Here is a 177,095-nt window from a genome sequence, read left to right on the forward strand (position 1 = left end):
TCATGCCGTCGACCTTGGCGCTGATCTTCACCATGTTCCCCAATCCGAAGCAAATGGGTGTCGCGTTCTCGGTCTGGGCCGGGGCGATGACGGCGGGGGTCGCGCTGGGCCCGGTCGTCGGTGGTGTGCTGCTGGAGAGCTTCTGGTGGGGATCGGTCTTCCTGATCGGTGTCCCGGTGATGCTTCTGCTGCTGGTGACCGGACCGTTCCTGCTGCCGAACACGAAGGAAGCGAGCCCGGGACGCCTCGACCCGGTCAGCGTCCTCCTGGTGCTGGCCGCGATCCTGCCCTTCATCTACGGTTTCAAGGAGCTGGCGCGGATCGGCTGGGACACGCTCTCGTTCGTGGCGATCGTCGTCGGCGTGGTGTTCGGCATCGTGTTCGTCCTCCGTCAGCGGCGGCTGGAGAACCCTCTGCTGGACGTGCGGCTGTTCGCGATCAAGGCGGTGAGCGGCGCGCTGCTGCTGTCGTTCCTGATCGCCGCGGTCCAGGGCGGCGCGGGGCTGTTCATCGCGCTGCAGCTGCAGCTCGTCGAAGGTTTCAGCCCGATGAACGCCGGGCTGTGGCTGCTGGTGCCGACCGTGGTGCTGCTGGCCGGGATCTTCATCAGCTCGGCCGTCGCCAAGAAGATCCGGCCGGCCTACGTCCTGGCGGCGGGCACCCTGATCTCGGCGATCGGCATGTTCGTCCTGACGCAGGTGACCGCGACCACCGGGGTGGCGCTGCTGATCGTCGGCTTCACCATCGTGTACCTGGGCGTCAGCCCGGTCGGCCCGCTGGTCAGCCAGATGGTCGTCCCGGCCGCTCCCGAGGACAAGGCCGGTTCGGCGTCGTCGCTGTCGTCGACCGGTGGTGAGCTGGGCGTCGCGCTCGGTGTCGCCGCCATCGGCAGCATCGGCACGGCCGTCTACCGCAGTGAGGTGACCGTTCCCGCCGAGATCGCGGGAACGGCGGACGGCGCGACGGCGGGGGAATCCCTCGCCGGGGCGCTCGAGGTCGCGAAGAACCTGTCCACGTCGGTGGCCGACTCGCTCATCACCTCCGGCAAGGAGGCGTTCACCTCCGGGCTGAACGTCGTCGCGGTCGTCTGCACGATCGCGTTCGTCGGGCTCGCCGGTGTCGCGGTCGCGACCCTGCGGCACGTTCCGCCGATGAGCGGCGACCACGGTCACGGGGACGAGGAAGCTCCGGAGGCCGTCGCCGAAGAAGAGCGCGCTCCGCTGGCCAGCGCGTAGACGCAACCAAGAGACCGCCCGGCTGGCGACAGCCGGGCGGCTCGCGTGACCGGTCGGTGCTCGCCGTCGGGCGGTGGGCGGACCAGCAGTGGAAAACCCGTGCGGAGAGGAGTCATAGTGCCCGGGATGATCAATGTGGTTCAGCCGTCGTTGGGCGAACGTGAGCTGTCGGCCATCCGAGAGGTGTTCGAGAGCAACTGGGTCGGCCGCGGTACGAAGGTGGAGGAGTTCCAGGAAGGCTTCGCCCGGCACATCGGCGTCGGCAAGGACCACGTGCTGTCGGTGAACTCGTGCACGGAAGCGACTTTCCTCGCGATGGAACTGGCCGATATCGGGCCGGGTGACGAGGTCGTGCTGCCGACGATCTGTTTCGTCGGCGTCGCCAACGCCATCGCCTCGCGCGGTGCGCGGCCGGTGTTCTGCGACGTCGATCGCCGCACCCTGAACCCGACCGTCGCCGACATCGAGGCCGTCCTGACGCCGAGGACCAAGGCGGTGGCGATCCTGCATTACGGCGGTTATCCGGGCGAGGTCGTCCAGATCGCCGCGCTCTGCGCCGAGCGGGGGATCCAGCTGATCGAGGACGCCGCGGTCTCGGTCGCGTCCACTGTGGACGGAAAGCCCTGTGGCACGTTCGGCGATTTCGGCGTGTGGAGTTTCGACTACGGCAAGATCGTGGTGACCGTCGACGGCGGGATGCTGTACGTCCGCGACCCCGAACTCGCCGCTCGCGCGCCCAAACTGGCGTACTTCGGGCTGGAACAGACCAGCGGTTACAACGAAGCGCTGCGCTCCAGCACCCGCTGGTGGGAGTTCCAGGTTTCCTCGTTCTCGAGGCGGTCGATCAGCAACGACGTGCTCGCCGCGGTCGGAAGCGTGCAACTGGACCGCTTGCCGGGATTCATCGAACGCCGGGCCGAGATCGCGGCCCACTACGATCGGGAACTCGCCGGCGTCGACGCCCTGCACCAGCCGCCGCCGTTGCCCGAAGGGCACACTACCTCGCACTACATGTACTGGATCCAGCTCGACGACGGTATCCGGGACGACGTCGCTCGCGACCTGTACGCGCGAGGTATCTACACCACCTTCCGCTACGCGCAGCTGCACAAGGTCAAGGCCTACGGTGCGGACGTGCGGCTGCCCGAGTCCGACGCCGCGTCGGCGAGCACCCTGCTCCTGCCGATTCACCAGGGCCTCTCGGACGCCGACGTGGAGCGCATCGTCGGCGCCGTTCGTGACAGTGTCAGTGAGCGCCGTGAGCAGGGGCGCCTTTCGGCTTCTCCAGTAAGGAAAGCGGCATGACCCTCCAGGCTGAGACCTCCGACAACAACGTCTACGACGACGACCTGAGCGAGATCTACGACCAGATCTACACCAACCGCGCCCGCGACTACCAGGCCGAGGCGGCGCTGCTGGCCGCCATCGTCCGCGCGCGGCGGCCGGAAGCGGCTTCCTTGCTGGACGTGGCGTGCGGGACGGCCGAGCACCTCGCGGCGCTGAAGCCGGCCTTCACCTGCCTTGAGGGCCTGGAGCTCTCCGCGCAGATGAGGGACCGCGCCCGCGCCAAGGTTCCCGGTGTGCGGATCCACGAAGGCGACATGCGGGAGTTCGACCTCGGCCGCACGTACGACGCGGTCTGCATTCTGTTCAATTCGATCAGCTTCATGGCCACGACCGACGAGCTGGACAGTGCCATCGCCAGCATGGCGAGACACCTTTCGCCGGGCGGTGTCCTCGTCATCGATCCGTGGTATTCGCCGGAGCAGTACATCGAGGGTTATGTCTCCGATTCCGTCACCCGGAACGACGGCCGGACGATCGCCAGGGTTTCGCATTCGGCGCGAGAGGGCCGCCGGGTCCGCCAGGAGGCGCACTTCGTCATCGCTGATTCCGCTGGTATCAACCACTTCGTCAATGTGCAGCGACTGACCTTGTTCACTCGTGACGAGTACGCCGCCGCGCTGGAAAAGGCGGGCTGCGCCGTCGAATTGGTCGAGGGGGCGGCCGCGCTTTCGCCGGACACCGGAACCTTTGTCGGTGTTCGCCGATAGTATCGGACATGATCTCCTACCGGTCGTTTCATGAATAATTCATGTTCGCGATGATCGGCTGGCGGCCCTTGGCATTACGTGGCTTAATGCGTAATGTCAAGGGCCGGTCTAGTATTGGTGGTGCGTCATGCCTGACGAGAATTGCCGAACCTGCGGCAAGCCGCTGCCGCGGCGGCCGGGCAAGAGGGGCAGGACATCGGCCTACTGCTCGGCGGCGTGCCGTCAGAAGTCGTATCGGAACCGGCACACCTCGGCGGAGCGGGATCGGGTGACCGATCTGATCGCCGACATCGAGCAGCGGATCACCGGTCTCACGCCGCAGCGCCCCGACACCTTCTACGCCGACGTCGTCGATCTGTCTTCCTCGGTGAGCAGGCTGCGCCGCGTCGCCCGTGTCGCGCTGGACGCGGCGGAGGCGGGCACCGGTTCGCCCGCGAAGGCGGAACCGCCGAAAAACGTAACGCAGGACCGCGTGACGGAAACAGCGCCGTCGGCCGAAGGTGCGGGCGAGGCCGGCGACGAGGTGTCACTGGACGCGGTGCGGACCGGCGACGAGGGCGCGTTCGCGGCGCTGGTCGAACGGCACCGGCGGGAACTGCAGCTGCATTGCTACCGGATGGTCGGTTCTTACGACGAGTCCGAAGACCTGGTGCAGGAGACCTTCCTGCGAGCGTGGCTCAAACGCGACGGCTTCGAGGGGCGGTCCAGTTTCCGTGCCTGGCTGTACCGCATCGCCACCAACGCGTGCCTCGACTTCCTTCGGCGGCACTCGCGCCGGCCTCAGCACTACGAGGCGTCGGCGGGGGTGACCCAAGGCAATCCGGAACCGCCTTCACGCATCACCTGGCTGCAGCCCTATCCGGACGAACTGCTGAACGAGGTCGTCTCGACCGAGCAGGAGCCGGACGCGGCGGTGGTGTCGAGGGAGACCGTGGAACTGGTGTTCCTCGCCGGTATCCAGCACCTGCCCCCACGGCAGCGGGCGGTGATGATCGTGCGCGATGTGCTCTCCTGGCCCGCCGCGGAGGCCGCGGAACTCCTGGAGATGAGCACGGCGTCGGTCAACAGCGCTCTGCAGCGCGCCCGCTCGACCCTGCGCAAGCATCTTCCCGAGCGGCGGTCCGAATGGACGCGGCAGGCCGGGCCGACCGAGGACGAGCAGGCCGTCCTGCGCCGCTACATCGCCGCCACCGAAGAGGACGACGTCGAGGCGATGGCCGAGCTTCTTCGTGAAGACGCCCTGCTGACGATGCCCCCCGAAGATCTGTGGGTGTCGGGCAGGGACTCGATCACCAAATTCCTCGGTCCCGTCATCGATCCCGGTTCGCCACGCTATTTCGGGCGCTGGCGGCATCTGCCGACCGTCGCGAACCGGCAGCCCGCCGCCGCGGGGTACGTGCAACGGCCCGGTACGCAGGTGTTCCGGGCCCAGGTTCTCGACGTGCTGAGGATCGAAGACGGCGAGATCGCGGAGGTCATGTCCTTCGAACCGCATCTGTTTCCGGCGTTCGGCCTGCCCCTGACCTTGTGACCTGCACTAACGGGTGAATCCCAGCGCGGACCGATTAGTGGTCCGGACTCCGTACGTCTCAATAAGCGAACTTCGTGGCTGAACGACCACGGACCGCAACTGATGATCGGAGAAGACAATGGGCAAGGTTGTCGCGGACATGTCGATGTCGCTTGACGGGTTCGTCGCCGACCCTTCCGATGGGGTCGACAAGGTTTTCGGCTGGTACGGCACCGGTGACGTCGCCGTCGCGTCCGCCCACCCCGACATCACGTTCCAGGTGAGCGAGAACAGCGCCGCGTATCTGCGTGAGGCCATCGCCGACACCGGCGCGCTGGTCTCGGGCCGCCGCACCTTCGATCTCGCCCAGGGATGGGACGGCAAGCACCCGACGGGCGTGCCGGTCTTCATCGTCACCCACAGCGTCCCGGACGGCTGGCCGCGCGCGGACGTGCCCTTCACTTTCGTAACGGATGGGATCGAAAGCGCCATCGCGCAGGCGAAGGCCACCGCGGGCGACAAGTCGGTCTGCGTCGCGAGTCCCAGCATCGCCCAGCAGTGCCTGGAGGCGGGGCTCCTCGACGAGATCCAGGTCGCGGTGGTGCCCGTGCTTCTCGGCGACGGCATCCGCCTCTTCGAGCGGTTCAAGGATCTCGAGGTCGACCTGACCGGTCCCCGGGTCATCGAAGGAAAAGGCGTGACCCACCTCGTCTATGGCGTGGAATCCGCCTGAGCGACCTCCAAGCCAGATGGCCCTTGCCCACGGTGGGCAAGGGCCATCGGCTTTTGTGCGTTTCCGCGGCCGTGCGAAAGGACGATCCGGTTCGTGCCGCCGACACCTTCAAGCCGAGCGGTAGTACAGCGACGCGTACGGTGACAAGGGCATGGCGGCATTTCCACCGAAGGACGTGTGACACACGAATGAAGTTTCCGGAAACCGATATCGTCACGGATATCCGTTTCGAAATCGACACCACGGAACTCGGGACAGCCCTCGGCGTGTGCCGGCCGCTGCTCGACGAATTCGGCGCGGCCGCGGTGGAGATCGTACGCGCCGACCCCGAGAGTCCTAGGACCGGATTCATTGCTTCCCTCTTCTTCACTTGTTCGGTAGCGGAGGGGGAAACCATCGAGCAGGCCATGCGGCGGGCCTTGCGACCGGTGATCGTCAAGTACCGGTTGAAGGAGGAAAACCTCGACATCCACGGTGACCCGGAGCGGCGCGGCTTCGCCGTCCTCCGGTTCCGGAAACTGAAGGTCGACGATTACGTTCTTTTCAGAGTGGTCGCCGAGCGGGGCGGGCAGGAAACACGCGCGCCGACGTCCGTTGCCCGTGCCGATTTCACGCCGCGCGAGGAAACGGACATCGTCGCCCGGGTCCACCTCCGGCTTCCGGTGGCGGACCTGAACACGGCGCTGGATCGGTGTCTTCCCCTCGTAGCGTCGATCGGCGCGTCGGTGATCCAGGTCGTCTCGTCGCGTCCGGCATGCCTGCCAGACGACTTCTGCGAAGTGGCCCTGCTCTCAGCGACTCCTGCCATCGATGGTGAAGCCGCCGAGCCGGGCCTGCGCCGAGTGGCAACGAAACTTGCCGGCCGGCTCGGCCTGAACCCCGACGCGTTCGAGATCCGGGGCACGGGGGACGTCCTCATCGGAGCGATTGAGAACGCCTCCTGGAACAGTGGGGCTGAACAGCCAGTCGAAGCACTGTATGTGCGTGTGGACGACGATCCGTTGCGCCAGGACTGATGACCGGTTTCTCCGTGCGGCCCCTGACAAGCAGCGTCTACTCGACAAGCGATCTTCCACGCCTCTACATCGAGGGCGAGAAGATCGCAGACAGTGAGCTTCGGGCTCTTCGGTGAGATCCATGCCGTCCAACGCCGGCGGACACTCAGTACCCAACAGAAAAGGCCACCCGCGATGCGGATGGCCTTCATTCAAGCACTTGTTCTGGTAAGACTCGCTATGTGGAGCTGAGGGGAATCGAACCCCTGACCTTCTCGATGCGAACGAGACGCGCTACCAACTGCGCTACAGCCCCTGGTGAAGCTTGCCCCTGCGTTTGAGGCTCCATGAGCTTAGCAGTGGCTCTGGAGGCTCGAACGCAGGGGGGTCACTCTCCGGAGGCCCGCCGGAAAGGCCTGGTCCCGGGCTCGTCGAGCTCGTGGAAGGCCGGGTCCTCGTCGTCGAGGTCGACGACGACGGCCTGGCGCCGGAGGCGGGACATCGGGGACGGTTTGCGCTCCACGACGGCCGGGCGTTCGGTGGCGACGACCTCGATGTCCTCACGGGACTCGTGGGTTTCCTCGTCGTCGACCGCCGGGCGGCGCGGGGCGCGGGTGCTGTTGAAGCGGGCGAGACGGCGCTGCCGGATCTCGTTCTCGATGCGGACCTGACGGCGCAGGTACACGAGGTAGCCGATGAGGACGGCGTCGACGACACCGTTGGCCCACCAGACAGTCGGGGTCAGGAAGCCGGCGACGGCCGCGGTGGTGACCACCAGCACCAGGAGCGCGATGACGATCCGCTGCCGGAACGCGTACTTGGCGCGCGCGGCGATGTCCGCCGCCTCCGGGTCGAATCCGCCCCGGCCTGGCCGGTAGCCAGTGCTCTGGCGTTCTCTTTCGGGCCGGGCCGTGCGCGAGGGCTGGGGAAGCGGCTCGGCCTCCGGTGCCTCGTCTTCGAGGTCGGCGTCGAGCTCCGCCTCGAGTTCGGCCAGGTCGTCTTCAACCGATGGTTCCGTGTTTTCCGCCATCGCGAACTCCTCCGGTCCCTCGTGGCGTGTGCTCCCGCTCCGCACGACCCGCGCCGCCAAGGCCGAGTCCGTCGTCCGTGCGACCTGCTGGCGCTTGCGGGCGACCATGGGCACGAGAACGACGAGCCATGCCGCTGCGAGCGCGACGATGATCACCGAACTGGGCATCTCCCGTCACCTCCCCCGATCCACTGCTGTAGTCACGCTAGCCACAACAGTCACACACGCCGCGCAGACTCGCCGGTTTCGATCACGGAAAATGCATCACCAAATTAGGTGAATCTCACAGCTTGTGGTAACGCGGTCACCGGAACGACCCGGTGACGGGGTCAAACGCGCTCCGCGAGGCCCTTCGCGACGAGCCGCGAGACCAGTCCGTCACCGGTCTCCTCCTTGGTGACGGCGTAGCAGAAATGGTCCCGCCAGCCGCCCGCGACATCGAGGTAGCGCTCGAAAAGGCCCTCTTGCCGATAGCCCGCTTTGGCGAGAACCCGCAGGCTGGGGGCGTTTTCGGGGCGGACGGTCGCTTCGAGCCGGTGCAGCCCGCCGAAGTCGAAGACATGGTCGGTGACGAGGGCGACGGCGCCGGTCGCGACGCCGCCGCGGACGATGTCCGACGACACCCAGTAGCCGATCCAGGCCGACCGGAGCGACGCCCGGATGACGTTACCCACAGTGATCTGCCCCGCGAAGCGTCCATCCACCGTGATGGTGAACGGGAGACATTGCCCGCGTCTGGCGAGGCCGCGCAGCGCCAGCCATTGGGACGGCCACGACCAATAAGCGTTGCGCTCCGGCCACGGCCCGACGCCGGTCGGTTCCCACATTTCGAGGTGTTCGCGGTCCCGCAGCCGGACGCGGCTCCAGTCGCCGGCGTCCCGCAGCCGGACCGGCCGGACGGCGAGGATCCCGGCGGGCACCCGGAGCGGGCCCAGCTTCGCGGGCCAGCCCGGATGCCTGCTCTCGATCGGATACGCGACGCCGGAAATCGGTGCGCCCATTACGCCCGCTGGGCCAGGAAGGTCACCTTGACCTGCTCGCCCGCGGCGACCTCGGTGAGGTCTTCGTCGATGTTGATCAGGCAGTTCGCCTCGGCCAGTGAGGCGAGCAGATGCGCGCCGGAGGTGCCGAGCGGCTGCACCAGGTATTCGCCGTTGCCCTCGTCGCGCAGCAGCTGGCCGCGCAGGAAACCCTTGCGTCCCTTGGTCGAGGTGATCGGGGAGAGCAGCCGCGCGCCGACGATGCGGCGGTGCGGGTTGCGGGTGCCCCGCGCGGCGCGGATCAGCGGGCGGACCAGGACCTCGAATACGACCAGCGCGCTCATCGGGTTGCCGGGGATGAGGAACGTCGGCACCGAATCGGGTCCGAGCCTGCCGAAGCCCTGCACGGATCCGGGGTGCATGGCGACGCGGGTCATGTCGATGTGGCCGAGGTCCGACAGCGCCGCGTGCACCTCGTCGCCCGCGCTTCCGCCGGCGCCGCCCGCGACGACGACGATCTCCGACATCAGCAGGCGGCCTTCGACGACCTCCCGCAGCCGTTTCGGGTCACCGGGCACGATCCCGACGCGGCTCACCTCGGCGCCGGCGTCCCGCGCGGCCGCGGACAGCGCGTAGGAGTTGACGTCGTAGACCTGCCCGACCGACGGGGTGCGGTCGATGTCGACCAGTTCGTCGCCAACGGAAACGATCGAAACCCGGGGCCGCGGGTAGACCAGGACCTTCGCCCTGCCGACGGCGGCGAGCAGGCCGACCTGGGCCGAGCCGATGGTGTCGCCCTTGCGCACGGCGACGTCGCCGATCTGCACGTCCTCGCCGGTCCGGCGCACGTAGGCCGCCGACGGCACGGACTTGTGCACGGTGACCTTCGCCTGGTGGCCGTCGGTGTAGGCGGTCGGGACGACGGCGTCGGCGAGCGTGGGCAGCGGCGCGCCGGTGTCGACCCGCACCGCCTGGCCGGGCTGCAACCGCCGCGGCTGGCGGGATCCGGCGGCGATCTCGCCGACCACCGGCAGCTGCACGGGCTCCTGGCCCGCGGCGCGGACGTCGACACTTCGCACCGCGTAGCCGTCGACGGCGGCCTGGTCGAAACCGGGCAGCGCGTGTTCGGCGACGACCTCTTCGGCGCACAGGAGGCCTTGGGCCTCGGAGATGGCGACCCGGACCGGGCGCGGGCGCACCGCGGCGTCCAGGGTCAGCGCGATCTGATCCTCGACGGAACGGAACTGTCCCGCGTCTTCGGTCTCGGCCGCTTCGGCGATGGGCTCCGTCATGACTGGGGGATCTCGATCCGTTCGTTCGACCAGGCACGCGATGAAGGCCCGTCGGTGAACTGAAGTTCACCACCGTTACCAGGAGTGATGCGGTCCGAAGCCGCGGAAATCGCCCGATCGGGCAAGCTCCTCGTGGTCCGTGCCGCCGGGGTGGTCGCTGCGCCTGTCATAGGCGTGAAGCCTAACCTGACCATGTGGGCGAGCCCGGCAATGAACACCTGAGCAAAGCGGAGTGGCGTTCCCGGATAACCGCCGAACGACGTTCGCAGGTGTCGGAAGTGCGCGCGCGGGAGGCGGTGGCGCTCGCCGCCGCGGCCGCTCGGCTGCCGGGCGAGGTCGTGTGCGCCTACGTCCCCTTCGGTACCGAACCGGGGTCGACGGCGCTGCTTGATCAACTTCTCGACCAGGGGAAACGCGTGCTGCTGCCGATCGTCCCCGGCACGCCGGGGCCGCTGGAGTGGGCCGCGTTCGAGGGCCCGTCGAGTCTCGCGCCCGGGAGGCTGCGGGGGCTGCTCGAACCGACCGGGCGCCGCCTCGGTCCCGACACGCTGGGGACGGCCGATCTGGTGTTGATCCCCGCGCTCGCCGTCGACGACGAAGGGGTCCGGCTCGGCAGGGGCGCCGGGTACTACGACCGGTCGCTCGCCTTCGCCGCGCCGGACGCCGCGCTGATCGCCGTCGTCCGGGACGCCGAACTCGTGCGCGCGTTGCCCGCGGAACCGCATGACGTCCGCATGACCGGGGTACTGACCCCGGAGCACGGCCTGGCTCCGCGACCGGTAATAGACTGACGCCCCGACGCAGTGGTTCAGAAAGGGCACAATGAGCTCTGACGCGCACCTGTCCGATCAGTTCGCCGAAACGCTGTCGAAAATGCGTTCCGCGGGGGCCCACGCCATGGAGCTGGCGGCCCTGCGGCGGCGCCTCGAGCAGTTGTCCGAACCCGGCGCCGGCCAATTGCCGGGCGACGAACTCGAACCGCTCGAGGACATCAGCAGGCTCGTCGAACTGCCTGAGCCGGACGCCGAAGAAGGACGCCGCGTCCTGGACCGCACCGCGGTTCTGAAGCTCAACGGCGGGCTCGGCACGAGCATGGGGCTCACCGGGCCGAAGTCGCTGCTGGAGATCAAACCGGGCAAGACGTTCCTCGACGTCATCGCCATGCAGGTGCTCTCCATCCGCGAGAAGTACAACGCGCGGCTTCCGCTGATCCTGATGAATTCGGCGGGCACCCGCGAACCTTCGCTGGAGCTGCTGAGGAAGTACCCCGATCTCGCCGACGACGTCATCCCGGCCGACTTCCTGCAGGGCCGCGAGCCGAAGATCACCGCCGACGGCAGGCCCGCCGAATGGCCGTCGAACCCGGAACTGGAATGGTGCCCGCCGGGGCACGGCGACATCTACATCGCGCTCGCGGTGAGCGGGATGCTCGAAACGCTGCTGGCGGAGGGCATCCGCTGGTGCTTCGTGTCCAACGCCGACAACCTCGGCGCGCTGCCGGACGCGCGGATCGCCGCGTGGATGGCGAAGGAGAGCATCCCGTTCGCGATGGAGACGGTGCTCGGCACCGCGGCCGACCGCAAGGGCGGGCACCTCGCGCGGCGCGCGGGCCGGATCGTCCTGCGTGAATCCGCGCAGGTCCCCGACGGCGACGACTCGTTCGGCGACGTCGGCAAATGGCGGTTCTACAACACCAACAACATCTGGATCGACCTCGAACGCCTGAAAGCCCTGCAGGACGCCGACCCGGCCGCGCCGCGGCTGCCGCTGATCGTGAACCGGAAGACCGTCGATCCGGCCGACGCGGCCAGCACGCCGGTGATCCAGCTCGAAACGGCGATGGGCGCGGCGATCGGCTCCGTCGAGGGCGCGCGGGCCATCGAGATCCCGCGGACCCGGTTCGCGCCGGTCAAGACCACCGACGACCTGCTCGTCGTCCGGTCCGACGCGTACGTCCTCGCCGAGAGCGGGGAGATGATCCCGGAGTTCACCACCACCCCGCCGGTCGTTTCGCTGAGCAAGGAGTTCTACAAGCTCCTGCCGGACTTCGACGCGCGTATCCCTTCGGCGCCTTCGCTCAAGGAGTGCACGAGCCTCGCCGTGGACGGTGACGTCACCTTCGGGAAGAACGTCGTCGTCCGCGGCGACGTGAAGCTCACCGGGCCGAAGACCGTTCCGGACGGTGAAGTCCTCTAGTCCCGCTGGGCGATGAACACGTACTCGCGTCCTGGACGATCCGGGGCGTCCCGGACGTCCAGGACGCGAAAACCGTGCTCCGCCAGCAAGGCTTCCAGTTCGTCGCGTTCGCGGAACCACAGCGTCGAGTCCGAGGTGACGACCTCGCCGTCGGAGAACCGGTAGCTGTACCGGAACGACACGAACGGGAGGTTCACCTCGGTGACCTCACGCCACTGCTCGACCTCGCCGACGCCGGGGACGTCGATGACCTCGTGCGCGGTGTCGGCGGCCCAGTCCTCCCAGGCGCGGCGACCGGGGCGCCGGATCTCGAAGACGAGGTGACCGCCAGGCACCAGCGCGGTGCGGATGCCTTCGAGCGTCCGGCGCCATTCGTCGTCGGTCAGGAAGACCTGTGCCACGTTGCCGGTCATCACCGCGAGATCGGCCCCGGCGGCACCCGCCGCTTTCGCGTCGCCGTGGATCCAGGTGATCTTCCCTTCCGGGTCTTTCGCCTTCGCGACCTCCAACGACGCCTCCGCGGGATCGACACCGACGACCTCGATCCCTCGCGCGGCGAGGAGAACGGCCAGGCAGCCGGTGCCGCAGCCGACGTCGAGCACCCTCTTCGCCCCGAGTTCGCCGATGATGCCGAGGTAGTGCTCCAGATCGTCGCGAGCGCCGTCGAAGGCGTCGTAGACCGGTGCGAGCCGGGCGTGGGCGAAGAGCGCGTCAGGCATTCGGCGACGATAGTTCCGGGACGCGTTCGCGGGCCACGGATTTACGGTCGCGCCGCCAGGCCCGTTCGCCCAGCGCCGCCAGGAAGGCGGGCAGCAGAACACCGCGGATCAGAGTGGCGTCGATCAGGACGGCGACGGCCATCCCGACGCCCATCATCTTGTACTCGATCGCGCTCAACGTGATGAAGACGCTGAACACGCCGACCATGATCACCGCCGCCCCGCTGACCACCCCAGCGCTCGTGCCGGTGCCCCGGACGATCGCGGTGACGGCGCCTTCGGCCCGCCGTTCGCGGATCCGGCTGAGGATGAAGATGTGGTAGTCCATGCTCAGCCCGAACAGCAGGACGAACATGAACATCGGCAGCCAGCCCACGACCCCGCCGTACGGGGTGAAGCCCAGCAGGGAAGCGAAATGGCCGTCCTGGAAGATCCAGGTGAGCACGCCGTAGGCCGCGCCGATCGACAGCAGGTTCAGCACGATCGACACCAGCGCCACCGCCACGGACCGGAAAGCCCGCAGCAGCAACAAGAACGCCGCTAGCAGGACGAAGCCGAAGACCAGCGGCATCCGTTCGACGACCCGGTCCGCGAAGTCGCGGGCGTTCGCCGTCCGGCCGGACACGGCGAACTCGACGCCGTCCACCTTCCCGATCGTCCCGGGGAGTACCTCGGTGCGCAGTTTCGCGAGCGCGGCGTCGGCTTCCGCGTCGCGGCCCGCGCCGGACAGCGGGACACGGACGACCACGGCTTCGTCGACGTTCGACACGGCGACGGGTTTGTTCAGCACGCCGCCGGATTCGCCGATCCGCCGGTCGAGATCAGTGATCGCCGCGCGTAGCGCCGGGCTGTCGACCGGGCCGCCGCGCTCGGCCGTCAAGACCACCGTGGCGGGGTAGACCACACCCGGGAAGGCTTCCTGAGTGCGGACGGCGGCGTCGATCGCCGCCATCGAGCGCGGCAGGCTCTCCGCCGGGGTCGGATCCTGCAGGCGCATGCCGAGCGCGGGCAGCGTGAGCAGGAGGAGCAGCGCGGTCGCGAGCCCGCCCCACAACGCTGGCCGCCGGGTGACCACGCGAGCCGCCGCGGCCCAGAACCGCGAGTTCTCCGCGGCGGTGCGCCGCTTGCCCAGCCACGGGATCCGCCCGCGATCGACCTTGCCGCCCAGCAGTGAGAGCAGTGCCGGCAGCACGCTGACCGCGCCGAGCATGGCCAGCCCGACCACGAACGCCGTGCTGATCGCGAGCCCGGTGAAGTTGTCGAGCCCGGTGAACACCAGCCCGCCCACGCACAGGACGACCGTGACACCGGAGACGATCACGACATGCCCGGAGGTCCGCGCCGCGATACGGATCGCGCTGTCGACGGAGTGGCCGCGCGCGCGTTCTTCCCGTTGCCGCCTGAGGAAGAACAGCGAGTAGTCGACACCGACCGCCATCCCGATGAGCAGGGTGATAACCGTCGTCGCGCTGTTGATCGGGGTGAAGTCGTCGACGACGGACAGGAAGCCGAACGTCGCCGCGACACTCGTGCCGGCGAGCAGCAGCGGGACCGACGCGGCGACCAGCGCCCCGAAGACGATCAGCAGGATCACCAGGGTTAGCGGCAGCGAAAGCAGCTCGGAACGTTTGACGTCCTCCCGGATGCCCTTGTCGACCACGGTCGACAGGCTGAGGTCCCCGGACTGGCTCAACCGGACCGACGGATGCCGGGCGGCGACCTCGGCCACTCGCGCCGTCGCGGTCTCGAAGTTCGGGCGGACTTCTTTCTCCCCGCCCGCGACCGCGAACCCGACGAGCCCGGACGTGCCGTCGGCCGAGATCCGCTCGCCGTCGGCCGGCGGCGAGCGGACGTCGGCGACGGCGCCGGAACCGGTGAGCGTGGTGACCAGATCTTCGGTCGCCCGCCGGAGTTCTTCGTTACTGGCGAACGGCGGCGAGCCAGGTTCTTTCGGCGCCACAAGGACGTTCTCGCGTAAGGGGTCGAAGGTGTCTTGCGCGTTCAGCGCGGTCTGCGCGCGGCCGGACTCGCCGGGATCGGTGCTCCGGCGGCTTTCACCGTCCAGCAGCGTTCCCGACAACAGGGCGACGACCACGAGGGTGACCCAGCCGACGAGGGTGAGCGCGCGATGCCGCAGGGACCACGCGGCGATCTTTTCGGGCAGCATGAACTACAGTCCTTTACATGAAGGAGTGAGATGCCTCGGGCGAGGTTTTTGCTTCTTCTTTCCTGGGCCGTCGAGTTGCCGCTCGGCGGCCCGGGGTCTTTCACCGGCCGGTCAGTCGACCTCCTTGAGGATCCGCTCGACCGTGCCCACGCTCTTCCGCAGCTCAGCGAGGCGTCCGTCGAGTTCGGTGAGTTTGCGTTCGGTCTCTTCCTGCGCCTGGACGGCCTTCTCGGCGAGCCTGCGGTATTCCTGCTCGCGCGCGAGCGCGCCCCTGGCCCGGATGGTCGCGCCGAACTGCCACACGACCACCGTGATGACCACGGTGAGGAACACGAAGATGCCGATCAGCCCGGCGACCTCCTGCCATTGATGCCACTTCACGCTCGTTCCCCCTCGTCCGGTGCCGGTGTGCTCAGCGTCGGCGCCGCGGCGGCGATGGCGTCCGGGCTCAGCTCGACCACGAACGGCTCCGCCTCGTAGAACTTCATCGCCTTCCCGTCCTCCGACAGCTCCAAGGTGGCCGAAACGAGCCCGGCCGCCTCCAGTTTGCGCAGGTGGAGCTGCAACAGTGCCCGGCTGATGCCGAGCTCTCGCGCCAGCTGGCTGACATACGCGCGTTCCGCGCGCAGCGCCGCGACGATCCGCAGCCGGTGCGGATTCGCCAGCGCCCCCAGCAGCCGCAGCAGCTCGTCGCCGGACGGTCCGGTGGCGGTCATGCCGAGCTCCTGCACATGCCAAAGAAATCTAGCAGGTGCTGGCTCCGGCTACCAGGTGCTCGAGCCAGACGTTCGGTTCGGTGTAGACGCCGACGTCCAGCGCCGAGGAGGCGAGCACCGGCGCGATCCCGCCCGGCACGGCCGTGAGGCCGTCCCGGAGTTCGACGCCGGCCCACGCCTTCCACTGGGCGAAGGTGCCGGTGACCGTCATCGCGAACGGCGCCACCTTCACGAACCGCGCGCCGAGCCGTTCATGCGTGCGCAGCCACGGATCCTCCGGCAGCCCGTCCGCGCGACGGCGGCCGATGTAGTCCTCAAAGGACAGTCCTGGTTCGTTCTCCTTCCCGGCCGGGCGGACCGGCACGACGAGCTTGCGCATACCCGTTTCCGAGGCGCGCTTCTTCAACGCTTCCAATGCTTTCGTGGCCAGGCCGCCGCCACGGCGGCCTGGCGCGACCATCACTTCGAGTGCGATCAGGGTGTTCGTCTCACGGGCGCTCATCAGGTCTTCCGCGGCCCAGATCAGGGCGGCGTCCCAGCCGTGGTCCGGCAGCTCCGGGCGTTCGGCCGTCGGGAAGCCGACGGGGACGGCGGCGGTTCTCGCCACGGGCGCGCCGTCTTCCAGCAGCACGAGGAAGTATTCCGGCCAGCGGGCGGCCAGGTGGGACGACTTCGCCAGCAGGCCCGCCAGGCCGTGCTGGAGGAATTCGCCGCCGACACCGCCGAGGGCGAGCGCGGGTTCGCGCAAATCGGGCCGGGTGGCCAGGTCTTCGATCACGATCATGTCCTCAGTAGACCCGAGGACACGCGATTCTCACGAGGTGGTTTTCGCCGCACGGATTCCGCCGTGCGCGGTGGTGCGACCGGGCTAGCGCACGGGCAGCGCGCGGCGCCGTCCGGTGATGCCGGTGGTGTTGAGGTTGGCGCGCTCGCCGGCGGAGTGCCCGTCGAGGTAGCCGCTGCCGGACAGCCGCCTCGGCGGTGCCGAGCGCAGATCTCCGTATTGCTCGTCGTACGCCTGCTTGACCATCGCCGTCCGGTCCTGGATCACGAGCTCGGCCGAGCGGTGACCGGCCGCGGTCGTATGGGTCCGGGCGGCGGTGTCCTCACTGTTGCGGAGCCGTTCGTAGACCGCGCCGGAGAACCCGTGCAGCCAGGTTCGCCGGTAGGCCGCCAGCGACTCGCCCGCGAACACCCGGTTCTCCGGGCGGACCCGGGTCAGCTGGGTGGTCGCCTGCAGCAGCAAGCTCGTGTACAGCAGCTCCGTGCGCTCCAGATCGGAGCGGAAACCGAACACCGTCACCGCGGTGACCGACTGGCCGAGCCGGTGGAGCAGGGCCCGGCAGCGCAGCGGATGCGCGATGTTCGTGAGCAGCCCCGCCTTGTCCCGGCTGTACGGGTTGTCGAGCGGGATCATGATCTGGGTGATCTCGTCCGCGGTCGCCCCGGAGGCGGCCAGCAGCGCCTGATCGATGCCGTACCGGGCGATCAGTTCGGCGGCCTTGGTGTTGTACGACTCGGCTTCGGCCTCGGTGACCGCCGGGTCCTCCGCCTTCGCGAGGAGTTTCCGGACGCGCGCGAGCAGCGTGTCATGGTCGGGCATGGCCCTCCTTCCTGATTGGGTTGGAGCGGATCAATCTAGGAGAGAGGTCCGACAATATTCGGGTGAGCTGTCGCCGATCCCGGCAAGGGGGCACTATGGCGGTCGACGTGTCGGTGGTCGGTTCCGGCCCGAACGGGCTCGCGGCGGCGGTCCTGCTGGTCAGAGCGGGGCGGACGGTCGAAGTGCACGAGGCGGCGGACGAGATCGGTGGCGGCACGCGCACGGCCTCGCTGTTCGAAAACGGAGTCCTGCACGATATCTGCGCCACCGGGCATCCGCTGGCCGCGGCGTCCCCGTTCTTCCGCTGGTTCGATCTCGCCGCGCACGGCGTCGATCTCCTCCGGCCGGAGATCGCGTACGCCCATCCTCTGAACGGTGGCCGGGCCGGTCTCGCTTACGAAGACCTCGACCGGACCTGTGACGCGCTCGGTGCGGACGGATCCCGATGGCGCCGTCTGCTGGGCCCGTTGGCCGAACACAGCCGCGAATTGGCCGGGCTCCTGCTCGGGGATCTTCGTCATCCTCCTCGTGACCCCCGGGCCGCCGCCCTGCTCCCGGCCAGGATCGCGATGCTCGCCGCCGGTCTGGAACGTCGCCTGTTCACCGGCCCGGAGGCGCCCGCACTGCTCGCCGGAGTGTCCGCGCACGTGATGGGCCGCCAGCCTTCGCTCGCCGCGGCGGGCGCGACACTCCTGCTCGGCCACCTGGCTCACTCGACCGGCTGGCCGATCGCGCGCGGCGGCAGCCAGACCATCACCGAGGCGCTCGCCGCCGACGTCCGGGCGCATGGCGGACGGATCCACACCGGCAGCCGGATCACCGATCTGCGGCAACTCGCGAAGTCGCGCACCGTGATCCTCGACGTCGCCCCGCGCGGTTTCCTCGAAATCGCCGGTGATCTGCTGCCGCCGCGATACCGGAGGGCGCTGGAGTCCTATCGCTACGGACCCGGCGTGGCGAAGGTCGATTTCCTGGTTTCCGAACCGGTTCCGTGGGCGGTGCCGGAGGTCGGCAAGGCGGGCACCGTCCATCTCGGAGGCACGCGGGACGAGGTGTACGCCGCCGAAAACGCCGTCGCGCGCGGGGAGGATCCGGACGACCGGTTCGTGCTCGTTTCGGATCCGCTGGCGCTCGACCCGTCCCGCGGGCTGCCGGGGAAACGACCGGTGTGGGCGTATTGCCATGTGCCGCAAGGGGATCCGCGAGACGCCACGGAGCTTGTCCGGCGGCGGATCGAACGCTTCGCCCCCGGATTCTCCGACACGGTACTGGCGAGCCGCTGTCTCACCGCGCCGGAACTCGAGGCGTACAACGCGAACTACCCCGGCGGTGACGTCGCCGCCGGGGCGGTGGATCTGCGGCAGGTGCTCGGACGCCCGGTCGCCCGGTGGAACACGCATAGGACCCCGCTCGGCGGCGTCTTCCTGTGTTCGGCGTCGACCGCGCCGGGGCCGGGCGTCCACGGGATGGGCGGCTGGCACGCGGCGAAAGCCGTACTGGGCAAGGACTTCCCGGTTCAGCCGAGATAGGCGTCGAGGGTGACGGCCAACGCCCTTTCCGGTGACGGCGCGAAGCTCGCGCCGGCCAGCCCGCCCCAGAGCCATAGCTGGGCGAGCCCGTGCAGCGACGCCCACAGCGAGGACGCGAGCAGCCGCGGATCGGTCGCGGGATGCCAGCCTCCTTCCTGGAGTTCGGCGACCATTCCGGCGAAGAAGTCGAACACCGCGCTGCTCACCCGCGTGAGTTCGGGATCGTCCGCGTCGATGAGGTCGCGGCGGAACATCAGCTCGAACATCGCCGGATTGGCCAGCGCGAAATCGAGGTAGCCGTGGCAGGCCGCGATGAGCCGTTCGCGCGGTGTCCCGTCCGGCAGCCCGGTGCCGCGGTCGAGCAGTTCGGTGTAGCCGCGAGTGGCGACCGCCGAGAGCAGGGCCGCGCGGCCGGGGAAATGCCGCAGCGGCGCACCGTGCGAAACGCCGGCTGCCTTGGCGATCCCGCGCAGCGTCACGGCGCCGACGCCCTCTTCGGCCAGCAGGTTCGCCGCGGTGTCGATCAGGCGGGTTCGGGCGCCCACGACCGGGTCTCCTCGTGGACGGGCAGGAGTTCGGGACGCTTCGGCAGGAAACCGTCGCCCGGCTGGCGGCCGATGAGCCGGTTGCGGAAGCGGGTGCCCGCGACCGGGAGGACCTCCCGCGTCAGCCAGCGCAGATCCGCGCGCAGACCCGGACGTCCCGCCGATCCGGGAAGCGGGGCGAGCCAGGCTGGGTCGTGGGAGACGCCGAGCTTGCCGAGGACATGCCCGGCCAGGCGCCGATGGCCTTGCTCGGACAGGTGCAGCCGATCCGGGCCGAAGTAGCGGGAATCGTGCGCGGCGTCGTCCGGCCAGAGGTCGACCAGCGTCGCGCCGTAGCTGACGGACGCCTCGCGGACGGCGTCGTTCAGCGCGGTGAGGCGCGGGCGCATGCGGCGGCCCATCGGCATGCGGTGGGAGATGTCGCTGAGGGTGAAGGTGACGACCCGCGGCGCGATCTCGGTGCAGGCGCGGACGGCCGTGTCGACGCGGCGGGCGACCGTGCGCGCGTCCCAGCCGCGGCTCATCACGTCGTTGCCGCCGCCGAACAAGGCGATCAGGTCGGGCTGGAGCCTACTCGCGGCCGGGGTCTGCTCGGCGTGGATCTGGTCGAGCCTGCGGCCGCGGACCGCGAGATTGGCGTAACGGAAACCGGGCTCCTCCTCGGCGAGACGTGCCGCGACGAAGTCGGCCCAGCCCCGGTAGAAGCCACCCGACGGATGCGGATCGGCCAGCCCTTCGGCGCAGCTGTCGCCGAGCGCGACGAAACGTTGGTAGCCCATCCAGATCTCCGTAACCACGAGTTCACCTTGTGGACACTGTCTATCAAACTGATGTAGACGCTGTCTACTCGGCCCGGGCCTGGCAGGCTCGGGTCATGATCGATGACGTCGCGAAAGAGCACTTGCACGGCGATCTGCGAGAGGTCCGCGAGGTGCTGCTCCAGAAGATCGAAGGATTGGGTGAGTACGAGATCCGCCGTCCCCTGACCCGGACCGGGACGAACCTGCTCGGTTTGGTCAAGCACCTGGCGCTCTGGGAATCCCGGTACTTCGGTGAGGTCTTCGACCGGCCGTTCCCCGAACCCCTGCCCAGGTGGGACGACCTCGGGCAGCGCGGCGCCGACCTGTGGGTCACCGAGCACGAGACCCGCGAGGAGGTCGTCGGCCGCTACCGTCGCGCGTGGGCGCACTCCGACGCGACGATCTCGGCTCTGGCCCTCGATTCGCCCGGTCACGTGCCCTGGTGGCCGCGACCGCGGGTGACCCTGTTCGCCGTCCTGGTCCACATGCTCACCGAGACCGGCCGCCACGCCGGGCACGCCGACATCCTGCGCGAACAACTGGACGGCTCGACCGATGCGGCCACCGGGGAGCGCGACGAGGCCTTCTGGGAAGCCCGGCGCGACCAGATCGAGCGAGCGGCCCTCAAGGCCGCCCGGACAGGACGCGGGCCCGATGCGTGAAGGCGACGGCGCGCCGCGGATCGCCGTCCGGGAGTACCCGGCACAGCGCGTCGACGATCTCCAGGTCGTCGGCTCCGCTCGGGGTCTCCCAGTACGACCACAGCGCCGCGGCGTCCCCGCTGCCGAGGACGACCCGCCGGACCGACGCGGTGACCGATTCGCGCTCCTCGCGCACGGCGGGCGACTCCGATTCGGGCAGTAGCGGACCGCGGAACGCGTTCGCGGCCCCGGCGACGTCGCCCCGTTTGAGCGCCGCGCGGACGCGCAGGAAGTCGGCGTCGACCTCGGCGGAAAGCCGGTACGGCCGGGTCTGCACGATGTCGGAACCGAGCTGTGTCCGCAACCGGTGGATCTCCGCGCGGACGGTCACCGGGTTGCCGCTCTCACCGTAGAGCAGGAGGGCCAGCCGCTCCGCCGAGAGGCCGCCCGGATGCAGTGCGAGCAGTGTGAGGATCTCCGCGTGCCGCAAGGTGAACGGCACGTCGCGACCGTCCACTGTGGTCGTCGGCGGTCCGTCGGTGAGGAACTCCAGTGCGAGCCGCGGACGCCTCGACGGGACCCGGTTCCGCAGGCGCAGCAGATAGCCCTCGCTCAACGGCTCCACCGTGCCGAGCCGCCCGTCGGGCAGGGTGACCGCGCCGCCGCCCGGCCGGACGTCCACAGTGGAGGGAAGATCGCCGCAGGCTTCGGCCGCCAGCACGCGTCCCTTCGCGGAAAGCAGGGCGCCCGGCGCGCCGCGCAACGCTTCCAGGTGAGTCATGTTCGCGGCCCGCAACCGCTCGTCGCGCATCGCGAGCCGGGCCCGCAACTGGCCTTCGGCGAGCTGCGCGGCCGCCGTCACCAGCGCGAGCATCGCGGGATGGACCGTCCGCAACGGGCCGCTGACGTCGATCGACCCGAGCAGCGCGCCGGACTCCGGGTCGCGCACGGGCGCGGCCGCGCAGGTCCAGCCGTGATAGGTGCGCACCAGGTGCTCGGCCGAGTAGATCTGCACCGGTTCCCCGGTGGCGAGCGTGGTGCCCATCGCGTTCGTCCCGATGACGTCTTCACTCCATCGGGTGCCTTCGGCGAGCATCACGCCGTCCGCGCGCCGAAGCACGCCCGCCGCGCCCTCGCGCCACAGGATGTGGCCGGCCGCGTCGGTCACGATCATCATGTGCTCGGCGTCGTCGGCGATGCTCACCAGCGTCTGCCGCAGGATCGGCAGCACCGGCGCCAGCGGATGCTCCTCCCGCAGGCCGCTCACCTCGCCGGAGTCGTAGACCAGCGGCGCGACGCCCTTGTCCGGGTCGACGCGCGCGGCGAGCGAGCGATTCCACGAAGCCGACACGATCGACCTGGGGGAACGCGGCGCGGGCACACCGGAGAGGACGGCGTCGTGGACGTCCTTCAGCAGCCGCGCGTACGCCTGAGGGTCACGCGGCGACGCTTCACCTCCGGGCAGCTCCGCCACGTTCCCGAGGATAGGTGACCGCGCTCACTTCGTTGCAACGTGCGTGCAACCCCGCCCGCCCTAGCTTCGCCGTCATCCGTCACCCCTAGCGATGAGGCAGGAAAGATGGCCAAGTACGCGGCACCGAACACCGAAGGCAGCGTCGTCAGCTACGAATCGCGCTACGACCACTACATCGGAGGCGAGTACGTACCGCCCGCGAGCGGTCAGTACTTCGAGAACCCCACCCCGGTGACCGGACAGGTGTTCACCGAGGTCGCCCGCGGCACCGCCGCCGACATCGACCGCGCGCTCGACGCGGCCGAAGGCGCGGCCGCGGCCTGGGGCCGGACGTCGGTGGACGAACGCGCGAACGTGCTGCTCCGGGTCGCCGACCGGATGGAACAGAACCTCGAGGCGATCGCCGTCGCCGAATCGTGGGAGAACGGCAAACCGGTCCGCGAGACCCTCGCCGCCGACATCCCCCTCGCGATCGACCACTTCCGCTACTTCGCCGGCGCCCTGCGCGCACAGGAGGGCGGCATCTCGCAGATCGACGACAACACCGTCGCCTACCACTTCCACGAGCCGCTCGGCGTCGTCGGCCAGATCATCCCGTGGAACTTCCCGCTGCTGATGGCGGTCTGGAAGCTCGCGCCCGCGCTCGCGGCGGGCAACGCGATCGTGCTCAAACCCGCCGAGCAGACCCCGGCGTCGATCCACCTGCTCATGTCGCTCATCGGCGATCTGATCCCGCCGGGCGTGCTGAACATCGTCAACGGTTTCGGCGTCGAGGCGGGCAAGCCGCTCGCGTCGAGCAACCGCGTGCGGAAGGTCGCCTTCACCGGCGAGACCACCACCGGACGGCTGATCCTGCAGTACGCCAGCGAGAACATCATCCCGGTGACCGTCGAACTCGGCGGCAAGAGCCCGAACATCTTCTTCGACGACGTCGCCGCGGCCAACGACGCGTTCTACGACAAGGCTCAGGAAGGTTTCGCGCTCTTCGCCCTGAACCAGGGCGAGGTCTGCACCTGCCCGTCGCGGGCGCTGATCCAGTCCGGTATCTACGACCGGTTCCTCGGCGACGCCGTCGAGCGCGTCAAGAAGATCAAGCAGGGGCACCCGCTCGACACCGAGACGCAGATCGGCGCGCAGGCCTCCAACGACCAGCTGGAGAAGATCCTTTCCTATATCGACATCGGCCAGAAGGAAGGCGCGAAGATCCTCACCGGTGGCGAGCGCAGCGACCTCGGCGGCGAACTGTCCGGCGGCTACTACGTGCAGCCGACGGTCTTCGAGGGCGACAACAAGATGCGGATCTTCCAGGAGGAGATCTTCGGCCCGGTCGTCTCGGTGGCGAGGTTCGACGACTACGCCGACGCGCTGAAGATCGCCAACGACACGCTGTACGGCCTCGGCGCCGGTGTCTGGTCGCGCGACGGCAACACCGCCTACCGCGCCGGCCGCGACATCCAGGCAGGCCGGGTGTGGGTCAACAACTACCACGCGTACCCGGCGCACGCGGCCTTCGGCGGTTACAAGGCGTCCGGGATCGGGCGCGAGAACCACAAGATGATGCTGGACCACTACCAGCAGACCAAGAACATGCTCGTGTCCTATTCGGACAGTGCGCTCGGGTTCTTCTGATGGCCGAGCGGGTCGGCTTGACACCGGCCGCCGCGGAGCTCCTGCGGCGGCTGGTGTCGCTCCACGGACCGGTGATGTTCCACCAGTCCGGCGGATGCTGCGATGGGAGTGCCCCGATGTGCTACCCGGCGGGCGAATTCCGCACCGGGGCGTCCGACGTCCACCTCGGTGACCTGAGCGTCGAGGGCATCGACGACGTTCCGGTGTGGATGTCGGGTCCCCAGTTCGAGTACTGGAAGCACACGCATCTGACCATCGACGTCGTTCCGGGCCGGGGGAGCGGATTCTCCTTGGAGGCGCCCGAAGGGGTCCGCTTCCTGGTCCGTTCCCGGCTGTTCAGCGATGAGGAGTCGGCTGAGCTGAACGGCCCAGCAACGCGATGAGCCGTGCGCCCGGCCCGGCGTCCGGCGGTGCCTCGACAGCGTGGTCGAAGGCGCCGCCGGGCCCGCGCACCGGCATCACGTCGGGGTAGCGGCTCGCCACCTTCAACGCGGCCTCGGCGAGCTCGTCGTCCCAGTGATGCTCGCGGCCCAGGGCGGTGTCGAGGTCCCAGTGATGGGTGAGGGTGTCGACGAACAGCACGGCCAGCGCGTTCTTCCCGGGGAGCTTGCCGAAGCTCCCGAAGTCGAAGGTCTTCTCCAGCGCTTCGCCGTCGAAGGCCGCGAGGAACTCGGCGGAACTCTCGTCGTAGGACCTGGCGAGGTCGTCGTCGGCCGACGGCCGGCTCTTCATGGGGTGGCCGGTCGCCTGCGCGGTGCGGGAATCGTGGCCTTCGATCAGGTGTTTCACGATGTCGCGGACGGTCCACTCGGCGCAGGGGGTCGAGCGGTCCCAGTCGTCCGCGCCGATTCCGGCGATCGTGGTCCCGGCGGCGCGATGGGCTCTTGTCGTGAGCGAGAGGAGATCCATGGCGGCAATGTATACGAACGGTCGTGCTATCTTCTAGGGTGTGAGCACTCTCGAAGTGAACGAGGTCTTCGTCGGGCGGCCGTCGGTGCTGGGCATGAAGCGCGACGTCCCGGTGTACAGCGCCATCGCGAAGTCGCGGGTGGAAGCGCCGTCTTTGCGCTTGGACGAGATCAATCTGGCCGGTGACGACCAAGCGGACCGAAGTGTCCACGGTGGTGTCGACAAAGCGGTTTACGTCTATCCGGCGACGCACTACGCGGCCTGGGCCGAGCAGGGCTTCCCGGTGGCAGCGGGCGATTTCGGGGAGAACGCGTCGGTGGCGGGCGCCGACGAATACGACGTGCGCGTCGGCGACGTCTGGGCCTGGGGAAACGCGCTGGTCCAGGTTTCGCAGCCGCGCACGCCGTGTTTCAAGCTCGCGATGAAGACCGGGCGTAAGGACGTCATCCCGGCCATGATCGATTCCGGACGCAGCGGCTGGTACCTGCGGGTGCTCCGGACGGGGGAGGTCCCCACGTCGGGGCGCATGACGCTCGAAGAACGCGATCCGGCGAGCCCGACGATCGCCGAGGTCTACGTCGCGTCGTTCACGAACGTCGCCCAGCTGGACGACGAGCGCCGTGACGCGTACTGGTCGCTGCTGGACCGGGTGCTCGCGGCGCCGGCGCTCAGCCGGCAGTACCGTGACGGCCTGGAATCGGCGAAGAAACGGCGAGAGGGACGGAATGCCGGTTGACGGCCGGGTGGCCCGCGGCGACGCGACGAGGCGGATCGTGCTCCGGCGCGCCGTCGACATCGCGTCCGTCGAGGGGCTCGACGGGTTGTCCCTCGGCAGGCTCGCCACCGAACTGGAACTGAGCAAATCCGGGGTGTTCGCGTTGTTCGGATCCAAGGAGGAACTGCAGCTCGCGGCGGTCGAGACGGCGAGCGCGATCTTCGCGGAGAACGTCGTCGAGCCGACACTGAAGGTCGAGCAGGGGATCGCGCGGCTGCGCGCGCTGTGCGCGAACTGGCTCGACTATTCGGAACGCCGCGTGTTCCCGGGAGGCTGTTTCTTCTTCAACACCGGCGCCGAATTCGACGCGCGGACCGGCCGGGTGCACGACGCGGTCGCGAACGCGAGCCGTGCTTTCTCCCAGTTCATCCGGTCCACCGCGGTCGAAGCGCGGAAAGCCGGGCATTTGCGCGAGTCGGTCGACGTGAACCAGCTGGCCTTCGAACTGAACGCGCTCGGGCGGGCCGCGAACGCCGATTCGGTGATGTTCGGGGGTACGGAGCCCTACGCGCTGGCCCGGGCCGCCATCACCGCCCGCCTCGACGACGCCGCCGCGCGATGAAAGGCCCCTTCATCGCGAATTTCGCGATGAAGGGGCCTTTCATGACGCGCTACTTCCAGTCGACCTGCGTGGACCGATAGAAGTCGATGCCCTGCTGAACCCAGCGCGGGCTCTGCTTCGCCAGCCGGAGCCGGTAGGCGTCCCAGGTGCGGGAGTCCTTCGGCGACCAGCCGATCTCGGCGTACCCCGGAAGCCTCGGGAACGCCATGAATTCGATGTGGTCACTGGTGATCAGCGTTTCCGACCACAGCGGAGCCTCGACGCCGATCACGTTCTTCTCCGGCACACCCTGCAGATACGTCGCCGGGTCCCAGTCGTAACCGGTCTTGACCTCGATCAGCCCGGCCCAGCTCAGCCCGAGCGGCGTCTGCGGGTGGTACTTCATGTCCAGGTACGCCTTGTTCGCGGGCGACATCAGGATCTTGTTGCCCCGCGCCGCCGCTTCGGCCACGTGGGCGTCCGTCCCGGTCGTGCCCCAGAACTGCGGGACGGCCGAAACCGGCGGTTTCGTCTTGGCGATGTCGTGCCAGCCGGTGATCGTCTTGCCGTACTTCGCGACGATCGGGTGCACCTTCGTGGCGAAGGTCTGGTAGTCCTCCGGCGTGGTCGAGTGGGCCTCGTCGCCGCCGATGTTGATGTACTTCCCGGGGGTGATCGCCGACAGTTCGCGGATGACGTCGTCGACGAACTTGTAGGTGATGTCCTTGCCGATGCACAGCGAGCTGTAGCCGACCTCGATATCCGTGCGCGGCGGTATCGGCTTGCCGTCGCAGTTCAGTTCGGCGTAGGAATACTGCGCCGCGTTGGTGTGCCCCGGCATGTCGATCTCGGGAACGATCGTGATGTGCCGCGAAGCCGCGTAGCGCACCAGGTCCTTGTACTGCTCCTGCGTGTAGTAGCCGCCGGGAGCGCCGCCGACGGCCGTCTGGCCGCCCAAGGTCGCCAATTTCGGCCAGCTCTTGATCTCGATCCGCCACCCCTGGTCGTCGCTCAGGTGCAGGTGGAGGTTGTTGATCTTGTACTGGGCGATCTGGTCGATGTAGAGCTTGACCTGGTCCGGCGTGAAGAAGTGCCGGGCGACGTCGAGCATCGCGCTGCGGTACCCGAAGCGCGGGTAGTCGAGCACCGTGCCGCCCGAAACCACCCATGAGCGCTTCTGGACGGTCTTCGCCTCGATCGCGGACGGGAGCAGCTGGCGCAGCGTCTGCACGCCGAGGAACAGGCCGTCGTCGGTGTTCGCCTTCAAGGACACGCCGGACCGCGACACCTTGAGCTGGTAGCCCTCGGCGCCCACGCGGCGGCTCGCGTGACCGATCTCGAGCGAGATGGCGGGGCCGCCGCCGCGGTGACCGCTGACGACGGGCAGCCGGTAGCCGGTGGCGGGCCGGAGCAGGCCAGCCAGGTACTCGGCGACCTGCCTGCCTTCGCGGTCGGTGCGGATGACGGTCGCGGGACCGAGCCGGAAGTCGGAGCGGGGATCGGGTTTCGCGTCCACCGGCGCCGGGACGACGTCGGCGACGGTCCGTTCGGCCTTGACGTGCTGCCCCGCGCTCGCCGTCGCGGGCAGGCCGAGCGTCACGAGGCTCAGGACCGCCACGCCGAGCACGGTTCTGGACAGGCGTTTACTCATGGAGCACCTCCGGTCGGATACCTGGAGACTCTCTTCCCTGAGAAGGTATAGACCAATAGGGCAAACGCGACAACACCCGATCGGACCAGTACGCCGTACCGATCACCGGTCACTCGCCGCGCAGAACCGCTTTCAGGGCATCGAGAACGCTCGCGTCTTCGATCGTCGAAGGCACCTGTTCGTCGCGGCCATCGGCGATCCCGCGCATGGTCTTGCGCAGGATCTTCCCGGACCGCGTCTTCGGTAGCGCGTCCACAATGGACACGTCACGGAACGCCGCGACCGGGCCGATGTCCCGCCGCACCAGCGCGACCAGCTCGGCCTTGAGTGTTTCCGCGTCGACGTCGGTGCCCGACTTCAGCACCACGAAACCGCGCGGAAGCTGCCCCTTCAGCTGGTCACGGACTCCGATCACCGCACATTCGGCGACGGCGGGGTGCGACGCCAGCACGGCCTCCATCGAACCGGTCGAAAGCCGGTGACCCGCGACGTTGATGACGTCGTCGGTGCGGCCCATGACGAACAGGTAGCCGTCTTCGTCGACGTATCCGGAGTCACCCGTCAGGTAGTGGCCTTCGTACCGCGAAAGGTACGCCTCGCGATACCGCTCGTCGTCCTGCCACAACGTCGGCAGCGAACCCGGCGGGAGCGGCAGCTTGATGGCGATGGCGCCCTCCTGGCCGGCGGGGAGCGGGTCGCCCGCCTGATCCAGGATCCGCACGTCCCAGCCCGGTACCGGTTTCGTCGCGGAACCGGGTTTGACCGGCATCGGTTCCAGTCCGCGCGGATTCGCCGCGATCGGCCAGCCGGTCTCGGTCTGCCACCAATGGTCGATCACCGGCACCCCGAGCTTCCCGTGCGCCCAGTGATAGGTCTCCGGGTCGAGCCGTTCCCCGGCCATGAACAACGTCTTGAATCCGCTGAGCTGGTATTTTTCGATTTCGGCCGCGTCCGGATCGACCTTCTTGATCGCCCGCAACGCCGTCGGCGCGGTGAACAACGCCTTCACCCCGTGGTCGGCGATGACGCGCCAGAACGCGCCCGCGTCCGGGGTCCCGACCGGTTTGCCCTCGTACATGACCGTCGTCGCCCCGATCAGGAGCGGCGCGTACACGATGTAGGAATGGCCGACGACCCAGCCGACGTCGGACGCCGTCCACCAGACGTCGTCGGGCTGGATGTCGTAGATCGCGCCCATCGACCAGGCCAGCGCGACCGCGTGCCCGCCCGTGTCGCGCACGACGCCCTTCGGCTTCCCCGTGGTGCCGGAGGTGTACAGGATGTACAGCGGGTCGGTGGCCGCGACCGGCACCGGGTCGGCGGGGGAGGCCTTCGCGACGAGTTCGGTCCAGTCGGCGTCGCGTTCGCCCAGCTCGGCGCGGGCACGCTCCCGCTGCAGCACCACGACCTTGTCCGGTTGATGGACGGTGCCCGCGAGTGCCTCGTCGATGATCGGTTTGTACTCGACGACCCGCGACGGCTCGATCCCGCACGAAGCGGCCACGATGACCTTGGGTTTCGCGTCTTCGATCCGCGCCGCGAGCTCCTTGGGGGCGAAGCCGCCGAAGACCACCGAGTGCACCGCGCCGAGCCGGGCGCACGCCAGCATCGCGACCGCGGCCTCGGGGACCATCGGCATGTACACGATGACGCGGTCGCCCTTCCCGACACCGAGCGAGGCGAGCGCCCCGGCGAAGCGCGCGACGTCGTCCAGGAGTTCCGAGTAGGTGAACCGGCGGACCGAATCGGTGACGGGCGAATCCCAGATCAGCGCCGTCCGCTCGCCGTGGCCGTCCCGCACGTGCCGGTCGAGCGCGTTGAACGCGGTGTTCAGCTCCCCGTCCGGGAACCAGCGGTAGAAAGGAGCCTTCGACGCGTCGAGCGCCCGCGTCGGCGGACGGGTCCAGTCGATCGCCTGCGCGGCTTCGAGCCAGAAACCCTCCGGGTCTTCGAGGCTCCGCTGGTACGACTCGGCGTGCATCGAATGCTCCTTCGCGTTCGGGTACCGGACCCCATCATGGACTTCCGGCAGGGCCGATGCCCGGTGGTAACGGCGGAGAGACGGCCGCGACAACCCGGCAACCCTGTGCGGGCATGGAGCGTCCTAAGCTGGACTAGGGGAAAAACCGCCGGAAACGGCCTAACCGAGCGAGGGGAGCAGGGTCCATGGGACTAGCGAGCGCGCTGCTTTCGTTCGCGCACAGCCTGTTCGGACCAGGGATCTGGCCTGGGGACTGGGTGTGGGCGACGAGCACCGCGGGAGCGCTGGTCGCGCTGCTGCCCGCACTGGGAGCGATGGTCGTCGCGATCATCCGCAAAGGCACCGGCAACCGCTACGACGTGGTGACCCTGTCCATCTTCGGCGGGATCGGCGTCGTCGCCGTCTTCCTGCTGCCGTGGCTGCTGGCCACCGGGGTTTCGCAGACGTACCAGGAGGCCGCGTCCAAATCGGGTGGTAAGTCCGGTTTCTCCAGCAATGACCTGGCGACCTTCAACGCCGACTACAGTCCGCTGATCGGGAAGCAGAGCGAGTACCTCGGCCGCGGCCAGAACGTGTACGAGGTGCTGTTCTACCCGAACGGGATGCAGCTCAGTTACATCTTCTACCTGATCCTGCTGGTCGGGCTGCCGGCGCTGTCGCTGCTGTTCGTGATGCTGCAGGCGCGCACCGCGTTCCGTCGCGGCCCGAAGTGGCCTTCGCGGTTCTTCTGGATCCCGTTCGTGCTGATGGTGCTGGCGAGCGTCGGCATGGGCGCGAACACGGCCGTGCACTTCTGGCTCGGGTTCCTGCCGTTCAGCGTGCTGGGCCTGATCCCGGTCGCGCTCGTCGGCCCGCCGCCGTGGTCGGTGATCAACCGGCCCGACCCGCAGCCCCGGCAGAAGATCGAGCCGTACCGCCCGGAGCCGCCCGCCCCGAAGCCTCAGCCGCAACTGCCGCCCCTGCCCGCCAAGCAGTACCCGGCGACCGCGCTGGCACAGGCGCCCGAACCTCCCGCGCTGGCCGCCGTCCCAGGTCCGGTCCCGGCGCCGCCGGGTTCCCGCAACTCCGGCGGCAGCCGCTACAAGCGCGTCCGCCGGCTCGGCCACGGTGGCTTCGGCACCGTGTGGGAAGCGGTCGACACCCAGCTCAACCGCACGGTCGCGCTGAAGATCGCGCACGCGCCGGACCGGGACACCGAAGAGCGCATGCAGCGCGAAGCCAGGGCGCTGGCCGTGGTGAACCACCCCAACTGCGTGAAGGTGTACGACCTCGTCGAGGAACCCGACGGGCTCGCCCTGGTCATGGAGTACCTCGAAGGGCGCTCGCTGGCCGAGATCGTCGACTCGCAGGGCCCGCTCGACGACATCGCCGCCGGACGGCTCTGGTCGACCATGGCCGGCGCGCTCGCCGCGGCGCACGAGAAGGGCGTGCTGCACCGGGACCTCAAGCCGTCGAACATCATCCTCGACCGCAACGGGCTCGCCCACCTCATCGACTTCGGCATCGCCCGCAGCCAGGGCGACTCGAAGATGACCGCGACCGGGATGATGATCGGCACGCCGGACTTCGTCGCTCCCGAGCAGGCGATGGGCTCCCCGGCCAGCCCGGCGTCGGACGCCTGGCAGCTCGCCGCGACGGTCAGCTACGCGCTGTCGGGCCAGCCGCCGCGCGGCACCCGGGAGACCCCGATGGCCGCGCTGATGGCCGCCGCCCGCGCCGAACCGGTGTCGAAGCTGCCGAACCGCAGCGCGCACGCCCGGATCCTCATCGCGTCGCTCGACCAGGAGCCCCGCCGTCGTCCGACGCTCACCGCCGTGCGGCGTGACGTCGAGGGCTGGCTCGCTCGCGCGGGCAAGTCGCCGGACGGCCCGGTGACGCAGATCGTGCCGCGCCGCCCTCCGCAGCAGCAGCCGCACCAGCAGCCCCAGAAGCAGGCCCAGCCTCAGCGTCACCCGCGCTGACCTGCGAAAAGAGAGCAAGGGACCTTTGCTAGCGTTAGTTAGCGCGCTAACGAACGCTAGCAAAGGTCCCTTGCTCTCCCTCAGTCGATGACCACCCAGGTCCCGCCGCGCCAGGCCATGGTGAACGTCTTGGGCTGCGCGGCCATCATCGCGATCTGCGGGCTGATCGCGCCCGGCGGCACGAGGACCTTGTCCGGCCCCTTGCTCTGAAGTTTCGCCCGGTCGACGCGGGTGGCCTTCAGCTTCTTGACGTCTTCGGCCGAGAGCATCCCGAACTGCATCGGGGTGAGGCTCCGGCATTCCTTCATCCCGCCGTCGAACGCCGGCGCGGTGATCCGGCAAACGGTGTCGAGGTCCTTCTCGCCCAGAGCGTGGTGATACTCCTCCATTACGCTCGCGGCCCCGTCCGGGGTCTGCGCCACCGCGCCGCCAGTGGCGGGTTTGGTCACGTCGGACGCGATCGCCGAAGGCTTCGAAGTGCTGGGCGGTGTGCTGCTGCTGGCCGGCGCCTCCGAGGTGCTCGGAACGGCCGAAGTCTGCGGCGACGCGGCACCCGGCGTCTGCTCCTCACACCCCGCGATCAAGAACAACGCCGCGGCCGCACAGGCCGCTCCGAGTGGTCGGATCGTCATGATGCCCCCTGTCGAGCTGCTATTGACCAGCGAAGAGTAACAACTCGAAGGCAAGTGTCACACTTGAATCGGAGAAATCAGGAGTCACCCGTGATCAGGGCCAGCATCGACACCGACAAGATGAGCTGAGCGGAGACGCAGGTCCGCGGCATCGCTTCCTTCTTCTTGCCGATGAAGTCGACCTGCACGACCTGTCCGTTGCTCAGCTGGACGCTCAGGGCGCAGGACTCCGCCGTCTGCTCGAACCTGGCCTTCAAGGTGCCGAACTGTCCATTCCGCACCTCCGCGCCCGCTTTCGGCGGCACAGCTTCCAGGCCGCCCGTGCCGTTCGTGTACATCCCGACGGCCTTCGCGTAGGCGACTTCGTGGGTGCAGGTCGGTCCAAGCGGCCCCTCACCCTTCTGAGCCCCTCCGCGGCCCGCGTTGACTCCGGCGTAATTCGCATGAGTGAACTTGACGACTTCGCAGATGTCGGCGTTCTTCAGCGCCTCGGCGGGAGGCTCCTGAACGGTGCTCGGCGCCGGTTTGCCGCCGGCGAGCGGGACGAACTTCTTCAGCACCACTTCGGCGACCTTCTTCGCCAGCTCGCAGTGCTCCGCGCGAGTGCCCCCTTCGTCGTTGTCGACGTCGTAGGCATCGACGGCGATCGAGGCGTAGGCGCGGACGTCCATGTTGACCGAACAGAACGTCGCCGGTTCCGGGTCGAAGGCGTAGGTCCGGCCTTTGATCCCGGCGATCTCCACCGGCTCCATCACCGGGGAGTCCTGCGTGATCCAGCTGTACGGGCTGTAGGCGTGCACCTGCGCGCCCTTGTTGTTCGGGAACACGAACTGGCAACCGCTGAGCGTGCCCTTGGTGCTGACCAGGCCGAGCGGTTGCAGATCGGGTTTGATCGACTCCAGCCAATCACAGCCTTCCTCGCCCTGTTCGACGGGCAGGGCCAGCGGCTGGTCGAGCACCTGATCGCTGAACCCCGACCCGTCGGCGGGCGGTGTGTAGCGTGGAAACTTCGTATCGCTCGCGCCCGGTGCCGAACCTTCGCGGAAAGCCTTCCCGTCGATGGCGCTGGAACACCCGGTGAGCAGCAGGGCAACGGCCACGAGAACCGGCCAACGAGACATGACGACCCCCAGAAATCCATAATTCGGACGGGAGTCTAAGTCGCTTTCGGGCGCCTCGCTGGGCCTTTGCTCAACCGGTCGTGGTCACCGCCAGGACGGCAGCCACAATTCGGCGTTCCAGTGGTCGTTGGTGATCGCGTTGCCGTTGAGGATCGGCCACAACCAGGCGAAGTTGGCCACGACCAGGCCCACGTAGAGGGCGACGACGAGCATGCCGGTGCCCCGGCGCTCGAACCCGCGTTTCGCGCTGCCGAGGATCTGCCCGAGGACCAGCGTCAACCCCAGTACCAGGAACGGCGCCAGCGGCGTCGCGTAGAAGTAGTACATCTGGCGGTCGAGGTTGGTGAACCACGGCAGGAACCCGGCCAGGTAGCCGACGAGCACGGCGGCGTAGCGCCAGTCCGCGCGGAAGACCGACCGCCACACGCTCCAGCCGAGCATCGGCAGGGCCAGCCACCACATGGCGGGCGTGCCGATCAGCATCGTCGCCCGCACGCAGGTCGACTCGCCGCAGCCGGTCGCGTCGGTGCCGCCCGCGTACGCGTAGAGCATCGGCCGCAGGCCCATCGGCCAGGTCCACGGCTTCGACTCCCAGGGATGCGGTTTGTCCTTGGGCGTCACCAGGTTCGCGTGGAAGTCGAGGACGTTCATCGTGTAGTCGCCGAGCGACCGCAACGCCGGCGGCATCCAGGCCCAGAACCCGGGATCGATGTCCTTGATCGCCACGTAGTTGCGGTCGGTCGCGGTCTCGCTCGCGAACCAGGCCCAGTAGCAGGCGAGGTACACCAGGACTGGGATGACGACGATCGCCCACAGCGCGGGCAGCACGTCGCGGCGCAGCGTGCCGACCCACGGCCGCTGCACCCCGGCGGCCCGCCGCGCGGCGACGTCGAAGAAAACGGTGAGCAGGCCGAACGCGGCGATGTAGTAGAGCGCCGACCACTTGACGCCGAAGGTCAGCCCGATCATCAGGCCGCCGGCGAACCGCCACCACCGGAAACCCAGCTTCGGGCCGAAGCGGGACTCGTCGATCCAGCCTTCACGGACGGCCACGGCGAGCCGCTGCCGCACCTGGTCCCGGTCGCACAGCACGCAGGCGAACGCGGCGAGGACGAACAACGCGATGAAGATGTCGAGCATCCCCATGCGGGACTGCAGGTGCAGGACGCCGTCGCTGATCACCAGGATTCCCGCGACCGCGCCGAGCAGGGTCGAGCGAGTGAGGCGCCGGGCGATCCGGATCGTGAGGAACACGATCAGCGTGCCCGCCAGCGCGGGCATGATCCGCCAGCCCCAGGCGTTGTAACCGAACAGCCATTCGCCGATCGCGATGAGATGCTTCGCCAGCGGCGGGTGGACGATCAGTTCGTAGCCGTAGTTGTCCTCGTAGCCGCCGTTGCGCAGCATCTGCCACGCTTGGGGGACGTAGTGCTTCTCGTCGAAGACGGGCGTGCCCTTGTCCGTGGGCGTTCCCAGGTTCTGGATCCGGACGATGCCGCCGATGAGCGTCAGCACCAGCGTGACGATCCAGCCGCGCAGGCGATCGGTCGGCATGCCGCGGCCGAGGAGGGTGGCCTCCCGGTCATTCGGTGGCCTGAGCGCGTCGACCGGATCCGGCCGCACGCTCTCGTTGTCCCGGGTCAGCAGTGCGGTCACGGGGCATGATCCTACGGGCGGAAGAGTGAACTCGGTGTCCGGATCTGCGAACCGGTTAACCTTCGGGAATGACCGAAGGACGCCTCGTGCTGGCAGCCACCCCGCTCGGAGACGTCCGTGACGCTTCGCCGCGCCTGTCCGAAGCCCTCGCGACGGCCGACGTGATCGCCGCCGAAGACACCCGTCGCCTGCGCTCTCTCGCCGCGGCTCTCGACGTCTCTCCGGTCGGGCGCGTCGTCAGCTTCTACGAGGACGTCGAGACGGCTCGCCTGCCGAAACTGCTCGAATCGCTCCAGTCGGGCGAGACGGTGGTCCTGGTGACCGACGCCGGCATGCCGAGTGTTTCGGATCCCGGGTTCCGCCTGGTGGCGGCCTGTGTCGAGGCGGAGGTGCCGGTGACCTGCCTGCCCGGCCCGTCGGCGGTGACCACGGCACTGGCGCTGTCCGGCCTGCCTTGCGACCGTTTCTGTTTCGAAGGTTTCGCCCCGCGCAAGCCCGGCGAACGCGCGAAATGGCTGGGTTCGCTGAAGGACGAGCCCCGCACGGCCGTGTTCTTCGAATCTCCGCACCGCCTCGCGAGCACGCTCGCCGATGCCGCCGAGGTCCTGGGGCCCGAGCGGCGCGCCGCCGTCTGCCGTGAACTGACCAAAACCTACGAAGAGGTCAAACGCGGCAATCTGCCGGAGCTGGCGGCCTGGGCGGCCGACGGGGTCAAGGGCGAGATCACCGTCGTCCTCGCCGGCGCACCGCCGCGTTCGGTGAGCGTCGGGGACCTGGTCTCGGAGGTGGCGTCGCGTGTTTCAGCGGGTGAACGCCTGAAGTCCGCCGCCGCCGAGGTCGCCGAAGCCGCGGGAGTGTCGAAAAAGGAGCTTTACGACGCTGTTCTCGCGTCCCGGAAGAGCTAAGTCAGCAGGGCCGTCACGGCCGCGTACGCCTTCGCGGCATCGGGCTCCGCGCCCGTGATGACGTCCGTGTAGATGAAGGACTCGCCGATCCGCACCAGCAGATAGGCCAGGTCCTCGACCGGCAGCGGTGGCGTGAGCCGCCCAGCCGCGACCTCCTCGTCGAGGAATTCGCGCATTTTGGCGATCGCGCGGCTCTGCACCACGCTGGCCTTCGTCGTCAGGATCCGCAGCGCCCGCTCGGGCTCGTTGCGCAGGAACTCGCGGAACGGTTTCGAGCCGTTCACCGTCCGGACGAAGGTGCCGACGAGTTCCGCGATCCCTTCCGCGCCGCGGCCGAGCTTGCCCGAAGCGCGCGCTTCGAAGACCTCGACGGTCATCGACCACAGGATTTCGCCGAGCAGCTGATCCCGGCCGCCGACCCAACGGTGCAGGGTCGCCCGGCTGACCCCCAGCTCACCGGCGAGTTCGCCCATGTCCACCCGGCGCCCGTCCAGGAACCAGGCGCGCGCGATCGTGAACGCGCGCAGGGCGTCCGGGCGCGGCGAGGTCAGCTGGCGTTCGAGTGCGGTTTCGATGAGTGAAACATATCACGGCATGTCTCACTCGTGAGACATATGCAAGAATGTCTCATCTCGACGAGGAGGATGCGGATGCGCGCAGTACAGGTGACCGAGTTCGGCGGACCCGAGGTGCTCAACCTCGTCGACCTCCCCGATCCCATCCCGGGCCCAGGTCAGCAGCTGGTCGAGGTGGACCGGATCGGCGTCAACTATGCCGACACCCACCAGGCCGAGAACTCGTATCTCGCCCCGAGCAAGCTCCCGCTCGTCCCCGGCGGGGAGATCGTCGGCCGCACCGCGGACGGCAAGCGAGTCGTCGCGCTGCTCAACGGTGGCGGCGGCTACGCCGAGCGAGCGGTCGCCGACGAGGTCACCAGCTTCGGCGTGCCGGACGGCGTCGACGACCTGACCGCGCTCTCCTTCATCGTCCAGGGCACCACCGCGTCGCTCCTGCTGCGCAAGAGCGCCCACCTCGAACCCGGCGAATCCGTCGTCGTGCACGCGGCCGCGGGCGGGGTCGGCTCCATCGCCGTGCAGCTGGCGAAGGCCTGGGGAGCGGGCCGGGTCATCGCGACCGCCAGCAGCGACGAGAAGCGCGCGCTCGCCCTCGAACTCGGCGCCGACGTCGCCATCGATTCGCGAGCCGAGAACATGACGGACGCGCTTCGCGAGGCGAACGGCGGCAAACGCGTCGACATCGTGCTCGACATGACCGGCGGCGCGGTCACGGACCAGAGCATCGCGGCCCTCGCGCCGTTCGGCCGCCTCGCGTTCTACGGCATGGCCAGCCGTCAGAACCCGAAGCCGATCGAAGCCCGCAACCTTCTCGGACACAGCACCACCGTTGCCGGGATGTGGCTGCCGCACGCCTTCAAGCTCCCCGGAAACGTCTTCGGGCGCACGCTCGACGAGCTTTTCGAGCTGGCTCTCGCCGGCCGGGTCCGAGCCATCGCCGGCGGCGAGTACGCGCTGTCCGACGCGCGCACCGCCCACGAGGCTCTGCGCTCGCGCGGCACGATGGGCAAGCTCCTGCTGGACCCTGCCAAGTAGTACCGAGTAGTCAGTCGAGCAGGCGTTCCAGCGGAGCGGACTTGTGCAGGCATTCCTGCCATTCCGCTTCGCTGTCGGAGTCGGCGGTGATCCCGCCGCCGACTCCCAGCGCGATCGTGCCTTCGTGGATTTCGAAGGTTCTGATCGCGACGTTGAGTTCCATTCCGGCGATCGGTGAAGAGAGTCCGATCGCGCCGGTGTAGACGCCACGCGCGGCCGGCTCCAGCTCGGCGATCAGATCCAGCGCGCGGATCTTCGGCGCGCCCGTGACCGAGCCCGGCGGGAAGGTGGCCGCCAGCAGCGCCGTGTCGTCGACGCCGTCGGCGAGCAATCCCTCCACAGTGGACTCCAGATGCCAGACCCCCGGCGCGGGCCGGACCGCGAGCAGCTCGGGAACCCGCACGGTACCGGTGGCGCACACTCGCCCGAGATCATTGCGGACGAGATCGGTGATCATCACGTTCTCCGCGACGTCCTTGGTGGATTCCCGCAGGCGCTGCGCGAGATGCGCGTCGGAGGCGTTCCGCCGCGGGAGGGTGCCCTTGATCGGCGTCGACCGGACGTGCCGCCCATGCCTGGCAAGGAAAAGCTCGGGGGAGAACGACACGATCGAGCCCCAGTCGCCGCTGAGGAACGCCGCCCGGCGTGCTCCCAGGCGACGCGCGCCCTCGGCGAACAACGCGATCGGGTCGCCGGTGAACCGTCCGCTGAAACGAGCGCAGATGTTCGCCTGGAACAGCTCTCCGGCTTCGATCGCGTGCACACAGGCTTTGACCGCGTCGTAGTGCTCCGACGGGAGCGGGCGCGACAACGGACCGGAACTCCAAGTCGTCGCTTCGGGAACCTCGGCGAGCGCGGATTCCACCGCGGCCACTTCCCCGACCGGATCCGGGGCACCGTCGTGAACCAGGGCTTCGAACCACCACGCGCCGTCGGCATCCAGCCGGAGAACCCGATCGACCCAGCCCCACGCGGCCGGAGGCAGCGCCCCGGACCGGCCAGAAGGATCGGTCAGGTCATAACCCAGGTAACCGAACCAGCCGCCGCCGACCGCGCCGGGTACGGCATCTCGAACTTCGGGCAGCCGGGTCGGGATCGCGAATGCTTCCACCGCGTTCCGCGCAGGAGCCAGGGAAGCGTTGAGAGCGATGACCGCGCGCGAGGAGAACCACTCGCCGGTCAGTGCGGCGGGCGGTGCGAGGCCGAGCTTCTCGGCGCGTGCACCGAGGACCGCCAGTGCCCGTTCGGGCCCGACGTCCGTCCGCAGCCTCCGGCACATCAACCGCACGCGACATTGTCACCGTTCGGACCGCCGGAAACGCAACCCACGCCGGGTGGAAAGTGAGATCCGCGACCACGCGGTGACGTCGTGCACACCCATCGTCACGCAATGGGCACTACAAAAGCACATCCGTGAGCTTGAACGGGTAGACCACGGTGTCCTGCGCGATCGGTCCGTCCACACCGGGCAGCCCGGTGCCGAAACCGTGCTGATGCAAGCCCAGCCGCGAGTGGAACCATCCAGGTCTTCCGGGGATCTCGTTGTGCCTGACCAGCCACAACACCACTTCGCTGTCCGCCCACTTGTCCGGGTGCAAGCGGTTCGTCCAGCAGTCGAGTCCCGCGTACACCAGCACGCGCTCGACGCGCGCCGCGTTCCTGACGTGCTTGATCCACGCCTTGATGAACCGGTCGTCGACGCTGGGCGCCTCCACCTCGAGCGCGGGCGCGAGCGACCCGGGAGCGAAGGCGCCGAGCACGCTCGCCGTCCGCACGAAATGATCGGCCTGGTCGTGGACGGCGCCGGGCCGGGCGTAGTGCCGTGCGCCGGTGTGGATACCGGCGTGCTGCGCGCCGGTGAGATTGCGTTCCGCCGCGGCGTCCCGCCAGTTGGTGTTTTCGGTGACGGTGACCGAAGCGAACCGGATGTCGGCGCCACGCACCGCCGCCCAGTCCGTCACCGTCTCGCGGTGGGACAGGGTGACGCCGTGCTCACCTTCCGGATCGATCGAACTCACCTGCCTCGAATTTCGCCCCAGAACGACCGAAAGGTCACCCTACGTCCGCGGAGCGGCCGCAAGGTGACCTTTCGGTTCAGCGTGTCTCAGGCGTTTTCGCGTTGGAACGTGCGCGAGCCCCACCAGATGGCCAGAACGGCCATGACCAGCACCACGACACTCCCGGTGAACAGGGCGTCCATCGAGAAGTCACCGCGGAAACTGTTCCGCTCGACATCCACCACGTGCCGGAACGGATTGATGCGGGAAATCGTGTACAGCCACTCCGGCGCCGAGCCCGCGGTGATCGGGATCAGGATTCCGGAAAGCAGCAGCAGGGGCATGAGAACCGCGTTGAGCAGAGCCGGGAAGGAATCCTCGCTCTTGAGCGTCAACGCCAGCGCGTACGAGCACGACGCCAACGTGATCGCCAGAAGGAAGACGATCGCCAGGCAGAGCACCACACCACCGAACGGCGCGTTCAGGTCGAAGACCAGATACGCCAGCGCGATGATGAGCAGGGCCTGGACGATGGTCTGCAGCGCGTTGGCGAGCACCTTGCCCAGCAACAGCGCCACCCGGCTCACCGGTGTGACGCGCATCCGTTCGACCACGCCCATCCGGTACTCCGCGAGGAGCCCGAATCCGACGAAAGAGCTGCCGAACAGCGCGAGCTGCGCGATGATCGCCGGGGTGAAGATCATCCAGCCGTCCACATCGGACAGGCCTTGCGCGTTGAGCGACTTCACCAGAAGCGGCCCGAAGAAGAACAAATAGAGCAGCGGCTGCATCACGCCGATGGCCAGCCACGTCGGGTTGCGCAACGCCGCGAGCATGTCGCGGCGGAAGATCAACCAGGTGTCATGCAACATGCGTGGCCTCCTTCTCAGCTGCCGCGTCGGCCGATGCGCCTTCTTCGGCGTCTCGCAGGCTCCTGCCCGTCAAAGTGAGGAAGACGTCGTCGAGCGTCGGCCGGTGCACCTGCATGGACGCCATCGCGATGCCACGCGCGTCCAGCGCCCGAAGCAGTTCGGGCATCGCGGTGTCGCCGCGCGGGACGCGGAACCGCACGGTGCCGTCGGTGACGGTCAGCTCGTGTGCCCCTTCGAGACGGCCCGCGACCTCCGCGGTCTCGGCCGCCGACTCCGGTGAGACCCCGATGACGACGCTGTCGCCGGAAACCCGCGCCTTCAACGAGTCCGGTGTGCCTTCGGCGACGATCTTCCCGTCGTCGATGACGATCAGCCGGTCCGAGAGCGCGTCGGCCTCGTCGAGGTAGTGCGTGGTCAGGAAGACCGTGACGCCCTGCTCGTCGCGCAGCCGCCGGATGTGATCCCAGAGGTTCGCCCGGCTTTGCGGGTCGAGCCCCGTCGATGGTTCGTCGAGGAAGACGAGACCGGGTGAGTGGATCAGCCCGAGCGCGATGTCGAGACGGCGGCGCTGCCCGCCCGACAAGGTCGAGGTCATCCGCTGGTCGAGCCCGGCCAGGTCCAGTTGCTCGGCGAGAACGGCCCCGCGTGCGAGCGCGTCCGCCTTGCCCATCCGGTACAGCCTGCCCTGGAACTCGATCTCCTCGATGACTTTGCTCGCCGGCGCGGTGCCACCGCCCTGGGCGACATAGCCGATTCGCCGACGCACCCCCAGCGGGTCGGCGAGCAGGTCGCAGCCGCCGACCGTCGCCTCGCCGGCGGTGGGCTTGAGCAGGGTCGTCAGCATGCGCAGGGTCGTGGTCTTCCCCGCGCCGTTCGGTCCGAGGAAGCCGACCAGTTCCCCGGCCGACACGTCGAGATCGACGCCTTTGACGGCGTGGACCTCGCCCCCATTGCGGCCCTTGCGGCGGAACCGCCGCTCAAGGCCGCGTGCCTTGATCATGTCTACTCCTTTCGGCGCCCATCTAGTCAAGTTTGACTAGTGGCAGACGCACTGTGCCCTAGGAGTCGTTCCATAGTCAAATTTGATTACTCGGGGGGCGCGCCGAACACGACTTCGTCGTCGCCCTCGCCCGCCATCACGTACTCGCCGGCTTCGAGACGGCCGATCAAATCCCGCATCCAGGTCACGTTCGCTTCCGCGTGCGCGCTCCACAGGCGGTACAGCTCGCTCACGTGCGGCGGCTTCCCCAGGTCGACGGCGTGTTCACGGGCGTAATGAGTCGATTGGGCGTGCGCTTCCATATTCGCCAGCTGCTGCTTCAGCAGGGCCAGTACCTGCGCGCGCGGAAGGGTCGGCATGAAAGTGACCGCCGCCGACAGCGAGTACCCGGTCGCGTCGTCGCTCGACAACGCCCTGCCGAGTTGCACGAGGAACTCGGTCTCGCCGTCTTCGGTCAGCCTGTAGGCGACACGATCGGGCCCGCCGCCCGATTCGGCGTCCTCGACCTGTTCCAGAAGGCCTTCGGTGGTCATCTTCTTCAGCGCGTGATAGATCGAACCCGGCTGGACGTTGCCCCACTTGTCCGCCGCCCACGAAAGAAGCTCGCGCCGGACTTGGTAGCCGTGTGCCTTTCCGTACATGCGCACGACACCCAGCACCAGCAGACGCGTGGCGGACACCGAGGCCTCCGATCCTCTCCCGGACAACAATGCCTTGGACGACGTCCGTAGGCTAAACAAGCATGAGCACCCCAGTGTTGACTGCGGTGGCCTGGCCCTACGCCAACGGCCCCCGCCACATCGGCCACGTGTCCGGATTCGGCGTCCCGTCCGACGTCTTCTCCCGCTACCAGCGAATGGCCGGCAACCGGGTGCTCATGGTGTCCGGTACCGACGAACACGGCACCCCGATCACCGTCCAGGCCGACAAAGAAGGCATGACCTCCCAGCAGACGGCCGACAAGTACACCCGTCAGATCGGTCAGGACCTGCAAGGGCTCGGCCTCACCTACGACCTGTTCACCCGCACCACCACGGGCAACCACGCCGAGGTCACGCAGCAGATCTTCCTCGCGCTGCACCGTAACGGCTACGTCGTCCCCAAGACGACCCGTGGCGCGATCAGCCCCTCGACCGGCCGCACGCTGCCCGACCGGTACATCGAGGGCACGTGCCCGATCTGCGGCTACGACGGCGCCCGCGGCGACCAGTGCGACAACTGCGGCAACCAGCTCGACGCCGCCGAACTGATCAACCCGAAGTCCCGGATCAACGGTGAAACGCCGAAGTTCGTCGAGACCGAGCACTACTTCCTCGATTTGACGGCGTTCGTCGACACGCTGGGCAAGTGGCTGTCGAGCAAGACCGACTGGCGGCCGAACGTCCTCAACTTCACGAAGAACCTGATCGACGACATGCGGCCGCGCCCGATCACCCGTGATCTCGACTGGGGCGTGAAGATCCCGCTCGACGGCTGGCGCGACCAGCCGCTCAAGCGCTTCTACGTCTGGTTCGACGCGGTCATCGGTTACTTCTCGGCGAGCGTCGAGTGGGCGCGCCGCACCGGCAACCCGGACGCCTGGCAGGAGTGGTGGAACAACCCGGACGCCCGCTCCTACTACTTCATGGGCAAGGACAACATCACCTTCCACGCCCAGATCTGGCCCGCTCTGCTCTTCGGCCACAACGGCGAGGGCGATCGAGGCGGCGTCGCGGGCAAGTACGGCAAGCTGCACCTGCCCGACGAGATCGTTTCCAGCGAGTTCCTCACCATGAGCGGCTCGAAGTTCTCGACGTCGCGCGGCACGGTCATCTACGTCCACGACTTCCTGCGCGACTTCGGCCCGGACACACTGCGGTACTTCATCTCGGTCGCGGGGCCCGAGACCCAGGACACCGACTTCACCTGGGACGAATTCGTCCGCCGGACCAACTTCGAGCTGGCCAACGAATGGGGCAACCTCGTCAACCGGTCCATCTCGATGGCCCACAAGAACGTCGGGGCCATTCCTCGTCCCGACGCCCCCACGGCGGCCGACGAGGAGCTCAAGGAGCTCTCCCGCAAGGCGTTCGACACCGCCGGCGCCCACTTGCAGCGGTCACGGTTCAAGGCCGCCGCGAGCGAGGCCATGCGCGTGGTCACCGCCGCGAACCGGTACCTGTCGGACCAGGAGCCCTGGAAGCTCAAGGACGACCCCGCCCGGCGCGACAGCGTTCTCCACACGGCTCTGCAGGTCGTCTCGGACGCCAACACGCTGCTGACCCCCTTCCTGCCCCACTCGGCGCAGAAGGTGCACGAGGCGCTCGGTGGCACCGGCGTCTGGGCGGCCCAGCCCGAGCTTCAGGAAGTCGAGGACCTCGACATCCCCGGCCGGATCAACCCCATCATCACCGGGGACTACAAGGCCGAGCAGGCGCGCTGGAAGTCCGTGCCGATCGAGGTCGGCAAGCCGCTGGAGAAGCCGACCCCGCTGTTCGCCAAGCTGGACCCGGAACTCGGCGAGACCGGTCCCGAATGGGCCCCGATCTCGAAGTGATCAGCTGATGGGTGCGGAGAAGAAGGAACTGCCGCCGATCCCGGACAGGTTGCCGGTATCGGTGGTGGATGCGCATACCCACCTCGACGCGTGCGGCGCGGTCACCGCGGCTGATGTGACAGCCATGGTCGACCGCGCCGAACGCGCCGGTGTCTCCCGGGTCATCACCGTCGCGGACGATCTCGCGGCCGCTCGCTGGGCCGCGCAAGCGTCCACTTGGGACCCGCGGGTCTGGGCCGCCGTCGCGATCCATCCCACGCGTACCAAGGATTTCGGCGAGCCCGAGAAATCCGAAGTGGAGCGTCTCGCCAACGAGTCCAGAGTGGTCGCGGTCGGCGAGACCGGCCTCGACTACTACTGGGACTACTCGCCCCACGACGCACAGCAGGACGCCTTCCGGTGGCATATCGATCTCGCCAAGCGGATCGGCAAACCACTGATGATCCACGATCGAGACGCCCACGACGACGTCCTCCGGATCCTGGAGGAAGAGGGAGCGCCCGAGCAGGTCGTCTTCCATTGTTTCTCCGGAGACGAGCACATCGCGCGCCGGTGCGTCGACGCGGGATACGTGCTTTCGTTCGCCGGCACGGTCAGCTTCCGTAACGCTCGCGGGCTCCACGAGGCGGCACGGATCGTCCCCGCGGACCAGTACCTCGTCGAAACGGACGCTCCATTCCTGACCCCGCATCCATTCCGTGGGCGTCCAAACGAGCCCTACTGCGCCGCCTACACGGTTCGGCACCTCGCCTCGCTCAGAGGCGAGGCGGTACACGAGGTGGCCGAATCGGTGCGAACGACCGCCGAGCGGGTCTTCGGATTGCCGACAGTCACCACCGGTTGAACGGATTGCGACATTAGTGATCAGCAATGGTCCACTCTGATGAGTGACCAACGTCACGACACTCCGGGCGGTGTTTGCGCAACCCGGCGAGGTTCGTTACTGTCCCGTGATCGTGCCGGTCGGGACCCGCTCAAGCGGTTTTCGGCTGTTACGCCCACAGTCACGTCAGTGCACGTCGGGGAAGCGGAACCAGGAGAGGTACGGCCTGGAACCGTGACGATGGCGCTGGCTGCGGGTGTCGGACTTCTAGAGGTGTGCCGAAGCGCGCATCGAGACGAAGGACGTAGTGGAGTGGTTGTCGAGCTCCTCGACGTCTTGGGAAAGGGAACGACCCAGTGACTGGTAGCAGTAGGCAGGATGGCTCGCGCCTCGGCGTAGAGACGAACACCTTCGCTTCCGCCGGTTCGGTTGCCGTGCTCGACCGCGACACGCAGTACGGCGAGCTGGACTACTCCGACGATCCGCGCATCACGCACCAGGACGTCCTGGCCGCGCTCGGCCCCGACGCCGACATGCTGATGGCCGAGATCGACGTCGACGTCGACGAGCTGATCCGCCTCATCAGCGCCGAGACCACCATGCTCCCGCCGATCGTCATCCCGGACGAGCTGGCCGAAGACCGCACCGCGGGCGCGCCGATGAAGGCCGCGACCAAGGACGAGGTCATCGCGAACTCGACCCGGGTCTGGAAGAAGCGTTTCCTCAAGGGAACCGTCATGGCGGTGCTGCTCACCCTCGGTGGTGGCGGCGCGGCCGCGATGGCGATGAACAAGAGCGTCACGCTCGACGTCGACGGCAAGCAGCAGACCGTCCACAGCTTCGGCGACACCGTCGGCGAGGTCCTCGAAGACGCCGGCCTCTCCGTCGGCGCCCACGACTCGCTCTCGCCCTCGCCTCAGGCCGAGGTGGGCGACGGCGGCGTCATCAAGCTGGAGCGCGGCCGCAAGCTGAACCTGATCGTCGACGGCGCCCCGCAGCAGGAATCCTGGGTCCGCGCGACCAACCTCGGCGAAGCGCTGAACCAGCTCGGTCGTGCCGACCTCGCGAAGGCCGGTACCTGGACTTCGCTCCCGCAGAACGGCGAGCTGCCCCTCGAAGGCGCCACCGTCGAGGTCAAGACCCTCAAGAACGTCACGGTCTACGACGGCGCGAACGAACCGCGCAAGGTCCAGACCAACTCCGTCACCACCAAGGAATTCCTCGGTGAGCTCCGGATGACCCTCGGCCCGGACGACGAGGCCGTCGGCGGTCTCGACGTCAAGCTGGTCGACGGCGCCGAGGTCCACATCAGCCGGACCGGCGTCACCATGGTCAAGCAGGACGAGGAAATCGCGCCGCCCGAACAGAAGGTCGACGACCCGAACCTCGAAAAGGGCAAGACCAAGGTCGAGGACCCGGGCACCCCGGGCCAGAAGACCGTGACCTACAAGGTCACCAAGCGCAACGGCAAAGAGGTCGGCCGCGAGAAGGTCTCGGAAGAGGTCATCACCGAGGCCAAGCCCAAGATCGTCAAGGTCGGTACCAAGAAGCCCGCCGACCCGGTCATCGGGGACGCCGGCGCCTGGGACCGCATCGCGCAGTGCGAGTCGACCGGGAACTGGTCCGCCAACACCGGCAACGGCTACTACGGTGGCCTGCAGTTCAACAAGAGCACCTGGGACGCCTACGGCGGCGACCAGTACGCCGCGTACCCGCACCAGGCCAGCAAGGCCCAGCAGATCGCTGTCGCCGAGAAGGTCCGCGAGGACCGTGGCGGCTACGGCGCTTGGCCGCACTGTGGCAAGAAGGCCTGACGCCAGTCCGTTCTCCTTTCCTGAAGGTCATCGTGTGGGTTCGCCCGCAAGGTGGCCTTCAGGCCGTTAGGGGCTTGGGTGGCTGAGCCGGGTTCCCGGCTCTCGGTCTGGAGAATCTCGCCCACCAGCGCGCAGTCCGTATGTGGGCCACGTTCCTGGTCGGTTGTCGAAGCGCGCCACCGCCGCGGGGCGGGCTTTGAGGGCCCTGAGGCGGCGTCTGGACGGGCTGGGGACGGTTTGCGGGCTCCGTGGCCGGCTCGGCAGCCGGAGGCTGCTCGCTGACCCGTTCCGAGCTCTGCCGGGGCACGGGGATGTCCGGGTCGCTTTCCGCGAGTTCGACGATCTCCGCGAACGCGTCGCCGCGTCGCTCTGCCGGCGAACGGTCGTCGGCTTTCTTGTCGGGGGCCGGATAGGCCCGCGGCACCAGGAGCGCGTTCAGGCGGGCGCCCGTCTCGGCATCGAGGTCGCCGCGCATGTCCCAGCGGCCGGTTCGTTTCTGGCGCAACCAGAACTCGCTCCGCCGCCTTTGCGGAGCGGGGTCGTCTTTGGGTTTTCCATCCGGGTCGTGTTCTGCGAGCAGATCCGTGCCCGCGACCGTGACGTCGCGCGGTCTCGCGACGCCGGCGAGCTCGACCAAGCCCTTCTCGGCCTCGAGCCGTGCGCTCGCCGTGACGTGCTCGGGCAGCTTCTTCATAACCGTGACGATCCGGTCGATACTGGCCTCGGCCAACGCGCCGGTGGTGGCCGCGGTGCCGGTCAGGGGCGCGACGGGGTCGATCGACGTGCCGTCGCGCGCCCGTCTCGAATTGAGCGCCAGCGCTCTGCCGGTCACTCTTTGAGCCTCTGCCCGAGGCACCCGGGCCACATGTTCGTAGAAGACGGCGATCGAGTTGTACCCGTAGAGGTCCCGGACACCACGTGACTCGATCTCGGCCAGGATCTGGCCGACCTCGGCGACAAGACGTCGCCCTTCGCGTAGCCGAGTCCGCAACTCGTCGAGAAGCAGTTCGGCGTCGCCTTCCGGCAGGTTGAGCGGGAAGGCCTTGGGAATGTTTGTGCTGGTCATCCCTCGATTGTCGAGGCAGATTCGAACGAATGCACGGTATCGATCGGGTGGATGATCATCACGCTCCGGCTGCGCCGACCTGGGCCGATCACCCTTGAGTGGGATACGTGTCGCTTGGGAAAAGCCATCCGGATGGTGGGGTCGGATCAGGCCGGACCCATGCCCGAGCGATGCCTCCGGTCCCACTCCTCGCGGAGCACCCCGTAGACGACGGCGTCATGGACGCCGCCGGACCAGCGCCGGGCGCGCCGGAACCGGCCTTCTTCGACGAACCCGAGCCGCCGCCCGACGGCGATCATCCCCGGGTTCCCCGAGAACGTGGCGAAGTCCAGGCGGAGCGTGTCGGTGCGGGAGAACAAGTAGGTCGTCCACATGCGCAAGGCCTGGGTGCCGAACCCGCCGCCCCAAAACCGGTCGTCGTAGATGACCAGCCCCATCCGCCGCCAGTCGGTCTCCCTGCTTTCCCAATACCAGCTGACCCGGCCGATCAATCTTCCGTCGCTCAGGTCGCATACGGCGAGGCTGGTGCGGGGATCGGGCGGCTCGGCCTTGATCGTGGTGAGTTCGCGCGCCGTGGATTCGACGGCGGCCGTGGTCGGGGTGCCGAAATAGGGTCCGTTCGTTTCGTGCCAGGGCCGCGCGGGATCGAGTAGGTCGAGGAGCGGCCCGAGGTCGGAAGGGCGCCAGTCGCGCAGCCGGACTTTTTCACCATCGAGTACGACGTCGTCCACCGGCCAATCGTGGCTTACCGGGCCTGGTTACGATCGTCGGGTGACTGAACTGCTCGGTCCTGCGGAAATCAGGGCGCTGGCGGCCGAGCTGGACGTACGTCCGACCAAGAAGCTCGGCCAGAACTTCGTGCACGATCCCAACACGGTGCGCCGCATCGTCGACCTCTCGGGGATCGGCGAAGGGGACGTCGTCCTGGAGGTCGGGCCGGGCCTCGGCTCGCTGACACTCGGACTGCTCGCGACCGGCGCCGAGGTCGTCGCGGTCGAAATCGATCCCGTGCTGGCGGGACGGCTGCCGAGCACCGTGGCCGAGCGAGGCGGGGCCGAAAGGCTGACGGTCGTCGGCGCGGACGCGTTGCGGATCACCGCGGACGATCTGCCCGCACGGCCGACGGCGCTCGTCGCGAACTTGCCGTACAACGTCGCCGTTCCCGTCGTGCTCCACCTGCTCGCCGAACTGCCGTCGCTGACCAGCGGTCTCGTAATGGTCCAGACCGAGGTCGCGGACAGGATGGCGGCGGGTCCGGGAAGCCGGACTTACGGTGTGCCCAGCGTCAAACTCGCCTGGTACGGGAAGACGCGCAAGGTCGCCGCGGTGCCCCGGGCGGTGTTCTGGCCTGTTCCGAACGTCGACTCCGCCTTGGTCGCGTTCGAACGAGGCGACGTGGTGGCATCCGTGGAACGAGAGCGGCTGTTCGCGGTCGTCGATGCCGCCTTCTCGCAACGGCGGAAGACCTTGCGGGCCGCGTTGGCGTCGTGGGCCGGTTCCGCCGAACGCGCGGGGGAACTGCTCGAAAAGGCGGGTATCGACCCGAAAACCCGCGGAGAGCAGCTGGACGTCCATCAGTTCGCCCGGATCGCCGCGGCTGCCGGCTGACCACCTGGCGCAGGTGTGACCGGGGCCGCGCGACTGCGTGGTTCCTCCTCTCGATCCGGCGCGGGCGAACCTTGTCTTAGCAGGCAGCGTGCCTGCCGCAGACCGGATACGCCTGTCGGCGTCCCATAATATGGGCAGCCCATCCTGTATGATGGACGCGACCAGACGTGTGATCTGCGCCTACGCGCTTGCTTTCATCCAGTGGGATCGGTTTTACTCAGTGAGCCATCCCGAGCGACTGAGAGACCTGGCTCGCCGAAGTCGCAGCAACCACCCTCCACAGGGCAGGTGCTACAGCCAGGACCGATGGAGGCTGTGCCTAATGAACAGGGTCACCCACCCGCTCCTGCTGACCAGGCGACGTGTCGTCGATGAAGGTCGCCGCACGGTAAGTGCGTGTCGACGCTCCACCGTTACTGCCTGAGTTCTTTCCCTTACCTCTGAATCCGTCCGTTTCCCGGACGGTCACTCGGTGACGGTTGGCGCGCTCGAAAGAAGCAGCGCCCCATTTGCATGGAGCCTTTCGTGATCACTGTCGAAAACCTGTCCAAGTCCTTTCCCCTCAACGGAAATCCCGTCGTCGCACTGCGCGATGTGAGCGTGGACATCCAAGCTGGCTCGCTGTTCGGAGTCGTCGGTCCGGCGGGCTCCGGCAAATCGACCCTCGCTCGTTGCATCGGTCTCCAGGAGCGTCCCGACCGCGGCGTCGTCCGTCTCGACGGCCTCAACACCGGGACCCTCGACGGACGTCGTCTCCGCGAAATCCGGCGCCAGGTCGGAGTCGTGAGCACCAAGCCGGAGTTGCTCGCCGAGCGCACTATCGCCGGCAACATCGCTTCGCCGCTCGAACAGCTCGGCCTCGACGGGCCGCAGCGCCGCAACCGGGTCGGCAACCTGCTCGACCTGGTCGGGCTCACCCCCCGTGCTGGGCAGCGACCGGGTGACCTGTCCGAGGGCCAGCTGCGCCGGGTGGCCATCGCTAAGGCACTGGCCGCCGGACCGTCCGTGCTCCTGGCCGACGACCCGACGGCGGGCGTGCAGCCCGAGGAGTCCGGCGCGGTCCTGACCGTGCTCGACCGTGCACGCGCCGAGCTCGGCGTCACGGTGCTGCTCACCACGCCCGACGCGGGTGTGGTCCGCCGTGTCTGCGACGACGTCGCGGTGCTGGAGGCCGGTGCGGTCATCGAACGCGGAACCGTGCTCGACCTGATCTCGGACCCGAACAGCCGGACCGCGCAGGCGCTGCTTCCCGCGATCGAAACCGGGCGGGCGCAGGCCTCGAAGTACGACCGCGCGGTGGACGTCGTGCTCGTCGGCTTCGCCTCGGTCGGTGCGCTGCTGCCGGAGGCCGCCGGTCGCTTCGATGTCGAGCTCGCCACCATCGGGGGCGGCCTGACCCGGATCGGAGACACTCCGGTCGGCCGGTTCCGCCTCGGGGTGCGCGGTGAGCGCGCGGACGCCGCGCTCGCCTGGATCGCCGAACGTGGCGGCCACGTGACCCACCCGGTCCGCGGGCCGCAGGGTGTCGCCGCCTGATTTCTCTCCGAACGGGCCGCTCAGGACGAACTGCGTCCGGGGCGGTCCGTTCGCGTCTGCCCTCTCCGTTCTCTTTCTCCTGGTGGCAGCGCAAGTGGAGCGGCCACGTAGGCTTGAGGCGTGCTCGCCGTCGTACCGCCCCCAGTAACCGTCAGGGTTCCCGCCAAGGTCAACCTGCACCTGTCGGTCGGTGACGTACGCCCGGACGGTTACCACGAGCTGGTGACCGTGTTCCAGGCGCTTTCCCTGACCGACGAGGTGACCGTCGCGGTCACCGAAGACCCCGGCGTCGAGGTCTACGGCGAAGGTGAAGGTTCCGTGCCGACAGGAGCCAACAACCTCGCCTGGAAGGCGGCGCAGGCGCTGGCGGCCCATGTCGGCAAGGCGGACGGCGAGTCCAAAGTGAGAGTGGTGCTGCGCAAAGGCATCCCGGTCGCCGGTGGGATGGCCGGTGGCAGTGCCGACGCGGCCGCGACCTTGGTGGGTCTCGCGTCGCTTTGGAAGCTCGACATTTCCCGGGACGAACTGGCGGGTATCGCCGCGAAGCTCGGTAGTGATGTTCCTTTCGCGCTTTACGGCGGGACAGCGCTGGGCACCGGCCGAGGCGAGCAACTGGTGCCCGTCTTGTCGAGGCACACCTTCCATTGGGTCTTGGCGTTCGACCAGCGTGGGCTTTCGACTCCGAGGGTGTTCGGCGAGCTGGACAAGTTGCGTGAAGAGGGCAGCCCGCCGCGGATCGGCTCACACACCCCGGTGGTGGAGGCGCTGGCCTCCGGCGACCCGCGGCAATTGGCGCTGCTTCTCGGCAATGACCTGCAGGCGGCCGCTGTCTCACTGCGTCCGGGGCTGCGCCGCACATTGCGGGCGGGAGTCAACGCGGGTGCGCTCGCCGGCACCGTGTCCGGGTCCGGGCCGACCTGCGCCTTTCTGTGCGCGGACGCCCAGTCGGCCGTCGAAGTCGCCGCGGAACTGTCCGGCGCCGGTGTCTGTCGCACGGTGCGTGTCGCGCACGGGCCGGTTCCCGGAGCCCGGCTGGTCGGCGGGGACGACGCGCCGCGGCCGTCGCCGCCTCGGGTGCACGCATAAGGGTGTCCGAAATGGACATCGACCAATTCGTTGTGGTGCGAGCTTTTTGGAAAGGATCGGCTGAGGCATGGCCAACTTGGTCAACCTGGAGTCGGTGAGCAAGTCCTTCGGGGTGCGCCCGCTGCTCGACGGTGTTTCGCTCGGTGTGGCGGAGGGGCAGCGTATCGGTGTCGTCGGTCTCAACGGGGGCGGGAAGACGACGCTGCTGGAGGTCCTCGCGGGGATCAGCGAGCCGGACACGGGACGTGTCAGTCAGGTCCGGGGCCTGCGGATGGCCGTGGTCACTCAGCGGACCGAACTTCCAGACGGCAGCACGGTCGGAGATGTCGTGCTGGAACGCTACGGCGCGGAGCACGAATGGGCCGCTGACGCGCGTGTCCGGTCCATTATGGATGGTCTGGGCATCACCGCTCTCGGCATCGACAAGGAGACGGCGAACCTGTCGGGTGGCGAACGCCGCCGGGTGGCGCTGGCCGCCGCCCTCACCGGTGAACTGGACCTCGTGGTCCTCGACGAGCCGACCAACCATCTCGACGTCGAAGGTGTGCGCTGGCTCGCGGATCACCTGCTCAACCGCAAGATCGCGGTCGTGGTCGTCACGCACGACCGGTGGTTCCTCGACACGGTCGCGAGCCTGACCTGGGAGGTCACGAACGGTCGCGTCGAGCAGTACGAAGGTGGTTACGCGGACTGGATCTTCGCGCGCGCCGAGCGGGCGAGGCTGGCGGCGACGGCAGAAGAGAAGCGGCAGAACCTCGCTCGTAAAGAGCTCGCGTGGCTGCGCCGCGGTCCGCAGGCCAGGACCTCGAAGCCGCGCTACCGCGTGGAGGCGGCGGAGGCGCTGATCTCCGACGTGCCGGAACCGCGCGATTCGGTCGAGCTGCAGGCGTTCGCCCGCCGTCGGCTGGGTAAGACCGTGCTGGAGATCGAGGACGCCACGTTGACCGTCGGCGACCGCACCCTGCTCGATCACGTCACCTGGCGGATCGGGCCCGGGGATCGGATCGGCCTGGTCGGCGTGAACGGGTCGGGCAAGACGACGCTCCTCAAACTGCTCGGTGGTGACAGGGAGCCCGAGACGGGGCGGCGCATCCAGGGCAAGACGGTCAGCCTCGCGCACCTCCGGCAGGAGCTCGACGACCTGCCGGGCGATCTGCGCGTGCTGCAGGCGATCGAAGAGGTGTCCGGACGGGTCGTATTCGGCAAGCAGGAGCTCACCGCTTCCCAGCTGGCCGAAAAGCTGGGTTTCCCCGCTGCGAGGCAGTGGACGCCGGTCGAGGACCTTTCCGGTGGCGAACGCCGCCGCCTGCAGCTGTGCCGGCTCCTCATGGCCGAGCCCAACGTGCTGCTGCTCGACGAACCGACCAACGATCTCGACATCGACACCTTGCAGCAGCTCGAAGATCTGCTGGATTCCTGGCCGGGCAGCCTCGTCGTCGTTTCGCACGACCGATACCTGGTGGAACGCGTCTGCGACACGATCGTGGCCCTGTTCGGGGACGGGCAAGTGACTCACCTGCCGGGCGGGATCGAGGAGTACCTGAACCGGCGCGCCAAGAGCCTCGAGAAAGCCGGCGGTGACCGGAAGGCGGGCAACGCACAGGCCTCCGCGCCCAAGAAGAGCGCCGCGGAACAGCGGGCGGCTCAGAAGGAGCTGTCCCGTCTCGAGCGCAAGCTCGACCAGCTGCACACGAAGGAAGAGAAGCTGCACGCGGCGCTGCTCGCCGCGGCGACCGATCCGACGAAGCTCATCGAGCTGAACACCGAATTGAAAGCCGTCGAAACGGAGAAGGAGGAGGTCGAGGCCCAGTGGCTCGAGACCTCCGAAGCGATCGAATGAGTTCACGCGACGGCGAGCGGGCCTTTCAGCGCGGACAGTAGTGTGACGCGCATGAGTCGGTTCGTGGACACGCTCGTCGCCACCGCGGCGGGGCGAGGTCAGCAGCGGGGAATGGTCACCGGGGAGCCCAAGGAGCCGGTCCGGCGTACGTGGGCCGAGATTCACGAGCAGGCCAAGCGGGTCGCCGGGGGTCTGGTGGCGGCTGGGCTGGAGCCCGGCAAAGCGGTCGCGGTACTGGCGGCGGCGCCGTCGCTGATCGCACCGACGGTTCAGGCGGTTTGGCTCGCCGGCGGCAGCGTGACGATGCTGCACCAGCCGACGCAGCGCACCGACCTCGCCGAATGGGCCGAGGACACCGTTCGCGTGCTGCGGATGATCGGGTCCGACCTGGTTCTGCTCGGTGAGCCGTTCGATCAGCTGGCGCCGGTGCTCACGGAGCACGGTATCGCGTTCCAGGTCATCACCGAGCTGCTCGAGGCCGAACCGCTGGCGGAGCCCGTGCCCACGGCCGAATCGGACACGGCGCTCCTCCAGCTGACCAGCGGATCGACGGCCGACCCGAAGGCCGTTCAGATCACCTACGGAAACCTGTACTCGAACGTCAAGGCGATGGTCGACCGGGCCGAGTTCGATTTCGACGTCGACGTGATGGTCTCGTGGCTGCCCACCTTCCACGACATGGGGATGGTCGGGTTCCTGACGGTGCCGATGACGTTCGGCGTCGAACTCGTCAAGATCACGCCGCTCGAGTTCCTGTCGGGACCGTTGATCTGGCCGCAGCTGATCAGCAAGTACAACGGCACGACCACGGCCGCGCCGAACTTCGCGTACGCGATCGTGGGCAGGCGGATGGCCCGGGTCGAGGACGACGACGCGTACGACCTCTCGAAGCTCCGGATCGCGCTCAACGGCGCCGAGCCGATCGACGAAACGGCCGTGCAGACGTTCGTCGAGGCGGGGGCGCGCTTTAAGATGCCCGCCGAATGCGTTTTCCCGGCTTACGGCATGGCGGAGGCGACTCTCGCGGTTTCGTTCGCGCCGTTGTTCACCGGCTTGACGCTGGACGTGGTCGAGGCCGACGCACTCGAGGCGGACAACCGCGCGGTGCCGGTTCCCGAGGGCGACCCGCGGCGCGGGACCGACGAGGTCCGTTCCTTCGCGGTGCTCGGTCCGCCCCTCGACGGGCTCGAAGCCGAGATCGTCGACGACAAGGGCACCGTGCTCGGGGAGCGCGAGGTCGGGGAGATCCGCCTGCGCGGCGAGGCCGTGACCCCGGGGTACCTGACCATGGAGGGACCGCTCGCGACGCAGGACGAGGACGGCTGGCTGCTCACCGGCGACCTCGGCTACCTGGTCGACGGCATGATCGTGATCTGCGGCCGCCGCAAGGACGTCATCATCATGGGCGGCCGGAACCTGTACCCGACCGACATCGAACGCGCGGCGACCTCGGTCGAGGGGGTCCGGGCGGGGAACGCCGTCGCCGTGCGGCTCGACGCCGGCAGCCGGCGGGAACGGTTCGCCGTCGTGGTCGAATCCCAACTCGCCGGGGACCCCGAAACGGAGAAGGCGCTTGCGAAGGAGGTCGCGGCCAAGGTGCGCGGCGCCGTCGACATGCGGCCCTTCGCGGTCGTCGTGCTCCCGGCGGGGAGCCTCCCTAAGACGCCCTCGGGCAAGGTGAAGCGGGCCGCGACCGCCGTCCAGTTCGCGGACAAGATCGCCAAGAACGCGGCGGCGAGCTGACACGAAAGGGCCTGGTCCGCGTGTATCGCGGACCCGGCCCTTTCGCTGCACCTCCCGGTGGTCAGCGGCGTCGCCAGGGTGGCTTACGGGTATGGGTGTGCTCCAAGGCGGGCGCTATGTAGTAGCCGGCGGATTGCGACAGCCCGGCCAGTGTTCCTTCGACGTCTCGCAGGAACGCGTCGACCGCTGCCTGGTCATAGCCTCGTTTCGACAGCGGCGCCTTGGCGAACGCGACGTTGTGGACGTCCGAAACCGTCAGGTCGTCATCGCCGTCGAGGGTCGCCGCGACCCGCTCCAGGAAGGCGTCGACCGCGGGTTCGTGGTAGCCGCGGGCGCCGATCGGCGCCCGGTCGAACTGCCGGGTTCTGGCCTCGAAGGCGGTGACGGGCACTAGCGCTCCCGCAGGAACTCGACGGGACCGCGGTCCGGGACAGCCCGCTCGGCGGTCGCCTCGTCCTCTTCGCGGGCGCCGGGCACGCCGAGCGCGTGCTGGCCGGTCCGGTGGGCGAGCTGCATTTCGACCTTGTCGAGGAAATCGTCGACTTCGCGTTCGTCGTAGCCGCGCTTACCGATCAACGGGCGCGAGAACATGACGTGGTGAACCTCGGCGGCCGTCAGGTCGTCCCGGTCCGAGATCGTGTCGGCGATCCGCTCCAGGAACGCGTCGACCTCGTGTTTGGCGTATCCGCGTCGCCCGATCGGGGCGTTCGGGAAAGTGGCGCCGGTGATGTCTTCGGCCGTAAACGACATGAAACTCTCTCCGGTTTCGGTGGGGAATGCGATCTCCGCATTCCGTCCTAACGGGTTTGAGAGTTCCCCGGAAGAGCCAGCACTATTCCACGACTCGATCAGGGGCGTGGTGAAACGCCTTCGAGTGACGAGGCGTAACGCACCGCCATGTGAGCGGGTTCACCCAGCGTGGAAGGTGTTCTGAGCCGCGGCGAGCCCGGTGCTGATAAGCGCTTCAACGGCGTCGGCGCAACGATCGATCTCGAAAGCGAGCTCTTTCCGTTCGACCATCGAGAAGTCTTTCAGCACGAAATCCGCCGGATCCTGCCGTCCCGGAGGGCGGCCGACGCCGAAGCGGACACGGTAGTAGTCCTTCGTGCCCAGCGATTTGGTGATCGAGCGGAGACCGTTGTGGCCGTTGTCGCCGCCGCCCAGTTTCATCTTGATCGCGCCGAAGTCGACGTCCAGCTCGTCGTGGACGACCACGACACCGGCCGGAGGGATCTTGTAGAACCGGGCCACGCCCACGACGGGGCCGCCCGAGAGGTTCATGTACGAACGCGGCTTGGCCAGGACCACCCGCCTGCCCGCCAGCCTGCCTTCGAGGATTTCGGCCCCGCTCTTGTGGGCCTTGAACTTGCCGCCGACGCGGCCGGCGAGTTCGTCGAGCACCATGAAGCCGACGTTGTGCCTGTTGCCCGCGTACTGGGGGCCGGGATTGCCGAGGCCGGCGAGCAGGATCTGCTCGCCGGCCCCGGGAAGTACTGCTTCAGTCACATCGGTGACTTTATTCGGCGTCCTCGGCGGGGGCTTCCGCAGCCTCGGCCTCTTCGCCCTCGAGCGCGGACTCGGACGGCGCCTCGTTGACGGCGACGACCAGGGCCTCGGGGTCGGTGACCAGGGTGGCGCCCTTCGGCAGGGTGACCTGCGAGGCGAGGATCTGGGTGCCGGCTTCGACGCCCTCGACCGAGAGCTCGACCTGCTCGGGGATGTGCAGCGCCTCGACCTCGATCTGGAGGGTGTCGAGGTCGGTGGTGACCAGGGTGCCCGGGCCCGCGGTGCCGGTGACGACGACGGGGATGTCGACGGTGACCTTCTCGCCGCGGCGGACGACCAGCAGGTCGACGTGCTCGATGTAGTTCTTCAGCGGGTGGACGACGATGGTCTTCGTCAGCGCCAGCTCGCTCTTGCCTTCGAGCTCGAGGGTGATGACGGCGTTGCTGCCGTTCTCACGCACGACGCGGGCGAACTCGAGGGCGGGGAGGGCGTAGTGGCGCGGGTCCGAGCCGTGCCCGTACAGCACCGCGGGGATCTTGCCGGCACGACGCGTGCGACGCGCGGCACCCTTGCCGAATTCGGTGCGGGGCTCGACGGACAGGGTTACCTCGGACACGGTGTAGCACTCCTTCAATTCACCAACATGTTCAGCGAAAGCATGCTGAGGTGGGGATGGTTCGGGGCGGTTCTGGTGTTCGGCGGCGAATTCCACAGGCGTGCTCGACCGCGTGTGGCCACTCAAGCCGCCGCGTCGATCACGTCGGGCACCAGGTGCTCACGGAACCCGCCTCGCCGAGACCGGGAAAGTGTAGACCAAGCGGCCGTGCGAGGGTCCCGCCGGGGGCCCCGTACAGGTGACAAGTCGGTGACAGCTGCTTCGCGAACCCGCGGATGCGGTGGTGCGCGACCCCTTTTCTAAGGTGTGATCTGCTCGCACGCGAGACTAAGGGGACGGAATGCCGGCACGACGGTCGAAGATCGGCGCGATCGCCGCCCTGTGCTGTCTCGTGGCCGGTTGTGACGTCGCGATCGACGGGGCGGCCGGGATCCCGGCCGCCGAGCAGCAGCGGGTGGATCGGCGCGCGGAGCAACGCGGTGCTGTCGAGAGCGCGCTGAAGGCGCTGGAGCAGGCGCCGGCCGTCGTCTACAAGTCCACGATCAAGGACGCGGCCGGTCAGCCCGCGGAACTGCAGTTCCGGATCACCCGGAACGGGAGCGCGCACGGCGCGCTGCCGGTCGACGGCCAGCCCATCCAGGTCGTCTCCGCCGACAATCAGCTGTACCTCTCGGCGACGCCGGAGTACTGGAAGGCGCACGGCCTCGGCGACAGCGCCCAGTACGGCACCAGCTGGGTCCGTACGGACAGCTCGGATCTGCCGGTGAACGCCGTCGAGGTGCTCAGCCCGCGCAAGGCCGCTTCGACACTGAGGACCGCGGTGTCCGGGATGAACCCGTTGACCGATCCGGTCCGTTCGAAGTTGCCCGACGGTACCGAGGTCTACGACGTCGGGAGCGGGCTCGGAACACTGCGGGTGACCACCGCGGCGCCGCATCGTGTCGTCAGTTTCGCGCCTTCCCTCGTCGCCGCGGCGGGCGGCAAGACGCTCGGCGCCGAGATGCGGGTCGAACCGCTCGCCGGCGAAGCGCTCAAGAAGTTCCAGACCGATTTGGACGGCGCGATCGGCGGGCTCGGGCAGCCGTTCGACGCGCTCACCCAGGTCAGGGTCAGTGTCGTCAACGACAAGCTGGACTGCACGGATTTCGTCGGGACCTGCCGGGCGACCATCGACGTCGCCAACTCCGTCATCGGCGGCGTGAGCGGGACGCCCGTGCGCCTGACGCTCACCGTCGACTTCACCGCGCAATCCCTCGGAGCCCAGAGTTGCACGGCCAACGCCGACGCGGCCCCGGACACCACGACGAGCATGACCTGCGAGGTCAAGTTCAAACTGCCGAATCGGAACGCCAGCTATCAGGTGCAGGCGAAGCCGTCGGCCAAAGGCGAGGTCCGGGCTCCGGTCGACGTCGCAGGTGTTCGTGAAAAGCTCAAGTCCGAGTTCGCCACGCTGGGCGGCTGACCTGCACGCTCACCTCGGGGTGCGTTGCATACGTTGAAGTAGCCGATCTCGCGTTCTTAGCATCGGCGTCGTCGCCGATGAAAAGGGAGAAACGCGATGGCGAAGTTGGTTGTTTTCGGAGGAACCGGATACGCGGGTGGGAAGATCGCCGCCGAGGCGCGCGGCCGCGGTCACGACGTCTTGGTGGTGTCCAGGACCGCCGAAGGTGAGGGCGTCAGGGCGGGCTCGCTCTACGACGAGGCCTTCTTGGCCGAGGTTGCCAAGGGCGCCGATGTCCTGGTCATCGCGGTCCACGGCCAGAGCGGCCTGCTCGACGCGGTGCCCTCGATCGCTCAGGTCGCGAAGGACAACGGCGCCCGGATCGGCGTTGTCGGCGGGGCGGGCAGCCTGAACGTGGCCGAGGGTGGGCCGCGCTTGATCGACACCCCCGAGTTCCCGGACGAGTACAAGGGTGAAGCGGGTGCGCACGCCGAGGTGCTCGAGGCGTTCCGGAAGCTTCCCGAGGACGTCGACTGGTTCTACCTCAGCCCGGCCGCGGAGTTCGGCGCGTGGGCCGAGGGCGAGCGGACCGGCGAGTTCCGGCTCGGCGGCGACGTGCTCCTGACCGACGAGAACGGCGGCTCGAAGATCAGCGGCGCCGATTACGCGATCGCGTTCGTCGACGAGATCGACAAGCCACAGCGCCGCCGTCAGCGTTTCTGCGTGGCCTACTGACCGGACAGCTCCCGCACGACCGGCGCGAACGATTCCAGCATCGGTTCGAACACCGTGATGTAGGAGAAGCCGTATCGTTCGCGACGCTCCTGGAGCTGCCGGACCATCTCTTCGGTGGTTCCGAACAGCAATTGAGGCGTTTCGAGCAGGACGTCGACTTCGAGGCTGTCCTGGTCCTTGAGCTCCTCTCGCCAGGACGCGGCGGCCGCGCGCCGGTCGTCCGTGACGACGACCCGCTGGACGAGCATGTTCAGTTCGGGATCGCGGCCATTCGCGTGTGAGCGGAAGAAAGCGACGCGTTCGTCCATGCGCTCGGCGTCGTCGAGCCGGAACGTGCCCGGCGGTTTCCCCGGTGCTTGACGAAGGCCCGCGAAGCCGGCGATGTCGGCTTCGCGGGCGGCGAGGGAGAGCACGCCGTCGCTGTTGCCCGCGAGGAGCAACGGCGGAGGAGTGATTCCTTCGCCGGCGAAGTGTTCACGCAGGTGGTCAAGGCTCTTGGTGAGGTACTCGATACGTTCCTTGGCCGGGCTCCACGGCAGGCCGGCCTCGTCGAATTCCGATTTCATATGGCCGGAGCCGAGTCCGAGATCCAGCCGGTCGCCCGTCATCTTCACCGTCGTGACGACCTCGCGGGCGAAGAGCGCGGCGTTGTAGAAGGCCATGTTGGAAACGAGAGTGCCGACGCGGGGCCGCTCGGTGACCGCGGCGGCCATGGTCAGCGCCGGGAAAGGCGCGTTCCGTCCCGGGCCGAGATGGTCGGGCACGGAGATGACGTCGTATCCGAGGGCCTCGACGCGGCGGCACTTCGCGACCCAGTCTTCACGGTTCCCGGCGCCCCACAGGTTCACGCCGAATTTGAATTTCCCCATGAACGGCAACCTAGCCACGCCGGGCGGCCGGGCGCGCGCCGTTTCGCGATGAGCCGAAAACGAAGCGAGGGACCTTTGCTCTCACTCTCCGGAAGAGAGCGGGAGCAAAGGTCCCTTGCTTCGCTGGGATCAGGCGTTGCCGTCGAAGAGGGACGTGACCGACCCGTCCTCGAAGACCTGCTGGATCGCCTGCGCCAGCAGCGGCGCGATGGACAGCACGGTCAGCCCCGGGAACCGCTTCTCCTCCGGGATCGGCAGCGTGTTGGTGACGATGACCTCGCGCGCCTTGCAGTTCGACAGCCGCTCGGTGGCGGGGTCGGACAGGATGCCGTGGGTCGAGGCGATGACGACGTCGGACGCGCCTTCGTCGAGCAGGGCCTCGGTGGCCTTCACGATCGTGCCGCCGGTGTCGATCATGTCGTCGATCAGCACGCACAGCTGACCGCGGACCTTGCCGACGACGCGGTTGGCGACGGCCTGGTTCGGCTTGTCGGGGTCGCGGGTCTTGTGGATGAAGGCGATCGGCCGGTCACCCAGCTGCGCCGCCCACTTCTCGGCGAGCCGCACGCGGCCGGAGTCCGGCGAGACGACGGTGATGTTCTCGTCCCGGTAGGTCTTGTTGATGTGCGCGGCCAGCACGTTCTGCGCGAGCAGGTGGTCGACGGGGCCGTCGAAGAAGCCCTGGATCTGCGCGGTGTGCAGGTCGACCGTCATGATCCGGTCGGCGCCCGCGGTCTTGAACAGGTCCGCGATCAGGCGCGCGGAGATCGGCTCGCGGCCCTTGTGCTTCTTGTCCTGCCGCGCGTACGGGTAGAACGGCATGATCACGGTGATCCGCTTGGCGCTCGCCCGCTTGAGGGCATCCACCATGATCAGCTGCTCCATCACCCACTCGTTGATGGGCGCGGGGTGGCTCTGGATCACGAACGCGTCGGTCCCGCGCACCGATTCGTTGAACCGGACGAAGATCTCCCCGTTGGCGAAATTGTGCGCGGTCTGCGGTACGACCGACACGTTGAGGTGCTTGGCCACCTCTTCCGCGAGTTCCGGGTGGGCGCGCCCGGAAAAGAGCATCAGGTTCTTCTTCGGTGTTCCGGACTTCGAGCTCATGCTGGCGACTCCCCGTCGTTTCCCTTGTTCGAATCGGACACGGCGGTGGTGTCCTGCTTCGCGGCGGAAGCTGCTTCCGCCGCGGGTGTGCCCGGCCTGCGCCGGGACACCCAGTCTTCGATGTTGCGCTGCGGCCCGGTGGACACGGCGAGCGCGCCCGGGGGCACGTCTTGCCTGATCACGGTGCCTGCCCCACTGTAGGCGCCGTCGCCGATGGTCACCGGGGCGACGAACGTGTTGTCCGCGCCGAGCCGCACATGGGAGCCGATCGTGGTGTGGTGCTTGTTCACGCCGTCGTAGTTCACGAAGACGCTGGAGCAGCCGATGTTGCTGTTCTCGCCGATGGTCGCGTCGCCGACGTAGGTCAGGTGCGGGACCTTCGTGCCGGCGCCGATGTCGGCGTTCTTCGTTTCGACGAAAGCGCCGAGTTTGCCCTTGGTCCCCAGCTTCGAGCCGGGACGCAGGTAGGTGAACGGGCCGACCTTCACGCCGTCGCCCAGTTCCGAATCGGAACCGTGGGTCCGCACCACCGACGCGCCCGCGCCGACGGAGACGTTCTCCAGGGTGCTGTCCGGGCCGATCTGCGCGCCCTCGCCGACCGACGTCGAACCCTTCAGCTGCACGCCGGGCTCGATGACAACGTCGCGCGACAGGGTCACGCCCGCGTCGATCCAGGTGCTCGCGGGGTCGACGACGGTGACACCCGCCCGCTGCCAGCCGCGGACGATCCGGCGGTTCAGTTCGGCGCCGAGGACCGACAGCTGAACGCGGTCGTTGACGCCTTCGGTCACCCACGGGTCGTCGATGACCAGCGCGCCGACGCCCTTGCCGTCGCCGCGGGCGATGCCGAGGACGTCGGTGAGGTAGAGCTCGCCCTGCGCGTTGTCCGTCGAAAGCCGCGAAAGCCCGTCGACGAGGACAGAAGCGTCGAAGGCGTAGACGCCGGAGTTGATTTCGGCGATTTCGTGCTGTTCGGGGGTGGCGTCCTTCTGTTCGACGATCGAGGTGACGACGCCGTTCTCGTCGCGGATGATCCGGCCGTATCCGGTCGGGTTCTCGACGACGGCGGTCAGCACGGTGACCGCGTTACCGGTGGTGGTGTGCTCGGCGACCAGGGAAGCGAGCGTTTCGGTGTCGAGCAGCGGGACGTCGCCGTAGCTGACGACGACGGTGCCGGTCAGCCCGGCGGGCAGCGCGGAGAGCGCGCACGAGACGGCGTGCCCGGTGCCCTTCTGCTCTTCCTGGACGGCCGTGACGACCTGGCGGCCGAGAGCCTCGCCGACCTTTTCCAGCCGGGCGCCGACCGAGTCGCGACCGTGGCCGACGACCACGACCAGGTGCTCGGGGTTCAGTCCCGCGGCGGCCCGCACCGCGTGCTCGACCAACGGACGGCCGGCGATCGGGTGCAGCACCTTCGGGGTGGACGAACGCATGCGGGTGCCCTCACCCGCGGCGAGGATCAACGTGCTCAGCGGGCCGGTCACGGCTCTCCCAACATTTCACCAACGGTGGTTGTCGGGCATTGATCCTACGTGGGCTGCTCGGCGTCCCACGCGGGGTCGGTCGGAGCATCCTCACCGGGCCATCCGGTCGCCGGGTCGATGGCCATCGAGTTCACCGACGAAACCTGGTTCCCGCCGCCGCGTTTCGCCTGGTACATGGCCGCGTCGGCGCGGGCGAGGACCTGCTCGGCCCGCTCCTGCGGGCGGAGCGAGACGAGGCCGACGGAGAGGGTGACGCCGTGCGAAAGATGGTGCGGCAGAGATGCGACGGCATTCACAGAACGACCCAGCGCCTGCTTCGCCGCCGACGCCGGAGCCCCAGGTAGAAGCACGATGAACTCGTCTCCGCCGTATCGGGCGACCACGTCGTCGCCGCGCAGGGCGTCGCGCAGCGTGCTCGCGATGACACGGAGAACGTTGTCGCCCTCGGCATGAGACTGCTTGTCGTTGACGTCCTTGAAGCCGTCGAGGTCGACCAGCGCCACCGCGAGCGGCTGGGCGTCGGCGGACGACGCCAGCGAACGCAGTTTTTCGTCGAGCGCGCGCCGGTTCGGCAGCCCGGTGAGCGGGTCCTGGAGGGCCTGCTGGGTGATCGCGCCGTGCTCGGCGGACAGGCGTTCGTGCTCGCGGCGCGCGTTGAGCGTGGCGATCTGCGATTCCCGCAGCGACCACATCTCCGTTTCCAGGATGGTCGCGTAGTCGATCAGCGACTGGCTCGCCCCGGACGCGTAGTCCGGGGTGGTGTCGAGCCTGGCGAGCTCGCGGGCGAGGTTCAGCCGCATCGACGGCAGCGAGCCGTCCTCGTTGTCTTCGCGGACCTCTTTGAGTACCTGCAGGGCGTCCTCGCGGCGGCCGTCGTTGTCCAGGCAGCGGGCCAGCGCGATGGCGATGATCTCGCGTTCGTGCGGGAACACCAGTTCCGGATGCAGCAGCGAGTTCAGCCGCTCGATATGCGACGAATCGGGCGACGCCAGCGCGGCGGCCGCGGCGAGCACGCCGACCTGGTCGATCGCGGGCACCCCCGCCTTGCGCGGGAAGAGCGACTCGGTGAACGGGCCTTCGGCGGCCTGGGCCATCGACGCCGCGGTGCGGAACTTGTCCGCGCCCTCGTCGTAGCGCTCGATGCGTTCGAGCCGGAGACCCCAGCCCAGCAGCATCTTGACCCGGTTGATCAGCTGGAGCGCGATCTCGTGCGGGCTCGCGCTGTCGCGGATCGCCTGCGCGGCGCGGGCGATGGCCTCCTCGGCCGCCTCGTAGACGCCCAGCTGGTTCAGTACCAGCCAGCAGTCGACCAGGGTCGTGGACAGCATCCGGTCCCAGTTGCGCCTGCCGACCTGGCGGTCCGGGACCGCGGAATCGTCGAGGATGGCCAGCGCCCTGGCGATCTCGGTGAGGGCGGCGTCCTCCTGTTTGGCGATCACCAGCCGACGGCCCCGCATGGCGTGCGCGTCGGCCCGCATCAGCGCGAGGCCGTGCCGCCTGGTGTGCGCGAGCATCTCGTCGAGCCGGGGCTCGGCTTCGGCGGCGAGGCCGCGGGTGACCAGCCTGGCCATCGCCGAGTAGCGCAGCAGCTGGGCGACCAGCAAGGGTTCGCCGCGGCGCTGTGTCTCGTCGAGGAGTTCGTCGAGGCTCGTGACGATGTCCAGCTGCTCGGCGAAGCTGACCCGTTGTATGGCCGCCCCGAGTTCGCGCGCGCGACCGTAAAGCCAGGCGTCGGACATCTCCGCAAGCGCCGGCCGCCTGCCACTGGTCGTCGCGTCCTCGGTCAGCCGCACACACCCCCACCGTTGAAAACGCCGCTGGTCATCTGTTCGTCTGCTCCGCCGCCAGGATTCGAACCTGAACTGTCAGAACCAAAATCTGAAGTGCTGCCGATTACACTACGGCGGATCGATCCTGGTCAGGATAGCCATGCCGGGGACCTCCGCGTGCGCCCGGGGGTTGCCTCACCTTCGCGGGCACTCCACAGCGGGCGAAACCTCCTGTACCGTAACTTACGGCATCGTAGGTAAGGTCACCCTTAGGGATACCCTCAAGGGCTGCTCGTAGAAAAGAAGTGACTGCATGACGGCTACCCTGGACCGTTCCCAGAAGCCCGCGAAGGGCCCCAAGCCGGTAATCGAAGGACATCGATCGAGTGGCGTTCAGCTTTCGGTCTACCTGGGGGTCATCTTCCCGCTCGCCGCGTTGCTCGCGGCCGTCCCGTTCGCCTGGGGCTGGGGACTGACCTGGGTCGACGTCGGCCTGTTCGTGGTCTTCTACGCGATCAGCGGGCTCGGCATCACCGTTTCGTACCACCGCTACTTCACGCACGGCTCGTTCAAGGCCAAGCCGTGGCTGCGCGTCGCGATGGCGATCGCCGGCAGCATGGCCGTCCAGGGCCCCGTGATCACCTGGGTCGCCGACCACCGGCGCCACCACGCCTTCTCCGACCGCGACGGCGACCCGCATTCGCCGTGGCTGTTCGGGACGACACCGGTCGCCATCGCCAAGGGTTTCTGGCACGCGCACATGGGCTGGCTGTTCGACCGCGACCAGACCAACGCGGAGCGGTTCGCGCCGGACCTGGTGAAGGATCCGGCCATCAAGAAGGTCGACGAGCTGTTCTGGCTGTGGAGCCTGCTCACCCTGGTGCTGCCCGCGATCCTGGGCGGACTGATCACCTGGTCGTTCTGGGGCGCGGTCACCGCGTTCTTCTGGGCCGGGCTGGTGCGCGTCTGCGTGCTGCACCACGTGACCTGGTCGGTCAACTCGGTCTGCCACATGATCGGTGAGCGCCCGTTCGCGGCCCGCGACAAATCGGCCAACTTCTGGCCGCTGGCGATCTTCTCCTTCGGCGAGTCGTGGCACAACCTGCACCACGCCGACCCGACCTCGGCGCGGCACGGTGTGCAGCGCGGTCAGATCGACATTTCCGCGCGGCTGATTTGGATCTTCGAGAAGTTCGGCTGGGCCTACGACGTGCGCTGGCCGACCCCGCAGCGCCTCGCGCGCATCGCCACTGAAAGCAAATAGCGAGGTCGCGTTAGTCTTCTGCGATGGCGGGGAGAAGGCGGACCAAACGTGAAGCGGTCACCGGGGCGCGTCCTGCCGCCCCGGTGGCCCGGGTGCGGATGACGGGGACCGAGCGCAGGCAGCAGCTGCTCAACGTCGCCAGGGCCCTGTTCGCGGAGAAGGGTTTCGAAGGCACGTCCATCGAGGAGATCGCGCACCGCGCGAATGTCTCCAAGCCGGTGGTCTACGAGCATTTCGGTGGCAAGGAAGGCATCTACGCCGTCGTCGTCGACCGCGAGACGCAGCTGCTGCTCGACCGGATGATCTCCACCCTCCACGGTGGACACCCGAGGGCGATGCTGGAGCAGGCGGCGATCGCGTTGCTCTCCTACGTCGAAGACTCGCACGACGGCTTCCGCATCCTGGTGCGGGATTCGCCGGTCGCGAGTTCGACGGGCACGTTCTCGACGGTGCTGAACGACATCGCCAGCCAGGTCGAGCACATCCTCGCGCAGCAGTTCGCCGCGCGGGGCTACGACGAGAAGCTGGCCGCGCTGTACGCGCAGGCGCTGGTCGGGATGGTCGCGCTCACCGGGCAGTGGTGGCTCGACGCCCGGAAGCCGAAGCGCGACGAGGTCGCCGCGCATCTGGTCAACCTCGCCTGGAACGGTCTGTCCAATTTGGAGCACAAGCCCAAATTGCGGCTGTACTGAGTCAGCGCAGGAGGCCGGTCTCCCGCAGGTGGCCGAAGATGATCTTGTCCACCGCGGAGACCCGGTCCTTGTCCTCGTAGCCGAGCCACGCGACCTCGTCGATTTCACTGCTGGCCGTGAGTGTTCCGCTGAATCCGGCCGTGTAGCAGGTCATCCGGACGAGGAGTCCCGTCGCGTGGCCGTCGGCCTGCGCTTCGAAGACCCCGGCGGGCTCGATGCTCGCAGGATCGATGTCGACGGTCAGCTCCTCACGGATTTCGCGGATCAAGGTCTCCGTGTCGGTTTCGCCGGATTCGCGTTTGCCGCCGGGCAGATAGAACACGGACTTGCCGCGTGAGCGAGTGCTCAGGATCCGGCCGTCCCGGACATGCAGCCAAGCGATCTTGTCGATCATGGTTCAGCCCAGCGCCGCGGCGGTCTCGGCGGTCGTGAGCACTTCGCCCAGCCGCGGGAACACCTTCGTGACCGCCGATTCGTGGGAGATCGCGGCGATACCCGCCATCGCGTCCGAAACGGCGATGGTCTCGTAATCGTGGTCGATCGCGGCCCGCAGCGTCGATTCGACGCCGTATTCCGTGGCGATCCCGGCGAGCACCAGTGTCTTCACGCCGAGTCCGCGCAGGAGTTCGTCGAGTCCGGTGCGGTAGAAGGCGCCGATCGTGTTCTTGGTGATCAAGTGCTCACCTTCGCGAGGCGTCAGCTCGGCGACCAGTTCGCTGCCGGGCGGCTGCTCCTCGACGCCCGGCCGGTGCGCGCGCACGTGGACGATCGGTGAGCCGGCCGCGCTGAAGGCCTCTCGCAACAAGACCGCGTTCGACACGACCTCGGTGCCTTCGATCGGGACGGTCTCCAGCGCGACGATACGGGTCTGGAGGTCGATCAGGACGAGCGCTGTCGTCGCCGGGTCGATCTTCGTCATGCGGTGAAGCCTAGTGTCCCTATCCTGGAGGTATGGGGAAGAACAGGGAAGTGGTGGTCACCGGCGGCGGAACCGGGATCGGGTACGCGGTCGCGGCGGCGTTCGCCGCGCGGGGTGACCGGGTGACGATCACCGGCCGTCGCGAACAGGTCCTCACCGAGGCCGCCGCGCTGCTCGGCGCGAACCCGGTCTCGTTCGACGCGGCCGATCCGGACGCGGTGGAACGGGCGCTGGCCGACTTGCCGGAGCGGGTCGACGTCCTGGTCAACAACGCGGGCGGGAACACCGATTTCCGGAACGGGCAGGCGGAAGACCTGAAAGCCTTCGCGGCGAACTGGCAGGCCAACCTCGACGCGAACGTGTTCAGCGCCGTGCTGGTCACCCGTGCCTTGCGGGAAAGGTTCGCCGACGGCGCGCGGATCGTCACCATCGGCTCCATCGCCGCGCGGACGGGAGCGGGCTCCTACGGTGCGGCCAAGGCCGCGCTGGAGGCGTGGAACGTCGATGTGGCAAGGGAATTCGGGCCGCGCGGGATCACCGCGAACATCGTCGCGCCCGGACTGGTCGGGGACACCGAGTTCTTCCAGGGCAAGCTTTCCGACGAACGCCGGAAGTGGCTGATCGGCAACACGCTGACCAAACGCGCCGGCGAACCCGCGGACGTCGCCGAAGTGGTGGCCTTCCTGGCGAGCCCGGAGGCCCGGCACGTCACCGGCCAGATCGTCCACGTCAACGGCGGCGCGCACCTCGGCCATTAGGCGCCGGGGGTGACCTTCAGCAGCTTGTCGTCCTCGCCTTCCGAAGTCGTGATGTAGAGCGAGCCGTCGGGCGCGCTTCGGACGGCGCGAAGCCTGCCGAACTTGTCGTCGAACTCGGGCGGCAGGGTCACTTCGGTGACCTTGCCCGCCTCGTCGAGGCGGAACAGCAGGAGTTTCTGGCCTTTCAGCGCGGTCACGGCCAGCGAGCCTTCGAGCGCGCCCCACTGCGATCCGGTGAGGAACTCCGCGCCGCAGATGGCCTCGGTTATCTCGCCGGTCGTCCACAAAGGACTGACGGCGTCCGGGAAACGCTGTTTGTCGGTCATCGGGACGCTTTCGTCGTAGCTGGTCTCGGTGCCACCCTTGGACGGGTCCCAGCCGTAGTTCTTGCCCGCGGTCTCCAGGTTGACCTCGTCGTCGATCGTCGGCCCGTGCTCGGCGGTGAACACCTGCCCCGTGCCAGGGCGGACCGTGACGCCCTGGACGTTGCGATGCCCGTAGGTGAACACGCGCTGCTCGTTCGGATTCGCCGACGAGATGAACGGGTTGTCCGGCAACGCGTTCCCGGTCTTCGCGTCGACGCGCAGCACCTTGCCGCCGAGACTCGTCCGGTCCTGCGGATGCTGCGGGCGCGCGGTGTCGCCGGTGCCGACGAGCAGCGCGCCGTCCGCGCCGAACGCGGGACGGCAGCCGGAGTGCCTGCCGCTGGGGTTCACCGGCAGCCCGGTGAGGAGGTCCTTGACCTTCGTGGCGCTCGCGCCGTCGTCCGACAGCCGCCAGGTGACCAGCCGGATGTCGACGGCGGTGTCACCCTCCTTGTGGGCCTGGCAGGTGATGAACTCGCGCGAAGTGGCGAAGTCCTTGCTGACCACCATCCCCATCAGGCCGCCTTCGCCGCGGACGTGGACGTCGGAGAAGTCGGCGGCGACGTCGCGTTTCGCGCCGCCCTCGATCAGGGCCAGCTTCCCGGGACGCTGGGTGACGAGGATTTTCCCGTCCGGGAGGAAACCGACGTCCCAGCCGTGTTCGAGCCCGGCCGCCACCTGCTCGACCTTCAACGCCGCCGCGGCGGGCTTCGAAGTGACCGGTGGCGCGCTCTGCACCGTCTCGCTCGAAGCCCCGGAACAGGCCGTGACCAGCAAGGACAACGATACGAACGCGACGACGGCGGAAGTGCGCATGTCCTCAGCATGCCACCGTGCTCAACCGCCCACTAGGGACGAACCGGTCAGGATCGCGGCCGTCTCGGCGTCGGCGGGCAGGAAAGTCTCCAGTTTCAATTCCGACACCGTCACGTCGGCCGCGGTCGCGAACGTCGTGATGGCCGTGATCAGCCGCAGCTCGCCCGCCGAGGTGGACAGGCGCATCGGCACGGCGAACCCGAGATGATCAGGGCCGGGCGGACCCGGCTCCGGAACGTAACCTTCGAGTTCGGCCAGCAACGCGGTGAGTTTCTCGTCAGGCGCGTGCGCGATCTCCTGCGTCAGCCGTTCCAGGATGTGCCGTGCCCAATCCGCGAGGTTCAGCACCCGAGGCGCCATCCCCTTCGGATGCAGCGCGAGCCGCAGGGTGTTGACCGGTTCTTCCAGCAGTTCGGGCGCCACATCCTCGAAGAGCAGGTCGAGCGCGTCGTTGCGGGCGACGAGCACGCCGTGGCGGTCGACGACGATGGCCGGATACGGCCGGTGCCCGTCGAGCAGACGCCGCATGCCGTCGAGGACCGGCTTCAACCCGGGATCGTCGAGTTTCGTTTCGGGGAAACCGGGGGCGTATCCGGCGGCGAGCAGCAGGCCGTTGCGCTCGCGGAGCGGGAGTTCGAGCGATTCGGCGACGCGCAGCACCAGGCCGCGGCCGGGGATCGACCGGCCGCCTTCCAGGAAACTCACATGCCGCTGGGTGGTCCCGGCCCGGAGCGCCAGTTCCAGCTGGGACAGCCGCCGGCGCTCGCGCCAGCCTTTCAGCGCGGGGCCGAATCCGGAAACCATGGTCGTCATCTTGGCCGAGCCGCCGTCGGCGCCGCCATTCCCTCGAAGGAATTGAGACGATTCCCCGCCGCGGCGATGCTCCCGGCATGAAATTCGGTCTGGTCGTCCCTACTTATCGGTCCATCCTCGACGCCGGGCGCACCGCGCCGGAAATGGTCGCGATCGCGGTCGAAGCCGAACGTCTCGGCTTCGATTCGGTCTGGGTCGGCGACACGCTCGCGAAGGCGCCCATCGATTCGTTGACGTTGCTCGGCGCGTTCGCCGCCAGAACCGAGCGGGTCACGATCGGCACGGCCGCGCTGCTTCCGGCGTTGCGGGATCCGCTGCTTTCCGCGAACGCGATCCTCTCGCTCGACCTGCTCAGCCAGGGCCGGATCACGCTCGGCGTCGGCGCGGGGTTCGCCGGCCGCAGCGAACCCGAGTTCGCCTTCACCCGCGTTCCGTGGGAACGCCGCCGCGCCCGGCTCGACGACATCGTCGCGCTGTGGCGGCACGTCTGGAGCGGGGAGAGCGGTCCGTTCCACGGCGAGGTGCTGCACTACGACACCCTTCCGGAGTACGCGGAACCGCACCGTCCGGGTGGTCCGCCGGTGTGGCTGGCCTCGTTCACCCCGGGCGCGCTCGAACGAGTGGGCCGGCTTTACGACGGCTGGCTGCCGTATCCGCCCGACGTCGCGGACTACGCCGACGGGCTCGCGAAGATCCGCGAAGCAGCCGTACGCCCCGTGACGCCCGCGTTGTTCGCGACGGTGCTCATCGAGGAGGACCCGGTGCGTGCCCGCGAGCGGCTGGAGGACTACGCACAGCGGAATTACGGCGTTCCGCTGGACTTCGTCGAGAAGATCCAAATGCAGATCGCGGGCAGCCCGGCGCGGGTCGCCGATCGGTTGCGCGAATACCAGGACGCGGGCGCCGAACACGTGCTGATCCGGATCGCGACGCAGGAACCGGCCGAGTTCGACGAACAGCTCCCGATGGTCGCCGGCGCCCTGCCCCGGTAATCGCGCGGCGGACTGTCGGTGCCCCCACGTAGGCTGGGACGGTGACAAACGCTCCATTGTCCGGACTCCTTCATTCCATCCTTCCCGATCCGGCCCTGCGCGGGGTCGTCGAGCGGGCCGGTGCCCCGGTGCTCGAGCTCCAGGGCGCGATCGCCACCCGCCAGCTGGTCGTGGGCGCCCTCGCCGCGGACGAGGGCGCCGGCCGTCCCGTGCTCGCGGTGACCGCGACCGGCCGCGAGGCCGACGAATTGACCGCTTCGCTGAAGTCCTTCCTCGGCGACGGCGCCGTCGCCGACTTCCCGTCCTGGGAGACGCTGCCGCACGAGCGGCTGTCGCCCCGGGCGGACACCGTCGGGCGGCGGCTGGAGGTGCTCCACCGGCTCGAGACGGGGGCCGACGACCTGCGCGTCGTCGTCGCGACCGTCCGCAGCCTCATCCAGCCGATGGCGCCGGGGCTCGGTTCGCTCGCGCCCATCGACCTGGTGGTCGGCGAGGAACAGAGTTTCGAAGGCCTGCTGGAGCGGCTGGTCGAGCTCGCGTACACGCGGGTGGACATGGTCGAGAAACGCGGCGAGTTCGCCGTGCGCGGCGGCATCCTCGACCTGTTCGGCCCGACGGCGCAGCATCCGGTGCGGGTCGAGTTCTGGGGCGACGAGGTCAGCGAGATCCGCGCGTTCGCGGTGTCGGATCAGCGGTCGCTGCCGGGGGAAATCCAGCATGTCAGCGCGCCGCCGTGCCGTGAGCTGCTGCTCACCGAGCCGGTGCGCGCGAAGGCGGCCGAGCTGGCGACGACGTACGAGGCGGACGCCCAGCTCACCGAGATGCTCACCAAGCTCTCCGGCGGTGTGCCCGTCGAGGGGATGGAGGCGCTCATCCCGGTGCTGTGCGAGGGCGAGCTGGAGCTGCTGACCGACGCGATGCCCGAGGGCACGCACGTGCTGCTGGCCGATCCGGAGAAGATCCGCGCCCGCGCGGCCGACCTGGTCCGCACCGGGCAGGAGTTCCTCGAAGCGTCCTGGACCACGGCCGCCGCGGGTGGTCAGGCGCCGATCGACCTCGGCGCGTCCGCGTACCGGGACCTCGCGGGGATCGCGAGGCACGCTCAGGAGACGAAGCGCCCTTGGTGGACGCTGACGCAGCTGGCCAGCGACGATCCCGACGTCTACCGCGTCTCGATCGAGGCCGCGCCGAACTACCGCGGCGAGGTCGAGCGCGCGACGACGGATCTGCGCGCGCACACGGCCGCGGGCGGGACGGCGGTGCTCGTCGTCGCCGGGCACGGCACGGCGGCCCGCGCCGTCGAGCAGCTGTCGGCGGGGGATGTGCCCGCGTCGCTCGCGGAAGGCATCACCGGTCCGCTCACCCCCGCCGTCGTGACGGTGACGTGCGGCGGCCTTTCGGACGGCTTCGTGTCGCCGGAGCGTGCGCTGGTCGTGCTGTCCGAATCGGATCTCACCGGCCGGGGCTCCGGCGCGGGGACGTCCACAAAGGACTTCAGCACCAAGATGCCGTCGCGGCGCCGCAACGCCGTCGATCCGCTCGCCCTCAAGACGGGCGACTACGTCGTCCACGACCAGCACGGCATCGGCCGGTTCGTGGAGATGGTGCAGCGCACCGTCGCCGGCGCGACCCGCGAGTACCTGCTGCTGGAGTACGCCTCCTCCAAACGCGGGCATCCGGGAGACCGGCTGTTCGTCCCGACCGACCAGCTCGACGAGGTCTCCCGCTACGTCGGTGGCGAGCTGCCGACACTGAACAAACTCGGCGGATCGGACTGGAAGAACACCAAGGCCAAGGCGAAGAAGGCGGTCAAGGAGATCGCCGCCGAGCTCGTGCAGCTCTACGCCGCGCGGCAGGCCGCCCCCGGGCACGCGTTCGCGCGGGACACCCCGTGGCAGGGCGAACTCGAGGACGCCTTCCCGTTCACCGAGACCAACGACCAGCTCGCCGCGATCGACGAGGTCAAGGCGGATATGGAACGCGGCGTCCCGATGGACCGCGTCATCTGCGGCGACGTCGGCTACGGCAAGACCGAGATCGCGGTGCGCGCGGCGTTCAAGGCGGTGCAGGACGGCAAGCAGGTCGCGGTGCTGGTGCCCACGACGCTGCTCGCGCAGCAGCACCTCAACACCTTCACCGAACGGATGAGTTCGTTCCCGGTGAAGATCAAGGGACTTTCGCGGTTCACCTCGAAGCCCGAGTCGGACGCGATCCTCGAACAGCTCGCTTCCGGCGATGTCGACATCGTGATCGGCACCCACCGCCTGTTGCAGACCGGGATCCGGTACAAGGACCTCGGCCTGGTGATCGTCGACGAGGAACAGCGGTTCGGCGTCGAGCACAAGGAGCACATCAAGGCGCTGCGGACGCACGTCGACGTGCTGACCATGTCGGCGACGCCGATCCCGCGGACACTGGAGATGTCGCTCGCCGGGATCCGTGAGATGTCCACCATCCTGACCCCGCCCGAGGACAGGCACCCGATCCTGACCTACGTCGGCGCGTACGACGACAAGCAGGTCGGCGCCGCGATCCGCCGCGAACTGCTGCGCGACGGCCAGGTCTTTTACGTGCACAACAGGGTTTCCTCGATCGAGAAGGCCGCGAAGCGCATTCGCGAGCTGGTGCCGGAGGCGCGCGTCGTCACCGCGCACGGACAGATGAACGAGGACAAACTCGAAAAGATCATCCAGGGTTTCTGGGAGAACGAGTACGACGTGCTCGTCTGCACCACGATCGTCGAAACCGGGCTGGACATCTCGAACGCCAACACCCTGCTGGTGGAACGCGGCGACCTGCTCGGCCTCGCGCAGTTGCACCAGTTGCGCGGCCGGGTCGGGCGCGGGCGTGAGCGCGGGTACGCGTACTTCCTGTACCCGCCGGAGGCCCCGCTCACCGAGACGGCGCACGACCGGCTGGCGACCATCGCGCAGAACACCGAACTGGGCGCGGGCATGGCCGTCGCGATGAAGGACCTGGAGATCCGCGGCGCGGGCAACATCCTCGGCGCGGAGCAGTCCGGGCACATCGCGGGCGTCGGTTTCGATCTGTACGTGCGGCTCGTCGGCGAAGCGGTCGACGCGTTCCGCCGTCACGCGGGCGCGGAGACCTCCGAAGAGGAGGAGCTCGCCGAGGTCCGCGTGGATCTCCCGGTGGACGCGCATATCCCGCACGACTACGTGCCGGGCGAGCGGCTGCGGCTGGAGGCGTACCGCAAGATCGCGGCCGCGCCGGACCAGGCCGGGCTCGACGCCGTCCGCGAGGAACTGGTCGACCGTTACGGCCAGCCGCCCGCCCCGGTGCGGAGGCTGCTCGCGGTCGCCGCGTTCCGGCACACCTGCCGCGCGGCCGGGGTCACCGAGGTCTCCGCGCAGGGCACGTCGATCCGGTTCGCGCCGCTGCCGCTGGCGGATTCGCAGATGGTGCGGCTGAAGCGCTTGTATCCCAAGGCTCTCTACAAGGCGGTGACGAACACGGTCTCCGTGCCGAAGCCGACGGAGGGCCCGGCGGGCGGGCGGTTGGGCGCCCCCGCGCTGCGAGACGAGGAACTGCTGGACTGGTGCGCGAAGCTGCTGACGAAACTGATGAAGTCGCCGGCGCCCGTCGCGTGATCGGAGGCGTAACTCGAGTGCGGGAAGGCGGAACTCGCGTGATCGGAGACGTAACTCGCGTGATGGGAAGCGGAACTCGCGTGCGGGGCCGAGCCCGAATCGCGACTTACGACCTGGTTCTCTCGCCGGGGCCGGTATGAGAGGGTAGGCCCTGTGATGCGGATCATGGGGCGCCGTCGCGCGCTGGTCGGGGTTCTTGCCGGTTCTCTCCTTCTCGCCGGATGCAACGCCGGACCCGGGCAGGTCGGCGCGGCGGTGATCGTCGACGGCAGGACCGTTTCGGTTGATCGCGTGCAGCAGCTCATCGACAAGGCCGTTCGTGAGCACCCGTACGGGCAGCAGCTCGCCAAGGAGCACAAACTCGACCTCGTCGGCCGCGAGATCGTCCGCCAGGAGATCCTGCACGACCTCACCAAGCGTGCCGCTCAGCGGGAAGGCATCGGGGTCGACGAATCCCTCGTGGTGAACGCGTTGCAGAACGATCCGCTGGCGAAGCCGATGGAGGCCAACCCGCAGGACGACCCCGAGCTCAGCGTCGAGCAGCTCGTGGCGCGGGTGCGGGACCACCGTGAGGCACTGGTCGACGCGGCCCTGCAGACCCAGCTCGCGATGAAGTACCTGGACAAGCTCACCGTCACGTTCGATTTCAGCTCGGTCTCCTCGACCGACGCCACCGGCGCCGACTCGGACCGGCTGCGCGAGCAGGCGATCGAGAAGGCCCGCCGCTTCGCCGCCTCGCCGAACGCGGCCGCCGAGCTGATCGCGCAGGACCAGCAGACCTCCGACACGCAGGCGGGCACCGGCCAGAAGCTGCCCGCCATGCAGTCGCCCGCGACCGCGGCCACCGTCCTGTTCGGTCTCGAACCCAACACCGTCGCCGCCTTCCAGCCGACACCGCAGCAGCCGCTCTGGGTCGTCGTCGTGATGCGTGAGCGGACCGCGGACAAGCCCGTCGCGTCGGATCAGGCCGCGCGGCCCACCCCTCAGCAGCTGGCCAAGGTCGGTGTCCGGCTCCTCCAGTCGTACCTCGGCCAGGTCGACCTCAAGGTGAACCCGCGCTACGGCGTGTGGGATGTTGTCGAGATGGACCTCGCGCCCAACGAAGCTTCGAAGAAGGGCATCGTGCTGCCTGTGCACGGTGCCGCCCCGCAAAACCCGTGACCGCTGCCGTCGTCGTGATCGCCCGCGGTGCGACACTGCCCGCCGCGGCACTCACGATCCTGCGGAGCAGCGGTGCCGTGTACGCGGCTTCCGATGTCGATCCCGAGGTGTTCGGGGTGCCCGCGCTCGGCGAGGCACAGGCGCGCGACCTCGTGCTCATCGCCGGTTCGCGAAGGGAACCGAAGGCCGCGGCGCTGATCAGGGCCGGAGCGCGGGTGATCGAAGCGCCCGTGCCGCCGTTGGTCGAGGCCGCTGAGGTGATGGACCGGCTCCGCTCGCCGGGTGGCTGCCCGTGGGACGCCGTCCAGACGCACGAGTCGCTGCGTCAATACCTGGTCGAGGAGACCTACGAACTGCTCGACGCGATCGAAGAGGGCGACCGCGTCGCCTTGCGCGAGGAACTCGGTGACGTCCTGCTCCAAGTGCTGTTCCACGCGCGCGTCGCGGTCGAGGACGCGGACGATCCGTTCGGGATCGACGAGGTCGCTTCCGAACTGGTCGCGAAACTCGTCGGACGCCATCCGCATGTCTTCGCCGACGCTCCCCGGGTCGAGACCGTCAGCGACCAGAACCTCAAATGGGAAGAACTGAAGCAGGCCGAGAAGAGCCGCCAGTCCATTGTGGATGGTGTCGCGCTCGGTCAGCCCGCCGTGGCCCTGGCCGGGAAGCTAGGCCAGCGCAGCGGCCGGGCCGGGATCCCGCTCGATCTGTTCCCCGGCGGTTCCGAAGCGGCCGCCCAGCTGTTCCGGGTGGCCGCGACCGCGCGCCGCGCGGGGATCGATCCCGAAGGCGAGCTCCGTGCCGTCGCGAAGCGGTTCGCCCGCGACATCCGGGACGCCGAGCAGGCCGCGCGTGACGCCGGCCTGGAACCGACGACGCTCGAGGCCGACGGCTGGCGCAAGTTCTGGCCGGGTCCCTGAGGGGTACGGGCCGGCGCTCACATCCGGCCGAGTGTGTCGCGAAAGCCACTTTCGCGTCGTCTGATGTCCCGAAAGTGGCTTTCGCGACATGGCCGCGCCGGACCGAGCCTCCACGGAGGCGCTGTGACACAGGCCACAATCGGGTGAGAACCGTTTCGGCGATCTCGGCGTCTTGNGCGAAAGCCACTTTCGCGTCGTCTGATGTCCCGAAAGTGGCTTTCGCGACATGGCCGCGCCGGACCGAGCCTCCACGGAGGCGCTGTGACACAGGCCACAATCGGGTGAGAACCGTTTCGGCGATCTCGGCGTCTTGCCGGATGTGAAAGGAACGGAACCGGACGAAGAGCAGCTCGTCCGCCGCACGGCCAAAGGTGACCGGTCGGCGTTCGAGGAGCTCTACCGCCGCACGTCGCCGTGGCTGGCCGTGCGCCTGCGCCGTCGCTGCGCCGACGAACAGATCGTCGCCGAGGTGATGCAGGAGACCTACCTCGCGGTCTGGCGCGCGGCGGGCGCGTTCGCCGGTTCCGCCGTCGGCGGGAGCGCCGTGGGCTGGCTGTGGACGATCGCCGCGCGCCGGCTGGTGGACGCCTTCCGCCGCCGGGCGCGGCACGCCCAGCCGCTGCCGGTCGCGGAAACCACCGTCGCGCCCGCCGCCGAGGAAGAGGCGCTGGCCGGTGCGGTCGGCGACCACGTCGGCGACGCGTTGCGCCGTCTCGCTCCCGAACTCCGTCAGGTCCTGCAGGCGATGGTGCTCGACGGGCTGACCGTCCGGGAGACCGCGGTCCTGCTCGGCCTGCCGGAAGGAACCGTCAAAACCCGCGCCAGGCGGGCTCGGATCGCGATGCGGGAGGCGCTGTCGTGAACAAGGAACACGTGTCCGATCAGCTCCTCGCCGGTTACGTCCGCGGGGACGACGGCTTGGCCGGTGACGAGGTCTGGGCGGTCGAGGCCCATCTCGAAAAGTGCGCGGTATGCCGGGGGAGACTGTCCGCGCTCAGCCTTCCGACGGTGTCCGCATTGGTGGGCGACGTCTGGGCAGGGCTAGGGCCGAAGCTCGCCGAAGCGGGACCGAGCCCGATGCGGAGCCGGTGGGCCGGACGGCTGTACAGCTGGGTGACGCCGGTGATGCTGCCGTGGCTCGTGATGATCGTCCTGATCCCGGCACTGGGTTTCCTGCTGGATTCGCTGGGGTTCACCGAGTCGAAGGGCTACTCGTTCGTCCAGCTCTTCTCGCCGGTGCTGCCCGTGCTCGGGGTCGCGGTGTCGTGGGCGAAGGGGCTCGATCCCGCATACGAACTGGTCACTTCGACGCCGAGGGCCGGGCTCTACCTCCTGCTGCGCCGGACGACGGCGGTCCTCGCGGTCGTCTTGCCGGTCCAGGGTCTTTCGAGCTGGCTCGCCGGCGGCGGATTCGGGCTCGGTCTCCTGCCGAGCCTGGCCTTCACCACCGGGACGCTCGCGCTCGGCGGTGTGATCGGAGTGACGCGGGCGGCCTACGTCCTCACCGGGGTCTGGATGGCGGTGATCCTGGCGCCCGCGGTGGCTTCGCAAGGGCGCGCCACCGCGCTCGAACCCCGGCTGCTCCCGGTGTGGGGCGCGATCTTCGCGCTGACCGCGGTCGTGGTGGTGCTCCGGCGGAGCGTCTTCGGCCTGCTCACCGGATCCGAACGATGAACGAAGGGGAGGACATGATGCGTGCTGTCGGGGCCGCGGAGGTCGCACCGACGACCTACGCGTGGCAGATCAAGGCGGAGGGGCTGAAGGTCCGGGTCGGCAAACGCAAGTTCGCCGTGAACGGGCTCGACCTGGAACTGGGCACGGGGGTGCACGGTCTGCTCGGCCCCAACGGGGCGGGGAAGACCACGCTGATCCGGGCACTGGCGACGGTGCTCCGGCCGGCGGAGGGAGGGCTGACGCTGCTCGGTGAATCCGTCGGGGGATTCACCGATCAGCGCAGCCTGCGCCGCCGTATCGGCTACCTGCCGCAGAACTTCGGTTTCTACAAGCGGTTCACCGTCCGCGAGTTCGTCGAGTACATCGCGTGGCTGAAGGAGATGTCCAAAGAGGACATCCCGGCCGCGGTGCAGCGGTCGATCGAACGGGTCGGCCTCGCCGATCGCGCGGACGACCGGATGAAGACGCTGTCCGGCGGCATGGTGCGGCGGGTCGGGATCGCGCAGGCGATCGTGAACGATCCGGACGTCCTCCTGCTCGACGAGCCGACCGCCGGGCTCGACCCGGCACAACGCGTGCGATTCCGGGACCTCCTCCAGGAGATCGGCCGTGACGCCTGTGTCGTCGTCTCGACGCACCTCGTCGAGGACGTCGCGACGGCCTGCACCGACGTCGTCCTGTTCGAAAACGGAAAACTCGTCTTCCAGGGCACGCCGGACGAGCTGGCCGCGGCCGGGAGCGAGGAGTACGTCGGCGACAGCCCGATCGAGCGCGGCTACTCGGCGCTGCTCGGGCACGAGCCGGGGAAGGGGAACTGGTGAACACGCGCGTCCTGCGGACCGAACTCCGCCGTTCCATCGCCCCTTGGGCCACGCTCGCGATCGTCGTCGTCGCGTTCGGCTTCCTGTATTCGTTCAGCGGTCCGTGGTCGAAGGCGCCGCTCGCCTGGGACGAGAACTGGGTGCCCGCCGCGAGGTGGAGCCGGTTCCTGCTGGTCTTCCTGGTGCCGATCGCGATCGGTGCCGGGGTCATCCAGGGCATGCGGGACAGCCGGTCCGGGATGGCCGAGCTCCTCACCACGATGCCGCGGCCCGGCTGGCACCGCGCCGCGAAGCTCGCCGGCGCGCTGGGCGGCCTGCTGGTGCTGGGCTATCTGCTGATCTTCGCCGTCGGCGCCGTGCAAGTGATATTCAGCGGTGCGTTCTTCACCCTCGGCTGGCTGCCGATCGTCGTGGTCGGCGGGCTCGCGATGCTCGCGGGAGCCTGGATCGGGTTGGGGATCGGCCGGTTGCTGCCGCATCCGCTGACCGCGCCCGCGGTGGCCGTCGCCGCTTTCGTGATCATCCTCGTGATGCAGATCGGCGGGTCGCAGGGCAGCGTGCTCGTGGGCGCTGTTCCGGCATGGGCCTCTTCGCTCTCTCCCGCGATGGACGTCACCAACGATCCGTTCATCACCACCGCGAGCCGGGTGGATCTCGGCCAGGGGGTCTGGCTCGCCGGGCTGGCCGCGACCGGATTCCTCTTGCTGGCGGCCCGCTCCAAGCGCTCGAAGGCGCTCTCCGTCGTTCCCGCGATGGTGGCGGTCGCGGTCGCGCTGCCCATCCTGCCCTCGACCTACGCCGAGGCCGAGACCGTCGACCCTCGCGCGACGGCGATGATCTGCGACGGCCCGGTCTGCGTTCCTCGCATGCTCGAACGCGACCTCGCCCGTATCGCCGGACCTGGCAAAGAAGCGCTGCGGCTCTTGGGAACACTGCCGGACGCGCCGGTCAGGGTCGCGGCTTTGAACCGGTGGCTGGACTACGACGAGATGCCACCGCGCGCCGCCGACACCGTCTACGTGGACCTGGTGGATTGGTCCGTCCGTTCGGTCCTGAATTCGGACGACATGACGCGGACGCTGGTCGCCGGCGCCGGGACGCCGTCCTGTTACACCCTCCACGGTGGCGACAGGTCGTTCATGGACGAACTCACCGCGAGGTCGATCACGTCGAGCTGGTTCCTCGGTGAATGGCAAATGCTCAGCGGCTCGTGGCTGAGCGAAGAGACGAAGAACGAGGTCCTCCGCGATTGGGAGACCTTCCGTGCCCTTCCGCCCGATGTGCAGCGAGAGCGGATCATCGCGCAGCGGCAGGCGGGCCTGACCTGCCAGGGCAACCAGCTCGGCATCCTCCTCGGTGGCGCCCGATGAGGTGGGCGGTGCTGTACGCGCGTTCGCGCGCCATGCCCGCGTCGTTCGCGGCGCTGGCGGCGAGCATGGTGCTGATCTGGTTCCTGGCGCGGGACCGCTGGTCGGAGATCCCGGTTTCCCTGGCGCTCCTGGTCGCGATCGCGGTGACCGCCATCGGCCTCGGCGGGCAGGACGTCGACCTCGACCGGACCGCCGCGATCCGCTGGGCGCCTCGCCGCGTCGCGCATCTCCTGCTGATCGGAGGCCTCGCCATCGGTGCCGTACTGCTGCCGCGGCTGTGGGAAGCGGAGCGGGTTCCGGTGGAGATCATCGTGCGGAACGCGAGTGGCCTGCTCGGTCTCGCCGGGCTCGCCGCCGTGCTGTTCGGCGGCGCCTTCGGGTGGACGTTGCCGCTGGCCGGGTTCGCGGTCGCGTTCGTGGTCTGGGCCACCACTTCGAGTACGGAGAGCGCGCAGCTGGTGATCACTTGGCCCTTCCAGCCCGCCGGAGTCGCCGAAGCCACGTGGACCGCCGTGGTGCTCGCCCTGGCCGGTTTGGTGACCTACGCGGTCTACGGTGCCCGTCGCTGACCGTGCCGGGGTTTGCTCAATCACCGACCACGGTGGCCGGATAGGTACTCCTCATCGCGCCGAAGTAGACCTCGGGCGCTCCGTCGATGTGCTCAGGCAGTTCGTCCATGAAGGCGCGCAGCAGCGGGGTCGCGTTGTGCCGGTCGAGGTCTTCCTGCGAACGCCAAACCTCGTAGAGAAAGAACCGGCCGTCTTCCTGTTCGTGGAGGTGGTACTGAAGGCTGCCCTCGTGCCCTCGAGACGGCTCGACGAGGTCCATCAGAAGCTTCCGGAACTCATCGGCGTGTCCGGGCTTGGGGGTCAGGAAACCGTAGAGCGAAAGGGGTGCGGTCGAAGTCGTCGTCATGCGATCAACGGTAGAATCTGACATCAGTGTCAGGTTCAAGCCGCTGTCCTATGAGGTGGGTCACATGAAGATCGGGGAGCTGTCTCGCGAAACAGGCGTGGCCGTCCGCCTCCTCCGCTACTACGAGGCCCAGGGGCTGCTCACCTCCCGTCGCAGTGAAGGCGGTCATCGCCATTACGACTCCGCGGCCCCTGTCGCCGTCGCCCGCATCCGTACCCTGCTCGCCGCTGGACTTCCCACCAAGGTCATCCGCGAACTCATGCCCTGTTTCGTCGGTGACGGCACTGAACTCCAAGCCTGCGTTCTCGACCACCTCAGTACCCAGTACGCCGAGCTGGACTCCCGCATAGCCGACCTCGCCCAGGCTCGCGCCGCTCTGGGCGAGATCCTCGAAGCCTCCAGCCGAACACTCACCCATGCCTAGCTCGGTGATCAACGCACGGAACAGAAGTACGTGATGGTCCCCTTCGTTGCGCCTGACGCAAGGAAGGGGACCATCACGTACTTGAAAGGGCCCACGACCCCGGCTCTGACCTCCGTCAGACGTTTCGGTTGTGCGGAACGAGATCGAGCGGGTCGTGGTCCGGGTCGTCGACACCGAGGCTGATGATCCGCGACGGGTGGATCCGGATCACCGCGCCGTCGAGATGGCCGTCGGGGGTGCGGGCGCCGGTCAGCGCCTCGGCCCGGCCGCGGATCTCGAGGCAGCGGATCCTCGGCGGATCCTGTGAAGGCATGTCGTCCACCACGAACGCGGCCTGTCCGTTCGCGGCCACGTTCCGGAACTTCTTGCTCTTCGCCAGTTCGTAGCCGGTGATGTCGATCGTCTTGGTCTCGGTGTTGTAGGCGTAACCGACGGGGCTGACCTGCAGCGTGCCGTCCGGCTGCGCCGTGGCGAGCCGCCCGAGTCCTTGGGTGGCGAGGTAGTCGAGTTCCGCTTCACTGAACATGGGAAGCAGTGTCATACCTCCACTTACCTGGAGGTCAAGAGCACCGGTCGCCGATCGGTTCTACCGTCGGTCGGGTTCGTAAGCCGATTGGGGCATCGCCCGGAAGTGTGGCGAAGTAACCTGGCCGGGTGGCCGAAACCGCCCAGAGCACCGAAGCCCCGGAGCATGCTGCCCGCCCTCTGCCGCCGTACGTGCCCAGGCTCGCTTTCGCAGGTGGGCTCGTGCTCACGGGCGTGGTGCTGATCATGACCGTCGGGGTGAACCGGCCGGGAGGCGAGGAGCCGCCTCCGCCGGTTCAGCCCCAGCCCGCCCTCACGGTTCCCGACCAGAAGCCGCAGCCGGGGGTGGCGACGCCGCGTGCGGGGCTCGCCGCGCCGCCCGACCGGCCCACCGTTTCCGACGCGGCCGAATTGGAGACCTGGGCGAAACGGGTGGCGGCGAAGACGCGGCTCTCCTTCGCCGACCTGTCCGCCTACGGCCGGGCCGAGATGTGGCTCCGCCGGCAGAAGCCGGGTTGCCACCTCTCGTGGGCGACCCTCGCCGGGATCTCCCACGTCGAAACGGCGCAGGGCAGGCCCGGCCCGATCACGCTCCCGGCCGACGTCTGGGCCAAGCACTCCGCCCGGGCCCGGAGCGACGGCAAGCAACCGGATCCGAAGGACCCCGACGACGCCGCCTTCGCCACCGCCCGCTACCTGTGCGCCGCCGGCGACGACGTCGCCACCCCGGACGGCTGGTGGAAGGCGATGCGGGTGTTCAACCCTGCGGTGCCCTACGCCCAGGAGGTCTTCAGCGCGGCCGACACCTACGCGGACGCCAGCGTCGCGCCCTGATCCTCGAGCACCAGGTCGAAGTTGAGCGCCGACGCCATCCGGTAGGCGTCGCCCGCGGCGACGACCAGCTGCGCCATCGGATCGACGACGTTCCCCGCCGCCCAGACGCCGTCCACGTTCGTGCGGCCCTGCGCGTCCACCGCGATCGAGCCGCTTTCGGTGCGCGCGCAGCCGATCTGGGCGAGCAGCCGGTCGTGCGGGACGAACTTCGGGCCGACGAACACGACATCGCGTTCGACGAAGTCCCCGTCGACGAGCCGGACGCCGGTCAGCCGGTCGTCTTCGACGGCGAGCTCGGACACCTTCCCGTCGACGATCCGGATGCCCAGCCCGGTCAGCTTCGCCCGGTCTTCGGCGGAGAGCCGCTGCGTATGCGTGAAGAAGGTCAGGTCCTTGCTCCACTGCCAGACGATCAGTGCCTGGTGGACCGACTTCTCCGAGGTGGCGAGCACGCCGAAACGCTGATCGCGCACCTCCCAGCCGTGGCAGTACGGGCAGTGCAGCACGTCGGCGCCGAACCGCTCCGCGACGCCGGGGACGTCCGGCAGTTCGTCGGCCAGCCCGGTGGTCACCACGATCCGGCGACCGCGGATGACCCGGCCGCCCGCCAGTTCCACCGCCTTGTCGTGGCGTAGCCGGTGGACGACGTCGTCGACGATCTCGACGCCGTACGCCCGGACCTCGTCGCGGCCTATCTCCAGCAGTTCCTTGGGTGGAATGCCGTCCCTGGTCAGGAAGCCGTGCGCGTGCGCGGCGGGCGCGTTGCGCGGAGTGCCGCCGTCGATCACGACGACCCGGCGCCGTGCCCTGCCCAGTACCAATGCCGCGCTGAGACCCGCGACGCCACCACCGATAACCACCACGTCGAATTCGTTGCTCATGGTGCCGAGCATCCGGATCTTCACGAGGATTGGCAAAGTTCATTGCCGATTTGGCAAACTGGAGGCATGCAGGACATCGAACGGCGGCTCGCCGAGGTCGGCCCGAAGCTCAAGCAACTCCGTAAGGAACGCGGCACCACCCTCTCCGCGCTTTCGGAGGCGACGGGGATCTCCGCCAGTACGCTCTCGCGGCTCGAATCGGGCACCCGGAAGGCCACGCTGGAGCTGTTGCTCACCTTGTCGGCGGCCCATCAGGTTCCGCTCGACGAACTGGTCGGCGAACCCGAACCCGCCGACCCGCGGGTCCGGATGAAACCGCAGAAATTCGGCAGGTTCACCGCCTGGGCGCTGACCGCGCAACCCGGTCAGCCGCAGGCGTTCAAACTGCTGATCCCGGTCGAGGACATCGAGCCCGTGCAGCGCACGCACGAGGGCTACGAGTGGATGTACGTCCTCAGTGGACGGCTGCGGGCGCTGCTCGGCGACCGCGACTTCACGATGGGGCCCGGCGAGGCCGCGGAGTTCGACACGCGGGTGCCGCATTGGTTCGGCAGCGCGGGGCCGGGGCCGGTGGAGCTGCTGGTGCTGTTCGGCAAGCAGGGGGAGCGGGCCCACCTGCGGGCCAGGTCGAAGTGAGAGCAAAGGTCCCTTGCTCCCGCCGGGTCAGTCGCGCAACGCGATCCGCGCGCTGACCTCGCTGATCGCTTCCAGATACTCCGGGATCGGGTGCATCGCCGACGCTATCCGCATCTGCGCGAGCGCCTCGGTCAACCGGCCGAGGCGCTGGAGGGTCCGCCCGAGCACGAACCGCGCGTAATGATCGGTGGGGTCCAGCTCCAGCACCCGGGTGAAGGCGCGTTCGGCCCGCCGCAACTGTGCGGAGTGGAAGTACGCGCGGCCCGCCAGCAACTGAACACTCGGTTTGTCGGTTTCGTCCTCCAGCAAGGGCTCGAGGGCCTTGAGGGCGTCGAGCGGCCTGCGGCTTTCGACCAGCGCTTCCGCCTGCCGGAAGGCGCGGAACCGGGACTCTCCGGACGAGTCCTCACCGGGTTCTGGGGCGGGTTCGGCATCCATCATGGTCCGCTCCACGATACCCCTGGGCAGGGTCGTTCACGAGGAGCTGAAACGGTCATGGTGGACTGTCCTGCCATGAGCAGTGCCGAAGAATGCGAGCCCGGCTACCTCGGTCTGGCGCCGTACCTCTACTACGTCGATGCCACCGAGGCGGTCGCGTGGCTGGTCAGAGTGTTCGGGTTCACCGAGGAAGTGCGCTTCGCCGACGCCTCCGGAGAGGTGTTCCAGGCCACTCTGTGCGCCGGCCCGGCCAAGATCCAGCTGGCCGGGGTCGGCCCCGAGTACTGGCAGGGGAAAGGCGTCGACGGCCCGGTCGGGCAGCTGAACATCGTGTACGTCCCCGACGTCGACGCGCAGTACGAGCGCGTCCGCGCCGCGCTCGGCGACGACGCCGACATCGACGCGCCCCAGGATCAGCCCTACGGCGCCCGCGTGTTCACCGTCTCCGACATCGGCGGCAACAGCTGGACCTTCTGGCAGCAGTTCTCCGACACCGTCGAGCTTCCGTCGGGCTGGAAGGAAGTCCGGGCGGACGAACCGGCCACGGAATAGGGCCGGTCGGCGGCTGCTGTGGCGCGTGCCTCCAACGGGTGAACTGCGGTGACGGCTAGGCTGGGCCCGGTCACCGCAGGCACAACCCACATGAGGAGCATGGCGTGGCGCTCATCGAGCAGGTAGGCGCTCGCGAGATTCTGGACTCGCGAGGCAACCCGACGGTCGAAGTGGAGGTGGCTCTCGACGACGGCACGCTGGCGCGGGCCGCGGTCCCCTCGGGTGCGTCCACCGGCGAACACGAAGCCGTCGAGCTGCGTGACGGCGACACCGGCCGGTACAACGGCAAGGGTGTCGAGCGCGCGGTCGCGGCCGTCCTGGACGAGATCGGCCCGGACCTGGTCGGCACCGACGCCGTCGACCAGCGCATCGTCGACCAGAAGCTGGTCGACCTCGACGGCACGCCGGCGAAGTCCCGCCTCGGCGCGAACGCCATCCTCGGTGTTTCGCTCGCCGTCGCGAAGGCCGCCGCCGAGTCGGCCGAGCTGGAGCTGTTCCGCTACCTCGGCGGGCCGAACGCGCACGTGCTGCCGGTGCCGATGCTGAACATCCTCAACGGTGGCGCGCACGCCGACACCGATGTCGACATCCAGGAATTCATGATCGCGCCGATCGGCGCCGAGTCGTTCCGCGAGGCCCTGCGCTGGGGCACCGAGGTCTACCACTCGCTGAAGTCGGTCCTGAAGGGCCGCGGCCTGGCCACCGGCCTCGGCGACGAAGGCGGCTTCGCGCCCAGCCTGAAGAACAACCGCGAGGCGCTCGACCTGATCCTGCAGGCGATCGAGAAGGCCGGGTACGCCCCGGGCCGCGACGTCGCGCTCGCGCTCGACGTCGCCGCGACGGAGTTCTTCTCCGACGGCGCGTACACCTTCGAAGGCGCGAAGAAGAGCGCCGAGCAGATGTCGGCCTACTACGGCGAGCTCGTCCGCGACTACCCGCTCGTGTCCATCGAGGACCCGCTGAGCGAGGACGACTGGGACGGCTGGGTCCAGCTGACCACCGAGCTCGGCGAGAAGGTCCAGCTGGTCGGCGACGACCTGTTCGTCACCAACCCGGACCGCCTCGAAGAGGGCATCACCCGCCGCGCCGCCAACGCGCTGCTGGTGAAGGTCAACCAGATCGGCACCCTGTCGGAGACCCTCGACGCGATCTCGCTGGCCACCTCGTACGGCTACAAGTCGATGATGAGCCACCGGTCCGGCGAGACCGAGGACACCTTCATCGCCGACCTCGCCGTCGCGACCGGTGTCGGCCAGATCAAGACCGGCGCCCCGGCGCGCGGCGAGCGGATCGCCAAGTACAACCAGCTGCTCCGCATCGAGGAGACCCTCGCCGACGCGGCGCGCTACGCCGGCGACCTCGCGTTCCCGCGGTTCAGCACCGAGGGATAACGAACGATGGCGGACCGGGGGAGGGCGCGGACCCGTCGTAACGGGCGCGCGGACGGCGGCGGCTCCAGCAGGGGCCGCCGACCGGAGAGCGCCCGTCGCACGACGACGACGGAGGTCCGCGCCCGAACCCGGCTGCGCCGCAGCTTGGCGGCGAAGCGGGCATCGGGCGCCGCGAAGGTGCTCGGCATGTCCACCACCCGCCGGGCCGCGGTGGTGGCGATCGTGGTGTGCGCGCTCGCGTTCACCATCGCCGTCCCGCTGCGCACGTACCTCAGCCAGAAGTCCGAGGTCACCGAGCAGCAGCAGTTGCAGTCCGAACTGCAGCGGAGCGTCACCCAGCTGGAAGGCCGCAAGGCCGAGCTGAGCGATCCGGCGCAGATCGAGGCGGAGGCGCGTAAGCGGTTCGGTTTCGTGAAGCCCGGCGAGACGCCGTACATCGTGCAGCTCCCCGAAGACAAGGCGCCCGAGCAGGGGCAGCCGCAAGGTCAGCAGCCGGTGCCCGCGGGCTCCTGGTACGAGAAGCTGTGGGATCAGGTCGCGGGCGGCTGAAGTGCGCCCTTTAGCCTTATGGGTGTGAACAGCACGGAAAAGTCTTCATACGAGCCTGTGACCGACGCCGACCGCGAGATCATCGCGGAACAGCTCGGCCGGGCCCCCCGTGCGCTGCGCGCCGTCGCCGCGCGCTGCCCGAGCGGCCACCCGTCGGTCGTGCAGACGAGCCCCCGTCTCGACGACGGCACGCCGTTCCCCACGCTGTACTACTTGACCTGCCCGAAGCTGACTTCCATGGTCGGCACGCTCGAGGCGTCCGGGCTGATGAAGGAGATGACCGACCGGCTCGCGGAGGACCCCGAGCTGGCGGCCGCCTACCAGCGGACCCACGAGAGCTACCTCGCCGAACGCGACGCCATCGATTCGCTCGGCCACGAGGTCAGCGCGGGCGGGATGCCCGGCCGCGTCAAATGCCTGCACGTCCACCTGGCGCACACGCTGGCCGTCGGCCCCGGCGTGAACCCGTTCGGGGACGAAACGCTCGCTTTGCTCAAGGAGAACGGCTGGCCGTCCGGCGACTGCCAGGGGTAACACCGGCCCGCGGTGTACAGATAGTTCCTCCAGGTGGGTTAATTCACCGGATGGCGGCCAACTGGTCCTCCCCTATGGGGTGAAACCGGTCACCGCATGCGGCAGGCTGGGCACCAGTTGTGGGGTGCCGGGGTGAGTGAGTACCGGATCGCCGAGTCGTGATCCGCCGGGAGGGTTCTGAGTTATGCGCGTGAGGCACGTGCCAGGCGCGGTGACCGGTCACGTCCGGAGACTCTGTCTCCGGCACCGCACGATCGCCGCGGTGGCCGGAGGTGTCCTCGCCATCGTCCCGGCCTGTGCCGCGGTCGTCGGTGCCGGCAGTTGGGCCGCGACGGCGAGCACGGTCCAGTCCGGCACTGTCGCCCTCGTCGGCGGCTACGACCCGAAGAACCCGCTCGTCCAGCAGATCGGTGTCGACGGCAGCCTGCCGAACGCGCCGACCCCGCTCCCGCTCCCCGCGGACGAACTCCCCGAAGGACCGCTCGGCATCCCGGTCACCGCGCTCGCCGCGTACCGCAACGCCGCCGATATCCTCATCGCCGAACAGCCCGGCTGCCACATCGATTGGGCTTTGATCGCGAGTATCGGCCGCATCGAGTCCAATCACGCACGCGGCGGTTACGTCGACGCGAAGGGCGACACCCTCGAACCGATCCTCGGCCCGCAGCTCAACGGCGCCGGGCCGTTCGCCGCCATCCCGGACACCGACGGCGGCAAATTCGACGGCGACACGGTGTGGGACCGCGCCGTNGCCGGCCGGGAGCACACCGCTCCCGGCCGGCCGGACCCACGGCTCCCACCACGCGATCCCCAGGACGGCACGCCCATGTCCCAGTACATCCTCCGACGACTACTTCAACTCATCCCGGTCTTCTTCGGCACGACGTTCCTCATCTACGCCCTCGTGTGGGCGGTGCCCGGTGACCCGTTCGCCGGCAAATGCGGCCAGGTCGCCTGCCCGCCCGCCTACATCGAGATGATGACCGCGAAGTTCAATCTCGATGACGCGATCTTCGTCCAGTACTTCAAATACCTCGGCAACCTGTTCACCGGCGACTGGGGCGAGACCTTCAACGGCAACTCGGTCGGCGAACTGATCGGGAACGCCTATCCGGTGACGGTCCGGCTCGCCCTCATCGCGGTGGCCATCGAAGCGATCATCGGCCTGTCCGCGGGCATCCTGACCGGCCTGCGCGGCAAGGGTTTCCTCGACAACCTCGTGCTGATGTCCACCACGTTCCTGATCTCGATCCCGGTGTTCGTCACCGCGATCGTGCTCCAGATCGTGCTCGGCTCGGAACTGGGCATCATCGACGCGAGCGTGTCCGAGGACGCCACGATCGGCGAGCTGATCGTGCCAGGGATCGCGCTCGGCAGTCTCTCCATGGCCTACATAGCCCGGTTGACGAGAACGAGCATCGCCGAGAACCGGCACGCCGACTACGTCCGCACCGCCGTCGCGAAGGGGCAGCCGCGCAGCCGGGTCGTCGGCGTGCACCTGCTCCGGAACTCGGTGATCCCGGTGCTGACCTTCATCGGCACCGACATCGGCGCGCTCATGGGCGGGGCCATCGTCACCGAAGGCGTGTTCAACATCAACGGCATCGGCGGGCTCATCTTCCGCGGTATCCAGAACCGGGAGGGCGCCACCGTCACCGGCGTCGTCGTCCTGCTGGTGATGGTCTACCTGCTGGTGAGTCTCATCGTCGACCTGCTCTACGCCGTTCTCGACCCGAGGATCCGTTATGACTGACCCCAATGTGGCCGGCGGTGTGTCCTCCGTGGACGTCGCGGGCGCCGGTGTCGCCGACGATTCCGCGACGGCGCACAAGCCGCGCAGCCTCGGTGGCGACGCCTGGCGGATGTTGCGCAAGCGGCCGTCGTTCATCATCTCCGCCGTCATCATCACGCTCGTCGTGCTCATCGCGATCGCGCCCGACCTGTTCAGCTCCCGGCCAGCCGGGTTCAGCGATCTGCTCCACGCCAACGAAGGACCGTCCGCGGACGCCTGGTTCGGTTACGACAACCAGGGTTACGATGTCTACGCGCGGACCATCCACGGCGCGCGGGCGTCGCTGCTGGTCGGTGTCTTCGCGACGGTGCTGACGATCCTGATCGGCTCGGTGGTGGGGATCATCGCCGGCTACTACGGCCGTCTCGTCGACAGCCTGTTCTCGCGGGTGGGCGACATCTTCGCGGCGCTGCCGTTCGTGCTCGGCGCGATCGTCATCCTGACCACGTTCAACGCGCCCGGCTCGAACCCCGGGGTGGTCACGATCATCGTTCAGGTGGTCGTGTCGATCGCCGCGCTGAGCTGGCCGGTGGCGATGCGCATCATGCGGTCGGCGACGCTGGTGGCCAAACAGCTCGACTACGTCAAGGCCGCGCGCGGTCTCGGCGCGAGCACGCCGCGCATCGTGTTCCGGCATCTGCTGCCGAACACGGTCGCGCCGGTGCTGGTCTACGGGACCATCGCGCTCGGCGCGTTCATCGGCGCGGAAGCGACACTGGCGTATCTCGGGGTCGGCGTGCGGCCGCCGGTCGTCTCCTGGGGTGTGATGATCAGCGACGCGCGGGACTACTTCCGGGTGAATCCGCACATGTTGTTGTTCCCCGCGGGGTTCGTGACCATCACCGTGCTCGCGTTCGTCATGCTCGGTGACGGCATCCGCGACGCGCTCGACCCGAAGGCCCGGTGATCGTCCGTGACCGACGAACTGCTGCTGGAGGTGGAAGACCTCCATGTCGAATTCCGCACGTCCGACGGCGTCGCGACCGTGCTCAACGGCGTCGACTACTCCGTGCACGCCGGGGAAACCCTTGCCGTGCTGGGAGAATCGGGATCCGGTAAGAGCGTGACCGCGCAGACCGTGATGGGGATCCTCGACAGCCCGCCCGCCGTCGTCACCGGCGGCGCGGTCCGCTACCGCGGCGAGGATCTGCTCACCGCCACCGAAGAACGGCGGCGTGAGGTGCGCGGCGGGGAGATCGCGATGATCTTCCAGGACGCGCTGTCAGCGCTGAATCCCGTGTTCACCGTGGGATTCCAGATCGAGGAGCAGCTACGGGTCCGGCTCGGCATGTCCAAAAAGGACGCACGGAAACGGGCGATCGAACTGCTCGACATCGTGCGCATCCCCGCCGCCGCCCGCCGGGTCCGCGAGTACCCGCACCAGTTCTCGGGCGGGATGCGGCAGCGCGCGATGATCGCCATGTCGCTCGCGCTCGACCCGGATCTGCTGATCGCGGACGAGCCGACGACCGCGCTCGACGTCACCGTGCAGGCCCAGATCATGGACCTGCTGGCGGAGATCCAGGCCGAACGGCGGATGGGGCTGATCCTGATCACCCACGACCTGGCGGTGGTCGCCGAGGTCGCCGACCGGATCGCCGTGATGTACGCGGGCCGGATCGTCGAACAGGCCGACGTCACCGAGCTGTTCCGTTCGCCGGGGCATCCCTACACCGAGGCGCTGATGGCCTCGCTGCCGCGGCTCGATCTCAAAGGACAGACGCTGGAGACCATCAAGGGCCTGCCGCCGAGCCTGCTGAACATCCCGTCCGGCTGCCCGTTCCATCCGCGCTGCCCGCGGGCGGAAAGCCGCTGCGAGACCGAACGGCCCGCCCTGCACAACCTCGGCTTCGGCCGGGTCAGCGCCTGCCACTTCGCCGACGAGGTGGTGAGCGACCGTGTCTGAGCCCATTCTGCGCGTCGAAAACCTGGTGAAGTACTTCCCGGTGCGGGCCGGGATCCTCTTCAAACGCACCATCGGGCACGTGAAGGCCGTCGACGGCGTGTCCTTCGATCTCATGCCGGGCGAAACGCTCGGTGTGGTGGGGGAATCCGGGTGCGGAAAGTCCACTTTGGCCCAGGTGCTGATGCGGCTGGAAGAACCCACCGGCGGGCTCGCGACCTTCGAGGGGCGCGACATCTTCGCGTTGCGGGGAGCCGAACTGAGGAGGCTGCGGCGCGAGATCCAGATCGTGCTGCAGGATCCGTACACCTCGCTGAACCCGAGGATGACGGTCGGCGACATCATCGGCGAACCTTTCGAAATCCACACCGAGGTGGCGCCGAAGGGATCGAGGGCGGCGAAGGTGCGGGAGCTGCTCGACGTCGTCGGGCTGAATCCCGAGCACATCAACCGCTATCCGCACCAGTTCTCCGGCGGGCAGCGTCAGCGCATCGGGATCGCGCGGGCGCTGGCGTTGCGGCCGAAGGTGATCATCTGCGACGAGCCGGTTTCCGCGCTCGACGTTTCGATCCAGGCGCAGGTGATGAACCTGCTCGGCGATCTGCAGAAGGAATTCGGCCTTTCCTATGTGTTCATCGCACACGATCTGTCGGTTGTCCGTCACCTTTCCACGCGGGTGGCGGTGATGTACCTCGGCAAGATCGTGGAAATGGGGACCGAAGAGGAGATCTACGAACATCCGTCGCATCCCTATACGCAGGCGCTGCTGTCCGCGGTGCCGGTCGCGGATCCGGCGTTACGCGGTCAGCGGCAGGTGATCCGCCTGGAAGGTGACGTGCCGAGCCCGCTGGATCCGCCGTCCGGCTGCCGGTTCCGCACCCGGTGCTGGAAGGCGCAGGACATTTGCGCCGATCAGGAACCCGAATTGATCACCCGGTCCGGCGGGCATTTGTCCGCCTGTCATTTCGCGGAGGAGAAAACCGTCGTCCCCTGACTTTCGTAGGGACTTCGTTGATACGCAGGGATCGCTGACGTAGTTTTGCCCGAATGGTTTTCTTCAGGAGGCAGGAAGTGAAAAAGCCCAGATCTCTCGTGGTCGCGCTCGCGGTACCGCTGTTCGGCGCGATCGTCGCTGCTCCGGTGGCATCGGCGCAACCGGCGCTTTCCGGCGCCGCGACCGAATTCTCGGTCCTGGCCCGCGACGGCCAAAGTGTCGCTTCGGTGGAAAGGGCGGTCCGCGCCGCCGGGGGCACCGTCGTGACGAGCAACGCCGCGGTCGGCCTGATCACCGCCACCGCGCCCGCCAACGGTTTCGCCGAGCGGGTCTCCGCGGACCGGTCGGTCTTCGGTGCCGCCAAAGCGAAGGCGATCGGCACCGCGCCGAAGCAGGGCAAGGCGAAGGTCAAGCCGGGCGTCGTCGAAAAGGAGGGCCGCGGCGCCGCCTCGGCCAAGAAGCCGGTGCAGGCGACCGCCGTCGGCATGGACCCGCTCGACGACCAGCTGTGGGGCCTCAAGTCGGTCCGGTCGGACCTCTCGCGCACCAAGCAGCCGGGTGACAAGCGGGTGAAGGTCGGCGTCATCGACACCGGCGTCGACGGGAGCCACCCGGACATCGCGCCGAACTTCGACCGCGCGGCGTCGCGGAACTTCACGAAGGACATCGTCTCGGACGTCAACGGCGCCGTCGTCGACGGACCTTGTGAGTTCCGCAGCTGTGTCGACCCGGCGGACCACGACGACAACGGGCACGGCACGCACGTCGCCGGCACCATCGGGGCCGCCGCGAACGGCTTCGGGGTCTCGGGTGTCGCGCCGAACGTGACGCTGGTGAACCTCCGCGCCGGGCAGGACTCGGGCTTCTTCTTCCTGCAGCCGACCGTGGACGCGATCACCTACGCCGGTGACGCCGGTGTGGACGTCGTGAACATGAGCTTCTTCACGGACCCCTGGCTGTACAACTGCACCGCGAACCCCGCGGACACGCCCGCGCAGCAGGCCGAGCAGCGCACCATCATCGAGGCGACGACCCGCGCGCTGAACTACGCGCACCGCAAGGGCGTCACCCAGGTCGTCTCGCTGGGCAACCAGCACAGCGACCTCGCCGCTCCGCAGCCGGACGCCTCCAGCCCCGGCTACCCGTCGAACAGCACGCACCCGCGGCAGATCGACAACGCGAGCTGCCTCTCGCTGCCCATCGAAGGCCCGCACACGATCGGTGTCTCGTCCTTCGGCCCTTCGCAGGCGAAGGCGGACTACTCGAACTACGGGACCGAGCAGATCTCGGTGTCCGCGCCCGGCGGATACTTCCGTGACTACTTCGGCACCCCGTGGTTCCGCACGGTCGAGAACCAGATCCTCTCGACCTACCCGCGCAACGTCGGCGTCGCGGAAGGCATGATCGACGCGGACGGGAACCTCACGCCCGACGGTGTCACCGCCGGCATCAAGAAGGCGACCGCCGCCGACGGCCGGGTCGGCTACTACCAGTGGCTACAGGGGACGTCGATGGCGTCGCCGCACGCGAGCGGTGTCGCGGCGCTCATCGTTTCGCAGTACGGCAAGGGTTCGCGCGACTTCGGGATGAACCCGGACGCGGTGCAGCGGGTGCTCGAAGGCACGGCTTCGGACATCGCCTGCCCGGTGCCGCGGACCGTCGACTACCTGGACGAAGGCCGGGACGCGTCGTTCACCGCGACCTGCACCGGTGACGCTTCGTTCAACGGCTTCTACGGGCACGGTGCCGTGGACGCCTGGTCGGCCGTCACTCGCGGTGCGCAGTACCTGCGAGGCTGATCTTCGCCTCTCGTGAGTGGTAAGGACGGTTCCAACCGTCCTTACCACTCACGAGTATCCGGCTACTTCCCGGACGCGTTCTTGATGAATTTCGCCAGGTCCTTCGCCTGCCGTACCCGCGACTCCTCGTGCACGTACATCATGTGCCCGGCCGGGTAGTACGCCGTGTCGATGTTCTCCCGAAGCTCCTCGGGAATCTGCAGGCGCGCCAGCACGTGTTCCGAAGCGAAGTACGGCGTCGCGCCGTCGTAGTGCCCGAAGGCGACATGTACCTGAAGATGCGGGTTCGCCCGCATGGCCGACGCGAGTGAGTCCACAGAGGACACCGAGCGGCCCTCGAAGTCCGAGTACGACCAGGCCTTGAAGACGTCGGTCGACAGAACCTCGTACGGCAGGTCGTTCTCGTAACCGAGCTCGGCCCGCACATAGTGGTTGAGCCCGCCCGTGTAGGCGCCGATGATCCGCGAGATCGACGGGTCGTCACTCATGTGCTCGCGGCCGCCGTCGGGTTCCCAGGTGGTGAACCGGCCGTCCATCCGGCCGACGACGAGACCCTTGTCCCGCAGCAGCTCGGTGAAGTACCGCACGTGCTCGATCCGCAGGTTGACGCGGTCCACATAGGACTCGCTAAGACCGGTCAGGGAAGCGAGCGTCGCCACCGCTTCGGCGCGGTCCTGTGTGGACAGACGTGCGCCGCGCGCGAGAGCCCAGGGGAGTTCCTTGGCCGCGAAGTCCTCGGCGTCGGCGAGGACGTCGTCGAGCGGGCGGTCGCCGTGAAGGCCGTGGTAGTGCGCGATCGCCGCATACGTCGGCACGTAGAGCGAGTACGGCAGGTCGTTGCCCTCGGTGAACCGCAGCGTGCCCAGGTCCAACACGGACGAGATCAACAGCAGCCCGTTGAGGTACATGCCGTGGCGTTCCTGGAGATGCGACGCCAGCCCGGCCGCGCGGAGCGTGCCGTACGACTCGCCCGCGAGGAACTTCGGCGAGAGCCAGCGCTGTTTGCGCGAGACCCACAGCCGGATGACCTCGCCGATGGACTCGATGTCGGCGGTGTACCCGTGGTACTCCTTGGCCGCCTCGCCGTCCACGGCGCGTGAATAGCCGGTCGACACCGGGTCGATGAACACCAGGTCGCTGTGCGCCAGCAGGGTTTCCTGGTTGTCGGTGAGCCCGTAGGGCGGCGCGACCGGGTCGTCGACATCGCCCGAAAGCACCCGGCGCGGGCCGAGGAGCCCCATGTGCAGCCAGACGCTCGCCGAACCGGGCCCGCCGTTGAACGCGAACGTGACCGGGCGCGAGCCGGGCTCCGCGTCGTCGAGCGTGTAGGAGGTCACGAACACCTCGGCCTTGGCCTTGTAGCCCTCGGACTTGCCGTCGGTGATGACCTCCTTCCGCAGCACGATCCGCCCGGTCTGGGCGGTGTAGGCGAGCTTCTTGCGCTTGAGGGTCAGCGTGTGCTTCGTGGTGACCAGGTCGTCGGTCGGCTCGACCTTGGTTTCCACCGACGGGGTGTCCTTCTCGTCGGCGGCCTTGTCATCGGGATTGGTGTCCGGCATGCCTCCAACTTACTGGCAGTCTGTAGGAGTGGACATCGTCACGGCGCATGATCGCCCGAGCACGCCCCAGGAGGCGATCGGGATCCAGGAAACCCTGCGTGGCCTGGTCGAACTCGAAGATCGCTGTCCACAAGAGATCGTCACCGTCACCGGGCTGGACGTCGCCTATGACGAGGACAGCGGCCTCATCGCGGCCGCCGCGGTCACCCTCGAAGCCGACGGATTCCGCGTCGTGGAAAAGCGATCCGTCGTTTCCCGGATCTCGTTCCCGTACGAACCGGGTCTTTTCGCGTTCCGCGAGCTGCCGCCGCTGCTCGACGCCCTCCGCGCGCTCGACCACGTCCCCGATCTGCTGGTCTGCGACGGCCACGGCCTGGCGCATCCGCGCCGGTTCGGGCTCGCTTGCCACGTCGGCGTCGTGACCGGCCTGCCGTCCGTCGGCGTCGGCAAGACCCGGTTCGTCGGCGAACACGACGAGCCGGGTCTCGAGCGCGGCTCGCGGGCGCCCCTGCTGGACGACGGCGAGGTCGTCGGCGCGGTCCTGCGCACCCAGGACGGTGTGAAGCCCGTTCATGTCTCCGTCGGCCACAAGATCTCCCTGGACAACGCGTGCCGCCAGGTGCTGCGGCTGTGTCCCGCGTTCCGTCAGCCGGAGACCACCCGGCAAGCCGACCGTCTCGCCCGAGACGCGCTGAAAGAGGCGTTATGAGGTTCCGTTCGCTCGCCGAGCTCGACGCCGAGGTCGTCGGCTGCCGCGCCTGCCCGCGGCTGGTCGCGTGGCGCGAAGAGATCGCCGTGGTCAAACGCGCCGCCTTCGCCGGCGAGACCTACTGGGCCCGGCCGGTGCCCGGCTTCGGCCCGCCGGACGCGTCTCTGGCGATCGTCGGACTCGCTCCTTCGGCGCACGGCGCGAACCGGACCGGCCGCCTGTTCACCGGCGACCCGTCCGGTGACGTCCTCTTCAAGGCACTTCACCGGGTCGGGGTCGCGTCGCAGCCGACGTCGACCCATATCGGTGACGGCCTCGAGCTCCGCGGGACCCGGATGGTCTCCCCGGTGAGATGCGCGCCACCCGCCAACAAGCCCACACCTGAGGAACGGGAAACCTGCCGATCGTGGCTCGCGGCGGAGCTCGAGTTGCTGAAACCGACGCTGAAGGCCGTCGTGGTGCTCGGCGCGTTCGGCTGGCAGGCGTTGCTGCCGGTGCTCGCGGAGGCGGGCTGGCCGGTGCCCGCGCCACGCCCGAAATTCGGCCACGGAGCCGAACTGGAACTCGGCGACCTGCGCCTTTTCGGCTGTTATCACGTGTCGCAGCGCAATGTCCAGACCGGCCGCCTGACCCTTGACATGGTGTGCGACGTCCTCGCCTCCGCGACCTCGGCGGCCGGCCTGAACTGAATCGTTGCGGAAACCGTGGCGACGCTGGTCACAGCCGGATGGGGTCTCCGAGCGATCTCAGCAGATGGGTGCGACTATAGAAATATGGCTGGTGTTAAGTCGGAACCGACACGGATCCTCGTCCTTGGTGGTGGGTACGTCGGGCTCTACACGGCGTACGGGCTCCAGAAGATGCTCCGGGCCAACGAAGCGTCCGTGACGGTCGTTGATCCGCAGCCGCACATGACCTATGCCCCCTTCCTGCCCGAGGCGGCGGCCGGTGCGATCGAACCGCGGCACGTGGTCGTGCCGCTGAGGCGCGTGCTCAAGCGCTGCCACGTGCTGACCGCGCGCGTGACGAAGATCGAGCACGAGCGCAAGGCCGTGACGGTCGAGGCCGCCGACGGGCACGTCGAGCAGCTGAACTACGACGTCCTCGTGGTCGCTCTCGGTGCCGTCGCGCGCATCCTGCCGATCCCGGGCCTGGTCGAGGAGGGCATCGCCTTCAAGACCATCGGCGAGGCGATCTACCTGCGCAACCACGTCATGACGAAGCTGGACGAGGCCGCCAGCACGCTCGATCCCGAGCAGCGCAAGCGCCTGCTGACGTTCACCGTCGTCGGCGGCGGGTTCGCCGGTATCGAGGCGCTCGCCGAACTCGAGGACATGACCCGGTTCGCGGTGGAGAACTACTACCCGAACCTCAAGGTCGAGGACATCCGCTGGGTGCTCGTCGAGGCGGCGGGCCGGATCCTTCCCGAGGTGCGCGAGACGCTCGGTGTGTACACCGTCGAGCAGCTCGAAAAGCGCGGCATCGAAGTCTATTTGTCGACAGCGGCGAAGTCGTTCGAGAACGGCCACGTCGTGCTTTCGGACGGCACCGAATTCGACACCGACACGATCATCTGGACCGCCGGTGTGAAGGCGAACCCGGTGCTCGCCAGCTCGGACCTGCCGCTCGACAAGCGCGGCCGCGTCGAGGCCACCGCCGCGATGCAGGTCGTCGGGCACCCCGATGTCTGGACCGCCGGTGACAACGCCGCCGTGCCGGACCTGTCGCGCACCGAGCAGGACCCGACCGCGACCTGCCCGCCGAACGCGCAGCACGCCGTCCGTCAGGCGCGTCTGCTGGCGAAGAACATCATCAAGGTGATCCGCGGCGGCAAGCCGAAGGACTACTACCACAAGAACCTGGGTGCGGTGGCCAGCCTCGGCCTGCACAAGGGTGTCGCCGACGCGCTGAACCTGAAGATCAAGGGCTTCCCGGCCTGGCTCTTCCACCGCGCGTACCACCTCAAGGCGATGCCGACGTGGAACCGCAAGATCCGCATCCTGTTCGACTGGATGCTCGGTGGCCTGTTCCGGCGCGAGGTCATCTCGCTCGGCCAGATCAACAACCCGCGCGAGGAATTCGACCGGCTGTCGAAGTCCTGAGTTCGTGATGCCGTGAAGGCCTCCTTCCCTACCTTGAACGTAGGGAAGGAGGCCTTCACGGCGTTCGAGGGGCGAAGCCGCCGGCTCGAATATCGGCGTACTGAAGCCGCGCACCAAAGGGCATCGCCTAGGCTGTCGGTGCCCCGGTAGCCCAACTGGCAGAGGCAGTCGACTTAAAATCGACACAGTGCGGGTTCGATCCCCGTCCGGGGCACAACCGGTTCCGCTCTGTGGACGTCCTGGTCCGCGCGGACCGACGCTGCCGACAATGATCCGCATGACCGGAATCGGCCTGACCGACGAAGCCACCTACGACCGCACTCGACTCACCCAGTGGTGTGAAGGAGATGGGGTTTCCAGGCGCGGTCTGCTTCGGCTCGCGGCGGGCGGCTCGCTCGCGTTGACGGCTTTCGGTGCGCTTCCCGCTGGAACGGCGTCGGCGGCGTCGCCGATCGTGAAGCCCTTGCCGCCCGAGATCTTCGAGGTCTACGACACCAACGCGGAGACGCGATGGGAGGCACTGAGTGGCCAGGGCGAGCTGACCCCGGTCGACCGGTTCTTCGTGCGAAACCACACCGCCACACCGTCGATCGACGCCGGCACCTGGCGGCTGAAGCTGTTCGGGAGCGGCCTGCGTGGAGGGCCGGTCGAGTTCGGCTACCGAGACCTGCTCGAATTGCCCGCGGAGACGATCAATTCCGCCATCGAATGCGCGGGCAACGGGCGGAGTTTCTTCACCGGCCAGCAAGGGCAGGCGGTGTCCGGCACGCCGTGGAAGCTCGGCGCGATCGGCGTCGCGCGCTGGCGCGGTGTCCGGCTTTCCACCGTGCTGGCCAAAGCGAGGCTGACGCGGCACGCGGTGGACGTCCTGCCGGAGGGACTGGACGCCGGCTACGTCACCGGCGGGGTGAACCTGGGGAAGGTGCGCCGCCCTCTCCCGGTCGCGAAGGCGTTGCAGGACGTTTTGCTTGCCTACGAGATGAACGGGCGTCCGCTCCCGCCGGATCACGGTCATCCGGTGCGGCTCGTCGTGCCGTCGTGGGCCGGGATCTCGTCGATCAAATGGCTGGGGCGTATCGAAGTCTCGGAGACGCCACTGGTGTCGCCGTGGAACACGCAGTACTACCGGCTGCTCGGGCCGGACTATCCGGCGGACGGGGCGCTCGTGACCCGGCAGGTGGTCAAGAGCGCGTTCGAACTGCCGTGGAACGCCGAATTCGCGGCAGGCGGCAGGTATGCGCTGCGCGGCCGGTCGTGGTCGGGAAACGGCCGGATCCGGCGCGTCGAAGTCGACACCGGTGCCGGTTGGCGGAAGGCGAAGTTCGTGGGCGCGGCGGCCGATCGAGGCTGGCAACGCTGGGAGATCCCTTGGCGCTCCGGTAATCCCGGTACCCACACCCTGCGGGCGCGGGCCACGGACATCACCGGTGTCACCCAGCCGGAGGTCACGCCGCACAACTCCCAGGGCTATTTGTTCGACGCCGTCGTCCGGCATCCGGTCCGGGTGGTGTGAGATGACGAGGTCGGTGGCGGTGAGAGGGGAACCAGCCGTCGAATTGACCCTGGAGTTACGGGTGAACACCGACCCGGAACAAGCCGCCGCGATCACCGCGCGCCTGCTTGAGTCCTTTGAGGACACTGTCGGGGTGACCCTGACCACCAAGACTGTCCAAGCAGGCCAGGTCGCCGGATTCGCGCCACCGCTACGCATCGAACCCGGTTCGCGACGAGTGCTGATGCAGGGCGAGGTGCTGGAGTTCACCAGGCTCGAGTTCGACCTCCTGCTGTTCCTCGGCCGGAATCCGGACCGTGTCTTCGACCGGGTCACGCTGATGGAACAGGTCTGGGGCCTGACCGGCGGCAACGGGCGGACCGTGGACGTCCATGTCCGCAAGATCCGCGGGAAGCTGGAACCCGTGCTGACGCCGATCACGACGGTGCGCGGGGTCGGCTACCGGTTCGACGGGGCGGGCCAGGTGCTCATCGCGGACTGAGAACTTTCGCGATCATCGGGTGGGGAAGAGCCGCGGATCTGGTCATAGGCGCAACCGGACACGATCACGCCACAGGCGATGCCGCTGGTAAAGGCCAAGGTGACCACGCGTACGGCGCTTCTCAATGTCGAACGGATCTCCATCATCCCTCTTCTCGTCATAGTGACGATTACTCTACTGAAGCTAGTACGCCGGAGAGTTAATGTCAAGGTGACGATAAAGGGGTCAGGTTCGCAGCATCGCGGGATGGAGGATCGTGGCCGGTCCGCGGCGGTAGAGGGCCGCAGGGCGCCCCGCCTGTCTGGTGACCCGTCCGCCGGTGGGGGTCAGGAAGCCCGGCACGCTGGTGATCTTGCGATGGAAGTTGCGAGGGTCGAGCTTCTCGCCCCAGACGATTTCGTAAACCTGCCTCAGGTCGGTGATCGTGAACTCAGGAGCGCAGAAAGCGGCGCCCAAGGTCGTGTACTCGAGCTTGTTCCTGGCTCGCTCCACGGCGTCCGCGACTATCTCTTTGTGGTCGAAGGCCATCGTCGCCTGCGGCCGTAATACGTCGTCGACCGGGGTCAGGATCGCCTCGCGAGCGTCGCCGCCGGCCGTGGGGGCCGGAAGATTCGGCGTGAAGGCCAGGTAGCACACGCTCACCACCCGGCCGCGTGGGTCGCGATCGAGGCCTCCGTAGGTTTTCAGTTGCTCCAGGTGCAGGTCTTCGGCGCGCAGGCCGGTCTCTTCCGTGAGCTCTCGGGCGGCGGCGGAATCCAGGTCCTCGGCCGTGGATTCCAGAAAGCCTCCGGGCAGGGCGAGTTCGTCCTCGAACGGGGGGATGCCCCGCTTCACCAACATGATCTGCAATGAACCCGCTTGCACCGTGAGGATCGCGAGGTCGACCGCCACTGTGATCTCAGGGATCGTCCAGTCGTCTTCGGTCATCCTTGCCGCCTTCTGTCGAGGTGCCGACGACGGGCGTTGGTGAAGTTTGTGTCCACCTGGGACAGTCTAGTGCCCCGGTGGATTAATCGTCTAATTGACGAGAATGGTCGGGCTCCGCTACCGTGCAAGTTGCACCAAGCACTCCCACATCCCGGTCGCCCGTCCCGCTCACCGTTCGGACGACCGCATCTTCGCCATGCTCGGCTACATCGCGTCGACATCGCCGGCGCGGTCTGTGAGAGGAAAACACTGTGGTGAAAAGAATCGACGTGGTCGCATGATCGTCATCCTGACCGCGTTGGAGACCGAGTACGCGGCTGTTCGTGCCCGGTTGAAAGGATTGTCCCGCCATCAGCATCCCGCGGGAACCCTGTTCGAGATCGGCGAACTGCCCGGCCGTTCCGGAGGCAAGGTCGCCACGGCCGTGGTGGGTATGGGCAACTCTTCGGCCGCCACACTGACCGAAAGGGCGATCGCGGAGTTCGACCCGGCGACGATCATCTTCACGGGTGTCGCAGGCGGACTGCGCGACTGGTTGCGACTGGGTGATGTCGTTGTGGCTACGAAGGTCTACGCCTATCAGGGTGGACGAAGCGAAGACACCGAGTTTCTCGCGCGTCCGCGTGCCTGGGAGATTTCGCACCGGGCGGAGCAAATCGCGCGTTTCCTGGCCAGGGAAGAACAGTGGCTTCGATCGGATGAACGGCGAAACGAGGATTCGCCGGTGCCGAAGGTCTGGTTCGAACCGATCGCGGCCGGTGAGGTCGTGCTCAACTCGCGAACCTCGGACTTGGCACGGCAACTGCGGCGCAACTACAACGACGCGATCGCGATCGAGATGGAAAGCGCTGGATTCGCTTCGGCGGGCCATCTCAATGAGCGGGTTCCCGCCATCACGATCCGCGGTATCAGTGATCTCGCGGGTGGTGCCAAGGATCGGACGGACGCCGAAGGATGGCAGGACATCGCCGCGGCCAACGCGGCCGCGTTCGCCATCGCCGTCGCCACCGAACTCGACGATGGACACGAAGGTGGCCGGCGTGCTGAGAAGCCGTCACAGCCGACGTCGCATCACAAGTTCGTCGCGCGTGACAACGCACGGGTCGGGCAGCAGATCGGAACCAATCAGGGCGACGTCACCATCGACCTCGGTGACTCCGGCAGGCCGCGATGACTCCGCCGAATTGGCCGCACGGGACGATGCCGAACGGCTCGCATCCCCAGGCATACCACGAGTACGTCGCATCCGGGAACTCCACGGTCGGTCAGCAGATCGGCGTGAACTACGGTTCGACGACTTTTCATCGACATGAGAACACCTATCACGTCAGCCGGGAGGATCCTCCCGAGCGAAAGCTCGAAGTGGCGAAGAACCACCTCGAGGGCGGGAACGCCCGCATGGCGCAGGAGATCTTCCGCGACGTCATGAAGCAAGGCCAGATTTCGTCGGCCGAATTCGCGTACTACTACGCGCTGGCTGTTTTCAGCGGACGCTCGCTCGGTGAGATGAACGACGACGTGCACAACGCGTTCTTGGACGCGATCGCCCTGGCAAGCGGTTTCGGCCACGATGATTGGCGCAGCGCGCTCGAAGTCGTGTCGGACTTCGTCACGTGTGTATGGGGACAGCAGATCGGGAGCACATTCGACCCGCAGGCCATGAACCGCGCGTTGAAGAACTTCAGTGACCTCCCGGCGCAACGCCAGCGCGAGATCACCCGGCATCTGAACATGATCCTCAGCGGCGCGATCCAAGACAGCCTCGACGTCCTCTACGCGCAGAGGGTCGCCGAGGACAGGTTGGCGCAGGACAGGGCCGGCCGCGCGTGGAAATTCTTCGAACCCGACCCCGCTCCGCCACGATTCTGGGAGAAAGCGCCGTCGCCGGTGGGCGCGAGTGCCTGGGTCAAACTGGTTTCGGGAATGTTCGCCCTTCTGCTCGGTCTGCTCTTCGCGATCGGGGCCTTCGTCGACGGGAGTCTCGTCCTCGGCCTTCTCGGTCTGCTCCTGGTGGGAGCGGGAACTTTCGGTGCCTTCCGTTGGGGACTGGAAATCGAAGTCGTGAAAAGGCGGCTGGCGAGCAAGAACCGCGAGCACGGGATCCCGGTTCAGCTCGTGCGGCCGGTCTCGCCCGGGCATTGGGTCTCGACGCGGTTCGTCGAAGAGGTCCACGGGCTGGTCGACCTGAGTTTCGCGGAGGCGAGGCCCCATATCGCGGGAAACTGGGATGCCGACACGTTCGGTATCCGCCAGTATCTCAAGACCCGTTTCGTCGCTCTCTACGGCAATGCTCAAGTGGGACCGGAGAGTGTCCTGTGGCTCATGCGCTGGCACGCGCGCCAGGTGGCCGACCAGTGGCGTGCGGGAACATTGTTCGCATACAGGGCTTCGCTGAGGCCGTCGGGAAGTACGTCGGCGCTGTTCAAGTCGAGTGTCGGCGGTTGCGTCGCGGGATCGCTGTTCCTGCTTTTCGCCGGGGGCGGTTTCGCAGGTGTCGCCTTCTTCCTGGGGATCGGGGCTTTCCTCGCGGTCAAGGGAGCCATCCAGATCCTGGCGGCGCAACGGGACGATGTCTTGGAGCGTGCCGCCGCGCAGGTGACCTACGAGGCCGAACAGCGAGCTTATTCGGATTGGCGGCATGAGCTCAGCGACAGGCCGAGTGACGCGGAAATGGCGCGCTGGCTGGACCTCGACAAGAACTACCTCAAGACCGAGGCGCTCAGGCGGTCCTCGTTGGTGAACCGGGATCTCGTCGCGCATGTCGTTCTGACCGAAGGGATGTCCGACGCGCTGCGGGCACGCGTGCCCCGCGGTCCGCTCCGGTACTCCAAATATGTGGTGCTCGTCTTCCTGCTTACAAAGAGCGGAGTGCGTGAGATCGAAGTCCAGCTGAACTTCCTCACCGGCGACGTGCACAACGAGCAGCGGAAGTCGTTCCGTTATGACGCGTTGGCTTCGGCGCATGTCGCGGAGGTCGGTATCCGGTTCGCGGACAACCGGCGGTACGTCGTCCGAGGCGACGATCCGGCACATCTCGGTGCCGTCACCGTACGAAGTCGCGAGTTCCGCCTTTCCCTCCTCAGCGGTGAGGACATCAGCGTTCTGGTGGAGGGCACCGGCGGTCTGACCGATATGACGGTGGAAGACGAGTCAGAGATTCTCCAAACCTCGCTCACGGCGTCCGGGATCGCAGGCGCGTTGCATGTCCTGGAAGCGGTCGCGGCGGAGGGGCGCGATTGGATCGTTCGTGAACAGGAACGACGGCGCCGCCGTTCACAGGACTGGAGAGCAGGAAGCCGCCAGATCGATCTGCTCGAAGAGGGCGATATCTCCTCCCTTGGTTCCGATGCCGAGTCCCGCTCGGAGGACCGGGACTCCTAGACGAGGTGTCGCGAGCGGGCGAGGGGGCCGCTCGCGACACCCGCTCGAACGTGATCCGTGCCATGCCTGCGAAGCCGGGATGACAGGATACGAACCGTGACTCCGACTTACGTTTTCGTGCACGGTTCCAGCAGCGCCTCCTTCACCTGGGGCCCGCTGCAACGCGAGCTCGCGCTGCTCGGCCATCGCACCCTGGCCGTCGACCTTCCCGGGCACGGCTTCGCCGCCGGTTTCCATGCCGCTTACCAGGCGCCGCAAGACCTCGAAGCGCTGGCCACGGCGCCGTCGAACCAGGCGGGTGTCACGCTGGCCGAGGCAGTCGACCAGGTCGTGGATGTCGTGCGCAAGGTCGCCGAGCATGGACCGGTCATCCTGGTCGGGCACAGCCGCGGCGGGCTCGCGCTCACCGGTGTCGCGAACGCGGTCCCCGAACTGATCGACCGGATCGTCTACATCTCGGCGTGGTGCTGCGTCGACGCGACGGTGGGCGAGTACATGCAGGGACCCGAGTACGCGAGCAGCGCGCTCAACGACGTCGGCGGGGTCGTCGTCGCGAATCCCGCCGAACTCGGCGCGCTCCGCATGAACTGGCGCACGGCCGATCCCGCGCTGCTGGCCGCGTTGAAGAACGCGATGCTCGAGGACGGCACCGAGCAGGAGTTCTTCGCGTACCTCAACACTCTTGAGCCGGACGAGAGCCTCGACGCCGGAACCGAACTCGCCGACGCCGCCACCTGGGGCCGGATCCCGCGCACCTACATCCGGCTCACCGAGGACCGGTCGATGCCGATCGCGCTGCAGGACCGGTTCATCAAGGAGGCGGACGCGCTCACCCCGGACAACCCGACCGACGTGCGATCGCTCGTGAGCAGCCACGTCCGGTTCCTCATCCATCCGCAGGAGGCCGCCGCCGTCCTCGCCGGGCTCGCGTAGTTCATCAAAGGGACCGTCAGGGAGCGACGAGCCCGGCTTCGTAGGCGAAGATCGTCAGCTGGACCCGGTTGGCCGCGTCGAGTTTCGCGAAGATCCGGGTGATGTGGGTCTTCACCGTCGCCTCGCTCAGGTGCAGTGCCGCGCCGATTTCGGCGTTGGTGCCGCCCTGAGCGACGGCGGTGACGATCTCGCGTTCGCGTTCGGTCAGGGTGCTCAGCCCGGCTCGCGCCCGATGGCGGCGAGGGCTCGACCTGGTCGCGACGAAGTGCCCGATGAGTTTCCGCGTCGTCCGCGGCGAAAGCATCGCCTCGCCCGCCGCGACCACCCGGACCGCGTCGATGATCTCCTGCGGTGAACCTTCTTTCAGCAGGAATCCGCTGGCGCCGGCGCCGAGTGCGTCGAAAACGTATTCGTCGAGGTCGTAGGTGGTCAGCACGAGGACCTTCGGCGGATTGGGCAGCGCGGTGACGGCGGCCGTCGCGATGAGGCCGTTCATCCGCCGCATCCGGATGTCCATCAGCACGACGTCGGGCGCGTGCATGGTCACCTTCGGCACGGCTTCGTCCCCGTCGCCCGCCTCCGCGACGACCTGGATGTCGCCCGTGCTGGACAGGATCATCGACAAACCGGTTCGTACGAGCGGGTCGTCGTCGACGAGCAGCACTCGCAGTGGGCGCTGGTTCACCCGGACAGGTTAGTGGTGTCCCCACGGTAGCCAAGCCCGGACGGCGAATGTGCCCTCGTCGGTGGGGCCGGCGCTGGCGTTCCCGCCGATCAGCGTGACCCGCTCGCCGATCCCGGTCAGCCCCGCGCCGGCACCGGGCGGCTTGCCCGTCGCGGCCGCCGCGGGCAGCGGGTTGACGACCTCGACGGTGAGCCCGTTTCCGGGACCTCCGCGCACCGAAACCTCGGCCGGCGTGCCCGGCGCGTGCTTCAGGATGTTGGTCAGCGACTCTTGGACGATCCGGTAGGCGGTCGTGCCGAGCAGCGTCGGCGCGCCGCCCGGGTCGTTGAGCAGGATCGTCACGTTGACGCCCAACCCTGCCCGTCGCGCGTTGGCGACCAGCTCGGGAATGTCCGCCAGCGTCGGCTGCGGCGGCTCCGGATGGGATCCGTGCTCGCCGTTCTCACCGAAACCCTGGCCATCGCGCAGGACACCGATGACCTGCCGCAGATCTTCGAGCGATTGACGGGCCGTCGTGCGGACGGTCTTGGCGGCTTCCGTCGTCGCGGGCCCCTTGCTGACCTCGAGCGCGCCGGCCTGCAGCGACAGCAGGGAAAGCCGGTGCCCGAGGACGTCGTGCATCTCGCGCGCGATCCGGGTGCGTTCCGCGCGGCGGGTCATTTCGGCGCGGAGCTCCGCTTCCTTGGCCTCGCGGATCGCGATCGTGCCCTGCATCCCGCGGACGACGCCGACCGTGAGTGGTACGGCCGTCAACACGACGGCGACCGTCAGCGTCCCCATCACCTGGACCGCGGACAGCTGTTTGCCGACGATCTGCCCGGCGACGGTCACATCGGGATGGCGGTTGGCGTCGCCGAACAACGCCCACGCCGTCGCGATGTAGACCAGCACTGATCCGGTCCACAGCAGACGGTCGCGGCGGTGCGCGGCCAAAGCGGCGAGGGCGACCAGCGCGGCCAGCGCGTCGGAGCGGAAGCAAAGCGGCGGAACCAAGGCGATGCCGAGGACGAGTTCCGGCCATTTGTGCCGCCAGCAGAGCATGACCGCCGCCGCGATCCCGGTGAAGAAACCGAGCGTGGACCACCACGTCGGGTCGAACGATTGCGTCGCCGGAAGATAACCCTGGGCGCTGAAGACGAAAATGCTGCTGATCACGCACGCCGCGACCGCCATCACAGTGAGCACCACACCGAGCACACGCCTTGCCATGCGCTGAGCGTACGCAAGCAGGGCAGGCCGGCCGCATCAGCGGAACCGATCCTTCGCAGCGCGCGAATTACGACTTTCGTCGTAACGGGTTCACGCGCCGAGGACGACGCGGCCGCCTCGCGATCACTGGTTGTATGCCGCCTCGTTCATTCCGTTGGAAAGGAAATCCCCCGTGACCCAGCAAACCCCCTACACGCCGGCCCCGCAAGCCCCCGCCAGCCCGATGCCGCCCCGCAACGGCATCGGCGTCACGGGCTTCGTCCTCGGCCTGGTGGGGCTGGTCTTCTCCCCGATCCCGTTCGTCGGCGTCATCGCTTGGCNCCAGCAAACCCCCTACACGCCGGCCCCGCAAGCCCCCGCCAGCCCGATGCCGCCCCGCAACGGCATCGGCGTCACGGGCTTCGTCCTCGGCCTGGTGGGGCTGGTCTTCTCCCCGATCCCGTTCGTCGGCGTCATCGCTTGGCCGCTGGTGATCCTCGGCCTGATCTTCTCGATCATCGGCCTGATCCGCGTCAAGAACGGGAAGGCCTCCAACAAGGGCCTCTCCATCACCGGTATAGCCCTGTCCGCGCTCGGGCTCGTGGTCTGCGTGGTGTGGATCTTCGTGTTCAACGCGGCGGTCGACGAGGTCAACAAGGAAATCAACCGCACCGCGAAGGTGTCCTACGAAGTCACCGGTGACGCCACGAACGTCGAGGTCATCTACGGCGAGGTCCTGAACCCCGCCACCGAGACCGTTCCGGCGCTGCCGTGGAACAAGGAAGTCGAGAACAAGGGCGTCTACAAGGGCGGGACGCTCACGGTGACCACCGGCGAGACCGGCGGATCCGTCACCTGCAAGATCACCGTCGACGGCGCGGTCGTTTCGACCAAGACCGCTTCGGGCGAATTCGCCATGGCCGCCTGCACCGGAGTGTGACAGCCGGACCGTGAAAGGCCTCCTTCGCCATTCTCGGGGTGGCGAGGAGGCCTTCGCGATTCCGGCATGATGCGGTCATGACCGAGCCCGTCCATCCGTTCGACCCGCCCGCCCACGAACGTCACTGGATCGAAACAGCCACCGAATTGGCGAGGGATTTCGCCGCGAGTGCCGCCGAATTCGACGACACGGCCGAGCTGCCCATCGCCAACCTTCGTGCCTTGCACGCGACCGGCCTCGACAGGGCGACGTTGCCCGTGGAGCTCGGCGGCGAGGAGCTCAGTTATCGGAGCTACGGCGAAATCGTCCGTATTCTCAGCGCCGCCTGTTCCTCCACCGCGTGCGTCTGGGTGATGCACATCGGTGCCGCGGTCGGGCTGGCCCAGTTGTCCGCTCCCGGCGTGGGCCGCTTCTACGCCGAAGAACTCATCGCCGGCAAGCGGTTCGCCAACGCGCTTTCGGAACCGGGCAGCGGCAACATGTTCCTGATGCCGCAACAGATCGCGGAGCCTGCCGACGGCGGATTCCGCCTCACCGGCGCCAAACGGTTCGTTTCCGGCTGCGAGGCCGCCGACCACTTCCTGGTCAACGCGCTCGTCGGCGGCGTGCCCACCTTCTTCGGCGTCTCGCCGGACGACACGATGACCTTCGTGCCCATCTGGGACACGATGGGCCTGCGCGCCAGCCGAAGCCAGCTCGTCTCCTTCGAAGGGACCCTGCTGCGGGAGGACCGCAGGTGCCCGCCTTCGGCCGAGCCGCGTCCGAACCACATCGCGGCCGGCCTCGCGTTCCTGTCACTGGGGATCGCCGACGCGGCGGAGGAAGCTCTGGTCTCGCACGCCCGAAGCCGCGTCATCCCCGCGACCGGGCAGCCGCTCGCCGAAATGCAGTGGCTCCAATTCGAAGCGGCGGACGTCCACGCCCGTCTCGAAGCCGCACGCGTGTACTCGCGGAACATGGCCTGGCTGGCGGATCGGAATTCGCCGGAGTTCATGCCCGCGACCATGACGGCGAAGGTGCTCGCGAACGACATCGCCCGCGATGCCGCCCAGCTGGCGCTGAAAGCGGGCGGCGGCTCGGGCTTCCTTCGCACGTCGCCGATCCAGCGGTTGTTCCGGGACGCGCAGGCCGGTGGCCTGATGGCCTACTCGGCCGAAGTCTGCAAGGACCGGATCGGGAAGACCGTGCTCCTGCCGCAGGACTGACCTCGGATGGCCGGCCGGGTGACGTCAAGCCCGGCCGGTCCCGCCGAAGCGGGTCAGCAGCAGCCGCTGCCGCAGCAGTCGCAATCGCACCAGTCGTCGTTTCGCATGATCATCCACCTCCTCTCTCGGGAGCACAGCCGGGCGGGCACCAGGCACCGGGAACCGGATCGGCGCAGTTCTCGCCGGACATCCCGGACAGCATGGAAGCGAGTTCGGCGCGCAGTTCGCCGAGCCGCGCCATCTCCGCGTCGATTTCGGCGAGATGGCGTTCCAGCATGGTTTCGGCGGGTTCGCACGGGCATACGCCGGTGTCGCGCACGCTCAGCAGGTCACCGATCTCCGTCAGCGTCAGCCCGAGCCGCTGGGTGCCGCGGATGAACCGCAGCCGGTCGATGACGCCCTCGTCGTAGCGCCGGTGGGCCCCGGTCGTCCGCGCGGGCGTGGGCAGCAGGCCGATGCGCTCGTAGTAGCGCACGGTGTCCGGCCGCACTCCGGCGCGGGAGGTCACCTCGGACATGGTCAACGCCGTCAGCGCCTTCGTCGCTTCGGTTCGCATGAGACGAGGGTAGAACCTGGACCCGGCTCCAGAATCAAGTCCGAAATCCGATGGGGCTCACGAAGAGAAGACGACGGCCAGGCGCGTCCGCATCATTCGAGAGGGTGGAAACGGCGAGAGGACGGCACGGTGACTGACTTCCGGAACGTGATCAGGGACCTCACCACGGAGGGTGAACAGGTCGACGCCCTGGTGGCCGGCCTCGACGACGCGGGATGGGATCTTCCGACGCCCGCGACGGGCTGGTCGGTCAAACACCAGATCGCGCATCTCGCGTTCATCTTCAAGATCGCCGGATTGTCCGCGGCCGAGCCGCGGGCCTTCGCCGAACTCGCGAAGTCGTCGATGGCGCGCGGGTTCGACGCCGCCGTCAACGCGGCCCTCGACGATTACCTCGGCGACCCCAACGAGGTCCTGCTGAGCCGCTGGCGTGCCGAACGCGACGCCGGTATCAAGGCGCTCGCCGCCGTCCCGGCGGACCAGGTCGTCCCGTGGCTCGTCAACCCGCTGCCGCCGGCCATCCTCGCCTGCGCCGGGATGATGGAACTGTTCGCGCACGGCCAGGACGTCGCGGACGCGCTGGGTGTGCGGCCGGAGCGGACGGACCGGCTCGCGTACCTCGTCGGCTTCGCCGTCCGGGTGCGGGACTTCGGCTACGAGGCGCGCGGCCTGACCCCGCCGGAGCGGGAGTTCCGGTTCGAGATCACCTCGCCGTCCGGGCAGCTGTGGACGTTCGGCCCCGAGGACTCGCCGGAGCGGATCACCGGGAGCGCCGAGGACTTCTGCCTCCTGGTCACGCGGCGCCGTCATCGCGACGACCTCGACGTCCGCGCCGAGGGCGCGCTGGCGGATCAGTGGCTGGACATCGCGCAGGCGTACCGCGGTCCCGCGGGCGAGGGCCGCTCGCCGGGACAGTTCGGCCGTTGAGGGTCCCGATCATTTCCGCGGTGATGGGGCATCCTGGAAGTCGCGATCAACTCGCACTCGGTGCGATCGTCGACGCACGCGGGGTCTAGGAGGCGATCGTGACACGAGTGTGGCTGATCAGGCATGGGGAAAGCGAGTCCAACGCGGGGCTTCCCGGTGGGGAACCGGGGACTTCGGCGCTGACCGAACTCGGCAGGCGGCAAGCCGTCGAAATCGCGGAATCGCTGGCCGAACCGCCTCGGTTGATCGTGACGTCGCCGTTCCTGCGGGCACGGCAGACCGCCGAGCCGACGATCGAGCGGTTCCCCGGCGCGGAGCGTGAGGAGTGGCCTGTCCAGGAGTTCACCTTTCTCGGCGAACTCCATGGACAGGTCACCACCACAGCCACCCGTAAGCCGTACACGGAGGCCTACTGGTCCCGTGCGGATCCGCACCACGCGGTGAACGGCGCGGAATCCTTCGCGGCGCTCTTCACCCGCACCCAGGAATTCCTGGCGCGGCTGGGAGAACGCGAACCCGGGCCGATCGCGGTCTTCACGCACGGGCTCTTCATCCGCGCGGTCATGTGGTCCTTACTGACCGGGATCACCACGCCGGACAGCGAGGCCATGCGCGGATTCCGCACGTTCGCCGACACCTACCTCGTGCCGAACGGCAACATCACCGAACTGCGGTACACACCCGGGAAGCGAGCGCCGCGAGTGGTGGTCCCGCTCGCCTCCCGGTACGCGGACCGTTAGGGCTTCAGCAACAACTGGAGCTTGTTCACCCCGGTCATGTTCGGGCTCGGGATGAACGACGGCGGAGCGGCCGGATCGGTGCGCAGATCCGGGAAGCGGTCCAGCAGGATGTTGAGCGCCGTCTTGCCTTCCAGCCTGGCGAGCGGGGCGCCGATGCAGAAATGGATCCCGCGGCCGAAGGCGAGGTGCGGGTTGTGCGCCCTCGCCGGATCGAAGGTGCCGGGATCGGTGAACGTCCGCGGATCCCGGTTCGCCGCCGCGACCCAGATAGCGACCATGCTGTCCGGCGGGATCGTCTGGCCACCCAGTTCGACCTCGGTCGTCGTGGCGCGGGCGACGAGCGCGAACGGGCTGAGGAAACGCAGCGATTCCTCGATGGCGGCGGGCAGCAGCGCCCGGTCCTCGCGGACGCGCCGGTATTCGTCCGGATGGGAATCCAGGCACAGCACCGTGTTCCCGAGCAGCATCGTGGTGGTGATGTGCCCGGCGAGCAGCAGCACGTTCGCGAAGTTGACGACTTCGTTCTGCGTGAGTTTCGCGCCGTCGACCTCGGCTTCGACGAGTTTGGTCAGCAGGTCCTCGCGCGGGTTACGCCGCCGGTCGTCGGCATGCTCGGCAAGGTAGTTCACCAGGTTCTTCACCTGGGCGGCCGTTTCCTCGGCGGCCTTCTTGTCCTCCTCGGTCTGCTTGATCAGTGACCGTTGCTGGCTGTTCCGCAGCAACGTGTCGACCCATTCCTTGAACAGGTCGCGATCGCTCGCCGGGATGCCGAGCAGTTCGGCGATGACGATAACCGGCAGCGGGTAGGCCAGATGGGTCACCAGTTCCATCGAGTCCGCGCCGTCGACGGCGTCGAGGAGTTCGTTCGTCAGCGCCGCGATCCGCGGTTCGAGATCCGCGACCACCTTGGGGGTGAATGCGTGGCTCACCAGCGTGCGCAGTTTCTTGTGATCCGGCGGGTCCATCACGAGCAGGTTGCCCTCGACGAACAGGTCCTTGTCCGGTGAGAGCTCCTCGGGGATCAGCCGGGTGGTGTCGGAGGAGAACACCTTGGGGTCGCTCAGGGTCTTCAGCGCCTCGGCGTGGCCGTAGACGTTCCACATACCCGTCTCGGAGTCGAAACGGACCGGGTCGGCCGGGAATTCACCCCGAAGCCAGAACTGGCCTTCGTGGACGCCCCAGCTTTCGGCGATCGTGGTCATGACTTGCCCCCTTCTTCGGTGGTGGAGAGCCCGGGTCAGGCGGGCTCTTCGGGGCCGTCCTTCCGGTAGATCCAGGCGCGATAGGACGAGATCAGCTCCTGGAACGCCTGGCTCACTTCGGCCGCGGTGGCGGCCACGTTCGCCGTGGACGGCGGCTCCGGCGGCTCGAGCGCCGTCCGGATGATGTGCGCGAGAGCGTCGGCCTTTTCTTCGGGTTCGAGGCCGGCGCCGTCGGTGGTGAAGCTGTCCATCAGGTAGAACCCCAACGCGGAGGCGCGCAGGGAAAAGAGCAGGTGCGGGATGTCGTCGCGCAGCAGGCCCCGGTCCGTCATCGTCTTCAGGTACCGCTCGGTCACGACCGTGTCCTGATCCTGCAGAGGATGTTTCTTCAACCGGCCCAGCAGTTCGGTGTTGCCGGTGATGAGCGCGCCGAGCAACGGGTTCTGCTGGGTGTAGAGGAAGACCACCCGATGGAACCGATGCGGGATGACTTCCGCCGGGTCTTCGTCCAGCCGGGCGAGGAGGTTCTCGGCGGCCCGCAGGGATTCACGCAGGAGCAACGCGTGGAAGAGGGTTTCCTTGGTGGGCCAGTGCAGGTAGATCGTGCCCTTCCCGATGCCAGCCTGGCTCGCGATGTCCTCGATGGTCACCTTGCGATAGCCCAGCCGCGACAGCAGGACGCCGGCCGCGTCGAGGATGCGATCGGCGCGGCCGGCGGTGCGGTCCGGACGTTCTGCCACGTGCGCTCCCAGATCTCTTGACCTTATGACCGGATTTGCTCATCTGGTCATCCGGTCAGTTCGACGGTAGCGCCGGGTGTACCGGTCCGGCAAGGGAATCGACGAGTTCTTAACGCAGACGGTGGGCGAGCAGGAACTTCCAGATGATCGGAGTCGCGTCGATGACGGTCGGGGTGGCGGAGTCGTTGTTCGGCGCGGTGCTCGGCCAGACGTGCCCGGCGCCTTCGACCCGATAGTGCCGCAGCGAGCAACCGAGCCAGCGCTGAACGGTGACGTCGGTTTGCGGCGAATACCGGATCGGGTGTGGGAAGCAGCCGTTCCGATCCGCCCATGCGGCGAGCCAGTCCGGCAACGCCGGCAGGCCCTTCGCGGGATTCCCGGTGTAGGGGATCGTCGCGTCGGCCGTTCCGTGGAAATCGAGAATCGGCGCGGGACGCGACGGGTGGCATTCCCCTCCTTGCGGGTAGAACGCGCCGGCGACGGGTGCGAACGCCGCGATCCGGCCCGGCATCCGGCAAGCGAGTACGCCGACGAACCCGCCGCCGTTCGATTTGCCTGTCGCGTAGATTCGGCGGGAGTCGACGCACAGTTCACGCTGGAGCGTGTTCAGCAGATCGCTGGTGAAGAGCACGTCGTCGGCGGCCGCCGAATACGGCGCGCCGGTCCATGCCGATTCGCCGTCCGTTCCCGGAAGTCCTTGCGGGTAGACGGAAATCGCGTCATAAGCCGAGAATCCGGATAGCTCCTCCTGATATTTCGACGTGCGTTTGTGACCGTGGAACGACAACACCAGCGGGTACGGCCTCGACGGCCGGTACCGAGCCGGAACGTGCACCGTGTACTCGCGGACCAGGCCGCCGGACGTCAGCGTCCGCAGCGTCGTCGTCCCGGCGGGAACCGGGGACGGACGCTGGCAGCCGGTCGTCCGCACCGGATGATCGATCGCAGACGGCACTACTGACGCCGCCGACGCCGCCGGGATGACGAACAGGCTCAGTACGGCAGCGGCGGCGGCCGCCAGCGCGAGACGACGCAGGTACTTCGTGGGACCAGGCACGCGATCCTCCTTGATCGGGCGGCAGGGCGGTGATCAGGGTCACTCCTGCCGCGGGCCTGGTCAGCATTGTGTTCATTGAGTTTTCGGACCGCTTTACACGTCACCCTGGTATCGGCTCGCCGCGGACCCGCGGGTGTCCGGCCGGTCAGCCGCAGGCGCGTTTCGCCGCGAGCACCCGCGTCAAGGCCTCGTCGACCCGGGCGGCCGGGAGGTCGCCGGACGCGAGCGCTTGCTCCAGGGTGGCCAGCACCGTCCCGACGTTGCCGCCGGAGGACCACAGCGCTTGATCCGCTCCCGCCTGAAGGGCCTTGAGCACGGCCGTCTGGAGCGGGTACTGCGCCGTGATCGCCTTCATCGCCCCGAGATCGTCCGTGATCACCGGGCCGTTGAACGCGTAGTCCTTCCGCAGCAGCCGGTACGCCGGTGCCGACAGGGTCGACGGGGTGCCGCCGGTCAGGTCGGGGACGTCCAAGTGCCCGACCATGACGCCGATCTCGCCGTACTCTCCGATGTCGCGATACGGCACCAGGTCGACCTTTCGCAGCGAGGCCAGTGGCGGCGTTCGTACCAGTCCCTTGTGGGAATCCCCGGTGGCGTGCCCGTGCCCGGGGAAGTGCTTCAGCACCGGCTGCACCCCGGCGTCTCGCAGGCCCTGCGCGAACGCCAGGACGTACTTGCGTGCGACCTCCGGGTTCGCGCTGAACGATCGGTCGCCGACGATGTCGCGGTCCGGCTGGTCGGTGATGTCGGCGTCGGGCGCGTAGTCGACGGTGACGCCGCGGGCTCGCATCTGCCGCCCTCGCTCGGCCGCCTTCGCCCGTACCTGCGCCGGCGTCAGTGTCGAGGCCATCTTCCGGGCGCTCGGCATTTCACCGTCGAGGGCGTCGATCCGCTGGACGCGGCCGCCTTCCTCGTCGATCGCGACCGAGACCGGGACCTTCGCGGCGCGCTGCACCTCGTCCAGTGCGTGGTTCCGCAGCAGGGCCGTCTCGTTGCCGCCGAGGAAGATCCCGCCGACCTGCTGATCTCGCACCAGCTTCACCGCCGCCTGCGGGTCACCGGCGTTCACGCCGACCACCACCAGCTGGGCCAGCCGCTGCCGAGGGCTCATCCCGGCGATGACGGCTCCACAGCCTGGAACGGGTGCCTGCTCCGCCCTCGGTGACAGCGAGGGCCCGGGCCTGCTGGCGGCTGGCTGGCTTGAAGCGGCGCTGCTGCGAGGCGGAGGTACGGTGCCCGCCGGTTGCGCGGATCCGGCCTCGTCGTTCGCCGTACCGCATTGCACGCTGGTGGCCAGGACAGCGGCGGCTCCCAGGATGACGGCCGCCCATCGCTTCGTCGTCTTCGGTCGCCCGGAGTTCATCGGCTCGTTTCGTTCGTCGTCCATGCCGGTGTCGACGGTAACCCCAGTTGCCCTTTCGTACGCGCTCGCGTGCCCCTTTGGTGCGTGGCCACGCCGGGCCGAACCTTCGGCCACACCTCCTTCCGGATCGTGTTCTCTCTGGTCAAACGGGACTTCGTGCTTGACAACTCGGTCTGCTCCGCCGTAGATTACCACATGGTTATGGAACCGCAAGGTTATCGATCGTGAGAACTCGAACTCGTGAGAAACGGTTCGGACCATGGAACGGAAAGGCGGGCGACCGTGACACAGGATCTGCTCGATGTCACCTTCGCGGCACTCGCCGACCCCACCCGCCGCGCGATCCTCGCGCGGCTCGCGCGCGGCGAGGCCACGGTGACGGAGTTGGCCGAACCCTTCGCGATGAGCCAGCCCGCCATCTCCAAGCATCTGAAGGTGCTGGAGCGGGCGGGGCTGGTGGCAAGGGGGCGTGACGCCCAGCGTCGCCCCTGCCGGCTGGTGGCCCAGCCGCTGAAGAACGCGAACGAATGGCTCGGCGGCTACCGCCGCCACTGGGACGAGGCCTTCACGGAGCTGGATCTCGTCCTCGACGAGGAGATGCGGCACCCGGAGCGCCGGCACGAGACCGATTGACCACCCACGAGCGGAAAGGAACAGCCCGATGGGACGAACTCTCAGCGTGACGAAATCCGGCGATCTCGAGATCGTCATGACGAGGTCCTTCGACGCGCCGAGGGCATTGGTGTTCGACGCGTGGACCAAACCGGAGCTGGTGCGCCGCTGGTTCGGCCCGCGCGGCTGCGAGGTCGTCGAATGCGAGATCGACCTGCGGGTCGGCGGCAGATGGCGGTATCGGCTGCGCCACGGCGGTGGAATGGAGATGCTGCTGCAGGGCGTCTACCAGGAGATCGACCGCCCGGAACGGCTCGTCTCCCTCGAGACGAACGAGGACTGTGAGGCGTCGGAAGGCCAGGCCCTGTCGACTCTGACCTTGGTCGAGCACGAAGGGGTGACCGCGCTGACCCAGGTGGTGCGGTACGGCTCGAAGCGGATCCGGGACGCCGTGCTCGAATCCGGGATGGAGCGGGGCGTCGGCGAGGGCTTCGACAAGCTGGCCGGGTTCCTGGCCGCTCCGGTGGGGGCGTGAACACGATGACCGCCATCGCGGACCGATATCGCGTCCGGGCCGACGCCTTCGAGAGCAAGGTCGCCGCCGTCCGGGCCGGGCAGTGGGAGAGCGGATCTCCGTGTGAAGAGTGGAACGCCAGGGATGTCGTCGGGCACATCGTCGACATGCACGGCGCGATGCTGCGCCCCTTCGGGCGTGACCTCGGGCCGGCGCCGTCGCTCCTGGACGACCCGCTGGGCGCCTTCCGTGCCGCGCGGGCCGATGTCGAAGCCGTCCTCGCCGATCCCGTGCTCGCGGCCACGGAACACGGGACACCGATGGGGAAGATGACCGCGGAGCAGCACATAGACCAGGTCGTCAGTGCCGATATGGTGATCCACGGCTGGGATCTGGCCAGGGCCACCGGGCAGGACGACACGATCGATCCGGAGGAGGTCGCCCGGATGTGGCCTGCGGCGCAGGCGATCCCCGATCAGATGAGGATTCCCGGAGCGTTCGGGCCCGGCATCGTCGTCTTCGGTCCCGAAGTGAAGGTGCCCGACGACGCGCCCCTGCAGGACAGGCTGCTCGGGCTGATGGGCCGGGATCCGAACGCCTGACACGGATCAGACGTGGATCCCGCGGTGCCGCCGGACGGGCCGGGAAGGAACTGGAACCTCGGCGGTATCGGTTCCCTTGGCCGCGGCCAGGACACGTTCCAGAACCGACAGAGAGGAGGTGAGCAAAGAGATCTGGTTCTGGATCCGAGTCTTGGCGATCTCCAGTTCGCCGGCCATCTCCGGCGAGGGCACCAAATGCGTGTGGTCCCCGGAAACACAGGGAAGGAGTTCCGCGATTTTGCCGCTGCACAACCCGGCCGAATAGAAGAGCTGGATCTGCAGGACCCGCGCGATGTCGTCTTCGGTGAAGGTCCGGTAGCCGTTGCCGCATCGAGCGGGAGTCAGCAGGCCTTCCGTTTCGTAGTACCGCAACGAGCGGACACTCACCCCGGTTCGCTTCGCCAGTTCACCGATCCGCATGGGTCCACAGTAGCCGCGGGAACCGAGGTTGACCGTGACGTCGGTGTCAGGGTTTAGCTTCGCGTTCATGAGGTTGCTCGAAGCATTCCGCGGTACCGCGCTCCAGTTGCCGAACCGGATGGCGATGGCCCCGATGACCAGGGGGCGCGCGGACGATGCCACCGGCGTGCCGCATCCACGGACGGCCGAGTATTACGCGCAACGCGCGAGCGCCGGTTTGATCGTGAGTGAAGGCGTCTGGGTGAACCGGACAGGCAAGAGCGGACCGGGTATTCCAGGGCTGGCGACGGAGCAACAGGCCGAGGCATGGCGCGCGGTGACGGCGGCCGTACATGAGGAAGGCGGTCGCATCTTCGCGCAGCTCTGGCACGCGGGCCGGGTCTCTCACCCCGGTGTGATGGGCCGGACGCCGGTGGCGCCGTCGGCGGTCCGGCAGGCCGGCCGGATCTTCTCGGCCGAAGGCTGGACGGACACGGTCGAGCCTCGTGCTCTCGGCGAGGAGGAGATCGGCGAGGTCGTCCAGGACTTCGCCGCGGCGGCCCGGCGGGCCATCGAGGCGGGATTCGACGGTGTGGAGCTCCACGGTGCCAACGGCTATCTCATCCAGGAGTTCCTCGCTCGCAACACCAACCGGAGAGAGGACCGATACGGCGGTTCGGTCGCCGCCCGGCTCCGTTTCCCGCTCGAGGTGGTGGCGGCCGTGGTCCAGCAGATCGGTGCCGCCAGGGTCGCCCTGCGGATCTCGCCCGGAAACCCGGAAAACGACATCGCGGAAGACGATTGGAAGGAGGTGTACCCACAACTGGTCGCGGAGCTACGCCGGTACGAGCTCGCATACCTGCACGTCATCGATACTCCTGACGCCGAGGTGCTGTCACACCTGCGGCCGTTGTGGCCGGGGACGCTCATCGCGAACCTGCGGTCCGAGGAGCCGACCACTCAGGACGAGGGTGAGGGTTTGATCGAGTCCGGGCTGGCCGACGTGGTCGCTTTCGGCAGGTTGTTCATCGCGAACCCGGATCTGCCCGCCCGTTTCGCTCTCCGTGCCCCGCTGGCTCGGGCGCACCGTGACGTCTACTACGGCGCCAGGCTCGACGGCTACACCGACTTCCCGGCGCTCGAAGCGGACCCGGCGAAGTTCGCCTGTTCGGCGCGCAGCTGATCTTCGCCGCCCGCTCTACAGTGCTGGGATGGTCAAGACGGCAGTGGAAATCGCGGCGGCTGTGCGTGCCAAGGAACTCGATCCGGTGCAGGTGACGCGCGAGGCGCTGGCCCGGATCGCGGCGGCGGACGGGGTGGTCGGCGCGTTCCGCCGGGTGAGGACCGAGGAGGCGCTCGCCGAGGCGGCCGCTGTCGCCGGCCGTGCGGATCTGGCGGACCTGCCCTTGGCCGGGGTGCCGGTCGCGGTCAAGGACGTCGCGCCGGTCGAGGGTGAGTACGCCTCTTGGGGGTCGCGTGCGGGTTCGTCGACGCTGTCCACAGAGGACGGTGAGATAGCCCGGCGGCTACGCGCGGCCGGAGCGGTGATCGTCGGTCTGACCCGGGTGCCGGAGTTGTGCATCTGGCCGTCGAGTGACGATCCGGACGGGACGGCGCGCAATCCGCGCAATCCGTCCTATGCCGCCGGCGGTTCGTCGGGCGGGAGCGCGGCCGCGGTCGCGGCCGGGCTGGTGCCTATCGCGCACGGCACGGACGGGCTGGGGTCGATCCGGCTGCCGTCCGCGATGTGCGGGATCGTCGGTCTCAAACCGGGTAAGGGCGTGGTCCGGGTACCGGGGGAGGACGGCTGGTTCGGCCTGTCCACGCATGGTCCGATGACGACCACCGTGGCCGACGCCGCCGTCTTGATGTCGGTCCTCGCCGAAGAGCCCGGGCTGGCGGATCTCGCCGTCCCGAAGCCGTCCCGCATCGCCCTGTCGACTCAGGTCCCGTTGACGAGGGCGCCTTTGCCGCGCGCCTTCAGCCGGGCCGTCACGCGAGCCGGAGAGCTGTTCCGCGCGGCCGGGCACACCGTGGCGCCGGGCACACCCCGATACAGCGCCGGAGCGATCGGTGGGCTCCTGGCGCGCTGGGTCGCGGGCCCGGCCGAACAAGCGGCCGACTTCGACCTCGCCGCGCTCCAGCCCCGGACACGAACCCACGTCCGGCTCGGGCGACTGATGGCCAAACGCGTCCGGGAGAGCACCCGGGAGCGCTGGCTGGAGCGTGCCGAAGAGTTCTTCGCCGACCACGATGTCCTGGTCACGCCCATGATCGCGACACTCCCGCTCAAGGCCCGCACTTGGCATGACAGCCGTTGGATCGCCAACGTGCTGCCGTCCGTGCGTGTGGCGGGTTTCGCGGGACTGTGGAATCTCGCGGGCTATCCGGCGATGTCCGTGCCGGTCGGCGTGCATCCTTCGGGCATTCCGGCATGCGTCCAGCTCGTCGCCGCGCCCGGCGGGGAAGCCCTCCTCCTGGGCCTCGCCGCCCAGCTCGAAGCGGCCAACCCTTGGCCGCGCACCACCGCCTCCTGACAAGCTCCCAGAAGAGAGCAAGGGACCTTTGCTGTCACTCTCCAAAAGAGAGCGATAGCAAAGGTCCCTTGCTACTTCGCGCTGGTCAGGAGCCGGTTTTGGCCGGTGAAGGCTTCTGCCCGTTCGCCTTCGGGCCGTTCTGCTCGCCCTGTCCGTTCTTCGGCGCAGCGGCGGCAGGCGCCGGAGAAGCGGGCTTGGCGGGAGAAGGTTTGGCGGCGACCGGAGCGGCGGCCTTCGAAGCGGGCGGCTCGGCGGGCTTACCCGCCGGCTTCTTCTCTTCGGCCTTGCTGTCGCCGCCGACGAGCTTCGAAGCGTGCGGGATCACCGACTCCTCGGGCAGCGCCGCGAGCATCGCCTCGCTGCCCTTGAGGACCTCGTCGGCCTGCATGAGGCTCTTGCGGGCCTGCTCGCGGATCTCCGCCAGCCGCTCGACCTTCCGCTGGGCGGCGGTCGTGCGCTGGGCGGCGGTCGTCGTGGCCTCGTCGAGCCGGCGCTTGGCCTCGGCCGTGGCCTCGTCGATGCGGCGCTTCGCCTCCGCGGTGGCCTCGGCGATCCGGCGCTCGGCCTGGTTCTTGCTGGCCGTCTGCTGGTCGGCGACGTGCTTCTCGTGCGCGGCTCGCTGAGCCGCGATCGTCTGATCGAACTCGCGCTCGATCTTCCGGCGCTTGCGCTCGGCCTCGTTGTCCAGCAGTTCCCGGCGCTGGGCGGCCTCGACGGTCAGCCGCTGGACCTCGGCCCGCGTCTCGGCGAGCGCGGACTCGTGTTCCGAGTGCAGCGCGTCCGCCTGCTTGTCCAGCTCGGCGACGAGCCGCGTGTAGCGCTCACGGAGCTTCTTCGAAGCCTCGCTCGACGACGCCCAGTGCTTCTCGGCGGCGACCTCGGCACGCTTCGTGATCTCTTCCGCACGCGCCTGGGCGAGCGTGACGGTGCGCTGCATCCGCTCATCGAGGTCTTCGAGCCGCTCCGGCGGTTTCTTCAGCTCCTCGATCCTGGCGTTCAGCTTCGCCACCTCGTGGCGGACGGTTTCGAGTTCGCGCGTGGCCGATGTCGCCTGCGCGATCGCGGCGTCGCGGTCGGTGATCACGCGACGAAGCTGGGCTTCGAGATGATCCAGATACTGGCGCACTTCGTTCCGGTCGAAGCCGTGCCAGGCCTGGGTGTACTCGCGCCGCAGGGGCAACAGGCCGTTGTCTCGCTCGGGAACCATGGCCACGACGGTACCTGCGTACCCGGTGTCGCCGTTGCCAGGCTTCGTGATTCACCGACGTGTGTCGGCTCTCAGCTGCGATCCCTCACCTGAACGGCCGCCACCCGTGTGCGCAGTGTCACCAATGGAAGCCGCGGCTGAGCCGGGCGAGCGCCATCGCCGCCCGGGACAGATGCTGCTCGCCCTTCCCGATCTTGAGCCCGCCTTCGCCGCCCGCGGCCGCGGAATCCGGGAACACCCGGAATCCTTGGTAGGCCACGGCATCCGTGAGTCCCGGCGTGAGCGTGTACGCGAGCCCGATCGCCTGCCCGGCGGGCGTGCCAATGTGCTTCGGGCGCTCCCTCAGCGCCTTCATCACCATGTCCGCGGCCTGATCCGGGGATTTGGTCGGAAACGCGTCGTAGATCTTCGTCGGCCGGATCATCGGCGTGCGCACGAGTGGCATGTGGATGGTCGTGAAGGTGATTCCGTCGCCGTGGGTCTCGGTCGCGGCGATCCGGGAGAAATAGTCCAAAGCGGCCTTGGACGCCGCGTACGCCGAAAAGCGCGGCGCGATTCCCTGAACGCCGATCGACGAGACGTTGACGATATGCCCGAACTTCCGCTCGGACATATGCGGCAGCACCGCGAGGATCAGCCGCACCGCGCCGAAGTAGTTGATCGCCATCGCGCGTTCGTAGTCGTGGAACCGGTCGTACGACAGTTTGATCGACCGGCGGATCGACCGGCCGGCGTTGTTCACGAGCATGTCGATCCGGCCGTGCTCGGCGAGCATCGCGTCGACGGCCTTATGCACCGATTCCTCGTCGGTCAGATCGGCCGGGTACACCGACGCCGTGCCGCCCGCGGCGATGATCTCGTCCCGCACCTCTTCGAGCTCGTGCTGCCGCCGCGCCACGAGCAGCGGCACCCCGCCCGCGGCCGCGACCTTGATCGCGGTCGCGCGGCCGATGCCCGAGGACGCGCCGGTGATGATCACGCGGCGACCGTCCAGTTCGCCGCGAGGCCCGTGCTTGCGGGCGCGGAACGGGTCCAGGTGCTCCCGCCAGTAGCGCCACAGGGTGGGCGCGTAGTCCTCGATCCTGGGCACCTCGACGCCCGAACCGATGAGTGCCTTGCGCGTCGACGCCGACGAGAAGACCGACGGGAAAGCCATGGTCTCCAGCAGTACCGGCGGGATCCCGAGCCGCTCCAGCACGGCGTCACGCGCGATCGTGAAGCCGGGGATGTGCTCGCTCAGTTTCACCAGGTTGACGATGCCCTTGGACAAGCGGTCGTTGAGTTGCACGGAGATGGTCGGCGCGCCCGCCGCCTTCGCGAAGGCGTTGTAGACCGAGACGACCGGCTGCGGTTCGGGGTTGACCAGGTGGAACGCGCGCCCGTCGAGCCCCTTCGTGGTGATCAGGGCGTTCAGCGACTCGGCGACGTAGTCGACCGGGACGACGTTGGTGTCGCCGAGGTCGGGGCCGACGATCGGCACGTCGGGCAGTCCGGCGAGCCTGCTGATCGCGGGGAACAGGTAGTACGGGCCGTCGATCTTGTCCATTTCGCCGGTCTCGGAGTTCCCGACGACGACCGAAGGCCGGTACACGCGCCACGGCACGTCCTGCTGTTCGCGTACGAGGCGCTCCGCTTCGAATTTCGTGCGGTGGTACGGCGTGATGAGCCGCTGGCCGACGTCGAACATCTCCTCGGTGAACATGCCCTCGTGGTCACCGGCGACGGCGACCGAGGACACGTGGTGCAGGCAGCCCGCGTTCAGATCGGCGGCGAGCGCGATCACCTGCGCGGTGCCTTCGACGTTGGCCTTGATGCTGGCTTCGTCGTCGGCGGTGAGGTCGTACAGGGCGGCGAGGTGTACGACGTGGTCGACGCCGCGAAGCCGCTCTCGGTCTTCCTGGCCGACGCCGAGCAGCGGCTCGCCGAGGTCACCGGTGACGAGGGTGACGCGTTCCGGATGCGGCCAGGCGTTCACGAGTTTCGCGAGTTTGTCCCGCGAGGACGCCCGGACGACGAGCGCGACCTTGTCGACGTCGTCCCTGGTGAGCAGCAGCCGGGTGAACTGGCGCCCGATCAGTCCGGTCGCCCCGGTCACCAGAAAAGTCGCCATCAGTCTCACCCTTCACCGTGCTCGCCCGCGTCCCCCGGCATTCTGCTGCATCGGCACGGCTGGGACCACCACGGCACCCGTGAAGTTACTCACGGGTAACTAGGCTGGGTCGGCGATGACGACCCGGTTCTCGGCGTATCCGGTCTCCCCGCCGACCCACCGGCCGCCGCAGGTGACGAGGACTATCCGATGTGGACCGGACTGGCCGAACAGCTCGTCCGCGCGCTGTGGCAGTTCGTTCTTCTTCAGCGTGATCAGCTGGGAGACCTTGTACTGCCAGGACTTCCCGGCCTTGTCGACCACGGTGACGGTGCCGCCGATCCGCTCGGTCCACAGCTCCGCGAACGGGCCCGTCGCGCCCTTCCAGTTCACGTGGCCAGCGAACACGCTGGCGCCGGTGGCCGCGCTCAGTTCGGCGCCCCACCAGGTCACCTCACCGAGGTTCTCCGGCACGGGAAGCTCCGCCCCCGGTCCGAGTTCCTTGCGTACGAGTTTCGCCGCACCGCCCGCGGGCAGCCGGATCGTCCCCGGGCCCTGTGGTTTCGGTGCTTCGGGCGCTTTCGACGACGACGGCGGCGGTGGGGCGGCCGTCGGAGTCGTGGGAACGATGTCCGGCGGGGGCGGGGTCTCCTGCTGCGCGGGAGCGGCGGGCGCGCCGCCCGCGACCGAGACGGAGACGGCCTGAGCCGTCCCCGTCACCACTGTCGTCGGCGGCCAGATGAGCAGGGCCGCGACGAGGTCCGCGCACAGGACCGTGACGGCTCCCAGCGCGAACCCGCGTCGTACTGACATTCCAGAACCTCTTAGCGTCGCGAAGACCGCCGCGCGGCCACGCCCACCATCAGCGAACCGAGCAGCGCGAGCGCGCCGACGCCGAGAATGCCGGCGGTCGACGCCGAGTTCTCGACGGTGCCCTGCAACATCGCCACCGGCCGGTCGCCGGCGGGGATGGTGCGCGGTACCTCGTTGGGCGTGTTGGCGACCTTGAGCGTCAGCGTCTCACCCGGCTTGACCTCACCGCAGGCGGACGGCGGATTCTTCGGATCGAAGGCGTTGGTGTAGCCCGGCGGCGCGCTGACCTCGACCACACAGATCTCCTGCGGGGCACGCAGGTTCTCCACGGTTACGGTGCCGTTCTCGCCTTCGGTGGTGACGACGGCGGGTTTGCCGTCGGCGCCGTTGAGGGGCTTGCCGTCGTGGCCGACCGCGGCCGTCGTCTTGTCCTTCGCGGTGATCCGAAGCGCGGCGCCCGCCACGCCCTTGTCGGTCTTCGCGTCGACCTTGGTCACCTGGACCTTGCCCGGCTTCGAAACGACCGCGACCCCCTGGGCCTTCAGTTCCTTCTCGCCGCCGGTCGAGACGACCTTCTGCACACCGGTGTCGACCGGGAACTGCACGTACGGCCGGTCCGCCGGGGCGGAGAGCGAACTGGACAGCTTCGGCTGGTCACCGGTCGGCGTGACCTTGACCGTGACGGTGCCGTCCTCGCCGGTCTTCACCGTGGTGGCCTTCTCGGCCTTGGTGTTCGAGGTCGACGCGGGCTTGGTGCTCTCACCGCTGTCGACGGTCGCGTTCGACGGCGTGAGCTGCACGGGAACGCCCGAGATGCCCTTGCCCTTGGCGTTCTTGACGCTGATCGTCCACTCGCCCGCGGTGCCGATGTGCTGGTCTTCTTTCGGCGGGGTGATCGAGGTGGTCCACGGGCCGCGGTTGGCTTCGGCGTCCTTGGTCAGCTTCTCGACGGCCGTGGCGGCATCGGGCCATTGCTTCTTCAGCTTGGCGAGTTGGCCTTCTATGTCGTAGCCGATCTCGTCCGGGCCGCGGGTCGGGTCGAGATCCGCATTGGTGCGTGGCTTCGACGTCCACGAGTGCAGCAGGTGCGCGAGCGCCGCCGCTTCGGCCTTGTCCTGGGTGCTGCCGTAGCGCAGCAGCAGGTAGGAGATGTTGGCCGCGATGTCGTCGGGCAGCTTCTGCTTCCACTTGTCGAGCAGTTCGTCCCCGGGTTTGTACTGCTCGTCGGTGTCCGGCGCCTTGAGCTGGTAGCTCACGCAGAACACGTGCTTGCCGTTGACGACGTACGAGCCGAGCCAGTCGCTGGCTCTGGGCTTGCCGCTGACCGTCTGGCCGGGCGTCACTTCGTAACCGACGCCCTCCTTCGGCGCGGCTGAGGCCGGTGTCACCGCGACGGTGGCGGACAAGGCGCCGAGCAGGCACGTCGCGATCAGGCTGGTCAAGGCGCGCGAACGCACGCTCGGGCGTGTGGTCCACCCCATGGTGTGTTGACTCCTTTGGCCGTGCTCTGCCCCGGCGCATTTACGTCGGCGCAGGTCACACGATCGATAGGTTCCCCGACACGCCTTCGGTGATTATCCGAACACGCAACGTGGAGAGTGGCGGGTGATCAGCGGTTTTGGCAATACGGCATCAGGTGGGGTATCGGTGAACGGTCGGTGATCTGCGCCGCATACGGTGTGGGGGATGGGCGTCGCGCCGATTGTGAGTAAAGTCGTCTTTACTTCGACGGGAACCGGGCGGCCCACGCGGTCGTTGAACCCGATGCAGGTGCCAGTAGATCCAGGAGGATCAGGTGCGATCCAGTAGCAACCCGGCGTTCCGGAACCTGCCGCGTGGCGCGGCGCAGTACGGACCCAACGTAGGCTTCAACCAACCCCAGGGCGGCGTGCCCGGCTACGGCCCCCCGCAGACCTCCGCCGGCGCCGACGACCGTCCGATGACCGTCGACGACGTCGTCATCAAGACGGCGCTGAGCCTCGGCACCGCGCTGGTGACCGGTGTGCTCACCGCGATCTGGGCGATCAGCCAGCTGCCCGTGGACGCCGCCGGCCGGATCACCGGTATCAGCGGTGGTGTGATCGGCGCGCTCGTCGGCGGCATGCTCGTCGGCCTCGTGATCTCGCTCGTGATCATCTTCAAGCAGAAGCCGAGCGGCCCGCTCACGCTGGCGTACTCGGCCGCCGAGGGTGTCTTCCTCGGTGCGATCAGCGGTCTTTTCGAAGCGCTGTACCCCGGTATCGCGCTGCAGGCGATCATCGGCACCGCGGGTGTCTTCGTCGCGATGCTGGTCGTCTACAAGACCGGCGCGGTCAAGGTCACCCCGAAGCTGACGAAGTGGATCATCGGCGCCGTCGTCGGTGTCGCGATCCTGATGCTGGTCAACCTCATCACCAGCTTCTTCGGCTTCAACCCGCTGCGTGACGGCGGGCCGATCGCGATCATCTTCAGCCTCGTGGTGATCGGTGTCGCGGCGTTCAGCTTCCTGCTCGACTTCGACCAGGCCGACCGGATGATCCGCGAAGGCATGCCGTCGAAGTGGGCGTGGTTCGCCGCCTTCGGTCTCATGACCACCCTGGTCTGGCTGTACCTCGAGATCCTGCGGCTGCTGTCGTACTTCCAAAACGACTGACCCGGGTTTTCGCGAAAGGGCGCTCCGAGCGATCGGGGCGCCCTTTTCCGTTGCCGCGAATACGCTGACCCCATGACCGAGCACAGTGCCGAACCCGCCAGGCCGAAGCGTTCCAAGTGGTTCTGGGCCGGCCTCCTGGTACCGGTCGCGATCGTGGTGCTGAGCGCGTCGTCGTGGATCGTCGGCTACCTCTCGAACACCGACGACGTCCGGGTGGGGGATTGCTACGCGGTCACCACTTTCGGTGACGTCGGCGACGATCCGGTCAAGGCGGACTGCGGCTCGGCCGAAGCCAACGCGAAGGCCGGCGCGAAGACCGACGCGGGCGGCGCCTGCCCCACGGGTGAGTACGACCAGCTCACCGTCGACAAGACGTTCGCCTCGTACAAGCTCTGCATGATGATCAACGCCAAGAAGGGCGACTGTCTCGAGAACTTCCTGGCCGACAGCGTGGCCTATCGGAAGGTCCCCTGCTCGGATCCCGCGCGGGACGCGGAGGTCCTGAAGGTGGTCGACAGCGTCGCGACCTGCGACGACACGGACGCGACCCATCTCAAGAGCTACTCGACACCGCCCTCGACGGTCTGTGTGAAGAGCACCAGGTAGCAAGGGACCTTTGCTACCGCCGCCATCCGGCCGTGCGCGCGCGGCCGTTCGTCGCACAGTGTGGGACGGGCTGCGTCCGGGCGGTCACCGGTCCTAACGTTGCTCGTCCCCCACCCCGCCGATCGACCTGGAGTCCTGGTGGCGACGACCGAAACCCAAGCCGGTGAGAAGAAACTCCTCGACTTCCCGACCTCTTGCGCCGCCCCGGTCCCGCAACCGGAGGAGCCGGTCAAGGTCGTGCCGCTGGCGGTCGCGGGTTCGCTCGCGGTCGGACTGACCTGGTACGTCTGGGCCGCGCACGGAGCTAAGTTCGGTGTCTTGCTCATCCTGGGCCTGCTGCTCGGCCTCGCGCTCTTCCACTCCCGTTTCGGGTTCACTTCGGCCTGGCGCCAGCTGATCGCGGTCGGGAACGGCCAGGGACTTCGGGCGCACACGCTGCTGCTCGGAACGGCCGCGACGTTGATCGCGCTGATCGTGGGCACCGGATCCGGGCTCTTCGGCAGCACGCCGAATCCGACCGCGGGCGGGCTGGGGCTCGCGCTGTTCGTCGGCGCGACGATCTTCGCGATCGGCATGCAGCTGGGTGGCGCGTGCGCTTCGGGGACGCTGTTCGCGGTCGGTTCCGGTCAGTCGACGATCGTGCTGACCCTCGGCGGCTTCATCACCGGTTCGGTCCTCTACACGTGGGCGTATCCGCTGCTGTCGGGCTGGCCCGAGTTCAAGGGCGTTCTGCTCGCCGACCATGTCGGCTGGTTCGGTTCGTGGGCGATCACTGTCGCCGTCCTCGCCGCGATCGTGCTGGGGACCCGGTTCGTGCAGAAGCGCCGCAACCCGCCGCCGGTCGACGTCGTGCCGACCGCGCGCGGTTTCGCCCGGATCTACCGCGGCTCGTGGCCGATCCTCGTCGGTGCCGTCATACTCGGGGTGCTGGCCGGCGCGGTCTTCCTGGTCTCCGGCGGGATCTGGGGTGTCACGAGCGCGTTCAGCCTGTGGGGCGCCAAGATCCTGCAGGTGTTCGGCCTGCACCCCGAGACCTGGGAGTTCTGGCAGATCAAGGCGAACGCGGCGTCGCTGGCCGGGCCGATCTGGAAGGACAAGAACAGCCTCACCGACATCGGCATCATGATCGGCGCGGGGGTCGCGGCCGCGGCGGCGGGCGCGTGGAAGATCCACAGCTCGATCCCGTGGCGGACCGCCGTCGCCGCGGTGCTCGGCGGGATCCTGATGGGCGTCGGCGCGCGGATGGCGGGCGGCTGCAACATCGGCGCCTACCTCGGCGGCATCTCGGTCGGCAGCCTGCACGGCTGGCTGTGGGGCGTCTTCGCGCTCGGCGGCACCTGGATCGGGCTCAAGCTGCGTCCGCTGTTCGGGCTCGGCAACCCGACCCCGACGGACAGCGTCTGCTGATCACTCTTCGTGACATGTCGTACGCGGGTCTGCCCTTTAGGCCCGCGTACGGGGAAAAAGTTGGCAGATAAAACCTGTGTTCGGCTACCCTCGGCTACGTACTGAGCTTGCGCATTAATGCACAAGCTCGATTGGGGAAGGCTCGGCGCGAGGCCGGGCATCGATTCCGTAGTCGCGACCGCGGGGGTCGTCGCGTCCCGGGGACACCGAGCATCAGGGACGGATTTTTCATGTCAACGCAAAGCCCGGCCGCACCGGGCGGCGACAAACTCGACGCGGGCGTGCTCAAGATCGCCGGCGTCGTCATCCTCGGCGCGATCATGGCGATCCTCGACACGACGGTCGTCAACGTCGCGCTCCAGAAACTGACCATCGAGTTCCAGACCTCGTTCGACACCATCCAGTGGATCGCGACCGGCTACATGCTCGCCCTGGCGACGGTCATCCCGATCACCGGCTGGGCTTCGGACCGGTTCGGCACCAAACGCCTCTACATGACCGCGATCGGCCTGTTCCTGATCGGCTCGATGCTCGCGGGCATGGCCTGGGACGTCGAATCGCTGATCGTCTTCCGGGTCCTGCAGGGCTTCGGCGGCGGCATGCTGATGCCCGCCGGCATGACGATCCTGACCAGGGCCGCCGGACCGCACCGGATCGGGCGCGTGATGGGCGTGCTCGGGGTGCCGATGCTGCTCGGCCCGATCGGCGGCCCGATCCTCGGCGGCTGGCTGGTCGACGCGGTGAGCTGGCGCTGGATCTTCTACATCAACGTGCCGATCGGCCTGATCACCATGGCGATGGCCTGGCGCCTGCTGCCGAAGGACCGGCCGGAGCCCGGCGAGCGGTTCGACTTCCTCGGCATGCTGATGGTCTCGCCCGGTCTGGCGGCGCTGATCTTCGGCGTTTCGAACATCCCGGCGGCGGGCGGTGTCGGCGCGGTGGACGTCTGGCTGCCCGCGCTGGCGGGGGTCGCGTTGCTGGTGGCGTTCGTGTTCCGGGCGAACCGGGTGACGAACCCGCTGCTCGATCTGAAACTGTTCAAGAACCCGTCGTTCTCCGTCGCCATGGTGACGATGACGTTCTTCTGCGTCGCTTTCTTCGGCGCGATGCTGCTCCTGCCGACGTATTTCGTGCTGGCGCGCGGCGAATCGGCGATGAACGCCGGTCTGCTGCTCGCTCCGCAGGGTGTCGGCGCGATGCTGACCATGCCGATCGCGGGCCGGTTCGCGGACAAGATCGGCGCGCGGAAGATCGTTCTGCCGGGTCTCGTGCTGATGCTCGCCGGCCTGATCGCCTTCACCCAGATCACCGCGGCGACGCCGTATTGGCTGCTGCTTTCGGCGCTGTTCGTGATGGGGCTCGGCATGGGCGCGACGATGATGCCGATCACCTCGGCCGCGTTGCAGACACTCAAGTCGGAGGACATGGCGAAGGCGTCGACGGCGACGAACATCCTGCAGCAGACCGCGGGCGCGATCGGTTCGGCGGTGCTGTCGATCATCCTGGCGGCGCTGCTCGCCGGAAAGTTCGGCGTGCCGACGGCGCAGGGGCAGCTGGCCGCGACGGCCGCGGTGATGAACCCGGCGACGCGCGATGCGGCTTCGGGGCTGACCGCGGACGCGTTCTCGACGACATTCCTGTGGTCGATGATCCTGCTCGCGCTGTGCCTGATCCCGGCGGCGTTCCTGCCGAAGACCAAGCCCGCGCTGCCGGAGGGCGCGGACGGGGAGGCCGCCCCGGCCCCGCCGATCATGACCCACTAGGCGCCGGAAGGGAGCAAGGGACCTTTGCTACCACTCGCTTAGCCTGGCTAAGTAAGCGGTAGCAAAGGTCCCTTGCTCCCTTTTCGCAGGTCAGCGGGTCAGGAGAGGCGCTCCAGCACCATCGCCATGCCCTGGCCGCCGCCGACGCACATCGTCTCGAGGCCGAACTGCTTGTCGTGGTGCTGAAGCGAGTTGATCAGCGTCGAGGTGATCCGCGCGCCGGTCATGCCGAACGGGTGGCCGACGGCGATCGCGCCGCCGTTGACGTTCAGCCTGTCGAGGTCGATTCCGAGGTCCTTGTACGACGGGATGACCTGCGCGGCGAACGCCTCGTTGATCTCGACGAGGTCGATGTCGCCGATCGACATCCCGGCGCGGGCGAGCGCCTGCTTCGACGCTTCGACCGGGCCGTAGCCCATGATCTCCGGCGACAGCCCGGAAACACCGGTGGAGACGACGCGGGCCAGCGGCGTCAGCCCCAGTTCGCGAGCCTTGGTGTCGGACATGACGATCACCGCGGCCGCGCCGTCGTTGAGCGGGCAGCAGTTGCCCGCGGTGATCCGGCCGTCGGGGCGGAAGACCGGCTTGAGGCCGGACACGCCTTCGAGGGTGACGCCGGCGCGCGGGCCGTCGTCCTTCGAGACCACGGTGCCGTCCGGCAGGGTCACCGGCGTGATGTCCTTCGCCCAGAAGCCGTCCGCGATGGCCTTCTCGGCGAGGTTCTGCGAGCGGACGCCGAACTCGTCCATCTCCTCACGCGAAACGTTCTTCAACCGCGCCAGGTTCTCGGCGGTCTGGCCCATCGCGATGTAGACGTCCGGCAGGGCGCCGTTCTCGCGCGGGTCGGTCCAGCTGTCGGCGCCTTCGGCCGCCACCTGCGCGGTGCGGGCTTCGGCGTCGGCGAACAGCGGGTTGTGCGTGTTCGGCCAGGAGTCCGAGCTTCCGTTGGCGAAGCGGGAAACCGTCTCGACACCGGCGGAGATGAACACGTCGCCTTCGCCCGCCTTGATCGCGTGCAGCGCCATGCGGGTGGTCTGGAGGCTGGACGAGCAGTACCGGGTGATCGTGCAGCCGGGCAGGTGGTCGTAGCCGAGCTCGACGGCGACCGCGCGGCCCATGTTGAAGCCCTGCTCGCCGCCGGGGAGGCCACAGCCCAGCATGAGGTCTTCGATCTGCGTCGGGTCGAGTTCGGGGACCTTGTCGAGCGCGGCGCGGACCATCTGCGCGGCGAGGTCGTCGGGGCGGATGCTCACCAGCGATCCCTTGCCGGCGCGGCCGATCGGGGATCGGGCGGTGGAGACGATGACGGCTTCGGGCATGGAACGACACTCCCTTGTTTTCGATCCAGACACGCGCTAAGCGGTTGCTCACCTCGCATCCTCCACCGGAGTGAGGTGCGGGTCAAAGGCCAACGCGACCCACGCCACTCTTTCGACGAACGCGGATCCTCCTCCGGAGTTGAGTAGGCACATCGCGACCTGCGGCGTTTAGGCTGTGGGAGTGGAATACGTCGAGCACATCGTGGACCTCGTGGGCAACACCCCTCTGGTCAAGCTGAACGCACTGGCCGAGGGGCTCCAGCCGCTCATCCTGGCCAAGGTCGAGTACGTCAACCCCGGCGGCAGCGTCAAGGACCGCATCGCGCTGCGGATGATCGAAGCCGCCGAGCGTTCCGGCGAGCTGAAGCCCGGCGGCACGATCGTCGAGCCGACCTCCGGCAACACCGGCGTCGGGCTGGCCATGGTGGCGCAGCGCAAGGGATACAAGTGCGTGTTCGTCTGCCCGGACAAGGTCAGTGAGGACAAGCGCAACGTGCTCAAGGCCTACGGCGCCCGCGTCGTGGTCTGCCCGACCGCGGTGGCGCCGGAGCACCCGGACTCCTACTACAACGTCTCCGACCGCCTCGTGCGCGAGATCGAGGGCGCCTGGAAGCCGAACCAGTACGCCAACCCGGAGAACCCCGCCAGCCACTACCACTCGACCGGCCCGGAACTCTGGCGCCAGACCGAAGGCAAGATCACGCACTTCGTCGCGGGCGTCGGCACCGGCGGGACGATCTCGGGCACCGGCAAGTACCTCAAGGAGGTCAGCGACGGCCGCGTCCAGGTCATCGGCGCGGACCCGGAAGGCTCGGTGTACTCCGGCGGGACCGGGCGGCCGTACTTGGTCGAAGGCGTCGGCGAGGACTTCTGGCCGGACACCTACGACCGGGACATCGCCGACCGGATCATCGCGGTGTCGGACGCGGACTCGTTCGACGTCACCCGCCGTCTCGCGCTCGAAGAGGGGCTGCTCGTCGGCGGTTCGTGCGGTATGGCCGTCGCCGCGGCGCTCAAGCTCGCCGAGGGCCTCGGCCCGGACGACGTCGTCGTCGTGCTCCTGCCCGACGGCGGACGCGGCTATCTCACCAAGGTGTTCAACGACAGCTGGATGTCCTCCTACGGCTTCCTGCCGCCGGATTCCAGCGGCAGGACCGTCGGCGACGTCCTGACGAAGAAGAGCGGCTCGCTGCCCAGCCTCGTGCACAGTCACCCGAACGAGACCGTCGCCGAAGCGGTGGCGATCCTTTCCGAGTTCGGCGTCAGCCAGATGCCCGTGGTCAGCGCGGAACCGCCGGTCATGGCGGCCGAAGTCGTCGGCGCGGTCAACGAGCGCGATCTCCTCGAGGCGCTCTTCACCGGAAAGGCCCAGCTGGCCGACCGGCTCGAGCAGCACATGTCGCCGCCGCTGCCGACCATCGGCGCCGGTGAACAGGTGAGTGTGGCGATGAACGCGCTCTCGGGCGCGGACGGCGCGCTGGTCCTGGTCGACGGCAAACCGGCGGGTGTCGTCACCAGGCACGACCTGCTCGCGTTTCTCGCGGGACGGTAAAGAGGCATTTCATCGGATGGTCGGGCCGGGGCGTTACGAGCGGCCCGACCGGCTATCCGATAGCGTGTCGGGTGAGTTGAACTTTTATGTCCTCGTCAAGGGGGTTCAAGACCCAAATGAGTGCTCCGCAGCCACCGAATCAGCCTTGGGGTGGCGCCCAGCCACCGCAGGGACCCCCGAGTGGCCCTCAGCCGCAGCAAGACAACCCGTTCGGTTCCCCGGAACCGACCCAGGTGGTGCAGCCCGGCCAGCCCGCTCAGCCCGACTACGGGCAACCGCAGTACGGGCAGCAGCCCTCCTATGAGCAGCAGCCCCAGGGAGGCGGGTTCGGCGACACGCCGGAGCCCACGCAGGTCGTGCAGCCGGTCCAGCAGGGTTCCGGTGACGCGAACGCGACCCAGGTCGTGCAGCCGGTGAGCGGCGGCGGGGAAAGCCCCACCGCCGAGTCCACCCAGCTCGTGCCGCCGGGTTCGCAGCCGCCCGCCATCCCGTACGCCCCGCCGCCGAGCGCGGCCGACAACCCGGCCGCCGGTGCCTACGGCGCCCAGGGTGGCGGCTTCGGTCAGCAGCAGGGCTTCGGCCAGCCCCAGCAGGGCGGCTTCGACCCGTCGCAGGGTCAGCAGCAGCCTGGTTTCGGCCAGCCGCAGCAGGGCTTCGGCGGGCCGCCACAGGGCGGCTTCGGCCAGCAGCCCGGTTTCGGCGGACCGCCGCAGGGCTACAGCCCCGCCGCCTCGGGCGGTGGCGGCGGGAACCCGATGTTCGGGTTCATCGCCGGTGGCGTCGTGGCGCTGCTCGGCCTGATCGCCTTGATCGTGTCGTTCGTCTACTTCGGTGACGCCAGCGACTATTCGAAGGTCTTCGACGGCGCTCCGAACCAGGAGCAGATCGAAAAGTTCCTGGACGAAGCCGGTGTGGTCGGTCCGGGGGCGACCTGGTTCTACGTGATCATGCTTCTGGTCGGGTCGCTCGTCTCCCTCGCCGGTGGCGTGGGGCTGGCCCTCGCGGGCAAGCTCCCCGGCACGGTGAAGAAGATCGCGCCGATCGTCGTCGCCGCCGGTGGTGCGCTGCTGGTGCTGTTCGGCGTCCTCCTGCTCAGCGGTTCGACCCCGTCGTCGGACTTCCTGGACAAGCTGCCGCCGTCCGCCAGGGAAGGCGCCGGCATCGGCGGTGGCCTGCTGCACCTGCTCCTCGGCATCGTGATCCTGACCGTGGGTGTGCTGGGCCTGATCCCGGCGACCGCGCAGTTCGTGGGTCTCGGTGGCGGCGGTTCGGTGCTGGGTGCCCCGCAGAGCGGCCAGCCCGGTGGTTTCGGCGGCCCGCCGCAGGGTGGCTTCGGCCAGCCGGGCCAGCCCGGTCAGTACGGCGGCCAGCCGCAAGGTGGCTTCGGTCAGCCCGGTCAGCCGTCTTCGGGTGGTTTCCCGCAGCAGGGACAGCAGCCCGGTGGTTTCGGGCAGCAGCCCGGCCAGCAGGGTCCGCCCAGCGGCGGCTTCGCCCAGCCGGGCCAGCAGCAGGGTGGCTTCGGCCAGGCTCCGCAGCAGCCCGGTGGTTTCGGGCAGCAGCCGGGTCAGCAGGGTCCCCCCAGCGGCGGTTTCGGCCAGCCGGGCCAGCAGCCCGGTCAGCCCCCGCAGCAGTGGTGATTCGCCGCCACTGAACGGTTTCACTCGGAGCACCCCCGGCCCCCGGCCGGGGGTGTTTCGTTTTCGCCGGGGTATCCCCGATCCGCCTGCCACGGCCAGGTTCCGGCGGCTAGGGTGAGCGCCGTCAACCCACACCTGGCCGACGGGAGCGACGTGACCGGTCCGTACGGATATCCCGCACAGCAGCACGGACCGGCTTACGGGTATCCCGCGCCGCAGGCCCGGCCATCCGGGGCGACGGCGATCATCGCCGCGGTGCTCGGCCTCGTCGGTGCCCTCGCGTCGGGCTTCATCCCGATCCGCTACTTCATCGAGCTCCCGTCGGGGTTCAGCCTTTCGAATCTGCCGGGCTTCGCGCTCGTCGAGCTGGTGCTGTACCTGCTCGCCGCGTTGTTCCTGCTGATGGGCGCGTTGACGACGTTCTTCCGCTCGTTGGTCGGCGCCATCCTGCTGATCCTCGGTTCGCTGCTCGCCATCGTGGCCGTCGTGCTGGAACCGATCGCCTTCCGCGTGCCGTACCGGATCCACCTCGACATCCTGCTCCGGTTCGCGACCTTCGACGGCGTCCTCCGCCTGGCCATGGTCGTGTTCGGACTGCTCGCGCTGCTGCTGGCGGTCCTCCCGCCGACTTTCCGGTATCTGCGCTGGCGGCCCGCGCCGGTGCAGCCGTACAGGCCGCAGAACCAGTTCCCCCAACAGGGCGGATGGTGAGCGCCGGGGTACTTCTCGGGCAAGGAATACGACAGGGGGAGAAATGACCTTCCAGCAATACCCGCCGCAGGGATACCCGGCACCGGGTGCCTACCCGCCGGGGCCGATGCGGCAGCCGAGCGGAGCGACCGCGATCATCGCCGGGATCCTCGCGATCCTCGGCGGGCTTTGGTTCCTCGCCGGGCTGGCGTCCCACATCATCGAGCTGTCCCATTACGTCATTTCGTTCTTGGTGGTCGGGGCGGCGCTGGACCTCGTCAGCGCGGTCTTGCTCTTGGGCGGCGGGATCATGCTGCTCCTGCGCAAGCGGGCCGGACGGCTGCTCACCGTGATCGGAGCCGCGGGTGCGATCGGGTTCGTGGCGCTGGCCTTCCTGCTCCGGGCGATCGGCTCGAGCTTCTACTTCTCGTACGGCGGGGTGATGCTGCATTTCGGCATCGGCTGGCTCCTCTTCGTGGTCCTGATCCCGGCGATCGCGACACTCGTGCTGGCGCTGGTCCCGCCGACGGCGCGCTGGCTGGCGGCCAAGCCGCAGGGCGGCCCCGTGCAGCCGCCGAACTTCGGATATCCGCCGCCACAGCCCGGATACCCGCCGGCCCCCGGTGCCCAGCAGCAGGGACAGCCGCCCGGGCAGTGGTGAGTTCGATCCCAGACGATGGGATCGCGCAGGGGTGGTCGTACCCTTGACGGTATGGCCGACGATTACTCTCTGCTGGGCTTCGAGACGCGCGCGATCCACGCCGGGCAGACCCCTGATCCCCGGACCGGCGCGGTCATCGTGCCGATCTACCAGACCTCGACTTACGCGCAGGACGGCGTCGGCGGCACGCGCGAAGGCGACTACGAGTACTCCCGCACCGCGAACCCCACGCGCACCGCGCTGGAGGTCGCTCTGGCGGCGCTCGAAGGCGCGCGGCACGGTCTGGCGTACGCGTCGGGGATGGCGGCCAGCGACGTCCTGCTGCGGGCGACCCTGCGGCCCGGAGACCACCTCGTGCTCGGCAACGACGCGTACGGCGGCACGTTCCGCCTGATCGACAAGGTGCTCAGCCTGTGGGGCGTCGAGCACACGGTCGCCGACCTGGGGAACATCGACGAGGTCCGCGCGGCGATCCGGCCGGAGACGAAGCTGATCTGGTGCGAGTCGCCGACGAACCCCATGCTGGGGATCGCCGACATCGCCGCGCTGGCCGAGGTCGCGCACGGCGCCGGCGCCCGCCTGGTCGTCGACAACACCTTCGCCACCCCGTACCTGCAGAACCCGCTTTCGCTGGGTGCCGACGTCGTCCTGCACTCGACGACCAAGTACCTCGGCGGGCACTCCGACGTCGTCGGCGGCGCGATCCTGACGAACGAGGACGAGCTGCGCGAGCAGCTGTTCTACCTGCGCAACGCGGCGGGCGCGGTGCCCGGCCCGTTCGACGCGTGGCTGACCCTGCGCGGGATCAAGACGCTCGCGCTGCGGATGGAGCGGCACAGCGACAACGCCGAACTGATCGCCCGGATGCTGCTGAAGCACCCGAAGGTCGAGCGCGTCTACTACCCGGGCCTGCCGGAGCACCCCGGCCACGAGGTCGCCTCGAAGCAGATGCGGCGCTTCGGCGGGATGATCTCGTTCACGCATATCGACGGAGAGCAGGCCGCGCTCGACGTCGCGTCGAAGACGAAGCTCTTCATCCTCGCCGAGTCGCTGGGCGGGATCGAATCGCTCATCGAGCACCCCGGCAAGATGACCCACGCGAGCACCGCCGGGTCCACCCTGGAGGTGCCGGACAACCTGCTGCGCCTGTCCGTCGGCATCGAGGACGGCAGCGACCTGGTCGACGATCTCGCCAAGGCCCTGGGCTGACCGCCGCCGAGCCCAGGAAGTGAGCAAGGGACCTTTGCTCCCACTCGCTTAGCCGAGCTAAGTAAGTGGGAGCAAAGGTCCCTTGCTCTATTCGCGCTGGTCAGCGCGGTGTGGTGGGAGGAAGCGCCCGGTTATGGGCGGTAGTTGCTGGGCGTGACGCCGCTCTTCGCGTCCGCTTCGTGCGAAGTACCCTTCGGTACGGCGGGCAGCTCGGAGCCGTCGACGCAGCCGCCGACGAGTTCGATGTGGTTGTCGTGCCGGATGTACTGGCCCGGATCCACGCAACCGGCGCGGTCGACCGTGTAGACGGCGGCGCCGGTGAGCAGTGCGGCCGAGGTGAGTGCCAGCACGACCGGGAGCATCCCGGCGGAACGGGTCGCCCGGACCCTGCCGATGTTCCCCCGTGCCATGTGCGCTCCCTGCTCGCCTTCGTCGCTGCCGTCAAGAGTACCCGGACCGTGAACTTGTCACGTGACGTATCCGTCAGGTGGCATCATCCGGCCGCGAATCACCGCGTCCTAAGTGGACGGTTGACCGGTGATCGCGGTGACCGCGAGTTCGCGTTCGGGCTCCCCGACGTCGGGCAGGGTGAACCGCAACGCCCTGATGTGGCCGAGCAGTTCGGGGTCGGGCGCCACGTCGTGCTCGCGCAGGTAGTAGGCGACCGCACCCGGCCAGTACCACCGGCCGTCCGTGCGGAAGTTCAACGGCACCAGCGGTTCCCTGTCGGGATCGAAGGCGTCGGCGTCGTAGCTCCGCGACGCCAGCACGACCGGCGCGGCGTCGAGATACGCCAGCACGCGTTCCCGCTCGGCCGGGGACAGCGGCTCACGGTTCACCACCGGGTGCCCGGACTCGTCGAGACCGTCGTAGACCCGTGGCGACTTGAGTGCCTCCGGGGTCTCGGCGAGCGGAGTCGCCACCGCGGGCTCGGCCACCGAAGGCTCGGCCGCCGGTGCGGCGTCGAGCCCGGCCCGCTGGCGCAGCCACGGCGGGGTGTTCTGTTCGGCGCGAGGGAAGAACCGGAGTTCGTCCTGGAAGCCGATCGGCGGGGGCGCCTGCCGCCACGGCGGCTCCACGTCCGCGAGGAAGTCCGTGCTGAGCACGGTCGCCGAACCGTAGACCAGGATCGCGCTCAGCCAGGTCCCGCGGCCGGGCTGGTACATCCCCGCCCGCAGGTTCCCGAGCAGCTGGACGGCTTCGGGGCTCGGCTGCACCGGCCGCGGCAGACCGTCCTGACCGGTGATGAGCAGGTCGACCTCGACGTGCCTGCCCGCCGCCCGGTACTCGACGCGCATCTGCTGCCAGCCGGGCGGCAGCGGCGTGGCGAGGGCATGGCCGATCTGCCAGACGAGTTGCTGTTGCTGCTGCTGGTTCAAGGGTACCGGCGGCTGGGTCATGTCCAGGGGCTCCTAAAGCTTGCTGCGGAACCAATCCGGCAGGTTCTCGTCGGTGCGGGGGAATCGCTCCTGTTCCAGCGCGTACTGCTCGGCGGCGGGCGGTGACGGGAAAGTGGGCTCGGTGTCCCGGTCGAACTGCGCACGGTAGGTCGCGGGCGGATCGATCACCAGTCCGAGGGAGAACCAGGTGCCGAGCCCTTCGGCGTACATGCCCTTGCGCAGCCGCGACAGCGGCTTGGAGACGTCCTTCGGCGTGCTGATCTGCTGGGTCGAGCCATCGGTCAGCCTGGCCGCGAAGGCCGGGCTGGCCTGCCGCCCGATGACCTTGAAGTCGAAGATCAACCGCTGCCAGCCCTCGGGCGCGGCGGCGGTGAGCGTCTTAGTGATTTCGCCGAGTAGTTCGTTCTGCTCGACAGGCGTCAGCGTCATGCTGTGCGGCCCTCCGGTGTTGTGCGCTCGATCGGTGATCGCCGTGGTTTCTGAGTCAACCCTAGTCACCCTGCCGGGGCGCCATGGCTTCCGCGTCCGCCAGCGTTTGGCGCAGCCAAACGGGAATGTGCTCGTCGGAGCGTGGGAAGACGTCGAGATCGCGGGCGAACGCGATCGGGGGCAGATCGGGGAACCACGCCGGATCCTGATCGAGATTGAATCCCGCCTCGGGCGGCTCGCCCGCGCGGAGCTCGAACCGCGCCGAGAGCCAGGTTCCCCTGTCCGGCAGGTACATCGCCGCGCGGAGTTCGCTGATCAGGTCCGTGATCTCGGGTGGTTGCGTCGCCGGCGAAGAACCGTCCGCCAGCACGACCGTCATCTCCACCTGCTGTACGACCACACTGGCCCAGACCCGCAGGACGATCTTGCGCCAGCCGGCGGGCGCCGACCGTTCAGCGGTGTCACACACCGCCTGGATCAGCTGATCAGGGTTCGCCATAACGCCTCACCGTCGCGTTGGGGTCCATCTTCTCCGGCACGTTGATGAACTTCCGTTCGTACACCCTGGTGACCGGCTGACCGGACGCCGGATCGATTTCGGTGATCTGCCAACGGTAGGTGTCGACCTCCGAGAGACCGTCCGCCCGGCGCGGCGCGTCGAACTGCAGGAGTTCGACCACCCGCTCCGGCGGCGAGTGGTACGCGGCGAGCTGTTCTTCTTGACGGCGCCACGTATCCGCGGGCTCCCAGCCGTCCCTGCTGTGCCCGCTGTTGGACGAGGCCATCTGCCCGTGCATGTTCCCGTAACCCGGCGGCCCGCCGGCCTCGGTCGGGACGAAGTGGCCGCCTGCCCACAGAACCTTCTTGTGGTCGGGATCGTTCTTGTAGGCGTTCTGGCCTTCGTGCCCGGCACGTCCCTGCCCGGTGTACTTTCCTCCGGAGTCCCGGAAGTCCTTGTTCGAGTCCGTGTACTCGGGCTGACCGGTGACCCGCACCGTCTGACCCCGGCTGTCCGTCTCGACGTCGATCTTCTTCGAGGGATCGTTGAAGTTGTCGACGCGGTACTTGGTGTTGGGCAGCAACGGGTAGTTGAAGTCCGGGTTGGCCTGCAGCTTGGTCCCGTCGGGCGTGCGCCCGCCGCCGGGAGTCAATTCCACCCACTTGATGTCGCCGTTGGCGTCGGTGAAGAACCGCGTCTCCGAGGCGATGACGCCATTCTTGCCCCGGTTCACCACGTGGTATTCGGTGTACGGCTTCAAATCGTGGCCGTCGAGCACTTTCGGCTTGGTGGGGACGGGCTGGCTGAAGTCGCCCGGCTCCGTCTTGTCGGCCTTCCGCCTGCCGACCTCGATCTGCTGAGGCGAGTCCGGTGGCCTGTCGTACGGGTCCTTCGGCTCGTGGGCGCCGGGACGACTGTCTTGGCCTGGCCGGTCGTACTCGACGAACCTTTCGTTGAACCGCGGATCGTCGCGCGGGATCTCGTGCTCATCCCATTCACTGATGTCGAAATCGTCGTCATCGTCGTCGGCGCGGTTGTTCGTGTCGTCATCGCCGTCACCCCGGTCACGGGCGCTGTCGGCGTCCACGTCCTGCTTGTCCGCGTGCGAGGTGTCCGGGGTGAAGCCGTCGTCGCTCGCCCGGCGGGCGGTGCCGTCGGGGCTGTGGACGTCCCATTCGCCGTTCGGCGGGATCTTGGGCCGGGGGCGGCCGTCGGGGCCGATCTCGTAGTCGGACGAGAAGACGCGCCCGTTCGAGTCGGTCCACGCCGGCTTGCTCGGCGCCATCACCTCGGTGTCGAGTTCTCGCGACAGACGGCGCGCGAAGTCGTTCGAGCCGGCGTCGCAGCCGATCAGGCGGATCGGGCGGCCGTCGTAATCCCCGTTGCGCCGCAGGATGTCCGCGAACTCTTCCGGGGTGTAGGTGCGGTTGCCGATCCGGGCGTGCCCGTCCGGCGTGACGTGCACGTCGACGGTGTAGCGGCCGTCCGGATCCGGCTGGACGCGGTGCGGCAGGTCGCCCATGTCCGAGTCGCCGCGGTGGTACGAGCTGCCCGCGGGTGTGCTCTCGGAATGCCGCTGGTTGACCTCGTCCGGTGTCAGCGGGCGATCCGGCTCGCCGTCGGGGCCGCGGTCGTGCGGCGTGCCGTCGGGGTTCCCGTTCGGGTCTTGGCGCGGTCCGTGCCCGTCGGGGCCGTGACCGTCCGGCGAACGCGGCGGCCCGGAGTGGCCATCGGGGCCCCGGCCGCCCGGGCCCGTGCCGCCGGGCCGGTTGCCCGGGCCGTGCGTGCCCGGTGAGGTGGTGTGCGGCTGGGCGCCGGGACCGAACTCGTTGCCCCGGGCGACCGGCGTCGGCTGATGCGGCTGGTTCGGCCGTCCGCCGGGACCGGTCTGGCCGGGACCGCGGCTGGGGCCGGTGTGGGTGTCCGGGGTGCGCGGGGCGTTCGTGTCCGGGGTGCGCGGCGAACCGGGCGTCCCCGTCCAGCCGCCACCCTGCGGCCTGCCGCCGGGCGAACCCGGGGTGCCGCCGGGCGTGCCACCCGGAGCGCCTTGCGGCGGCATACCGCCGGCGATCGGCTGGCCCTGCGGCGGGACACCGTGCGAAGTGTCGCCACCGGGACCGCTGCGCTGCGAAGGCATGTGTGACGGGCCGGCGTCGCCGAGGCGTGGTGCCGTGGGGGCGGTGCCGCTGGTCGTCGTTCCGCTGTCGGTCGGCCGGGTGGGGCTGCCGCCGTCGTTGCCGCCGTGGTGGCCGGGTGACGGGTCGGACCGAGGGGTGGGCGAGCCGCCGCTGTCGCCGCCGTGCGGCCGGGGCGAACCGCCGCCGTCGCCGGTGTGGCTCGGGGAGCCACCCGTGTCGGCGCGGGTGTGCGGAGCCGGGGAGCCGCTGTCGGGGGTGTGGCTGGGTGAGCCACCGGTGTCGGCGCGCGTGTGCGGTGCGGGAGACCCGCTGTCCGGGGTATGGCTCGGGGAGCCGCCGGTGTCCGCTCGCGTGTGCGGCGCGGGAGAGCCACTGTCGGGAGTGTGGCTCGGGGAGCTGCCGCTGTCGGCGCGGGTGTGCGGCGTGGGAGACCCGCTGTCGGGAGTGTGGCTGGGTGAGCCGCCGGCGTCGGCGCGGGTGTGTGGTGCGGGAGACCCGCTGTCCGGGGTGTGGCTGGGCGAACCGCCGCTGTCCGCTCGCGTGTGCGGTGCGGGGGAGCCGCCGGTGTCGGCGCGGTTCGGGCTGGGGGAGCCGCCATCGGACGTGCGGTTCGGGGTGGCGGAATCGCCGGGGGAACCACCTTCGGAACGGGCGGTGCTGGGGGAACCATCACCACCGGCGGAGTTTCCGTCCGAAGTGGACGGTCCGTCGCCGGCGCGGTTGGGGGAGCCGCCGTCGGAACGGGTGGACGAGCCGCCACCGTCACCACCGCGGGTGGTGTTGGACGGGGTGTCTCCGCTGGAACCGCCGTTCGAGCCGGAATCGGCCGAACCGCCGGTGTCGCCGGAGTTGCCGCCGGAGCTGTCGTTCGGGCCGCTGTTGGTGTCGCCGGAGTTTCCGCCGGAACCGTCGTTCGGACCGCTGCTGGTGTCGCCCGAGTTGCCCCCGGAGTTGTCACCGTTGGAGCCGCTGCCGGAACCCGGACCGTCGCCGTCCGGGCCGTCACCGGATCCCGAGCCCGAGCCGCCGCCGGTCCCACCGGATCCGCCGCCGCTGCCACCGCGCTGGACGAACCCGCCAGTTTTGATGTTCTTGGTGTTGATCACGTCCAGGCCGGTGACCTTGCCCGCGATCTTGCCGAAGATCTTGATGATCTTCTCGAAGACGTCGACCAGCTTGCCCAGCAGCGGCGAGACCCGCCGCATCGCGTCGCAGAGTTCCTTGAGCTTGTCGGCGATCTTCGCGGCCCACTTGGCGATCGCGGTGACGGCCTGCGCGACCACCACGGGCGTGCCGAAGCCGAGGGAGAACACCGTCTCCATGACCCACGCGATGAGCTTGCCGACCGCGTCCGCGATCAGCTGGCGGATGAACTCGCGGACGAACGCGACGATCTCGCCGAAGATCATCACGACGGTGCTGATCCCGCCGGCGACCGTCGCCGCCCCGCTGATCGCCTCCGCCTGCTCCGCGGCCTGCTTGCGGTACTGGTCGGCCGCGTCGCCCGTCCAGCCGGACGTGCCGTTCTTGACCGCGTTCGAGAATTCGACCTGGGTGTCTTCCAGTTTCTTGGCGACGTTGCCCCAGGTCTCGGAGTACGACTGGATGACCGGCGGATCACCGGCGACCGCGTCCAGCATGTCCTTCAGTGGCTGCATGTGTTCCATCAGGAACGACGCCACCGACGACATCAGGTAGCCGAACGGGTCGATCGCGGCGCTGGCCATCTCGCCGGCGAGGCTCAGCACGCCGAGCCCGCCACCGATCCAGTCGCCGTTCGAGATGCCGTTGAAGGCGTCCATCGCCGACTCGGCGACACCGATGCCCGCCGCGTAGCCGTACTCGCTGTTCCCGGCCGTCAGCGGTCCGGGGCCGTCGCCATCGGTGGGTGCGTTCGCGACGAGCGGGTTTCCCTCGGGCATCAGTCAGGCACCTGCACGTTCTTGAACTCGGCGGCGAAGTTCTCGTCCTGCGTCTGGTAGGCGTTCGACGCGGACCGCACGTTGTTCGCCACCGTCGTCGCGGCCTCGACGGCCTTGTTCAGCGCGTTGATGCCGAACTCCTCCACCGGGTCGAGCATCATCCGGAACGGCTGGCAGATGATGCCGTACGCGTCGGTCGGCATGCTCACCTGCTGCGCGGCGTCGACCGCCGTGCGCAGGCCGTCGGCGATGCCGTCGATCTGCTTGGCGTGCGCGTCGAGGTCGGCGCCGAGCTCATAACCCTTGCCTGCCATGGTTTCTCCCCTCTACCAGGCCGGATGGACGTCTACGAAAGGATGCTGCCGCCGAAGTCGTCGTCATCGTCGTCCTGCGTGCGGCGGCGGCGCGGGATCGGCTTCGGCTGAGGTGGGTTCGCCTGCGTGGACGGCGGCGGGGGCTCTTCCTCCTCCGGGCCGAAGCGGTGGTGCCGCTCGGGTTCCGGCGCCGCGAGGTTCTCCTCCGGCGGGGCCTCCGGGAAGGTGCTCTGCGCCTCCGCGATCACCCGGTTCGCCGTTTCGTCGGTGGTCCCGACCGTTTCGGCCATCGCCGCCTGCAGCAGCTCCGGGATCCGGGACTGCGCGAGCTGGACGAGGCGCATGACCTGCGACGAGACCTCCGCCATCCGTTTGCCGCTCGCGGCTTCGGAGATGACCAGGTTCGTGAGCAGGCCCTTCGAGTCGATCGTGACCTCGATGGTGTTGTCCTTCGACCGCTCGGTGACGGTCTGGCCCTGCATGCGTGCGGCCATCGCCTGATAGCGCGCGGCGGTCTCCTGGATCTGCTTCGTCCAGTTGTCCACCATGCGTTCGCTGGCGTCGACGTTGTCCGGCATCGGGACCCTTCCAAAAGCTGCATGCTGACGTCTTCACACTTGACGGTCCGAAGGACCCTTCGGTTCCGGAGTGCTCGAAGTTTAGTTCCCGTCCGGTGTACCACCCCGCGCCGACAAAGTCGGCCCCGTCACGCAGCGAAAGGGCCCCTCACCGCACGAAGTGCGATGAAGAGCCCTTTCACGCCCTGCGAACTGCCGGGGTCAGAGGTTGCCGCGGCGCTGCGCCGATGGCGCCTCGCCGTTAGAGATTGCCTCGGCGCTCCTGCTCACGCTCGATGGCCTCGAACAGGGCCTTGAAGTTGCCCTTGCCGAAACCGAGCGAACCGTGCCGCTCGATGAGCTCGTAGAACACCGTCGGCCGGTCGCCGATCGGCTTGGTGAAGATCTGCAGCAGGTAGCCGTCCTCGTCGCGGTCGACCAGGATGCGGTGCTCCTTGAGCTTCTCGATCGGCACCCGGACCTCGCCGATCCGCGCACGCAGCTCCGGGTCGTCGTAGTAGGAGTCCGGGGTGTCGAGGAACTCGACGCCCGCGGCGCGCATCGCCTTCACCGTCGCGACGATGTCGTTGGTGGCCAGCGCGATGTGCTGGCAGCCCGCGCCGCCGTAGAACTCGAGGTACTCGTCGATCTGCGACTTCTTCTTCGCGATCGCCGGCTCGTTGAGCGGGAACTTGACGCGGTGGTTGCCGTTGGAGACCACCTTGCTCATCAGCGCCGAGTACTCGGTCGCGATGTCGTCGCCGACGAACTCCGCCATGTTCACGAAGCCCATGACGCGGTGGTACCAGTCGACCCAGTAGTCCATCTTGCCGAGTTCGACGTTGCCGACGCAGTGGTCGACGGCCTGGAACAGCCGCTTCGGCGCGCCCTCCGGACGGACGACGCTGCTCTCGCGCGGCTCGTAGCCGGGCAGGTAGACGCCGGTGTACTTCGACCGGTCGATCAGCGTGTGGCGGGTCTCGCCGTAGGTCGCGATCGCGGCGATGCGCACGGTGCCGTGCTCGTCCGAGACGTCGTGCGGCTCCTCGAGGACGGTGGCGCCCTGCGAGCGGGCGTGCTCGATGCACCGGTCGACGTCGGCGACCTCGAGCGCGAGGTCGATCACGCCGTCGCCGTGACGGCGGTGGTGGTCGAGCAGCGGGGAGTCGGGCTTGACGCCGCCGGTGATCACGAAGCGGGCCGAGCCCGACTTCAGCACGAACGACTTGCGCTCGAAGTTCCCGGTCTCGGGGCCGGAGTACGCGACGAGCCGCATGCCGAAAGCGACCTGGTAGAACCACGCGGTCTGCGTGGCGTTGCCCGCGATGAACACCACCGCGTCCATCGACTTCACCGGGAAGGGGTCGGTCGAAGAGTCGTGATCGACGAGGCCGACGAGCTGACGCAGCTGGTCGTAGCTCACGTCGTCAAGAGCACCCTGGGGTTCCACTGTGTGCGTCATGCCCTGAAGCATCCGAGCGCGTGACAAAATGCGCAACGGTCAAAGATTTCACTGCGCACTATGTCCAGTCGAGGGCCGGGTGACGCAGTCAAAGTGGACAACCTGTGTAGGAGGTAGGCTCGATGTCGGAAGCGCTCGACGCGCTGGACGCGCGGCTGCTGCTGTTGCTCACCGACTCGCCCCGGCTCGGCGTGCTCGAATGCGCCCGCCGTCTCGGCGTCGCGCGGGGCACCGTGCAGGCCAGGCTGGACCGGCTGACCGAACGCGGGATCCTCGGCGGGTTCCCGCCCGAACTCGACCTCGCGGCGATGGGGTACGGCCTCACCGCTTTCGCCGTCCTGGAGATCGCGCAGGGCCGCCGGGCCGAGGTGGCGGAGGCGCTGTCCGCGATCGACGAGGTGTGCGAGGTCTACGCGACGACCGGTCAGGGCGACCTCTTCGTGCGCATGGTCGCGCGCAACAACGACGACCTGCAGCGCGTGGTGGACGAGGTGGTCGGCGCGCCGTACGTGCGGCGGACGTCGACGTCGATCGCGTTGTCGACGCCGGTTCCGCCGCGCGTACGGCCGCTGCTGGAACGGCTGGCGCGGAGCTAGCCGGCGGGGCGCAGGCGGCTGACGTCGCGAAAGCCACTTTCGCGACGTCAGATGTCCCGAAAGTGGCTTTCGCGACACCGACGGAGTCGGTCGTGAGCGCCCCGGCTGGCGCGGAGCTAGCCCACCTGGCTCAGGTACCGCTTCGCCGACCGCTGGACCGCCTCGTACCCGTCGGTGCGGATGATCGCGTCCCACCAGGCACCGTAGATCGCCTCGAACTCGTACGGGTCGAGCATCTCGGCGGCGCGGCGGACGACCTCGGGACGTTCCGGGATCAGGTTCGGGTAGCTGTACATCATGCCGACGAAGCGGCGGTCGGGGATGACCTGCAGGATGTCGCCCGAGAGCACCGCGCCGCGGCCGTTCTCCCCGCCCGGCCAGTGCAGCACGGTCCCGCCGGCGAAATGCACGCCGAGGTTGATCAGCCGCAGGCCGGGGGCGACGTCGAGGGTCGAGCCGCTCCACAGCTTGATCGCCGGATCCGGCCTGCCGATCCAGTGCCGGTCGCCCTCGTGCAGGTAGATGGGCGCGTCGAAGGCGTGGGCCCACTCGACCATGGTGGTGTAGTAGTGCGGGTGGCTGATCGCGATGCCGGTGATCCCGCCGAGTTCGCGGACCTTCGCGACCAGATCGTCGTCGATGTAGCCCGCGCAGTCCCACAGGAAGTTGCCGGATCCGGCCTTGACCAGCAGTGCCCGCTCGCCGATGGCGAAGTTGGGAGTGGATCCGACCCCGATGAGGCCGGGTCCCTGCTCCTCGATACGAGCCGTGTACGTCCCGCTCGCGCGGACGGTGTTCAGATCGGTCCATCGTTGCCCGGCCTGCGGGACGTACTGACGTTCGTCCTCGCAGATCGGGCAGTCGGACCTGGGTTCCGCGTACTGCATGCCGCAGGCGACGCAGATCGGTAGCTCGCTCATCGTTCCCTCCAGAATTCTCCGGAGGTCACGCTAACGGCTCGTATGCGCGCCCGGCCATATCGGGGCCGGGCGCGCGGAGTGGTTCACTTGCCGGTGTAGGGCACGGCCTTGACGAGCGTCACCTTCTGGATGCTGCCGTTGGGCAGCTCGTACTCGCGGGTCTCGCCCTCTTTGGCGCCGAGCAGCGCCTTGCCGAGGGGGGACTCCGGCGAGTAGACGTCGAGGTCGCCCTCGGTGCCCTCTTCGCGGGTCGCCAGGAGGAAGTTCTCGTCCTCGTCGTCACCGTCGTAACGCACGGTGAGGACCTTGCCCGGTCCGGCGCTGCCGTCGTTGGCGGGCGGCTCGCCCACCTTGGCCGAGCGGAGGAGCTCCTGGAGGTGGCGGATCCGGGCCTCGTGCTGGCCCTGCTCCTCACGGGCGGCGTGGTAGCCGCCGTTCTCCTTGAGGTCGCCCTCTTCCCGGCTGTCGTTGATCTTCGCAGCGATGACCGGGCGGAGCTCGATGTAGTGGTCGAGTTCCTGCTTGAGCCTGTCGTAGGCATCCTGGGTCAGCCAGGTCACCTTTGTGTCGCTCACGGTCACCATCTCCTAGTAGGGCCTGCCAGGCTTGGGTGTACAAGCCGGCCACCGGGCCGGCATGGCGCGCCGGCCTGGCTGAGATAAAGGAAAAACACGGCCCGTCTTGGGCCGTGCCGGTAGATCAGAGTAACACGGCGCGAGGCATCGCCGCCGGTGGAATTCGGTCGCGCCTCGGCGTTGGGCGCCCGTTTCACCCCGTTGGCCGCTATGGCCTTGACAGGTACCGTGGTACGTCGTATGAGCACCCGAAGATATCAGCCGTGACCGGCCTTCCGATGCTCTTGATGGTGGTCGTCACCCTGCTGTTCTTCGAACCAGGCTGAATCAGGACCTCTTTACGGCCGCTTTCGGCCCCCGCCTTGTCCCGGACCCGGACGACGCAGACGCCGGGACGGTTCACATCGTCCCTGGTCACGTTGATGGTGATCTCCATCGCGTCGCCCGGTTTCTCGTCGAACGAGACGCGTTCGCCCTCGATGGGCGCGCTGCCGAAGTTCGTGTACGCGACATAGGCGATCCCGCCGCTGACCAGCAACGCCACCACGGCGAACACCAGGCGCCGCCAGCGGGCGGGCTTCGCGGCGCGGGTCTTGCCGTAGCGGTCCTCGGGCACGTCCGTCCGGGTGCTTTCCGCGCTGGGAGCGTCCTGTCCCGTGCTCAACCCGGGCCTCCCGGTAGGTCTCGTCGTGCTCGCAGGGACAATGGGGTCGTATGCGAGTGGTTCCCCTCGAGTATCCGCGCCCGGCCGGGCGGGCCGTCAGGCAGGGTCGCAGGGGAATAGGGAACGAGAAGGGGACGTTCGGAGCATGGTGCCAGCCAATGAACCGCCGAAGTCACGCCTCCGCCTGATGGCGGTGCACGCGCACCCCGACGACGAGTCGAGCAAGGGTGCCGCCACCATGGCCAGGTACGCCGCCGAAGGGCACGAGGTCATGGTCGTGACCTGCACCGGCGGTGAAGCGGGCAGTGTGCTGAACCCGGCCATGGACCGGCCCGAGGTAGTGGCCAACATGACCGAGATCCGCCGGGAGGAGATGGCCCGCGCGGCCAAGATCCTCGGCGTGAGCCACGTTTGGCTCGGGTTCATCGACTCGGGCCTGCCCGAAGGCGACCCGCTGCCCCCGGTCCCGGAGGGTTCGTTCGCCGTCATCCCGCTGGAGGAGTCCACCGGTGCGCTGGTGAAGGTCATCCGCGAGTTCCGCCCGCACGTGATCGTCACCTACGACGAGAACGGCGGCTACCCGCACCCCGACCACATCCGCACGCACGAGATCTCGGTCGCGGCCTTCGACGCCGCCGGCGAGGCGGAGCGCTACCCGGACGCGGGCGAGCCTTGGCAGCCGATGAAGCTGTACTACGTGCACGGGTTCTCGCGCGCCAGGATGACCGTGTTCCACGAGGCCCTGCTCGAACGCGGCCTGGAGTCGCCGTACGAGGAGTGGCTCAAGTCGTGGGATCCGGAGAAGGCCGACGTCATGGAGCGGGTGACCACCCGCGTCGAATGCGGCGACTACTTCGAGCAGCGTGACGAGGCGCTCAAGGCGCACGCCACCCAGATCGACCCGAACAGCCGCTGGTTCGCCGTCCCGCGCGACCTGCAGCGCGAGGTCTGGCCGACCGAGGAGTACGAGCTGGTCCGCTCACTGGTGGACAGCACCCTGCCGGAGGACGATCTGTTCGCCGGCTTGAAGGAGGGCTAGATGAGTTTCGTGGTGCCGGCGTTCGCCGTCGTCCCGGTGACGGTGTCGTCGCAGTTCCTGGCGCAGCAGCCCGGCAACGGCGACAACGGCGGCCAAGGTGAGGACTTCGGCAAGTCGTCGCCGGTGGGTTTCCTGATCCTGATCCTCTTCCTGATCGCCGTCGCGCTGCTGGTGCGGTCGATGACCAAGCACCTGAAGCGGCTGCCGGAGAGCTTCGACGAGCCCGCCGCCGCTTCCGCGGAGGTCCCGGAGGCCGCCGAAGAGAAGGCGGACGCCGAAGAGCCGGTCGCGAAGACGGAGAAACCGAGCGCCAAGTCCGACTGACGCTCGTGAGTGGTGAGGACGGTTGGAACCGTCTTTACCACTCACGAGCCGAAGCGCGTCAAAGGCGCGGGTCGACCGGATCGGACTCCAGCGCCAGCACGGCGAACACGCACTCGTGCACCCGCCACAGCGGCTCCCCGCGCGCCAGCCGCTCCAGTGCCTCCAGCCCCAACGCGTACTCGCGCAGCGCCAGCGCCCGCTTCCGGTTGAGACCCCGCTTGCGAAGGCGCGAGAGGTTCTCCGGCAGCGTGTAGTCCGGCCCGTAGATGATCCGCAGGTACTCGCGCCCGCGCACCTTCACTCCCGGCTGCACCAGCCCGCGCGCGCCGCGCGTCAGGTTCGCCGCCGGTTTGACGACCATGCCTTCGCCGCCCGCGCCGGTCAGGTCCAGCCACCAGTCGACGCCGCGCGCCACCGACGCGGGATCCGTCGTGTCGACGGCCAGCGTCCGCGTGCGCGTGAACAGGTCGCCGGTGAGCCGGTCCAGCAGCGAAAGATGCCACTCGTGCGGCCGGTCGTGGTACGCGTGTCCCTCCGACGCCAGGATCTGGAACGGCGCCAGCCGGACGCCGTCGAGGCCGTCGGTCGGCCAGCAGTAACGCCGGTACGCCTGCCGGTACGCGTCCACAGTGGACTCACGAGTCCGGGTGCGAGACAAGAGCTCCGACACGTCGACCCCGCGAGCGGCGGCCGCGTCCAGCGCGTCGGCTGCGGCGGGCAGCACGGCTTGGGCCGCCGCGCCGACGGCCGCGTACTGCCCCGAGATCAGCGAGCCCGCCTTCGCGCTCCACGGCAGCAACTCCGTGTCCAGCAGCAGCCAGCCGGTGTCCAGTTCCTCGAACAGATCCGACGCCGCTTCCCGCACCCCGGCGATAAGCCGTGCGTTCTGCTCCGGCGTGAAGAACGGCCGTCCGGTGCGGGTGTACACCGCGCCCGGCCCCTGGATCCCGAACCGGGCGGGAGCCACGTCGTCGTCACGGCAGACGAGCACGACGGCACGCGAGCCCATGTGCTTCTCTTCGCACAGGACGTGGTCGACACCCGCGGCGCGGAACTCGGCGAAAGCCTCCTCGGGGTGTTCGAGGTAGCCGTCCGCCTCGGACGTCGAACACGGCGCCATCGTCGGCGGCAGGTACGGCAGCCAGCGCGGATCGACGGCGAAGCGGCTCATCACCTCGAGCGCCGCCGCCGACTGTTCGGCGGAGACGCCGACCCGGCCGTGATGCCGCGTCTCGACGATCCGCTTGCCGGTGACGTCGCCCAGCTCCAGCACCGCCGGCTCGCGCCCGCCCAGCGGCCGCGCCGGTTCGAGCGGACGTGACGGCTCGTACCAGACCTTCTTCGCCTTCACCGAGACGACTTCCCGCTCCGGATAACGCAAAGCGGTCAGCTTGCCGCCGAAGACGCAGCCCGTGTCGAGACACATGGTCCCGTTGATCCACTCCGGTTCCAGGGTCGGCGTGTGTCCATAAAGGACCATCGCCTTGCCGCGGTAGTCGCGTGCCCACGGCAGCCGCACCGGCAGGCCGTATTCGTCGGTCTCGCCGGTGGTGTCGCCGTACAGCGCGGTGCTGCGCACCCGGCCGGACGCGCGCCCGTGGAACCTCTCGGGCAGGCCGGCGTGCGCCACGACGAGCTTGCCGCCGTCGAGGACGTAGTGCGCGATGAGTCCTTCGCAGAAGGCGTGCGCCTTCGCGCGGAAGTCTTCGTCCTGCGAGGAAAGCTGTTCCAGCGACTCCGCGAGGCCGTGCGCCACCTTGACCTTGCGCCCGTTCAGCGCGCGGACCAGTTTCTGCTCGTGGTTCCCGCAGACGACCAGCGCGCTGCCCGCCTCGGCCATCGCCATCACCCGGCGCAGCACGCCCGGTGTGTCGGGGCCGCGGTCGACGAGGTCGCCGACGAACACCGCGGTCCGGCCCTCCGGGTGCACACCGTCGACGTAACCCAGTTCGGTGAGCAGTTCGTCCAGTTCCTCGCGGCAGCCGTGGACGTCGCCGATCACGTCGAACGGCCCGGTCAGCTCGCGGCGGTCGTTGCGCAGCGGCTCGACGACGATCTCCGCTTCGGCGACCTCGGCCTCACTCCGCAGCACATGTACACGGCGGAAACCCTCGCGCTCCAACGACTTCAGCGAGCGGTGCAGCTCGCCGCGCTGACGCCGGACGACGTGTTCGCCGAAGTCGCGGTCGGGCCTGGCCTCGTTGCGTTCGTGGCAGACCTTCACGGGCAGATCGAGCACGATCGCCGTCGGAAGGACGTCGTACTCCTTCGCGAGCTTCAACAGGCTCGCCCGCGACGCGCGCTGCACGTTCGTCGCGTCGATCACCGTGATCCGGCCCGCTTCGAGCCGCTTCGCCGCGACATAGTGGAGCACGTCGAAAGCCGCGGCCGACGCGCTCTGGTCGTTCTCGTCGTCGGCCACCAGGCCGCGGAAGTAGTCGCTGGACAGTACTTGGGTCGGCGCGAAATGCGTCCGCGCGAAGGTCGACTTGCCGGAGCCGGAGGCCCCGACGAGCACGACGAGGGACATGTCGGGAATGGTCAGTTTCATGCCACGGCCTCCTTCCGAGACGTGAAGACCGCCATTTGGGTCGGCGGTCCTGATTCCTGGGACTCCGGTCCCACCGGCAGGTGCCGGACGTCGTAGCCCTGTCGTGCCGCGACGCCGTCGGCCCACGAGCGGAACTGTTCGCGGGTCCACTCGAAACGGTGGTCCGCGTGCCGGAACCGGCCTTCTTCGAGGAACTCGAAGTGCCGGTTGTACTCGGCGTTCGGCGTCGTGACGAGTACGGTTCGCGGCGCGGCGACACCGAAGACGGCGTGCTCCAGCGCGGGCAGGCGCTCCTCGTCGACGTGCTCGATCACCTCCATCAGCACGGCCGCGTCGTAACCGGCCAGCGACGGATCCGCGTAGGTCAGCGCGGACTGCTTCAGGGTGATCCGCGACTTCTCCTTGAGTCGCTTCTCGGCGATGTCGAGCGCGCTCGCGGATACGTCGACACCGACGATCTCGGTGAACGACGGCTCCTTCTCGAGCACGCGCAGCAGCGCGCCACCGCCACAGCCGAGGTCGAGCACGCGCCGCGCGCCCGCCGCCCGGAGCGCCGCGAGCACACTGCCCTGACGCTGGACGGCCAGCGGTTCGGGCCGGTCCGGCAGCTCGGTGACGCGCGCTTCGGCCTCGGCGGGCACGTCGTCCGCCTCGGCAAGCCGGGCGAGCGCGTACGAGACGATCGGGCGGCGTCGTTCGAGATACCGGTTGGTGATCAGGTCGCGTTCCGGATGCTCCGCGAGCCAGCCCTCGCCGGCGCGCAGTAATTTGTCGGCCTCGTCCTGGCCGATCCAGTAGTGCTTGTCACCGTCGAGAGCGGGCAGCAGGACGTACAGGTGCCGCAACGCGTCGACGACACGCTGGGTCCCGGTCAGCCGGAGATCGACATAGCGGGACTCACCCCAATGCGGGAACTCGGGGTCGAGCGGGATCGCCTTCGTTTCGACATGCCAGCCGAGCGGCTCGAACAGCTTGTGGACGACCTCCGCGCCGCCGCGCGCGGTCAGCGAGGGGACGCGGATCTCCAGCGGGAACCGCTCGTCGACCAGCTCCGGCCGGTTCGCGCACCGGCCGGACAGCGCCGTGGTGAAGACCGCCCGCAGCGCCACCGCCAGATACGAGCCGCCCGCGTACGGCCGGTCGTTGACGTACTGGGTCAGCGACGTGCCACCGCCGCGCACGAGCTCGACCGGGTCGAGCTCGACCAGCAGCGCGACGGCGCAGCGCTCGTCGGACGCCTCGGGGTAGAAGACGTGCGCCGTCCCGGCCGAGAGCGTGAAGGACTGTGCCTTCTCCGGATGCTTGTGCAGGAGAAAGCCGAGGTCGGTGGCCGGGTTCCGGGTGGTCGTCATGGTCAGGAGCACTGGAGGAGTGTCGCGCAGACGGCCGTTCTGCGCGTCCGCTTTTCCGCGTGCGACCCTGGTGACATGTCGAACCGCCTGAAGGCCGCGACCAGTCCGTACCTGCTGCAGCACGCCGAGAACCCGGTGGACTGGTGGCCGTGGGGTGAGGAAGCGCTGGCCGAGGCGAAACGGCGGAACGTGCCGATCCTGCTTTCGGTCGGCTACGCGGCCTGCCACTGGTGTCACGTCATGGCGCACGAGTCCTTCGAGGACGAGGCCACCGCCACGCTGATGAACGCGAATTTCGTCAACATCAAGGTGGACCGCGAGGAGCGGCCGGACATCGACTCGGTGTACATGGCGGCCACCCAGGCGATGACGGGTCAGGGCGGCTGGCCGATGACGTGTTTCCTGACCCCGGACGGTGAACCGTTCCATTGCGGTACTTACTATCCGCCGTCACCGCGACCGGGGATGCCGTCGTTCTCCCAGCTGCTCGTCGCCGTCGCCGAAGCCTGGGGTGAGCGGCCGGACGAGTTGCGCTCCGGTGCTCGGCAGATCATCGCCCACCTCACCGAGAAGAGCGGACCGCTGCCGGAGTCCGTTGTGGACGGTGCCGCGCTGGAGTCCGCGGTCGCCACGCTGCGCAACGAGTACGACACCGGCAACGGCGGCTTCGGGGGAGCGCCGAAGTTCCCGCCCACGATGGCGTTGAACTTCCTGCTGCGCCATCACGAGCGCACCGGCTCCGGCCTCGACCTGGTCGAGCACACGGCCGAGGCCATGGCGCTGGGCGGGCTGAACGATCAGCTCGCGGGTGGCTTCGCGCGCTACTCGGTCGATGCGCGCTGGGAAGTGCCGCACTTCGAGAAGATGTTGTACGACAACGGTTTGCTGCTGCGGTTCTACGCGCAGTTCCACGGCGTGACCGGGTACGAGTACGCGCGGCGGACGGTCGAGGAGACCGCGGAGTTCCTGCTACGCGACCTCGGTACGGCCGAAGGCGGTTTCGCCGCGTCGCTCGACGCGGACACCGATGGCGTCGAGGGGCTGACCTACGTCTGGACGCCCGCGCAGCTGGCCGAAGTGCTCGGCGAGGAGGACGGTGCCTGGGCGGCCGGGCTGTTCCAGGTGACCGAACGGGGGAACTTCGAGCACGGCGCGTCGACCCTGCGGCTGCGTGAGCCGCATCCAGAGGACGAAACGCGTTATGAGCGCGTCCGTCGTGCGCTGCTGACGGCGCGAAACGAACGTCCGCAGCCCGCCCGTGACGACAAGGTCATCGCCGCGTGGAACGGGCTCGCCATCGGCGCGCTCGCCAAAGCGGGCGCGCGACTCGACCGTCCACAGTGGATCGAAGCGGCGGCCCGCGCGGCGGCTTTCCTGATGGACAACCATTTCGTCGGCGGACGGTTGCGCCGGACTTCCCGCGGCGGCGTCGTCGGTACGACGGCCGGGGTACTGGAGGATTACGCGTGCCTCGCCGAGGGCCTGCTCGAACTCCACCAGGCGACCGGCGAACCGCGCTGGCTCGCCGACGCGCTCACCTTGCTGGACCTCGCCTTGGCCCACTTCGGCATCCCGGAAGCGACGGGGGCCTACTACGACACCGCCGACGACGCGGAAGTCCTGGTGCAGCGGCCTTCCGACCCGACCGACAACGCGAGCCCTTCGGGGGCTTCGGCGCTGGCGAACGCGTTGCTGACGGCGTCCGTGCTGGCCGGGCACGACCGGGTCGGCCGCTACCGCGAGGCGGCCGAGCAGGCCCTGGCGCGGGCGGGACGGCTCGCCGCCCACGCGCCGCGGTTCGCCGGGCACTGGCTCACCGTCGCGGAAGCGGCCGCCGCCGGTCCGGTGCAGGTGGCGGTCGTCGGCCCGGACGCCGCTTCGCGCGCGGAACTGCAGGCCGCCGCCCTCACGTCGCTGCCGGACGGCGCCGTCGTCGTCAGCGGCAAGCCGGACGCGGACGGAGTGCCGCTGCTGGCCGATCGGCCGCTGGTCGACGGTGCCGCCGCGGCGTACGTGTGCCGTGGGTACGTGTGCGAGCGGCCCGTCACCCGCGCGGAGGAACTGCGCGCTCAGCTCACCAGTCCCACGCCATAGGGGAGTAACCGCCGCCGGTCTGCGGTGCTCCGACCGGCTTCACCGCGACCTGCGGCGCCTTCGGCTTCGGTTTGGTCGTGGTGGTCGTGGTGGTCGTGGTGGTCGTAGTGGTCTTGGTCGGCTTCGGCGGTTTCGTGGACGTCGGCGGCGTTCCGATGATGGTGAAGGCGCGGGAGGTCTTCGTGCCGTCCAAGCAGGTGAACGTCGCCGTGTACTTGCCCGGCGTCTTGCCTGCCTTGCCATAGCCGGCGGACTTCCCCCAGTTGCCGCCGATCGTCCACTGGAGCGGCGCCGCGAACCCTGGCGACGTCACCGGGGTCGCCGGTCCGCAGCCGCCCATCGCGGCCTTCGTCTCGGCGTAGATCTGCCCGCCGGGTTCGACTTCGGTCGGACTCAAGAACCAGGACACGTCCTTGGCTTCCGCCGTCGCCGGCGCGACCACCGCCAGCTGGGCCGCTCCGAGCACGAGAGCGCCGATCATGGCCTTCTTCAGCATGAGGTTCCCCTTCCTCGTCGACTGCTGGTGGGAACACGTCCGCGCAGGTCATCAGGTTGCCCTGGGTTTCGCCGGGGGAGAACAAGCGTGATAAGCGGTTATTGCAGGCGTAGCGTCGGTAGCGTTGTAATCATGTAATCGCGGAGGCGAGCATGCACACCTACTTCAGGGCGGCGAGGCGGATGGGACGTGGAGGCTGGAAGGGCCGGGGCGGCTGGCAGCAGGCGGACATCCCGTCGGCGGACGACGCGGCCGCGTGGTTCGGCGGACGGCTCCCGGAGGGCTGGTTCACGGGAGATCCCGAGGTCACGGTGGATCGCGAGGAGATAGTCGTCGTCGGCGAGCTCCCGCCGCTCACCGGTGAGTACGCCGACGACGCCGCCCGTGCGGCGGCCGAAGACGGCCGGATCAGCCGGTTCCGCGAGGAGACCCGCGACGAGCGGATCGAGATCGCGCGCCAGGCGGAGCACCGGTATCAGCGCAAGGTCGCCTGGGGCGCGAGCCTCGGTGGCACGAGGCATCTGTTCACCACGCATTCGGCGCCGGTGATGACCAGGCTGCGGCAACCCGAACGCCTGGTCCTCGACACTCTCGTCGACGCGGGCGTCGCGCGGTCGCGGTCGGAGGCGCTCGCCTGGGCGGTCCGGCTGGTCGGGGAACACGCGGACGCCTGGCTCGCCGAGCTGCGGGAGGCGATGACGAAGGTCGACGATCTCCGCTCACAGGGACCGGACCTTTCCTGAGCCCGGGGTCCGCCCCTAGAGTCGGGATTCCGCCGTCTTCACCGAAGTCCTCTTGCGAAAGAAGGCGTCATGGACGGCAGAATCTCCCGGCGTCGGCTGATCAAGGGCGGTCTCGTGGTGGCCGCGAGCCCGCTGCTCGCGCCCACCGCCTCGGCGGCCCCCGCTCTCCCCTGGCCCGCGGCCAACGGCATCGTCGCGCGGACGAAACGGCCGGTCTTCCCGGACCGGACGTTCTCGATCCTCGGGTTCGGCGCCAAGGGCGACGGCAAGACCGACAACACCGCCGCGATCAAGAAGGCGATCGAGACGGCCAACGCGCGCGGCGGCGGGCACGTCGTCGTGCCGGAAGGCACCTTCGTCACCGGCGCCGTGTATCTCAAGAGCAACGTGGACCTGCACCTCGCGGCGGGTGCCGTGCTCGCCTTCGGTTCCGACGCCTCGAAGTTCCCGAACGTGCTCACCCGCTACGAGGGCATCGAGTGCGTCAACCGGTCGCCGATGATCTACGCGTACAAGGAATCCAACATCGCGGTGACCGGGAAGGGCACGCTCGACGCGGCGGGCACGGCGTCCTGGAACAAGGGCAAGGACCGTGAGTACCTGGAATCGCTGGTGGCGGCCGGCGTCCCGCCGGAGAAGCGGATCGTTCCCGGCTCCGGGCACGCGATGCGGTCCACGTTCGTCGAGCCGTACTCGTGCGACACCGTGCTCATCGAGGGCGTCACGCTGAAGAACCCGATGTTCTGGCAGCTGCATCCCACGCTGTGCCGGAACGTCACGATCGACGGCCTCCGCACGGACGCGAGCACCGCGCGCTCCAACACCGACGCCTGCGATCCGGAGTCCTGCGACCACGTGGTGATCGTGAACTCCCACCTCGGGGCGCACGACGACAACGTCGCGCTCAAAGCGGGCCGGGACGACGACGGGCGCCGCGTCGGCGTGCCGTGCCGGAACATCGTCGTCGCGAACTGCGTGATGGACGGCAACTGGGGCGCGATCACCTGCGGCAGCGAGCAGACCGGTGGCATCCGCGACGTCTACGCGCACAACCTCACCGTCACCGGTGAGACGAAATACGGGCTGTACGTCAAGTCGAACACCCTGCGCGGCGGGTTCACCGAGAACGTCAACCTCCACGGTGTCTCCGGCACGTTCGCCCGCTCGGTCGTGTACGTCCTGCCGGATTACAACGGACAGACCGGCGCGTACGTCCCGCGTTTCGGGCCGTTCACCATCAGCGGCTCCGCGAGCACGAGATGCGGGCAAGCGGCGTTCAACGTCCGAGGGTTGCCCAACTCACACGTTCGGGGGCTACGGGTGAGCGATTGCCGCTTCGACGGCGTCGCGAACACGGCAAACGTCCTGAAACACGTCGATGACCTGCGGTTCGAGAACACGACGATCAACGGGCGGCCGGTCTGATTCGGGCTGCGCCCCCCGATGCGGTGCGGCAGGCTGAACGCAGACCGCACCGCATCGGAGGAATCGTGGACACACCAGGACTTCCCGCGAAGATCGACCCGGACGCGCTGACCACCGTCCTCGATGGACGGTGGGCCGAACTCCGCCGCGCGGTGCGCGCGCAGATGGCGGCCGAGGATTTCAGGGATCCCGTCGATCTCGACGTCGAAGCGCACCGTGTCCAGGTGCTCGAATGGCTGCGGCTGCTCGCCCGCACCGACCGGCCGGGGCTCGGCTTCGACCCGGCGTACGGCGGGGGCGGCGACGTCGGTGGCGCGTTGACGTCGTTCGAGATGCTGGGATTCGGCGACCTCTCGCTGATGGTCAAGGCCGGCGTCCAATGGGGCCTGTTCGGCGGCGCGGTGCAGTTGCTCGGCACCGAACGCCACCACGAGCGCTATCTGCGCAAGATCAAGGATCTGGAGCTGCTGGGCTGTTTCGCGATGACCGAGCACGGCCACGGCTCGGACGTCCAGCATCTCCGCACGACCGCGACCTACGACCCGGCGACGCGCGAATTCGTCGTGCACACGCCGGACCGGGGCGCGATGAAGGAGTACATCGGCAACGCCGCCCGCGACGGCGAACTCGCGGTGGTGTTCGCGCAGCTGATCACCGGTGGTGAGTCGCGCGGCGTGCACGCGTTCCTGGTGCCGATCCGCGGCGAGGACGCGATCGGCGTCGAGATCGAGGACTGCGGCCGCAAGGCGGGCCTCAACGGCGTCGACAACGGGCGGCTCACCTTCACTCAGGTGAGGGTGCCGCGCGAGGCACTGCTCAACCGGTTCGGTGACGTCGCCGAGGACGGCACGTACACCAGCCCGATCGAGAGCGACGGCCGCCGGTTCTTCACGATGCTCGGCACGCTCATCCGCGGCCGGGTCAGTGTCGCGGGCAGCGCCGGCAGCGCGACGAAACGCGCGCTCGCCCTGGCCATCCGGTACGGCGAGCAGCGGCGGCAGTTCGCGCGGCCCGGCGGCGAGGAGGTCGTGATCCTCGACTACCGCGCCCACCAGCGGAAACTGCTGCCCGCGCTGGCGACGTCGTACGCGCTGCACTTCGCGCAGGAAGCGCTCGTCTCGAAGCTGAACGACATCGCCGAGGACGCGCCGGAAGAGGAGCAGCGCGAGCTGGAATCACGCGCCGCGGGCATCAAGGCCCTCTCGACCTGGCACGCGACCGCGACCATCCAGGCCGCCCGCGAGGCGTGCGGCGGCTCCGGCTATCTCTCGGAGAACCTGCTCGCCGGGCTGAAAGCCGACACGGACGTCTTCACCACCTTCGAGGGTGACAACACCGTGCTGCTGCAACTGGTCGCGAAGGGACTGTTGACCAGCTACAAGGATCATTTCGAGGACCTCAGCCCGCTCGCGACCGCGCGGTTCGTGGCGGAGCAGTTCGTCGAGGCCGTGATCGAACGGACGTCCGCGCGCAAGGTCGTCGAGCGGCTCACCGAAGCCGACGACGGCGATGTCCTCTACTCCCGCGAATGGCACCTGAAGCTGTTCGAAGACCGCGAAGAGCACGTACTCGGCGGTGTCGCGCAGCGTCTGCGTAAGGCGGCCTCGGACCCCTTCGGCGTCTTTAACGACGCGCAGGACCACGTGCTGCGCGCCGGACGCGTACACGTCGACCGCGTAGTGCTCGAAGCGTTCATCGACGCCATCGAACGCTGCGCCGACGGCGAAGCCCGTGAGCTGCTGGAGCGGGTCTGCGACCTCTACGCGCTCGCGAACATCGAGGCGGACCGGGGCTGGTTCCTCGAACACGGGCGCCTGACCTCCGGGCGCTCGAAGGCCGTCACCGCCGCGGTCAACGCGTTGTGCGCCGACCTGCGCCCGCACGCGCGGACCCTCGTGGACGCCTTCGCGATCCCGGAGCAGTACCTGGCGGCTCCGATGCTGCAGGACTGACCGCGTCAAGCGATGTCGAGGGCCGTTCCATAGAGTCTGTCGGCTTTGAGGGTGATGTAGAGCCTTCGCTCCGCGGCGATGGTCTCCAGGAACTCGGCTTCGTCTTCGGGCATCTGCCGCTGTGCGGCGAGATACTCGAGGCCCGCCGCGTCGCCCGGTGTCCGCGTGACTTCGGAGAGTTCGGCTTTCCCTTCCACGACGGCGAATTTCCAGTGGTCGGCGCTGGAGACGTAGAGCGATGCGGTCGGGTTGTTGCGGAGTTGCTTGACCTTGAGGCGGTCTTCGGTCGTGCTCACCCGGACCTCGCGGTTCTCGGCATCCCAGGTGTAGACGACGGTGGAGAGATGCGGGCGGCCGTCGCGCTTGAGGGTCGCGAGGGCGCCGAAGGTCTGCTGTGCGAGGAAGTCGCTGAGGGCCGCGTCATCGAGGCGGCGGGGCGGTGCGTTCTTGGCCATGGAGCGATCATGGCGCGCCGGTCGAGGCGCCGGAAGAAGGCACTTTCTTGTGCCAGAGGGAACACGCGTGTGTCCGACCTGGTCACACCGGTACCGCACTCGTGATCAGAGACGTAACTCGCGTGATCAGAGACGTAACTCGCGTGATTGGAGACGTAACTCGCGTGATCAGGCGCGCCACACGTGAGTCACGTGTCCAATCACGTGAGTTACGCGCCTGAGCACGCGAGTTACGCGTACATCGCCAGCCAGATCGCGACGTAGTGGGACGTCGCCGCGAGAACCGTGCAGGCGTGGAAGTACTCGTGGTAACCGAACGTCTCCGGGAAGTGGTTCGGCCATTTGACGGCGTAGAACACCGCGCCCAGCGTGTAGAACAGGCCACCGACGCAGAGCAGGACGAGTGCCGCGACGCCGGCGTGCGTGGCCAGCTCCGGCAGGACGAAGACGGCGACCCAGCCCAGCGCGATGTAGATCGGCACGCCGAGCCAGCGTGGCGCGTTCGGCCACAGCATCTTCAGGGTGACACCGCCGATCGCGCCGCCCCACACGATCGCGAGCACGATGTACCCGGTCGGCTGGGACATGGCCAGAAGGGTGAACGGCGTGTAGGTGCCGGCGATGAACAGGAAGATCATCGAATGGTCGGCACGCTTCATCCATTCGTATGCTCGTGGGCTCCACAAGCGACGGTGGTACAGCGCGCTGACGCCGAAGAGGCCGAGCACGGTCAGCCCGTAGACCGAAGTGGACAAAGCGGCTATAGGCGACACAGTGGACGCTGCGAGACTGATCAGTGTCACGGCGCCGGCGACCGCGACGAAGAAGGACCAGAAGTGGATGTGCCCACGCAGACGAGGACGGGTGTCCACCAAGGGCGCGGGGCCGGACGGCTGCTGTTCGGACTCTACGCTCACCCCTCCCAGGTTACGGCACCGTAGGTTTTTGGCCAGTGTCCGTGGCGCGTCCCACTGAGACTCGCGAGGTGACTACTCTCCAGTGGCGTGAGTCTTCGGTCCTTCTTGTCAGACGTCGTGTACAGCGCCTACGGCAGGCGCCTGATCCAGCAGGCCAAGGGGCGCCATCCACGCCATATCGCCATCATGCTGGACGGCAACCGCCGCTGGGCGCGCGAAGCGGGCTTCACCGACGTCGCCGACGGGCACCGCGCGGGCGCCAAGAAGATCGCCGACTTCCTGAGCTGGTGCAACGAGGCCGACGTCGAGGTCGTCACCATGTGGCTGCTCTCGACGGACAACCTCGGCCGCGCGGCCGAGGAACTGAGCCCGTTGCTGAAGATCATCACCGACGTCACCGACGAGCTCGCCGCGCCGCATACGCCCTGGCGGCTCCGCATCGTGGGAGCGCTCGACCTGCTGCCCCCGGAGGTCGCGAAGGCCCTCAGCGCGGCCGCGGAGCGCACCGAGGGGCGCACCGGGATGGAGGTCAACGTCGCGGTCGGTTACGGAGGGCGTCAGGAGATCGCCGACGCGGTCCGCAAGCTCCTGCTCCAGCACGCCGACGAAGGCACCTCGATCCGCGAGCTCGCGAAGATATTGGACGTCGACCACATATCCGAACACATGTACACCTCCGGCCAGCCGGATCCGGATCTGATTATCCGCACCTCGGGTGAGCAGCGGCTTTCCGGATTTCTGCTCTGGCAATCGGCGCATTCGGAATTCTGGTTCACCGAAGCTTATTGGCCCGCGTTCCGCCGAGTCGATTTCCTGCGGGCGATGCGCGATTACGCTTGGCGGCATCGGCGCTTCGGTTCCTGACCCCGGACATGACGAAGGCCCCGGCGTGCACTCCGGGGCCTTCGACGTCCAGACCGAGATCAGTGGTTGTGGTGCTCCAGCGAGTGGAGGATCAGCGCCGGGGTGGTGGCGATGCCCGTGTAGGCACCGGCGACCAGGGAAGCCGCGCCGTAGCCCAGCGCGCCGCCGCCCTCGATGAACGTGTTGTAGGCGTCGCCGAACGTGGGGTCCGGGGTGCCCGAGGTGTCACCCGTGGCGGCGAACGCGGTCCCGCCGACCATCATGATGCCCGCGGCGACGGCGGAAACGAAACCAGCCTTCTTCAACACTTCGCACTCCTTGGTAGAGATATTCAGGGATCGGGGCACCGAATCCGGTGGGGGTGTCCCGCTAGTGAGAAAATTACTCGCTATTCAGGAGTTGTGACCGTCTCGTAAGCCCATTGTGTGAGGTGAAAAAGGCGCGTTTCACTCGGTCCGGTTCTCTGTCTCGGGCACAAAATGCATGCTGCGACGACGCGTGGTAGAACCTGCCGTCTCTTCAGGTGAACGCCCTGCGTCGCGTTAATCCATCCGGGTCACGTCGACGAGCGTCCCTGAATGGAGATCATCACTACGCATCGTGATGGTGACCAGGTGTTGATGTCACGCGACCGACAGTGAGATGACGGTTTGGCGAATCACCGTGGTGGCTGCCTGCGCGATCGGCCGGACGCAGGTACCTTCCGGAAGTGAGGGTTCGCGTCCCATGCGGACTCTCGCGGGAGGCCCTGGTCGTGGCGGTTGTCGACAGGGCGGCACAGCCGCCCAGTGGATGCACGAGGGGGCCGGCACCCGGCCCTCGCGGCCGTGCCGGCTGACGTCGGAAGACGTCGGAAGGAACGGTTAGCCAGGGAGGTGCCCGGCCCAGCGAGTGCGGGCGTGGTGCCACGCCCACGAGGGAGATGCCGTCGTGACTGCGCAGCGTTCACCCCGCAAGGCCTCTGGCCGTTCTTCGACCGGTGCCTCTGGCCCGGAGAAAGCCTCGATCTCGCCCGAATCCCAGCGGTCCACTTACGTGCTCGACACGTCGGTCCTGCTCTCTGACCCCTGGTCGGTGACCCGTTTCGCCGAACACGCGGTCGTGCTCCCGCTGGTCGTCATCAGTGAACTGGAGGCGAAACGTCACCATCCCGAACTGGGGTGGTTCGCGCGCGAAGCGCTCCGCATGCTCGACGACCTGCGTCGTCAGCACGGCAGGCTCGACGCGCCGATCCCGATCGGTGAGCACGGCGGCACCCTGCAGGTGGAGCTGAACCACTCCGACCCCACGGTGCTCCCGGTCGGCTTCCGCACCGACTCCAACGACCACCGCATCCTCGCCTGCGCGCTCAACCTGGCGGCGGAACGCGCGTCGGTCACGCTGGTGACCAAGGACATCCCCCTGCGCGTCAAGGCGGGCGCCGTCGGCCTCGAAGCCGACGAGTACCGCGCGCAGGAGGTGACGCCCTCGGGCTGGACGGGCATGGCGGACGTGGACGTCCCGCAGACCCTGGTCGACGCGCTGTTCGGCGGGTCTTCCGTGGATCCGGCGGAATTCGGGATGCCCGAGGTGGGTGAGCTGCCCTGTCACACCGGGCTCCGGCTGCTCGCGGGCAGTTCGAGCGCGCTGGGGCGGGTCACCGCGGACAAGCGGATCCGGCTCGTCCGGGGTGACAAGGAGGCGTTCGGGCTGCACGGCCGGTCGGCCGAGCAGCGGGTGGCGCTGGATCTCCTGCTGGACTCCGACGTCGGCATCGTCTCGCTGGGCGGACGAGCGGGCACGGGCAAGTCGGCGCTCGCGCTCTGCGCGGGGCTGGAGTCGGTGATGGAACGCCGCCAGCACCGCAAGGTCGTCGTGTTCCGGCCGGTGTACGCCGTCGGCGGCCAGGATCTGGGCTACCTGCCCGGTTCCGAGAGCGAGAAGATGCAGCCCTGGGCGCAGGCGGTGTTCGACACCCTCGGCGGGCTGGTCAGCCAGGACGTCCTCGACGAGGTCTTCGACCGCGGCATGCTCGAGGTGCTCCCGCTGACCCATATCCGCGGCCGGTCGCTGCACGACACGTTCGTCATCGTCGACGAGGCGCAGTCCTTGGAGCGCAACGTGCTCCTGACCGTGCTCTCACGGCTCGGCACCGCTTCGCGGGTCGTGCTCACGCATGACGTCGCGCAGCGCGACAACCTGCGGGTCGGGCGGCACGACGGCGTTTCGGCGGTGATCGAGAAACTCAAGGGTCACCCGCTGTTCGCGCATGTCACGCTGACCCGCTCCGAGCGTTCGCCGATCGCGGCGCTCGTCACGGAGATGCTGGAGGACCACGGATAACCGGAACCGAAGGAGTCCACTTGGGACAGTCCCAAGTGGACTCCTTCGCGGTTCACCAGCCCGAGGGCAGCGGACGTCCTTCCGCGAAGCCGGCGGCGGACTGGATGCCGAGCAACGCACGCTCGTGGAACTCCTCCAGCGTGCGCGCGCCCGCGTACGTGCAGGCGGAGCGGACGCCGGAGCCGATGGAGTCGAGCAGGTCTTCGACGCCGGGGCGAGCCGGGTCCAGCGCCATCCGCGAAGCGGAGATGCCCTCTTCGAACAGGCCCTTCTTGGCGCGTTCGAAGACGTTGTCCGTGCGCGTGCGGGCGCCGACGGCACGCTTCGACGCCATGCCGAACGACTCCTTGTACGGCTTGCCCTGCTCGTCGTAGCGCAGGTCGCCGGGGGATTCGTGGGTGCCGGCGAACCACGAGCCGACCATCGCCGCCGACGCGCCGGCGGCCAGCGCGAGCGCGACATCGCGCGGATGCCGCACGCCGCCGTCCGCCCACACGTGCTTGCCCAGTTCGCGCGCCGCCGCGGCGCATTCGGCGACGGCGGAGAACTGCGGGCGCCCGACGCCGGTCATCATCCGGGTCGTGCACATGGCGCCGGGGCCGACGCCGACCTTGACGACGTCCGCGCCCGCGTGGATCAGGTCGCGCGTGCCCTCGGCGGTGACCACGTTCCCGGCGACGACCGGGACCCGCGGGTTCACCGACCGGACGGCCTTCAGCGCGGAGATCATCTTCTCCTGGTGGCCGTGCGCGGTGTCGACGACCAGCACGTCGACACCCGCCGCGAGGACGGCCTCGGCCTTCGCCGCGACGTCGCCGTTCACGCCGATCGCCGCGGCGACGCGCAGGTTGCCGCCGTCGTCGACGGCCGGGGTGTAGATCTCCGCGCGCAGCGCCGCGATCTCGGTCAGGACCCCCGCGAGCCTGCCGTTCTCGTCGATGCCGAGCGCGAGACGGCCGCCGTGGTCGTGCAGGCGCTCGAAGACCTCACGCGGCGGCGTGTCCAGGGGAACCGTGACGACCGCGGGCTCCGCGACGTCGGCGAGGCGCGCGAAGCGGTCTACGCCGGCGCAAGCCGCTTCGTCGACGACGCCGACGGGCTTGCCGTCCTCGTCCACGACGACGACGGCGCCGTGGGCGCGTTTGCCGACCAGGTTCAGCGCGTCGGCCACCGCGTCTCCGCCGGTCAGCACGAGCGGGGTGTCCCATACGGTGTGACGGCTCTTGACCCAGGTGACGATGTCGGCGACCGCGGCCACGTCGACATCCTGGGGGAGGACGACGAGCCCACCGCGCCGGGCGACCGTTTCGGCCATCCGGCGGCCCGCGACGGCGGTCATGTTGGCCACCACGATCGGGATCGTCGCGCCGGTGCCGTCCACAGTGGACAGGTCGACGTCGAAACGGGACTCCACGTCCGACCGGTTCGGCAGGAGGAACACGTCGTCGTAGGTCAGGTCGTGAGCGGGCCGGTGCCCGTCGAGAAAGCGCACGAGAGCCCAGGATACCCGCGTGGGACAATGACGGCATGACCGACCGGGACCGTGACGAAGCCGGACGAGCCCGCAACGCGCGCCCGCGGGACGGTCTCGGCAGGCCGCTCCCGTACGGCGCCGACGGTGTCGAACGGCAGCCCGAGGGCATCGAACGCAGCCCAGAGGACACCATCTCCGAGGCGCAGCGCCTGCTCGACGCGGGCCGTCCGTTTCACGCGCACGAGGTGTTCGAGGACGCGTGGAAATCCACCGACGGGCCGGAGCGGGAGCTGTGGCGCGGGCTCGCGCAGCTCGCCGTGGGCCTGACCCACGCGGCCAGGGGGAACGGGAACGGAGCGGCGTCGCTGCTGGAGCGCGGCGCCGAGAACATCGAGCCCTTCCGCGAGGCCCGGCCGCACGGAATCGACATCCCGGGCTTGCAGGCCTGGGCGCGGAAGATGGCCGAAGAGGCGAAGGCGCGCGTGCGGGTGGAGCCGGTCGCCCCGCGCTTACTCGGCCAGTAACACCGAACCGAGCGGTACAGCTCGATCAGCAGCGGCCGCAGCGAGAGCCCCGCCTCGGTGAGCCGGTAGCTGGTCCGGCTCGGGAAGCCCGGCAGCTCCTCGCGGACGGCGAGGCGGCGCGCGGTCAGTTCGCCGAGGCGTTCTGTCAGCACCTTCGCGGACAGGGCGGGTAATGCCGCGCGTAGGTCGCTGAAGGACCGGGGGCCGCCCATCAGCTCCCGGAGGACCAGCGTCGTCCAGCGGCCCGAGATCGCGGCGAGTGCGACCTCGACGGGACAGTCCGGCTCCGGCCGCCGCGTGCGGCCGCGTGCGTCCGGGACGAGTTCGCCGTCGAAGGTTTCCGTTTGGTGACCTGCTTCGCGGTCGGTTTCGCTGTCCGCATGACGCATTCCTCCAGTGTGCCGTTGACCACCGACGCCGCCGAACATCCCTTCGTCTTCCAAGCCGCCTTCAACACCGGATCCGCCGAAATCCTCGACACGGTCTACGAGCCGGACGCCGTGTTCGTCCGCCGGGACGGCGTGCGGGTGAGCGGCGCGGAACGCCGGGCCGCGAACGGCGGGATCCTCGCGCTCGGGCAGCCCATCAAGGTCACTCCGCGCCAGGTGCACGTGGCCGGTGAACTGGTCTTGCTGATCGTCGACTGGGTCATCGAGGGCCACCTCGCCGCGACGGCCACCGACGTCGCGAGGCGTGGTGAGGACGGGCTTTGGCGCTACGTGATCGACAACCCCTTCGGTGTCGGCGCACCTTGAGTACTCGACATACCGCGAGTATGTTACTTCGAGTAGGGATACTGCCCAGTAGGTAACGGTGGGAGGAAGCGCGGATGAGCGAGCCCAAGGAACTGCTGGCCGAACCGCTGAAACTGCGGTGCGGCGCGCTCCTGCCGAACCGGCTGGCCAAGGCCGCGCTCAGCGAGCAGCTCGGCGATCGCCGCAACCGGCCGACCGCCGAACTGGCCGAGCTGTACCGGACGTGGTCGCGAGGCGGCGCCGGGACGCTGATCACCGGCAACGTCATGGTCGATCCGACCGCGCTGGGTGAACCGCGCAACGTCGCGGTGCCCCGGGAGCCGGACGCGACCGCGTTCGAGCCGTGGGCACGGTCGGCGGACGGGACCGAGAGCCGGTTGTGGGTCCAGCTCAACCACCCCGGCAGGCAGAGCCCGCGGTTCCTGTCCCGGCAGCCGGTCGCGCCGTCGGCGGTGCCCTTCGGTGACCGCGGCATCCGGTCGGTGTTCGCGACGCCGCGGGCGCTCACCGCCGACGAGATCGAAGCGATCATCGACCGGTTCGGCGTGGCCGCGCGGACGGTCGTCGAGGCCGGGTTCGCCGGGGTCCAGATCCACGGGGCGCACGGTTACCTCGTCTCGCAGTTCCTGTCGCCGCTGACCAACCGGCGCACCGATGGCTGGGGTGGTGACGCGCTCCGTCGGCGCCGGTTCCTGCTGGAAGTGGTCGCCCGCGTGCGTGCCGAGGTCGGCGGCTCGGTGCCGATCGCGGTCAAGCTCAACAGCGCGGACTTCCAGCGCGGCGGCTTCAGCGAGGAGGAATCGCTGGAAGTCGTCCGCGAACTGGGTGAAGCGGGGATCGACCTGCTGGAAGTCTCCGGCGGCACCTACGAGAAGGCCGCCATGATGGGTTCGGCCAAGGCGAGCACCCTCAGCCGTGAGGCTTACTTCCTCGACTACGCCGCGAAGGCGCGGCAGGTCTCCGACGTCGCGCTGATGGTCACCGGCGGCTTCACCAGCGCGCAAGGCATGGCGGAGGCGCTGCGCTCCGGCGCGCTGGACGTCATCGGTCTCGGCAGGCCGCTGATCGTCGACCCGGCACTACCCGGACGCCTGCTGGACGGCGAGGACGTCCGCGCGCGGCGCACGGCACCGAAGACCGGCATCCGGCTGGCCGACAGCCTGCTCGAGATCCAGTGGCACACCCAGCAGATGCACCGGGTCGCCGCCGGGAAGCCGGTGGACCCGCGGCTCGGCGCGGTGCGGACGCTAGTACGTGCCGGCGTCGCGGATCCGTTCAACGCTTTCCGGCGGGTCCGGGGCTAATCCATCCATGCCCCCGCCGCCGCCCTCAACGGAGGAGCTGCGCTCCCAGTCCCAATTCTCGTCAGTGTCATCGCGCCGGCTGAACGTGCGGTCGAAACCGACCGCAGCCGCCGCGAGACCGATGAACAGCACCCCGATCAGCACGCAGTTGAACGCGACACCGCCGTAGCTGTTGATGCCCGGATCGACGAACGGATACGGGTAGAACCCGATGATCGCGCCGCGCACCAGCGTGACCGCGAGCCAGGCCAGCGGATACAGCAGCGACCACCACAGGACCCGCCACGACAGCTGGCCGCGCGGCCCGAACAGCAGCCAGCCCGCGACGCACATCAACGGCGACACCTTGTGCAGCATCGTGTCGGCGAACACCGCCCAGCCGTGCAGTTCGTAGAGATCGGCGAGCGCGACCTGGAAGACGACACCCGTCACGGTGATGCCGACGAGACCGGTGAGCCGCAGCACGCCGAACAGCGTCGACCGGCCCGCGACACCGAGCGCGAGCAGCAGGCTGCCGGCGCCGACCAGGATGTTCGAGTCGATGGTGAAGAAGGCCAGCAGGTTGGCCACCCGCCCGGCCGGGGTGTGGAAGACGCCGCCGGTCGTGCCCGCGGAGACCGGGATCTGCGCGGCGAGCCCGGCGATCACCACCAGCGCGGTCAGGCCGAACCAGGCGCGCGCGATCTTGGAAGCCTGCATTCGCCCACTTTATGGGTGATCGGGCGGGGACGTCCCGTCACCACCGTGTGCCGCCACTCGATCGGGGGCGGGATGCCGCCGGGTCTTCCCGCCCATCGGGTCATATCGTGGGAAACGATGGACGTCGAGCGGACGCCCGGACGCCGCGGACGGGTCGCGCGGGGTCCGGCGGAGGACAGCGGACCCGTCGCCGAGTTCGCGCGGCGGCTGTGGGAGCTGAAACGGGCCGCCGGTGACCTTCCTACGACCGCATGCGCGACGAGTACGGCGCGCTCGCGTCGAAATCCGCGCTTTCGGCCGCCGCCCGCGGAGAGCGGCTGCCCAGCTGGGAGACGACCTGGGAGTTCGTCCGCGTGCTGGCCTCCGGAGTGCTCGGCGGTGACGAGGACGAGGTCCGCCACGAATGGCGCGGTGAATGGGAGCGCGCGCGGGACGCAGTGACCGCCGGACCCGGACCTGCCGCCGTGAAGCCGCGCCGGACGGCGTTCCTCCTCGCCGGAGCCGTGGCGATCGTCCTGGTCGCGGCGCTGGTGTTCGTCTTCGCCGCGCCGTTCGGTGCCGAGCCCGCAGCCCCGGCCGGCGACGCGTCGGAATTCGTCGCCGACGTGACCGTGCCTGACGGCAGCGAAGTCGCGGCCGGGTCGACCTTCGTGAAGACGTGGGAATTCCGCAACGCGGGAACGGTCGGATGGATCGGCCGCTATCTGGTCCGCGCCGGATCGTTCGGGAATCCCGGCGAATGCGGCACGCCCGATCGCGTGCCCGTCCCGCAGACCGCCCCCGGCGAGCGGGTGCGCGTCTCCGTCGAGGTGCGTGCGCCCGACGCGCCCGGGCATTGCCAGGTGTACTGGAAGATGGCCGACGAACAGGGGCGCATCCTGCTGCCGAACACCCGCGCGGTGTTCTTCTCGGTCCGCGTCATTTGACCATCCGGGCCGATGGCCAAAGCGCTGACCTGCGTGGACATTGATTCCCCGGCCTTGGCCATTTCGCGGCCGTGAATCGCTTCCGGCGTCGCTCCGGCGGCCTTTAACGTCTTCGGCGCCCGGGAATTCCGGATGGGGATTTTCCGAAACACTCTCACATTATTTGCGGAAAGGGAATCCATGCGTCCGTACGTCAAGGCCGCCGCATTGGCCGGGGCCGCGCTCACCGTGGCGCTGCTGCCGGCCACCGCCGCACAGGCGGCTCCGGCGCCCGCTTCGGGCAGTGATCCGATCATTACCTGCGAATCCGGCTACCACGGCTGGATGCGCCGGGCCGGGAAGGACGCGATCTGCCTCAAGCCGGGCACGCGCACCTGGGACGTCAAGGTGTTCGAATGCGCCGGGGATCTGACGGTGCATTTCAAGAACGGCCAGAAGGCTTATTGCGGGGGGAACATGAAGATCGGCCTCGACCTGGCCGTCCAGTCCAATGTCGTCAAGACCGTTGTGGGGAACCGATGAGGAAGAAGCTGTTCGCCGTCGTCCCGGTCGCGCTGGCCGGCACCTTGCTGATGGCACCGTCCGCTTCGGCGGCGTCGAAGGTCTGTGAGGGCGGGCCGCTGATGGGCGGGAAGACGAAGGTCGTCGAGGTGAGCGCGGGGCAGAGCATCGACATCACCGTGCACAACCACGACTACCGGGGAATGCTCGTCCAGATCATCGACGACGTCTTCGACAAGGGCCTCTGGAGCGGGGCGATCGCGCCGGGCAAGGAGCGCACGGTCAAGCACGGCGTGCTCGGGGAGCCGCCGGTGTATCACAAGATCCGGTTCGAGGTGACGTCCAACCTGTCGAACAACTACACGTACCGGATCTCTTCGGACCGCTGCTACTGATGCGTTCGTCCTCTGGACGCGGTAGTTGCACGCGCAAGGACCGCATCCAGAGGACTGAATGCGGGGGATTCAGGGCTTGAGGAGGCCGCGGACGGTGTCGATGGTGTCGGCGTCGGCGGCCTCCTTGTCCGGCCGGTACCGCACGACCCGCGCGAAGCGCAGCGCCAGCCCGCCCGGATACCGCGTGCTCACCTGGGCTCCGTCGAGTTCGATCTCGACGACGAGCTCCGGCCGCACGTGGACCACCCAATCCGTGCGGTGCGTCTCGATCTCTTGGAACGTTTTCGTCTGCCAGGCCAGCAGGTCGTCGGTCATCCCCTTGAACGTCTTGCCGACCATGATCGGCGGCCCGCCGTCGGGGTCGCGGGCGCCGAGGTGCAGGTTCGACAGGGTGCCGGTGCGCCTGCCGTGACCCCATTCGGCGGCGAGGACGACCAGGTCGATCGTGTGCACCGGTTTCACCTTGAGCCACGCGCGCCCGCGCCTGCCCGCCGCGTACGGCGACGCGAGGTCCTTGACCATCACGCCTTCGTGCCCGGCGGCCATCGCCGCGTCGAGCACCGCCTCGGCCGAGGCAGGCGCGATCTCGCCAGGGATGACGTGCTCGCCCGCGACCTTCCGCAGGGCGACGTTGCGCTCGGACAGCGGGGCGTCCAGCAGGTCGACGCCGTCGAGGTGCAGGCAGTCGAAGAAGTACGGCCGCAGCAACAGCGCCTTGACCTGCTCGTCGCGGGTGCTGCCGAACCGGCTCATCGTCTCCTGGAACGGCCTCGGCCTGCCCTCGTCGGTCAGCGCCAGGGTTTCGCCGTCGAGCACCACCGACGTGCAGGGCAGGGAGCGCACCAGATCCACCAGTTCGCCGACACTGCCGGTGATCTCCCGCAGCGTCCGCGTGTAGACGTGCACCTCGTCGCCTTCGCGGTGGACCTGGATCCGCGCACCGTCCATTTTGTACTCGACGAGCGCGTCGGCGTGCTCGGTGATCGCCTCGTCCAGCGACTCCGCCGGGGAAGCCAGCATCGGCCGGATCGGCCTGCCCAAGGCCAGCTTGAACTCAGCCAGCCGCTCCTGGCCGCCGGTCATCGCGGCCAGCCCCGTCATCGGGAGCTGCCCGGACAGCATGAACGCCCGCCGGACGTCCTCGGCCGGGATCTCGGACGCCACCGCGATGGCGTCCACCATGATCCCTTCGAGCGCGCCCTGCCGCAGCTCGCCGGTGAGCAGCCGGATCAGGAAGTCCTGCTCGTCCTTGGTCATCTTGCCGAACAACGCCCGCAACGTCTCCGCGCGCAGCTTCACCGAACCCGAACCCGACGCCGCCCCCACCGTGCCGAGGGCCGTGTCGACCTCGGCCACGGTCAACGACGGTTCGGCGGCCGGGGCCGTCTTCAGCTCGGCCAGCGTCCGCCAGCCGGCACCGATGCGGCCCTGCGTCGGCTGGCCGGTGAGGAACGCGACGACCGCGGGCAGCTCCAGCTCGCCCGCGGCGCGCAGGACCGCGGCCAGGGTGGCGATCTTCGCCTTCCTGGACCTCGTGGCGGCCAGCTCGGCCGACGCGGTCACCACCTCGGTGAGCAACATGGATCCATCATGGACCCGGACACCGACAGTTTCGCGCCGAGCGGGCTCAGGCGTGCGTAGTGAAGGCCTCCTTTCCTACTCTCAACGTAGGGAAGGAGGCCTTCACGGACTCGGCTCAGGCGTCCGCGGGATCGGCGACCCAGCTGGCGAGCAGGCGGAGCGCGCGTTCGCTGTCGGAGCCGGGCTCGGCGGTGTAGATCACCAGGGCCTGGTCCGGATCGGCGGGCAACCGCAGCGTCTCGTAGCGCAGCCGGAGTTCACCCACGATCGGGTTGATCATGACCTTCCACGCGTGCGCCTTCTCACGCACGGTGTGCTTCGCCCACAGCTTCCGGAACTCTTCGCTGGCCAAGGAGAGTTCACCGACCAGCTGGGCGAGGTACGGGTCGTCCGGATACTTCCCGCTCTCGGACCGCAGGTTCGCCACGACCTCCTTCGCCACGGTTTCCCACTCCGGGTGCATCTCGCGGGCGCTTTCGTCGAGGAAGAACAACCTCGGGATGTTCCGCTCGCCGGGCGGGCACGCGGCGAAGTCGAAGGTGAGCGCGGCCCCGAGCGGATTCCAGGCCAGCACGTCTCCGTATCGGCCGAAGACGAACGCCGGGGAGTGGATGGCGTTCATCATCGACTGGAGTTCCGGCCGGATCCGCTGCACCCGCGGCCGCGCGACGCGTTTGCGTTTCGGGGCGGCCAGATTGCGCAGATAGGCCTCCTCGTCGCGATGCAGCCGCAACGCACGGCTCAGCGAATCGAGGACGGAGTCGGACACGTTGCGCGCCCGGCCCTGCTCCAGCCGCGTGTAGTAGTCGACGCTGATCCCGGCCAGCTGCGCCAGCTCCTCGCGCCGCAGCCCGGCGACCCGCCGTTGGTTGAACCCCGTCGGCAGGCCGAGGTCCGCCGGGTCCAGCGCGGCCCTGCGTGCCTTGAGGAAGTCGCCCAGTTCGGCCGTCTCGGTCATGGCGCCGAGTATCCCGGATCGCTGGGGGTGCGTGCCTGGTCCTGACAGACCCAGGCTGGCCGGGCGTGGTGGTGTCGCGAAAGCCACTTTCGGGACATCTGGTGTCCCGAAAGTGGCTTTCGCGACA

General features: G+C 68.5%; 171 protein-coding genes, 3 tRNA genes, 2 pseudogenes and 1 riboswitch (1 of these 177 cut by a window edge). Of the genes and pseudogenes, 95 read left to right on the plus strand and 81 right to left on the minus strand.

Features of this window, described 5'->3' with window-relative positions:
* From ACXIZN_RS38855 to ACXIZN_RS38880, 6 genes are all read left to right on the plus strand, one after another.
* A protein-coding gene (locus ACXIZN_RS38855; protein WP_457959769.1) for an MFS transporter crosses the window boundary here: on the plus strand, window positions 1-1,235 show its 3' portion. Its footprint begins 361 nt before the window's first position; the window shows 1,235 of its 1,596 coding nt (coding positions 362-1,596); its start codon lies off the left edge, out of view; the stop codon is at window positions 1,233-1,235.
* A gap of 126 nt (window positions 1,236-1,361) precedes the next feature.
* Window positions 1,362-2,540 (plus strand): DegT/DnrJ/EryC1/StrS family aminotransferase, encoded by a 1,179-nt coding sequence (locus tag ACXIZN_RS38860; RefSeq protein ID WP_457959770.1) that lies wholly within the window; start codon window positions 1,362-1,364, stop codon window positions 2,538-2,540.
* Window positions 2,537-3,289, plus strand: a complete 753-nt coding sequence (locus ACXIZN_RS38865) for a class I SAM-dependent DNA methyltransferase (RefSeq protein WP_457959771.1) — start codon at window positions 2,537-2,539, stop codon at window positions 3,287-3,289. Before ACXIZN_RS38860 ends, ACXIZN_RS38865 begins: the two co-directional genes overlap by 4 nt.
* A 127-nt stretch (window positions 3,290-3,416) precedes the next feature.
* Complete coding sequence (locus ACXIZN_RS38870; protein WP_457959772.1) at window positions 3,417-4,820, plus strand: sigma-70 family RNA polymerase sigma factor; 1,404 nt, start codon at window positions 3,417-3,419, stop codon at window positions 4,818-4,820.
* A gap of 118 nt (window positions 4,821-4,938) precedes the next feature.
* Window positions 4,939-5,532 (plus strand): dihydrofolate reductase family protein, encoded by a 594-nt coding sequence (locus ACXIZN_RS38875; protein ID WP_457959773.1) that lies wholly within the window; start codon window positions 4,939-4,941, stop codon window positions 5,530-5,532.
* A gap of 188 nt (window positions 5,533-5,720) precedes the next feature.
* Window positions 5,721-6,548 (plus strand): hypothetical protein, encoded by an 828-nt coding sequence (locus ACXIZN_RS38880; RefSeq protein ID WP_457959774.1) that lies wholly within the window; start codon window positions 5,721-5,723, stop codon window positions 6,546-6,548.
* A 222-nt stretch (window positions 6,549-6,770) separates the two neighbouring features.
* Here the strand turns inward: ACXIZN_RS38880 and ACXIZN_RS38885 are convergent.
* From ACXIZN_RS38885 to glp, 4 genes are all read right to left on the minus strand, one after another.
* Window positions 6,771-6,843, minus strand: a tRNA-Ala gene (locus ACXIZN_RS38885).
* Between the two features lie 72 nt (window positions 6,844-6,915).
* A complete protein-coding gene (gene sepX, locus ACXIZN_RS38890) occupies window positions 6,916-7,725 on the minus strand; it encodes a divisome protein SepX/GlpR (RefSeq protein ID WP_457959775.1) in 810 nt (269 codons plus the stop codon).
* Window positions 7,726-7,886: 161 nt separating this feature from the next.
* Window positions 7,887-8,558 (minus strand): GNAT family N-acetyltransferase, encoded by a 672-nt coding sequence (locus tag ACXIZN_RS38895; protein WP_457959776.1) that lies wholly within the window; start codon window positions 8,556-8,558, stop codon window positions 7,887-7,889.
* A complete protein-coding gene (gene glp, locus ACXIZN_RS38900) occupies window positions 8,558-9,829 on the minus strand; it encodes a molybdotransferase-like divisome protein Glp (RefSeq protein WP_192743570.1) in 1,272 nt (423 codons plus the stop codon). Before glp ends, ACXIZN_RS38895 begins: the two co-directional genes overlap by 1 nt.
* A gap of 218 nt (window positions 9,830-10,047) precedes the next feature.
* Here glp and ACXIZN_RS38905 point away from each other — a divergent pair, with 218 nt between their 5' ends.
* A complete protein-coding gene (locus tag ACXIZN_RS38905) occupies window positions 10,048-10,620 on the plus strand; it encodes a 5-formyltetrahydrofolate cyclo-ligase (RefSeq protein WP_457960708.1) in 573 nt (190 codons plus the stop codon).
* Between the two features lie 31 nt (window positions 10,621-10,651).
* Complete coding sequence (locus ACXIZN_RS38910) at window positions 10,652-12,025, plus strand: UTP--glucose-1-phosphate uridylyltransferase (protein WP_457959777.1); 1,374 nt, start codon at window positions 10,652-10,654, stop codon at window positions 12,023-12,025.
* Here the strand turns inward: ACXIZN_RS38910 and ACXIZN_RS38915 are convergent.
* The 6 genes from ACXIZN_RS38915 to ACXIZN_RS38940 all read right to left on the minus strand — a co-directional run bounded on the left by ACXIZN_RS38915 (window position 12,022) and on the right by ACXIZN_RS38940 (window position 17,230).
* Window positions 12,022-12,744: a class I SAM-dependent methyltransferase gene (locus tag ACXIZN_RS38915; RefSeq protein WP_457959778.1), complete on the minus strand. Its 723-nt coding sequence runs from the start codon at window positions 12,742-12,744 to the stop codon at window positions 12,022-12,024. The genes ACXIZN_RS38910 and ACXIZN_RS38915 overlap by 4 nt on opposite strands.
* Entirely contained in the window at window positions 12,737-14,911 is a 2,175-nt protein-coding gene (locus ACXIZN_RS38920; protein ID WP_457959779.1) for an MMPL family transporter, read from the minus strand. Before ACXIZN_RS38920 ends, ACXIZN_RS38915 begins: the two co-directional genes overlap by 8 nt.
* 111 nt (window positions 14,912-15,022) lie before the next feature.
* A complete protein-coding gene (locus tag ACXIZN_RS38925) occupies window positions 15,023-15,292 on the minus strand; it encodes a hypothetical protein (protein ID WP_257484244.1) in 270 nt (89 codons plus the stop codon).
* The gene (locus tag ACXIZN_RS38930) at window positions 15,289-15,627 is read right to left on the minus strand and encodes an ArsR/SmtB family transcription factor (RefSeq protein WP_457959780.1); all 339 of its coding nucleotides are present in this window, start codon (window positions 15,625-15,627) and stop codon (window positions 15,289-15,291) included. The genes ACXIZN_RS38925 and ACXIZN_RS38930 overlap by 4 nt, the downstream gene beginning before the upstream one ends.
* A 28-nt stretch (window positions 15,628-15,655) precedes the next feature.
* On the minus strand, window positions 15,656-16,411 hold the full coding sequence (locus ACXIZN_RS38935; protein ID WP_457959781.1) for a GNAT family N-acetyltransferase: 756 nt from the start codon (window positions 16,409-16,411) through the stop codon (window positions 15,656-15,658).
* Between the two features lie 84 nt (window positions 16,412-16,495).
* Entirely contained in the window at window positions 16,496-17,230 is a 735-nt protein-coding gene (locus tag ACXIZN_RS38940; RefSeq protein ID WP_125782440.1) for a DUF2786 domain-containing protein, read from the minus strand.
* 95 nt (window positions 17,231-17,325) lie between these two features.
* On the opposite strand from ACXIZN_RS38940, the gene ACXIZN_RS38945 reads away from it, so the two are divergent.
* The gene (locus tag ACXIZN_RS38945; protein ID WP_457959782.1) at window positions 17,326-18,759 is read left to right on the plus strand and encodes a phytoene desaturase family protein; all 1,434 of its coding nucleotides are present in this window, start codon (window positions 17,326-17,328) and stop codon (window positions 18,757-18,759) included.
* Here ACXIZN_RS38945 and ACXIZN_RS38950 read toward each other — a convergent pair.
* Together ACXIZN_RS38950 and ACXIZN_RS38955 are read right to left on the minus strand one after the other, a co-directional pair.
* Window positions 18,747-19,304, minus strand: a complete 558-nt coding sequence (locus tag ACXIZN_RS38950) for a TetR/AcrR family transcriptional regulator (RefSeq protein ID WP_457959783.1) — start codon at window positions 19,302-19,304, stop codon at window positions 18,747-18,749. The genes ACXIZN_RS38945 and ACXIZN_RS38950 overlap by 13 nt on opposite strands.
* Window positions 19,283-20,083 carry an SGNH/GDSL hydrolase family protein gene (locus ACXIZN_RS38955; RefSeq protein ID WP_457959784.1) on the minus strand — a complete coding sequence of 267 codons (801 nt, stop codon included), beginning with the start codon at window positions 20,081-20,083 and terminating at the stop codon, window positions 19,283-19,285. The genes ACXIZN_RS38950 and ACXIZN_RS38955 overlap by 22 nt, the downstream gene beginning before the upstream one ends.
* A 95-nt stretch (window positions 20,084-20,178) precedes the next feature.
* Between ACXIZN_RS38955 and ACXIZN_RS38960 the strand changes: the two genes are divergently transcribed.
* Window positions 20,179-20,766 (plus strand): DinB family protein, encoded by a 588-nt coding sequence (locus tag ACXIZN_RS38960; RefSeq protein WP_457959785.1) that lies wholly within the window; start codon window positions 20,179-20,181, stop codon window positions 20,764-20,766.
* Here ACXIZN_RS38960 and ACXIZN_RS38965 read toward each other — a convergent pair.
* Window positions 20,729-22,219 carry a GAF domain-containing protein gene (locus tag ACXIZN_RS38965; RefSeq protein WP_457959786.1) on the minus strand — a complete coding sequence of 497 codons (1,491 nt, stop codon included), beginning with the start codon at window positions 22,217-22,219 and terminating at the stop codon, window positions 20,729-20,731. The two genes, ACXIZN_RS38960 and ACXIZN_RS38965, sit on opposite strands and share 38 nt — an antisense overlap.
* A 105-nt stretch (window positions 22,220-22,324) precedes the next feature.
* Here ACXIZN_RS38965 and exaC point away from each other — a divergent pair, with 105 nt between their 5' ends.
* On the plus strand, window positions 22,325-23,848 hold the full coding sequence (gene exaC, locus ACXIZN_RS38970) for an acetaldehyde dehydrogenase ExaC (protein ID WP_449697402.1): 1,524 nt from the start codon (window positions 22,325-22,327) through the stop codon (window positions 23,846-23,848).
* Complete coding sequence (locus tag ACXIZN_RS38975; protein WP_457959787.1) at window positions 23,848-24,231, plus strand: DUF779 domain-containing protein; 384 nt, start codon at window positions 23,848-23,850, stop codon at window positions 24,229-24,231. Before exaC ends, ACXIZN_RS38975 begins: the two co-directional genes overlap by 1 nt.
* Here ACXIZN_RS38975 and ACXIZN_RS38980 read toward each other — a convergent pair.
* Window positions 24,185-24,757: a TIGR03086 family metal-binding protein gene (locus tag ACXIZN_RS38980; protein WP_457959788.1), complete on the minus strand. Its 573-nt coding sequence runs from the start codon at window positions 24,755-24,757 to the stop codon at window positions 24,185-24,187. The genes ACXIZN_RS38975 and ACXIZN_RS38980 overlap by 47 nt on opposite strands.
* A 40-nt stretch (window positions 24,758-24,797) precedes the next feature.
* Between ACXIZN_RS38980 and ACXIZN_RS38985 the strand changes: the two genes are divergently transcribed.
* Both ACXIZN_RS38985 and ACXIZN_RS38990 read left to right on the plus strand, forming a co-directional pair.
* Window positions 24,798-25,493 carry an MOSC domain-containing protein gene (locus tag ACXIZN_RS38985; RefSeq protein ID WP_457959789.1) on the plus strand — a complete coding sequence of 232 codons (696 nt, stop codon included), beginning with the start codon at window positions 24,798-24,800 and terminating at the stop codon, window positions 25,491-25,493.
* Complete coding sequence (locus ACXIZN_RS38990; protein ID WP_457959790.1) at window positions 25,483-26,094, plus strand: TetR/AcrR family transcriptional regulator; 612 nt, start codon at window positions 25,483-25,485, stop codon at window positions 26,092-26,094. The genes ACXIZN_RS38985 and ACXIZN_RS38990 overlap by 11 nt, the downstream gene beginning before the upstream one ends.
* A 49-nt stretch (window positions 26,095-26,143) precedes the next feature.
* Here the strand turns inward: ACXIZN_RS38990 and ACXIZN_RS38995 are convergent, their stop codons facing one another.
* Together ACXIZN_RS38995 and ACXIZN_RS39000 are read right to left on the minus strand one after the other, a co-directional pair.
* Window positions 26,144-27,724 (minus strand): family 20 glycosylhydrolase, encoded by a 1,581-nt coding sequence (locus tag ACXIZN_RS38995; protein ID WP_457959791.1) that lies wholly within the window; start codon window positions 27,722-27,724, stop codon window positions 26,144-26,146.
* A 109-nt stretch (window positions 27,725-27,833) separates the two neighbouring features.
* Window positions 27,834-29,705, minus strand: a complete 1,872-nt coding sequence (locus ACXIZN_RS39000; protein ID WP_457959792.1) for a propionyl-CoA synthetase — start codon at window positions 29,703-29,705, stop codon at window positions 27,834-27,836.
* Window positions 29,706-29,890: 185 nt separating this feature from the next.
* Here ACXIZN_RS39000 and ACXIZN_RS39005 point away from each other — a divergent pair, with 185 nt between their 5' ends.
* Window positions 29,891-31,666, plus strand: coding sequence for a serine/threonine-protein kinase (locus ACXIZN_RS39005; RefSeq protein WP_457959793.1), 1,776 nt, complete (start codon window positions 29,891-29,893; stop codon window positions 31,664-31,666).
* 80 nt (window positions 31,667-31,746) lie between these two features.
* Here ACXIZN_RS39005 and ACXIZN_RS39010 read toward each other — a convergent pair whose 3' ends face one another.
* Entirely contained in the window at window positions 31,747-32,115 is a 369-nt protein-coding gene (locus ACXIZN_RS39010; RefSeq protein WP_457959794.1) for a hypothetical protein, read from the minus strand.
* Between ACXIZN_RS39010 and ACXIZN_RS39015 the strand changes: the two genes are divergently transcribed.
* Complete coding sequence (locus tag ACXIZN_RS39015; protein WP_457959795.1) at window positions 32,099-32,338, plus strand: hypothetical protein; 240 nt, start codon at window positions 32,099-32,101, stop codon at window positions 32,336-32,338. The two genes, ACXIZN_RS39010 and ACXIZN_RS39015, sit on opposite strands and share 17 nt — an antisense overlap.
* Before the next feature lie 37 nt (window positions 32,339-32,375).
* Here ACXIZN_RS39015 and ACXIZN_RS39020 read toward each other — a convergent pair whose 3' ends face one another.
* Together ACXIZN_RS39020 and ACXIZN_RS39025 are read right to left on the minus strand one after the other, a co-directional pair.
* Complete coding sequence (locus ACXIZN_RS39020; protein WP_457959796.1) at window positions 32,376-33,419, minus strand: hypothetical protein; 1,044 nt, start codon at window positions 33,417-33,419, stop codon at window positions 32,376-32,378.
* A gap of 84 nt (window positions 33,420-33,503) precedes the next feature.
* Window positions 33,504-35,075 (minus strand): dolichyl-phosphate-mannose--protein mannosyltransferase, encoded by a 1,572-nt coding sequence (locus ACXIZN_RS39025; RefSeq protein ID WP_457959797.1) that lies wholly within the window; start codon window positions 35,073-35,075, stop codon window positions 33,504-33,506.
* A gap of 68 nt (window positions 35,076-35,143) precedes the next feature.
* On the opposite strand from ACXIZN_RS39025, the gene rsmI reads away from it, so the two are divergent.
* Window positions 35,144-35,980: a 16S rRNA (cytidine(1402)-2'-O)-methyltransferase gene (gene rsmI / locus ACXIZN_RS39030; RefSeq protein ID WP_457959798.1), complete on the plus strand. Its 837-nt coding sequence runs from the start codon at window positions 35,144-35,146 to the stop codon at window positions 35,978-35,980.
* On the opposite strand, the gene ACXIZN_RS39035 is transcribed toward rsmI, so the two are convergent.
* Window positions 35,977-36,531 carry a QsdR family transcriptional regulator gene (locus tag ACXIZN_RS39035; protein WP_457960709.1) on the minus strand — a complete coding sequence of 185 codons (555 nt, stop codon included), beginning with the start codon at window positions 36,529-36,531 and terminating at the stop codon, window positions 35,977-35,979. The two genes, rsmI and ACXIZN_RS39035, sit on opposite strands and share 4 nt — an antisense overlap.
* Before the next feature lie 99 nt (window positions 36,532-36,630).
* Here ACXIZN_RS39035 and ACXIZN_RS39040 point away from each other — a divergent pair, with 99 nt between their 5' ends.
* Window positions 36,631-37,590, plus strand: a complete 960-nt coding sequence (locus ACXIZN_RS39040) for a quinone oxidoreductase family protein (protein ID WP_457959799.1) — start codon at window positions 36,631-36,633, stop codon at window positions 37,588-37,590.
* A 10-nt stretch (window positions 37,591-37,600) separates the two neighbouring features.
* Here the strand turns inward: ACXIZN_RS39040 and ACXIZN_RS39045 are convergent, their stop codons facing one another.
* From ACXIZN_RS39045 to ACXIZN_RS39065, 5 genes are all read right to left on the minus strand, one after another.
* Window positions 37,601-38,878, minus strand: a complete 1,278-nt coding sequence (locus tag ACXIZN_RS39045) for an aminodeoxychorismate synthase component I (RefSeq protein ID WP_457959800.1) — start codon at window positions 38,876-38,878, stop codon at window positions 37,601-37,603.
* Between the two features lie 109 nt (window positions 38,879-38,987).
* Entirely contained in the window at window positions 38,988-39,608 is a 621-nt protein-coding gene (locus ACXIZN_RS39050; RefSeq protein ID WP_457959801.1) for a glycoside hydrolase family 25 protein, read from the minus strand.
* A gap of 86 nt (window positions 39,609-39,694) precedes the next feature.
* Window positions 39,695-40,459 (minus strand): ABC transporter permease, encoded by a 765-nt coding sequence (locus tag ACXIZN_RS39055; RefSeq protein WP_126736485.1) that lies wholly within the window; start codon window positions 40,457-40,459, stop codon window positions 39,695-39,697.
* Complete coding sequence (locus tag ACXIZN_RS39060) at window positions 40,449-41,459, minus strand: ATP-binding cassette domain-containing protein (protein WP_457959802.1); 1,011 nt, start codon at window positions 41,457-41,459, stop codon at window positions 40,449-40,451. Before ACXIZN_RS39060 ends, ACXIZN_RS39055 begins: the two co-directional genes overlap by 11 nt.
* A gap of 86 nt (window positions 41,460-41,545) precedes the next feature.
* On the minus strand, window positions 41,546-42,139 hold the full coding sequence (locus ACXIZN_RS39065) for a PadR family transcriptional regulator (RefSeq protein WP_457959803.1): 594 nt from the start codon (window positions 42,137-42,139) through the stop codon (window positions 41,546-41,548).
* Window positions 42,140-42,201: 62 nt separating this feature from the next.
* Between ACXIZN_RS39065 and metG the strand changes: the two genes are divergently transcribed.
* The 3 genes from metG (at window position 42,202) to ACXIZN_RS39080 (ending at window position 46,632) form a co-directional block, all read left to right on the plus strand.
* Window positions 42,202-43,995 carry a methionine--tRNA ligase gene (gene metG, locus ACXIZN_RS39070; protein WP_457959804.1) on the plus strand — a complete coding sequence of 598 codons (1,794 nt, stop codon included), beginning with the start codon at window positions 42,202-42,204 and terminating at the stop codon, window positions 43,993-43,995.
* A 7-nt stretch (window positions 43,996-44,002) separates the two neighbouring features.
* Window positions 44,003-44,839: a TatD family hydrolase gene (locus ACXIZN_RS39075; RefSeq protein WP_126736482.1), complete on the plus strand. Its 837-nt coding sequence runs from the start codon at window positions 44,003-44,005 to the stop codon at window positions 44,837-44,839.
* Window positions 44,840-45,252: 413 nt separating this feature from the next.
* Window positions 45,253-46,632: a transglycosylase family protein gene (locus ACXIZN_RS39080; protein ID WP_457960710.1), complete on the plus strand. Its 1,380-nt coding sequence runs from the start codon at window positions 45,253-45,255 to the stop codon at window positions 46,630-46,632.
* A gap of 58 nt (window positions 46,633-46,690) precedes the next feature.
* On the opposite strand, the gene ACXIZN_RS39085 is transcribed toward ACXIZN_RS39080, so the two are convergent.
* Window positions 46,691-47,698: a DUF222 domain-containing protein gene (locus ACXIZN_RS39085; RefSeq protein WP_457959805.1), complete on the minus strand. Its 1,008-nt coding sequence runs from the start codon at window positions 47,696-47,698 to the stop codon at window positions 46,691-46,693.
* A gap of 146 nt (window positions 47,699-47,844) precedes the next feature.
* The gene (locus ACXIZN_RS39090) at window positions 47,845-48,429 is read right to left on the minus strand and encodes a GNAT family N-acetyltransferase (protein WP_457959806.1); all 585 of its coding nucleotides are present in this window, start codon (window positions 48,427-48,429) and stop codon (window positions 47,845-47,847) included.
* Window positions 48,430-48,469: 40 nt separating this feature from the next.
* On the opposite strand from ACXIZN_RS39090, the gene rsmA reads away from it, so the two are divergent.
* From rsmA to ACXIZN_RS39115, 5 genes are all read left to right on the plus strand, one after another.
* On the plus strand, window positions 48,470-49,306 hold the full coding sequence (gene rsmA / locus ACXIZN_RS39095) for a 16S rRNA (adenine(1518)-N(6)/adenine(1519)-N(6))-dimethyltransferase RsmA (RefSeq protein ID WP_457959807.1): 837 nt from the start codon (window positions 48,470-48,472) through the stop codon (window positions 49,304-49,306).
* 222 nt (window positions 49,307-49,528) lie between these two features.
* Window positions 49,529-49,619: riboswitch (SAM riboswitch) on the plus strand.
* A gap of 212 nt (window positions 49,620-49,831) precedes the next feature.
* Window positions 49,832-50,842 (plus strand): methionine ABC transporter ATP-binding protein, encoded by a 1,011-nt coding sequence (locus tag ACXIZN_RS39100; protein WP_192743540.1) that lies wholly within the window; start codon window positions 49,832-49,834, stop codon window positions 50,840-50,842.
* Between the two features lie 120 nt (window positions 50,843-50,962).
* The gene (locus ACXIZN_RS39105; protein WP_007028772.1) at window positions 50,963-51,928 is read left to right on the plus strand and encodes a 4-(cytidine 5'-diphospho)-2-C-methyl-D-erythritol kinase; all 966 of its coding nucleotides are present in this window, start codon (window positions 50,963-50,965) and stop codon (window positions 51,926-51,928) included.
* 67 nt (window positions 51,929-51,995) lie between these two features.
* Window positions 51,996-53,768 (plus strand): ATP-binding cassette domain-containing protein, encoded by a 1,773-nt coding sequence (locus tag ACXIZN_RS39110; RefSeq protein ID WP_457959808.1) that lies wholly within the window; start codon window positions 51,996-51,998, stop codon window positions 53,766-53,768.
* A 51-nt stretch (window positions 53,769-53,819) separates the two neighbouring features.
* Window positions 53,820-55,511, plus strand: a complete 1,692-nt coding sequence (locus ACXIZN_RS39115; RefSeq protein WP_457959809.1) for a fatty acyl-AMP ligase — start codon at window positions 53,820-53,822, stop codon at window positions 55,509-55,511.
* A gap of 61 nt (window positions 55,512-55,572) precedes the next feature.
* On the opposite strand, the gene ACXIZN_RS39120 is transcribed toward ACXIZN_RS39115, so the two are convergent.
* The 4 genes from ACXIZN_RS39120 to ACXIZN_RS39135 form a co-directional block, all read right to left on the minus strand.
* The gene (locus ACXIZN_RS39120; protein WP_126736475.1) at window positions 55,573-55,902 is read right to left on the minus strand and encodes a DivIVA domain-containing protein; all 330 of its coding nucleotides are present in this window, start codon (window positions 55,900-55,902) and stop codon (window positions 55,573-55,575) included.
* Window positions 55,902-56,261, minus strand: a complete 360-nt coding sequence (locus tag ACXIZN_RS39125) for a DivIVA domain-containing protein (RefSeq protein ID WP_126736474.1) — start codon at window positions 56,259-56,261, stop codon at window positions 55,902-55,904. The genes ACXIZN_RS39120 and ACXIZN_RS39125 overlap by 1 nt, the downstream gene beginning before the upstream one ends.
* A 159-nt stretch (window positions 56,262-56,420) precedes the next feature.
* On the minus strand, window positions 56,421-57,017 hold the full coding sequence (pth, locus tag ACXIZN_RS39130) for an aminoacyl-tRNA hydrolase (protein ID WP_457959810.1): 597 nt from the start codon (window positions 57,015-57,017) through the stop codon (window positions 56,421-56,423).
* Between the two features lie 10 nt (window positions 57,018-57,027).
* Window positions 57,028-57,633 carry a 50S ribosomal protein L25/general stress protein Ctc gene (locus ACXIZN_RS39135; RefSeq protein ID WP_192743535.1) on the minus strand — a complete coding sequence of 202 codons (606 nt, stop codon included), beginning with the start codon at window positions 57,631-57,633 and terminating at the stop codon, window positions 57,028-57,030.
* A gap of 340 nt (window positions 57,634-57,973) precedes the next feature.
* Here ACXIZN_RS39135 and ACXIZN_RS39140 point away from each other — a divergent pair, with 340 nt between their 5' ends.
* On the plus strand, window positions 57,974-59,095 hold the full coding sequence (locus ACXIZN_RS39140) for a hypothetical protein (RefSeq protein WP_457959811.1): 1,122 nt from the start codon (window positions 57,974-57,976) through the stop codon (window positions 59,093-59,095).
* A 96-nt stretch (window positions 59,096-59,191) separates the two neighbouring features.
* Window positions 59,192-59,809 carry an NAD(P)-dependent oxidoreductase gene (locus ACXIZN_RS39145; RefSeq protein WP_457959812.1) on the plus strand — a complete coding sequence of 206 codons (618 nt, stop codon included), beginning with the start codon at window positions 59,192-59,194 and terminating at the stop codon, window positions 59,807-59,809.
* On the opposite strand, the gene ACXIZN_RS39150 is transcribed toward ACXIZN_RS39145, so the two are convergent.
* The 5 genes from ACXIZN_RS39150 to ACXIZN_RS39170 all read right to left on the minus strand — a co-directional run bounded on the left by ACXIZN_RS39150 (window position 59,803) and on the right by ACXIZN_RS39170 (window position 65,180).
* Window positions 59,803-60,678 (minus strand): TIGR03621 family F420-dependent LLM class oxidoreductase, encoded by an 876-nt coding sequence (locus ACXIZN_RS39150; protein WP_457959813.1) that lies wholly within the window; start codon window positions 60,676-60,678, stop codon window positions 59,803-59,805. The two genes, ACXIZN_RS39145 and ACXIZN_RS39150, sit on opposite strands and share 7 nt — an antisense overlap.
* 129 nt (window positions 60,679-60,807) lie before the next feature.
* Complete coding sequence (locus ACXIZN_RS39155) at window positions 60,808-61,788, minus strand: ribose-phosphate diphosphokinase (protein WP_007028782.1); 981 nt, start codon at window positions 61,786-61,788, stop codon at window positions 60,808-60,810.
* The gene (glmU, locus tag ACXIZN_RS39160; protein WP_457959814.1) at window positions 61,785-63,272 is read right to left on the minus strand and encodes a bifunctional UDP-N-acetylglucosamine diphosphorylase/glucosamine-1-phosphate N-acetyltransferase GlmU; all 1,488 of its coding nucleotides are present in this window, start codon (window positions 63,270-63,272) and stop codon (window positions 61,785-61,787) included. The genes ACXIZN_RS39155 and glmU overlap by 4 nt, the downstream gene beginning before the upstream one ends.
* A 44-nt stretch (window positions 63,273-63,316) precedes the next feature.
* Window positions 63,317-65,065 (minus strand): GGDEF domain-containing protein, encoded by a 1,749-nt coding sequence (locus ACXIZN_RS39165; protein WP_126736467.1) that lies wholly within the window; start codon window positions 65,063-65,065, stop codon window positions 63,317-63,319.
* Between the two features lie 43 nt (window positions 65,066-65,108).
* Window positions 65,109-65,180 (minus strand) — tRNA-Gln (locus ACXIZN_RS39170).
* 174 nt (window positions 65,181-65,354) lie between these two features.
* On the opposite strand from ACXIZN_RS39170, the gene ACXIZN_RS39175 reads away from it, so the two are divergent.
* Together ACXIZN_RS39175 and ACXIZN_RS39180 are read left to right on the plus strand one after the other, a co-directional pair.
* Window positions 65,355-66,305: an acyl-CoA desaturase gene (locus tag ACXIZN_RS39175; RefSeq protein ID WP_034305599.1), complete on the plus strand. Its 951-nt coding sequence runs from the start codon at window positions 65,355-65,357 to the stop codon at window positions 66,303-66,305.
* Window positions 66,306-66,403: 98 nt separating this feature from the next.
* Window positions 66,404-66,997 carry a TetR/AcrR family transcriptional regulator gene (locus ACXIZN_RS39180; RefSeq protein ID WP_034305955.1) on the plus strand — a complete coding sequence of 198 codons (594 nt, stop codon included), beginning with the start codon at window positions 66,404-66,406 and terminating at the stop codon, window positions 66,995-66,997.
* Between the two features lies 1 nt (window position 66,998).
* Here ACXIZN_RS39180 and ACXIZN_RS39185 read toward each other — a convergent pair whose 3' ends face one another.
* Together ACXIZN_RS39185 and ACXIZN_RS39190 are read right to left on the minus strand one after the other, a co-directional pair.
* A complete protein-coding gene (locus ACXIZN_RS39185; protein WP_457959815.1) occupies window positions 66,999-67,391 on the minus strand; it encodes an NUDIX hydrolase in 393 nt (130 codons plus the stop codon).
* A 3-nt stretch (window positions 67,392-67,394) separates the two neighbouring features.
* Entirely contained in the window at window positions 67,395-67,916 is a 522-nt protein-coding gene (locus ACXIZN_RS39190; RefSeq protein WP_457959816.1) for an isochorismatase family protein, read from the minus strand.
* Between the two features lie 32 nt (window positions 67,917-67,948).
* On the opposite strand from ACXIZN_RS39190, the gene ACXIZN_RS39195 reads away from it, so the two are divergent.
* A complete protein-coding gene (locus tag ACXIZN_RS39195) occupies window positions 67,949-68,674 on the plus strand; it encodes an SDR family NAD(P)-dependent oxidoreductase (protein WP_457959817.1) in 726 nt (241 codons plus the stop codon).
* On the opposite strand, the gene ACXIZN_RS39200 is transcribed toward ACXIZN_RS39195, so the two are convergent.
* Together ACXIZN_RS39200 and ACXIZN_RS39205 are read right to left on the minus strand one after the other, a co-directional pair.
* Window positions 68,671-69,855: a PQQ-dependent sugar dehydrogenase gene (locus tag ACXIZN_RS39200; RefSeq protein WP_457959818.1), complete on the minus strand. Its 1,185-nt coding sequence runs from the start codon at window positions 69,853-69,855 to the stop codon at window positions 68,671-68,673. The two genes, ACXIZN_RS39195 and ACXIZN_RS39200, sit on opposite strands and share 4 nt — an antisense overlap.
* A 21-nt stretch (window positions 69,856-69,876) precedes the next feature.
* Window positions 69,877-70,659, minus strand: a complete 783-nt coding sequence (locus tag ACXIZN_RS39205) for an MmyB family transcriptional regulator (protein WP_457959819.1) — start codon at window positions 70,657-70,659, stop codon at window positions 69,877-69,879.
* Between the two features lie 86 nt (window positions 70,660-70,745).
* Between ACXIZN_RS39205 and ACXIZN_RS39210 the strand changes: the two genes are divergently transcribed.
* From ACXIZN_RS39210 to ACXIZN_RS39250, 9 genes are all read left to right on the plus strand, one after another.
* Window positions 70,746-71,660 (plus strand): LLM class flavin-dependent oxidoreductase, encoded by a 915-nt coding sequence (locus ACXIZN_RS39210; RefSeq protein ID WP_457959820.1) that lies wholly within the window; start codon window positions 70,746-70,748, stop codon window positions 71,658-71,660.
* Window positions 71,661-71,716: 56 nt separating this feature from the next.
* Entirely contained in the window at window positions 71,717-75,271 is a 3,555-nt protein-coding gene (mfd, locus tag ACXIZN_RS39215; protein ID WP_457960711.1) for a transcription-repair coupling factor, read from the plus strand.
* 156 nt (window positions 75,272-75,427) lie between these two features.
* The gene (locus ACXIZN_RS39220) at window positions 75,428-76,432 is read left to right on the plus strand and encodes a hypothetical protein (RefSeq protein ID WP_257484341.1); all 1,005 of its coding nucleotides are present in this window, start codon (window positions 75,428-75,430) and stop codon (window positions 76,430-76,432) included.
* Entirely contained in the window at window positions 76,429-77,352 is a 924-nt protein-coding gene (locus ACXIZN_RS39225; RefSeq protein WP_457959821.1) for a MazG family protein, read from the plus strand. The genes ACXIZN_RS39220 and ACXIZN_RS39225 overlap by 4 nt, the downstream gene beginning before the upstream one ends.
* Before the next feature lie 319 nt (window positions 77,353-77,671).
* Window positions 77,672-78,214, plus strand: a complete 543-nt coding sequence (locus tag ACXIZN_RS39230; RefSeq protein ID WP_457959822.1) for an RNA polymerase sigma factor — start codon at window positions 77,672-77,674, stop codon at window positions 78,212-78,214.
* Entirely contained in the window at window positions 78,211-79,026 is an 816-nt protein-coding gene (locus ACXIZN_RS39235; protein ID WP_457959823.1) for a zf-HC2 domain-containing protein, read from the plus strand. Before ACXIZN_RS39230 ends, ACXIZN_RS39235 begins: the two co-directional genes overlap by 4 nt.
* 17 nt (window positions 79,027-79,043) lie before the next feature.
* Window positions 79,044-79,847, plus strand: coding sequence for an ABC transporter ATP-binding protein (locus tag ACXIZN_RS39240; protein ID WP_457960712.1), 804 nt, complete (start codon window positions 79,044-79,046; stop codon window positions 79,845-79,847).
* Window positions 79,844-81,217 (plus strand): hypothetical protein, encoded by a 1,374-nt coding sequence (locus tag ACXIZN_RS39245; protein WP_457959824.1) that lies wholly within the window; start codon window positions 79,844-79,846, stop codon window positions 81,215-81,217. The genes ACXIZN_RS39240 and ACXIZN_RS39245 overlap by 4 nt, the downstream gene beginning before the upstream one ends.
* A gap of 8 nt (window positions 81,218-81,225) precedes the next feature.
* Complete coding sequence (locus ACXIZN_RS39250; RefSeq protein ID WP_457960713.1) at window positions 81,226-81,786, plus strand: hypothetical protein; 561 nt, start codon at window positions 81,226-81,228, stop codon at window positions 81,784-81,786.
* A 16-nt stretch (window positions 81,787-81,802) separates the two neighbouring features.
* Here ACXIZN_RS39250 and ACXIZN_RS39255 read toward each other — a convergent pair whose 3' ends face one another.
* Window positions 81,803-82,132, minus strand: a complete 330-nt coding sequence (locus ACXIZN_RS39255; RefSeq protein ID WP_457959825.1) for a putative quinol monooxygenase — start codon at window positions 82,130-82,132, stop codon at window positions 81,803-81,805.
* Window positions 82,133-82,196: 64 nt separating this feature from the next.
* Here ACXIZN_RS39255 and ACXIZN_RS39260 point away from each other — a divergent pair, with 64 nt between their 5' ends.
* Window positions 82,197-82,556: a MerR family transcriptional regulator gene (locus ACXIZN_RS39260; protein ID WP_457959826.1), complete on the plus strand. Its 360-nt coding sequence runs from the start codon at window positions 82,197-82,199 to the stop codon at window positions 82,554-82,556.
* A 115-nt stretch (window positions 82,557-82,671) separates the two neighbouring features.
* Here the strand turns inward: ACXIZN_RS39260 and ACXIZN_RS39265 are convergent, their stop codons facing one another.
* A complete protein-coding gene (locus tag ACXIZN_RS39265; protein ID WP_257484348.1) occupies window positions 82,672-83,082 on the minus strand; it encodes a PPOX class F420-dependent oxidoreductase in 411 nt (136 codons plus the stop codon).
* A 128-nt stretch (window positions 83,083-83,210) separates the two neighbouring features.
* On the opposite strand from ACXIZN_RS39265, the gene ACXIZN_RS39270 reads away from it, so the two are divergent.
* On the plus strand, window positions 83,211-83,915 hold the full coding sequence (locus ACXIZN_RS39270; RefSeq protein WP_457959827.1) for a murein transglycosylase: 705 nt from the start codon (window positions 83,211-83,213) through the stop codon (window positions 83,913-83,915).
* On the opposite strand, the gene ACXIZN_RS39275 is transcribed toward ACXIZN_RS39270, so the two are convergent.
* Window positions 83,888-84,808, minus strand: coding sequence for an NAD(P)/FAD-dependent oxidoreductase (locus ACXIZN_RS39275; protein WP_457960714.1), 921 nt, complete (start codon window positions 84,806-84,808; stop codon window positions 83,888-83,890). The two genes, ACXIZN_RS39270 and ACXIZN_RS39275, sit on opposite strands and share 28 nt — an antisense overlap.
* Window positions 84,809-84,862: 54 nt before the next feature.
* Between ACXIZN_RS39275 and ACXIZN_RS39280 the strand changes: the two genes are divergently transcribed.
* Window positions 84,863-85,432: a helix-turn-helix domain-containing protein gene (locus ACXIZN_RS39280; RefSeq protein ID WP_034305561.1), complete on the plus strand. Its 570-nt coding sequence runs from the start codon at window positions 84,863-84,865 to the stop codon at window positions 85,430-85,432.
* Between the two features lie 27 nt (window positions 85,433-85,459).
* Here the strand turns inward: ACXIZN_RS39280 and ACXIZN_RS39285 are convergent, their stop codons facing one another.
* Entirely contained in the window at window positions 85,460-85,873 is a 414-nt protein-coding gene (locus ACXIZN_RS39285) for a tetratricopeptide repeat protein (RefSeq protein ID WP_125674103.1), read from the minus strand.
* Window positions 85,874-85,945: 72 nt separating this feature from the next.
* Between ACXIZN_RS39285 and ACXIZN_RS39290 the strand changes: the two genes are divergently transcribed.
* The 10 genes and pseudogenes from ACXIZN_RS39290 (at window position 85,946) to ACXIZN_RS39335 (ending at window position 95,384) form a co-directional block, all read left to right on the plus strand.
* Entirely contained in the window at window positions 85,946-86,422 is a 477-nt protein-coding gene (locus tag ACXIZN_RS39290; RefSeq protein ID WP_457959828.1) for a VOC family protein, read from the plus strand.
* 104 nt (window positions 86,423-86,526) lie between these two features.
* The gene (gene eno / locus ACXIZN_RS39295) at window positions 86,527-87,813 is read left to right on the plus strand and encodes a phosphopyruvate hydratase (RefSeq protein ID WP_126736446.1); all 1,287 of its coding nucleotides are present in this window, start codon (window positions 86,527-86,529) and stop codon (window positions 87,811-87,813) included.
* A 186-nt stretch (window positions 87,814-87,999) separates the two neighbouring features.
* Window positions 88,000-88,362 carry an FtsB family cell division protein gene (locus ACXIZN_RS39300; RefSeq protein WP_091598626.1) on the plus strand — a complete coding sequence of 121 codons (363 nt, stop codon included), beginning with the start codon at window positions 88,000-88,002 and terminating at the stop codon, window positions 88,360-88,362.
* 18 nt (window positions 88,363-88,380) lie between these two features.
* On the plus strand, window positions 88,381-88,896 hold the full coding sequence (locus ACXIZN_RS39305) for a DUF501 domain-containing protein (RefSeq protein ID WP_185927323.1): 516 nt from the start codon (window positions 88,381-88,383) through the stop codon (window positions 88,894-88,896).
* A 184-nt stretch (window positions 88,897-89,080) separates the two neighbouring features.
* Window positions 89,081-89,644 (plus strand): annotated as a pseudogene (locus ACXIZN_RS39310) (hypothetical protein); the annotation flags it as partial.
* A gap of 78 nt (window positions 89,645-89,722) precedes the next feature.
* Window positions 89,723-90,649 carry an ABC transporter permease gene (locus ACXIZN_RS39315; protein ID WP_457960715.1) on the plus strand — a complete coding sequence of 309 codons (927 nt, stop codon included), beginning with the start codon at window positions 89,723-89,725 and terminating at the stop codon, window positions 90,647-90,649.
* A complete protein-coding gene (locus tag ACXIZN_RS39320; protein WP_125674096.1) occupies window positions 90,642-91,595 on the plus strand; it encodes an ABC transporter permease in 954 nt (317 codons plus the stop codon). Before ACXIZN_RS39315 ends, ACXIZN_RS39320 begins: the two co-directional genes overlap by 8 nt.
* Window positions 91,596-91,601: 6 nt before the next feature.
* Window positions 91,602-92,594 carry an ABC transporter ATP-binding protein gene (locus ACXIZN_RS39325; protein WP_126736439.1) on the plus strand — a complete coding sequence of 331 codons (993 nt, stop codon included), beginning with the start codon at window positions 91,602-91,604 and terminating at the stop codon, window positions 92,592-92,594.
* Window positions 92,587-93,585 (plus strand): ABC transporter ATP-binding protein, encoded by a 999-nt coding sequence (locus ACXIZN_RS39330; RefSeq protein ID WP_457959829.1) that lies wholly within the window; start codon window positions 92,587-92,589, stop codon window positions 93,583-93,585. The genes ACXIZN_RS39325 and ACXIZN_RS39330 overlap by 8 nt, the downstream gene beginning before the upstream one ends.
* Window positions 93,586-93,638: 53 nt before the next feature.
* A complete protein-coding gene (locus tag ACXIZN_RS39335) occupies window positions 93,639-95,384 on the plus strand; it encodes a S8 family serine peptidase (protein WP_457959830.1) in 1,746 nt (581 codons plus the stop codon).
* Between the two features lie 62 nt (window positions 95,385-95,446).
* Here the strand turns inward: ACXIZN_RS39335 and ACXIZN_RS39340 are convergent, their stop codons facing one another.
* The gene (locus tag ACXIZN_RS39340; RefSeq protein ID WP_457959831.1) at window positions 95,447-96,943 is read right to left on the minus strand and encodes a S10 family peptidase; all 1,497 of its coding nucleotides are present in this window, start codon (window positions 96,941-96,943) and stop codon (window positions 95,447-95,449) included.
* 28 nt (window positions 96,944-96,971) lie between these two features.
* On the opposite strand from ACXIZN_RS39340, the gene ACXIZN_RS39345 reads away from it, so the two are divergent.
* From ACXIZN_RS39345 to ACXIZN_RS39370, 6 genes are all read left to right on the plus strand, one after another.
* Window positions 96,972-97,652, plus strand: coding sequence for an endonuclease V (locus ACXIZN_RS39345; RefSeq protein ID WP_457959832.1), 681 nt, complete (start codon window positions 96,972-96,974; stop codon window positions 97,650-97,652).
* Window positions 97,649-98,341: a uracil-DNA glycosylase gene (locus ACXIZN_RS39350; RefSeq protein ID WP_034305522.1), complete on the plus strand. Its 693-nt coding sequence runs from the start codon at window positions 97,649-97,651 to the stop codon at window positions 98,339-98,341. Before ACXIZN_RS39345 ends, ACXIZN_RS39350 begins: the two co-directional genes overlap by 4 nt.
* Before the next feature lie 84 nt (window positions 98,342-98,425).
* Window positions 98,426-99,754 carry an NAD(P)/FAD-dependent oxidoreductase gene (locus ACXIZN_RS39355; protein ID WP_007028829.1) on the plus strand — a complete coding sequence of 443 codons (1,329 nt, stop codon included), beginning with the start codon at window positions 98,426-98,428 and terminating at the stop codon, window positions 99,752-99,754.
* Window positions 99,755-99,894: 140 nt separating this feature from the next.
* A tRNA-Leu gene (locus ACXIZN_RS39360) sits at window positions 99,895-99,968 on the plus strand.
* Window positions 99,969-100,031: 63 nt separating this feature from the next.
* Window positions 100,032-101,267, plus strand: coding sequence for a sulfite oxidase (locus tag ACXIZN_RS39365; RefSeq protein ID WP_457959833.1), 1,236 nt, complete (start codon window positions 100,032-100,034; stop codon window positions 101,265-101,267).
* Window positions 101,268-101,286: 19 nt separating this feature from the next.
* Entirely contained in the window at window positions 101,287-101,748 is a 462-nt protein-coding gene (locus tag ACXIZN_RS39370) for a winged helix-turn-helix domain-containing protein (protein WP_457959834.1), read from the plus strand.
* Between the two features lie 225 nt (window positions 101,749-101,973).
* Here the strand turns inward: ACXIZN_RS39370 and ACXIZN_RS39375 are convergent, their stop codons facing one another.
* Window positions 101,974-102,675 (minus strand): NUDIX hydrolase, encoded by a 702-nt coding sequence (locus ACXIZN_RS39375; protein ID WP_457959835.1) that lies wholly within the window; start codon window positions 102,673-102,675, stop codon window positions 101,974-101,976.
* A gap of 196 nt (window positions 102,676-102,871) precedes the next feature.
* Here ACXIZN_RS39375 and ACXIZN_RS39380 point away from each other — a divergent pair, with 196 nt between their 5' ends.
* From ACXIZN_RS39380 to ACXIZN_RS39390, 3 genes are all read left to right on the plus strand, one after another.
* Window positions 102,872-103,849, plus strand: a complete 978-nt coding sequence (locus ACXIZN_RS39380; protein WP_457959836.1) for a 5'-methylthioadenosine/S-adenosylhomocysteine nucleosidase family protein — start codon at window positions 102,872-102,874, stop codon at window positions 103,847-103,849.
* Window positions 103,846-106,056: a hypothetical protein gene (locus ACXIZN_RS39385; protein WP_457959837.1), complete on the plus strand. Its 2,211-nt coding sequence runs from the start codon at window positions 103,846-103,848 to the stop codon at window positions 106,054-106,056. The genes ACXIZN_RS39380 and ACXIZN_RS39385 overlap by 4 nt, the downstream gene beginning before the upstream one ends.
* Window positions 106,057-106,152: 96 nt before the next feature.
* Window positions 106,153-106,989 (plus strand): alpha/beta fold hydrolase, encoded by an 837-nt coding sequence (locus tag ACXIZN_RS39390; protein ID WP_457959838.1) that lies wholly within the window; start codon window positions 106,153-106,155, stop codon window positions 106,987-106,989.
* A gap of 16 nt (window positions 106,990-107,005) precedes the next feature.
* Here ACXIZN_RS39390 and ACXIZN_RS39395 read toward each other — a convergent pair whose 3' ends face one another.
* Together ACXIZN_RS39395 and ACXIZN_RS39400 are read right to left on the minus strand one after the other, a co-directional pair.
* Window positions 107,006-107,653, minus strand: coding sequence for a response regulator transcription factor (locus tag ACXIZN_RS39395; protein WP_457960716.1), 648 nt, complete (start codon window positions 107,651-107,653; stop codon window positions 107,006-107,008).
* Between the two features lie 30 nt (window positions 107,654-107,683).
* Window positions 107,684-108,883 carry a sensor histidine kinase gene (locus tag ACXIZN_RS39400; RefSeq protein WP_457959839.1) on the minus strand — a complete coding sequence of 400 codons (1,200 nt, stop codon included), beginning with the start codon at window positions 108,881-108,883 and terminating at the stop codon, window positions 107,684-107,686.
* A 367-nt stretch (window positions 108,884-109,250) separates the two neighbouring features.
* Here ACXIZN_RS39400 and ACXIZN_RS39405 point away from each other — a divergent pair, with 367 nt between their 5' ends.
* Together ACXIZN_RS39405 and ACXIZN_RS39410 are read left to right on the plus strand one after the other, a co-directional pair.
* Entirely contained in the window at window positions 109,251-109,802 is a 552-nt protein-coding gene (locus ACXIZN_RS39405) for a DUF4190 domain-containing protein (protein ID WP_457960717.1), read from the plus strand.
* A gap of 77 nt (window positions 109,803-109,879) precedes the next feature.
* On the plus strand, window positions 109,880-111,007 hold the full coding sequence (locus tag ACXIZN_RS39410) for an acyl-CoA dehydrogenase family protein (protein WP_457959840.1): 1,128 nt from the start codon (window positions 109,880-109,882) through the stop codon (window positions 111,005-111,007).
* Between the two features lie 109 nt (window positions 111,008-111,116).
* Here ACXIZN_RS39410 and ACXIZN_RS39415 read toward each other — a convergent pair whose 3' ends face one another.
* Window positions 111,117-111,563 carry a MerR family DNA-binding protein gene (locus ACXIZN_RS39415; protein ID WP_457959841.1) on the minus strand — a complete coding sequence of 149 codons (447 nt, stop codon included), beginning with the start codon at window positions 111,561-111,563 and terminating at the stop codon, window positions 111,117-111,119.
* A gap of 129 nt (window positions 111,564-111,692) precedes the next feature.
* Here ACXIZN_RS39415 and ACXIZN_RS39420 point away from each other — a divergent pair, with 129 nt between their 5' ends.
* Window positions 111,693-112,490 carry a TIGR03084 family metal-binding protein gene (locus ACXIZN_RS39420; RefSeq protein WP_457959842.1) on the plus strand — a complete coding sequence of 266 codons (798 nt, stop codon included), beginning with the start codon at window positions 111,693-111,695 and terminating at the stop codon, window positions 112,488-112,490.
* 98 nt (window positions 112,491-112,588) lie between these two features.
* Window positions 112,589-113,230, plus strand: a complete 642-nt coding sequence (locus ACXIZN_RS39425; RefSeq protein WP_457959843.1) for a histidine phosphatase family protein — start codon at window positions 112,589-112,591, stop codon at window positions 113,228-113,230.
* Here ACXIZN_RS39425 and ACXIZN_RS39430 read toward each other — a convergent pair.
* The 4 genes from ACXIZN_RS39430 to ACXIZN_RS39445 all read right to left on the minus strand — a co-directional run bounded on the left by ACXIZN_RS39430 (window position 113,227) and on the right by ACXIZN_RS39445 (window position 117,616).
* Window positions 113,227-114,432: a cytochrome P450 gene (locus tag ACXIZN_RS39430; RefSeq protein WP_457959844.1), complete on the minus strand. Its 1,206-nt coding sequence runs from the start codon at window positions 114,430-114,432 to the stop codon at window positions 113,227-113,229. The genes ACXIZN_RS39425 and ACXIZN_RS39430 overlap by 4 nt on opposite strands.
* 35 nt (window positions 114,433-114,467) lie before the next feature.
* Window positions 114,468-115,172 carry a TetR/AcrR family transcriptional regulator gene (locus ACXIZN_RS39435; protein WP_457959845.1) on the minus strand — a complete coding sequence of 235 codons (705 nt, stop codon included), beginning with the start codon at window positions 115,170-115,172 and terminating at the stop codon, window positions 114,468-114,470.
* 109 nt (window positions 115,173-115,281) lie between these two features.
* Entirely contained in the window at window positions 115,282-116,229 is a 948-nt protein-coding gene (locus tag ACXIZN_RS39440; protein WP_457959846.1) for an alpha/beta hydrolase family esterase, read from the minus strand.
* A 145-nt stretch (window positions 116,230-116,374) separates the two neighbouring features.
* Window positions 116,375-117,616, minus strand: a complete 1,242-nt coding sequence (locus ACXIZN_RS39445; RefSeq protein ID WP_457959847.1) for a glycoside hydrolase family 3 N-terminal domain-containing protein — start codon at window positions 117,614-117,616, stop codon at window positions 116,375-116,377.
* Window positions 117,617-117,874: 258 nt separating this feature from the next.
* Here ACXIZN_RS39445 and ACXIZN_RS39450 point away from each other — a divergent pair, with 258 nt between their 5' ends.
* Genes ACXIZN_RS39450 through ACXIZN_RS39460 form a run of 3 tightly spaced genes read left to right on the plus strand, consistent with a single transcriptional unit; the run spans window position 117,875 to window position 119,320 of the window.
* Window positions 117,875-118,225, plus strand: coding sequence for an ArsR/SmtB family transcription factor (locus tag ACXIZN_RS39450; protein WP_457959848.1), 351 nt, complete (start codon window positions 117,875-117,877; stop codon window positions 118,223-118,225).
* A 28-nt stretch (window positions 118,226-118,253) separates the two neighbouring features.
* Window positions 118,254-118,739: an SRPBCC family protein gene (locus ACXIZN_RS39455; RefSeq protein WP_457959850.1), complete on the plus strand. Its 486-nt coding sequence runs from the start codon at window positions 118,254-118,256 to the stop codon at window positions 118,737-118,739.
* 5 nt (window positions 118,740-118,744) lie between these two features.
* Window positions 118,745-119,320, plus strand: coding sequence for a TIGR03086 family metal-binding protein (locus tag ACXIZN_RS39460; RefSeq protein ID WP_457960718.1), 576 nt, complete (start codon window positions 118,745-118,747; stop codon window positions 119,318-119,320).
* A 6-nt stretch (window positions 119,321-119,326) separates the two neighbouring features.
* Here the strand turns inward: ACXIZN_RS39460 and ACXIZN_RS39465 are convergent, their stop codons facing one another.
* Window positions 119,327-119,740, minus strand: a complete 414-nt coding sequence (locus ACXIZN_RS39465; RefSeq protein WP_457959852.1) for a MerR family transcriptional regulator — start codon at window positions 119,738-119,740, stop codon at window positions 119,327-119,329.
* Between the two features lie 67 nt (window positions 119,741-119,807).
* On the opposite strand from ACXIZN_RS39465, the gene ACXIZN_RS39470 reads away from it, so the two are divergent.
* Together ACXIZN_RS39470 and ACXIZN_RS39475 are read left to right on the plus strand one after the other, a co-directional pair.
* Entirely contained in the window at window positions 119,808-120,902 is a 1,095-nt protein-coding gene (locus ACXIZN_RS39470) for an alkene reductase (RefSeq protein WP_457959853.1), read from the plus strand.
* 28 nt (window positions 120,903-120,930) lie between these two features.
* Window positions 120,931-122,256, plus strand: coding sequence for an amidase (locus ACXIZN_RS39475; RefSeq protein WP_457959854.1), 1,326 nt, complete (start codon window positions 120,931-120,933; stop codon window positions 122,254-122,256).
* Window positions 122,257-122,341: 85 nt separating this feature from the next.
* Here ACXIZN_RS39475 and ACXIZN_RS39480 read toward each other — a convergent pair whose 3' ends face one another.
* From ACXIZN_RS39480 to ACXIZN_RS39495, 4 genes are all read right to left on the minus strand, one after another.
* A complete protein-coding gene (locus tag ACXIZN_RS39480; RefSeq protein WP_457959856.1) occupies window positions 122,342-123,463 on the minus strand; it encodes a cell division protein DivIVA in 1,122 nt (373 codons plus the stop codon).
* A gap of 118 nt (window positions 123,464-123,581) precedes the next feature.
* Window positions 123,582-125,573 carry an SDR family oxidoreductase gene (locus ACXIZN_RS39485; protein ID WP_126736418.1) on the minus strand — a complete coding sequence of 664 codons (1,992 nt, stop codon included), beginning with the start codon at window positions 125,571-125,573 and terminating at the stop codon, window positions 123,582-123,584.
* Window positions 125,574-125,672: 99 nt separating this feature from the next.
* Window positions 125,673-126,365: a class F sortase gene (locus ACXIZN_RS39490; RefSeq protein WP_126736417.1), complete on the minus strand. Its 693-nt coding sequence runs from the start codon at window positions 126,363-126,365 to the stop codon at window positions 125,673-125,675.
* A gap of 11 nt (window positions 126,366-126,376) precedes the next feature.
* Window positions 126,377-127,846, minus strand: a complete 1,470-nt coding sequence (locus ACXIZN_RS39495) for a SpaA isopeptide-forming pilin-related protein (protein WP_457959858.1) — start codon at window positions 127,844-127,846, stop codon at window positions 126,377-126,379.
* Between the two features lie 314 nt (window positions 127,847-128,160).
* Here ACXIZN_RS39495 and ACXIZN_RS39500 point away from each other — a divergent pair, with 314 nt between their 5' ends.
* From ACXIZN_RS39500 to ACXIZN_RS39515, 4 genes are all read left to right on the plus strand, one after another.
* On the plus strand, window positions 128,161-128,997 hold the full coding sequence (locus ACXIZN_RS39500) for a Bax inhibitor-1/YccA family protein (protein WP_240599735.1): 837 nt from the start codon (window positions 128,161-128,163) through the stop codon (window positions 128,995-128,997).
* Between the two features lie 72 nt (window positions 128,998-129,069).
* Window positions 129,070-129,603: an LppU/SCO3897 family protein gene (locus ACXIZN_RS39505; protein ID WP_457959859.1), complete on the plus strand. Its 534-nt coding sequence runs from the start codon at window positions 129,070-129,072 to the stop codon at window positions 129,601-129,603.
* A gap of 138 nt (window positions 129,604-129,741) precedes the next feature.
* Complete coding sequence (locus ACXIZN_RS39510) at window positions 129,742-131,010, plus strand: YeeE/YedE family protein (RefSeq protein ID WP_457959860.1); 1,269 nt, start codon at window positions 129,742-129,744, stop codon at window positions 131,008-131,010.
* Between the two features lie 230 nt (window positions 131,011-131,240).
* Window positions 131,241-132,773, plus strand: a complete 1,533-nt coding sequence (locus tag ACXIZN_RS39515) for a DHA2 family efflux MFS transporter permease subunit (protein ID WP_457959861.1) — start codon at window positions 131,241-131,243, stop codon at window positions 132,771-132,773.
* A gap of 98 nt (window positions 132,774-132,871) precedes the next feature.
* Here the strand turns inward: ACXIZN_RS39515 and ACXIZN_RS39520 are convergent, their stop codons facing one another.
* On the minus strand, window positions 132,872-134,092 hold the full coding sequence (locus ACXIZN_RS39520) for an acetyl-CoA C-acetyltransferase (protein ID WP_457959862.1): 1,221 nt from the start codon (window positions 134,090-134,092) through the stop codon (window positions 132,872-132,874).
* Between the two features lie 181 nt (window positions 134,093-134,273).
* On the opposite strand from ACXIZN_RS39520, the gene ACXIZN_RS39525 reads away from it, so the two are divergent.
* The 5 genes from ACXIZN_RS39525 (at window position 134,274) to ACXIZN_RS39545 (ending at window position 139,841) form a co-directional block, all read left to right on the plus strand.
* Window positions 134,274-135,644: a cystathionine beta-synthase gene (locus tag ACXIZN_RS39525; protein ID WP_457959864.1), complete on the plus strand. Its 1,371-nt coding sequence runs from the start codon at window positions 134,274-134,276 to the stop codon at window positions 135,642-135,644.
* 233 nt (window positions 135,645-135,877) lie between these two features.
* Window positions 135,878-137,281 (plus strand): hypothetical protein, encoded by a 1,404-nt coding sequence (locus ACXIZN_RS39530; protein WP_457959865.1) that lies wholly within the window; start codon window positions 135,878-135,880, stop codon window positions 137,279-137,281.
* A gap of 153 nt (window positions 137,282-137,434) precedes the next feature.
* Complete coding sequence (locus tag ACXIZN_RS39535; RefSeq protein WP_457959866.1) at window positions 137,435-137,992, plus strand: hypothetical protein; 558 nt, start codon at window positions 137,435-137,437, stop codon at window positions 137,990-137,992.
* 43 nt (window positions 137,993-138,035) lie between these two features.
* A complete protein-coding gene (locus ACXIZN_RS39540; protein ID WP_457959868.1) occupies window positions 138,036-138,632 on the plus strand; it encodes a hypothetical protein in 597 nt (198 codons plus the stop codon).
* Window positions 138,633-138,683: 51 nt separating this feature from the next.
* Window positions 138,684-139,841 carry a cystathionine gamma-synthase gene (locus ACXIZN_RS39545; protein WP_034305458.1) on the plus strand — a complete coding sequence of 386 codons (1,158 nt, stop codon included), beginning with the start codon at window positions 138,684-138,686 and terminating at the stop codon, window positions 139,839-139,841.
* Window positions 139,842-139,972: 131 nt separating this feature from the next.
* Here the strand turns inward: ACXIZN_RS39545 and ACXIZN_RS39550 are convergent, their stop codons facing one another.
* The 8 genes from ACXIZN_RS39550 to hppD form a co-directional block, all read right to left on the minus strand.
* Window positions 139,973-140,251: a hypothetical protein gene (locus ACXIZN_RS39550; RefSeq protein WP_126736407.1), complete on the minus strand. Its 279-nt coding sequence runs from the start codon at window positions 140,249-140,251 to the stop codon at window positions 139,973-139,975.
* Between the two features lie 108 nt (window positions 140,252-140,359).
* Window positions 140,360-141,241: a ferredoxin gene (locus tag ACXIZN_RS39555; protein WP_457959869.1), complete on the minus strand. Its 882-nt coding sequence runs from the start codon at window positions 141,239-141,241 to the stop codon at window positions 140,360-140,362.
* A 12-nt stretch (window positions 141,242-141,253) separates the two neighbouring features.
* Entirely contained in the window at window positions 141,254-141,670 is a 417-nt protein-coding gene (locus tag ACXIZN_RS39560) for a hypothetical protein (protein ID WP_457959870.1), read from the minus strand.
* 61 nt (window positions 141,671-141,731) lie between these two features.
* Window positions 141,732-142,169 (minus strand): hypothetical protein, encoded by a 438-nt coding sequence (locus tag ACXIZN_RS39565; RefSeq protein WP_457959871.1) that lies wholly within the window; start codon window positions 142,167-142,169, stop codon window positions 141,732-141,734.
* Window positions 142,156-146,229: a hypothetical protein gene (locus tag ACXIZN_RS39570; protein ID WP_457959872.1), complete on the minus strand. Its 4,074-nt coding sequence runs from the start codon at window positions 146,227-146,229 to the stop codon at window positions 142,156-142,158. The genes ACXIZN_RS39565 and ACXIZN_RS39570 overlap by 14 nt, the downstream gene beginning before the upstream one ends.
* Window positions 146,229-146,543: a type VII secretion target gene (locus ACXIZN_RS39575; RefSeq protein ID WP_126737519.1), complete on the minus strand. Its 315-nt coding sequence runs from the start codon at window positions 146,541-146,543 to the stop codon at window positions 146,229-146,231. The genes ACXIZN_RS39570 and ACXIZN_RS39575 overlap by 1 nt, the downstream gene beginning before the upstream one ends.
* Window positions 146,544-146,575: 32 nt before the next feature.
* On the minus strand, window positions 146,576-147,121 hold the full coding sequence (locus tag ACXIZN_RS39580; RefSeq protein ID WP_457959873.1) for a YbaB/EbfC family nucleoid-associated protein: 546 nt from the start codon (window positions 147,119-147,121) through the stop codon (window positions 146,576-146,578).
* Window positions 147,122-147,362: 241 nt separating this feature from the next.
* Complete coding sequence (gene hppD / locus ACXIZN_RS39585; protein WP_126737517.1) at window positions 147,363-148,562, minus strand: 4-hydroxyphenylpyruvate dioxygenase; 1,200 nt, start codon at window positions 148,560-148,562, stop codon at window positions 147,363-147,365.
* 122 nt (window positions 148,563-148,684) lie between these two features.
* Here hppD and ACXIZN_RS39590 point away from each other — a divergent pair, with 122 nt between their 5' ends.
* Complete coding sequence (locus ACXIZN_RS39590; RefSeq protein WP_034305441.1) at window positions 148,685-149,158, plus strand: Lrp/AsnC family transcriptional regulator; 474 nt, start codon at window positions 148,685-148,687, stop codon at window positions 149,156-149,158.
* A gap of 116 nt (window positions 149,159-149,274) precedes the next feature.
* Here the strand turns inward: ACXIZN_RS39590 and ACXIZN_RS39595 are convergent, their stop codons facing one another.
* The 3 genes from ACXIZN_RS39595 to ACXIZN_RS39605 all read right to left on the minus strand — a co-directional run bounded on the left by ACXIZN_RS39595 (window position 149,275) and on the right by ACXIZN_RS39605 (window position 151,317).
* Window positions 149,275-150,078: an MBL fold metallo-hydrolase gene (locus ACXIZN_RS39595; RefSeq protein ID WP_457959874.1), complete on the minus strand. Its 804-nt coding sequence runs from the start codon at window positions 150,076-150,078 to the stop codon at window positions 149,275-149,277.
* Between the two features lie 83 nt (window positions 150,079-150,161).
* On the minus strand, window positions 150,162-150,662 hold the full coding sequence (greA, locus tag ACXIZN_RS39600; protein WP_016337198.1) for a transcription elongation factor GreA: 501 nt from the start codon (window positions 150,660-150,662) through the stop codon (window positions 150,162-150,164).
* A gap of 199 nt (window positions 150,663-150,861) precedes the next feature.
* Window positions 150,862-151,317 carry a DUF4307 domain-containing protein gene (locus tag ACXIZN_RS39605; RefSeq protein WP_126737514.1) on the minus strand — a complete coding sequence of 152 codons (456 nt, stop codon included), beginning with the start codon at window positions 151,315-151,317 and terminating at the stop codon, window positions 150,862-150,864.
* Window positions 151,318-151,462: 145 nt separating this feature from the next.
* Between ACXIZN_RS39605 and mca the strand changes: the two genes are divergently transcribed.
* Together mca and ACXIZN_RS39615 are read left to right on the plus strand one after the other, a co-directional pair.
* Window positions 151,463-152,356, plus strand: a complete 894-nt coding sequence (gene mca, locus ACXIZN_RS39610; RefSeq protein ID WP_457959875.1) for a mycothiol conjugate amidase Mca — start codon at window positions 151,463-151,465, stop codon at window positions 152,354-152,356.
* Window positions 152,357-152,680 carry a hypothetical protein gene (locus ACXIZN_RS39615; RefSeq protein WP_219148410.1) on the plus strand — a complete coding sequence of 108 codons (324 nt, stop codon included), beginning with the start codon at window positions 152,357-152,359 and terminating at the stop codon, window positions 152,678-152,680.
* 58 nt (window positions 152,681-152,738) lie between these two features.
* On the opposite strand, the gene ACXIZN_RS39620 is transcribed toward ACXIZN_RS39615, so the two are convergent.
* Window positions 152,739-155,231, minus strand: a complete 2,493-nt coding sequence (locus ACXIZN_RS39620; protein WP_457959876.1) for a polynucleotide kinase-phosphatase — start codon at window positions 155,229-155,231, stop codon at window positions 152,739-152,741.
* A complete protein-coding gene (locus ACXIZN_RS39625; protein WP_457959877.1) occupies window positions 155,228-156,595 on the minus strand; it encodes a 3' terminal RNA ribose 2'-O-methyltransferase Hen1 in 1,368 nt (455 codons plus the stop codon). Before ACXIZN_RS39625 ends, ACXIZN_RS39620 begins: the two co-directional genes overlap by 4 nt.
* 63 nt (window positions 156,596-156,658) lie before the next feature.
* Between ACXIZN_RS39625 and ACXIZN_RS39630 the strand changes: the two genes are divergently transcribed.
* A complete protein-coding gene (locus ACXIZN_RS39630) occupies window positions 156,659-158,677 on the plus strand; it encodes a thioredoxin domain-containing protein (RefSeq protein WP_457959879.1) in 2,019 nt (672 codons plus the stop codon).
* Here the strand turns inward: ACXIZN_RS39630 and ACXIZN_RS39635 are convergent.
* A complete protein-coding gene (locus tag ACXIZN_RS39635) occupies window positions 158,658-159,173 on the minus strand; it encodes a hypothetical protein (RefSeq protein WP_457959880.1) in 516 nt (171 codons plus the stop codon). The two genes, ACXIZN_RS39630 and ACXIZN_RS39635, sit on opposite strands and share 20 nt — an antisense overlap.
* 182 nt (window positions 159,174-159,355) lie before the next feature.
* Between ACXIZN_RS39635 and ACXIZN_RS39640 the strand changes: the two genes are divergently transcribed.
* The 3 genes from ACXIZN_RS39640 to ACXIZN_RS39650 all read left to right on the plus strand — a co-directional run bounded on the left by ACXIZN_RS39640 (window position 159,356) and on the right by ACXIZN_RS39650 (window position 163,293).
* Entirely contained in the window at window positions 159,356-159,916 is a 561-nt protein-coding gene (locus tag ACXIZN_RS39640) for a hypothetical protein (protein WP_126737524.1), read from the plus strand.
* Between the two features lie 69 nt (window positions 159,917-159,985).
* Window positions 159,986-161,341, plus strand: a complete 1,356-nt coding sequence (locus tag ACXIZN_RS39645) for a glycoside hydrolase family 28 protein (protein ID WP_457959881.1) — start codon at window positions 159,986-159,988, stop codon at window positions 161,339-161,341.
* Between the two features lie 65 nt (window positions 161,342-161,406).
* The gene (locus ACXIZN_RS39650) at window positions 161,407-163,293 is read left to right on the plus strand and encodes an acyl-CoA dehydrogenase family protein (protein ID WP_457959883.1); all 1,887 of its coding nucleotides are present in this window, start codon (window positions 161,407-161,409) and stop codon (window positions 163,291-163,293) included.
* Between the two features lie 5 nt (window positions 163,294-163,298).
* Here ACXIZN_RS39650 and ACXIZN_RS39655 read toward each other — a convergent pair whose 3' ends face one another.
* Both ACXIZN_RS39655 and trhA read right to left on the minus strand, forming a co-directional pair.
* Complete coding sequence (locus ACXIZN_RS39655) at window positions 163,299-163,748, minus strand: pyridoxamine 5'-phosphate oxidase family protein (RefSeq protein ID WP_457959884.1); 450 nt, start codon at window positions 163,746-163,748, stop codon at window positions 163,299-163,301.
* Between the two features lie 230 nt (window positions 163,749-163,978).
* Window positions 163,979-164,620, minus strand: a complete 642-nt coding sequence (gene trhA / locus ACXIZN_RS39660) for a PAQR family membrane homeostasis protein TrhA (protein WP_034305414.1) — start codon at window positions 164,618-164,620, stop codon at window positions 163,979-163,981.
* Between the two features lie 132 nt (window positions 164,621-164,752).
* On the opposite strand from trhA, the gene ACXIZN_RS39665 reads away from it, so the two are divergent.
* Window positions 164,753-165,529: an isoprenyl transferase gene (locus ACXIZN_RS39665; protein WP_061986121.1), complete on the plus strand. Its 777-nt coding sequence runs from the start codon at window positions 164,753-164,755 to the stop codon at window positions 165,527-165,529.
* Window positions 165,530-165,588: 59 nt separating this feature from the next.
* Here the strand turns inward: ACXIZN_RS39665 and ACXIZN_RS39670 are convergent, their stop codons facing one another.
* Window positions 165,589-165,837, minus strand: a complete 249-nt coding sequence (locus ACXIZN_RS39670) for a hypothetical protein (protein WP_457959885.1) — start codon at window positions 165,835-165,837, stop codon at window positions 165,589-165,591.
* Between the two features lie 727 nt (window positions 165,838-166,564).
* Between ACXIZN_RS39670 and ACXIZN_RS39675 the strand changes: the two genes are divergently transcribed.
* Window positions 166,565-167,851: a PhoH family protein gene (locus tag ACXIZN_RS39675; protein WP_457960719.1), complete on the plus strand. Its 1,287-nt coding sequence runs from the start codon at window positions 166,565-166,567 to the stop codon at window positions 167,849-167,851.
* A 52-nt stretch (window positions 167,852-167,903) separates the two neighbouring features.
* On the opposite strand, the gene guaB1 is transcribed toward ACXIZN_RS39675, so the two are convergent.
* On the minus strand, window positions 167,904-169,343 hold the full coding sequence (gene guaB1 / locus ACXIZN_RS39680; protein ID WP_038508412.1) for a GMP reductase: 1,440 nt from the start codon (window positions 169,341-169,343) through the stop codon (window positions 167,904-167,906).
* A gap of 35 nt (window positions 169,344-169,378) precedes the next feature.
* Between guaB1 and ACXIZN_RS39685 the strand changes: the two genes are divergently transcribed.
* On the plus strand, window positions 169,379-169,849 hold the full coding sequence (locus tag ACXIZN_RS39685) for a DUF309 domain-containing protein (RefSeq protein ID WP_457959886.1): 471 nt from the start codon (window positions 169,379-169,381) through the stop codon (window positions 169,847-169,849).
* Window positions 169,850-169,905: 56 nt separating this feature from the next.
* On the opposite strand, the pseudogene ACXIZN_RS39690 reads toward ACXIZN_RS39685, so the two are convergent.
* Window positions 169,906-170,277: pseudogene (locus tag ACXIZN_RS39690) on the minus strand (winged helix-turn-helix transcriptional regulator); the annotation flags it as partial.
* Between ACXIZN_RS39690 and ACXIZN_RS39695 the strand changes: the two are divergent.
* Together ACXIZN_RS39695 and ACXIZN_RS39700 are read left to right on the plus strand one after the other, a co-directional pair.
* Window positions 170,230-170,604 (plus strand): YybH family protein, encoded by a 375-nt coding sequence (locus tag ACXIZN_RS39695; RefSeq protein ID WP_457959887.1) that lies wholly within the window; start codon window positions 170,230-170,232, stop codon window positions 170,602-170,604. The pseudogene ACXIZN_RS39690 and the gene ACXIZN_RS39695 sit on opposite strands and share 48 nt — an antisense overlap.
* A gap of 74 nt (window positions 170,605-170,678) precedes the next feature.
* Complete coding sequence (locus ACXIZN_RS39700; protein WP_457959888.1) at window positions 170,679-171,908, plus strand: NADH:flavin oxidoreductase/NADH oxidase family protein; 1,230 nt, start codon at window positions 170,679-170,681, stop codon at window positions 171,906-171,908.
* Here ACXIZN_RS39700 and ACXIZN_RS39705 read toward each other — a convergent pair.
* Window positions 171,852-172,607, minus strand: coding sequence for a Pr6Pr family membrane protein (locus ACXIZN_RS39705; RefSeq protein ID WP_457959889.1), 756 nt, complete (start codon window positions 172,605-172,607; stop codon window positions 171,852-171,854). The two genes, ACXIZN_RS39700 and ACXIZN_RS39705, sit on opposite strands and share 57 nt — an antisense overlap.
* Window positions 172,608-172,858: 251 nt before the next feature.
* Between ACXIZN_RS39705 and ACXIZN_RS39710 the strand changes: the two genes are divergently transcribed.
* The 3 genes from ACXIZN_RS39710 (at window position 172,859) to ACXIZN_RS39720 (ending at window position 174,429) form a co-directional block, all read left to right on the plus strand.
* Complete coding sequence (locus ACXIZN_RS39710; RefSeq protein ID WP_457959890.1) at window positions 172,859-173,533, plus strand: NBR1-Ig-like domain-containing protein; 675 nt, start codon at window positions 172,859-172,861, stop codon at window positions 173,531-173,533.
* A 180-nt stretch (window positions 173,534-173,713) separates the two neighbouring features.
* On the plus strand, window positions 173,714-174,055 hold the full coding sequence (locus tag ACXIZN_RS39715) for a hypothetical protein (RefSeq protein ID WP_457959891.1): 342 nt from the start codon (window positions 173,714-173,716) through the stop codon (window positions 174,053-174,055).
* Entirely contained in the window at window positions 174,052-174,429 is a 378-nt protein-coding gene (locus ACXIZN_RS39720) for a hypothetical protein (protein WP_457959893.1), read from the plus strand. Before ACXIZN_RS39715 ends, ACXIZN_RS39720 begins: the two co-directional genes overlap by 4 nt.
* Before the next feature lie 69 nt (window positions 174,430-174,498).
* Here ACXIZN_RS39720 and ACXIZN_RS39725 read toward each other — a convergent pair whose 3' ends face one another.
* Window positions 174,499-176,010, minus strand: a complete 1,512-nt coding sequence (locus ACXIZN_RS39725; protein ID WP_457959894.1) for an ATP-dependent DNA ligase — start codon at window positions 176,008-176,010, stop codon at window positions 174,499-174,501.
* A 115-nt stretch (window positions 176,011-176,125) separates the two neighbouring features.
* Window positions 176,126-176,968 carry a helix-turn-helix transcriptional regulator gene (locus ACXIZN_RS39730; RefSeq protein WP_457959895.1) on the minus strand — a complete coding sequence of 281 codons (843 nt, stop codon included), beginning with the start codon at window positions 176,966-176,968 and terminating at the stop codon, window positions 176,126-176,128.
* Window positions 176,969-177,095: the final 127 nt, after the last annotated feature.

Source organism: Amycolatopsis sp. TRM77291, from assembly GCF_054166285.1.

Excerpts from the sequence above, each read along its gene's own strand:
- ACXIZN_RS38860 (WP_457959770.1), top strand. The coding sequence starts at position 1,362 with ATGATCAATGTGGTTCAGCCGTCGTTGGGCGAACGTGAGCTGTCGGCC.
- ACXIZN_RS38865 (WP_457959771.1), top strand. The coding sequence starts at position 2,537 with ATGACCCTCCAGGCTGAGACCTCCGACAACAACGTCTACGACGACGAC.
- ACXIZN_RS38870 (WP_457959772.1), top strand. The coding sequence starts at position 3,417 with ATGCCTGACGAGAATTGCCGAACCTGCGGCAAGCCGCTGCCGCGGCGG.
- ACXIZN_RS38875 (WP_457959773.1), top strand. The coding sequence starts at position 4,939 with ATGGGCAAGGTTGTCGCGGACATGTCGATGTCGCTTGACGGGTTCGTC.
- ACXIZN_RS38880 (WP_457959774.1), top strand. The coding sequence starts at position 5,721 with ATGAAGTTTCCGGAAACCGATATCGTCACGGATATCCGTTTCGAAATC.
- sepX (WP_457959775.1), bottom strand. The coding sequence starts at position 7,725 with ATGCCCAGTTCGGTGATCATCGTCGCGCTCGCAGCGGCATGGCTCGTC.
- ACXIZN_RS38895 (WP_457959776.1), bottom strand. The coding sequence starts at position 8,558 with ATGGGCGCACCGATTTCCGGCGTCGCGTATCCGATCGAGAGCAGGCAT.
- glp (WP_192743570.1), bottom strand. The coding sequence starts at position 9,829 with ATGACGGAGCCCATCGCCGAAGCGGCCGAGACCGAAGACGCGGGACAG.
- ACXIZN_RS38910 (WP_457959777.1), top strand. The coding sequence starts at position 10,652 with ATGAGCTCTGACGCGCACCTGTCCGATCAGTTCGCCGAAACGCTGTCG.
- ACXIZN_RS38915 (WP_457959778.1), bottom strand. The coding sequence starts at position 12,744 with ATGCCTGACGCGCTCTTCGCCCACGCCCGGCTCGCACCGGTCTACGAC.
- ACXIZN_RS38920 (WP_457959779.1), bottom strand. The coding sequence starts at position 14,911 with ATGCTGCCCGAAAAGATCGCCGCGTGGTCCCTGCGGCATCGCGCGCTC.
- ACXIZN_RS38930 (WP_457959780.1), bottom strand. The coding sequence starts at position 15,627 with ATGACCGCCACCGGACCGTCCGGCGACGAGCTGCTGCGGCTGCTGGGG.
- ACXIZN_RS38935 (WP_457959781.1), bottom strand. The coding sequence starts at position 16,411 with ATGATCGTGATCGAAGACCTGGCCACCCGGCCCGATTTGCGCGAACCC.
- ACXIZN_RS38940 (WP_125782440.1), bottom strand. The coding sequence starts at position 17,230 with ATGCCCGACCATGACACGCTGCTCGCGCGCGTCCGGAAACTCCTCGCG.
- ACXIZN_RS38945 (WP_457959782.1), top strand. The coding sequence starts at position 17,326 with ATGGCGGTCGACGTGTCGGTGGTCGGTTCCGGCCCGAACGGGCTCGCG.
- ACXIZN_RS38955 (WP_457959784.1), bottom strand. The coding sequence starts at position 20,083 with ATGGGCTACCAACGTTTCGTCGCGCTCGGCGACAGCTGCGCCGAAGGG.
- ACXIZN_RS38960 (WP_457959785.1), top strand. The coding sequence starts at position 20,179 with ATGATCGATGACGTCGCGAAAGAGCACTTGCACGGCGATCTGCGAGAG.
- exaC (WP_449697402.1), top strand. The coding sequence starts at position 22,325 with ATGGCCAAGTACGCGGCACCGAACACCGAAGGCAGCGTCGTCAGCTAC.
- ACXIZN_RS38975 (WP_457959787.1), top strand. The coding sequence starts at position 23,848 with ATGGCCGAGCGGGTCGGCTTGACACCGGCCGCCGCGGAGCTCCTGCGG.
- ACXIZN_RS38980 (WP_457959788.1), bottom strand. The coding sequence starts at position 24,757 with ATGGATCTCCTCTCGCTCACGACAAGAGCCCATCGCGCCGCCGGGACC.
- ACXIZN_RS38990 (WP_457959790.1), top strand. The coding sequence starts at position 25,483 with ATGCCGGTTGACGGCCGGGTGGCCCGCGGCGACGCGACGAGGCGGATC.
- ACXIZN_RS38995 (WP_457959791.1), bottom strand. The coding sequence starts at position 27,724 with ATGAGTAAACGCCTGTCCAGAACCGTGCTCGGCGTGGCGGTCCTGAGC.
- ACXIZN_RS39000 (WP_457959792.1), bottom strand. The coding sequence starts at position 29,705 with ATGCACGCCGAGTCGTACCAGCGGAGCCTCGAAGACCCGGAGGGTTTC.
- ACXIZN_RS39005 (WP_457959793.1), top strand. The coding sequence starts at position 29,891 with ATGGGACTAGCGAGCGCGCTGCTTTCGTTCGCGCACAGCCTGTTCGGA.
- ACXIZN_RS39020 (WP_457959796.1), bottom strand. The coding sequence starts at position 33,419 with ATGTCTCGTTGGCCGGTTCTCGTGGCCGTTGCCCTGCTGCTCACCGGG.
- rsmI (WP_457959798.1), top strand. The coding sequence starts at position 35,144 with ATGACCGAAGGACGCCTCGTGCTGGCAGCCACCCCGCTCGGAGACGTC.
- ACXIZN_RS39040 (WP_457959799.1), top strand. The coding sequence starts at position 36,631 with ATGCGCGCAGTACAGGTGACCGAGTTCGGCGGACCCGAGGTGCTCAAC.
- ACXIZN_RS39055 (WP_126736485.1), bottom strand. The coding sequence starts at position 40,459 with ATGTTGCATGACACCTGGTTGATCTTCCGCCGCGACATGCTCGCGGCG.
- ACXIZN_RS39060 (WP_457959802.1), bottom strand. The coding sequence starts at position 41,459 with ATGATCAAGGCACGCGGCCTTGAGCGGCGGTTCCGCCGCAAGGGCCGC.
- metG (WP_457959804.1), top strand. The coding sequence starts at position 42,202 with ATGAGCACCCCAGTGTTGACTGCGGTGGCCTGGCCCTACGCCAACGGC.
- ACXIZN_RS39075 (WP_126736482.1), top strand. The coding sequence starts at position 44,003 with ATGGGTGCGGAGAAGAAGGAACTGCCGCCGATCCCGGACAGGTTGCCG.
- ACXIZN_RS39085 (WP_457959805.1), bottom strand. The coding sequence starts at position 47,698 with ATGACCAGCACAAACATTCCCAAGGCCTTCCCGCTCAACCTGCCGGAA.
- ACXIZN_RS39110 (WP_457959808.1), top strand. The coding sequence starts at position 51,996 with ATGGCCAACTTGGTCAACCTGGAGTCGGTGAGCAAGTCCTTCGGGGTG.
- ACXIZN_RS39115 (WP_457959809.1), top strand. The coding sequence starts at position 53,820 with ATGAGTCGGTTCGTGGACACGCTCGTCGCCACCGCGGCGGGGCGAGGT.
- ACXIZN_RS39125 (WP_126736474.1), bottom strand. The coding sequence starts at position 56,261 with ATGTCGTTTACGGCCGAAGACATCACCGGCGCCACTTTCCCGAACGCC.
- ACXIZN_RS39140 (WP_457959811.1), top strand. The coding sequence starts at position 57,974 with ATGCCGGCACGACGGTCGAAGATCGGCGCGATCGCCGCCCTGTGCTGT.
- ACXIZN_RS39145 (WP_457959812.1), top strand. The coding sequence starts at position 59,192 with ATGGCGAAGTTGGTTGTTTTCGGAGGAACCGGATACGCGGGTGGGAAG.
- ACXIZN_RS39150 (WP_457959813.1), bottom strand. The coding sequence starts at position 60,678 with ATGGGGAAATTCAAATTCGGCGTGAACCTGTGGGGCGCCGGGAACCGT.
- ACXIZN_RS39155 (WP_007028782.1), bottom strand. The coding sequence starts at position 61,788 with ATGAGCTCGAAGTCCGGAACACCGAAGAAGAACCTGATGCTCTTTTCC.
- ACXIZN_RS39175 (WP_034305599.1), top strand. The coding sequence starts at position 65,355 with ATGACGGCTACCCTGGACCGTTCCCAGAAGCCCGCGAAGGGCCCCAAG.
- ACXIZN_RS39180 (WP_034305955.1), top strand. The coding sequence starts at position 66,404 with ATGACGGGGACCGAGCGCAGGCAGCAGCTGCTCAACGTCGCCAGGGCC.
- ACXIZN_RS39185 (WP_457959815.1), bottom strand. The coding sequence starts at position 67,391 with ATGATCGACAAGATCGCTTGGCTGCATGTCCGGGACGGCCGGATCCTG.
- ACXIZN_RS39190 (WP_457959816.1), bottom strand. The coding sequence starts at position 67,916 with ATGACGAAGATCGACCCGGCGACGACAGCGCTCGTCCTGATCGACCTC.
- ACXIZN_RS39195 (WP_457959817.1), top strand. The coding sequence starts at position 67,949 with ATGGGGAAGAACAGGGAAGTGGTGGTCACCGGCGGCGGAACCGGGATC.
- ACXIZN_RS39200 (WP_457959818.1), bottom strand. The coding sequence starts at position 69,855 with ATGCGCACTTCCGCCGTCGTCGCGTTCGTATCGTTGTCCTTGCTGGTC.
- ACXIZN_RS39205 (WP_457959819.1), bottom strand. The coding sequence starts at position 70,659 with ATGGTTTCCGGATTCGGCCCCGCGCTGAAAGGCTGGCGCGAGCGCCGG.
- ACXIZN_RS39210 (WP_457959820.1), top strand. The coding sequence starts at position 70,746 with ATGAAATTCGGTCTGGTCGTCCCTACTTATCGGTCCATCCTCGACGCC.
- ACXIZN_RS39220 (WP_257484341.1), top strand. The coding sequence starts at position 75,428 with ATGCGGATCATGGGGCGCCGTCGCGCGCTGGTCGGGGTTCTTGCCGGT.
- ACXIZN_RS39240 (WP_457960712.1), top strand. The coding sequence starts at position 79,044 with ATGCGTGCTGTCGGGGCCGCGGAGGTCGCACCGACGACCTACGCGTGG.
- ACXIZN_RS39255 (WP_457959825.1), bottom strand. The coding sequence starts at position 82,132 with ATGACGACGACTTCGACCGCACCCCTTTCGCTCTACGGTTTCCTGACC.
- ACXIZN_RS39260 (WP_457959826.1), top strand. The coding sequence starts at position 82,197 with ATGAAGATCGGGGAGCTGTCTCGCGAAACAGGCGTGGCCGTCCGCCTC.
- ACXIZN_RS39265 (WP_257484348.1), bottom strand. The coding sequence starts at position 83,082 with ATGTTCAGTGAAGCGGAACTCGACTACCTCGCCACCCAAGGACTCGGG.
- ACXIZN_RS39275 (WP_457960714.1), bottom strand. The coding sequence starts at position 84,808 with ATGCTCGGCACCATGAGCAACGAATTCGACGTGGTGGTTATCGGTGGT.
- ACXIZN_RS39280 (WP_034305561.1), top strand. The coding sequence starts at position 84,863 with ATGCAGGACATCGAACGGCGGCTCGCCGAGGTCGGCCCGAAGCTCAAG.
- ACXIZN_RS39285 (WP_125674103.1), bottom strand. The coding sequence starts at position 85,873 with ATGATGGATGCCGAACCCGCCCCAGAACCCGGTGAGGACTCGTCCGGA.
- ACXIZN_RS39290 (WP_457959828.1), top strand. The coding sequence starts at position 85,946 with ATGAGCAGTGCCGAAGAATGCGAGCCCGGCTACCTCGGTCTGGCGCCG.
- ACXIZN_RS39300 (WP_091598626.1), top strand. The coding sequence starts at position 88,000 with ATGTCCACCACCCGCCGGGCCGCGGTGGTGGCGATCGTGGTGTGCGCG.
- ACXIZN_RS39305 (WP_185927323.1), top strand. The coding sequence starts at position 88,381 with ATGGGTGTGAACAGCACGGAAAAGTCTTCATACGAGCCTGTGACCGAC.
- ACXIZN_RS39315 (WP_457960715.1), top strand. The coding sequence starts at position 89,723 with ATGTCCCAGTACATCCTCCGACGACTACTTCAACTCATCCCGGTCTTC.
- ACXIZN_RS39320 (WP_125674096.1), top strand. The coding sequence starts at position 90,642 with ATGACTGACCCCAATGTGGCCGGCGGTGTGTCCTCCGTGGACGTCGCG.
- ACXIZN_RS39335 (WP_457959830.1), top strand. The coding sequence starts at position 93,639 with ATGGTTTTCTTCAGGAGGCAGGAAGTGAAAAAGCCCAGATCTCTCGTG.
- ACXIZN_RS39340 (WP_457959831.1), bottom strand. The coding sequence starts at position 96,943 with ATGCCGGACACCAATCCCGATGACAAGGCCGCCGACGAGAAGGACACC.
- ACXIZN_RS39350 (WP_034305522.1), top strand. The coding sequence starts at position 97,649 with ATGAGGTTCCGTTCGCTCGCCGAGCTCGACGCCGAGGTCGTCGGCTGC.
- ACXIZN_RS39355 (WP_007028829.1), top strand. The coding sequence starts at position 98,426 with ATGGCTGGTGTTAAGTCGGAACCGACACGGATCCTCGTCCTTGGTGGT.
- ACXIZN_RS39365 (WP_457959833.1), top strand. The coding sequence starts at position 100,032 with ATGACCGGAATCGGCCTGACCGACGAAGCCACCTACGACCGCACTCGA.
- ACXIZN_RS39375 (WP_457959835.1), bottom strand. The coding sequence starts at position 102,675 with ATGACCGAAGACGACTGGACGATCCCTGAGATCACAGTGGCGGTCGAC.
- ACXIZN_RS39380 (WP_457959836.1), top strand. The coding sequence starts at position 102,872 with ATGCTCGGCTACATCGCGTCGACATCGCCGGCGCGGTCTGTGAGAGGA.
- ACXIZN_RS39385 (WP_457959837.1), top strand. The coding sequence starts at position 103,846 with ATGACTCCGCCGAATTGGCCGCACGGGACGATGCCGAACGGCTCGCAT.
- ACXIZN_RS39400 (WP_457959839.1), bottom strand. The coding sequence starts at position 108,883 with ATGGCAAGGCGTGTGCTCGGTGTGGTGCTCACTGTGATGGCGGTCGCG.
- ACXIZN_RS39405 (WP_457960717.1), top strand. The coding sequence starts at position 109,251 with ATGCCGCCCCGCAACGGCATCGGCGTCACGGGCTTCGTCCTCGGCCTG.
- ACXIZN_RS39410 (WP_457959840.1), top strand. The coding sequence starts at position 109,880 with ATGACCGAGCCCGTCCATCCGTTCGACCCGCCCGCCCACGAACGTCAC.
- ACXIZN_RS39415 (WP_457959841.1), bottom strand. The coding sequence starts at position 111,563 with ATGCGAACCGAAGCGACGAAGGCGCTGACGGCGTTGACCATGTCCGAG.
- ACXIZN_RS39430 (WP_457959844.1), bottom strand. The coding sequence starts at position 114,432 with ATGACCACGATCGCCGAAAGCTGGGGCGTCCACGAAGGCCAGTTCTGG.
- ACXIZN_RS39445 (WP_457959847.1), bottom strand. The coding sequence starts at position 117,616 with ATGGACGACGAACGAAACGAGCCGATGAACTCCGGGCGACCGAAGACG.
- ACXIZN_RS39455 (WP_457959850.1), top strand. The coding sequence starts at position 118,254 with ATGGGACGAACTCTCAGCGTGACGAAATCCGGCGATCTCGAGATCGTC.
- ACXIZN_RS39460 (WP_457960718.1), top strand. The coding sequence starts at position 118,745 with ATGACCGCCATCGCGGACCGATATCGCGTCCGGGCCGACGCCTTCGAG.
- ACXIZN_RS39465 (WP_457959852.1), bottom strand. The coding sequence starts at position 119,740 with ATGCGGATCGGTGAACTGGCGAAGCGAACCGGGGTGAGTGTCCGCTCG.
- ACXIZN_RS39470 (WP_457959853.1), top strand. The coding sequence starts at position 119,808 with ATGAGGTTGCTCGAAGCATTCCGCGGTACCGCGCTCCAGTTGCCGAAC.
- ACXIZN_RS39475 (WP_457959854.1), top strand. The coding sequence starts at position 120,931 with ATGGTCAAGACGGCAGTGGAAATCGCGGCGGCTGTGCGTGCCAAGGAA.
- ACXIZN_RS39480 (WP_457959856.1), bottom strand. The coding sequence starts at position 123,463 with ATGGTTCCCGAGCGAGACAACGGCCTGTTGCCCCTGCGGCGCGAGTAC.
- ACXIZN_RS39485 (WP_126736418.1), bottom strand. The coding sequence starts at position 125,573 with ATGGCGACTTTTCTGGTGACCGGGGCGACCGGACTGATCGGGCGCCAG.
- ACXIZN_RS39490 (WP_126736417.1), bottom strand. The coding sequence starts at position 126,365 with ATGTCAGTACGACGCGGGTTCGCGCTGGGAGCCGTCACGGTCCTGTGC.
- ACXIZN_RS39495 (WP_457959858.1), bottom strand. The coding sequence starts at position 127,846 with ATGGGGTGGACCACACGCCCGAGCGTGCGTTCGCGCGCCTTGACCAGC.
- ACXIZN_RS39505 (WP_457959859.1), top strand. The coding sequence starts at position 129,070 with ATGACCGAGCACAGTGCCGAACCCGCCAGGCCGAAGCGTTCCAAGTGG.
- ACXIZN_RS39515 (WP_457959861.1), top strand. The coding sequence starts at position 131,241 with ATGTCAACGCAAAGCCCGGCCGCACCGGGCGGCGACAAACTCGACGCG.
- ACXIZN_RS39520 (WP_457959862.1), bottom strand. The coding sequence starts at position 134,092 with ATGCCCGAAGCCGTCATCGTCTCCACCGCCCGATCCCCGATCGGCCGC.
- ACXIZN_RS39540 (WP_457959868.1), top strand. The coding sequence starts at position 138,036 with ATGACCTTCCAGCAATACCCGCCGCAGGGATACCCGGCACCGGGTGCC.
- ACXIZN_RS39545 (WP_034305458.1), top strand. The coding sequence starts at position 138,684 with ATGGCCGACGATTACTCTCTGCTGGGCTTCGAGACGCGCGCGATCCAC.
- ACXIZN_RS39550 (WP_126736407.1), bottom strand. The coding sequence starts at position 140,251 with ATGGCACGGGGGAACATCGGCAGGGTCCGGGCGACCCGTTCCGCCGGG.
- ACXIZN_RS39555 (WP_457959869.1), bottom strand. The coding sequence starts at position 141,241 with ATGACCCAGCCGCCGGTACCCTTGAACCAGCAGCAGCAACAGCAACTC.
- ACXIZN_RS39560 (WP_457959870.1), bottom strand. The coding sequence starts at position 141,670 with ATGACGCTGACGCCTGTCGAGCAGAACGAACTACTCGGCGAAATCACT.
- ACXIZN_RS39565 (WP_457959871.1), bottom strand. The coding sequence starts at position 142,169 with ATGGCGAACCCTGATCAGCTGATCCAGGCGGTGTGTGACACCGCTGAA.
- ACXIZN_RS39570 (WP_457959872.1), bottom strand. The coding sequence starts at position 146,229 with ATGCCCGAGGGAAACCCGCTCGTCGCGAACGCACCCACCGATGGCGAC.
- ACXIZN_RS39575 (WP_126737519.1), bottom strand. The coding sequence starts at position 146,543 with ATGGCAGGCAAGGGTTATGAGCTCGGCGCCGACCTCGACGCGCACGCC.
- ACXIZN_RS39580 (WP_457959873.1), bottom strand. The coding sequence starts at position 147,121 with ATGCCGGACAACGTCGACGCCAGCGAACGCATGGTGGACAACTGGACG.
- hppD (WP_126737517.1), bottom strand. The coding sequence starts at position 148,562 with ATGACGCACACAGTGGAACCCCAGGGTGCTCTTGACGACGTGAGCTAC.
- ACXIZN_RS39590 (WP_034305441.1), top strand. The coding sequence starts at position 148,685 with ATGTCGGAAGCGCTCGACGCGCTGGACGCGCGGCTGCTGCTGTTGCTC.
- ACXIZN_RS39595 (WP_457959874.1), bottom strand. The coding sequence starts at position 150,078 with ATGAGCGAGCTACCGATCTGCGTCGCCTGCGGCATGCAGTACGCGGAA.
- greA (WP_016337198.1), bottom strand. The coding sequence starts at position 150,662 with ATGGTGACCGTGAGCGACACAAAGGTGACCTGGCTGACCCAGGATGCC.
- mca (WP_457959875.1), top strand. The coding sequence starts at position 151,463 with ATGGTGCCAGCCAATGAACCGCCGAAGTCACGCCTCCGCCTGATGGCG.
- ACXIZN_RS39615 (WP_219148410.1), top strand. The coding sequence starts at position 152,357 with ATGAGTTTCGTGGTGCCGGCGTTCGCCGTCGTCCCGGTGACGGTGTCG.
- ACXIZN_RS39620 (WP_457959876.1), bottom strand. The coding sequence starts at position 155,231 with ATGAAACTGACCATTCCCGACATGTCCCTCGTCGTGCTCGTCGGGGCC.
- ACXIZN_RS39630 (WP_457959879.1), top strand. The coding sequence starts at position 156,659 with ATGTCGAACCGCCTGAAGGCCGCGACCAGTCCGTACCTGCTGCAGCAC.
- ACXIZN_RS39635 (WP_457959880.1), bottom strand. The coding sequence starts at position 159,173 with ATGCTGAAGAAGGCCATGATCGGCGCTCTCGTGCTCGGAGCGGCCCAG.
- ACXIZN_RS39640 (WP_126737524.1), top strand. The coding sequence starts at position 159,356 with ATGGGACGTGGAGGCTGGAAGGGCCGGGGCGGCTGGCAGCAGGCGGAC.
- ACXIZN_RS39645 (WP_457959881.1), top strand. The coding sequence starts at position 159,986 with ATGGACGGCAGAATCTCCCGGCGTCGGCTGATCAAGGGCGGTCTCGTG.
- ACXIZN_RS39655 (WP_457959884.1), bottom strand. The coding sequence starts at position 163,748 with ATGGCCAAGAACGCACCGCCCCGCCGCCTCGATGACGCGGCCCTCAGC.
- ACXIZN_RS39685 (WP_457959886.1), top strand. The coding sequence starts at position 169,379 with ATGACCGACCGGGACCGTGACGAAGCCGGACGAGCCCGCAACGCGCGC.
- ACXIZN_RS39695 (WP_457959887.1), top strand. The coding sequence starts at position 170,230 with ATGACGCATTCCTCCAGTGTGCCGTTGACCACCGACGCCGCCGAACAT.
- ACXIZN_RS39700 (WP_457959888.1), top strand. The coding sequence starts at position 170,679 with ATGAGCGAGCCCAAGGAACTGCTGGCCGAACCGCTGAAACTGCGGTGC.
- ACXIZN_RS39705 (WP_457959889.1), bottom strand. The coding sequence starts at position 172,607 with ATGCAGGCTTCCAAGATCGCGCGCGCCTGGTTCGGCCTGACCGCGCTG.
- ACXIZN_RS39710 (WP_457959890.1), top strand. The coding sequence starts at position 172,859 with ATGCGCGACGAGTACGGCGCGCTCGCGTCGAAATCCGCGCTTTCGGCC.
- ACXIZN_RS39715 (WP_457959891.1), top strand. The coding sequence starts at position 173,714 with ATGCGTCCGTACGTCAAGGCCGCCGCATTGGCCGGGGCCGCGCTCACC.
- ACXIZN_RS39720 (WP_457959893.1), top strand. The coding sequence starts at position 174,052 with ATGAGGAAGAAGCTGTTCGCCGTCGTCCCGGTCGCGCTGGCCGGCACC.
- ACXIZN_RS39725 (WP_457959894.1), bottom strand. The coding sequence starts at position 176,010 with ATGTTGCTCACCGAGGTGGTGACCGCGTCGGCCGAGCTGGCCGCCACG.
- ACXIZN_RS39730 (WP_457959895.1), bottom strand. The coding sequence starts at position 176,968 with ATGACCGAGACGGCCGAACTGGGCGACTTCCTCAAGGCACGCAGGGCC.